Origin of the sequence: Flavobacterium channae, from assembly GCF_021172165.1 — a bacterium.
GTDB lineage: Bacteria > Bacteroidota > Bacteroidia > Flavobacteriales > Flavobacteriaceae > Flavobacterium > Flavobacterium channae.
The window spans coordinates 979518-1210203 of record NZ_CP089096.1 but is presented as its reverse complement, the minus strand read 5'-3'; the positions used below and the strand labels follow the sequence as shown (position 1 = coordinate 1210203).

Below are 230686 nucleotides of genomic sequence, written 5' to 3'. Positions count from 1 at the left end.
TCTAAATAATTTGCTAGAATATTGCAAAGACAAAACAACTATAATTGTTAGTCATAGAGTTTCATCTGCAAAAAATGCCGATTGGATTTTAATTTTAGATGAAGGAAAAATTAAGGAGCAAGGCACTCATTCTCAACTATTAGAACAAAATGGTTATTACAAAGAACTGTTTTTAAAACAACTTTCGGAAAAAGATTTTGATTAAACTTTTGTTTTATCGATTTTTTTTTAGATTTTTGAGACGCTATAACACTAATTAATTGACAGTAGGATTATGAGAGAAAATGACATGTTAGAAAAAGAGGATATTTTTTCTAAAGTATTGCGTGCAGGAAGAAGAACGTATTTCTTTGATGTAAGAGCTACAAAAGCAGATGATTACTACATTACCATTACTGAAAGTAAAAAATTTACTGAAGAAGATGGTTCATTTCACTTTAAAAAACACAAAATTTATTTGTACAAAGAAGATTTCGCTGCTTTCCGTGAAATTTTAGACGAAATGACTGATTTTGTTTTAGATCAAAAAGGTGAAGAAGTAATTTCTGAAAGACACCAAAAAGATTTCAAAAGAGAAACTTACAGCGAAGTTAACGAAGAAGTAAAATCGGCTGAAAGTTTTACAAATATTGATTTTGATGATATTTAATCATTAATCAAAATAAAAAAATCCCAAACTCTTTTTAGAATTTGGGATTTTTTTTATCCTATTCGTAACCCATTTTCAACGGGTATATCCGAAGTAAGCAGAACAATATCATTGCCATCTCCTACTGAACCCAAAACCAAACATTCACTCATAAAATCAGCGATTTGTTTTTTTGGAAAGTTGACAACAGCGATTATTTGTTTACCAATTAATTCTTCTTTTGAATAACGTTTGGTTATTTGCGCTGAAGATTTTTTAATTCCTAATTCCGAACCAAAATCTATTGTTAATTGAAAAGCAGGTTTATTCGCTTTAGGAAAGTCATTAACTTCTACTATAGTTCCTATGCGCATCTCTACCTTTTCAAAATCATGCCATGTAATCATATTCTTAAAATAAAAAAAGTATAATTCACAAAGGTAAATTATACTTTACAATACTATTTATTTCTAAATTATTTTTTTCCTTTTTCTTTATTGGTATTAACACCTAATAAAGTGTATAAAGGACAAAACTGGACAGAAGATGTTATTATCATTACAGCTCCAACGCCTAAAACAATCCACTTCAAAGTTCCATCTAGCATACCAGAAAGTCCTAAAATCAATGCAATTACTCCAATCATTACGCGAAGAAAACGATCTCCTGTACCTACGTTTTTTTTCATAATTTAAAATTTTAATTATTTAACTGTTGGTTTATTTTCACTATTCCAATTGGTAATTCCACCATCTAAATCAGAAATCGATTTAAAACCCATTTCTTTTAATTTAGCAGCAGCTTTGGCACTTCTTCCGCCTGCTTTGCAATATACCATAACTGGTTTTTCTTTATCTAAATTGGCTACACTTGCTTCAAAATTATCCCCATTTATATCCATATTAATCGCGTTTTCAATATGACCTTCAGCAAATTCTTCTGGTGTTCGAACATCAACTAACTGCACATCAGGTTGCATCATTTTTTGTTCATACTTTGCCACATCTAAAACTTGTACTCCTTCTGATTGATTTTTCAAACAAGATGTCAAACCCAGAAAAAGAACTAATAAACTTAAAACTCGTATTTTCATATTAAAACTTTTTTTTGATTTATAAATATAGAAAATTAATTCAAATGATTGTTAACAATCGTAGTTAAATCATTTGCGCTCAACACGCCAGATTGTCTCCAAAGCATTTTTCCTTTCTTAAAAAGCATTAAAGTAGGAACTCCTCTTACCATAAAATGACTAGCTAAATCTTGATGTTGATCTACATTTACTTTTATAATTTTTACAGCATCGCCTAAATTAGATTTTACATCTTGTAATATAGGAGACATCATTTTACATGGTCCACACCAATCGGCATAAAAGTCTACTAAAACCAAATCATTACTATTAATTATATCATTAAATTTTGCATTCATAATTTCACTTTTTATTCTTTACCAAAGGTACAATTTGAAAAATCTTTTTTCTGTAATATTTGTTACACAAACTTAACATGACAATTATCATTTTTTATTTTTCAGAAGCACTTTAAGTTTGTACTGTGCTAAAAATCTATTGCTATGTCAGTCTCAATTGTACAAAAATATAACGTTCCCGGACCTCGCTATACTAGTTATCCAACTGTTCCTTATTGGGAAGAGGAAAAATTCCATTTAGAAGATTGGAAGAGAACTTTGTTACAATCTTTCAAAGAATCTAATGCTACAGAAGGTATTAGTTTATACATACACCTTCCGTTTTGTGAAAGCTTATGTACGTTTTGTGGATGTAACAAACGCATCACCAAACGCCATGAAGTTGAAGATCCATATATTACAGCTGTTATAAAAGAATGGAAATTGTATTGCGATTTATTTCCTAGAAAGCCAATTATTAAAGAAATTCATTTAGGAGGAGGAACACCAACATTCTTTTCTCCTGAAAATTTAGAACGTCTTATAAATGGCATTTTTCAATATGCATCAAAAGCAGAAGAACACGAATTTAGCTTTGAAGGTCATCCAAACAATACTACAAAACAACATCTTCAAACATTATACGATTTAGGATTTAGAAGAGTAAGTTTTGGAGTACAAGATTATTCTCCAAAAGTACAAGAAGCTATTCATAGAGTACAACCTTTTCATAATGTGGCAAAAGTAACTTTTTGGGCAAAAGAAATTGGTTATACTTCTATTGGACACGATTTGATTTTTGGATTACCTTTTCAAACGCTAGAAGATGTAAAAGACACTATCGATAAAACAAAATCATTACAACCAGACAGATTAGCATTTTACAGTTATGCACATGTGCCATGGATTAAAGGAAATGGACAACGCGGATTTAAAGACGGAGATTTACCAAAAGATGATGAAAAACGTCGATTGTATGAAGAAGGAAAAAAGCAATTGGCTAAAAACGGTTATCACGAAATAGGTATGGATCATTTTGCACTTGAAAATGATAGTATGTTCACTTCATTTAAAGAAGGCAAATTACATCGTAACTTTATGGGATATACTGCTTCAAAAACCCAATTAATGATTGGATTAGGAGTCTCTTCTATTAGTGATAGTTGGTACAGTTTTGCTCAAAATGAAAAAAAATTAGAAGATTATTACACCCATCTTTCTGAAGACCAGCTTCCAGTTTTTAGAGGTCATATATTAACAAAAGAAGATTTAATCATCAGAAAACACATTTTAAATTTAATGTGTCAATTTACTACTTCTTGGAAAGATGAATCTTTAAATTTCCCAGAATTACCAACTGTTTTAGACAGTTTAGAAGAAATGCGAGAAGATGGTTTATTATCTATTATTGATGATACTATTACTGTTACGGAAAAAGGAAAACCTTTTGTGCGCAATATTTGTATGGCATTTGATTTACGATTGATTCGAAAAGCACCAGAAACCAAGTTATTTTCAATGACAATTTAACTATTCGTAACGAATATAAGCTGGTTTCGACAATTGAAAATCGTAAAGCGTTAAATTGGTATTTTCAAATGAGTTTACTTTCATTACATCGTCTCCATTAAAAGGGATTGAAGGATAGTATGAGAATGAAATTTGAAAACTATTAAAAACCAAAAAGTCATTATTGATTAAAGCGCCTATACTAAATTTAGAATACACTTTACTCGAAAATAAAGCTTTTTCATTTGCCAAAGAACCAAAAGTAGCATTGAAATAAGGACTAAAACGAAATCCATACCAACTACCTGGAATGTACGATTGTGTTTGAAAAGAAACAGTCCATTTTTGAATTCCGTTTAATAAATCATTAAAACCAGGCAATCCATCTTCATCACGTAAAGTTAAACGATCTTTAAACGAATCATCACGATTGTTTCCCCATACATAAGTTGGCTTTACAAATTGTCTAAAATGCCATTTTCCCCAAGTTAATAACGGACTAAAATAATTGAATCCAAATTTAAATGTGGTTTGTTCGGTTAAACCAGCATCATAAAAACTTCCCCATTCTGCAAAAGTGCTTGCATATCCAAATTTACATTTCTTACCATAAGAAACACTCAATCCGGTATACATTCTGGTATTACTATTTTTCTCTTGATGACCAATAATTAAAGCTATGTTTTCACCATAAGGAATATCTTCAACAATGTTATAGTTGAAAACAAATTTGTCTTGAAAGAACTTTTGTCTTGAAAATCCTATCATTCCAATCCAGTTTTTCTCATTAGAAAAATAATCAGATGGATCTAATGCTGCACTCGGTTTTCTATCAAAATCCTTTTCATTATAAGCAAGAGCAACAATCAAATTACTATAATAACGTTCAGGATTTTCTTTTGAATTTATTTTAAAAGCTCTTCCATACCAATATTCTTGAAAGTCAAAGGAGAAAACTTCAGGAACAACATCACCATTAAAAGGAAATTTTTCCGTTTTAAGTTGGTTCTCAAAATAAACACCACCCGCATTTTTAGCAACAACTGAATAAAAAGGACGATTTAAATTGATACTTCTTTTACTATCATTATTAAAATCATTTGAATAATTCAGGTCAAAACGAATGTATGTATTTTTAATATTGTTAATCGAATACTGCGCATTAACAGCTCGTTCTTTTGTATCAAATCGATTCTTAATATTTCCACTTATCAAATGACCAAAACCTAAAATATTACGCTCCGTTAGTTTAACACTACTTTCCGTAGAAGATAAACTTCCAGTAGGAATTAAAGTCCAAGAATCTAAAACTCGAATTTTAATATCTATTGAATCTTTATTATTTGGAATAGTAACTGGTACAATAGTAACTTCTCTCACATAACGCTGACTTCTAATCAAACGTTCTGATTCGGCAACTAATTTAGAATCTAGCTTATCATTCTTTTTAAAAAGCATCAAATTCCGAATGGTAATTTCTTTGGTCTTTATATGTATCGAATTACCTATTTTGTCTAATTTACGCTTTGGAATTTTCTTTTCGTTTGTAACCGAATATCCAAATGGATCTAACGTTTCGATAGTTATATTTCGAATGATTCTACCTTCCTGATATTTAGGAACAGTTTTTGGCTTAGGCTTTGAAGGAATTATATTTTCTGCTTTAAGAGCCGATTCTCTAAACAATAGTTTATAAATGAATCTCGAAAACTTACTTTTCTTTGAAAAATCATTAATATCATGATAAATAGAAATACTATCTCCTTTTTTTTCCACGGTTTGTGCATTTCCTTTCCAGGAAAAAAAACAGCACGTAAAAAGTAATAAAAAGACAAGTTTCTTATTCATAGCTTGAGTAAAAACTAAACTAAAGCGAAAATATTGTTTTATAAATTAAATTGCATTTATTTTCACAAAAAAAGCACAAAACAACATTACAAAAAGTTTGTGTACCTTTGCACAAATTTAATACCAGTTTATGAAAGCATTCTTAGAATTTGATTTACCAAAGTCGTTACAAAAAGCATTAGACGAATTAGGTTTTGTTCACGCAACGCCTATTCAAGAAAAATCGCATTCTGTAATTCTTTCAGGTAGAGACATGATGGGAATTGCTCAAACCGGTACTGGTAAAACCTTTGCCTACTTATTACCTATTCTTAAGCAATGGAAATTTCAAAATAACGAATCGCCAAGAGTTGTTATTTTAGTTCCAACACGTGAATTAGTAGTTCAGGTAGCAGAAGAAGTTGAAAAGCTAACTAAATATATGAGTGTGCGTACACTTGGTATTTATGGAGGTGTTAATATTAACACACAACGAAAAGCTTTAGCTGAAGGTGTTGATATTTTAGTAGGAACTCCAGGACGTGTAATGGATTTAGGATTAGATGGCGTTTTGCGTTTCGACAATTTACAAAAATTAGTAATCGACGAATTTGACGAAATATTAAATTTAGGATTCCGTGCGCAATTGACTTCCATCTTAACCATGATGCGAGGTAAAAAACAAAATATCTTATTTTCGGCAACTATGACGGAAGAAGTGGATGAAATGTTAGACGAATATTTCGAATTTCCAGAAGAAGTTTCCTTGGCGCCAAGCGGAACTCCATTAGAGCAAATCGAACAAATTGTATATCAAGTTCCGAATTTCTTGACCAAATTGAACCTATTGAAACATTTGGTTCGTGAAACAGAAGGAATGGATCGTGTATTGATTTTCGTAAACAACAAACGTATAGTTGAATTAGTTTCCGAAACCTTAGAAAGCGAATTTCCAGAGCAATTTGGAGTCATTCACTCCAACAAATCACAAAATTATCGTTTAAATACGATGGCAGCTTTTCAAGCGGGCGAATTAAGAGGTTTGGTTACTACAGATATTATGGCGCGTGGTTTAGATATTTCCGATATTACACACGTTATCAACTTACAATTTACCGAAGAACCAGAAAAATACATGCACCGTATTGGTAGAACCGGTCGTGCTGATAAAACAGGGGTTGCCATAAGTTTAATTTCACCAAGTGAAGTGGAACCAAAAATTGAGGTAGAATTATTAATGAATACCGAAATTAAAGAACTTCCAATCCCAGAAGATTTAAAAATAGAAGAACGCTATTTAGACTTCGAAAAGGAAAAGAAAAAAATGAAGTTCTTACTTAAAACGCCAAAAAAAGAAGGCGGCCAAGCATTCCATGAAAAGAAAGACAAAAACAAAAAAGTCAACCTAGGCGGTCCAGGAAAACGTACTCCAAGAAAAACAGAATCAAGAAACCGAGCAGTCGAAAGAAAACGTGCAGAGAAGAAAAAGAAGAGATAATTTTTTAGTGGTCAGTGTTCAGTTTTTAGTTGGCAGAAAAAAATCCGTGTAAATTTCTCAAATCCGTGTCATCTGCGTTCCAAAAAATACTATACAACATTTTCTGAAATCTAATTTCTAAATTCTAAATGGAATTTCGTACTTTTGACAAATTCTAATTATAAATGCAGTTCAAACATCCAGAAATTCTCTACTTCCTTTTTCTGTTGGTTATACCAATTTTGGTGCATTTATTTCAATTACGTCGTTTTAAAAAAGAATATTTTACTAACGTAAAGCTTCTGAAAGAACTTCAAATTCAAACCCGAAAAAGTTCTAAAATCAAGAAATGGTTGTTGTTGGCGACACGTTTATTGTTGTTAACTTGTTTAATTTTAGCGTTTGCCCAACCCTTTTTTGATGCCAAAGACACTACAAACAAAGGAAACGAACTCATCATTTTATTAGACAATTCGTTTTCCATGCAAGCCAAAGGTGCGAAAGGCGAATTACTCAAACGAAGCATTCAAGATTTATTAGAAGAATTACCCGAAAACCAACAATTCTCATTACTTACCAATTCCGAAGTTTTTTGGGACACCGATATCAAATCCATTCAAAAAGAATTACAGAATTTAAAATATTCGGCAATGCCGTTTCAGTTGGATTATTTGATTAATCAAGTGGAAACCAAAAAGAAAAATACCAAAAAAGATTACGTTATCATTACCGATGCGATTCAATCCGAAAGTAAAAAAGCATTGGATTTAGCAGAAAATAATGTCGTGTATTTTATTCAACCTGAAGCGCAAAACAAAACCAACATCAGCATTGATAAGGTGGCGATTTCACAAGTTTTGGATCAGTTTTACGAATTGAAAATTACACTTCAAGCTTTTGGAGAAACTGAAAATGAAGTGCCACTTTCTGTTTTCAGTAACAACAAAGCGATTGCCAAAACCATCGCAAAATTTGAAACTCAAAAGACAGAAATTGCAATCACCATTCCAAAAAACGATTTCCACGGAAACATAAGTATCGAAGATAATAGCTTAAGCTACGACAACGATTACTATTTGAGCATTTCAAAACCAGAAAAAGCAAATGTAATCGCTATCGGAAATTCAGATAAAAACAATTTCTTAAGTCGTATTTTCACTGCTGATGAATTCAATTTCCAAAGCACGGAATTAGCTACTTTAGATTACAATCAAATCGAAAATCAAGATGCGATTGTGTTGAATGAATTAGAAGATTTGCCAGTTGCTCTGGGAACTACACTAAAATCTTTCTACGAAAAAGGAGGCAATATTGTTTTAATTCCGAATGCAAAAAACACACCTTCTTTATTAAATGCTTTCGCGAAAAACTTCGGTGGATTGAATTATTCCCAACTTTCAACTTCTGGAAAACAAATCACGAAAATCAACTTTAATCATCCGTTATATCAAACGGTTTTTGAGAAAAAAGTGAGTAATTTCCAATATCCAAATGTAAAAGAAAGTTTCACTTTATCAGGAATAACAAATATTTTACAATACGAAGACAATTCGGTTTTCGTGGGTTCAACTACGAATCGATTAGGAACTTTTTACGCTTTTTCTGCACCAATAAACAAACAAAATAGTAATTTTCAAAATGCACCATTGATTGTTCCTACCTTTTACAACATGGGACAAAATCAAGGCAAAACGGGAATTAACGCTTATACCATTGGTGAAAACGAAAACCTGATTTTAGAAACCATTTTAGCCAAAGACGAAGTCGTTTCGGTACAAAAAGAAGGCTATAGTTTCATTCCAATGCAACAAATTTTGAATACAAAATGCAAACTATCTTTTGGAGATTATCCTGAAGAGGCTGGCAATTTTGATGTTATGAAAGCTAACAATTCGCTAAAGAAAATCAGTTTTAACTATTCAAGAACGGAAAGCGATTTAACACAAGTTTCATCAACAACTTTTGAAAATTTTACGAAAGTAAACAACATAGCCACCGTTTTAAATGACATTGCTTCAGAAAGAACAAGTAATGAAATTTGGAAATGGTTTATCATCGCAACACTACTATTTTTAATAACAGAACTACTAATCCAAAAATTTGTAAAATGACGCAAGTTATTCTAAAACAAGCCAAAATTATCGACCCTTCAAGTTCATTTCACAACCAAATAATGGACATTAAAATTGAAAACGGAACGATAACTCAAATAGAAAAAGACATTCAAGCAACTTCAGGTTTTGAAGTAGTGAATGTTCCTAACCTACACGTTTCTAAAGGTTGGATGGACAGCTCGGTTTCTTTTGGAGAACCAGGGTATGAAGACCGAGAAACAATAGAAAATGGTTTAAAAGTAGCTGCTAAAAGCGGATTTACAGCAGTAGCTTTACAACCAAATTCGAGTCCAGTAATTGACAATCAATCGCAAGTACGATTTGTATTAGATAAGGCTAAAAACCAAGCTACTTCTTTATATCCAATTGGAGCTTTAACCAAAGGAAGCGAAGGAACAGATTTAGCTGAATTATTCGACATGAAAAACGCTGGAGCTATTGCTTTTGGCGATTATCAAAAAGCATTACAAAATGCAAATCTTCAGAAAATTGCCTTACAATATGTGCAAGATTTCGACGGAATGTTAATCGCATTTTGTCAAGACAGCAATTTAAAAGGCGTTGGAATTGCAAACGAAGGCGTTGTAAGTACCAAATTAGGAATGAAAGGAATTCCTGCATTAGCTGAAGAATTACATGTAGCACGAAATCTTTTTTTACTTGAATATACTGGTGGAAAATTACATATACCAACTATTTCTACAAAAGGAAGTATCAAATTAATAAAAGAAGCAAAAGCAAAAGGTTTACAAGTTACTTGTAGTGTTGCTGTTCACAATTTAGTTTTAAATGACGAAGAATTAATGGGATTTGATTCAAGATACAAAGTATTACCTCCATTACGTGAAGAAGCAACTCGCAAAGCATTAGTTGAAGCTGTTTTAGATGGAACAATTGATTGTATTACATCAGATCATAATCCTTTAGACATCGAACACAAAAAATTAGAATTCGATTTAGCGAAAGACGGAACTATTGGTTTAGAGAGTGCTTTTGGTGCTTTAGCCACCATTTTACCACTTGAAGTAATAATTGAAAAATTAACAGCTAACAAACTGGTTTTTAATATAAATAATCCTTCAATCACATCTGGAAACAAAGCCGATATTTCAATGTTTGTTATAGATGAAAATTGGGTATTTGGAAAAGAAAATATCGTATCAAAATCTAAAAATTCTGCTTTCCTTGGTAAAAATTTAAAAGGAAAAGCAATTGGAATTTACAACAACGGACAATTGGTAATGAATAATTAATAATTACATTTTTGAATTATGAACGAAGTAGAACAAGGAAAACAAACGGCAATAGTAAGTTACTTAACCATCATTGGAACTATTATCGCCATTTTTATGAATAGTGAAACTAAAAACACTTTCGCTAGTTTTCATATACGTCAAGCCCTTGGAATTTTTATTACATTTTTCTTATTAGGATATCCTGTTGGCTATTTTGATAGCTGGATGGTTTCTGCCGGTTTTTGGACTTTCATTTTTATTTTATGGTTATTCGGGTTTTTAAATGCTTTAAATGGCGAACAAAAACCAGTGCCTTTTTTAGGTGAATTGTATCAAAATTTATTCAAAAGCTTCTAATCTAAAATTACAAAATGAACCTACATTATCTTATAAGAGAACCAAAAGTTATATTAGAAAAAAATCCATTATTATTGCTTTTACACGGTTATGGAAGTAATGAAGAAGACTTGTTCTCTTTTGCAAATGAATTACCACAAGATCATTATGTAATTTCGGTAAGAGCACCTTACGATTTACAACCTTACGGTCATGCTTGGTATGCAATTCATTTTGATGCAGATGAAAACAAATTTTCAGATAACGTTCAAGCAAAACAATCGGTTGAAATTATTGCAAGTTTCATTGACGAAATTGTAAAACAATATCCAATTGATACTAAAAATGTAACTTTAATTGGTTTTAGTCAAGGTGCTATTTTAAGTTATGCTACTGCCCTAACCTATCCTGAAAAAGTTACCAAAGTAGTAGCGTTAAGTGGTTATTTCAATCAAGAAATAATGCCAAAAGAAATTGATAAAATTGCTATTTCGCATTTAAAATTCTTTGTTTCTCATGGATCAGTAGATCAAGTAATTCCAGTTGATTGGGCACGAAAAGCAAAACCAGCATTAGAAAATTTAGGATTAGATGTAGTGTATAATGAATATCCTGTTGGACATGGTGTTGCACCACAAAACTTCTTTGATTTTAAAAATTGGTTATTAAAATAAAATCAAAAAGCTCTGAACTTACATTCAGAGCTTTTTTCATTAACCTACTAATCTAAACATTTTAAGCAATTATGATTTTGGTGTTACAACAGCATCAATTACGTGTATAACTCCATTTTTTTGATTCACATCAGCAATAGTAACTTTAGCACTATTTCCATTTTCGTCTGTAATGTAAACATCATTTCCTTTCATCCAAGCAGTTAAAGTGCCACCGCTTACCGTTTTAAATGAATATTTGCCATTACCTTTTTTTATTGCTGCCACAATATCTTTAGAACTCCACTTCCCAGCAGCCACATGGTATTTTAGTATTGTTTGTAACAACTCTTTATTCTCTGGTTTTAATAATGCTTCAACCGTTCCAGCAGGTAGTTTAGCAAACGCAGCATTTGTTGGGGCAAAAACGGTGAATGGTCCGTCTGACATTAGTACTTCAACTAGACCTGCTGCTTTAACGGCTGCAACTAAAGTTGTATGATCTTTAGAATTGACCGCATTTTCAACGATATTCTTACTAGGATACATAGGAGCTCCACCTACTTCAACTGTTTTTTCTTTTGTTTGAGCAAATGTCGATGCTCCAAAAAATAATCCGAAAGCTACAACTGCAGTAGCAAAAAATTGGTTCGTTTTCATAATGTAATTTTTTAAGTTTTATAATTGCATTTACGCTAAATTCATAAACTTGGTTTAAAAAAAAAGAAAAAAACAATCTTAAGTAAACTATAAGTAAAACTTTAACCAATAATTCTGTATTTTTGTTTCAATAAAAAAAACAGGTATGGCATCAATAACATTAGGAGGTAATCCAATTAACACAAGTGGCGATTTGCCATCAGTAGGTTCTAAAGCTGCTGATTTCAATTTAGTAAAAACAGATTTAGGTTCAGCAACTTTAAGCGACTTTTCTGGTTCAAGAGTAGTTTTAAACATTTTTCCAAGTATTGATACTGGAACATGTGCTGCGTCGGTAAGAAAATTTAATGAAAAAGCAAGTTCATTAGCAAATACTAAAGTATTATGTATTTCAAGAGATTTGCCTTTTGCTCAAAAACGTTTTTGTGGTGCAGAAGGCTTAGAAAATGTAATTAACCTTTCAGATTTCAGAACTGGTAGTTTTGGAAAAAATTACGGTTTAGAAATTACTGACGGTCCTTTAGCTGGTTTACATTCTCGTGTAGTAATCGTTTTAGATGAAAACGGGACTATTTTACACACTGAGCAAGTAAAAGAAATTGCTGACGAGCCAAACTATGAGGCTGCTTTAGCAGTATTATAAAAACACAACTGTCCTGAAATTAGTTTTATAAATAGTTAACACTGTTAAATAGAAATAATTTTAGGACAGTTTTTTAATTCTATATTTTAAATGAAATTCGAAAAAGACGAAACCCTATTCACAGGCAGATTAAAAAGCATGGGGTTTGCATTAAAAGGTGCAATTAAACTTGTGACAACAGAACATAGTGTAATGGTACAATCCTCATTAGCTGTAATAATGACTATTGCCGGATTTTACTTTGGCATCAACCGTTTTGAGTGGATGATGCAAATCTTAGTATTTGGTTTGGTCTTAGGAATTGAAGGGCTAAATACTGCTGTTGAAAAAATTGCCGATTTTGTGCATCCCGATTTTGATGAACGTATAGGATTTATTAAGGATATTGCTGCAGGAGCTGTATTTTTTGCTGCCATGACTGCAATAGCTATCGGATGCATTATTTATTTTCCTTATTTGTTTTAATTTAGCTACTTTTGTAAAAATTGATCCGTTTACATGGCCAAAAAAACTAGTAAAGATTCCGCTAATACAGCTACAGAAACTAAAGAGAAATTCTCTTGGCGTATAAATCGTCAGCAGAAATTCATTTTAGGTATTTTTTTAATCTTCTTTTCAGTAGCATTATTACTTTCTTTTATATCGTATTTCATTACTGGAAATAACGATCAAAATCTAGTAAACGAACTAACCAACAGAGAGGCTAAAGCCGAAAATTGGTTGGGTAAATTTGGTGCATTTTTAGCCGACTTTTTCTTATACAAAGGTTTTGGCGTTGCCTCTTTTATTTTTGTTAGAATCCTATTTTTAGTTGGAGCCTATTTGGTTTTAGATATGGCTTTAACCAAACTTAAAAAGAGCTTTTTTTGGGATTTTTATCTAATCATATTTGTATCTGTTATTTTCGGATTTTTCTGGGAATACATGCCGCAACTTGGTGGAACAGTTGGATATGAAATCAATTTATTTATTCAAGATTATATTGGTAAAACCGGAACTTTATTAGTCTTACTATTCGGAATTTTATTGTTTTTAGTATTTAAAATCAAAATATCACCAGAAAGTTTTACCAAAGTTTTTGAAAAACCGCAAGAAGAATTAAAAGAAGATATGGCAACTGCTCCTATTGCAGTTCCCGAAACTGAAAACAATTTAGAACCTGAAACAGAGGAAGAAAACAATTTAATATCACCTATTCCTTCTCCTACAAATTCTAAAGACGATTTCATCTTAACAGAAGATGAAGAAGAAATGGGCAATTTTGAATTAAAAACGTATCCTTCGTCTTTTGAAATCAATAAAGAAGCTTTAAAACCGACAATAACTGCTGCTTCTGAATTAACTTTAGATACAAAACCTAAAGTTGAAACTCCTGAAGAAATGAATTTTTCTATCGAAGACAGAAGTATTCCAAAAGAAGACTTTGTAAACGAAGACGCTTTTGTTATTGAAAAAATTGAAGAAGAAGAGGTTATTGAAGAGAATTTAGCTGCTAAATTGGTTCAAGATTTTGGACTATTTGATCCTACATTAGAATTATCAAATTACCAATTCCCTCCTATCGATTTATTAAAAGAATATTCTTCTGGTGGAATTACTATCAATCAAACCGAATTAGAAGAAAACAAAAATAAAATTGTTGATACTTTAAAAAATTACAGCATTGGGATTTCGCAAATTAAAGCAACTGTAGGTCCTACTGTTACGCTTTATGAAATTGTACCTGAAGCTGGAATTCGTATCTCAAAAATTAAAAACCTAGAAGACGATATTGCTTTATCGTTATCAGCATTAGGTATTCGTATTATTGCACCAATTCCTGGAAAAGGAACCATTGGTATTGAAGTACCAAACAACAATCCTACAATGGTTTCAATGAAGAGTGTTATCTCTTCACCAAAATTCCAAACTGCCGAAATGGAATTACCAATTGCTTTAGGTAAAACAATTTCTAATGAAACTTTTGTTGTTGATTTAGCTAAAATGCCTCACTTATTGATGGCAGGTGCTACTGGACAAGGAAAATCGGTAGGTTTAAATGCGGTATTAACGTCATTGTTATACAAAAAACATCCTGCAGAAGTAAAGTTTGTTTTGGTTGACCCGAAAAAAGTTGAGTTAACACTATTTAATAAAATTGAACGTCATTACTTAGCAAAACTTCCTGATGGCGGTGATGCTATTATAACAGATAACACCAAGGTAATCAACACCTTAAACTCATTGTGTATTGAAATGGACAATCGTTATTCTTTATTAAAAGATGCTATGGTTCGTAACATTAAAGAATACAATGAGAAATTTAAAAACCGTAAATTAAATCCGGAAAACGGTCACCGATTCTTACCTTATATTGTATTGGTTGTTGACGAGTTTGCCGATTTAATTATGACTGCAGGAAAAGAAGTAGAAACGCCTATTGCTCGTTTAGCGCAGTTAGCTCGTGCCATTGGTATTCACTTAATTATTGCAACACAACGTCCTTCGGTAAATGTAATTACTGGTATGATTAAAGCCAACTTCCCGGCTCGTATTGCATTCCGTGTAACGTCAAAAATTGATTCGAGAACTATTTTAGATTCAGGTGGTGCTGATCAATTAATTGGTCGTGGAGATTTATTGTACACGCAAGGAAATGAAATTGTCAGAGTTCAGTGTGCTTTTGTAGACACTCCTGAAGTAGATAAGATTTGTGACTTCATCGGAGCTCAAAAAGCATATCCTGAAGCTTACTTACTTCCTGAATACGTTGGTGAGGAAAGTGGCATAAAACTTGATATAGATATATCCGAAAGAGATTCACTATTCCGTGAAGCTGCAGAAGTAATAGTAACAGCACAACAAGGTAGTGCTTCTCTGATTCAAAGAAAATTAAAATTAGGTTACAATAGAGCCGGTCGTTTAATCGACCAATTAGAAGCTGCTGGTATTGTAGGTCCTTTCGAAGGTAGTAAAGCCCGTTCCGTTTTAATACCTGATTTAGTAGCACTGGAACATTTTTTAAATAATGAATAAAACAAAAATTAAAATGACACGTTTTTTACAAGTTGCAATTGCATTACTAATTGGTTTTTCACTTCAAGCTCAAGATGCTAAAAAAGCAAAGGAGTTATTAGATGAAGTTTCTGCCAAAGTAAAATCGTACAATAATATTGTAATTGACTTCAAATACTCGTTAAACAATCCAAAAGAAAACATTAACCAAGAAAGTAAAGGAAATGTAGCGTTACAGGGTAATTTATATAACTTAAATTTCATGGGGGTTACTAAGATTTTTGATGGAAAAAAAGTATATACAATAGTACCAGAAGACGAAGAAATTACGATTGCTAACTTTGATGAAAAAGATGAAAATGCAATTACGCCAAACAAAATGCTTACATTCTTTAATTCGGGTTATAAATATGCTTGGGACATTCTTCAAAATGTAAAAGGAAGAAAAATTCAGTATGTAAAATTAACACCAATTAGTGGCAAAGATCAACGCAAAGAAATTTTAGTTGGGATTGATGTGCAAACAAAACACATTTACACGGTTATTGAAGTAGGCAAAAATGGCACAAAAACTACTTTAACTGTTAATTCTTTTAAAACAAATCAGCCTTTATCGAAAAATCATTTTACCTTTACCAAATCAAAATACCCTAATTATTATATCAATAAATTAGACTAATTTAGGTTCTGGTGAAAATATTAGATAAATACATTATTAAATCCTTCATGATTACATTTACTTCGGTATTTGTAATCTTGTTTTTTATATTCGTCTTACAAGGAATTTGGCTTTTTATTTCTGAATTAGCCGGAAAAGATTTGGACTTTTTTACAATACTTAAGTTCTTATCCTTCTATGCTCCTACTATTGTTCCAATGGTTTTACCACTTTCGGTTTTATTAGCTTCCATCATGACTTTTGGTAGCTTTGCCGAAAACTACGAATTTGCCGCAATGAAATCGTCTGGTATTTCATTACAACGTGCCATGAAAATGCTAACCATTACTATCGGAATTTTAGCCATTGTATCCTTCTTCTTCGCTAACAATGTAATTCCAGATGCTCAATTTCGATTCATCAACTTGCGTAAAAACATTGTACAACAAAAACCAGCCATGGCAATTGCTGAAGGACAATTTAATACAATTGGAACTTCAAATATCAAAGTTGATAAAAAGTCTGGTGATAATGGAGAACTTCTAGAAGGAGTTACCATGCACGTAAAAAACACCAATATGGGATTAGGTGCTAATACCATTATAAAAGCCAAAAGAGGTGTTTTAACAAGCGAAGATGATTCAAATTATTTACAATTAGAATTGTATGATGGATATTACTATGAAGATATTCATCCTAAAAAATTTGAAGAAAGAAACCGTTTGCCTTTTGCTAAAAGTAGTTTTGAAAAATATGTTATCAATATTGATTTAACCAAATTAAATCAAACACAAATAGATGAAGGAAATGTTACATCTGAAAAAATGTTAACCGTTCCGGAACTTTCCTATACAATTGACTCACTTCAAAAAAATTATTCTAAAGAAGCTATATCATTCGCTAATAATATTGTAATGAGAAATGACAATATTTTTAGAAGAAGAAATCCAAATAGTTTCAATAATTCTTCAGCTATCAACAATAATAATTCAGGTAATACAAAGGTAGATGCTAAAAAAGAATTGTTATCTATTTTTAATGATTTTGAGCGCAAACAAATTTTAGAAATGGCAAAAAGTAATGTTGCCAGTACAGAATTTACGATTCAAACAAGTAAAGCAGATTTAGAAAGCAAATCAAAAAACATTAACGACCACTGGTTAGCAATACATGAAAAATTTGTAATTGCTTATTCGTGTTTATTAATGTTTTTTATTGGAGCGCCATTAGGAGCCATTATTCGAAAAGGAGGTTTAGGTTTACCTATTGTTTTTGCTGTTGGTATATTCATCATTTTTCATTTCGTAAATACTTTTGGACGTAAAGTTGCACAACAAGATAGTATTCCTCCATTTTTAGGCGCTTGGATGGCTTCAATGATAATGACACCATTTGCTATAATGCTAACTTATCGTGCTACAAACGATATTGGTATTATGATTAACTTAGATTGGTTAACAGATCCATTTAAAAAACTTTTTAATAAAATAACTCAAAATAACGACGACAACAACTAACACCATGTCAAAGAACATACAACTAAACACAATTGAAGAAGCTATTGAAGACATCCGTCAGGGAAAAGTAATCATAGTAGTAGATGATGAGGATAGAGAAAATGAAGGAGATTTTTTAGCAGCTGCAGAAAAAGTAACTCCTGAAATGATCAACTTTATGGCAACGCACGGAAGAGGACTAATTTGTGCTCCATTAACAGAATCACGTTGTAAAGAATTGGACTTACACACCATGGTACGTAACAATACGGACCACATGGAAACGGCTTTTACCGTTTCTGTAGATTTAAAAGGGAATGGAGTTACTACTGGAATTTCCGCTGCGGACAGAGCAAAAACAATTCAAGCCTTAATCGATCCTAATACAAAACCATTTGATTTAGCACGTCCTGGACATATTTTTCCTTTAATTGCGAAACAAGGTGGTGTTTTAAGAAGAACTGGTCATACTGAAGCTGCAATTGATTTTGCACGTTTAGCAGGATTTAAACCAGCGGGTGTTATTGTAGAAATCATGAATGAAGATGGAACAATGGCACGTTTACCACAATTAGTAGATGTTGCTAAAAAATTCGATCTTAAACTAGTTTCTATTGAAGATTTAGTTGCTTACAGAATGCAACACGATAGTTTAATTCAGAAAAAAGAAGATTTTGATATTCAAACGCGTTTTGGAACATTCAGATTAAGAGCATATTTACAAACAACTAACAAACAAGTACATATTGCTTTAACAAAAGGAACTTGGAATGCTGGTGAACCAGTTTTAACACGCATCAATACAACTCAAGTAAACAACGATATTTTAGGAACACTTACTTTAGATAGCAACAAAAAATTAGACGATATTTTCCGTTCGATAAATGAAGCTGAAAAAGGAGCTATTATTTTCATAAATCAAGAAGTAAAATCTTTAGAATTATTGGAAAGAGTTACCGAATTAAAAGCGTTACAAAGTCAAGGTGAAATGAGAGCACCACAAATTAAAATGGATACTAAAGATTTTGGTATTGGAGCTCAAATTCTTCACGATTTAGACATATCAAAAATTCGTTTATTATCAAACAGCTCTGCTCCTACTAAACGTGTTGGAATGATTGGCTATGGATTAGAAATTACGGATTACGTAAATTACTAAACAAAATAAACTACAATAAAAAAACGCTCAATTTAGTTGAGCGTTTTTTTTATTATTTCAACTTAGGTTTAATAATTCAAATTCAAACCTACGCCAAATCCCATATCGCTATCGTAATGCGTTCGTAAACTAAAATTTCGTTTTACAATATAGCGTGCTTCTAACATATATTCGGTATCCGTGTTAACCATAAATCCCATTCGTAAGCGTTTAGATATAGGTATATCCTCTCTCATTAACTGTAAACGCAAATTACCGTCTTGAAAAACCTCAGCTTGAAACATTACTAACATTGGCAAAGTATAAGCAAATCCGGCACTTAAAACAGCTCTTTTATCTTTCGTATTTTCTTGCCCGAAAATATTTTTCTCAACTTCTCCATCCATTTTTCTATAACGCCAATCGAATCCAACAAAAGGCATAAACCATTGCATTTTCCCTATATACCTACCCAAATGAAATTCGGCTTCATAACCGTGCATGTCATTATATCCTAAACGCCATTCTGCTCCTAAACTCCAACGTGTATTTTGAATCATTGCCATACCGTCATTTCCATTAGTAGCAAAATCGTTTTCTGCCATAAAATGAAAAGCCCTATCGTCGGCATTTAATTTACGCTGCGCTAATTTAGGATTCGGAATTAATGGATTAGCTTCTTGATTTTCATACGTAAAAATCCTGCCCATTCCTGCCATCATGTGATACAAAATATGACAGTGAAAAAACCAATCGCCCTCTGCGTTAGCATTGAACTCAATCACGTTGGTTTCCATTGGCATCAAATCCATTACATTTTTTAAAGGAGCATACTCACCTTGCCCATTAATAATTCTAAAATCGTGTCCGTGCAAATGCATTGGGTGACGCATCATAGAACCATTATAAAGCGTTATTCTAACATTTTCACCTTTCTTAATTAAGATTTTATCCGTTTCTGAAATCACTTTATTATCCAAACTCCACACATAACGATTCATATTACCTGTCAATTCAAAACGCAGTTCTTTTACTGGTGCATCTTTTGGTAAGGTTGTTGGTTCAGTCGCCTTTAACATGGCATAATTTAAAGTGGTAATGGAAGTCTTAGAAGTTGCTTGGTGATTGGAATGTTGGTCATTCATTTCCGATTTTGGCATTGCTTCTTTACTTTTATCTTTAACGGCACCTGTAATTTCAGGATACATCACAACATTCATATCCATTTGATTCAATGACATGCTCATTCCCATATCGTTCATTTCGCCATTCATTTTCATCATATCATTCATCATTTTCATCCCTTCAAAATATTTCAATTTTGGCATAGGAGAAATCAATTGTTTGATACCATTTCCCAAATACAAAGAAGCCGATTTTGTTCTGTCTTCTGGTGTAACCAAAAACTCATAAGAAGTATTATCGGCTGGAATAGTTACTACTACATCATACGTTTCTGAAACAGCAATTAATAAACGATCAACCTCAACAGGTGCTACATCGTTTCCATCACTGGCAACTACTGTAATTTTACCACCGGCATAGGTTAACCAAAAATAGGACGATGCACCACCGTTGGCAATTCGAAGTCGAACTTTATCGCCACCTTTAAACTGTGATAATTGGTTTTCATTTTTACCATTAATTAGGAACTTTTCATAATAGACATCGCTAACATCCATAGCATTCATACGCTTCCACTCATTTACAACTTTAGTTTTGAAATGCCCTTGTTGAATGGCTTCTGAATAACTTTGCGTAGTTCCTTTTTTAATAGCAAACCAATCGGTAGCATTGTGCAACATTCGATGCACATTTTCTGGCTTTAAATCAGTCCATTCACTTAAAATAATAGGCACAGTTGGTAAATCATCTATACCTTTTCGGAATGTTTTGTTATTTTGTTTTTTGTTCATAATGAACATACCATACATACCAATTTGTTCCTGTAATCCTGAATGACTGTGGTACCAATGAGTTCCGCTTTGAATTATTGGAAACGAATATTTGTGAGTAGTTCCCGGTTCTATTGGCATTTGTGTAAGGTTTGGGACACCATCTTCTTTATTAGGTAAAAATAGTCCGTGCCAATGCAATGAAGTGCTTTCTTTTAATTCGTTATGTACATAAATTTCAGCAATATCACCTTCTGTAAATGTTAATGTTGGCATAGGAATTTGACCATTTACTGCAATTGCTCTTTTTTCTTTTCCAGAATAGTTTACGATGGTATCACGAACATATAAATCGTAACGAACTATGTTTTGCGAAAACAGCGTTTGTGTTGCCAAAACGAAGATTACGATTGGTAACAGTTTTTTTGAAAGAATGTTTTGTAAATCCATTATAGTAATTGTATTATTTTAATTTTACACTATTATTTTTTTAACAATATTTCCCAATCCGCTATTCTTTTATTTAGTGTCTCGATTGTACTTTTCATTTTTTCCTTATCGGCTAAGGTAATTGCCCTTTTTGCTGCTTCAATTGCATTGGTATAATCTTTTAATTCGGATGCTATTTTTTGTCTTAAATTTGGGTAATTGAAATTTTCAGGTTTTAATTTTTCGGCTTCTAAAAGCCATGTCATTGCCAGTTTATAATCTCTATTGGTGTTGTAATAGTAATTAGCTGCCTGAAATAATAAATTAGCATCCTGAGATTTCCCTTTAATGATATGCTGGTCTATTAATGCTAGTATAGTATCGTCTTCCTTGCTCTTTATTGGTATTTTAACCAATGTGTTTTCCCAAAAGATTTTTAGATACGCTTCCCCTTTGCTGTTGATGTCATTTAAATCGATTGTAAATGTTTCATAGAAGTTAGAGCTTTTTTCGACAGGAACTTTGAAACGCATCACATCCTTTTTTTCATCATAGCCGGTTTCGCCATGTAAAGTAGTATCTGTGTTGATAATTATAGTCCACTCATTGATTGAAGGAATTGTGAATATTGAGTAACTACCTGTTTTTAATACATTGTTGCCAAATGAAATATCTTCGGAAGTAGTTATTACAGTACAATCACTTGCCCCTGTTCGCCAAAGTTTATCAAATGGTACTAACTCCCCAAATATTTTTCGTCCTCTGACTAAAGGTCTGCTATATGAAATTTTTATTTTTGCGCTACCCACTTCTTGCTCATACGATGCTGCAGGGCTAGCTGCAGTTACTCTAATTTGAACTTTGTCTTGTGCTGACAGTATTACAGATTGCAAAAGCATAAAGCTTAATAGGATGTTTTTTTTCATTTATTTTAATTTTTAAATATGTTGGAATATTAATCTAATTCTTTAAGCTTAGCTTTCATTTTGTTAGCTTCCGCATGCTGCCCTGTACTATTTTTAGCAGCACTTTTCACCTGATTGAATAGGTGGACATTTTACAGTGCCATAGCTGCAATAAACACAACAATCACCTTGTTTAGGTTTCACTATTTTTTTACAGTTTTCGCATTCATAGAAGAATTGACAAGCATCAGTAGGCATCATTTCTTCTTTTTTGTGACCGCAATGTGGACATGTTATTTTTGATTTCAGTTCTACTGATTTACCGTTGTACATCGTGCAAGTATTACAGCCATAGTGAAGTTTGTTTCTATGATAATTGACTATTGTAGCGATAAGAAGCCCGAACATACCAGTATATAAAAAATAGGACTGATAATCATTATTACAAAAGTAATAGCTGTAAAAAATGATTATTGTACTTGGAATAGCTATCAACAAAGGATATAGGCATCTATGCAGGCGATAGGAAAGAAAAAAGCCAACTAAAGATAATAGGACCATCCCTTGAAAAATCCACATTGTCCAACCTCCAAAAAGTTCAAAACTACCTAAACCTAAAGCAGATGCTACAAATGCAAAAAGAGGGAAACAGCAAGGCGAAAGCAATGCTGTAAAGAACATCCCGATTGTTCCTAATTTATCTATGTTATTTTTTAGTTTCATTCGTGTTATCGTTAATTATTATAGTTTTAAACCTCTTAGTCTCAAGGCATTGATAATAACAGATACGGAGCTGAAAGACATTGCCAAAGCTGCAATCATAGGAGATAGTAAAATTCCGAAAACCGGATATAACACACCAGCTGCAATTGGGACACCAAGTACATTATAGAAAAAGGCAAAAAATAGATTTTGTTTAATATTTCTCATAACAGCATGGCTTAAATTCTTGGCTTTTACGATACCCTGTAAATCGCCTTTGACCAGAGTTATTTTGGCACTTTCAATAGCGACATCTGTTCCTGTTCCCATTGCTATTCCAATGTTGGCTTGTGCCAATGCCGGCGCATCATTTATACCATCGCCAGCCATGGCTACAATTTTGCCTTCTGCCTGCAATTTTTTAATTTCTTTGAGTTTGTCTTCGGGTAAGCATCCAGCTTTATAGGTTTTTAATCCCAATTCATCAGCAACTGCTTTAGCTGTATTGACATTGTCACCAGTCATCATGATTACTTCGACACCCTGGCTCATTAATTCTTTTATGGCTTCTTTGCTAGAAGTTTTAATAGCATCTGTTATAGATACAAAACCAACAGCTATGTTATCAACGGCAATGTAAGAGACTGTTTTTCCTAATTTTTGTTCAATAATGATTTTGTTCTCTAAATCGTCAGAAACTGTTGCTTTAACTTGTTCCATTAGTTTTTTATTACCTAATGCTACTTTTTTACCAGCAACTGTTCCTGTAACTCCTTTTCCGGCAACGGCTTCAAAATCTTTTACTTCGATTAAAGAAATGGATTTTGTTTTGGCATAAATTACCACAGCTTGTGCCAATGGATGTTCACTATATTGGTTTAAGGAAGCAATGCTTTGCAATAAGTCACTATCGTTGTTATTGGATGCATAAATTTTTTCGACAGATGGTTTTCCTTCGGTGATGGTTCCTGTTTTATCGGTAATTAAAACATTAACCTTATTCATGTTCTCTAAAGCCTCAGCATTCTTTATCAAAACGCCTGATTGTGCTCCTTTGCCAACACCAACCATTACTGACATGGGAGTTGCCAGACCCAGAGCACAAGGACAGGCTATAATTAATACAGCAATAGCATTTATAAAGCCATATACCAATGCTGGTTCGGGACCAAATTTTGCCCAAACAAAAAAGGTTATTGCCGATATAATGACCACAATTGGCACAAAGTACTTGGAGATACTATCTGCTAATTTCTGAATTGGAGCTCGTGAACGACTGGCATCATTTACCATTTGCACGATTTGAGATAGCAAGGTTTCGGAACCTACTTTTTCGGCTATCATCACAAATGATTTGTTTCCGTTTATTGTTCCGGAAATTACGTTATCGCCTTTCTTTTTATCAACCGGTATTGGCTCACCAGTAATCATGGCTTCATCTATACTGCTTTCCCCATCGGTTATTTTACCGTCAACAGGAATTTTATCTCCGGGTTTTACTCTCAATAAATCGCCTTTTTTGATGTCGTGGATTGATATTACTTTATCACCGCCATCAATAACCAAAGTAGCTTCAGTTGGCGCAAGTTTTAATAATTCTTTGATAGCTCCGCTGGTTTGGCTGTGTGCCCTTGCTTCGAGTAATTGTCCTAACAAAACTAAAGTCAGAATAACTGTTGTTGCTTCAAAGTATAATAATACAGTTCCGTGTTCTGTTTTGAATTCACTTGGAAAAATATCCGGAAAAAACATTCCGACTAAACTAAATAAAAATGCCACTCCCGTTCCAATTCCGATGAGTGTGAACATATTCAGATTCCAAGTAATAATTGATTTCCAGGCGCGGACAAAAAATACCCAACAGGCATAAAAAACAACAGGAAGAGATAAAATAAGCTGTACCCAGTTCCATTTGTCCGCATCCATTAGTTGCAATAAAGGATTATTGTGTGCCATTTCAATCATGGCAATGGCGAAAATGGGAACTGTAAACACAACTGCTATTTTCATTTTCTTAACCAAATCTTTATAAGTCCTTTGGTCTTCGCTTTCGCTTGGTTCCATTGGTACTAAATCCATACCGCATATAGGACAGGAACCCGGAGTTTCACTAATTACTTCGGGATGCATTGGACAAGTATATAGTGTCTTGTTTACGGTTAGTTCAGGTGCTTTGACTAGATCCATTCCACACACAGGACAATCGCCCGCTTTGTCATAGACTTTTTCGCCTTCGCAATGCATTGGGCAATAATATTTACCAGCGGCGTTGGTTGGTATAACAGCCTCTTTTTTATAATTATGCTCATGAGTAGAACAACATGACTTTGCAGCGGATTCATTAGTTGTAGTATCTTCTGTAGTTTTATCATTGCTCATTTCTATGGTGTATTTTCCAACAGTCGTCAGTGCTTCCTGCAACTTTGATGTTGGAATGTGTTTGTCCATAGTAATTATGGCCACTGGTGGGCTTAATGAAACTTTTGCTTCAATACCATCAATAGTATTCAATGCTTTCTCGACTTTAGAGCGACAACCATCGCAAGTCATTCCGGTAATGCTGTAAGTATGTATCATTTTTTATATTATTTTAATACAAATTTCTATCATAACTGCTTTTTGTATTTGCAAAATTTTGGGTTTGATTTGCAAGATTTATAAGTCTTCGATTTGCTTTCGTTTAATGGTTTTTATATTCTTAAAGTGTGTTGGTGAAAAGCCGGTTACTTTTTTGAATTGATTACTTAAATGTGAAACGCTACTATAGTTTAAAGAGTAAGCTATTTGGCTTAGGGATAATTCATCATAGATGATCAACTCTTTTACTTTCTCAATTTTCAGATTAATGAAGTATTTTTCAATTGTTGTGTTTTCTACTTCGGAAAAGAGGTTGCTCAAGGTATTATAGTCTTGGTGTAGCTCTTGGAATAGAAACTCGGATAGATTTGTTTTTAAATGATTGTTTTTATTTTGAACCAAATCAATAATCAATGTTTTAATCTTATCGATAGTTTTGCTTTTCCTATCATCAATCAAATCAAAGCCTACAGCATGAAGCTTTTTTAATAATTCGTTTTTTTGGATTTCCTGAATGTCATTTTTCAATTCAACTTCACCTAAATCAACTGAAACAGGATTGATGCCCATATTTTCAAATACAGATTTTACTACTATCTTGCAGCGGCTGCATACCATATTTTTAATGTGTAGCTTCATCATTGAGTTATTAAATTGTTTTTGCTATTTTATCCATGATCGAATGGTCTGTACCGAATTTGCAAATTGCATCACAATTGGTTCTTAGTTCTGAAAAGAGAATGTATTTAATATTCATTTTTGAATTTTTTATAACAGGTCTATTGAGTTGCTGAATGACATCTTTTTCGCGACTGTCAGGGATTATGATATAAAATACTTCATCACCATCAGAAATACTGAAATAAAGATCTGAAAGACGCAAAATCCCAGAGTAAATACTAGTGCTTTTTTCTACTTCAAATGCTCCGATAATGTTGTCAGTTCCTTTTTCAAACCATAAAACATCTATGAGTTTGATGGTGTTCTGAGTGTCTTTGTCACAAGGTAATTCAGGGAATTTATTTATAGAGATAAAAGAAAAATTTTGTCCGTTGAAAGCTTTGCTTTTATCATTACTTGCCGGTGTAACATCGAATCCTAATGATGCCCCAATTTTCAATAGATGGTATTGCATTTCACTATGCAGATTATCTTCTTTTTTTTCTTCGATAATTTCTTTTTGGCGTTTTACTATGTTTTTTTCGAATTTATGACGCTCTTCTTCACTCAGATAATCATCATTTCCTATTAGCATTTTTTGAGTCCCAATTTCAAAACACAATCCTGCGATTGCACCTAAATCATTGGATAGTTCCGATTTGAATTTTGAATTTGTTTCCAGTAGTGTCTCTCTAATTTTTAAGTATTCACTCCAGCTCCCCAATTTTTTTTTATCCTTGAATAAAAAATTAAACCCATTTACAATTGCTGTGTTGAAAGGTGGAAACCAAGTTGGATGCAAGAAATATAAAATACTGGCAACCGCCGGACCTAATCCTTTTATTTTAAGGTCATCCCGTTTTACAATCTCTTTGAGTACCTGCTCTTCGCTTTTTGCATTAATACAATTTTCTAAGAATTGGCCAAAAGCAATCTTATTGGTTTGATTTTCATAAATATCAGGAATTCTAAGTTTTGGTTTCCAATAAAAAGGATGTGAAACGCCTACGAAAACTTGCTTTTGCTCGGCAATACAATTGAGTACAAATTCCAAACTGCTGTTTTTAAAATCATTTGGAAATGATTTGCTTTTAATATCTTCAACAACCTGAATAATTCCTCGACGAATAGTCCTGAACGCTTTTAATCGTTGGTCATTATCAATAAACCAAGTATTATAAACACTCTCTGTATCGTTTTTGTACTGCTGTACTATTTGATTAAAATTGTTCATCCTTACTATTTATATTACATCTTCATACCTTCCATAGGGTCAGTACCTTTTCTAAATTTATATTCACTGTTTATGGCATACGCCCCAGTAATTACTACTTTTTGACCATTGGCAATTTTTGTTTTGATTTCTATCAGTCCATTGGTTTCAATTCCTGTTTCTACCATTAGATTTTCATAAACTCCCGGTTTTTTTTCTACCCAGATGTAGGATGCGTTTTCTTCTCTAATTACTGCATCGGTAGGAATGTAGATTCCTTTACCGCCGGAAATCATCAATTTTGCAATGGCCTGCATTCCCGGTTTTAAAATTAGATTTTGATTTGGTATTTCAAATCGAATCAAAAGTAAACGGGTTTCCGGGTTTATTTCAGGATTGATAAATGAGATTTTAGCGCTTATTGATTTATCAGGGAAATCGACAAATGTTATTGTAGCAATTTGGCCTATTTTGAGGCTTTTGAAGTAGTTGATATTAACTTGTGTTTCAAGCCAGAGTTTATTCAAATCAGTTACTTTGATGATTGGTTCGCCTTCCATGATATAGCTTCCTTCAGCAGTACTTATTTCTGAAACTGTGCCGCTGACAGTGCTATAAAATGTGGTATATGGGGAAACATCTTTATTACTTTTAATATTCTCAATTTGAGTATTGGACAAACCATAGAATAAGAGTTTTTGTTTGGCGGCATTCATTATATTTTTTGCGTTTTTTCCAAAATTACCGGGCATTTCCAGTTGTTTAAATGCTGTATAATAGTCTTGTTTTGCTATTGCAATATCCTCACTGTATAATTGAAAGACAGGCTGGTTTTTGGATAGGTAATCACCAGTGGATTTGAAATATAATTTTTCAATTCTACCCATTGCTTTTGAAGAAAAGGTTTTAGATTTTTCTTGATTGAATGTTAAAACACCTGTGTAGTTTTGTTCTAAATTGTTTTGTGTTTGTCCTATAACTTGAGTTGTGATATTACCAAGTTGAATTTGTTGTTTACTTAAACTTATTTGGTTAACCTCACTATCATCCTGTTTTATGGGTGTTAACTCCATGTGGCAAATAGGACACTTGCCGGGTTTATCTTCTTTTACTTGAGGATCCATAGAACATGTATAAAAAGTAGTTTCTTTATTTTTATCATGTTGAGAGTGGTCTTCTTTTTTATTCTCATGCTGAGAATGGTCTTCTTTTTTAGAAGAATTACAAGCTGTAAATATTAGGGAAAGCAATAAAAAGATGCCTATTTGATTTAAATTTTTCATACTTACTCCGTTTTAATAAAGCTTTCGCTATCGATTAAATATTGTGCATTTTTTGCAATAGTATCACTAACAGAAATACCTTTAATGATTTGAATATAACCGTTCAGTTCAAACCCTGTTTTTACCGGTGTTGCTTTAAAACCATTGTGAGATTTAACAAAAACAATTTTTTTATTACCTGTACTTACCAATGCGTTTTTTTGTATCCAAAGACCGCTAATTGACCGTGTTTTTATAATACCTTGCAATCTCAAACCTATCGGCAATTTGAGTGTATTGTTGTTTAAATAAACCCTAATTCTATTGGTTTTGTCGGTAGCATTAAATTGTGTTTCAATAAAATTTATTTTCGCTTCTATTGATTCTTCAGCATTGAGTTCAGAAGTTATTTTAATGGCTTGATTGACTTCAATAAAACTGCTGCTTTCCTGAGTAATGTTGAATACTCCCCAAACTTTATCAGTATTTACTAATTTAAACACAACTTCTCCTTTTTTGACATAGTTTCCTTCTTTTAACTCAAGTTTTTCAGTACTGTTATTCATACTTTGCATTGCAGAATTTGATGGAGTAACCATTGTTTCTGACCCTATGACAATTCCATTAGAAGGACTGTAAATGGCTATTTTAGGATTGGCTTTTTTTGAATTAGCTAAAGCACTTATCTGATTTTGAGTCATACCGTAAAGCAACAACTTTTGTTTTGATGCCTCAATAATTGAGCTGTTATCAATATCATTTGAAAGTAAATAAATAAAGTTTTCTTGCTCAGTTAAAAGTTCAGGGCTATATAAATCAAATAATTTTTGTCCTTTATTAATTCGTTGGTATTTAAAATTCACATATATTTTTTCAATTCGGCCACTTATTCTTGCTGCAATATTTACCGCTGAATTTGGGTCATAAGCGACAGTGCCAGGAAGATTGATTTCACCACTTAAAGTTGAATCTATTGCTGTTATAGTTTGAAATTTACCCACTACAAAGTTATCTGTTGGCTTGATGACATTTTCAATATTATAATCTTCAATAGCATGATTGTCAATTACTTTTTTTACTAAAGTCATTCCGCAAATAGGGCAGTTTCCAGGTTTATCTCTAATAATTTGCGGATGCATTGAACAGGTATAGACAACGTTTTGATGAGAGCTTGCGTCATGTACTTCAGGTTTTATGACATAGAAATAAATAGCAGAACCGATTATTGCTATTATACCTAGAATCAAACCATATTTTATATACTTATTCATAGTTACTTAATTTCGAGTTGTTTTTCGATTTCGACCTGAGTGTTTAGTATGGACTGCAATTTGTCGAGAGCGTCCATTTGGGCCATGTTCAAAGCTTCCCATGCGTCTAAGACAATGAACAAATCACCAGTGTTATTTTGCCAAGCCAAAACGGCGGTATCATAATTTTTGCGCAATGAAGGGATGATGCTTTTTTCGGAGATATTGTATTGTTTATTGAGGTTAGAAAGCTCTGTATTCATGCCCGAAATCATTCCAACTGTTTCATTTAAAATCATTTGTTTTTGCCAATTGAGACTTTCATTTTTAATTTGAAAGCTACTGATATTGGCTTTGTTCATTTTTGTTGACCAAGGCATGGGGATAGTCATCATGCCCATTAGTGAGAATTGCTGTGGCTGTTGTCCAAAAGCAAACATGTGGTCATATTTAACTCCAAATTCGGGTAGAAATTTTGATTTTTCTGCATCAATTTTCAGTTGGTTTACTTCCATGGTTCTTTTGATGGCATTTATATCACTTCTGTTTTTGGAAATTGATGAGGTGTCCAATAGTTGTGAATTGTATTCCTTTAGTTCGAATGCTTCTTCAATTTCAAACACCATATTTTTATCTCTTGACATTAGAGTGTTGAGCATAATTCTTTTTTGTGAAATATCATTCTGAAGCATTATAATCATACTTTCTAACTCATTATATTGAGATTTTGCTTTATAATAAGTGGGGAGTTTATCCATATTGTACTGGTATCTTATTTCCATGCTTTTTATCATGTATTTTAAGAGTAGTAAGTTATCATTGGCCACTTTGACTTTTTTGTTTAGTACAAGCCATTGATAATAATTTGTCTTGGCTATAGCATAAAGCTGATTTAAAGTATAATTTTTGTTTTCTTTTTCAACAGATGACATTGCCTTCATATACTTGTATTCGGCATTTTGTTTTTTTGAATTGGGAATCATTTGTGAGACTCCAATCATATAACTGCCCATGCCAGGACTCATATCATCTGCTTTCCACATTTTGGTATTGTAGGGCGTCATAAAAAAACCGGTTTCTACTTGAGGTGCCATCCAGCTTTTAGCCCCTTTTGCAGCAGCATCCATACTTTGGATATCGGCATCATACATTTTTAGCTGCGGATTATCGGTTTTGATTGTGCTCAAGATATTATCCAGTGAAACAATCTGTGCATTAGCAATTGTAAAGCTTAAAATCAAAAAGCTTATAACGATATAATATTTATTCTTTAACATCTATAAGTTCTATTTTGCCTTTAGTTTTTAATTCGTGAAGTTTCACCATTTCAAAAACAATAGGAGTTACTAATAATACATAAATTGTAGAAGTAATTGTCCCACCAATAAGAGGAACTGTGATAGGTAACATTACATCGGCACCTGTACCTGTTGCCCAAAGTATCGGAATAAGACCAAATAAAGAAACAGAAACCGTCATTAGTTTTGGTCGCAACCTTTTGGCTGATCCATCAATAATATATTGTCTCAATATTTCTTCGGTGATAACCTCTTTGCTATTTCCGTATTTCTCAACCATTTTGTTCATCGATTCATTTAAATAGATCGTCATTAACATAGCTGTTTCAATGGCCATTCCGAAGAGGGCAATAAAACCAACCGCAACCGCAACAGATAAATTTATTCCGTAGAAATAGACCATAAAAACACCACCGATTAAAGCAAAAGGCACTGTTATCATTGTAATGAGGGATTCTTTCATGGAGTGGTAAGTAAAATATAAAATAAGGAAGATAATTATCACCACAATTGGTAGTATCATGCTTAGCGTTTTATTGGCTCTCAACTGATTTTCCCACTGGCCACTCCATTCAATGTAATATCCTTTTGGCATTTTAGACATCATTGAATTTAATTTTTTCTGAGCTTCTTTCACAGTACTACCTAAATCTCGATCACGTACATTAAACAGCACACTTCCCCGAAGCATGGCATTTTCGCTATTTATCATAGGCGGCCCATCGCTTATTTTTACCTCTGCAATGGTTTCTAAAGGAATTGGGCCATATTGCATCGTTTGGACTTGCAATTTTTTCAGTGCATCAATACTGTTTCTATATTCTTGTGCATATCTTGCATTTACAGAGAAGCGTTGTCGTCCTTCAATTGTAGTTGTCAGTTTCATTCCTCCGATAGCTGCTTCAACAACTGCATTAATATCGTCAATTGAAAGGCCGTATCTGCCCAAAAGCTCCCTCTTTGGCTCAATGTCAATGTACCTTCCACCAGTTATTGGCTCCGCATACAAATCTTTTACCCCCGAAGTACCTTCGAGTGCTTTTTTGATTTTTTGAGATAGTGCATTAATGGTATCTAAACTTTCTCCATAAACTTTAATTCCAACATCTGTTCGAATACCAGTAGATAGCATGTTTATTCTATTAATGATAGGCTGTGTAAAGCCGTTGGTTACTCCCGGAATTTGGAGTTTATTATTTATTTCGGTTATAATATCATTCTTTGTTTTTCCTTCTCTCCATTCACTTTGAGGTTTTAATAAAATGATGGTTTCAATCATGCTAATAGGGCTATTATCTGTAGCAGTATTGGCTCTACCAGCTTTTCCCAATACATGGTCTACTTCGGGAATTGATTTTATCAATTTGTCTTGAACCTGCAATATTCTTTTTACTTCCGAGTTTGAAACATCGGGCAAGGTAACCGGCATGAAAAGTACTGAACCTTCATCCAATGGTGGCATAAACTCGGAACCTAAACGAGTAAACATGACTAAACCGATTAGTAAAGCTACTACATTAATTCCTAAAACCGTTTTCCTCCATTTCAAACAAAAAACCAAAATAGGAGTGTATACACTTTCCAGTTTTTTATTGATTGGGTTTTTATTCTCAGGACGAAGTTTACCTTTTAATAAAAAGCTTATAAGCACCGGTGTGAGTGTAATGGCTAAAAAAGCATCAACGATTAGAATGAATGATTTTGTCCAAGCCAAGGGACTAAATAATTTTCCTTCCATACCTGTGAGTAAAAAAACCGGTAGAAAAGACGCAATTACGATCAGTGTTGAGTAAAAAACACCCGGTCCTACTAACTTTGATGATTTTTCAATTAGTTGAAGTTTTTCATCAGAGGATAAAGGGTCGTGTTCCTTTTTAAATAAATTTTTAATTTTTTCTATCATCATACCAATTTACTTGTTATCAATCATTTCTTCTTGTTTCTCTGAGATTGTCCTGTAGGCGTTTTCAACCATTACAATTCCATCATCCACAACAACTCCAATAGCGAGTGCAATACCGGTTAATGACATAATATTAGATGAAATACCAAATGCTTCAAGCAATATGAAGCCAATTGCTACGGATATAGGAAGTTGAATTAAGATTATAAGGGCGCTTCTCCAATGGAACAGAAAAATTAAGATAACGAGTGAAACTGCTATCATTTCTTCTATAAGTGTTCCCTTGACAGATTCAATAGCTTTTTCGATTAACTCGCTTCTGTCATAGGAAGTTTTAAATTTCACTCCTTCGGGCAATCCTTTTTCAACTTCTTTCATCTTTGCTTTAACCGCTTTGATGACTTTATCAGCATTTTCGCCGTAACGCATTACCACTATACCGCCTACGACTTCCCCAGTTCCGTTTTGGTCAAAAATTCCAAGGCGTAAATCTCCACCCATTTGTACTGAACCTATGTCTTTTACCTTCACAGGGATAGAATTGTAATTTTTAATCGAAATATCCTCGACATCTTTACTGTTCTTTATGTAGCCTAAACCTCTAATGATATAAGACATATTACTCATTTCAAACTTTCGGCCGCCTACATCATTGTTATTAGCCTTAACAGCATTCATTACTTCCATCATACTGACATTATAATACTGCATTTTTAGTGGATCTAACACTAGCTGGTATTGTTTTTCAAAACCTCCAAAAGAAGCTACTTCGGCTACACCGGGAACTGTTTGCAGTGCAAATTTCACATACCAGTCCTGTAAGGCTCTTTGCTCTCCCAAGTCCATTCCATTGGCTTCTAAATGATACCAAAAAATGTGGCCTACTCCTGTACCATCAGGACCTAAGGTTGGAACAACATTTTGTGGAAGTAAACGTTGGGCATAATTTAATCGTTCCAACACACGGGTTCTTGCCCAGTAGGTATCTACATTGTCTTCAAAAATGATATAGACAAAGCTCATCCCAAACATGGAGGCTCCCCGTATATTTTTAACTTTTGGTATCCCTTGAAGATTAGAAACCAAAGGATAAGTTACTTGCGCTTCGATTACCTGTGGGCTTCTACCCATCCACTCGGTAAATACAATAACCTGATTTTCTGATAAATCAGGGATAGCATCTATAGGATTTTGTTTCACGCTATAGATTCCCCACACAAATAAACAAGCCGAAACCAGTAGCACAATTGCTCTGTTTCTAAGTGAGAATGGAATTAGTTTTTCTACCATTTTTGTCTTTTTTCTTCCTTTTAAATAAAATTAATCAATTGAGTCCTTTTACATTATGATATATATCACATATTCAAAATATAGGAGAGCACTTAATTTTCCGACAAACTGTTGTTTTCATTTATTGAATTAATCCAGGTAATTATTTCCTGTTTTTGCGCCTCATTAAGTATTGCATCATGATGTAATAGCGTGTAGGAACTTAAAGGCATATCACCCGATTTAATTTGTTTGCTTATTGCTTCTAACTCACTTTGCTGCTTTCGATTTGAATAACTGCCAAACTCATTAAAATTTAACTCTTTTTTCCCATCAGTAATATGTGTTTCTACAAACATTCTAGCTGGTTGAATGTAATCATACCAGAGATACTGGGTGTTATTACTATGGCAATCGTAACAAGATGTCTTTATTAGTTTTGAAATATTTGTTGGTGCATCGGTCGTGACCAGAAAATCATTTGTATAATCCTGCCCTGGATTTTGATTCAGGGCAGGCTGATAGAATTGTATTGCTATCAATACCAAAAAAAGTACTATACCTACTTTCTTTAATCTTCTTTTCATTTTATAACGTTTTTTTCAAACTACCACAAGTAAGCATCTTAGAGCCATAATATGGATTTTTGATTTCTTTGGATTCGCTGATCCAAATAGCGCCTTTACCGTCGTCATACATTGGACAATGGTCCTGATATAATTTTTTATTTGAACCCAAAAGTTTTATTAAATCATTGATGTCCTTACTTAGTATGGCAAAATGTTCTCTTTGATGGTCAATTTTACCTGCATTGTCGCCAATATGCTCTGCGTGTTCTTTAGCATCATCAGCAATGTCTAAGTATTCCTTTTTCTGACTCGCGTTTAAACTGGCAGTATTAATGGAATTAAACGTTTTATACAAAGTTTTACCTGCTTTAGCTGCACCATTAGCATCATCTTTAGTTAGAGCGTTCTTGATTTTTAAATAATCATCAATAATCCCATTAGTAGAAAACGGAGTGGAAGAAGTTTGTGTAGTTTCTACCACTTTTGGTTCGACTGTTGAATTATCATTATGATCATGTGTACCATTGCTATGGTCATGAGATGGTTCTTTTTGTACAACTGGCTCTGTTAATTCCATACCACATTTTGAACAATCTTCCCCTTTTTTACCCGTAACTTCAGGATGCATTGGACAGGCGAAAAGTTGATCTTTTTGAGTATCACTCATGTTATTTTCAGTTGATGTACTTTCAACCCCCTCTGACTTTGTAGTTTTGTTACAAGAGATTAATGTTGTAACTAATGCTATTAAAATTACTACTTTTTTCATTTTTTTAAAATTTTGAAGTTATTATTAAATAATTTTTATTTGTAACTATGTTCTGTGCTTTGTTCGTGATAATGTTTCGTTATTTCTTTAGGAATACGTTCTAGTTTTCTATCTTTTGAAAATATTGTTGAGATAGATTTTCCTCTTATCTTAAAAGTTACTTGAATATCGGTATACATATTTGCATTTATTTCGTTCACAATAAAAGCTTCTGCATCTATACTTGTTAATTCAACTTTCTTTGATTTTCTATCAGCAAATATTAATGAAGCTGTTCCTGTTATTTCAGTATTGCTTAATGGTTTCAATTTTTCATCAAGTATGAAAAAATATACTTTGCTATCCTTAATTAAAGTTTCGATATGATAACTTTTTACTTTTTTGATGGTTCCATTATGAGGACCATTAGAATTGTTTCCGTTTTGTGCGAATAAATTCATTATTGGCATTATTGCAATTAATATTGCAATAATTATTTGGTTATTTCTTTTTACAATTTCATTCATTATTCATTTTTTTAGAGTTAATTTTAAGAAACTGATTAATAATTAATTTTATTGGCTAAATAATAAGAATAAGTACCAATTGATGTATTGATATGGTCTATTTCCTCTACATTTTTAAATCTTGCATCTGAAATGTATTTTATCATTAAACCATTTACATTATCATTGGTGGTTTTGAAACCGTCAAGTAATTGAACTAAGTAAAATGAGAACCGCATCCATTTTGTTTTTGCTTTACCCCAATCTCCAATAATTAGCTCACCCTCTGGTTTTAGTATCCTATTAATTTCCAGTAAGCATTTTAATTTTGTGACACTATCTAACTGATGAAAAACAAGAGAACTATAAACCTTATCAAATGATTTATCTTCAAATGGCAACTTATTTCCATCATACAAAAAAAGCGGTGCGTGAATTCCTGCCTTATTTAATTTATACTCAGCTATTGATTTAATTTTAGGGTCAATATCAACACCTTGAACATCACTATCAGGAAATCGTTGTTTGAGAATAATAATGTTTTGAGCTGTTCCAAACCCAAATTCTAATATTTTTTCATCCTCTTTAGGGTTAACAAAATCTACTAACCTGTTTCTGAATTTTTTCTCAGGCATAGTTATTTTGATTGCTAAATCGTAGTAATCACTTAAAAAATCATAACCCAATGCTGGAATAAATTTTGTTGTACTCATTTTATTTTTGTTTTTTTAAATCGAAAAAAGTATAGTACAGATTGAAATAAAATCCATTTGGAGCTGAGCGTACCATTGAACTTACCAATTCTTGACGATATGCAAAGTCCAAACGTGCTTGGCTATTAAAAATAAATTGCACAGCAGGCATCACATCCAAATAAGATTTACCATTTTCATTAATAGTTTGTCCAACAAATTCAACCATTAAATTAATGTTTGTTTGTTTGTAATTTGTGTACTTTTTGGGGTACATCAATTTACCAAAAGAAAGTGTATAATTAGTTGCATTATCACCAATATTATCCGGAAATGGATAACTTGGTTTGTTATCTAAAGCTTTCTCAAAACTTATTGAAGAACTTATTGCAACTTTTTTAATCAATTTTGTAGCTATTAATCCTGTTTCAAAACCTGAATTGTGTCCTAAAATTTCAATCTGTTCTTGGTGAATATCTGCATTATTGAAACTATATCTACCATAAGCTGCTAATCGGAAATGACTATTTAAATCATCTGTAGAATAAAAACGATATTTCGTATAAAAACTACCACCTTCAGTAACTAATTGGCTATTTCTATTACTCACAAAAGCAGAAGCACGAAACATTATATTTTTATTTAATCCATATGATACTTCGGGCATAAAATGATAATTATAACCTGATTTCATTTCCTCTTTAAAAAGTGACTGCATTACATTAACTCCAAGTGAATTTGCTGGAACATTACTTGCAGGATCTGTAATTACAAATAATTCCTGGCTAAAAACATTTTGACAACTTATTGTAACAAAAAATAAAATAATCTTTCTCATTAATTTAGAATTTTAATGTGGAAATCATCTTCATTATTTGAAGCATACGTTTCGACATTCTTATATGATTTGGATAATTTTTTATATTCCTTTTCAGTAACATAGCCCTTGTCAACTACTTGAAATTGTATTTCGGTCACGTTATTTGGTCTGTCATTAACCAAAATGTAAGAATTTTTAGCTATGGTTTCAGGTTTTGCTGTTATAACTAATGAACCGATAAAAAAACCTGCTTTTTCTACTTTCTCCTTAAATACTTTTGGGCTTAATTCATTACCTTCTTTAAGGGTTATAGTGAACGTGTTTGTATTTAAATCGGTTTCTACATTAACCACTTCGGGTAAGCTTTTAAGTTGCTTGTTTATAGCATTCGAACACATTGAACATGTTAGTCCGGTTGCTCTAATTTCAGCTTTTGAAATTTGGGCATTACTTTTCATTGAAAACATCAAAACCATTGATGCAACCAAAACATAACCTATATTTATTTTTTTCATTTTTACTCTTTTATTAATTTCAATATTTCTTCTTCTGTTGGATTTTTTGCAATTAGAACACCTTCTTCATTGAATAAAAATTTCGATGGTAATTCCTCTACACCAAATTGTATTGCTGTTTCAGCATCAAAACCTTTTGAGTCTATCAATTGGGTAAATTTAATTTTATCTTTTTCAACAGCTTTTAGCCATTTATTAGTATCTGTATCGATTGATATTCCTATTATTTCTATTTTATCTGAACTAACTTCATTATGTAGTTTTACTAACTTTTTATTGCCTAATCTGCAAGGACCACACCATGATGCCCAAAAATCAATTAATACATATTTCCCTTTAAAAGATGTAATATTTACCTCTGTATTACTAGTACTTTTTAATGCTATTGATGGTATTGTATCTCCAACATCAATCTGTGCAGTGGCTATATTAGTAATTAAAAAAAATGCAAAAATTATTCTTCTCATTTTAGATTATTTAATAGTTTCTACCGTTTTTCCACAAGTTAACATCATTGAGCCGTAGTAAGGATTCTTTACTGCATTTTCTTTACTTAACCAATTTGCACCTTTACCATCATTGTACATAGGGCAATGTTGGAAATAAACTGGAACCTCATACTTTGCAACTTTTAATAATGAATAAATGTCTTTTGATAATGTTGTAAAGTGATTTCGTTGTTTATTAATATCTTTTGATTTTGAAATCAGTTCAGTATCTTTTTTAATTTGATTTACAACTTTCATCCAAACCATATGAACATCCATATCCAATTTGTCCATTTTAACATTGTTTATTGCAGTTAGTAATTCCTTTGAAGCAATTGAAGTTGTGTTACCATCAGAAGAAATCATAGCATCTTTTACCACAAAATAGTTATCAAAAACAACTTTAAGTTGGTTAACTTCTTGAAGTACCATCTTTGAAGTTTCATTGTGGTTTACATGATTATTATGGATTTCAGTAGTTTCTTCCACTTTGATTTCTTCTTTAACTGGAACTTTAGCAACTCTGTCATATTGACAACATCCATGAAGATTGTCATAGACATCATCTGGTGCAAGAAACTTATCACTATCATATCCTGCTAATGCTATTCTTTTTAGTATTTCGTCTGGATTAGTTTTAGTAGTATCATAAGTTAAAGTGGCCATCTTCGAATCTTGATCCCAATCTACTTTAGCTACTTTTTTGATATTTCCTGCATTTTCGATTTTGGTTTCGCACATTCCACAGTTTCCATAAATCTTAACTGTTTCTGTTTTTGCATTTTTAATTTGTGCATTACCTGTAGTTGATAACAATACAGAAATTGCTATCATTATTTTCATTAATGAATTTTTCATTTTGAATAAAATTGTAATCAAAGCAAACTACCTTGATTAGTTGATAAAATAAATTTGGATAAATAACAGTTGCGAAAGCATGTTATTACAATACCAATAATGGTATAAAAAACAATACTTAACTGTTAGATTGAATAGCAAAATGCTATGAATTTGACACACTTATGGCTGTCAAAAATGGATTTAGCTTATTTTAGGAATGAGCCAAATAGAATAAAAACCATCTGAGATTGATGGTATTGTGTATGAAAATTTAACTTTCTCGATTGAAGAATAGCTAAACATGTAATTTTTAAAAAGGATTTCAGATGAAAAGCTTACTGAAGAGGTTGGACAGGTTGACGAACATCCACATTTAGAATGACCGCAATTGCCTTTACAACCTTTGTGATCTTTATCTTTCGAATTATCGTTGTCACAACAACTCTTTTTTTCTGATTTAGTAGAGGAAATTTCTTTTTTGCAAGAACTCTTGTCTGAACCTTTACCACAAGCCATAGCACTATTAGGCAAGATAAACATGCCTAAAATCATTATGAGTATGATGTGGTATTTTTTCATTAAACTAATAAAACAATACAAAACTAATTAAAATAAATTAATATTAAGTAAAAATATTGTTAAATAGATTTTCTCTTTGTCAAACAATCTGATTTGAATTTATTTTTCAAAATCTTCATGTCTTCGCTTACTTTTCTATCTAGCACTTTTGCATAATGCTGAGTAGTTCTCAAATTTTTATGACCTAACATTTTGCTTACGCTTTCAATAGGAACTCCGTTTGTCAATGTTACAGTTGTGGCAAAGGTGTGTCTTGCAATGTGAAAAGTTAATTCTTTTTCAATTTCACAAACTCCGGCTATTTCTTTTAAATAAGCGTTCATTTTTTGGTTCGATAGGATAGGTAGTAGTTTTTCTTCATTTAAACATTGTGGATGATTTTCGTATTTATCAATTATCATTTGAGTTACAGGAAGGATTGGAATTTTTGAAGCACTTTCTGTTTTTTGTCTGTGAGTAAATATCCATTTTTCACCATCAATACCGAAGCTTATATGCGACTTTGTTAAGTTTTTGACATCTATGTATGCCAAACCTGTAAAGCAGCTAAAAAGGAAGATATCGCGAACTAGCGAAAGTCTTTCTGTTTTGAAATCTTTTTCAATTATGGATTGGATTTCAGTTTCAGTTAAATAAACTCGTTCAACTTCTTTAATTTTTGATTTGTAGTTGGCAAAAGGATTTTTTTCTAACCAGTCATTGGCCAAGCAAAGCTTGATAATTTTATTGAAGTTTTTTAGGTATTTAACAGCTGTATTGTTAGCACAATTTCTGACGCTACGTAACCAAAACTCGTAATCGGTTATAAAAGCATGATCAATTTTTGTAATATCGATATCGGAAACATTGTATTTCCATTGCATAAACTCAATAGTATGTTTGAGTGAAGTAGTGTAGCGTTCTAATGTTCCTGGAGCGTATTCTTTTCCAACAAGCTCTTTTATTTTGTTATTGTGGTCTTGAAAGATAGGGACGAGCATTCTTGCTCTTTCATCAACTCCTAATAGTTTACTCTTAATTGTTTCGGTAGTTACAATTATCTTTTTATGGATTAATTCCATTTCAGCATCTCTTATTTGACTTTTCAGTAAATCAAGATGGTTATTTATTGAACGTGCTTCTTCTGAAGTACCTTTTATTTTACCTGCTTCTGTGGACCATTTGGATATTTCTACAAATCGGTTTGTACTTAATTCGATACGTTTTCCATTGATAGTAATTCTGGAGTAGATAGGAACTAAACCATTTGCAGCTGCTTTCGCTTTTTTTGCATAAAAGAGAATTGATACTTTTGTTTTCATTGTGGTGACCTTTTTAGTTGTTATTAAATTTAACTTCAATATGACTAATCCACAAGATGTACAGTTTTTAAACTGGTTGTTGAACTGGCTGTAAAGCCTTGTGAATAGTAGTCTGAAATAAAAATCGGTTACCCAAGATTTGGATTGTTTAGGGTAACCGATTTTATCCCTTTAGGTTCACGAATGAATGAATAATTTGATATGTTATAAAAAGAAAAAACCCTTAAAATCATACGATTTTAAGGGTTTTAATTCAATTTGCTTTCCAGCTGGCGGAGAAAGAGGGATTCGAACCCCCGGACCTGTTACAGTCAACAGTTTTCAAGACTGCCGCATTCGACCACTCTGCCATTTCTCCAATAAAGCGCCCTACTTCCGTATTGCGAGTGCAAATATAGAACGATTTTTTATTTCTGCAAACGTTTTTTATAGAAAATACTAAAATATTTTTTCTACTTTTTTCAATTGTTTGAATGTCAGCCACTAAATAAACTAGAAAAGTTTAAAAAAAATTAAAATTCCCCCATCACCCATTACCCATTACCCATTACCCATTACCCATCACCCATTACCTTTCACCCATCACCCATTACCCATCACCCATTACCCAAAATCCCTATCTTTGCTTTTCTAAATAAAACCACATGCCCAACTTTGATAGCGATTTTAAAATATACTGTTTAGAAGCCGTACCAAGTTTACAGCAAAACCACAATAGTACTATTTTACACTCATTAGAAAAATTGGCATTTCAATACGGAATCACAAACGTGTATCAAACTTGTGATAGCATTGAAAGTTTTGAAAGTAATTTAAACACCTTGCTTTACGAAGACCGTAACTTTCATGATTACGAAATAATTTATTTGGTGGTTGAAGGACACGGTAATCAAATTACGATAGACAAGTACAACTACTCATTAGAAGAAATTGCCGAAATCTTTGAAGGAAAATTAAAAGGCAAACAATTGCACTTTGCCAATACCATGCAATTGAATTTAGATGCCGAAACCGCACAGTACTTCATAGACGTTACAGGTGTAACAGCTGTTTCAGGGTATCAAAATGCAGCACCAATTGTTAGTACCGTTTTAGACAACTTATTTTTCTCTTTATGCTACGATGACGACAATGTAATCCGTATTACCGAAGCCTTATATAAAAAACAATATGCCTTAGCAAAAACGATGGGCTTTACTTTGTATTACTAATTACAAATACTTCGCTATATCCTCTGGTTGAATACTGTGATGCGAAACACGATATACCACTTCCCCATTCTTTAAAACAATAATTTGTGGCGATTGATGAATCACATTCAATTCCTCCGCAATAAAATTAGACACATTGCGATACGAAAGCAAATCCAAATAATTGAAATCGGCTTTAGCAATCAATAAATCATTTCCTTTAACCAATCGTTCTTTGGCATAAGCACTAATACCACAAGTAACACTATCTTTAAAAATAATCTGTGTTCTAGTTTTTGAGTTGGCAATTATATCTTTTACTGCATCTTCTGAAGTTATGGTAATCCAATTATTCATAGTATATTTTTTTTGTTAAACACATAGACACATAAGTCTATTTTTTATTTTGATTTTAGTCCGAAGCTTCGGACGTTTGACTTTTCATAATACGCACAAACTATCCGATCAGTTTTTCATTCTGTCATGCATCTCTTTTATGAACTTAATTATCGGTAATAACACTTCTTTTTACTTACATGACTTATATGTTTAGATAAATCTTTGTGTGACATTGTGCCTACTTTGTGAAACTTAGTGCCACTAAATCTAAGAACTACAAGAAAGCATCGAACATCCTACCTTATGTCGTGCCCAATCAGGTCGTTTGGCAAACCACTTTTCATATTCCGATTGCTCATCATAAGGCTTTTTCAAAACGGTATACAATTCGTTTATCAAAGAGTTATCACCTTTTTCTGCAGCTTCAATGGCTAATTGTGCCATGTAATTTCGCAATACATATTTTGGATTAACCAAATTCATAGCCGCTTTTCGCTCGGCATCAGCTAATTGTTCTTCTTTAAGTTTGATCAGATACAATTCGAACCAGTTCAACCAACTTGTTTTTAAAGTAGTAACTATTTTATCAGGTTGATAAAACGCAAAGGCTACTTTAGTTAAGGCTTCATCAGGCGTATCGGTTTTTACTACATTGGCCAAGTTGCGATAGAAAATTGTCATATCGGTTTCTGAAGTTGTCAACAAAGTAGTCAACTCATCCTGAAAAGTACTTTCATATTCAGCTGCTAATCCTAACTTCTGCTGTTGGATAATAGGAAATTGTGAATCAAATTGCTGACTATAACTATTCAATACTTGTTCCATTGAAGCAATATCTTCAATCAACGGATAAAGCGCATTTCCCAATTGAACCAAATTCCACAAAGCAATATCAGGTTGGTTTCTAAAACGGTAACGTCTGCCTTCCGCATCGGTTGTATTAGGCGTCCAATCAGGATCATAATCTTCCAACCATCCATACGGACCATAATCAATTGTTAAGCCTAAAATAGACATGTTATCGGTATTCATAACCCCATGAACAAACCCAACACGCTGCCAATGCAAAACCATAGCTACAGTTCTATTCACAATCTCTTGATAAAATTGCAGGTATTTCTCTTTTCCTTCCGATTGAATTTCGGGATAAAAGTAGTTGATTGTATAATCAGCCAATGCTTTTAAATTCGTAATATCTTTTCGAGCTGCAAACAGTTGGAAATTCCCAAAACGTATGAACGTTGGAGCAACTCTACATACTACAGCTCCTGGCTCATAAGCAGGATTTCCGTTATATAAAATATCGCGCAACACCTTATCGCCTGTACTTACCAAAGACAACGAACGCGTTGTAGGCACACCCAAATGAAACATCGCCTCACTACACAAATGCTCCCGAATAGAAGAACGTAAAACCGCTAAACCATCAGCATTTCTTGAATAAGGCGTCTCTCCTGCTCCTTTTAATTGCAGCGTCCATCGTTGATTTTGTGAAAGCATCTCAAACAAATTGATTGCCCTACCATCACCTAGCTGCCCTGCCCAATTACCAAATTGATGGCCAGCATACGCCATGGCATAAGGTTGTGTTTTGGGATAAACAGCACTTCCTGAAACCAAATTCAAAAACACTTCAGATGACATTTCTTCTTTTGAAAAACCTAATGTTTCAGCTAAATCATCAGCATAATGCAATAATGTAGGCTTTGAAGGAACTCGCGGTGTTACAAATGAAAAACAAGCATTATACACCTGTCTTCGGGTATTGGATAAATCCGAATCGGCAGGCAACTCTTTATTAAAAGTATCTTTTAAGTTGATTTTCATTTAGTTATCTTGTAAACACTAAAGTATTCCCTTTAGATAAATTGTCATCAAATGCGTAACCTTCGTAATTGAATTTCTTCAAATCTTCAATGGTTTCTGCATTGGTATCAATAATAAATCGCACCATAAGTCCTCTTGCTTTTTTAGCAAAAAAACTAATCATCTTCAATTTTCCGTCTTTATAATCTTTAAATTCTGGAGTAATTACAGGAACTTTCAATACTTTAACATCAACAGCAGAAAAGTATTCGTTACTTGCCAAATTTACAAAGAGTTCATCCTTTTCTAACTCACTATTAAGAGCTTGGGTTACTTTTTTCTTCCAAAACTCATATAAATTCTTTTTTGTACCAATTGGTATAGAAGTTCCCATTTCCAATCGATATGCTTGTATTAAATCCAACGGTTTTAAAATACCATACAAACCAGACAGAATTCGTAATTTACTCTGTAGAATAGCTAATTTTTCTGTCGGAATAGTATAAGCATCTAAACCTGTATATACATCGCCATCAAAAGCAAAAACTGCAGGTCGTGCATTTTCTGGAGTAAAAGGCAAAGACCAAGCCTGGTTGCGCTCCCAATTCAAATCCGCTAACTTTTCAGAAATGTCCATCAATTCCATCAATTGTTTTGGCTTTTTCTTCTTTAAAGTTTTTTGAATAGTCGTTGCTTCCTTTAAAAAAATACTTTCTGTGTATTTTTCAGTTGGAAGTGCCGATTCAAAATTTAACGATTTTGCAGGGGAAACTACTATTTTCATGGATTTAATATTGCTTTTTTACTTATATTTTCAAAATTACGAAATTCAAGTCTTATTAGATTTAGAAAACCATAAATAAAAATTATATCACAATCAATTTTCTAAAAAAGAAAATCCCGAAGACTCGGGATTTTATAGTAATCGTATAAAATTTAAAACAAATTAATGAGGCAACTTATCTTTTAATAATCCATAAATATAAGTTCCTAATAATGCTCCAATTAAAACTACAGCAATAGCGTAAGTTCCTGTTCCTAATAATATAAAAATTGGCCCAGGACAACTTCCTACAAGAGCCCAACCCAATCCAAATAAAGAACCACCAATAATATATCGCCAAAATCCTCTTTCTTTCTCAATAATTTGAATAGGCATACCATTAAAGTCTTTTACTTTAAATCTCTTTATCAACTGAATACCTACAACTCCTGTAAATAAAGCCATACCAATGATACCATACATATGAAATGATTGAAAATGAAACATTTCATAAATGCGATACCATGAAACAGCTTCCGCTTTTGTTAAAACAATTCCAAACAATACTCCTACTAAAAAAAATCGTGCTAACTTCATAATTAAATTGCTTTAAGAATTAAAGGTAATAAATAATGAGCCATTACTAAGCCTCCAATAAAAAATCCAATTACGGCTACTAATGAAGGTAGTTGAAAATTACTTAATCCAGAAATGGCATGTCCTGAAGTACAACCACCTGCATAACGAGTGCCAAAACCTATTAATAATCCACCTATTAATAAAATAGCAAATCCTTTTGGTGTTTGAAGCACATCAATACTAAACAATGCATCTGGCATTAATTTTCCGTTAGGAGCATCAATTCCTAGTGATTGTAATTGTGTAATTGTATCCGGATTTATATTTACTCCAGTATTGTTAGATAAAAAATGATAAGCTATAAAACCTCCTAGAATTGCTCCTAAAACAACAGCCAAACTCCATTTTTGTTCACGCCAATCAAATTTAAAGAAATCACTAAATTTTCCTGCTCCAGCCATAGTACACATGATTCTAAGGTTTGAAGACATTCCGAAAGATTTTCCAAAATAAATCAATAATAACATCACTATCCCGATTAAAAAACCAGATATAGCCCAATGCCAAGTACCTAAAATTAATTCCATCATTTGCAATTTTGTGCAAAAATAGAAATTCAGATTGGGTTTTGTAGCATTTAATCCAAAATATAGTAAATTTGAATCACGAAAAAAATCTCAATTCATGAAGAAATTTACAATAGAATTCAAGTGGGCAATCATTTCAATTATTATTTTCCTAGCTTGGATGACACTAGAAAAGCAACTAGGTTTTCATGATGAAAAACTAAAATGGCAAATGGTTTTTTCATTACTTATTATCTTTCCAACTTTCATTGTTTATTTTCTTGCTTTATGGGATAAAAAAAGAAACTACTATCAAAACAATATGAATTGGAAACAAGGATTTATTTCTTCAATTGTAATTTCTTTTATGGTGGCTATCTTTTCTCCAATCACACAATTTATCACGCATGAATTCATTACGCCTCTTTATTTTGAAAAAATGATTTCCCTGTCTGTTGAAAGCAAAAGAATGACACTTGAACAAGCTCAAAATTATTTTAATCTTACAGCATATATCTGGCAAAGTATTTCGGGTGGAATATCAATGGGGGTTGTAATTGGCGCGATTGTTGCATACTTAATTAGAACTAAAACAGTTTAATATGAAAATTTTATTTTCTGTACTTTCTCTAGCATTACTTACAAGTTGCGTAAGCACAGAATCTACTTTAAAAAATGTAGATAACACCGCTATTCGTCCATCAATAAAAGACAAAGCTTATGTAATTACAGAATATGCTACCGACAATAAATATGGTTACGACCAGGATTATCCTATCAATATTGGTTTCATTCATGAAAAACAAGAAGACATCAATATCCAATATTATTTTAATGGTTTAGAAGGTCCTAATGGAGAAAAAATAAGTTACAAAAAAGTAGATACTTGCTGTCCATTTCCATCTAAAAACAGTCTGATGGGTGCTGGTACTGTTGGCATTTATGAAGTAATGTTTGAAGGAAGTTCTAAAAAAATAACCTTGTATTTTAATATTTACGAAAAAGGAAAAATACTTTGTCCTAAAGGATTTTCGATTAAAAAAAAAGTAGTTTCAACTAACTAAAACTTTTTTTGTTATAAGTAACATAAGTAACCTTTTGAACTGCTGTTTGAAAGGTTTTTATTTTTATCTTTGCAACTTCAAAATCAACACAAATGAATTTACAAAACATTCCACAAATAAAACATACTGAAAGCGGTAACTTTTTTCTACTAGCAGGTCCTTGTGCCATAGAAGGAGAAGAAATGGCAATGCGAATTGCAGAAAAAATCGTTTCAGTAACCCATAAACTTCAAATTCCTTACGTTTTTAAGGGATCATTTAAAAAAGCAAACCGTTCAAGAGTAGATAGTTTTACTGGAATTGGTGATGAAAAAGCATTAAAAATTCTACAAAAAGTATCTAGAGAGTTTGGTGTTCCAACAGTAACTGACATTCATACAAACGAAGATGCCGTGATGGCAGCAGAATATGTAGATGTGTTACAAATACCAGCATTTCTTGTTCGTCAAACAGATTTAGTAGTTGCGGCTGCCAATACAGGTAAAACTGTAAATCTTAAAAAAGGACAATTTATGAGTCCTGAAAGCATGAAACATGCGGTTCAAAAAGTTCTTGATAGCAACAATGAAAATGTAATGGTAACTGATAGAGGAACTATGTTTGGTTATCAAGATATGATTGTAGATTTCAGAGGAATTCCAACTATGAAACAATATGCCACAACAGTTTTAGACGTTACGCATTCATTACAACAACCTAACCAAACAATTGGAGTAACTGGAGGTCGTCCTGATATGATTGAAACTATTGCTAAAGCAGGAATTGCTGTTGGTGTTGACGGAATTTTCATTGAGACTCATTTTGATCCTGCTAATGCTAAAAGTGATGGCGCAAATATGTTGCATTTAGACTATTTTGAAGACTTAATGACTAAGCTAGTTGCCATCAGAAAAACCGTAAATCAATTTTAATATTTTTTATACTTTAAATGAAACATCCATTTTTAATGGTTGTACTAACTTTTTGTGTTTTTTCACAGTACACCTTTTCGCAAGAAACAGTTGAAAATCCTGAAAAATACACAGCTCACAATAAAGGAAAATTCTACGTTTTTTGGGGAGGAAATCGTGAATCATATACTCGTTCAGACATCCGTTTTAAAGGAGCCGATTATGATTTTACAATTTATGATGTAGCGGCTCACGACAAGCCAAAAGGTTGGCATATCGATTATTTAAATCCAGGAAGAATAACTATTCCGCAAACCAATTTAAGAATTGGATATTTTATTTCGGATCATTATAATATTTCAATTGGATTTGATCACATGAAATATGTAATGTATAACGATGTAAGAGTCAATTATTCTGGATATTATCCAAATGCAGGAACTTATAATGAAAATCCAGCTGATGGACAATTAACACTTGATGAGGATTTCTTATTATTTGAACACACAGACGGTTTAAATTATGTGAATACTGAAATTTCTCGTGTTGATGATATTTCAAAATTGTTTGGAATTAACAATACTGATAAATTTCAAGTGAATATTACAGAAGGCCTTGGAGGTGGCTTTTTATATCCAAGAACAAATACTACACTTTTAGGAAAAGAACGATATGATGAATTTAATGTTGCTGGTTATGGATTATCAGGAAAAGTAGGTTTAAACTTGACTTTTTTCAAGTATTTCTTCATTCAAACTGAATTAAAAGCGGGTTATATTGAAATGAACAATATTAGAACAACAAAAGATTCAGCAGATTCAGCAGAACAAAATTTTTGGTTCTTCCAACGAATTATAGCAGTTGGTGGTATTTTCAAACTATAAATCTAATCAACAATTTAAAAAGCCACAATTTCATTTGAAGTTGTGCCTTTTTTATTTATTTCAAAATTTGATTAGCGTGTGCTTTGGTCTTAACATCTGTAATAACATCTTCTAATATTCCATTTTCATCAATTACAAAAGTGGTTCTGTGAATACCATCGTATTCTCTTCCCATAAATTTCTTTGGCCCCCAAACTCCAAACGCATTTATAACCGATTTATCTTCATCAGCTAATAAAGGAAAAGGTAAATCGTATTTTTCAATAAATTTAGTTTGTGCTTTTGCACTATCGGCACTGACTCCTAAAAGAGCATAATTATTTGCTTTAAAACGTTCAAAATTATCTCTCAAATCACAAGCTTCGGTTGTACAACCTGGAGTACTTGCCTTTGGATAAAAGAAAACTACTAGTTTTTTGCCTTTATAGTCTTCTAATTTATGAGCTCTTCCGTTTTGATCTAATCCTGAAAAATTTGGTGCTTTGTCGCCTTTTTTTAATGTTGTCATAATTTTATACTTTTACAAGTGTTTCAATTTAAAATTAAAGATACTAAAAATGACCAAAAACGAAAAAGTAACATTTGTTATAAATACGTTAAATGAATTATATCCCGAAATTCCTATTCCGTTAGACCATAAAGACCCTTATACTTTACTAATTGCTGTGTTACTTTCTGCACAATGTACGGATGTTCGCGTGAATCAAATTACACCAATTTTATTTGCCAAAGCAGATAATCCGTATGATATGGTAAAAATGAGTGTGGAAGAAATCAAAGAAATCATTCGTCCGTGTGGATTATCACCAATGAAATCGAAAGGAATTCATGGCTTATCTGAAATTTTAATTGAAAAATATAACGGTGAAGTTCCGCAAAGTTTTGAAGCCTTGGAAGCATTACCCGCAGTTGGACACAAAACAGCAAGTGTAGTTATGAGTCAAGCTTTTGGTGTCCCTGCATTTCCTGTTGACACACATATTCACAGATTAATGTATCGATGGGGATTAACGAATGGCAAAAATGTACAACAAACTGAGAAAGATGCCAAACGTATTTTCCCTGAAGAATGTTGGAATGACTTACATTTACAAATCATTTGGTACGGACGCGAATATTCTCCTGCTCGAGGCTGGGATTTAGAGAAAGATATTATCACGAGAACGATTGGGAGAAAAAGTGTTATTAATGAAATTAAAAAGTAAATGGCGTCAAGAAGTATTAATAATATGATTTTTGCAGGTGTTTACCCACATTACATAAACAAAGCAGAGAAAAAAAATCGTACTAAAGCCGAAGTGGATGAAATTATTTGTTGGTTAACAGGTTACTCACTTGAAAGTTTACAGCAGCAAATCGATTCTAAAGTTGACTTCGAAACTTTTTTTGAACAAGCACCACAGTTAAACGAAAATGTTTCAAAAATTACTGGTGTTATTTGCGGTTATCGCATTGAAGAAATTGAAGATCCGTTGATGAAGAAAGTTCGCTATTTAGATAAGTTAATTGACGAATTAGCTAAAGGAAAAACTATGGAGAAAATCCTTAGAAAATAAAAGCTTACAAATGGATTTTAAAAGAAGACACTTTCACACGTTTGATGCTCTACGCTTTTTATCATTTCTATTAGTTTTTATTCATCATATTCCAGTTCCAGAGAATTCATGGTTTTATTTATTCACTAAAAGTGGCGATATTGGTGTTTCCTTCTTTTTTGTTTTAAGCGGTTTTTTAATCTCTTACATTCTATTTTTTGAGAAAAACAGTAAGAAAAAAATCAACTTAAAAAATTTCTTTGCAAAACGAGTTTTAAAAATTTGGCCTTTATTTTATGCCCTTTTGATATTTGCTTATCTAACTCCTCAAATATTAAAACTATTACAACTATCGTTTTCAAATGAAGGCTATGAGCCAAATTGGCTTATGTCGGGACTATTTCTTGAAAATTATAAAATGATGTTTACTAATAGTTTTCCAAATGTTTCACCATTACGAGTTATGTGGTCACTTTGTATTGAAGAACATTTTTATATACTTTGGAGTTTATTATTTGCTATTATTCCAATCAACAAAATAAAATACTTAATTCTTGGGGCAATAGTTGCTGCCAATATTTTTAGAGGAATATTCTTTTACTATAATCTTCCTTTCTTAGATGTATTCACCAATATTGATTATTTCGCTTATGGAGCAATTCCGGCATATATCTTAGGTTGTAGAAAAGAGGATTTATTCAAATTTGAAAAGTTGTCTTTTACATTTAAAATTGCAACCTGCATTTTTACATTAATATTGATTTTTGTAGTTTCAAACTTAGATTTTGAGTGGATTAAATTTATCAAACCAATACTTTTTGGAAGTTTGTTTGCTCTTATTTTATTCTTTACAATTACTGAAAAGAATTCACTAAAAATAAAAGATACAAAATGGATTAGTAGATTAGGAATATATACATATGGTCTTTATTTATATCATACCATAATTATTAATCTTTTCATTAAGTTAAATAAGACTTTTGAATTTAATTGGATAGTAATTTCAATATTAAGTTTAATAACTACAATTTTAATAAGTATAATATCCAATAGCATTTTTGAAAAACAGTTTTTAAAACTAAAAGCAAACTTTAACTAAACAAAAAATGCCTCAAATTCTATTTGAGGCATTTTCTTTAATTAGCGATAATTTCAAAATTTGAATTTCCCACTTTATGTATACTCAATGCTTTTGAATAATTGAGTAAAAACGTAATCGTTTCTTTTTTAGGTTTCATTTTTTGAGTCACTAATTTTTTCTTAGAGTAAAGTTTTGCCATTTATTATGATTTGGTTTATAATTCAATAACGACAAAATTTTACTTTTAGTATTAGTTAGTCAAAATAATTTGATGTTTTTCGATAATTTTTCTCAAATTCAACAAAGCATAACGCATTCTTCCTAAGGCTGTATTGATACTAACACCTGTTAAATCAGCTATTTCCTTAAAACTTAAATCTTGATACATACGCATTACTAAAACTTCTTTTTGATCTGCTGGAAGTTCATCTAATAACTTAGCTAAATCGGTTTCTACTTGTTCAGATATAATCTGTCCTTCAATATTTAAACAATTATCCGTCATATAATTGAATATAGAATACTCATCCGTTTCACGTTGGTAAGGCATTTTTTTTGCTTTTCTATAATGGTCAACTACCAAATTATGAGCAATTCGCATTACCCAAGGCAAAAATTTTCCTTCTTCGTTATACGACTGTGATTTCAACGTTTTAATTACCTTAATAAAAGTATCTTGAAAAATATCGTCTGATAAATCTCTGTCGTTTATTTTAGAATAAATAAATCCGTAGATTTTTGATTGATGTCTTTCAATCAATGAAGCTAAAGCAGATTCATCTCCACTTATATAATTCTTCACCAAAACTGCATCAGGAAGTACAAGATTAGCCATAACAATACCTTTTAGTTAATTTAAGTCTCTGATTCTAAAAAGTAATTGTGTGTTATAGGCTACTTTGTTTTATAGATTAAAGTTCAAATTTAACATAAAATTTATTTAATATCCAAATAATTTTTCAAAAAAATAATCGCTTAATTATAAATAAAGTTTATTTTAACGATAAACTATTAAGAAATCGCAACTATTTGCAATTTACATTAAATAATCCCAATTTAATTATAATGCTTTTAACATTAAAGAGGTAAGGAATAGGAGTAAATAAATTTACAATTATTATCTTTGCAAATCTTTGTAAAAACAACCATGACACAACCTGATTTTTCTACCTTAGAACCTAAAAAAAACATTCTAATTAAAGGGGCACAATTGCATAACCTTAAAAATTTAAATGTTGCTATACCTAGAAATAAATTAGTAGTTATTACTGGACTTTCCGGTTCAGGAAAATCAAGTTTGGCTTTTGATACACTTTATGCAGAAGGACAACGACGTTATGTTGAAAGTTTATCTTCTTACGCACGTCAATTTTTGGGACGTTTAGACAAACCAAAAGTTGAATACATAAAAGGAATTGCACCAGCAATTGCAATCGAACAAAAAGTAAATACAAGTAACGCTCGTTCAACTGTAGGAACATCAACTGAAATTTACGATTATTTAAAACTTTTGTTTGCTCGAATCGGTAAAACTTACTCTCCTATTTCTGGAAAAGAAGTAAAAAAAGATACGGTTACAGATGTTATAAACGAAGTTAAAACACTTCCTATTGATAGTAGATGGTTGCTTCTTTCTCCTATTCATTTAGAAGACGGAAGAGCTTTAGAAGACAAACTTAAAGTTTTATTACAACAAGGTTTTGCTCGTATTTTAGTTGATAACGAAATGGTTCGATTAGATGCAATCGATCAGCATAAATTGGATAATAAAGATGTATTATTAATTATTGACCGAATTGTTGTTAAAGAAGAGGAAGAATTTTTCAATCGTTTGGCAGATGCTATTCAAACGGCATTTTACGAAGGAAAAGGTCTTTGCTATTTACAAGATGTAGACACAAAAAACCGGTTGGAATTCAGCTCAAACTTTGAATTAGACGGAATAACATTTTTGGAACCTAATATTCACTTATTTAGCTTTAACAATCCTTATGGTGCATGTCCTACTTGTGAAGGTTATGGAAGCGTTATCGGAATTGATGAAGATTTAGTTATTCCAAATACGGCTTTATCAGTTTATGAAAACGCTGTATTTCCTTGGCGTGGCGATAGTATGAGTTGGTATAGAGATCAATTGGTAAACAATGCCTACAAATTTGATTTTCCTATTCATAAACCATTCTTTGAATTATCGGAAGAACAAAAACAACTAATTTGGGATGGAAATAAATATTTCACAGGTTTAAATGATTTCTTTACCGAATTAGAAGAAAAAAATTATAAAATTCAAAACCGTGTTTTACTTTCAAGATACAGAGGTAAAACCAAATGTACTACATGTAAAGGAAAACGTTTACGATATGAAGCTAACTTTATAAAAGTTGGCGGTAAAACAATTTCAGATTTAGTAGACTTACCAATCGTAAACTTAATTGAATTCTTCAAAAAATTAGAATTGAATGAATATGACGCAAAAGTTGCAAAACGTTTGCTAATTGAAATAAACAATCGCTTGGACTTTTTGTATAATGTTGGTTTAAGTTATTTAACCTTAAATCGAAATTCAAATTCTCTCTCTGGAGGTGAATCGCAACGTATTAACTTGGCAACTTCATTAGGAAGCAGTTTGGTGGGTTCGATGTATATTTTAGACGAACCAAGTATTGGGTTACATCCAAAAGATACCGAAAGACTAATTGAAGTTTTAAAAAATCTTCGCGATTTAGGAAATACTGTTATCGTTGTGGAACATGACGAAGACATCATGAAAGCTGCTGATATGATAATTGATATTGGTCCAGAAGCTGGAACACATGGTGGTGAATTAGTCGCACAAGGTACTTATGATGAAATATTAAAAGCCGATTCGTTAACTGCAAAATACTTAAACGGATCTGCAGAAATTTCGGTTCCTTCTAAAAGAAGAAAATTTAAAAATCATATTGAAGTTATTGGAGCTCGAGAAAATAACTTAAAAAATGAAAACTTTACTTTTCCATTAGAATGTTTAACTGTAATTACAGGAGTTTCTGGAAGTGGAAAAAGTACATTGGTTAAAAAAATATTATTCCCAGCTATTCAGAAAAAATTAGAAGGTGTTGGAGAAAAAGCTGGACAGTTTACTGAATTAGCAGGAAGTTTTTCACATATCAAACATATTGAATATGTTGATCAAAATCCGATTGGAAGAAGTTCGCGTTCTAATCCGGTTACTTACATAAAAGCATACGATGATATTCGTGATTTATTTGCAAAACAAAATGTTTCAAAATTAAGAAACTATCAAGCTAAACACTTTTCTTTCAACGTAGAAGGCGGAAGATGTGAAGTTTGTAAAGGCGATGGTGAAGTTACTATTGAAATGCAATTTATGGCTGATGTTCACTTAGAATGTGAAGCTTGTAATGGAAAACGTTTCAAAAAAGAAATTCTTGAAGTTACTTTTGAAGGCAAAAACATCAATGACATTTTAACTTTAACTATTGATGATGCACTGAATTTCTTTAGTTCGCACAATCAAACGAAGATTACACAGAAATTACAACCGCTTCAAGATGTTGGTTTAGGATATGTTCAATTAGGACAATCTTCTTCTACTCTTTCTGGTGGTGAAGCACAACGTATAAAATTAGCCTCATTTTTAGTAAAAGGAACCATAAAAGACAAAGCTTTATTTGTTTTTGACGAACCTACAACTGGTTTACATTTTCATGATATCAAAAAATTACTAGCTTCTTTTGATGCTTTACTAGAAAAAGGACATTCAATAATTGTTATTGAACACAACTTAGATTTAATTAAATGTGCCGATTATATTTTAGATATTGGTCCAGAAGGTGGTGAAAATGGTGGTAAATTAGTTGCCTTTGGAACACCTGAAGAAGTAGTTAAAGACAAAAATTCGGTAACTGGTAAATACTTAAAAGAAAAACTATAAAATGATAAACCCATCTGCAAACGGTTGGATTGACAAGTTTTTTGCTGAAAATCAGGATAACTTCTTGGATTTTCAACAGAATACTTTGTCTTTTTATGAAGATTGTAGATCAACTGGTTTTATTTATGGTTATGTGGTTCGTTATCAACTTCAAAACCAAATCGATACTTCGAAATGGTCATATGACGAAATAACTAAAGTTGGATTTTTAAATACTCTTTTTTCAATTTACAACATTGAAAAATCAGATGTTAGTAAAGAAGATTTTATAAATGCTGTTTACCAATTTTATAAAATCATACAACCTGAAAATCTGAATTTCATTAAAAAATTACTTCCAGAAGGTTCCTATAGTTCACGTTTGGAAAAAATTATTGATGATAGAATTCAAACAAACAACAATACGATTAGTAAAAACTTTTCACACATTATTACTAATGCGCTTTTGTTCATCGATATTTTAGCTTTTGAACATTATCTTAAAAAACAAGAATTACCAACCGATTACTTAAAAAACATTGAATCGGACTGTATCAAAATTGTCTCATTAGCTTTAAAAATTAAAGAACGAAAATCAAAATACGATGAATTATTAGTAAAGCTTTTCGAAAATTCAATTCGCTACACCAAATTCAATACAATTGAAAACATAGAGTTAGCTGAAATTAAAATAATACGTCACACTTCGTTATTAGAAAGATTATATCTGTTGGATATTGCTCAGATGGCTCTTTGGTGTGATGAAAAATTAGAACTCAACGAACAACATTTTCTTGAAAAACTATCTCAAGATTTAGATTTAAACAAGATTATTTTAGATAAGAGTGAAAAAGAAATCTATGATTTTATTGAAAAATACAAATCTGAAATTCCGTTTTTCAATTACTCAAATCCTATCAAGCATTTTTATGATCAAGCCAATAAAAATGTAACCAAACTAATTATTCGAAATAAAGATCGCTTAACAAAAGAAATAAAGGAAAGTGGCGAATTGATGCAACTTTTAGCAAAATCAGCCACTAAAGATTTAAGTAAAGACGAAAAAAAGAAGATTAAAAAACAACTATTAGATATTTGTAAAACTATACCTTCTTTAACCATATTTTTATTACCTGGAGGAAGCTTATTATTACCTATTTTAATTAAGTTTATTCCGCAATTATTACCATCAGCATTCAATGAAAATTTAGAAGATTAATTCTTTTTAAAACTTTTATAATATAAAAAATCCCCAACTACATTAGTAATTGGGGATTTTATTTAAAATTTAGTCTGATTATTCGTTAACCAAAACCCACTCACCAGAAGCTAACATGCTTTCTGCTTTTTTGTATTTCATGGTTTCGCTTTTTCCACTCATTACGTGTTTAATAGTAACAGTGTCATTACGATTAATTTTTGGCATTTCTCTAGTAATCGTTTCTGTAACTTGAGGTCTTTGACTAGCCATTTCTCCTGCTCTTTTTGCTTCAGAAGCTGTTGCGTCTAAATCCTCTTTAGTTTCAGTATATTGCTCTTGTCTTGCTTCTTGTCTTGCTTCTTGAATGTTTTCATTACGATGTGGTAAATCACCTTTAAATAAGAACGAAATTACTTCTTTATTTACATCATCAATCATTTTCTTGAACAAGTTGAACGCTTCAAATTTATAAATCAACAATGGATCTTTTTGCTCATGAACAGCTAATTGAACTGATTGTTTCAATTCGTCCATTTTACGTAAGTGTTTTTTCCAAGCTTCATCAACAATTGCTAAAGTGATGTTTTTCTCGAAATCAGCCACTAACGAACGACCTTCTGAGGTATATGCTTTTTCTAAATCAGTTACTACATTTAAAGATTTGATTCCATCAGAGAAAGGCACTACAATTCTTTGGTACTGACCATTATTGTTTTCGTATACATTTTTGATAATTGGATATGCTTCGCGTGCATCTCTTGCAATTTTTTCTTCATAATGAGCTAAAACTGCTTTATATACTTTACCTGTAATATCTCTAACTGATAATTTAGAAAATTCTGCTTGAGAAATTGGTGAACTAATTGAAAAATAACGAATCAATTCAAACTCAAAGTTTTTGAAATCTTCTGCTAATTTGTTTTGTTCAACAACTAATTCACAAGTATCGTACATCATATTAGCAATATCCACTTTCAAACGCTCTCCATGTAAAGCATGACGTCTTCTTTTGTATACTACTTCTCTTTGAGCATTCATAACGTCATCATATTCTAACAAACGTTTACGAACTCCAAAATTGTTTTCTTCTACTTTTTTCTGTGCTCTTTCAATAGATTTGGTCATCATAGAATGTTGAATAACTTCACCTTCTTTTAGACCAATTCTATCCATAACTTTTGCAACTCTTTCAGAACCGAATAAACGCATTAAGTTATCTTCTAAAGACACGTAGAATTGTGAACTACCAACGTCACCTTGACGACCAGCACGACCACGTAACTGACGGTCTACACGACGAGAATCGTGACGTTCTGTACCAATGATTGCTAAACCACCTGCTTTTTTAACTTCAGCAGATAATTTAATATCGGTACCACGACCTGCCATATTTGTTGCAATTGTAACAACTCCTGGTTTACCAGCTTCTGCTACAATTTCTGCCTCACTTTTGTGCATTTTAGCATTCAATACATTGTGTTGAATACCTCTAATTTTTAACATTCGGCTTAATAATTCTGAAATCTCAACAGAAGTTGTACCAATCAATACTGGTCTTCCAGCTTCTGATAATTTTACAACATCTTCGATAACTGCGTTGAATTTTTCACGAACTGTTCTATAAATCAAATCGTCTTTATCTTTACGAGCAATTGGACGATTTGTTGGAATTTCAACAACATCTAATTTGTAGATTTCCCAGAACTCACCTGCTTCTGTTGAAGCTGTACCTGTCATACCTCCCAACTTGTTGTACATACGGAAATAATTCTGTAATGTAATTGTTGCGAAAGTTTGCGTAGCTGCTTCAATTTTCACATTTTCTTTAGCTTCGATTGCTTGATGTAAACCATCTGAGTAACGACGACCGTCCATAATACGACCTGTTTGCTCATCAACAATCATAACCTTATTATCCATGATTACATATTCTGTATCTTTTTCAAATAAAGTATATGCTTTTAATAACTGCGTTAATGTATGTATACGTTCTGATTTTACAGAGAAATCACGGAATAATTCTTCTTTCTTTTCTGCTGTTTCTTCAGGAGATAAATTTTCTTTTTCAATTTGAGCAATTCCTGTTCCAATATCTGGTAAAACAAAGAAATGCGAATCTGTATCAGTAGATAAAAACTGAATTCCGTTATCTGTTAATTCTACTTGATTGTTTTTCTCTTCAATAACAAAGTACAATGCCTCATCAATTTTTGGCATTTCTCTGTTGTTATCTTGCATGTAATAGTTTTCTGTTTTTTGAAGTAATTGTTTTACTCCTTCTTCCGATAAAAACTTGATTAATGCTTTACTCTTTGGTAACGCTCTGTAAGAACGGAATAAGTTAAATCCTGCATCTTTATTATTACCTTCTTTAAACAAACGTTTTGCTTCTGTTAAACAATCAGTTGCTAGTTTACGTTGTAAGTTTACAAGGTTTTCAACTTTAGGCTTTAACTCTAAAAATTCGTGACGATCTCCTTGCGGAACTGGTCCTGAAATAATTAATGGCGTTCTTGCATCATCAATTAATACCGAGTCAACCTCATCGACAATTGCATAATTGTGTTTGCGTTGTACTAAATCTTCTGGAGCATGCGCCATATTATCTCTCAAATAATCGAAACCAAATTCATTATTTGTTCCATACGTAATATCGGCGTTGTAAGCTTTTCTTCTTTCAGGAGAATTCGGTTGGTGATTATCGATACAATCAACTGTCATTCCGTGGAATTCAAATAAAGGCGCTTTCCAAGTACTATCACGACGTGCTAAATAGTCGTTTACCGTTACTAAATGAACACCATTTCCAGTTAAAGCATTTAAGTATAATGGTAATGTTGCTACTAACGTTTTACCTTCACCCGTTTGCATTTCGGCAATTTTACCTTGGTGTAATACAACTCCACCAATTAACTGAACGTCGTAGTGAATCATATCCCAAGTGATGGCTTTACCTGCAGCATCCCAAGAATTTGCCCATGTAGCGTTATCACCTTCAATAGCGATGTATGGCTTAGTAGCCGATAACTCTCTATCTTTTGGAGTTGCAGTTACGGTAATTGTAGGATTATCTTTAAAACGACGAGCCGTTTCTTTAACTACTGCAAAAGCTTCTGGTAAAATATCATTTAATACTTTCTCAGAAATTTCATAGGCTTCTTTTTCAATCTTATCGATTTCAGCGTAAATATCTTCACGCGCATCAATATCTTGAGTTTGTTCTGCATCTTGTTTTAAAGAAGCAATTTTAGCGTCTTTTTCTGCACGAGCAGATTTAATTTTAGCTTTGAATTCGGCAGTTTTAGCACGTAATTCATCATGAGATAATGCTTGTAAAGCACCCTCAAACGATTTTATTTTATTGATTAGTGGTTGAATCGCTTTTACATCTTTCTCCGATTTATCCCCCACAAAAGCCTTCAATATGGAATTTATGATACTCATAATTTTTATTTTCTAAAATAGGTTTGCAAATATAACCAAAAAAAAAGCCTCAGTAAAGAGACTTGTTTCTGTTGTGGTTATTTATTTTTAATATTCATCCTCATTCCAAAGATAATCTTCGTCAGTAGGATAATCAGGCCAAATCTCTTCCATTGATTCATAGATTTCTCCTTCGTCTTCTATAGACTGTAAGTTTTCCACTACTTCTAATGGAGCTCCAGTTCTAATAGCATAGTCGATAAGTTCATCTTTGGTTGCTGGCCAAGGCGCATCACTTAAATATGACGCTAATTCTAATGTCCAATACATCTTTTTATCGATTTAAGTTTATGCAAAAATAAATTTATTACTCAATAAGGCAAGTTTTTTTTTACTTTTTTTATCAAAATTTAAGAACGTTTTTTTTAAGTGCTGAAAATAGGTCTTTTAACAAGTCTTTATTATCAAAATTTCTATTATTAAAACACTCAAAACTGATGATTCAATATTATTTCCTAGGTATCCATTGAACTTCATCAGCATTCAAATCATGAGACAACTTTCGTGCCAAGACAAAAAGGTAGTCAGAAAGTCGGTTTAAGTACTTTATGACACGTTCGTCTGTAGGCTCAATGTCATTTAAATGCACTGCTAAACGCTCAGCTCTACGGCAAACACAACGTGCAATATGACAATATGACACAGTTGTATGACCTCCTGGTAAAACAAAATGCGTCATAGGTGGCAACGCTTCTTCCATTATATCAATTTCGTTCTCTAAAAATTCAATATCCGACTCAACTATACCTAAATTTTGTAAGCGAGGTTGTCCGTTTTTTAAAGTTTCTTTTTCTGGAGGAGTTGCTAAAATAGCACCAACAGTAAACAATCTGTCTTGCACTTCAATTAATACTTTTTTGTACAACTCATTCATATCTTGATCACGAATTAAACCAATATGCGAATTTAACTCGTCAACTGTTCCGTAGCTTTCGATTCTTATATGATGTTTTGGCACACGAGTTCCTCCAAATAATGCTGTAGTTCCTGAGTCGCCTGTTTTGGTATATACTTTCATTATAACTGTCTGTTGTTTATTGTTCTTGAAATTGCATTTTATATTATCTCTTCAATTGCTCACGATACATTTCAATATTGGCTTTTACTTTTGGATCCAATTCTGGCTCGGCAATATCTGTCAGTTTTTGCATTTCTTCCCAAATTGTTTTTGCCACAATGTATCTCGCAACTCCTTTATCATCTGCTGGAATAATATACCAAGGAGCAAAATCAGTAGATGTTTTATTGATTGCTTCTTCGTAATATTTCATGTAATCATCCCATCGTTCACGCTCTTTTAAATCGCCTGTACTAAATTTCCAATTATCTTCTGGATTTTCCAATCGCTTTAGCAATCGTTCTCTTTGCTCCTCTTTACTCATGTGAAAGTAAAACTTCAAAATTTTGGTTCCGTTTTGCGAAATATGCTTTTCGAAATTCACGATTTGTTCCATTCGATTTTCCCAAAATTGAGGGGTAATATCTTCTACTTTTTCAATTCCTGGTAAGTTTTCAAACAAAATATATTCGGGATGCACTCGTGTTACCAATACATTTTCATAATGCGTTCGATTGAAAACAGCGAATTTTCCTTTTTCGGGTAAAGCCAAATAATGACGCCATAAATAATCATGTTCTAATTCGGTTGGATTAGGAGTTTTAAAACTATGCACCACTACGCCACGCGGATTAAACTCCTTGAAAACCTCACGAATTAAACTATCTTTCCCGCTTGTATCCATACCTTGTAAGCAAATCAAAAACGCATGACGATTGTGCGCGTACATGGCATCTTGCTTTTTCGAAAGCTTCTTTTGGATTTTATCTAACGCTAATTCTTCTTGTTCTTTCTCAGTATCAATAGGAAGTTTGGTTAGAAAATCATCTAACTTAATTTTACCTTTCACTTTAAAATCTTCAATATTGATATTTTCCATCTTTGTTGGTTTTAAATCTCTGTAAAAATAGTACTTTTAGAGGCTAATTTGCGCTAAAAATTGTTAACTCTTTTGTAAAAATATGGAAAATTTCAAACTTACTAATTTCTTCACGATAAAAGGCATTTCAGCAGCATCAGGATTGGTGTATTCACAAAATGTTTTATTCGTAATATCTGATTCCAGTAGTTTTTTGTACCAATACGACATCGATAAAAAACTTTTGCTCAAATTTCCATTAGTAAAAGACGCCAAAGAAAACATTTCCAAAGATTTAAAAATGGATTTGGAATGCATCACTCAATATGGAAATCAACTGATTATATTAGGTTCAGGTTCAACCCAAAAACGTAATACGATGTTTACTTTAGATTTGGGTTCGGATGCTTTACAAACGCAAGATTTATCAACTCTATATCAAAAATTAAAAGATATTGGTTCGTTTACAGATGACCAATTGAATATTGAAGGCGCTATTTATGCGCATCAAACTATGTTGCTGTTTCAAAGAGGCAATTCAAAAAATAGTCGAAATGGAATTTTTATTATTCCAAACAACCAAGAAGACGGCATTCGATTTGTGCCAATTTCACTTCCGACGTTAGATGATATTGAAACCACTTTTACCGATGCCATTTTAGTTGGTGATAGAATTTATTTCTTGGCTTGTGCCGAAAACACAACATCTACTTATGAAGATGGCGAAGTTTTAGGAACCATTTTAGGAATCATGCATGCACCGACATTTGAAATTATTAATGTGCAATTATTATCGGAACATCAGAAATTTGAAGGTATTACGCTTTACAAAGAATCAGAAACTGAAATTGAGTTTTTATTATGCGAAGACAATGATACGGAGGCTTTAGAAGCTGAAATTTATAAATTGACATTGAAGAAATAATTTTTTTTACTTCCTTCCCAACCTTTTACCAACTTTTCTGCTCTATATAAAAAAGGGAAGCAAGAACAAGTTCAAATTCAAGAACAAGTTCAAAAGCAAAACAAATTGAACATTGCATTTGCCCTTGAACTTGATTTTTGAAAACAAAACATTTTATGGATGTAAAACACATACAAGGCTGCCGAAAACAACACCGCGAAGCGCAACGCATGGTGTATGAAATTATGGCGCCGAAGCTCTATCGTTTGTGTAAACGGTATATAAAAAAGGAGGAAGAAATTGAAGAAGTATTGGCCGATGCTTTTTTTACCATATTTACAAAAATCGAACAATTAAAAGAGGATTTGGCTTTTGAAGCTTGGGCTCGAAAAATAACAGTAAACAATTGCCTTTTACAAATTAAAAAGAACATCAACTTTAATTTGTATTTGGAAGATGTGAGTTACAATTCGCAACCTTTAGCTGATGAAGTTACCGATTTAGAAGAAGAAGATTTGCTCAATTTACTCCAATACATTCCAGATGGATGTCAAACGATTTTTAATTTGTTTGTGATTGAAGGTTATTCGCACAAAGAAATTGCAGAGCAACTTGGCATTAGCGAAGGAACATCAAAATCGCAATTGAATGCTGCTAGGAGTAAATTAAAAGAATTGGTAAGAACATTTTATTATCAAAAAGCAAAATAATCATGGGAACAGAAGAAAAATTATATAAAAAAATCCAACAAGCTGCCGAAAATGCCGAGCAAAAAGACTTTCCTGGAATGGATAAGATTTGGGCACGCGTTGAAGACAAGCTAGAAACACAAACACTTCAAAAAGAGAAACATTTGTGGAAAAAGTTAGCAGTAGCAGCATCCATAATTTTAGTTGGATCATTAGGTTATATCTTTTTACAACCAAGTGATTCTATTAATCAGGATATAATTATTCCAGAGAATACGATTACGGATGTTGATACTGTTAAGAACAATATTCCTAAACCTGAATCAGCAAATGGATTTGTAAATACAAATCCTGCAATAAAAGAAAATGCAGAGCAAATTTTACAACAACAAATTGTAATTCAAAACAATATTGTTATCAACGACACTATTAATTACAAATCGAAAAAAGAAATAATGGTTGCGGCTCCAATTGTTGCGATGGAAGAAGTTACGGAAACGGCTAAAACGAGTTTGGTTCCTAGTTACAACAACAGTATGTATAACTCTTCTTCAATAAACAATTCAGGCTACTTAGCAAAAGGAAGACGTTATGATGTGGCAAATACGAATTCATCCGAGACAACACAAGAAAAAGATAAGGGAACAACAAATAACGATTTAGTTCTAATAGACGGAAAATTGAGCAAAAAAGAAATTTCGAATTTAGATACTGATAAAATTGATTCGATTGTTGAATTAAAAGAACCAATTTATTTTATAAACGGAGTGGAATATTCGGAAGAATCGTTGTTTGGTGAAAATCCTACAAGTCCGTATGCGCCATTGAGTAAACAAAAAATTGATACTATAGTTGTTTTACAACCTGAAAAAGCCATTCCAATTTATGGCGAAAAAGGCAAAAAAGGGGTTGTGATTATTACGATAAAGAAGTAACGAAATCAAAAATAAAATTATGAAAACTATAAAAATTATTCTTTTCCTACTTTTTGTTATCAATTGTTCATATTCACAAGAGAAAAAACAAAACGACACTATCAAAATTGAAATTAATTCAAACACTAAAACTATTTATCTTTTAGGCGGAATTGCTTCTGTAATTACCAAAGAGGATTTAGCTTTTGGTAAAAAATACAATATTCAGTTTCACGATTTTGGTTGTGTTGCTCCTACTAACTTTAAAGAATATGAAGAAAAAAATGTATGGGTTTTTGAATTCCTAAACAAAACATTTGGAAAACAATGGCAAAAAGAAATAAAACCAAGCGTTTTAGGATTTGATAAATGGAAAAAGAAGTAATTGTGGAATGAAAATTGATATTATTCTTGAATGAAAAAAATAATTTTAATCATCATAGTTTTACTATCTAACTCGATTATAAGTCAAGAAAATAAAGCACTTATTGGAAAATGGGAAGTTCTTGAAGTCTACAATAATGACTATTATTATAAAGTTCAAAATGACTCAATTGTATTATCTGAAAAAATGCAAAAACTTTACAAAGGCGGAGTATCGCTTCAAGATTATAAAGCCTCAATTAGAGGCGACAATAAATATTTGATTTTTGAATTTAAAAACGAGAATGAGTTTTATTATTTTTTATCAAAGAAAGCGATTTACCCAACTTTTAAAGGAACTTTTGAAATATTAAATGACTTAATAATTTTGGATGTAACCAATATGGCAAATATTAAATTAAAAAAAGAAGCGTTTTTCTATTTTAACGATAATAAATTGCACCTAACAATGTATTTAGAAACCAATACTCCTACCACCTATATTTTACAGAAATCTAACTAATATACCTCGAAATTACATTTTCCAAATCAGAATATTCAAATGGTTTTACCAAAACATCGGTAAGACCATTTTTCTTTTCTAAAATTTCTTTTAAAATATTTTCTTTGTCTGAAGCTGTTAAAGCAATAATTGGTGTTTTAATTCCTAAGTTTCGCATTTTTATTGAAGCTTCAATTCCATTCATGACTGGCATATTAATGTCCATCAAAATTACATCAAACTTATTCTCTTCCACAAGTAATAAAGCTTCTAGTCCGTTTTCTGCCATTACATAATTGTGACCGTTTTTTTCGAGCAATTTCTTGGTTACCATTTGGTTTATTTTGTTGTCTTCTACAACTAAAATATTAAGTGTTTTAAGTTTTTGGTGCGAATGCATTTTCAACTGATTGCAATCTTCTATTTTATCAGCTGGAATGTATGGAAAATGAACTGTAAATTTACTTCCTTCATTAATTTTACTTTCTACTTCAATTCTGCCATTAAATAATTCTACCAATCTTTTTACGATAGATAATCCAAGTCCGGTTCCTTTATATTGTTCTTGAAGATTGACATCAACCTGAACGAATTTTTCAAAAATCTTATCCAAATATTCTTCAGGAATACCAATTCCTGTATCTAAAACATCTAACTTTAAATAACGTTGATTGTTGCTTTCTTCCATCGACAAGATAAGCGTAACTTTTCCTCGTTTAGTAAACTTCAATGAATTACTAACTAAATTAATTAGGATTTGTGAAAATCTGGTTAAATCGGTTTTTATAAAAACTGGTACATTTTCAGCAATGTCAATAATAAATTCGTTTTTATTTGACTTAGCAATTACATTCATCGATTGCTTGATGTGTCCAATTTCTTCTCTAATATTAATATTTTCGTAATTGAATTCGATATCACTATCTTCTATTTTATAAACATTTAAAACATCATTAATTAAGGTTAAAAGATAATGTGATGAAAACTTTAATGCATTAAAATAAGGACTATCTTTTATTTCTTTGTGTTCGCTTTCTAAAATTTCGGCCATTCCAATTACGCCATAAAGCGGTGTTCGTAATTCGTGACTTACATTGGATAAAAATTGGGCTTTTAATCGTGTTGCTTCTTCCGATTTTTCACGAGCAACTTGTAATTGAAAATTATAATCCGCTAACTTTTTACTTAAATTTTTATAGTTTACAAATGCTTTAAAAATAAAAATAGAGAACACAATTACAAAGCCTAAAAACACTAAAACTACTTTATTAAAACGCTTTGAGGCTAAAATTTTATGCTCCTGTGCTTTTTTCTCGGTTTCAATTTGTTGCACTTTATATTTGTATGCCAAAGCATCTATATCGCCACCACCCATTTGAATTTCAAGATTTCTTTCTTCGCTAAAAATTTCGTCTTGTAGTTTATCGTGAAGTTCTAAATAAGATAATGCTTTCTCTGTCTTATTCAATTCTTTATAAAATTCATAAACCATAAAATAGATATCCATTTTATGCGCTTTAAGATATTCCATTTTAACATATGGAAAACCAGAAATACATTTTAAAAAGTTACTTTCTGCTTTTACATAATCTTTTTGCTTTTGATAATAGAATGCCAATAAAGAATAATATGACATTCCCATTTCATAATCATTTTCAGCTTTTTTTTGAGCAACTAAATTCAAATAATGAATTGCCTTGCTGTATTCTTTTAGATCTAAATAAACATCGGCTAAATTGATTTCTGCAAAAGCAATATTTCTATTCGTATCAATTCTTTTAGATAATTCATACGATTTTTGATAATAATAAAGTCCCTTTTTAGAATCTTTAAGTTTAAAATAATAAAGATTCCCAATGTTGTTGTAAAGATAATTCTCGATGGTATCGTTCTTAGCTAATTTAGCATAAGAAACTCCTGTAGTGTAGTATTGAATTGATTTTTTTAAATCGCCAAATTCTTCAAAATTTAACCCGATTATATTGTATGAAGCCGCAGCCATATCATACTTATTTTTCTTTAAAGCATATTCTAAAAGTTGCTCGGAATACATTAATGATTCTCTACATTTTAAATCATTTAATCCATTTAGTGCTTTATCGTACAATCCTCTTGCATACTTATCTTTATAACCAATTCCTTGCCCTATAAGTAGCTGAAATGTAAATAATACCCATAAGGTTAGCGTTACTTTCTTAAACATTATAATTGTACGAATTGGTTTATGCTAATGTTCATTTAAAATGAATACACCATTAGCTATACAAATTTAAAATATTTATCGAGTTATCAATAAAATTAGAAGTAATATTAATGAAAACATAAACTTCATGTTAAGAATTTATTTATAAACGATAAAAGCTCCAAAATTGGAGCTTTTATCGTTTACTAATTTATTCGTTGAATTATTTCTCAATTTCTTTTAAAGAATCCATTTTCTTGTGTGCTAAGAATCCTTTAATATCTTCAAAATGCTCTTTTACACGCTTGTGCCCAAACTCAAATACTTTCTCCGCTAAACCGTCTAAGAAATCACGATCGTGAGAAACTAAAATTAAGGTACCATCAAAATCGCGTAAAGCATCTTTAATAATGTCTTTTGTTTTCATATCCAAGTGATTTGTTGGCTCATCCAGAATTAAAACATTTACTGGCTCTAACAATAATTTAATCATCGCCAAACGTGTTTTTTCTCCTCCAGAAAGCACTTTTACTTTCTTTTGAATATCATCACCTTTAAACATAAAAGCGCCTAACATGTCTTTAATTTTAGTACGAACATCACCAACAGCAATTCTATCAATGGTATCAAAAACAGTTGCTTCTCCATCTAACAAAGCTGCTTGATTTTGTGCAAAATAACCAATTTGTGCATTGTGACCAATTTCTAACTTTCCATCAAAATCAATTTCACCCATAATTGCTTTAATCATGGTAGATTTTCCTTCTCCATTTTTACCAACTAAAGCTACTTTTTGTCCTCTTTCGATAACCATATTGGCATCTTTAAAAACAACATGATCGCCATATGATTTAGATAATCCTTCAACTACAACAGGATATTGACCTGAACGTGGCGATGGTGGAAATTTTAATTTTAATGCCGAAGTATCCACTTCGTCAACTTCTACAAGAACTAATTTTTCTAACATACGTACACGCGATTGCACTTGTTCTGTTTTAGAAAAAGTTCCTCTGAAACGCTCAATAAATGCTTGGTTTTCTGCAATGAATTTTTGTTGTTCATCGTATGCTTTTTGCTGATGAATTCTTCTATCTTGACGTAAAACCAAATAATCAGAATATTTTGCTTTGTAATCGTAAATTCTTCCCATTGTAACTTCAATGGTACGATTGGTAATGTTATCGACAAAAGCTCTGTCGTGAGAAATTACCATTACCGCTTTTGCCTGATTAATCAAGAAGTCTTCTAACCACTCAATACTTTCCATATCCAAGTGATTGGTTGGCTCATCTAAAAGAATTAAATCTGGTTTTTTCAAAAGGATTTTAGCTAATTCAATACGCATTCTCCAACCTCCTGAAAACTCCGATGTTAATCGAGTAAAATCTTCTCTTTCGAATCCTAATCCTTTTAAAACTTTTTCAACTTCTGCTTCATAATTTACTTCTTCGATAGAATAGAATTTTTCAGAAAGTTCCGAAACGCGCTCAATTAATTTCATATAATCGTCGCTTTCATAATCTGTACGAATAGTCAATTGTTCGTTAATTTCGTCAATTTCTTTCTTCATATTCAAAACATCAGCAAACGCTTTTGATGTTTCTTCCATAACTGTACAGTTATCTGAAGTTAATAAATGCTGAGGCAAATAAGCAATTACTGCATCACTTGGAGCCGAAATTCCACCTCTGGTAGGTTTGTTTGCTCCTGCAACAATTTTTAAAAGAGTTGATTTACCAGCTCCATTTTTACCCATTAAGGCAATTTTATCATTTTCATTAATTGCAAAAGTTACATCACTAAAAAGTGTTGTGCCTCCAAATTCTACAGCTATGTCGTTTACAGTAATCATTTTTAAAAGTAAAAAGTTATAAGTAAAAAATTAAAAGTATTTTTCCTTGAATTTTTTGAAGGTGCAAAGATAGATTTTAAAATTAGATTATAGAATGAAGTAAACACATTTCATAAAATATAGTTAAGTTTTAGACTCTACAATTGAAAACTAGTATTTTTACGTTTTAAAAATTGTCCTAATGAAAATCAAAACATTACTTTTATTTTCAGCATTAACAAGTGCTGCAACATTACACTCACAAGAAAAAAACAAAACGACCATGAATCCGTTTTTTGAAACGTATACAACACCATATCAAGTTCCTCCTTTTCATTTAATTAAAAATGACCATTATAAACCTGCAATTTTAGAAGGAATAAAAAAACAAGAAGCAGAAATTGATGCTATAGTTTCAAACAAAGAAAAACCAACGTTTGACAATACAGTTTTGGCTATGGAAAATTCTGGAAAATTGCTTTCTAGGGTGAGTACTGTTTTTTACAATGTAAGTAGCGCTAATACTAACGAAGAAATTCAAGCTATCGCAAAAGAATTAGCTCCAAAATTATCTGCTCATAACGATAATATTTTTTTAAATGACGCTTTGTTCAAAAGAGTAAAATCGGTTTGGGACAATCAAAAAAGTTTGAAGTTAAATAATGAACAAGCTAAAATTTTAGAAAACTTATATAAAAACTTTGTAAGAAGTGGCGCTAATCTTTCTGAAGAAAACAAAAAGCAATTAAGAGAAATTAATGCTGAAATGGCAGTTGCTACATTAAAATATGGTCAAAACATTTTATCTGAAACCAACTCGTATGAATTAGTTATTTCAGACAAAAAAGAATTAGAAGGATTACCAAATGAACTTATTGAAACTGCCACTGCTGATGCTAAATCTCGTGGTAAGGAAGGCAAATGGGTTTTCACATTATCAAACTCAAGTGTAATGCCGTTTTTACAATACAGCGCTAACAGAAAATTGCGTAAGGAAATTTGGAATGCTTACCAAATGAGAGCTAATAACAATAATGAAAAAGACAATAAAGAATTAGCTATAAAGATTGCCAATTTAAGAGGCAAAAAAGCGCGTCTTCTTGGTTATGAAACACATGCTGATTATGTTTTAGAAAAATCGATGGCTAAAAACCCTGAAACAGCTATCAAATTGTTGAAAGATTTATGGACTCCAGCTTTAGCAATGGCTAATAAGGAAGCCGCTGACATAAAAAAGATGATGGTGAAAGACGGAATTAAAAATGACGTACAACCATATGATTGGAGATATTACGCTGAAAAAATTAGAAAAGAACGTTTTGAATTAGACGAGCAAGAAATGAAACCTTACTTTAGTTTAGAGAAAACAAGAGAAGGTGTTTTTACCGTTTGTAAAAATTTATACGGATTACAATTTAAACAATTACAAGATATTCCAAAATACCATGACGATGTAACGGTTTGGGAAGTTACAGAAGCTGACGGTTCTCATGTAGGAATTTTGTACATGGATTTTCATCCTAGAGCATCAAAAAGAGGTGGTGCTTGGATGACTTCTTACAGAACTCAAAAAATGGAAAATGGAAAACGTATTGCTCCAATTGTTTCAATTGTTTGCAACTTTACAAAACCAACAGAAAAAGCACCAGCGTTATTGACATTTGATGAAGTAAGTACTTTTTTCCATGAATTTGGACACGCATTACACGGACTATTATCAAATGTAACTTATGAAAGTTTAGCAGGAACAAGCGTTCCAAGAGATTTTGTTGAATTACCATCCCAAATTATGGAAAACTGGGCCGCCGAACCAGAAGTAATGAAAATGTATGCAAAACACTTTGAAAATGACAATGTTATTCCTGATGCCTTAATTGAAAAAATGCAAAAAGCAGGAACTTTTGATCAAGGTTTTGCAACGCTTGAATATTTAGCAGCTTCTTTACTAGATATGGAATATCACACCCAAAAAAGTGACATTACAAAAGATGCTGATTCATTTGAAAAAGAAGCGATGAATAAAATAGATTTACCTAACACAATTATTCCTAGATATAGAAGTACTTATTTCAATCATATTTTTGCAGGTGGTTATTCTGCTGGATATTACAGTTACATTTGGTCTGGAGTATTAGATACAGACGCTTTTGAAGTATTTAAAATTAATGGTTTATTTAATTCTGATAATGCAGAATCATTTAGAAAAAATGTTCTTGAAAAAGGTGGAACCGAAGACCCAATGGAATTATACAAGAAATTTAGAGGTGCTGAACCAAGTGTAAAACCTTTATTGAAAAAAAGAGGTTTAGATCAAGTAAAATAACTTCATAAAAAACGCCTGAAAATTCAGGCGTTTTTTTTATTCTTAATCTTCCATTTCAAAAAACAGAGGTTCAATCATAATTTTATCAGCGAGGACTTCTACCCTTTCTGTAATTTCAGAACAGAAAAATAAACGTTGTGTTTTTTCGGCGCTCATAGAAAGTCGGAGAATAATAGCATCTTCACGTTTACGAAGCATTTCATCTACATCATCAACAACAAACATTTTTATCGTATTCATATTAAATCCGGCAGAAGAAAACATTTCGTTAATACGAATTGGCGTTCCGATTAAAACATCCATTCCCACAGAAATTTGATTTTTATCATAATCGATATCCCCTTTTTCATGTACACCAAAGACTCTCAAATTGGTATAATGATTTAATTTCTTAAACATTTCAACAGCTTCTAACACCTTCTCTTTATCCTGAACTAAGATTAGTGCTCTCGTACTTTCTCCAACAGGTTTTTCCATTTTCTGAATTACATTCAACAAAATAGTTGTTGTTTTACCACTATTCTTTGGAGATTGAACAACAGCATCAATACCGCTTTTAATCGTTGAAAAAGTTTCTTGTTGTAACTCATTTGCTTCAACAAAATCGTTTTCAACTAAAGCTTTCTGAAGGTTTGGGTTTATTTTTTTTAATTGCATTGTTTTTTATGGTAATGGGTAAAGGGTAAATGGCAATAGGTAACCATTTACCCATAACCATTTACCTATTATCAATTTTATTTACTTGCAAACAGTTTTACATCTTGCTCCGAAATTTCGTTTCCGCCTAAAATAATTAAGCGTTCTACTACATTTCTTAATTCTCTAATGTTTCCTGTCCAATCGTATTCTTGTAATAATTTGATGGCCGATTTTGAAAATGTTTTTGCTGTATTTCCTTGCTCAGAAGCAATTTTTAAAGCAAAATGCTCAATCAATTCTGGAATATCATCTCTTCTATCATTTAACGCAGGAACTTTAATTAAAATAACCGCTAAACGATGATATAAGTCTTCTCTAAATCGTCCTTCTTCGATTTCTTTTTTCAAATCTTTATTTGTTGCTGCCACAACTCTAACATTAACTTTAATGTCTTTATCAGCACCAACACGTTGAATTAAATTCTCTTGTAAAGCACGTAACACTTTTGCTTGAGCTGGCAAACTCATATCACCAATCTCATCCAGGAAAATGGTTCCACCATCGGCAGCTTCAAACTTTCCAGCTCTATCTTTAACAGCAGAAGTAAATGCTCCTTTTACATGACCAAATAATTCACTTTCTATTAATTCAGACGGAATAGCTGCGCAATTCACCTCAATAATGGGAGCAGATGCACGTTCGCTTCTTTCATGAAGTTGATGTGCTACCAACTCTTTTCCAGTTCCATTTGGACCAGTAATCAATACACGAGCATCTGTTGGAGCAACTTTATCAATCATCGTTTTAATATGATTAATTGCTTCGCTATTACCAATCATTTCGTAGTTTTTAGAAACTTTCTTTTTCAAGATTTTATTCTCAACTACCAATTGTTTTTTATCTAATGCATTTCGAACCGTGTTTAACAAACGATTCAAATCTGGTGGTTTTGAAATATAATCAAAAGCACCTAAACGCATTGTATTAATAGCTGTTTCTAAATCGCCATGACCTGAAATCATGACCATTGGGATTTCTGGCTTTATTTTTTTTACAGCTTCCAATACCTCAACACCATCCATTTTTGGCATTTTAATATCACAAAGAATTAAATCGTAATCGTCATTTTTGACTTTTTCAACTCCTTGTAAACCGTCTTCTGCTTCTTCTACTTTGTACGAATCATTTTCCTCAGAAAGTATTTTAACCAATACTCTTCTGATTGCTGCTTCGTCTTCTATAACTAATATTTTTGACATTTTTAGTTTTCTTTACTTGTAACTATACGAACATCCCTTTGAGGAAAAGGTATTTGAATATTATTTTTTCTAAATTCTTGGTCGATTTTGAATCGAATATCACTTTGTATTTTTGGACTATTCATACCATTATCGACATGAAAATAAACAGCAAAATTTAATGATGAGTCTGCAAAATCTTCAAACAAAACTGCTATCGATTCTGGTAAAATAACTCCTTCTGTGCTTTTAGCGCAATTTATTAAAATTTGCTTTACCAAATTTACATCACTTCCATAAGCTACACCAATAGTTACATTTTCTCTATTGGTTGAATTATTTTGAGTCCAATTGAATAACGTTTCAATCATAAATTTATGATTTGGAATAATCATAACTCTATCATTTCGAGTAACAACTCTCGTAGTTCTTAATTTAATTTCTTTTACCTGACCTACTTTTCCATCAACTTCGATAATATCTCCTACATGCAATGATTGATCTAAAATCATTAAAATACCAGAAATTATATCTTGAAAAAAAGTTTGTAATGCAAATCCAATTCCAACAAATAAAGCTGCTGAAGCAGTTATAAATACATTCATATTTATTCCGCTTGAATGCAAAATGAAAATGAAAACTAAAACATAAATAACATACTTTGCAAATTGAAATACACTAATAAATTTGTTCTTATCATCTGTAGAAAGCTTTCTTGTAACTACTTTTCGAATAAGTTTAAGTATAACAGATGTAAAAATTAAAGCAAATACCAAAACTAAAATATTAGCAACCGTAAAATCAATTGATTTAGTATCGATTAACTTAAATTTTAATATTTCTGTTATTTGCTTTAACATGTATTAGTATTTCAACCATTTATATAATTCCTTCCAAGTTGGCTTTTTTCCGTACATTAAAATACCTACTCTGTAGATTTTTGATGCAAACCACACTACAAAGATAAACGTTCCGTACAATAAAACGATAGAAAGTAGCAATTGCCATAAAGGAACTCCAAATGGAATACGCATTAGCATAACAATTGGTGAGGTTAATGGGATTAATGAAAATACAACTGCAACTGTTCCATTTGGATCATTCATAACCGTTAAAAACCCAACATAAACAGCTAACATTAATGGCATTAAAATTGGCATTAAAAACTGTTGTGAATCGGTTTCAGAATCTACAGCGGCACCAATAGCTGCATAGAACGAACTGTATAAAAAGTAACCTCCAATAAAGAAAATTACAAATGAAATTAAGATAGTGAAAACTGGAATTTCATTTATATATAAGTGCATTTGACTAATAATGTCCGAAACTAATGCAGCTTGTTCAGAAGAAACTTTTGTTGTTGTTACAACTTCTTGTTGACCACCAAAAACAGCTGTTAATGAAAGCATTAACACTAAACCAAGTATAATCCAAATTAAGAATTGTAATATTCCTGCCAATGAAGTTCCAATGATTTTTCCCATCATCAATTGGAAAGGTTTTACCGAAGAAATAATAATTTCAATAATACGATTTGTTTTTTCTTCGATTACACTTCTCATCACCATGTTTCCGTAAATAATAATGAACATCATAATTAAATATCCAAATACAAAACCAATTATTATTTTAATAATTGTTAAATTTTTCAATCCGTCTTCACCTGAAAACTTTGCAAATTGTACTTCCGATTTAATTTTAGCTTTTTCAATTTTTTCAGCATCAAAACCTAATTTGTTAAGGTTTTCTCTATTTAATTTCGCATCAATAGTGCGTTGCAAATTCATTAAGAAATCCATTTTCGGACTATCATCTGAAATGTAGGTTGTTTTAGTAGCCAATTCTTCTACATTTTGAACTTCTGGCACATAAATTAGTCCTTCAAAGGCATTGCTTGCCGAATCTTTTGCCTTATCGTAAGACAAATTGGAAAGATTCACATATTTAATATCTTCTGAATTTTTGAAATCGTTGACAAATATATTGGCTCTATCGTGAACTCCAATTGTTTTAATATCGCCTTTATTTACACTTGATAAATACGCAATTAAAAAGGTCATTCCTACAATCAATAACGGACCTAAAAAAGTCATTACGATAAATGATTTATTGCGCACTTTTGCAATAAATTCTCTCTTGATAATTAATGATAATACGCTCATGATTATTGACTTACGGTTTGAATGAATATATCGTTAACTGTTGGGATTTTTTCCATAAAATGGGTCACTTGACCAAATTGTGTTAAAATCGAAATCAATTCATTAGAAGAATGATTTTCTAGATGGACTTCCAATTTTAAATCATCATTTAACGATTTGAAGTTGGTTTGCCCAATGGTAAATTTGTGAGTTAAACTTACCATTAAACCTTCAATATTATTCGTGATAATTCCCACTTGATAAATATTGGTACGATGTTGACGTTTTACATCATCTAATTTTCCTTCGATAAGCTTGTTTGATTTGTGAATTAACGCAATGTAATCACACATTTCTTCTACAGATTCCATTCGGTGTGTAGAAAAAATTACCGAAGTTCCTTTTTTATTCAATTCAATGATTTCGTCTTTAATTAAATTGGCATTAACCGGGTCAAAACCTGAAAATGGTTCGTCTAAAATCAGTAATTTAGGTTGGTGCAAAACCGTTACAATAAACTGAATTTTTTGCGCCATACCTTTAGAAAGTTCCTGAATTTTCTTATCCCACCAACCTTGAATTTCGAACTTTTCAAACCAATATTTCAATTGCTTTTTAGCTTCAGCTTCTGGCATACCTTTTAATTGTGCCAAATACAAACATTGCTCTCCTACTTTCATGGTTTTATACAAACCACGCTCTTCGGGCATGTATCCAATGTGTTTTACATGTTCTGGATTTAACTTTTCACCATCTAAAAACACTACACCGCTATCTGGCATTGTGATTTGATTGATAATACGAATTAAAGAGGTTTTTCCAGCACCATTAGGACCTAAAAGTCCGTAAATACTTCCTTTTGGAACCTGTAATGAAACATTATTTAAAGCGGTATAATCGCCATATTGTTTAACTACATTTTGAACTTCGAGAATATTGCTCATAAATTGAGTTGATTTTTGTTTGACTTATTAGTATCAAAAATGAGAAATTCGTTACAAAAAAAACCCACCCTTTATTACTAAAGGATGGGAAAAATTGCTATGAAAAAGAAAAACTCACCTTCCTAAGAAAGTGAGTTTCAAATGTATTAAATTATATTTAATTATGAAAACATATCTTTAACTTTTTCGAAAAAAGATTTATCAGATTTCTCTGGTTTAGGAATAAAGTTTTCATCTGTAAGCATTTTTTCAAAAAACTGCTTTTGTTCTTTATTAAGCGTTTTTGGTGTCCAAACATTAACATGAACTAACAAATCGCCATTTCCATAAGAATTCAAACTTGGTATTCCTTTCCCTTTAAGTCTTAGGATTTTACCCGATTGAATACCATCTTCTAATTTAATTCTAACCTTACCCGAAACTGTTTCAATTTCTTTAGAAACACCTAATGCTGCTTCAGCAAAACTGATATACAAATCGTAATGTAGGTTTTCACCTTCACGCTTTAAGAATTCATGCTCAATTTCTTCAATAGCAACAATTAAATCTCCTGGAATACTATTTGTACCTGGAGCTTCGTTTCCTTTTCCTGCAACTTTTAATTGCATTCCATCTACTACTCCTGCAGGGATTTTGATTGATACCGTATCATCTTCTAACAACATTCCTTGTGCATCAGCTCCAGCTGGTTTTTGATCTAAAATTTGACCAGAACCACTACAAACATGACACGTAGTTGCTGTTTGCATTCTACCTAAAATTGTATTGGCTACTTTCATAATTTGTCCAGATCCATTACATGTAGGACAAGTACGATACGTAACGCCTTTAGCTTGCACTTTACGTTTAACTTTTACTTTTTTCTCAACACCATTAGCAATCTCTTCTAAAGTAAGTTTAACTTTAATACGAAGATTACTTCCTTTCACTCTTCTTTGGCCACCGCCTCCAAAGCCACCACCAAAACCAGAGAAACCTCCACCACCAAAAGCACCTCCGAAGATATCTCCAAATTGGCTAAAAATATCATCCATATTCATATGATGACCACCACCAAATCCACCATTTTCAAATGCTTGGTGTCCGTATTGGTCATAACGAGCCTTTTTGTCAGGGTCGCTTAATACTTCGTAAGCTTCAGCTGCAACTTTAAAGTTTTCTTCCGCTTCTTTATCGCCTGGATTTTTATCAGGATGAAATTCAATTGCTTTCTTTCGGTAAGCTTTCTTAATCTCTTCTGGTGTAGCATTTTTGCTAATGCCTAATATTTCGTAAAAATCTTTTTTCATTATAACTTTGATTAAAAATTAGATGCTTAACACATCTATATTAGGTATAAAATTATTGTCCAATAACAACTTTAGGGAAACGAATAATTTTATCTCCTAACTTATATCCTTTTTCAATTACATCAACAATTTTTCCTTTTAATTTGTCATTTGGAGCCGGAATTTGAGTAATCGCCTCAGCAAAATCAGCATCAAATGCATCTCCTGCTTTAACCTCAACTTCTTCTAATCCTTTAGAAATTAGCGTTGATTTTAATTTATCATGAATCAATTGTACTCCAGTAACCAATGCTTCATCTTCCGATTTAGAAATTTGCGCCCAAGCTCTATCAAAATCATCTAAAACAGGTAACATTGCTTGTAAAACTTCCTGATTAGCTGTTTTAAATAAATCGATACGCTCTTTTGATGTACGTTTTTTATAGTTTTCAAACTCAGCAAACAAACGCAAAAATCTGTCTTTTTCTTCAGACAATTGCTCTTGTAATTGTTCTTCTAAAGTTTTCTCTGGTTGGGCAATTTCTTGATTTTCTGAAACATGTTCTCCCTGAACGTTTTCCTTCTCAATGTTCTCAGTAGTATCTTGACTCATATTTTTAAATATTTTTTTAAACATTTTTACTTTAGTAAATGGGATTGCAAATGTATTGCCAAATGTTTAAAAATGTCAAATTGTCAGCAAATTTATTGAAAAAAAAATTTAGCAACTTTTTAAGAGAATTTAAAAAAGTTAAGAACTAAGTTTGTAGAAACTAAAAAAAATTAAAACATGAAAAAAAGCATTTTAAGTTTATTTGTTTTAGCTACAATTTCAATGAATGTAGCATGTAAAGGAGACAAAAATGAAAGTGGTGAAGCTGGAGAAGTAGCAACAGCTTCTGCTGAAAGTACAACTTATGTAGTTGACACTGCTTCTTCTGTAATAGAATGGATTGGTTCTAAACCAGCTGGAAAACACAATGGTACTATTAATTTAAAATCGGGTGAAGTTGCTGTTAAAAATGATAGCATTCAAAGTGGAAAATTTGTTATCGATATGAATTCGATAGTTGTAACCGATTTAAAACCTGGTGACGGAAAAGAAGATTTAGAAGGACATTTAAAAGGAACTAAAGACAAAGAAGGAGAAGACCATTTCTTTAACGTAAGTAAATTTCCAGAAGGTGTATTTGAAATCACTTCTATTACTTCAGAAAACGGAAAAGCTACTGTAAACGGAAATTTAACTTTAAAAGGAATTACAAAACCTGTTTCATTTGCTGCAACAGTTGCATATGAAGGAAACAACATGACTTTAACGTCAGATTCTTTCCAAATTAACAGAACGCACTGGAATGTAAATTATGCTTCTAAATCGATTTTTGATGATTTAAAAGATAAGTTTGTAAATGACGAAATTGAATTGGTTGTGAAATTAAAAGCAGCAAAACAATAAATACCAAAAAACCGCCAATTGGCGGTTTTTTTTATTATAATAAATCATTCAAAGCTTTATCTAATGAAGCGTATTTAAATTGAAATTTAGCATCTAAAAGCTTTCTACAACTTACATGCTGACTTGAAAATAAAATTTGGTGCATTTCTCCTAATATAAGTTTCATAACAAACTTAGGAATATTAGGCAAAAACAATGGCTTTTTCAAAACTTTAGCTATTGCTTTTGTTAGTTCTGCATTCGTAACAGGATATGGAGCTACTCCATTATAAATTCCAGCTAATTTGTTATTCATGATAAATTGGAAAATAGAAACCAAATCGTAAATATGAATCCAAGATTGATATTGTTCACCAGAACCAAATGCAGCTCCTAATCCTAATTTAATAGGTTTTGCCATTTCTTGTAACGCACCACCTTCGTCTGATAAAACAATTCCTATTCTAACTTTAGCAACCAGAATTTGTAATTTTTCAAATTGATTGACTTCTTTTTCCCATTGTTCAACAACATTTCCTAAAAAAGAATCGTCAACTTTATTGTCGGTTTCGTGATAGATATAGTTTAAATCATCAGGATAAATACCAATTGCCGAAGCAGAAATAATCTGTTTTACAGTATTTGCTTTTTTATGCAATGTTTGATATAAAAGACGAGTAGAAAGCACACGACTCTCAATTATTTCTTCTTTGTAATTGTTTGTCCATTTTTTTGCAACAGATGCTCCTGCCAAATGGATTATAACATCTACACCATCAAATGCATTTGTATCTATTTCAGATAATTTAGGATTCCAATAAAAACCTTTGTAGTTATTTTGATTGATTAACTTTGATTTTGATGTGGACAAATAATGAACCGAATATCCATTTTGAAGCAACAAATTCACCAATGCTTGTCCGACCAATCCTGTAGCTCCTGTAATTAAAACCGTCATTTTCTTTTTCCTTTTTATCAAATTTACCATCAAAAAATTAAGAATGAAAGTAAATTAACTTATGTTTAGGAATAGTTTTAAGCTAAATTTTAATTAAACTCTTACTTTAATTGTCCACTCAAATTGCATTTCTGAAACTTGTTCTCCTTTTTCATTTTTACCAATAGAAGTAAGCCAAATGGTTTGGCCTTCATTTGTTTCAACTGCTTTTTCAATGGTTTCTTTTATATCGTTTCCTTGATTACAAGTAAAAGTAATTCTTCCTGTAGCTTTCTTTGTAAATACACTTTTATTTTGAGCAACAAGCATAGAAATATTCTTTCCACTTTGTTTAATTTGAAACATTACTAAAGCACCTGTTGTAAATTCTGCTGCCATTGCTTGAACAGCAAAATACATAGAATTGAATGGGTTTTGATTGAACCAACGATGCTTTACCGTAACTTCACAAACTTCTGGTGAAATTGATTTTACTCTTACCCCACTCCAAAAAGCAGAAGGTAATTTAAAAAACATAAAAGCATTTAATTTTGAAGGTGTAAATTGCATAATACTTTGATTTTTCTGTAAAAATACAAAAAATTGTAAAATACATAAGTAAATGAGAATAGGAAAACTTTTTAATAAGTTTTTACAAAAGTAAATGAGAATAAACTATGAAAAATGATATGAATTACGTATTTTCACAAAAGAAAATGAGAATATCTTTGAAGAAAAAAAGAAATATATCGGCAAATGAATTTTCTTTAACAGGACAAATAAAAAGTCTTAAAAGAAATGACTTTGTAGATTTCGAATCTTCCCTTGAAAGAGATTATATCCATATACTTGAATTTGATGAAAATGTTCGTTACTATTATGAACAACCATTAAAAATAGAATTTAATGACAGATATTACATTCCAGACTTTTTTGTTGAGTATTGGGATGGTAGCAAAGAGGTTATTGAAATAAAATACAACATTGATTTAATAGATAATGCTTCTAAGTATGTTACGAAATTTAAAGCTGCTGAAGAATTCTGTAATAGTAATAATTTAACATTTAGAATACTTACTGAAACTGATATTAGAAATAATTATTTGTTTAATATCAAATTCTTAAATGCAGTTCAAATCAGACATACTTCAAATAAATCTGAATATTTCAATGAGTTTGAATTGCTTGAGCAAAATATGAAGAAGCTAAAGCGAACAACTCCTAATAAGTTATTAAATAGTTCTACTTCATGTGAATTAAAAAGAGCTGAATTAATTCAATATTTATGGCTAATGATTATTCATAAAAAAATAAAAATAGATTTAAGTATAAAGTTAAATATGGAAACTGAGATATGGATATAGTTAATTTAACAAAAGGGGAAAAAGTTATTTATAACGATAAAGAAGTTATAATTACTAAATTGAATACCCTCGATACTGTTACTATTGAAGAATTAAGTAACGGAACCAACCATTTAGTACATGTTAGCGACTTGAAACCTATTTTTAAGAAAAAAGAAAAGCTAGAGGACATAAATGTAATTTCTGAAAAAAAATGGGAATTAGCTCAACAGAGATTTGAGATAATAACTCCAATATTAGAAAAGCCTGGAAACATAGAATTAGTTAAACAAATTTCAGCTGAAAAAAATGTAAGTATTGCTACATTATATAGATGGATAAAACTATATAGGGATTACGGCACCATTTCTTCAATATTAGGAAAGCCTAAAACTGGAGGAAAAGGAAGCAGCAGACTCGATTCAAATCAAGAAGAAATAATAAAAAAATATATAAAAAGTACTTATCTAAACAGTTCCAGAACATCTATAAATAAAACTGTAAGATTAATTATGGCGGAATGTCATAATAAAAACATTACTCCTCCTCATGAGAATACAATTCGAAATAGGATAAAAAGTATTTCTGAAGAAGAAGTAATGAAAAAAAGAATTGGCTTAAAGGAAGCCGGCTATAGGTTCAATCCAATACGTGGTAGCTTTCCTGGTGCGGATTTTCCATTAAGCGTTGTTCAAATTGATCATACTAGAGTCGATATTATTTTAGTAGATGAGTATTATCGAAAACCATACAAAAGACCTTGGCTGACGCTTGCAATTGATGTATATAGTAGAATGGTTGTTGGTTTTCATCTATCCTTTGATCCTCCAGGTGCTTTAGGCACTGGACTATGTATTGCTCACAGTATTTTACCAAAAGAAATTTGGTTAGAAAAAATTGGAGTTAAGGGAATCTGGCCTTGTTGGGGTTTCATGTCGGTAATCCACGTTGACAACGCAAAAGAGTTCAGAGGAAATATGCTAAAAATGGCTTGTAAAAATTATAATATCAATTTAGAATTTAGACCAATTGCAACTCCTCATTTTGGTGGGCATATTGAGCGATTATTAGGATCATTTAGTAAAGAAGTTCATAATTTAGCAGGTACTACATTTTCATCTACAGAGCTAAGAAAAAATTATGATTCTGAAGGTAGAGCATCTTTGACTTTATCTGAGTTTGAAAAATGGTTAACTCTATACATTACCAATATATATCATGTCAAAAATCATTCTTCTTTAAATGATTCTCCAATTAACAAATGGAAAGAAGGAATTATGGGCAATAAAGAGCAACCTGGAATTGGAATAATTCCTAGGATTTTCAATGAAAGAAAATTACGTTTAGACTTTATGCCTTTTGAAGAAAGAACTATTCAGGAATATGGAGTAGTAATTGATCATGTAACCTATTATCATGATGTTCTGAGAAAATACATTCATTCAAAAACTGATAATATTAAAAGAAAATTTATTTTCAGAAGAGACCCCAGAGATATAAGTGTTGTACATTTCTATGATCCGGAGTCAAAAGAATATTTCGACATACCATATAGAGACACTTCATTACCAGCAATTTCAATTTGGGAATTTAGAGATGTATTAAGAACACTTAAAAAAAATAAGGCTCCAATTAACGAAAAATCTATATTCGATACTTACCGAGAAATGGATGATATTGAGAAAAAAGCCATACGAGAAACAAAAAGCAGAAAAAATGAAGTCAAAAACTTCCGAGACACAACTTCCTTTCCAACTTCGGAAATAAAGGAAGTTGAAGATAAAATTGAAGACAACGATATTAAACCTTTTGAAGAAATTGATGATGAAGCATTTATCTGAAAAAACTAGAAAATTTACTGAATCAGCTACATATGAACAAAGAATCAAACACTGTACGTCTTCAAACTAAAGTGGACTTTTCCTAAGAGAGTATTTAGTTAATAATTCAAAGATAAATGTTTTTTTTGATTTGTTGTTAATTTTAATTTTTGGTACTCATTTCTTCGGCCAATAATAGCCATTTTCTTTAATCGTTCACGTTCTTTTAAAATCATTTCACCTCTTCCAAAATAGACATCTGCTGGGGTTAAGTTGTTTAATGATTCATGATAGCGTTCATTGTTATAGCGATAAACAAACTTTTCTAAAGCAGCTTCTAATTCTTCGGGAGCAAAGTAATTATCAAGTTTTACAACATTTTTCATGGTTCTGTGATAGCGTTCAATTTTTCCTTGTGTTTGTGGATGATTGGGTCTTCCATGTACTTGTTGCATTTGATAATTGTCTTTTAAATACGATTTTAATTCGTTTGCAATGTAGCACGAACCATTGTCGGACAAGAGTTTTGGTTTTTGTTTAGTTATCAATTTTGCTTTCTTAATGGCTGTATCAACAGTTCTTTTTACATCATCGGCTTTCATGTTTGAGCAAAGTTCCCAGTGTACAATGTATCGGCTGTAATCGTCCAAAACCGTACTCAAGTAATACCAACCCCAACCCAATATTTTAAAATAGGTAAAATCCGTTTGCCACATTTGATGAACAAAGCCTGTTTTGTCTGTAAATTCATTACCTGCACTCAGAAAAATATGAGCTGGAGCTGTAATTAAACCTCTTGACTTTAAAATCCGATAAACACTTGATTCTGATAGGAATATCTGTTGTTCATCAGTGATTTTATAGGCTAATTCTCGAGAAGACAAATCAGGATAATCTAAAGCTAATTTTACAACCAAATTCTTCTGCTCTTGTGGAATGCTATTCCATTGCCTGTTTGCTGCTCTTTTGGTTGGAAGCAATCCTTCAACACCATTTTCGCTGTAAGCATGATACCAATTGTAAAACGTACTTTTATTGATTCCAATCTCCCGAAGTGTTCGATTTACGCCAATTTCTGAACGAGTAACCATGTGAATGATTTCTTGTTTTTCGGATACTGTAAGTCGCATATATTTCTTAAACTTTTCAGTTAATCCAGCATGTCCAAGCTTTTTTTTACAATATCGTAGCGTAAAACTAAATCGGCAATCATTACTTTTAAAGACTGATTTTCTTTCTTGAGCTCTGATACTTCATCACTCGTAGCTTCTCTTGTTACATCGCCTGCTAAACGCTTTTTACCTGCTTCCAAAAATTCTTTGTTCCACTTATAAAACTGAGATTCATTAATGGAATACTTACGACACAATTCTGCAACTGACATTTCTGCTCGTAAAGCTTCCATAACAATCTGAATTTTCTGTTCGGAACTAAAGATTCTTCGTGTATTTCTACGAATGTCTTTGATGAAATTCTCTGCTGTTTTTTTCTTAGGTGTTTTCATACTATTTCAAAGTTAATAATTTTTGAAAACACTCTCTTAGTTTTGAACTAAATCAGTCCACTTTTTGCTGACGATTTACATCCAAATATTTCTATATAAATTTCAATTGCCTTATTAAGATGAGAAATTGCTAATTCTTGTTCTCCTTTAAAAAAATGACAAGTTCCTATATTATAATATGCAGAAGCTTCACTTGGTCTTATCCCGATTTCTTTTGCGATTTCAAGACCATTTCTTGAGTGTTTAAAACAGTTTTCGTAATCTTCAATTTGTAAACAAAAATTAGATAAATTATGAAGTGACATACATTCACCTTGTCGGTCACCAATTTGTCTTGTTACTTTTATGCTTTCCATTACTAAATCAACTGCTTTTTCAATATCTCCTTTTTGAAAAAATGCAATTCCTAAACTTGTAAGCATACTTCCTTCTGATTGTTTACTTCCAGTAGCAAGAGCTATAGGTAAACCTTTTTGAAGTATTTTAATGGCGTTGTCATAATCTTCAATTTGGTTATATATAGTTGCTAAATTGCCTAAAGTAGAACACAAACTATCTGATTCGTTTTTTTCTGCAAGTGATACTGCTTTATTGAATGATTCAATTGCATTATCAAATTCTCTCAAATTTCTATAGATATTTCCTAATGCTTGTAATTGAGATATTTCACCTTGAATATTACCAATTTCTCGACAAACTTTTACTGATTCTTCTAAACATTTCTTTGCATCAGTAAATTTACCAATAGCATTTAATGCCATTCCAATATTACCAAGTTGAGCATAGAAAAATAGGAGGTTGTTTTCTTTTTGCGCAATAGTTAAACCTTCTTCCCATATTTTAATAGATAGATTATATTCGCCAATGTCATAAAAAAGTCTCGCTGAAATTTGATTTTTCATTCCGGAAGAATAAGAAGTTATTTCTTGCAACCACTTATCAATATTTTTTTTCCAAGAAATTTCGAATTGTTTTAATTCATAAGGTTTTGATAAAATACTTTTCCATAATTGTTTAGTGAATTCATCAGTTTGAAAATAAATCCTTTTTCCGATGTAATCTTGAAATGGATTTTTGAAGTTTTTTAATGAAATACTCTCAATTTTAATTTCTTTATTAGACGAATTGTGTTCTAAAAATGTAATTTGACTTTTATTATCTTCTAGAGACTCAATTATTGGAGATATGTCAAACAAATCAGAACAGCTGTAACCTAAAACAAGTATATTAGAATTGATTTTACTTGAAAAAAAAGATGATATAAGATAATTTTTTTGCTGGTTTATTATCCTTCTAGCGACTAATTCCATAGTAATTGCCATTTCTTTTTTGTTTGAAATACAGCCGTGGATTTTTATTATTTTGATAGTCTCACTTTTCCAGTCAATATTTTTAAATTCTTCTTCTGTAGAAAATACTTGATAATTGACTCCCTCATTTAAACCTATTTTAGTTAATGCTCTTTCAATTAGAGTATCGAAGTTTGTTGTCATAACAGTTTTCACATAACCTGAATTCAATATCTCAGCAATTAAGTCGTGATTTGTATTTGGTTCCCCTTTAGAAAATATTTCTAAAATATCGTCAACGCTTGCTTCATCAATTAAAGTTTGTATGAATGCTTCAAAAGGTAAATTAGATTTCAAAAGTTTTTCAGCGTCATTATTATTTACTCCAACTAATCTTAGGATATATTTCAATAAGTCATTTACTAATGGAAGTCCTGAGTTAAATGAAATTCCTGCTCCACAAAATATGGCAGTTTCTTTATGTTTTAAACTCTCACATATGGTAGAAATTGTCTTTTCAATTTCTACGTTATTTTGATTTGAAACTGTCAATTTTATAGATTTTCTTTTAGAGTTATGACTAATTTTGTGCACCCTTGCTAATATATAGCAGATATACATCTAATTTTAATTGTATAATAGCTACAAGTAGCACATATCAAATTTATTAAATATTTTGTATTTTACATGACTCATTCTCATTTACTCTTGTGATATTCTCATTTACTCTTGTAGATTCTCATTTTCTTTTGTAATTGACAAAAATACTATGCATTCCTACTATTTTTTAAAATGTTAATTTTTTGTTAAATATTAGTACTATGCGTAACATAATACCTGCTTTTAGACTTATCTTTGTATAAGAAAATAATAGGTAATCTATTTCAATCATCAAATCAATCAAATGCGAAAGCAAAAAAAAATCAAAAAATGAACAGTCTAATTATATCTGACTCATCATCAGATAAAAAAAACAAAAGGAATTATGAACATTGAAAACACTAAAGCTCAAATGCGAAAAGGTGTTTTAGAGTTTTGCATCTTATCTGTCTTAAAAGAAAAAGACGCATATACTTCTGAAATACTAGATACGCTAAAGAATGCTAAACTATTAGTTGTGGAAGGCACAGTTTATCCATTACTAACAAGACTAAAAAACGATGGTTTATTAAACTATCGCTGGGAAGAATCAACATCGGGACCACCAAGAAAGTATTACGGTTTAACCGATGAAGGCAAAGAATTTTTACAAGAATTAAATGGCACCTGGAAAGAATTATCAGATGCAGTAAACATAATAACAAGTCAAAACTAAAGGTCATGAACAAAACAATAAGTATAAATTTAGGAGGTTTTTTCTTTCATATAGATGAAGATGCCTATCAAAAATTATCGCGTTATTTTGAAGCGGTAAAACGTTCACTTTCGCCTGATGGAAGAGACGAAATAATGAAGGACATAGAAAGCCGTATTGCTGAACTTTTTCAGGAACGTTTAAAAAACGACAAACAAGTTGTTGGATTAACTGAAATTGAAGAAGTAATTACAATTATGGGACAACCAGAAGATTACAAAATTGATGACGAGAAATCAACATATCAATCTAGTTCTTCTTCAACAAATTTCTATTATCCATCAAAAAGATTGTATCGTGATAAAGAAAATGGAATGCTTGGTGGTGTAATGGCTGGTTTAGGACATTATCTAGGTATTGATACCTTATGGTTACGAATCATCATGGTTATTTTATTCTTTGGATTTGGTACTGGGTTATTTGTTTACATCGTATTATGGATTTTAGTTCCAGAAGCGGTTACCACAACTCAAAAATTAGAAATGAAAGGCGAGCCGATAACCATTTCAAACATCGAAAAAAAAGTAAAGGAAGGTTTTGACGATATTACTTCTAAGTTTAGTAATATCGATCATGAGAAAATCGCAAACACAGCTAAATCTGGAGCTACTAGAATTGGTTCTACTATTGAAGAAGTCATCACAACTATCTTTAAAGCATTCGCCAAAATAATTGGAGCTTTTATCGTGTTTTTCTCGGGAATTGGGTTGTTAGGAATCATTATAACGAGTATCATCATGATATTTTCGTCAACAATGCCTGATAATTACATTTTAAATAACATCCAAACGCCAATTGGTCTAGAAACACCGCTTTGGGCTCAAGGAATGCTTTTATTATTAGGGTTTGGAATTCCGTTGTTTTTCTTGCTGATTTTAGGATTAAAACTAATCGTAAACAACTTAAGATCTATCGGAAATTATGTAAAATATAGTTTGTTAGCAGTATGGTTAATCGCCGTTGGAATCATAATTTCATTAGGAATTAACGAAGCTTCTCAATTAGCTTTTGATGGGAAATCGGTTCAAAAAGAAGTGATTGCAATTGCTCCAACAGATACTTTAAAAATCAAATTCAAAAACAACGATTTTTATTCGAAAAGCAATTACAGACATCACGATTTCAAAATAACACAAGATGAAGGCGATAACGAGATTATTTATTCGAATAATGTATCAATCGAAATTAAGTATACAGATGAAGCAACTCCATATATGTTAATTGAGAAATTAGCGAACGGAAAATCAACTTCACAAGCTAAGAAAAGAGCTGAAAAAATCAAATACAATTACAAAATCGAAGGAAACACAATCGTTTTAGATAATTATTTGTTAACTGCTGTTGAGAATAAATTCAGAGGCCAGGAAGTAGAAATTTATTTATATTTACCAAAAGGAACTATCTTCCAAACCGATGAAAGTTATAGTAATTACGATAGAAGCGATTACGACTTTTTTGATGAAAATGAATACGACACTAAAAATCCAGTTTACCAAGTAGACTCTGATAAAATTAGATGTTTGAATTGTTTAGAATCTGATAGTAATAATGATCTTAGCATTAAAGTTGAAACAGGAGATACATCTGCTTCAATATACTATGATGAAAACGGTGTACTTGTAAAAAAAGTTGTAAATACTGAAGAAAAAGGAATTGTTACAAAAAAAGAAGAGTTCATTATTGAAGCTGACGAAGTTGACAAAAAAGTTTATCAAGAAATCAAAGAAAAAAAGAAATAGATTTAACTAAAAACAAAATAATATGAAGACAACTTTAAAATTAATTGTTCTCTTACTTACATTATCATTTACCTCGTGTAATGGCAATTTGAATTTAATTGATGGTATTGACGGAAGCGGAAATGTTGTCACTGAAAAAAGAAACATCGAAACTCCTTTCACTAAAATTCAGGCAAGTACTGGTGTGGAAGTTATTTTGGAACAAGGATCTCCTTCAGAATTGGAAGTTGAAGTTGACGATAATTTAATGAAATACATCGTTACTAGAGTTGAAAACGGAACTTTAATTGTAAAAATTGACGGAAACATTAACACCATGGAAAGCGCTATTGTTCGTGTAAAAACCAAAACTATTGAAGGATTAGAATCATCTAGCGGTGCGAGCATCAAAACAATTAATAAGTTAAGTGGAACAAGCGTAGCTTTAAAAACCAGTAGTGGTAGCACCATTCAAGCCGATTTAGAATACGAAAAAGTAAGTTGCGAATCTACAAGCGGAAGTGAAATTAAAGTGAGCGGTAAAGCATTAACTTTAGATACTAAATCGTCAAGCGGAAGTGAAATTAATGCTAAAGAACTTGCTTCAAACGAAATTACAGCACAATCAACAAGCGGAAGTAACACAACTGTAAATCCAATTGTATTATTAAACGCGAAAGCCTCAAGTGGAAGTTCAATTGATTACATTAAAGAACCAAAAAAAGTAATCAAGGAAGAAACTTCTGGAGGAAGTGTTACAAAAGACTAAATTGATTTAACACACAATTAGTAAATAATTAACAACTTTGTTTTAAACATTATATATTTTTACATAAATAGTTCAACCTTAAATTTCACTCTCATGATTAAGTTGGTTATACAAGTCGTAGAATTCGTTTTTACTTTGGTATTAAATCTAGTAGACGCAATCATATAAATATCAAAAGCATCAGTAACAAGCTGATGCTTTTTCATTTTTGTTACACTCAAACAAATATTATTTTTTTGTTTCTAAAATTCAAAAAGATAAAATTGGAATAAAATTTGTGTAAGTTTGTGATATCAAATTATCATAAAATGACAAAAAAAATTTCCCTACTAGTAACACTTTTACTTTTTACTACAATTAGTATCGCACAAAAAAAAGAAAAAATTAAAGGTTCTAAAATTGTAACGGTTACTGTTAAAGAGATTCCTGATTTTGAAAACATTGAAATTAACGACAATTTTGAAGTATTCTTAGTAAAATCTGAAAATCCTTCTTTAGAAATTGAAGCAGATGATAATTTGCATGAAATAATTAATTTTGAAGTTGTTGCAGGCACATTAAGAGTTACTTCTTTACGTGAGGCTTCTGGAGCGAAAAAATTTGCTTTACGAATCAATTACACTTCGAGTTTAAAATTAATTACTGCTAAAAATGATTGTTCTATTCATGCACTTGCTGATTTAGAATTGGAAAACATTACAGTAAAAAATTACGATAACTCAAGATCTTACCTTAATGTAAAAGCCAATTATTTTGCATTGGTTTTAAACGATAAAGCGGAAGCAGAATTAAATGTTAAAGCAGAAAACACTTCACTAGAACTAAGTAAAAATGCCGAATTAAAAGCATTAGTTAGTTCGCCAGAGTTAAAATTAGACATGTATCAAAAAAGTGATGCAACAATTGAAGGAAACTCAAATAACGTAAAAGTTAGAATCGACAATAGTTCTATCTTAAATGCGAAAAAACTCGTTGCGGCAAATTTTGATTTAACTACTGAAGGCTATTCAAAAAGCTATATTAATGTAACAACTTCGCTTCTACTTTCAGCTTCTGGAAAAAGTGAAATTGAATTGCTTGGAGAAGCAAAAATCCAAATTAACAAGTTCATTAACAACGTAACTTTATATAAAAAGGAAAAATAAAAAAAGGAGCTTAATGCTCCTTTTTTTATTGGTTATCCTGACCACCTTTTATAACATACTTATAAAACCATGTAATTGTAAAAGTTGGTATTATATCAATAAACGGAACTGCTTCTTCAATAAAACCAAAAACCCCTGCCAACTTACCAGTAGTTCCTTTAAACATTACCATTAATAAAATTGCAGAAATTGGCGCCCATATGAAATCAAAGGCTTCTCCTAAAACGGGAATCAAATAAGACAACATTCCAATACCATCAAATAAAAGACTTAGAATTAACATCGTGCCTTTATTGTCTTTTGATGGAATTTTAGTAGTAGAATTTAAATTTTGAGTCATTATTAATTTGTGTTTTCATAACGAATATACAAAACTAATGCCACAATTAATTCTTATTCCTTTCTAATCATTATATAAAAATCATCGCGAAATTCTTTCTGATTAAAAACTCCTCCATACTGTAAAGTAGACGTAAAACTAGTTTCATCTTTGATACCTCTACTCGATACGCATAAATGTGTTGCTTCCATAACAACAATAACATTATCCGTTTCTAGAACAGTTTTAAGCTCGTCAAAAATTTGCATAATCATTCGCTCTTGAACTTGTGGTCTTCGAGCATAATAATCAACAATTCTGTTCAATTTAGACAATCCAATTACCTTTCCTGATGAAACATATCCAATATGAGCTTTACCTACAATTGGTAAAAAATGATGTTCGCAGGTAGAATTAAAACTAATATTAGCTTCAACTAACATTTTGTCATATTTGTAAGAATTATCAAAAACCGAAATTTTTGGCTTGTTAGCTGGGTTTAAACCTGAAAAAATTTCTTTCACAAACATTTTAGCCACTCTATGTGGCGTTCCTTGTAAACTATCATCGGTCAAATCTAATCCCAATTCTTTCATGATAATTTCAAAATGCTGCTCAATAACCTCCATTTTTTGTTCATCTGATCTAACAAACGCATCAGGACGAAGAGGCGTTTCTAATGATGTCATTTGGTGATTGTCACCTATAATATCAAATATCTCTTTTTCAATAGTAGTATTCATAGCAATTTTTCCCTTCTATTTTAATTTTGATTTATAATATTTGCGTAATTTTTCCAATTTTGGAGCAATCACCATTTGACAATATCCTTGACTTGAATTTTGATTGTAATAGTTTTGATGATAATCTTCAGCTGGATAAAAAACAACTGCCGAAGATATTTTAGTTACAATCGGTTTATTATACAATTTTTCTTTTTCTAATAATTGAATATAGTTTTCAGCCTTAGTTTTTTGCTCTTCTGAATGATAAAAAATTTCGCTTCGATACTGAGTCCCTACATCTGCTCCTTGACGATTTAAAGTAGTTGGATCATGAGTACCAAAGAATACTTCTAATAAATCTTCATAAGCAACTTGTTTTGGATCATATGTAATTTGAATTGCTTCAGCATGACCCGTTTCTCCTGTACAAATTTCTTTGTATGTTGGATTAACTGTTTTTCCACCTGTATAGCCAGAAATCACTTTTTCAACTCCTTTAATTTCTAAAAAAACAGCTTCTGTACACCAAAAACAGCCTCCAGCAAATGTTGCAACTTCCATACCTTCTTTAACTTTAGTTTTAATAGGTTCTTTAAATTCTTTATTCAAATTAGTTTTTTCTTTAGCATTACAAGAGCTAGAGATTAAAACTAATAGTAACGATAATCCTTTATTCCAAATTCTCATAGTGCATTTTGTTATTTTGTTTAACAAATTTAAATAAAAATTAAACACAAAAATTAATTTAACTAAACTTTATTATTTGAGGTACGTGAATAGATTAAGAATAGTTTTTTTATTAGACAAAAAACTTTGTTTCTTTGTAGAAATCTTCCGTTATGATTACTGCAAAAAATCTAAATAAATATTATGACACTCTACATGTTTTAAAAGGAGTGGATTTACATATAAAAAAAGGCGAAATAGTTTCTATTGTTGGGGCATCTGGTGCTGGAAAAACTACATTACTTCAAATTTTAGGGACTTTAGATTTACCTGCAAAACAAAATGATACTATTTTAGAAATAAATGGCGCTACGGTTTTAAATTTAAAAGACAAGGAACTTTCAAAATTTAGAAATCAACACTTAGGTTTCATTTTTCAATTTCATCAATTATTACCTGAATTTACTGCTTTAGAAAATGTTTGTATTCCTGGATTTATAGCGAATCGTGACAAAAAAGAAGTGGAAACAGAAGCTAAAAAACTGTTGTCTTATTTAGGTTTAGCAGAAAGAACGCATCACAAACCAAGCGAACTTTCTGGTGGTGAACAGCAGCGTGTTGCCGTTGCTAGAGCCTTAATTAACAAACCTGCTGTAATTTTTGCTGATGAGCCATCTGGAAATTTAGATACACATACTGCCGAAAACTTACATGAATTGTTTTTTAAATTACGAGATGAATTTGGGCAAACCTTTGTAATTGTAACGCATAATGAAGAATTGGCAAACATGGCTGATAGAAAATTAACCATGGTTGATGGAAATATTGTAACAGAATAATACATGAATCGTTCTGAGCTCAAAGAATTTCTAGACGAAAAAGTTGAATTGTACAACAATCCTAATTTCATTGAAAGCGATCCAATTCAAATTCCGCATTTATATTCTTTAAAAGAAGATATTGAAATTGCTGGATTTCTTGCGGCAACAATTGCTTGGGAAAATCGAAAAATGATTATCAACAATGCAAAAAAAATGATGGAGTTGATGGGAAATTCACCTTATGACTTTGTCATGTCGCATTCGGAATCACAATTGGAAAAATTAGAAAGTTTTGTTCATCGCACATTTAATGGTCAAGATTTTATTGGTTTTACAAAAGGATTACAACATATTTACCAAAATCATAACGGATTAGAGGCGATTTTCTCAAAGCAAAATCCGACAATGCAACATACAATTTCAGAATTCAAGCAATCGTTTTTTGAAATTCCTCATTTATCAAGAACTGAAAAGCACATTTCAGATCCACTGAATGGTTCAGCAGCGAAACGAATTAATATGTATTTGCGTTGGATGGTCAGAAATGACAACAAAGGAGTTGATTTGGGAATTTGGAAAACTATTTCTCCTGCCCTACTTTCTTGTCCGTTAGATGTGCATTCTGGTAATGTAGCAAGAAAATTAGAATTGCTTACAAGAAAACAAAATGACGCTAAAGCATTAGCAGAATTAGACGAAAATTTAAGAAAGTTAGACAAAAATGATCCTGTAAAATACGATTTTGCTTTATTTGGCCTTGGCGTTTTTGAAGGGTTTTAAAAATATATTCATGCATTCAGATTATATAACCGATGAGAATTTTTCTGAAATAACTTTTTCAGAAAACGATATCAAATTCAAAGAATACGAAAACTGCACTTTTACCAATTGCGATTTTAGAGCATGTTTCTTTACTGCCGTTACTTTTATTGATTGTAACTTTTTTGATTGTAATTTCAGAGGAACAAAAATCAATCATGTTTCTCTTCGAGATGTTTGGTTTACCAAATGTGATTTTACTTCGGTAAACTTTGCAATGACAGACCAAATTTTATTTGAATTTCATTTCAAGGATAGTTTACTTGACTATGCACAATTCTACAGCTTAAAACTAAAAAAAATGCAGTTTATAAATTGCAGTATGATTGCTGTTGATTTTATGGAAAGTGATTTAACCGAGGCTATGTTTGACAATTGTAATTTAAGACATGCTGTTTTTATTGGAACTACAGCAAACAAAACAGACTTTTCAACAAGTTATGATTTCATAATTGATCCTGAAAAAAACAAATTGAAAAGAGCCGTTTTTTCTACTGAAAACTTAAAAGGATTACTTCAGAAATATGATTTAATCATCAAATAAATTTAAAACTTCAACTGATAAACATCATCTAAATCTTTATCACAACTAAAGTTTAAACCTAAATCGGTTACATATCCATCATTTAATCCATAAACCCATCCATGAATAACTAATTCTTGACCTTTTTTCCAAGCATTTTGAACGATTGATGTTTTTGCCAAATCCATAACTTGCTCTTTCACGTTGATTTCGACAAATCGATTGAATCTTTCTTTTTCATCAACAATTGCATCCAATTCTTTATGATTAAAACGGTAAACATCTTTAATATGACGAATCCAATTATCAATTATCCCAATTGATTTATTTTGCATAGCTGCTTTAACTCCACCACAACCATAATGACCGCAAACAATAACATGTTTAACTTTTAAAGCATTTACAGCATAATCTAGAACACTAAGCATGTTCATATCAGTGTGCAAAACCATATTGGCAATATTTCTATGTACAAAGACCTCTCCTGGTTCTGCACCAATAATCTCATTAGCGGGAACTCTACTATCGGAACAACCAATCCAAAGTAATGGTGGATTTTGACTTTCTGATAAATTTTTAAAATAATTAGGACTAATAGCTAATTTGCTCTCAACCCATTTTTTATTGTTGTCTAGTATTTTTTTATAAAAATCACTCATTATACTGTTTTGTTATGCTTTAAAAAAGAAAAACTATACTAAAAATCTTAATGTTTTAAATGATCAACAGTAAAATTTGGATTTAAATCGTCTTTAATGTAAAGCACATCTTCATAAAAAACAACTTTCCCTGTTTCAATGTCATGCATTGCACCAACAATTCCAATTTTTCCCTCCTCTAAAAGTTGCTCTAAAACAAAACTTCTCTCTATAATGTTCTTTACATTTCGTTTTACATTAATTTCAGAAACGTTCTCAACAAATTCAGCATTACCAGAAGTTCTGTTTTCCGTTGTTTGCTTTTCTTGATATACCGAAGGTTGAATTTTAGATAACAATTCCGTTAAGTTACCCATTTCAACATGATCACAAGCTCCTTTTACAGCCCCACATTTCGAATGTCCTAATACTACGATTAATTTTGAACCTGCAACTTTACATGCAAATTCCATACTTCCTAAAATATCCGTATTAACAATATTTCCAGCAATTCTTACTGAAAAAACATCTCCTAAACCTTGGTCAAAAATTAATTCTGCAGACGTTCTACTATCTATACAACTTAAAATTGTTGCAAAAGGCCATTGACCGTCACGCGTTTCATTAACTTGTTCAAGTAAGTTTCTATTTGCTTTTAAGTTATTAATAAAACGATCATTACCCTCTTGTAGAAATTGCAATGCTTTTCTTGGAGTCATTTGAGCCTGAGTTTCTTTGTTGTGTGCTTTCATTTTATTTTACGCTTTTTTTAATTCTTTTGAATCTTTAATTTTTACGTTTTTAAATTCTGTATTGTCGATATCGTATTGTTCTTTAAATCCTTTTAAACTCAATTCAATTTCTTTATCTTCCGCTTTTACGTTTCTAAAATCTTTAATTAATTCCACAACATCAAAATCGATATATTTTGTATTTGAAGCATCTATAATTAGTTTCGATTTTCTTGGAATATTTGCTAAAGTATTTTTTATTGCCGCCTTATTCAAAAAGGAAACCTCTTGTGCTAATTTAATTGTAATAATATCGCCATCATGAAATGATTCTTTTTTAAAAGAGTAAGCAAATTTTAAATTTTGATATAAAATAAAAATCACACTTACTGCTAAACCTATTCCTACACCTTTTAATAAATCGATACGAACAACTGCAATTACAGTAATCACAAATGGAATAAATTGCGAATATCCATTGTTCCACAAATGTACAAAAACACTTGGTTTTGCCAATTTATATCCTACCATTAATAAAACCGCTGCTAAAGCTGCTAATGGAATTTTATTCAATATAAATGGTATTGATAATGCAAAAGTAATTAAAAGTATACCATGAAATATTGTTGATAATTTAGTTTTTCCACCAGAATTGATATTTGCAGATGAACGCACAACAACTGATGTCATTGGTAAACCACCTAATAATCCGCTAATAATATTACCAACACCTTGCGCTTTTAATTCACGATTGGTATCTGTAAATCTTTTATAAGTATCTAATTTATCTGTTGCTTCGATACATAACAACGTTTCAATTGAAGCAACAACTGCAATTGTTATGGCAACAATCCAAACTTTCTCATTTAATAAAGATGAAAAATTTGGTAATGCAAATCCGTTACTAATCTCAGAAATTGAAGGCAATTGTACTAAGTGATTTTGTGTAGTAATAGCAAATTTTGAATCTGTTTGAATAAAAAATTCGTTTAAAATTATACTAACAATAACTACAACTAATGCACCTGGAATTAATTTAATATTTTTTAATGCAGGAACCTTTTCCCAAATAATTAATATTGCTAACGATAAAATGGCAATTATTAAAGCACCTGAATGAATAAAATTGATTGACTCAATTAAAGTATCAATAGTTGTATGCCCAGATTTTTCAATATAGAAAAAGTCACCTTCATTATCAACATCGTGTCCAAAAGCATGAGGAATTTGCTTTAAAATAATGATGATTCCAATAGCAGCTAACATTCCTTCAATAACACTTGTAGGAAAGTAGTTTGAAAAACTACCTGCTTTTAAATAACCTAAAGCTACTTGAATTACTCCAGCTAAAATTACAGCAACTAAAAAAATATCAAAACCTCCTAAATCTGTAATTGCAGATAAAACAATTGCAGTTAATCCGGCAGCTGGTCCGGTAACACTCAAAGCTGAATTACTAAGAAATCCAACTACGATTCCACCAATTACACCCGAAACAATACCTGAAAACAAAGGTGCTCCAGATGCCAATGCAATACCTAAACATAATGGTAATGCAACTAAAAATACAACTAATCCAGCTGCAAGATCACCTCTTACATTGGAAAAAATAGAATGATTATTCATTGAAAATAATATAATACATTAATATTAACACAATATGAAAATGTGTTTTAAAAAATTTAAAGTATTATACTGTTTCTGGAGGTGGTGAAAAAATTTGATGTGCAAGGTTATCAAAAGTCAAATCATGTACTAAAACAAAATTAAATTTCTTCAACTTTATAGGAGTAAGATTATCAAATGAAAACTGAGTAGCTGCTACTGATTTAATTTCATTAAATGGAGCGTGATTTTCTTCCTCTTCACACATAGAATAAAAAAAAGAGGTATTCACTTTATCATCAATCATACCTATTACAGTAGGAGTTGATAAAAAAGTAATAAAGAAAAACAAAACTATGTTAACCCATATTTTCATATTGCGAATATACTATTTCAAATCGGATTTTTTCACAATATTTTACAAAAAAACCACCAAAAGGTGGTTTCAATATTTATTAAATTTCTTCTTCCATCCAAGCTTTTAACATCCAAATGGTTTTTTCTTGTTCTTTGATAAAGTCACTCATCATTGAATTGGTTCCTTCATCATCAATTACCCCAGATTTATTCAATATACCTCTTTCTAATTGCAACAAAACACTTAATGAATCTAAAATCAATTGAATTGCTTCAACGTCTTTTGAAATATCTTTTCCAACTTTTAGTTCACTATTTGCAATATAATCTGAAAATGTATGTAATGGAATCCCTCCTAAAGTTAAAACACGTTCTGCAATTAAATCAATTTTTAATTGGCTGTCATTGTATAATTCTTCAAACTTTACATGCAAATCAAAAAAACGCTTTCCTCTGATATTCCAATGTAAACCTCTTAAATTTTGATAATATATTTGAAAGTTAGATAACAGTGTATTTAATTCTTTTACTAACTCTTCTGATTGTTCAATTGGTAATCCTAAACTATTTAATTTCATGATTTTGCTTTTTTAATATTCCAAAATTAGAAAAATTAGCACCCCATAATTAATAAATTTAATTGATAGTTTTTATATTTGCATAAAATTTATCAATACTATGACGATTACTCAATTATATTATGTTCTGGCTGTAGCCGAATACAAAAACTTCACGTTGGCTGCAGAAAAATGCTTTGTTACTCAACCAACATTAAGCATGCAAATTCAAAAATTAGAAGATGAACTCGATATATTAATTTTTGATAGAAGTAAAAAACCTATTTTACTAACAGAGGTTGGTGAGAAGATTGTAAACCAAGCTAAAAACATTGTAAATGAAGCTGGTAGAATAAAAGATATTGTAGACCAACAAAAAGGTTACATTGGTGGTGAATTTAAAGTCGGAATAATCCCTACGATTATGCCAACATTATTACCTATGTTTTTAAATAACTTTATTAAAAAATATCCAAAAGTTAATTTAATTATTGAAGAACAAACCACCGAAGAAATAATCAAAAAACTGAAGAATGGTCATTTAGATTGTGCAATTGCAGCTACTCCGCTAGAAGAAGAAAACATTAAAGAAATAGTGCTTTATTACGAACCTTTTGTTGCTTATGTCCCGGCAAATCATCCATCAATAGGTAAAAAAGAGATTGAAATTGCTGATTTAGACTTAGATAAAATATTGCTTTTACAAGATGGTCACTGCTTTAGAAATGGTATTCTTAATCTTTGCAAAAACAATAAGTTTATAACAGATAGTCATTTTCAATTAGAAAGCGGAAGTTTTGAAACATTAATCAAATTAGCCGATGAAGGTTTAGGAACTACTCTTTTACCCTATTTACACACTTTGGACCTAAATGAAAAAAGTAAAGACAAACTAAAAACATTTAAAGATCCAAAACCTGCAAGGGAAGTTAGTTTAATTTACCCAAAAAACGAATTAAAAATCCACATCATCAATGCATTTAGAGATGTAATATCGGGTGTTGTAAGAGGGGCTATTGCTTTTAGTGATGTAGAGATAATAAGTCCTAAGTCAAAATAATCAAAATAAAAAAGTCCCGAGAACATCGGGACTTTATATTATTAGTTGATATAAATTAAACATTGTCTTAATTCAGGCTTTTCTTCAGTAAATTGTAGAAGCCACTCTCTCAATTGATCTATTTCGTATGGAAGCAATATACGTACTGCTTTTTCCAATTCTTTACAAAATAGTTTCGCATCAAAACTCACTCTTTCCAAAATTGACTTGGTGTAAGAAAACATTGGTCTTGGCATACTTTTTTAGATAAAACGTTAGACTAGGGGTAAGAACTTGTTGTAAAGATAAATAAAAAATCAATCCGAAAACGTTTTAGTTGACAAAAAAAATCATAAAATTTTATTAAATTCTTACTTTATACTGTAAATCATATATTCTTTGTTGCTCGAAGCATTTCACGTTTTCCTGGAGCTCCGGGCAGTTTCTCGATTGAAAATCCGACACTTAGCATAGCATTCTTAATCGATGAACGACACGCGTAAGTAACAAGTGTTCCTTTTGGTAAAAGAGCATCAAACATCTTCTTAAAAATAGCTTCACTCCACAATTCGGGTTGTAATGGAAATCCAAAAGCATCAAAATAAATCAAATCGAATTTGTTTTTATCTTCAATATCTTGAAAAAACTGTTTTCTCTTAGTTAAATGAAAATTGCTTGAAATGACTTGCTGTTTTTCCCAATCGCAAGAATGCATTTTATTAAAAACATCTTGGTATTGATTCGCTTGTAATTCAGAAACATAATTCATTTGCAAAATTTCTTCAGGAACAACGGGATAAGCCTCTACTCCAACATATTCTATTTTTTTCTTATCAATTGTTTCTAAAAAAGTAATAAATGCATTTAAACCAGTACCAAAACCAATTTCCAAAATAGCAACAGCTTCATGTTCTTTAAATAAATCCAATCCGTTTTTAATAAAAACATGTTTGGCTTCTTGAATTGCTCCATGTGTTGAATGATAATTTTCATCCCACTCAGGAATTCTTATTGTTGTAGAACCATCATCGGTAATTATAACTTCTCTTTTCATAACATAAAAAAAGGTTTAAAAAATTTTAAACCTTTAATTTCTATTTAATATATAATTTTTTAATTCTAGGAATTGGACCACTACATTTTACTTGATGGCATTGTATACAAGCATCTACTCCATTATTAAAATGTTCTTTAGCATTTTTAGGATCTTTATAAATTAGCTCTTGCGCTTTTATGAATTTTTGCGCTTGCTCATCAAAAAAAGCATCTTTATCATGTTCATCAGTCATTACTGCTTTATGAATTTTGATAAAGTGTTGTGGAAATTTTCCAATCGTATCACCTTCAATTATTCTTTCTTTCAAACGCTGATTATCTACATACATTTGCTCCATTAAAGCAGCCATTTCTGACATTTCGTACATCTCAAATTCTTTAGAACTTGAAGAATCAGTTTTTTTCTCAACAGAGGTTTCTTCAGATGTTTCTGAACTTTTCTCTTTTTGACAAGAAATCAATCCAACGAAAACAAATAAAAAAGTAATTTTAAGTAATCTCATTTTTTATTTTTTAATGTAAACACCTGTTGCAGTAAATGAATATGTAATTTCTGGTTTCGTAATTTTTGCAATTTCATCTTTAGATTTTCCAGCATCTTTCGCATAATGTTTTAGCTCATCAACTGTAACTACATCAACAAAAGCATATCCTTTTACAATAACTTCACTTCCATCAGAATTTAAAGGAACGAAAAAACCGTAATCTTTAAATTTCACAAAAGATGATTCTCCTTTACCTAAATCTAATTTCATCCAACATCCTTTTTTCTTACAAACAGAATTGATAGTTGTTTTAAATTGTACTGGTATAGAATCTCCTTTTTTAAGATTTTTATACTTTTTCAACATTTCTTCTTTAGAAAGAACTTTTCCTACTGCAAACTTTTCTCCAAATGAAGCATAACCCGATACATTTTGAGCTGAAGGTTTAGTAGTTTTTTGTGCTTCTACCTGAAATGTAGATAAAATTGCTAGAATAGCTAAAATAAATTGTATTTTTTTCATGATTTATAGTTTGCGACAAATTTAAACAAATTTTCTAATCAGAATAACCAAACATAAAAGTAATAATTAGAACATTTTTTTGTTATAAAGTTTTAAAAATAACAATTAGTAATAATAAAATCAATGGTTTGTAATTAAATTACATGTTAATAATTATTTTGTAAAACATAAGAAGAAAGGCTATTTTTTATTAAATTTGCAAAAAACACAGGAAAAAGAGGTTTTTTTTACGAAAAATAAAAGCTTAACAAATAACAGTTTGACCTAAATGGAATTAAAAACTTTAAACGAAATTGAAATTATTTCGGCTCCAGTATCAAAAATCAATCAAGTAGATTTTGAAAACTTAACCTTTGGTAATGTTTTTACAGATCATATGTTAGTGTGTGATTATGTTAATGGTGCTTGGCAAAAACCTGTTATTGAACCTTATGCTCCTTTTTCTATAGAACCATCGGCTAGAGTTTTTCATTACGGACAAGCTATTTTTGAAGGAATGAAAGCTTACAAAGACGAGCAAGATGATGTTTGGTTATTTAGACCAGATCAAAATTTTGATCGTTTCAACAAAAGTGCTGTGAGAATGGCAATGCCAGAAGTTCCTGAAGATGTCTTTTTAGGAGGATTACACCGTTTATTAGAAATTGAAAAAGAATGGGTTAAAAAAGGAAAAGGAAATACGTTATACATCCGTCCTTTTATGATTGCTACTGGTCATGGAGTAATTGCAGCACCATCTCAAGAATATCGTTTTATGATTATTTTATCTCCAGCAAGAGCTTATTATTCTGGAGAAGTTAAAGTACTTATCGCTGAACATTATAGTAGAGCAGCAAATGGAGGAATCGGAGCAGCTAAAGCAGCCGGTAATTATTCTGCGCAATTTTACCCAACTAAATTGGCTAACGAGCAAGGTTTTCAACAAATCATTTGGACAGATGATGCTACACATACTAAATTAGAAGAAGCAGGAACTATGAATGTTTTCTTTAGAATTAATGATACTTTATACACGGCTCCTACTAGCGAAAGAATTTTAGATGGTGTTACTCGTAAAAGCGTTATTGAATTAGCAAAAAGAGAAAATATCAATGTAGAAGTTCGTTCTGTTTTAGTTGCTGAGTTAGTAGCAGCTGCAAAAGATGGTTCTTTAAAAGAAATTTTTGGAGCTGGAACAGCAGCAGTTATTAATCCAATTGTAGGATTTTCATATTTAGGTGAGTATTTTGAATTACCAAAATTAGAAAACTCAATGGCATTAGACATTAAAGAGAAACTTACTAACATTCAATACAAATTAGCTGAAGACACTTTTGGTTGGACAGTAAAAATATAATTTGAATGTAAAAATTATAAACAAAAAAGCGATTTCAAATTGAAATCGCTTTTTTGTTATTTTAAAATTGCTGAGAAATTTGGTTTAAAATAATTTGGACCTTTCATTACTTTACCATCTTCGCGGTAAATAGGTTTTCCGTCTTCACCAAGTTTACTCATATTAGAACGTTGAATTTCGTCAAAAACTTCTTCTATTTTATGTTGTAAACCATGTTCTAAAATAGTTCCGCATAAAATATACAACATATCGCCAAGTGCATCAGCAATTTCAACAATATCATTATTTTGAACTGCTTCTAAATATTCTTCGTTTTCTTCTTTCATTAAATTAAAACGAAGTTCATTTTTTAAAGCACCTAAATCGGCTTTCATTTCTTCACTAACACCTAAACCATAGGTTTCATGAAATAACCTTACAGCATTTAATTGTTTTTGCATAATTCTCTCTATAAATTTCACTAAAATTAAAAAATTTGATAGTATTAAATTCTTACTTTTGTAAAAATTTTCAATATGTTTTCAACAGGTCAAATCTACTTTGCTATTTTCTTTTTAATTGCATTTGTTACAACAATGGTAATTGTTTATCGTAAAGATTTAAAAGCATTAAAACCATTCTACAAAGGAACCTATTGGATTTTAATTGGATTTTTAATTTTCATCGGATTACTGTTCTTAATAAAAATAGTAATGAAAGATTAATTTTCTTACTTTTGAAAAACAAACTCACGCCTCAATGAGAATTTTAAAATACATACTACTATTATTACTGCTATTTAGCGTAGCATTTTTAGTATTCGTTGCTACCCAGCAGAGCGAATACAAAGTAGTACGTTCTAAAGAAATTAAAATTTCAAAGGACATTGTTTATAATTTCGTTTCCGATAGCACTTCTTTAATCGATTGGAATCCTTGGGATAAAGACAATTCTAATTTTTCAAATAAGAAATTAGTTCCAAGTGATACCATTATACAAGACATAACTGTTTCTGGTAAAAAAAATGCATCCATAATGCGTTTTCAAAAAACAAAAAATGGTGCTCTGATTACTTGGGAATTAACAGGAAAATTAGATTTCAATTTAAAACTTTTAAGCGTTTTAAAAGGTGGCGTTAATAATGTACTTGGAAATAAATTAGAAAAAGGATTAAACAACATTGATAATTATTTAGTCAAAGAATTATCAACTTATAAGATTAAAATTCACGGATTAGTAACTAAACACGCTACTAACTATATTCAGCAAATTGACACTTGTTCTTTTGACGATTTTCAGAAAGTATCTAAAACTATGTTACAAAATATGATGTCGTTTGTTGAAAAGAATGAAATCATAATCACAGGATTGCCTTTTATTACTTACAACACTTGGGATAAAAAGACAAAGACAACTATATTTTCTATGTGTGTTCCTGTGGAAGAAGAAATTCTAACAACACCTGGTAGTGAAATTTCAGGAGGACATTTTGATGAATTTTTAGCTGTAAAAACTACTTTAACTGGAGATTATTCTCACAGTCAGGAAGCTTGGGATAAAACCTTAAATTACATTAAATCAAAAAAATTAGTTGAGGATTTAGAAGCAACGAATATTGAAATTTATAAAGTAAGTTTACCGAAAGAACGTAAACCTTCTAAATGGATTACTGAAATCTATATTCCTGTTAAAAAACGTATTTATGTTCCTAAACCTAAAACAGAAACTACAGAAGAAGGTGCTGCTACTCCAACCGAAAATACAACACCAACAGAATAAAAAATCCCAACAATTAAATGTTGGGATTTTTTATTATTTTTTCACTTTACCTATTAAATGCTTCACTACTGTTTCTGCTGCATGCAATCCAAAAAGAGCAGGCATCCAACTATTGGTTCCATAAAATGATTTTTTAAAGTTAGAACCATCGGTCATTTTTACACTATCATAATCGGGTCTTTCAAAAGAGTAAACAACTTTAACACCACTTGAAATTCCTTCCGATTTTAAACGTTTTCTAACTTGCTTTGCTAACGGACAATAATCAGTTTTACTGATATCTCTAACTCTAACTTTTTCAGCTTCGAATTTTCCACCAGCTCCCATGTTACTGATAACTTTTACTTTTTTACGTTTACATGCAACTATCAAATTGATTTTTGGCGTTAAACTATCAATACAATCCAAGACATAATCAAATTCTGGTGTAACCAATTCAAATGCACGTTCAGGCGATAAAAACTCTTCAATTCTTGTTAATTTCAAATCTGGATTAATATCCATTAAACGATCACCAACAATCTTTACTTTTGGTTCACCAACAGTGCTATGCAATGCTGGTAATTGACGATTAATATTTGTAATATCTACAACATCACCATCAACAATTGTCATATTTCCTACTCCAGCACGTGCTAAAAACTCGGCAGCAAAACTCCCTACTCCACCTAATCCAACAACTAAAACATTTGCATTTTCTAGTTTTTGAATTCCTTCCTCTTTAAATAATAAAACCGCTCTTTCTTTCCACTTTGCCATAATATCTTGAATCGTTAAATTGTTTAACTGAAAATTTTTAAATAATTAGTAAAAACGATTGTTTTCATTTTCTCAACTGAAATTTGTTTTATCGAAGCTGCTTTTTCATATACTTGATAAATCGATTCTTCAATTGTATCCGTTTCTAATAAAATTTGATTTTCGGGTGCAAAGGTAAATACTTTTTCTAAATCTGGATTACGAAGTAAGTATTTTCCAAACGAAAGATAAAAACCATTATTTAAAAGTGATTTTGCCACTTGTTCATTTTTAGAAAATCCATGAATTATCATTGGGTTCTCAATTTTCATTTCTTTTTTAATTGCTACAACTTCATCATAAGCCGCAACACAATGCAACACAATGGGTTTATTTGTTTGTTTTACAATATCTAATTGCTTTTTAAAAACCGAAATTTGTACTTCTAACGGAATTTCTATTCGTTTATCCAAACCACATTCACCAAGTGCCAAACATTCGCTTAATTGCAGTTTTTGTTTGATCATTTCCAAATCAGATTCCAAACGATTTTCATCGATATACCAAGGATGAATCCCTATTGAATAATTAGGAATACCAGCATCAAATTCCCATGGGTATTGATTCACAACCTCAATTACATCTGCAAGGTTTGAAAATTTGTGCGTATGCAAATTGATAAACTTAGTCATGATACTTTTTTACACCTGCTAAAATTTCGATATCCAAATCGTTTTCTAAAGGAACAATCGGACATGAATATTTATAATTATAAGCACAATAGGGATTATAGGCTTTATTAAAATCAATTGTCCAGGTTTTACCTTTTTGCATTCTCATGTCAACATAACGTCCGCCAATGTAACTTTCTTTTCCACAAGTTAAATCAGAAAAGGGTAAGAACAAATAATCTGCATATCCGGGTTTCTTTGATAAATCAATATTCTGATACACGTTTAATTTAAACTCTTTTTCATCAATTGTAAAATGTAGTTCTCCATATTTTACATACAAAGGAGTTCGTGAAGTTGTTGTTTTCATTGCAAAAGCCTTTTCTTTTTTAGTTCTAACAAATTTGGCTTCTACAATATATTTTTCATTTAGTGAAAAAAAATCCAATCCTTTAAAATGTTGTAAATCTTCTTTCGTTAATGGACTTTTTAGTGAATCTGAAAAACTCTGATTTAATTCGGTTTGAAATTTTTCGGAAGCACTTAAGTCTTTTTGAGCAAATGCAACTACCGAACAAAAAAGGAAAATAAGTAGCTTTTTCATAGATTGGTTTTTTACAAAAATATATAATTTTTATAACATTTAAATCGATACACCTTTCGTAAATTTGTGAATACAAATCAAAGTATGTTACAACGCGCATTTAACAAATACATCGATAATTTCAGAGGATTTTCTCGTGAAATTTGGATACTTACCCTAATTACATTTATAAACAGAGCAGGAACAATGGTACTTCCTTTCTTATCTAAGTATTTGAGAGAAGATTTGCATTTTACCTACGATCAAGTTAAATGGGTTTTAATAAGTTTTGGATTAGGTTCCATTATTGGCTCTTGGTTAGGAGGAAAATTATCAGATAAGATTGGATTTTATAAAATCATGATTTTCAGTTTGCTTTCGAGCGGTTTGGCATTTTTTGGTTTACAATTTGTCAAAACTTTTGAAGGTTTAGTAGTTGCTATGTTTTGTATTATGGTTATTGCCGATATGTTCAGACCCGCTATGTTTGTATCGCTTGGTGCTTATGCAAAACCCGAAAATAGAACACGCGCATTAACTTTAGTACGTTTAGCAATTAATTTAGGATTTGCTGCTGGACCAGCTCTTGGTGGTTTACTAATTATGACCGTTGGTTACAAAGGTTTGTTTTGGGTTGATGGAGCAACATGTATTTTGGCTATATCAATATTTTGGATTTTAGTTAAAGAGAAAAAGAAATCAAAATATACTGATAAAGAACATCCCGGAGAAATACTTACACATTCTGTTTTTAAAGACAAACCATTCTGGATATTTTTAAGTGGAACTATAATAACCGGTGTTTTATTTTTCCAATTATTCACCACTATTCCGCTATATCACAAAGAACAGTTCAACCTAAGTGAATTTCAAACCGGTTTACTTTTAACACTTAATGGTGTTTTAGTTTTCTTTTTAGAAATGCCAATTGTTAGTTATATCGAACGTAATAAAATAGACAAATTAAAAGTCATCACTTTTGGTTGTTTGGCTATGGCAATTAGCATGTATTTACTTCTAATAAATCAATGGGCAGGAATTTTAATCATCATGATGTTATTCATGACGTTTGCTGAAATGTTTGCTTTCCCTTTTTCCAACTCCTTTGCCATGAGTAGAGCTCCAAAAGGTCATGAAGGTCGTTATATGGCAATTTTTACCATGTGTTATAGTACCGCTCATATTTTAAGTGCCGAAGCCGGAATGGAAATGATTGATTTATTTAGCTATAAACACAATTGGTTTTTTATGGGAACACTAGGAATTATTGGCGTTGTACTTTTCATTTGGACAAGTAGATTGGTAAAAAAAGAACCTCCTCACAATATATAAAACTAAAAATTTAGTTAAATAACTATAAAAACAGTTGTAAAACTAAAAATTTAGTTATAGTTTTGTTCTTCGACAAGCTCAGAATGACAAAACTTAAGATTATGCAAAAACTAACCAATAAAGAAGAAGAAATCATGCATATTTTATGGAAGCTTAAAAAAGCTTTTGTAAAAGACATCATGGAAGAAATAACAGAAGATAAACCTCATTACAATACATTATCTACGATTGTACGTAATCTTGAAGAAAAAGGGTATGTAGGATACAATGCATATGGAAAAACCCACCAATATTATCCTATTGTAAAAATTGAAGATTACCGTAAAACCTTTATGAATACAGCTATTGAAAATTATTTTAATAGTTCGTACAAAAATTTAGTTTCTTATTTCGCTGAAGAAGAAAAAATTTCAGCTGATGAACTCCGTGAAATTTTAGCATTAATCGAAAAAAAGAAATAGCATGGAAAATTTGTTAATCTATTTCGTAAAAGCAAACGGGCTAATCATTCTGTTTTATTTGATGTATGTACTGTTTTTAAGAAAAGAAACTTTTTTTAATTCAAATCGTTGGTATTTAATAACAGGATTATTGCTTTCATTGGTTTTACCATTAATAACATTTACAAAAACTATCTGGATTGAGCCTACTCCACTTCCAGAAGTTTATAAAGATGCAATTCCTTTAACTTATAATCAAACTGAAATACCAAAAGAAACAGTTAGTATAGATTGGTCGATTATTTTGAGTTCAGCTTACATAGTAATTGCAATTTTAATTTTAGTAAAAATTGGTATCGAATTGATTGCATTCTTCGGTAAAATTCAAAAGCATAACAAACTGAAAAATGAAGCCTATACTTTAGTTGAAACCAATATTAACGAAAATCCGTTTTCATTTTTCCGATATATCGTAATCAATAAAAATATGTTTACTGATGAGGAAATTGAACACATTTTAACACACGAAAGTATTCACGTAAATCAGAAACACTCTTTTGATGTGTTACTTGGAAAACTATTTTGTGCTTTCTTTTGGGGTAACCCTATCATTTGGTTGTACCGAAAATCGATGCTTCAAAACCTAGAATTCATTGCTGATAATGAGACTTTTCAACAAATAGAAAACAAATACGCCTATCAAAAAACATTATTAAAAGTTGTGACTCATCAACACAGCTTAGGTATTACTAATCAATTTTATCAATCATTAATCAAAAAACGAATCGTTATGTTAAACACAAATCAATCAAACAAAAGAAATGCATGGAAATATGCAACAATTCTTCCTCTTTTAGTTGGCTTCTTTGTTATGTTTCAAATTGAAACCGTAGCTCAAGTAAAGGAAATAAAAATTGAAGAATCAAACTATACAGTTTCTTCAAGTTATTCATCGGTTTTAACCAAAAATAGTACAGATAAAGAAATAAAAGAATTAGAGAAAACTTTTTCTGATGAAAAACAAAAACTAATAATTTCAGATATAAAACGAAATAAAAATGATGAAATAATAGAAATCAAATTAGAATTTTCTTCAAAAAAGAATTCGAAATCTAAAAACATAAAAATTGTAAAAGGTGACAAACCAATTCTGCCAATTAAAATTTTCATAAAAGAAGACAAGAATGATGAAAAAAGTGTTGGATTTGAAGAAGTTTCAAATTTAGTTACTGGAAAATATATTTCTGTAGATGAATCAATTGAAGTCGATTCTATTACATCAGGTGGCTATACAATTGACAACATGGTAAAAAATGGAAAAAAAGTAAAATTAATTATCAATGGAAAGCTTCAACCTGAAAACGAAAAAATTAAAATCCCTTTAGACCAAGAGTTAGATGTTTTAAAAGAACTAGATGAAAAAGAATTAAAATCAAAATATAACATTGATAAAAAAGAAGGCGAAGTTTATTATGAATTTACAACTAAAAAAGATATAAATATTAAAAGTGAAGTTGAAAAAAATAACTCAGGTTGGGGAATTGGTTACCATGTCGTAAGTTCAGACGAAAATAATAACAATAACACAAAAGAAAAAGAGTCTTTCACTTATGATGTTAGTTACACAAAAACAGAACAAGGAGATCTAATTAACAATATCAAAAAAAATAAAAATGTAGATGCTAAAAAAGCATTAATAATATTTAATGATAAAGAAATCACTTATGAAGAATTAGTCAAAGTCAACACTAAAGAAATTGCCTCTTCAAGTGTAATGACAGCCACGACATTTGCACTTAAAAAATATGGTGAAAAAGCTAAAAATGGAGTAATTATAATTGAAACAAAAGAGTTCTTTGAAAAAAACAATCCTGTTTATAAAGAATACTTAAATTCAAAAAGAAACTCAGAGAAACCAAAACCAAGAGTTATAACAATAAAAAATGGTGATGATGTTGTTGTTTTTGATGGTGATAAAATTAAATTTCCGGGCTATCCTACACACTATTTAAATCAATTAAAACTAGAATTAAGAGGTAAAATCCTTGAAGACAATATTGATTTCTTTAAAAATTATGAGTTTGAAAAAATTAAAGACCTTATCATTATTGAAGATGAAATGTCTCCTAAAGAAAAGAAAAGAATCAAAAAAATAATAATTGAAACCAAATAACAAAAAAATCCCGATTGAATCGGGATTTTTAATTTTTATATATTTGCCAAAAATTTAAACCATGTATAAAATACTAGCCAAGTTAAATAAATTGTTGTTACCAAGTTTTACTAAACGTGGACTAGACCCTATAAAAGCAAAAAAATGGCAAAAAGCTATAATTGCTTATCGTTATTGGGTAACGGTAAAATCTTTAGATTAGTCAATATACGTTTTGTTTCCGTTTTTATTGATGTAATATTTACCACCTTTAGGTCCAGTAAATACTTTTTTACCTTTATATTCTCCTGTTACTTTATCCTTTACCTTTTTTTCTGCAGCTTTGGAAGCAGCAGTTTCTTTTAACTCTTCTTTTTCTTCAGCAGCCGATTTTTTAACTTTTGCTTTTGTTTCAGTAGCTTTTGCTTTAGCATCTGTTTTAGCTTTAGCTTCAGTTTTATTTGCAGCAGCTTTAGCTTTACCTGCAGCAGAATGAGCTTCACCTTTTTCAGAAGCACTATTTGATTTTACATCTTTTTTAGCTTTAGAAACCTTTTCATCAGTTTCTTTTTTTGCTTTAGCAATTTCTTCTTTTCCTTCATTTACTTTTTTTGCATGATTTTTTTTTGCAGTAGCAACTTTCTTTTCATGCTCAGCCTTCTTTCTTTCTAATTCTTTTTTGTTCTTCTCTGCTTGCTCAGTTGTTACTTTCTTAGCTTCTTTAGTCGTTTTTGTTTCTTGTGCTAATGCACCTAGTGTAAACAAAAGAGACAAACCTAACAGTGCGACTTTTTTCATTATAGTTTTAAAATTAAATTAAACAATTTTATGAATTCTATTCACCGGAATAACAACTCCTTGTTTTAAAATTACACGGTTATCTGTTACTCCCCAAATAGTGGTTTCTACTAACTTTTTTGAAGAATCATCTTCAAAATAAATTTTAATCTTTAAATGTTCTAAATTTCCTAGAGCTAATGCTCTTTCCAAATCATTTTTTCTATCTAAAATATCTTCTTTTTCTTCTAGGACATCTTCTTTAGGGAAATTTAATGCTGTAATCGATTCTTTCTCGATTAATTCAAATGTTGTATCCATTGTTTTATTAGTTAGGTTAGCAACATAAAGTTATAAAAAAAACTAAATAAAAATTATTTTTTTATATTTTATTTATAAAACCTACTTTTTTTGGTTTTTGAACAAAACATATGCAAAAAAAAGAGACGCTATTACTAAAGTCTCTTTTTAATATTTATATTGATATTGAATGCATTAGAACTTCATTCCGAATCCAATTCCTATCAACCATGGATTAATGTCAACCTCAGCAGGAATACTTAAACCAGGTGCTAAATTTGAGGCATCAACCGTTACATCAGTTTTTAAGAACAAACGTTTTGCATCAACGTTGATAAAAAAGGTATCATCTAACATTAAATCGAAACCTAATTGTGCTGCATATCCTAATGCATTGTCATATTTTACATCAGCAACATCACCTGATTTTACATTGTAAAACAACGTATAGTTAACACCAGCTCCAATATATGGTTTGAAAACTTTTTTATCAGATGTGTAAAAATGGTATTGTGCTGTTAATGTTGGAGGTAATAACCAAACACTTCCTAAATTCACATCACCAGCAGCAGTATTTATGGCTTTAACATCATGTTTTGTAGTTCCTAAAATTAACTCTGCAGCAAAATGTTCTGTAAAGAAGTAAGTAAAATCCAATTCAGGAACAATCGTGTTTGAAATTGCAACATCACCACCAATAACTCCAATAGTAGCACTTTGATCTGGAGCAACTCCTAAAGCTCTCAAACGTACTTGCCATCTTTTAAATTCATTTGATTTAGATTCTTCTTTTGTTCCGTTATCTTGTGCATTTACAAAATTTACTGCCATTAAAGACATCGCCATAAAAGCATAAACTATTTTTCTAATTTTTTATTTAGTTTAAAATTATAAGCCAAAGATATCTAGTACTAAAGAGCTAAAAACTGATATAAATCATAGATTAAAAACTATTAATCTGTAATTATCTTTTTAAAATGCTATAATTTTCATTTACATTTGTGGTCCTTATGCAAAAGACAGTTAACATACTTAATAAAAGAGCTAAATTCGATTACGAAATTTTAGACAAATACACCGCTGGAATTGTTTTAACCGGAACTGAAATCAAATCGATTCGTTTAGGAAAAGCTTCTATTGCTGAAAGTTTTTGCGAGTTTCACGATGGCGAATTATTTGTGATCAATTCGCATATTGAAGAATACTTATACGGAACACATTACAATCATAAAGCAAAAAGCGAACGCAAATTGTTATTAAACAAAAGAGAATTAAAAAAACTAAATAAAGATTCTGATAACAAAGGATTGACTATAGTTCCGCTTCGTTTGTTTACTAATGAAAAAGGATTAGCAAAGCTTGATATTGCTTTATGTCGTGGTAAAAAGAATTACGATAAACGCGAATCGTTAAAAGAACAAGATACAAAACGCGATTTAGATCGAATCAAAAAAAGTTTCTAATCGTTCTGCTATGAAAGAAATTTTAAAACAAGCCCGAATTGAAAAAGGTCTTTCAACCAGAAAGTTAGCCGAACTATCAAAAACCGATCAAGCCTTAATTAGTAAGTTTGAAAATGGTTTTCGTATTCCTACCAAAAAACAAGTCCAAACGCTTGCTCAAATACTTGAAATCGATTTAAAACCATTATTAGTAGCTTGGTACAAAGTAAAATTAGATCATAATTTCGATTTAAATCCTTTTGCTATTCAAGCAATCACTGAAATTCTTCAAGAAAAAGGTATCGAAGTTGGCAACTCTTCTAAAGAAAAAGAAATTACTTCTATATTAGACGAATTGGAAATTTTGAAACAAAAATTAACAAATCTTCGCTAATTAGTTTTTGTTTTCTAACAACGGAACAAATCGAAAATCACCAAATTCATGCTTTTCAAATTGCGTTTCGTTTTTACGAATTAAAAGCGTCATGATTTGTTCTTTCTCGCCAACAGGAATTACAAGTCTACCTCCTATTTTCAATTGTGCCATTAAAGGTTGCGGAATAAACGGAGCACCCGCAGTTACAATAATACTATCAAAAGGAGCATAATCTGGTAAACCTTTATAACCATCTCCAAAAGACAAATACTTAGGGCGAATATTTAATTTTGGTAATAAATTCGAAGTTATTTTAAACAATTTATTTTGTCTTTCTACAGAATATACTTTAGCTCCCATCATACATAAAACAGCCGTTTGGTAACCGCTTCCAGTTCCAATTTCTAAAATTTTATGATCTTTTTCAACTTCTAACAATTGCGATTGAAAAGCTACCGTATAAGGTTGCGAAATAGTTTGCCCTGCTTCTATAGGAAAAGCTTTATCTTGATAGGCAAAATCTTCAAAACTCGAATCTAAAAACAAATGGCGCGGAATTTTACTAATGGCTGCCAATACATTTTTATCGGTAATTCCTTTGTCTTCTAACTGTTTTACAAGCTGATTTCTAAGTCCTTGATGCTTATTAGTATCTTTCATGTTTTTCTGAGGAACGAAACAATCTATTTCGAATATTATTTTTGGTAAAAATAGAAAACAAATTGGCAATTATCAATTAAGACTTAAGGAAAATTTATTTTATAAACAGACCAAGCAATTATCAATTAATTTCTATTTTTGTGAAAATACTTTTTTATGCTTAAAGTTGGAGTTTTAGGTGCTGGTCACCTTGGAAAAATACATTTGCGATTATTAAATCAATCAGAAAAATATGAATTAGTAGGCTTTTACGATGCTTTTAATGAAAATGCGAACAAAGTTGCTGCTGAATTTGGATATAAAAAATTTGACTCTATTGCTGAACTAATTGCTGCAGTTGATGTTGTAGATATTGTAACGCCAACCATGCAACACTTTGAATGTGCAAAACAAGTTATCGAAGCTGGTAAACATATTTTTATCGAAAAACCAATTTCAAATACAGTTGAAGAAGCAGAAGAAATTATTGCTTTAGCCAAGAAACACAACGTAAAAGGTCAAGTTGGACATGTCGAAAGATTTAATCCGGCGTTTACCGCTGTGAAAGATAAAATCAATAATCCTATGTTTATTGAAACGCATCGTTTGGCAGAATTCAATCCTCGTGGGACGGATGTTCCTGTGGTTTTGGATTTGATGATTCACGATATTGATGCCATTTTGAGCGTTGTAAAATCGAAAGTAAAATCGGTAAATGCTAGTGGTGTTGCCGTAATTTCTGATTCTCCAGATATTTCAAATGCTCGTATTGAATTTGAAAACGGTTGTGTAGCAAACATTACATCGAGTCGTATTTCAATGAAAAACATGAGAAAATCACGTTTCTTCCAGAAAGATGCTTACATCTCTGTAGACTATTTGGATAAAGTTTGTGAAGTTGTTCGCATGAAAGACGCACCCGAAGTTCCAGGTGATTTTGATATGATTTTACAAAATGCTGAAGGCGTAAAAAAACAAATCTATTTTGATAATCCTGGTGTTGAAGCAAACAATGCAATTTTAGATGAATTAGAAACATTTGCCGATGCTATCAATAATAATACAACGCCAATTGTAACTTTAGAAGACGGAACAGAAGCACTTCGTGTGGCTTATCATATTATTGATTGTATGAAAAAATAAACCCATGAAAATAGAAAAGAGTGATATTATTTCAATTTTAATAAATATAAGTATTTATATCATTATCATATCTTTACTATCAATTAATGAAAATATAAAAGATATAATATTTGTTGTAGGTTTTGCAACAATTATGTTTAGTTCATTATTAAGTCTATTTAAAATCAATTTAAAAAAGTTCAGATATTTCATTTGGATAAATTTGATTATGTTTCCATTAACTTATTTATATGATACTTACACTTATGATAAAGAAAATTTTATTAATCATTTAGTTATTTTTCTAATAATTATATTATTTTTTGGAATCAAATTTTTAAAAAACAAACCTAAAATAAAAACATGAACACAATCGCAGTAATCGGAGCAGGAACAATGGGTAACGGAATTGCTCATACTTTTGCTCAAAGCGGATTTACCGTAAAATTAATCGATATTTCAGAAAAATCATTAGAAAAAGGAATGGCAACTATTGCTGCTAACCTTGACCGAATGGTAGCTAAAGGAAGCATTTCTGAAGAAGACAAACACAAAACAATTGGAAACATCATAACTTATACTGACGTTAAAGATGGCGTTGTAGGATGTGATTTAGTTGTAGAAGCTGCTACTGAAAACGTACAATTGAAATTCAATATCTTCAAACAATTAAGTGAAGTTTGTGATCATAATGTAATTTTAGCAACAAACACTTCTTCAATTTCTATCACTCAAATTGCAGCTAATGTTGTTCATCCAGAAAGAGTAATCGGAATGCACTTCATGAATCCGGTGCCGATTATGAAATTAGTTGAAATCATTCGTGGTTACAATACTTCTGATGAAGTAACTAAAATCATAATGGATTTATCTGTTAAGTTAGGAAAAACCCCAACAGAAGTTAACGATTATCCAGGTTTCGTAGCTAATAGAATTTTAATGCCAATGATTAACGAAGCTATCGAAACGTTATACAACGGTGTTGGTGGTGTTTACGAAATCGATACGGTAATGAAATTAGGAATGGCACACCCAATGGGACCATTACAGTTAGCAGATTTCATCGGATTAGACGTTTGTTTATCTATCTTAAACGTTATGTACGACGGATTTAAAAATCCTAAATATGCTCCATGTCCGTTATTAGTAAACATGGTAATGGCTGGAAAATTAGGAGTGAAATCAGGAGAAGGTTTCTACGATTACTCAGAAAGTAAAAAAGCAGAAAAAATTGCAAAGCAATTTTTAAAGTAAACAGTCACAGTTTTCAGTCACAGCAAAATCTGATTACTGTGACTGAGACTGATAACTAAATAAATAATGGCCAAAATAAAACCTTTTAAAGCAGTACGACCGGTAGCCGATAAAGTTGCCTTAGTTACTTGTAGAACGTATGACGACTATAGTTCGGCTGAGCTTGCTGCTTGGCTAAATTTTAATCCGTATTCATTTTTGCATGTAATTCACCCTGCTTACGCTAATGCGCAAAAAATTTCATTAGAAAAACGTTTTAAAGCTGTTGCCAATAAATACCAAGATTTTAAGCACGACCAAATTCTTATTGAAGAAGAACGTCCTGTTTTTTACTTGTACGAAATTCAGTCAAAAGGACATACTTTTACTGGAATCATTGCAGGAACTTCGATAGATGATTACCAAAAAAATATCATCAAAAAGCACGAAGACACCTTACAATATCGAGTAGAATTGTTTAAGGATTATTTACATCAAACGAATTTTAATACCGAACCGGTTTTAATTACTTATCCTGATAGTATCGAAATTAACACCTTTATTTCGTTACGAAAAAAGAGCAAACCCGTTTACGAATATTCTACAACAAACAAGGAAAAACACACACTTTGGAAAATTGATACACAAAGTGAAATTGATTGGTTACAAGAACATTTTGAAAATATTCCTAATCTTTATATTGCCGATGGACATCATCGTTCGGCTTCGGCTGAATTGCTTTTTGAGCAAGACAAACATTTAGGAAACGCCAATCTACATTATTTTATGAGCTTTTTAATTGCTGAAAGTAATGTAAAAATATACGAGTTCAACCGATTGATTCGCGATTTGAATGGTTTAAACAAAGAAGAGTTTGTCAGAAAAATATCGGAAAATTTCATTATTAAGCCGAAAGACCAAGAAATGTGGAAACCTCAAAATAAATTTGAGTTTGGTATGTATCTCGATGGAAGTTTTTATGCCTTGTTTTACAAACATGAAAACCATGTTTCAACTTCTATTTTAGAAAATTTAGATGCTCAAATTTTGTACGATAAAGTATTGTCGCCATTACTTGGAATTGAAGATTTAAGAAACGACGAACGCATCGATTATATTCCCGGAAAACAAAGTGTTTCTGTAATTAAAGATTTAATTGATGAAGGCGAATATGAAGTTGGTTTTATGCTCTACCCTTCCGACATCAACGAAATAAAAGCATTAGCAGATAACGATTTAATTATGCCTCCAAAATCTACTTATATCGAACCGAAATTTAGAAGTGGTTTGCTGGTGTATGAGTTGTAATTGTGAGTAATAAATTAAAGAAACACAGATTAGAATAATTTTAAAAATTTTAATAATTTCTTAAATCAGTGTTCCAAAAAAATAAAAAAATGTCAATCTCAAAAAACCTTAATTCCATAAAATCCCAACTTCCCAATCACGTTACATTGGTAGCGGTTTCAAAAACCAAACCTGTTGCGGATTTAATGGAAGCATATGATGCAGGCCAACGCATTTTTGGAGAAAACAAAATCCAAGAAATGACCGATAAATGGGAAGTCATGCCAAAAGACATTGAATGGCACATGATTGGTCACGTGCAAACGAATAAAGTCAAATACATGGCGCCTTATGTGAGTTTGATTCATGGTGTGGATAGTTTGAAGTTGTTGTTGGAAATCAACAAACAAGCGGCTAAAAACTATCGTGTAATTGATTGTTTGCTACAAGTGTATATTGCAGAAGAAGAAAGTAAATTTGGTTTAGATGAAGAAGAATTAGAAGAGATTCTAAAACTAATTCAGAATGACAAGGACAATTTTAAAAACATCAGAATTGTTGGTTTAATGGGAATGGCAACCTTTACAGAAAATAAAAATCAAATAGAAAAAGAATTTAAACATTTAAAAGCTATTTTTGATAAGATAAACCAATCATCTTTTACTAATCATCCATTAACAATTCTTTCCATGGGCATGAGTGGCGATTATGAACTAGCAATTTCATGTGGAAGTACGATGGTTCGAATTGGAAGTAGTATATTTGGATCAAGATAATATATAAATAAGACTAATCACTATTCACTAATTACTAATCACATATTTGTACACAATACTCGACATAGAAACTACTGGAGGTCAATTCAACGAAGAAGGAATTACGGAAATCGCCATTTATAAATTTGATGGTCATGAAGTAGTTGATCAATTCATTAGTTTGGTCAATCCGGAAAAGCCGATACAACCTTTTGTTGTAAAATTAACTGGTATAAATAATGCCATGTTACGCAGTGCTCCAAAGTTTTATGAGATTGCCAAAAGAATTATTGAAATTACGGAAGGTTGTGTTATTGTAGCTCACAACGCATCTTTTGATTATCGCATTTTAAAAACCGAATTCCGACGTTTAGGTTACGATTTCAAGAAACAAACACTTTGTACTGTTGAATTAGCAAAAAAACTTATTCCTGAACAAGAATCGTATAGTTTAGGAAAATTAGTAAGAGCATTAGGAATTCCTATGGCAGATCGTCATAGAGCAAGCGGAGATGCTATGGCAACTGTGAAGTTGTTTAAAATGCTAATGGCTAAAGACGTTGAAAAAGAAATCGTAAAAAGCTTTATCAAAACCGAAATCAAATCAGGAATTTCACCTAAGTTATTGGATATTGTAGAAAGTTTACCTTCAAAAACGGGCATCTACTATATTCACAATGAAAAAGGTGATTTAATCTACATCGGAAAAAGTAAAAACATTAAAAAACGTGTTAATCAGCATTTTACTGGAACTTCGAGTAAAAGTAAAAAGATACAGCGAGATGTTTTTGCTGTTTCGGTTGAAGAAACTGGTAGCGAATTGATTGCGCTTTTAAAAGAAAGTGAAGAAATCAAAATCAACAAACCGATTTACAATAGAGCGCAACGAAAAAGTATTTTTCAATATGCTTTGTACATGCATAAAGATGCCAATGGTTATTTAGCATTACATGTTGAAAAAGCAGATGGTCGTAAAAAAGAAATTACTTCATTTACAACGCTTCAAGAAGGAAGAAATGCTTTGTTTAAGATTACTGAAAAATACAATTTGTGTCAAAAAATAAATGGTTTATTCAACACCAACAACGATTGTTTTCAATATAAAATAAAAGAATGCAACGGTGCTTGTATTGGCGAAGAATCTCCAGAAGAATACAACGACAGAGTCAATGAATTTCTTGAAGAAAATTCGTTTGAAAACAACAATATGGTTATCATCGATCGTGGTAGAAACTTTGATGAAAGAAGCGCTATATTAATTGAAAACGGAATTTATAAAGGCTACTGTTTTTATGATTTAAACTATCAGGTAAACAATATTGAAATCCTAAAAAACATCATTATTCCGATGCAACATAATCGTGATACAAAAACGATTATTCAAACCTATTTGCGTAAAAACAAAGTTTACAAAGTAATTAAATTTTAATTGCTTAATTTTGTTACTATGAGCGAAATTAAGTCGAAATACGAAGTTTTTAAGCAAAAAACACACATAATCATTTACGGAACAAATACGGTTGCTGGCCGACTTTTCGATTTGTTTTTATTGGGATTAATTGTCTTAAGTGTTCTTGTTGTAATGTTGGAAACCGTAAAAAGTTTTGACGCAAAATATCACTCCTATTTGGTTCTTTTAGAATGGATTATCACTATTTGTTTTACAATTGAATACATTCTAAGAATTATCACTATAAAAAAACCAATAAATTACATTTTGAGTTTTTATGGCATTATCGATTTAATTGCTGTTTTACCCATGTATTTATCCTTTTTTATATCAGGAACAAGTGTGTTTGCCGTTATTAGAGCATTACGATTATTGCGATTATTCAAAATAGTAAACCATCCACAATTCAATCATCATTCATTACATTTAAAAGAATCTTTAATTGCTAGCAAAGGAAAAATTCTGATATTCATGTATTTCATGTTTATTAGTACCATTATCATAGGTTCTGTAATGTATGTTATTGAAGGCGAAGAAAGCGGTTTTACTAGTATTCCAACTGGAATTTATTGGGCAATTGTAACATTAACAACTGTTGGTTATGGCGACATTTCTCCTGTAACTCCATTGGGTCAATTTTTAGCATCTTTTGTAATGATTATGGGTTACGGAATAATTGCTGTTCCTACCGGAATTGTTTCTGCAGAATTTGCTAAAAACAAACCTCAAATAAAAGAAAGCGAAACCAAAGTTTGTCAAAATTGCGGAAGTCACGAACATTATGCAAAAGCCAAATTTTGTCAAGATTGTGGACACAAATTATAAAATGAATTACTTAATAACTATCATAGGTCCTACTGCAATTGGAAAAACAGCCTTAAGTATTGCTTTAGCAAAACACTTTGGTTGCGATATTATTTCTTGTGATAGCCGACAATTTTTCAAAGAAATGAAAATTGGTACTGCTGTTCCAAGTGATGAAGAACTAGCTGCTGCAACACATCATTTTATTCAGAATAAATCGATTTTTGAATCGTATTCTGTTGGTGATTTTGAACAAGAAGCATTAGCCAAACTGGATGAATTATTTGAGAAAAATAACGTTCAAATTATGGTTGGTGGATCAGGATTATATGTAGATGCCGTTTTAAAAGGATTTGATGATTTTCCTGATATTGATGATTCAGTTAGAGAAGAAATTAATGCTAAATATGATGAACTAGGAATTTCCTATTTACAAGAACAATTACAAGAATTAGATTCGGAATATTTTAACAAACTTTCAAACGAAAACCCGCAGACTTTACAAAATCCGCAACGCATGAAACGCTTTGTAGAAGTTTGCCTGGGAACTGGAAAACCCTATTCGAGTTTCATTGGAAAACGAAAAAATGAAAGAAACTTTACTTCGATAGTGATTGGTTTAGAAGCAGATAGAGAAGTCATGTATGACAGAATCAATCAGCGAGTTGCTATTATGATCAATGAAGGACTTTTGGCTGAAGCTGAAGCACTTTATCCAAACAAAGATTTAAATGCATTACAAACGGTAGGTTACCGAGAATTATTCGATTATTTTGATGGAAAAACAACATTAGATTTCGCCATCGAACAAATCAAAATGAATACAAGACGTTTTGCTAAACGACAAATCACTTGGTTTAAAAGAACTGAAAATGTGAGTTGGTTTAATTATCAAGCTGATAGAAAAGAGATTATTCGATTTATTGAAAAAATAACGACTACTTAACGCAACCTTATAAGATTTTTCTCATCTTAGCTAAAAATTGAATAATGAAAAAGTTACTTTTACTATTGATTTTATCACCATTATTTATGGCTTTTCAATGTGAGACTGAAAACGAATGCTTTGCAGATATTACAAAAAAAGAAAAACCAAATTTAATTACAATTGAAAATCTTCAAACTAGTTATAATGTTGGAGATATAATTTGGTTTAATTCAACTTTAGAGAGAATCCAAAATTTTGAAAACCAGACTGAGACTATTGATTTATTCAGTTTCCCTCTAGACTATGGTTTTGGCATTCAATTTTATAAATCATCCATTTATAACCCCGAAATATTTCTTTGCTTAAATAATACTACTACAGAAATAACCTATGGTAGTCTAAATCAAACATTGGGTTGTAATTTATTTGTATATGAAAAAATTGGAAATGAATTAAAATGTAGGATTGGTGTTAAACTTTTAGAACCTGGAAACTATAAACTATCAATATATAATATTTCTACTTTTAGAGAAACTGGTTTAAATTGTGGAGATAAAGGATTAGATATTAATACAACATTTAGCAATAATAATCAACAAGAAATTAATTTTACAGTTCAATAATAAAGTTTAATTCTTAATTCTTAATTCTTAATTCTTAATTCTTAATTCTTAATTCTTAATTCTTAATTCTTAATTCTTAATTCTTAATTCTTAATTCTTAATTCTTTTTATGCCCATCTCTCCCAACTTTACTTCCATTTTAGAACTAGAATACGAAATCAATTTTCTGCAATGTTATCCAAACGGTTTGTTGAAATATAATGAGTTATGTAATATTTTTCAAATCACAGCCGGAATTCATGCCGATTTAGGCGGAATTAGTTTTAGCGATATGCAAGAACATCATCAAGCATGGGTAATGAGTAAAATGCGTTTGGAAATTATCAACTTGCCGAAATGGAAAGAAAAAGTAACGGTAAAAACGTGGATAAAATCGTTAGAAAATTCACGTTCGACACGTTGCTTAGAATTGTATCGTGGAGATGAAAAATTAGCTGGTTGCGAAACGTATTGGGCCGTTTTAAACACTCAAATAAGAAGACCTGAAAATTTGGCTTTGCCTCACGAACATTTTATCAAATATCCAGAACATAGCGCTACTGAAAAATCGGTTCAGCGCATTAATTTAGATGTTCCGTTTGAGAAAGTGTGGGATTATAAAGTACAATTATCCGATTTAGATATCGTAAACCATGCTAATAACGTGAAATACTTGGAATGGTGTCTGAATACTATGGATAGAAAACTCGTTTTAAAACAACACATAAAAGGTTTTGAAATGAATTTCTTAAAAGAATTGAATTGGAATGATGAAGCAATAATTTCTAAAAATGAAAATAAGTACATTATTTCTAAAGAAGATAAGATTTGTTATGCTTTAGAAATTATTGAATAAAAAAGTCCTGAATTATTTCAGGACTTTTTATTATTTTTTGATTACCAATCTAAAACCTTCTCCGTGAATGTTTAAGATTTCTACGTTTTCATCTTGCTTTAAGAATTTTCTCAATTTAGCAATGTAAACGTCCATACTTCTTGATGTAAAGTAATTGTCGTCTCTCCAAATTTTTGTTAATGCTAATTCTCTTGGCATTAAATCATTTTCGTGAAGTGCTAACATTTTTAATAATTCGCACTCTTTTGGAGATAATTTAATTGGTTCTTGACCTGGATAAGTTAAGAAACGTAATTTTGAATTTAAATGGAATTTACCAATCTCGAATTCAAATTTAGTTGTATCTGGTTTAACCTCTGATGCTTTTCTTTGAATAATAGCTTTTATCTTCATTAATAAAACTTCAGAATCAAAAGGCTTATTCAAATAATCATCTGCTCCTACTTTGTAACCTTTTAAAACATCTTCTTTTAATGTTTTAGCCGTTAAAAAGATAATTGGCACATCTTGATTTTTCTCACGGATTTCTCTTGCTAAAGTATATCCGTCTTTATATGGCATCATAACATCTAAGATGCACAAATCGTAAGTATCTTTTTTAAATTTTTCAAATCCTTCCATTCCGTTTTTAGCCAACGTAACATCAAAATCATTTATCATTAAATAATCTTTTAATACGGCACCAAAGTTTGGATCGTCTTCAACTAATAATATTTTCTTTGCTTCCATAGTAATTGTATGTATATTTTTTAATTTATTAATGGCATTTTAATAATAAAGGTACTTCCTTTACCTTTTTCACTCTCAACAAATATTTGACCGTTATGATCTTCTACAATTTGTTTCACGTAGGCTAATCCTAACCCATGACCTTTTACATTATGTAAATCTCCCGTATGTTCACGGTAGAATTTTTCAAAAACTCTTTTTTGTGCTACTTTAGACATTCCGGCACCTTGATCTTGTATTTTTATCAAAATAAAATCTTTAATATTTTCTGTAAAAACATTAATTACAGGTGCATTTGGTGAATATTTTATGGCGTTGTCTAATACATTAACCAAAACATTGGTGAAATGAACTTCATTTAAAAGAATGGTTGTTCGTTGAGCATTAAAATGTTGGTGAACAACTCCTTCTCTATCTTCAACTATTAAACTAACGTGTTCAATTGCATCTTCAATAATTTCGGTAACATCTCTAGGTTCTTTAGAAATATCCAATTCATTTTTCTCCAACTTAGATATTCGCAATACGTTTTCAACCTGAGCATGCATACGCTTATTTTCTTCTTTAATCATTTGAAGATAACGTTGTACTTTTTCTTTATCTTCAATAATCTTCGGATTTTTTATCGCATCTAAAGCTAAATTAATAGTAGCGATAGGTGTTTTAAATTCGTGTGTCATGTTATTAATGAAATCGGTTTTGATTTCAGAAATTTGTTTTTGTTTGATTAACTGATTTAACGCACTTGAATAGGTTAACACAATTACCAAAGTAAACAGTAATGACAAACTTGAAATTCCTATTAAAGATGAAAAAACGAATTTGTTCTTTTGTGGAAAGCTAACTAATAATTGATATTTAGATAGTCCCTCATTATCTTGAAAAACTGGAATTCCGTAAGTTGAATTGATATCGTATTTAAAATTCTCTGAACGAACTTTAGTTGCTAATCCATTACTGTAAATCCCGAACTCAAATGGTGTTTTAACTCCATATTTTTCAAGTTCCGTTTTTAAACATTTTCCAAGTTGATCTGTTGAAACTCTTTCTTGCAATGGTTTTAACGAAACAACATCTTTAAAAGCGACTTCAAAATTGGCTTTATCCAAACTTGAAACACTTCCTGATTTATTTATGGTAACATCAGGAAAAGAACGCATTTTTAAAGTTCCATCATTTAGCGTATTTCCGTTAAAAATTTCTGTTTTTCTTTTTGAAACTAAATTTCCAAAATTGACTGAATTTGCATTTTTATCAAAGAACGAACCGTTAATACCGTAGTTTTCTGCAACTAAAGTATTGGTATAAATTATGGTTTCATTAGTTTTCTTATCACGCTCATAAAAGTAAATCTCTTTTAACTCTTCTTCTTTAGGGATTTTTCCAGTACTATCAATAATTTTATTGTAATAATTGTAAAAAGAAACTAGCTCTTTTTCTTTTATAGTATTTGAAACATTTCCTAAAACTTGTTGAACGTGGTATTTGAATTCCTCTTCATTTTTATCTAAAGAAGTAGAAATCCAATACAATTGAACTAAAATGATTCCAATTAATGATAAACTCATTAAAAAGACCAATAATCTAAACCTTGTCTTATTCATCGAAACAAATTTAACATTTTAACATTTATTGTTAAAATGTATTAACCAAAGATTAACATAAAAACCTTTTTTTAGGATTTCGCTAAAATTTTAAGAATTTCGTCGATTTTTAAGAAAGTATCATTTAAATCAACATTTTCTACAACGAAATCGCTTAATTCTTTCTTTTTTGAATCAGGAAGTTGAGTGTTAATTCTAACTAAAACATCCTTTTTTGTTAAATTATCACGTTTCATAGCTCTTTGTATTCTAAGTTCTTCTGGAGCTGTGATTAAAATGACTTTATCGCATTGTTTATTACCACCTGTTTCAAAAAGTATCGCTACTTCTTTTATGATAAAAGAGTATTCTTTATGCTTAAATAACCATTCTTTAAAATGATTTTGTACTTCTGGATGAACAATCGCATTCAATTCCTTCAATTTATCAGGAAAACCAAATACTAGTTCGGCAATTTTTTTTCTATTTAAAGTACCATTATCATTTAAAACACTTTGAGAAAATAGCTTTTGGATTCTTTGCTTAACAGTTGCATCTTCCATTATTTTTTTTGCTTCATCATCAGCAATGTAAACAGGAATACCTTTTGAAGCAATATAATTAACAACCGTAGATTTTCCACTACCAATTCCTCCAGTTAAACCAATTATTTTTGTCATAATTTATTTTTTAAAAAATAATTCAGGAAAAGCTCGTTTAGGATCTTGCTTTAAAATTGAAATCTTATAAAATGAAAGTAAAAATCCATTTCCGTAACCATAAAATTGAATAATGGTCGACCATATAGAATATAACGCAATTTTCAAATTTTTATTGACTACTACAGAACTAATAAAAAGTATTGAAAAGTAAATTCCATAAAAAGCTATAAAATATTCTATTCCAAAAAATGCCATTAAAACCGAAAACAAAAAACCGATTAAAAACAGACTTGGAAACCAATACGTAATTTTTGAATGTTCTGGATACCATGAATTTAAAATAGGTCGAGCCTTTCCAAATTTATTAACTTGAATTTGAAATTTTTCCCAGCTAATTCTTCTTTTGTGATACACAAATGCGTTTTTAATTAGCTTCGTTTTAAATCCTAAATTCCATAATCGAATAGACAAATCTGGATCTTCACCAGGATGAATATTGCCAAATCCATTAGAAGCTTCGAATGCTTTTTTAGACAATCCCATATTAAAGCTTCTTGGTTGAAATTTATCAACTTTTTCACTTCCTCCACGTATTCCACCAGTAGTTAAAAAAGACGTCATCGTAAAGTTAATTGCTTTTTGAATATCTGAAAAAGAATCTAATGCAGCATCAGGTCCGCCAAAACAATCTACATATTCTTCATCTAAACTTTTTTGAACATTCGTTAAATAATCTTCAGGAATTATACAATCTGAATCTAAGATGATAAAATAGTCGCCGATTGCAACTTTCATTCCATAGTTTCGAGAATCACCAGGACCAGAATTTGGTTTGAAGAAATAGGAAATAGTTAATTTGTCAATATACTTTTCAATTATATTCTGACAAGAAATAGTTGAACCATCTTCAACAATTACAACTTCAAAAGGAATAGTTGATGTAAACTTAGTTAAGCTTTCAAGCAATTCATCAATTTCATCTGGTCGGTTATACACCGGAACTATAAAAGAAAAATGCATCTTAATTTTTTTTACAAACCTACATATTTTTTTAAGGATATTAACTAGTGATCTCCCAAATTATATAGGTTCATTCATTCTTAAATGAAAATAAAACATAAAAAAAGTCCCGATAAATCGGGACTTTAATCATTAACTTAATTTATTTATTATTGCTTAACTACTTTTAAAGTTTTAACTGCATCACCTACAGTTACATTAACAATGTATGTACCAGCACTTAATTGAGACATATCAACCTGTCCTGAAGTTGCATTCAAGTTTTTAGAAATTACTTCTTGACCTATCATATTGATAACTCTTACTGAAGAAATTTCAGAACTGTAAGAAACATTTAAGAAATCTTTCACTGGATTTGGATAAGCTACAAAATTAGCATTATCAAATGATCCAGAAGATAAAGAAGCATCATAAGCAGAAACTTGGAATGTTCCATTTGTTGCACTAGACCATCTCCAAACACCAATGTATAATGTTGTTCCAGCCGGTTGTGTTAAATTAACAATTGAGAAAGCACCAACTCCATTATCATCATCACAACCAACTTCAACTAAAGCTCCACATGTTCCAGAAAACACGCTTAAAACTGTATCTGTTAATGCAGACCCCCCATTAGCTTGCGTTTCAATAGTTATAGTACCAGAAGCAGGAACAACAACACTATACCAAACATCATTTGCTCTATTTGTTTGACAAGCATAAGTTAAACCTGTCACAGTAGTTGCATTAACAGTTGTTCCAACAACAGGATAATCAGCAAAAACACCTCCAGGAGTTAAAGCAATTGCATTAACGCAATCATCATTTGCTGGTGGACAAGCATAATTGAAAGAACCTAAAGGTAAATTACAAGTAGCATCCGAACCATGTAATAAAGTTAAAGTAACTGAAGATCCACTAGCAAATGGACCAACATTTACTACTCCAATAGCTGAAACTGGCCATGTAGTTGTTCCATCTGTGATAGAAGGTGTACCACTTCCTAAAGCAGTTACATCTACATCTATAGAATATTGAGAAGCACCACAAGCTGGAACTAAAGTAGTTGTTGCAGCTGGTGGAGTACAAGATGCTGCAACAATATTAACTGTAAAATCAGCAGTTTCACCAAAAGTACCTGAATAACATGGGTTAGCAGGAGTTTGCAAAGCATCAGTAGCTACTATTCTCATTCTATGTTGACCTAAAGGCATTGTTGCAGGCATCACAAAAGAAGCATTTAGTAATGTTGGAGCTACTGCTGTTGAAGAAAGCCCTGTATAAACAATCTCTGACGCATCTAAAACATAATCATCATTCGCATCAATCCAAATTACAGTATTATAATCATATGAAGCACCAAATGAAGGTACATTGAAAGAAATTTGAACATTATTGTTAACTCCTTGAGACATAGTAACAGGCGTTGTTGTATGATCATTGTAAACTGGAGAAGTTGAAACTGTATTTGGAAAATCTGTTGATACAATTTGAACATTAGTAATACCTGAACCATCAACAGAAGTTGGAGCAGAAACACAATAACATCCATTTGCATTAGTTACAAATGATAATTCAGAACATCCTGTTGCAGAACCATTAGCATTAAATGGAACAATCGTGTAAAAATATGTAGTATTAAAGTTACCAGTAAAGTTATAAGAAGTACCCGAAACTGGAATCGCATTTGCAATATTATTTCCACCAGTTGTTGTACCAATAGTAACATAATATCCATCAGCACCAGCAGTAGCATCCCATGTAATTGTATTAGCAAAATTACCACAAGTTGCATGAGGTGTTGCTACAATATTTGAAGCACAAGAAGGTGCAGTAGTAGGAGTTAACTCTAAAACATAATCATCAAAACCAACACTATAAGAAGACCAAGAAGAAGAAGTTCTTCCTTGAGCAATTATATAGAAAACACCTCCTGCATTGTAAGATAAAGGTACATCAACTGTATAATTGTACCATCCAGCTGATGCAACCGTAGGTGCTGATGTAATTGGTAATGGCACGTCTACTAACATCGTAGCTCCTGTTAAATTATTTGCAGTATTTGCATAAAAAGTTACTCTATCAGTAGCTAATCCATTAGCACTTCTATAAATCCAAACATTTAATCTTGCTTGATCAGTTGCGTAAGCAGATAAATCATATGGAGGACTAATTAACAATGCATTGTCGTCTCCTAACCAAGATTTCCCAGCAAAACGGGTTCCAGTTCTTGGAGCTGGCACACCATCATTGTTGGTAGTTGGAGCCCAATTTGTAGAACCTGAAATTAAAGCTGTAGACCAACAAGATGGAAGTGCTGCAGCATCGAAGCTTTCAGAATGAGGTAATGAAGTAATAGAATTACATAGTGTTCTAAAAGTTATTGGACCAGACCATGTACTAAAATCAGAACCACCATTACAAACTGCTCTTACATATACTTCGTAAAGCGTATCAGGTGTAAGTGGATTTCCATCAATATCAAAACCTTCACCTACAACAGCTACATCACCAATTGGAGCACCAGGTCCTGTAGGCTCCCCTGTTCCAGGTGCTTGAATAACATATTCGTAATCAAATTGTAAACCTCCTGAACCGTCAGTCCAAGATAAATCAACTGAATTTGATGTGATATTTGAAGCAATAATTGTATTTGGATTTAAACATGAAGGTGATTCAGTAATAGAAATATCATCTAATGAAATATAAAATGGATTGCCATTCATATATCCTTTAATACCTACATAATAAGTTCCTGAAGTCGCAGGAGTAAAATCTCCAACAATTTCTTGATAATTACCATTAATAATACCTGTTGCAGCCACAATTGAATTTGTCATACCTGCTACACTACTTGAAGTACCATAACTGATTGCAATATTTGAATCAGTAGCTGCTGCACCATCTTGACGAGCATATAATGAAACTCTATAACTTGTTCCTCCAATTAAATCAATTGGAATAAACATCCAATCTTCATTACTCCACTGTAAAAAAGCATTAAAAGCTCCAGTTCTTGGAGTTCTATTACGATCTGTAAAAGTACTGTTAGCAGTCCAAACAGCGGTTCCTGTAACAGAAGCTTGAGAAATACAACCAGCTACAACAGTATTGTGAGTATATCCTGATTCAAAACCTTCAAAATAAGGAACTGTAAAAGCAGGACAAGTTGTAAAATTCCCTGTATTTGTTCCTGTAGTCACATTATAATAATAATCGTATGGTCCAGAACCACAACGAACATATTCATAAGCTTTAATATAATATTGTGTTCCTGGCATTAATCCAGTTACTGTAACAGTAGCTGCAGTACCATCAAAAATAATTTGTTGTCCAGATCCAGAATAAACATTATTTGCTACTAAAGCAGGAGCATTTCCATCTACTGGATCAGTAAAAGTAGCTGAATCACTAACATAAACTACTCTTCTACCACCATTTCCATTTGTCCAGTTAACTACTGCTTGACCGGCACCTACTGTAGCAGCAGGAATAGTTAGAGCTGTTATTTGATTAGTTGGGGTAATTGGAACTGTTACTAAAACTGACGCTGTTTGAGCAGAAGTTGTTGAATTTGTACATGTAACATTTAATCTGTAATATATAGGTGTTCCCGAAAAAGCAGGTGGAGTATAAGTCGCTGTTGTAGCTCCTGTACCTCCTACTACTGGTGCCCATGCATCTGTTGCACCGTCATCATTAGATTCTTCCCATTGAAAAGTTAAACCTGTTACCCCCGAAGAAAAACCAGTTGCAACTAAATTGGCAGGCGTAGTTCCTGAACATATATTTTGTAAAGCTGGAGTAACACTTCCTGCAACTGGAGCACCTGAACAAGGAACTGGAGGTGACCAAGTAAAAGTTAATCCTGAAGATGGAAAAGCAGCTGGAGATGTATTAGTAAATCTTACGTTATGCGCATTTGAAGTTGCCGCAGCAGTATCATTCCATGAAGGTGTAGCATCTGGAACAGATGTAGTAAGCCTTCTAGCATTATAATCCGTATTTGCTGTACCTCTTAATCCAACTTGTGGAATTCTAGTTTCACTAGCGACAACAGTAGTTGGAGCGTCATATACAATATTAATTTGGCCATTAGAGGTGTTTAACCTAATTTGAAAATTTATACTTTCTGGTGTAGCTAAATATCTTCTAAACTCTTTCCATTGAAAAATGATTTCATTTCCTATTTGCTCCCATCTTAACTCAGAGGTAGCCGCATTAGAAACTAAATCCATTCCAAGTCCAGAAATAACACCATTAGATGTAGCAGTACTTGATAATGGAGTATAACCATGAGTTGTAGTATTACCCATGATCAAATAACCATTGGGACTAAAGCCAACTGTAGTAATACTATTACCATTGTAAGCAAAAGCTGTTGGTAAAGTAACACTCAGAATAGTGTCATCGAGAGATGCTCCAGACGCAGCTAATGTGCCGCCCGTTATTGGTGTGTAAGTACCACTACTTTGACTAAAAGCATAGGAACTTACTTGGGCATTTATTTGCCAGCACGTAAAGAGCGCAAATAAAAATAAAGTAATTTTTTTCATGTATTTATAATTTTTTGTTAAGCAACTACAAATTTAACTATTAAATAAATATATTAATCACTAAAAACACTACGTAAAGATAACTTTCTCTTAATATCGACGAAAAGCAATAAAACATCGATAAAAAACAAAAAACTCTAGCTTAACTAGAGTTTTGTAACAATTTTTATGCAAAATGTTGTATTTTTATTTATTTGATACTCGGTACCATAACCATTTCATTAGTATCAGCTTGATAATCTACTCCATCAAACCCAAATCCAAATAAGTTTAAGAAATCTTGTTTATATCCTGCTAAATCTCCTAATTCTACTAACGTTTCTGTAGTTGATTCGCCCCATAATTTAGCAATTTTTTCCTGAACATCTGCTCTCATTTCCCAATCATCAATACGGATTCTACCTTTATCATCTGTAGGAACAGTATTGCCAGTATATAAACGATCAGCGTATAAACGTTGAATTTGTTCAATACATCCTTCATGAATTCCTTCCGCTTTCATAATCTTATATAATAAAGAAATATATAGAGGAATTACAGGGATTGCAGAACTTGCTTGTGTAACTAATGCTTTATTTACAGAAACATAAGCTTTACCATGTAAATCAGCAAGCTTATCAGTGATTTCAAAAGCTGTCGCTTCTAAATGGTCTTTTGCTCTACCGATAGTTCCTTTTCTGTAAACAGCCTCTGTAACTTCAGGTCCTATGTAAGAATAAGCAACTGTAGTAGCACCTTCAGCTAAAACACCTGCATCTTTTAAAGCGTCCATCCACATTGACCAATCTTCACCACCCATAACCACAACTGTATTTGCGATATCATCTTCATTTGCTGGTTCGATAGATACTTGACTTACATTTCCTGTGTGAAAATCAACTGTTTTATTTGTGAAAGTAGTTCCAATAGGTTTTAATGTAGAACGGTGTAAAACACCTGTTACTGGATGCTGACGTACTGGAGAAGCCAAACTATAAATAATTAAATCAACCTGACCTAAATCAGCTTTAATCATATCGATAGTTTGTTGTTTTACTTCATTAGAAAAAGCATCACCATTAATACTTTTTGCATATAATCCAGCTTTTTCAGCTTCTACTTCAAAGGCAGCAGAGTTATACCAACCTGGAGATGCTGTTTTTCCTTCTGATGGTGCTTTTTCAAAAAACACACCAATTGTTGCAGCATCTGAACCAAAAGCACTTGTAATTCTTGAAGCCAAACCAAAACCTGTTGAAGCTCCAATTACTAATACTCTTTTTGGTCCGTTTATTTTTCCTTTAGATTTTACGTACTCAATTTGATTCTTTACATTTTGTTCACAACCCTTTGGGTGAGCTGTTAAACAAATAAAACCTCTCATTCTTGGTTCAATAATCATCTTTTCTTTATTTTATAATTGGTTAGTTGTTCATTTATTAAGTAGACAAAAGTACTTCAAAAAATTAATTCAACAAAGCTTTTGCATGTTGTAAAGCCGATTCGGTAATATCTTTACCTGATAACATTTCAGCAATTTGCAATACTCTTTCTTCTGAATTTAATAGATTTAATTCTGAAACCGTTGTGTCTCCTTGATTGCGTTTTGAAACTTTATAATGCGAATTTCCTTTAGCTGCAATTTGAGGCAAATGAGTGATGGCGAAAACTTGCATAGAAGCACTCATTTCTTTCATGATTTCTCCCATTTTAATTGCAATTTCACCTGAAACCCCAGTATCAATTTCATCAAAAATAATCGTGGGCAATTTTGAATAATTGGCCAAAACAGCTTTTATTGCCAACATAATACGCGACATTTCACCTCCAGAAGCTACTTTTTTCAACAAGCCAAAACTTGTTCCTTTATTTGCCGAAAACAACAAAATAACTTCATCTTTACCTTTTGTAAAGAATGATTCAGTATGATTGATTTCGAATTGAAAATTAGCTTCAACCATTCCTAATTGAGATAAAATAGCTTTTATCTTATCAATAAGAATTGGAGCTGTTTTCTTTCTGTTTTCAAAAATTGATTTAGCTATTTCATCAACTTTATCTTGTTTTGAATTTAAATCAGCCTGTAATTTGTGAATTACATTATCTAAATCATCTACACGAATTACTTTTGCATCCAATTCATTCTGAATCACTAATAATTCAGTTATAGTTTGAACTTGATGTTTCTTTTGTAAATTGTAAATGGTTTGTAATTTGGTATTCACCAATTCTAAACGTTCTGGATCAGCAATTATCTTTTCGTTGTTTTGCTCACATTCTGAAATTATATCTTCAACTTCTAGTAAACTACTCGTTAAGCGTTCTAATAATTGTGAATTTTGAGTTGAAAAACCAGATACTTTTTGAAGTGCTATTTTAATTTCTTTTAAATTTATTAAAGCGCCAACTTGTTCTTCATTTGCAATAGCTAAAATTCGATCAAAATTTTCTTTAATAAATTCAACATTGCTTAATTGTTCTAATTCTTGCTCTAACTCTTCTTGTTCGCCATCTACTAAATTGGCAGTTAAAAGTTCGTTTAGCAAATATGAATTGTATTCGTACTCTTTGATAAGATTTTCTTTTTCAGCCAACAAAGTCTTCAATTCCTTTTGAGTAGCTTTAAAAGCATTTAATGCATTTTTATACGAATTTACTAAATCGCCATTATTAGCAACAGCATCTAAAATATCTATTTGATAATTTTCTTCGGTTAATTCTCGAGTTTGATGTTGGGAATGAATATCCAACAACATTGCGCCTAACTCTTGTAATTCTTGCAGATTTACAGGACTATCGTTTACAAATGCACGAGATTTTCCAGAAGGAAGAATTTCCCTTCTAATAATAGTTTTGTCATCATAATCCATATCATTTTCATCAAAAAAAGATTGAAGATTATAATTAGCTATTGAAAACTGCGCTTCAATAATACATTTTTGCTCTTTGTCTTTTAGAGAAGTCAAATCGGCTCTGTTTCCTAAAACCAAACCAAGTGCTCCTAAAAGAATTGATTTTCCTGCTCCAGTTTCTCCTGTAATAACAGAAAACTGATTCGAAAAATCAGTTTCAAGCGATTCAATTAGCGCGTAATTTTTTATAGAAAGCGAAAGTAGCATAGTAATATTCGTTGAGTAAAATAATTATCTTATTTTATTCCACTTTTGAGAGTTAAGAGGAGAAATTCTGTTTAACGTTTCTAATAACGGAACGATATCAACTTTTGGTCCTCCACTAAATATTGAGACAATCTCGTCTGCTTTTGCGTCAAAGAAAGTTCTTGTTAATAGTGCATTTGGTCTTGTTTTCTGAATTTCAGATAAAACAGTAATTCCAGTAGCAACACCTTCTTTTCCTTTCTTAACATCACTTTCCATAATATCTAAACCAAGTCTATGGTATTGATACAATGATTTTCTGAAAGGAGCGAAAGTAGTTGATAACATATCTGAAATTAAGAAATTTCTATTGTTATTATTTCCTTCTGATTGATTCCATCCTTTGTAACCACTTGTTTGAGCTACATTTACAATATTTGATGCAATCTGAAGATATTCAGTTCCTCCTAATTCTGTAAAAGAATCTTGATCTATACCAATAATCAAATTAGAGTAAAATGCTAATACCGAAACTAGGTTAGAATTAAATGAATTTTGATCGTAAATTAAATTCTCGAACTCGATGAAACGAAATGAAAAATTTTTGTCATTGATATTCAAAATCGGTGACGAAAGCGTTGAATTATAAATAGGTCTTGATGATTGTACTTGTAATGTTGCTTCAAAATTATTTGCTCCGTAAGTAGTGATATTGATGAAAAAATTACATTCAATTTTTTCAACATCATTAAATTCTTTAGTAGTCCATTTTGTCGTATTTAAAAACTCTTTTACTTGAGTTTCTAAATTTTTAAATAGTTGTGGATTTCCGTTAGCTACTTGTTGATAGTTAACAGAAACTGTCGCATTAAGCTCTTGTGAAAACACATTACCTAATGAAAACAAGAAAATAAATACTACTACTATTTTACGCATCATAAAATTGAATTACTTTATTAATGATATCTTTAGCTACCGCTTCTTTTGATTTTAATTCCTTAGGTTCAATTGTAAAATCTTTAGATATAAAAGTTACTTTATTAGTAGCTTTACCAAAACCAGCTCCTTCATCGTTTAAAGAATTTAAAACTATCAAATCTAAGTTTTTTTTCTGGATTTTTTGCTTTGCGTGTTCAATTTCATTTTCAGTTTCTAACGCAAATCCAATTAAGAATTGATTTTTCTTTTGTTCGCCAAGCGAAGCTAAAATATCTTTTGTTTTTTCTAATTCTATAGAGAACGTTGCATCGTTCTTTTTTATTTTCTGGTTAGCTACATTTTTTGGTCGATAATCTGCAACAGCTGCTGCAGCAATAGCGACATCAACACTATTATAAAATTCATGGCAAGCATCGTACATTTCTTGTGCCGATATTACTCGAATTAATTTAATAGCTGAATTTTGTACATTCAGATGTGTTGGTCCAGTTACTAGAATTACTTCTGCTCCTTTGTTAGCAGCTTCATTAGCAATATCAAATCCCATTTTACCTGAAGAATGATTTCCTATAAAACGCACCGGGTCAATAGCTTCATATGTTGGACCAGCGGTAATTAAAATTTTCTTTCCTTTAAGTGGTAATTTTTCTAGTAAATCACGTTCCAGAAACGAAACAATACTTTCAGGCTCAGCCATTCTACCTTCACCTAATAAACCACTTGCTAATTCGCCACTTTCGGCAGGAATTATAATATTTCCAAAGGATTTTAATTTATGAAAACTATCTAAAGTTGATGGATGTTTGTACATATCCAAATCCATTGCAGGTGCAAAATAAACGGGACATTTAGCAGAAAGGTAAGTTGCAATTAATAAATTATCGCAATTCCCATTTGCCATTTTAGAAAGGGTGTTTGCTGTAGCTGGAGCCACAAGCATTAAATCAGCCCATAATCCTAATTCTACGTGGTTATTCCATTCTCCATTTCCTTCTTCTTCGTTGTAGAAAGTAGAATAAACTGGATTCTTGGAAAGGGTTGCCAAAGTAAGTGGCGTAACAAAATGCAAAGAAGCAGGCGACATTACAACTTGTACTTGTGCACCTGCTTTTATAAATAGTCTAACCAAGTTGGCTGTTTTGTAAGCAGCTATACCACCAGATACACCTAGCAAGATTTTTTTACCGCTTAAAACAGACATATTGATTTATTTAGCTTCTCTGTAATAGATTTTACCTTCTTCCCACTCTTGTACTGCTAAAGCATGTGGTTTCGGTAATTTTTCATAGAATTTTGAAACTTCAATTTGCTCTTTGTTTTCAAAAACTTCCTCTAAACTATCATTGTAAGTAGCAAACTCTTCTAATTTCTCAATCAATTCTTTTTTGATTTCAGTATTGATTTGATTAGCACGTTTTGCCATGATAGTAATCGCTTCATAAATGTTTCCGGTAGGCTCTTCTAATTTACTTTTGTTGTAAGTAATCGTATTTACAGGAGCATTTGTTTTCTTTAAATCCATGATTTACTTTTATTTAGAAAATTGTTTTAATTCTTGTTCAATTTCAGCTAACATTTTATCAGCTTCTTCTTTATATTCTGTTGCAGCATTGAATTTAATCAAATTTGCATAAGTTGTTTTGGCGTAATTTAAACGCTCTTGTTTTTTTGATTCAATACTATTGATAGCCAACCTATACGCTGAATCCAATCTATAATACAAAGCTTTTTCTTTATATGGTGTTCCAGGAAAATCTAAAATAAAGTTATCAAATGCTTTTAGAGCTCCTTTAAAATCTGAAATAGAATTATATTGTTTTGCTATTTCAAATGCTTTCTTTTCTTGTTTTTCTCTTAACTCTTTAACGTATTTATTAGCTTCAGCCAAATAACTTGATTCAGGATAAACATCAATAAATCGTTGCATTTTATCTAGTGCTTTCTGAGTATCTGTTTGATCTAAACTGTATGCAGGAGATAATTTATAAAAACATTCAGCAGCCAAAAATGTAGCCTCTTCTCTTTTTTCACTTCTAGGATAAGTAGCAACAAAATTTTCAAATTGATACCCTGCTAAATAAAATTGATTCGTATTATAAAGTGATTTAGAATATAAATAAAACATTCGTTCAGCATTGGGCTTACCTTTATAAACTGGTGCAATTTGTTCATATAATCTGATTGCTTTATCATATTTCCCTTTATCATACATTGCATTTGCAACTTCGCTTTTAACGGCAACATCATCCGACTTCAAAGCCTTTTGATAAGGACTACATGACACCAATAAAATGGTAAGAATAAGGAAACTAAAAAATTTATTCATTTGGCTTTATATTTTTTCTTTATAAACATCAATAAGATGTCACCTAAAAAAGCAACTGCAAATTTAGGCATTATTTAATTACTATAAAAATCTTTTTTTTAACTTAATTTTCTTGTGAAATTATGCAATCTTGTAGCTAAATCTTCATTTACATTTACAAGTGGCAATCGAACTGTATTCTCCGATAATCCTAATGCTTTAAAGACTTCTTTAATTCCTCCAGGATTTCCTTGTTCGAAAATCATATCGATACTATTCGCTAAAAGGTAATGTAATTTATACGCTTCATCTACTTTTCTTTGCAGACCTAAACGTACCATTTCAGAGAATTCCTTCGGAAAACCTTCACCAATCACCGAAATCACTCCTGCTCCACCCGCTAAAACCATTGGTAACGTAATCATGTCATCTCCAGAAATTACTAAAAATCCTTCTGGTTTTATTTGGATTAATTTCATTGCTTGAACGATATCGCCAGCCGCTTCTTTAATTCCGATTACATTTTTGAAATCATTTGCAATTCGGATAACCGTTGATGGCAACATATTACTTGCTGTTCTTCCTGGTACATTATATAAGATTACTGGAATTGGAGACGCTTCAGCAACTGCTTTAAAATGTTGGTAAATACCTTCTTGCGTAGGTTTATTATAATAAGGCGAAACCGATAAAATCGCTGAGAAATGAGAAAAATCTCTAGTTTTCAATTCTTCAACAACTTTGTGCGTATTGTTTCCTCCAACTCCTAAAACCAAAGGCAATCTTTCTGCATTTGCTTTAATTATTGTATCGATAACTAATTCTTTTTCGTCTTGTGATAACGTTGCCGATTCTGCTGTAGTACCTAAAACTACTAAGTACTCTACTCCACCTTCAATTACATAATTCACTATTCGAGTTAAAGCCTCTACATCAACCGAAAAATCTTTTTTAAATGGCGTAACTAAAGCAACACCTGTACCAATAAATGATTGCATTTTTTATATTTTATTTAAAATTTTCAAATACTTAAACAGTTCTAAAACAAACTCATTAAAATTTTCAACGACTGTTTTTATGATAAAATGATTGACTCTTTTGTCAACCGTGTCAAATCCTACTTTAAATTTGGCTTTTGATTTGGTTGACAATAACAAAAGACCGCTTTTATTAACATCGTAATAATTGATTAACAAATCAAAAGGAGTTTCGACAAAATCGTTTACTTCTTTTTTATTGATTTCTCCTGAAATCGAAATGTTTTTTAACGACAAAAAGGGTTCGTTTATTACTTCTTTCTTTTTAATTTTATCTTTATAAACTAAGATAGAAATATTACTTTCTTGAATTCCCTGAGAAAAAATTCGCTCCACTAATTGACTAGTTTCATTGAAATATGTTTCGTCTACTAAAACTCCAACCGTCAACACTTTATCGTTTGAACCAGACGAATTTTGAGTTGCTAATCGTTTAGTAACATTTTTTTTAAGAAAAAAGTTCTTTATAATATTATAAAACATAGTATTTTTACCTATTCGACAAAATTAAAAATTTAAGCTTTTGTTATGCTTGTAAATGTAAAAAAGAATACGATATCTTTTGGATTTTTTGTTATATTATTAACATTTAATCTCTTTATATCTTGTAAATCAACTTCTACCTATCAAACTACTAAAATTGAAGGAAAAAAAATAGGTGTTACCAATGAAAAAGGTGAAAACGAAGCTATTGTAACTTACGTAAAACCTTACAGTGATAATATCAATAAAGATTTAAATAGCGTTTTAGCTTATTGTCCGGAAACACAAGACAAAAGCAAGGGAACATGGCAATCGAATATCGGGAATTTATTAGCAGAAATCACTTTTGAACTTGGAAATCCGGTTTTTCAAAAAAGAGAAAACAAAACGATTGATATTTGTTTACTTAATCACGGCGGTATCAGAGCTGTAATTCCAAAAGGTGATGTAACTACAAGAACTGCTTTTGAAGTGATGCCTTTTGAAAATAGTTTGTTCATTGTGGGATTAACTGGAAAAGAAATTAAAACGTTAGCCGAATATATCATAAAAGAAAAGAAACCACATCCTTTATACGGAATGAAAATTTATATTGATAAGTCAACTTCAGTAATAAATAAGATTGAAATTAACAATGAACCTTTAGATGAAAATCGAATTTATTATGTGGGAACTTCCGATTATTTAGCCAATGGAGGCGACAATATGACGTTTTTTAAAGAAAGTAAAATCAAATTTGACATGGAATATAAACTTAGAAATATGATGATTGATTATTTCAAGAAAGTAGATACAATTCCAAACCTAACCACCGAAAAAATAATTTTAGAATAATACTTAGAGCAATGAAGAGAAGAGATTTCATCCAAAAAACAGCTGCGAGTTCGGTTTTACTTGGCTTATCAGGCATGAGTTTAAGTAGTTTTTCTACTATTGATACCAAAAAGATTACTATTTTACATACGAATGACACGCACAGTCATATCGATCCATTTCCTGCCGATCATCCAAAAAATCCAAATATGGGTGGCGCTGCCAGAAGAGCTGCTATCATTGAAAGCATCCGAAAAGAAGAAAAAAATGTGCTTTTATTAGATGCTGGCGATATTTTTCAAGGAACTCCTTACTTTAATTATTATGGTGGCGAATTGGAATTCAAATTAATGAGCATGATGCAATACGATGTGGCCACTATGGGAAATCACGATTTTGACAACGGAATTGATGGTTTTTATGCGCAATTACCACATGCAAAGTTCGATTTTGTATCAGCTAATTATGACTTTAAAAATACGGTTTTGAATGATATTGTAAAACCTTATAAAATCATCACTAAAGACGGAATCAAGATTGGAATTTTCGGATTAGGCGTTCAATTAGACGGACTTGTAGACAAAAAACTTTACAAAGAAACGATTTACAACAATCCAATTGAGATCGCACAAGACATGACGCGAATTCTAAAAGAAGAAAAGAAATGTGATTTGGTGATTTGTTTGTCGCATTTAGGATTTAAATACAAAGACGAACCTGAAAAACCTAGTGATATTGTTTTAGCTCAAAAAACAAAAAATATTGATTTGATTATTGGCGGACACACGCACACTTTTTTAGACAAACCCGTTATTGAAAAAAATAGCGAAGGAAAAGAAGTTTTGATTAATCAAGTAGGCTGTTTCGGAGTGAATTTGGGTAGAATTGATTTTTATTTATCTAACGACAAACTCTATAATAATCAATCAAAAAACATTATTGTGTAACTATTTTTCTCTGTAAAGTAAATATTTCAAAAGAAAATAATATACCGGTATTTCAATCAAACAAGCGATATAGATTAATATATCATTTTTTGAATAATACTTATTCAAAGCAACTAAAACATCTGAAAAAAACAAGCAGAGTATCGTTAACAACAAAAATCTAAATGCAATTGATTTAAATCGTAAGGCATTATAAATACTTAGTAATAAAACCATCAAAAACATTACAACGTAACCAATAACTACAAAAATTTCTTTAAACTCCATATTTAAAGTCAAACTTGCAATCTTATAAAAGATGACCAACGACAAATAAGAAATTATAAAATAATTGAAATTGTTTTTTAAAAAGAGGTTTCTTTTGAAGATTTTTGAATCTGTAACTACATAACTAAATAAAACACCTATAGCTATTAGATACAAATAGGTCGAAAATACTTTAATATCTCTTCCCTCTATCAAAATCAAATTATCAGCAAAAAAGATTACTAAAAACAAAAATAAATTCAAATATATTTTTGTTGCTTTACTTATAAAAAAGTAAGCAAAAGCGATACTTGGAACTATAATGGGTTTAAAAATCAAAGCAATGTCTAAATCGCCATAAACCCTGTAAAAAAACAAATAACACAAATAGGAAATAAAATAGATGTACAAAGCTCCACTAGCTCGGCTATCTATATTTTTATCAATCTTGAATATCTCTCTTACCATAAAGTTTAAATTTAGTTCTGTAAACAAAATAACTTATGTAACAAAAAAACGATAACTCTTGAGTTGTAACATTAATCATCTTCAAGGCTAATAAATCGGGGATTTTTTTTGAAAAAACAAAAAACAAATCGGATAATAAAAAACAACCAACCATAAAACCCGTATACAAAATTGTTCTATTATTGTAGTTAATTAGCATTACAAAGGCTAAAATTCCCATTAACAACAATAATATTCCGTACAAAGAATAAATAAAAAATTCAAAGCTATTTTCTTCTATCATCATCATTAGCACATTAAAAAACAAATACACTAAAAGCATTACGATAATATAGAAAGAAAATGTGTTCAGGTTAATTTTTTTCTTTTTCAAATAATAGATTAAATCTTGAAAAATAAAAAACAATATAATGAAATATGGAATTAATAAAAATATAAGCCCCGAAACATTAAACTCTTCTCTACTAATTAGATGTAAAATTTCACCAATAAAGAAAGATAAAACCGAAAAAGAAAACAAATAATCAATCTTACCTCTAACACTAATATAATAGAAATAATAAATCGACGGAATGATAATAGGCTTACTAAAAAGCTCCAAATTATCACTTCCAATTAAAACAGCAAATACATATAAAATAAAAGCCGTGAAATATAATATTAAAGCCGAATTTACTTTAAGCATCTATCATTTGTTTGAAGTCTAATTCTGATATAATTGCAATTTTTAATTGATTTGCTTTTTCTAGTTTGGATGGTCCCATATTATCTCCAGCAATTACATAATCGGTTTTTGATGAAATAGAACTTCCTACTTTTCCTCCGTTATCTTCAATAGCTTTTTTGAGTTCGTCTCTTGAATAAATTTCAAAAACACCTGATACAACGAATGTTTTTCCTTTTAATTTTTCCGAAAGTAAAACATCATCTTCACCCGATTCTAATTGAACTCCAAAACTCTTAAGCCTATCAATAATACGAATATTTTCTTGATTTTCAAAGAATTGAACAACACTTTGAGCAATTTTATCGCCAATTTCATCTACCAAAATCAAATCCATGATACTTGCTTGCGCAATTGCATCAATAGATTTGTAATGTTTCGCTAATTTTTTTGCAACCGTTTCACCTACATAACGAATTCCCAACGCATACAAAACACGCTCAAAAGGAATGGTTTTCGATTTTTCAATTCCGTTGATTAAGTTTTCTGCTGATTTTTCAGCCATTCTTTCTAATGGAATGATTTGCTCCTTTTTTAGTTCGTACAAATCAGCATAATTGGTTACCAAACCAGCATTGAATAATAAAGCAACTGTTTCTCCACCTAAACCATCAATATCCATGGCTTTTCGGGTAATAAAATGCTGAATTCTTCCAATAATCTGAGGTGGGCAACCATAGAAATTTGGACAAAAATGATTCGCTTCGCCTTCGCTTCTTACTAATTCTGTTTGACATTCTGGACAATGCGTGATGTACTTTGTTGGTTCTTCTTGATTTCCTCTTTTGGCAACTGCTATAATTTTTGGAATGATTTCTCCACCTTTTTCTACGAAAACTTCATCACCAATTCGAATATCTAGTTTTTTAATTTGATCAGCGTTGTGTAACGAAGCACGTTTTACAATCGTTCCCGCCAATTGAACAGGTTCTAAATTAGCAACTGGCGTAATAGCTCCAGTACGCCCAACTTGGTACGAAATCGAATTTAATTTCGTAGTTACTTGTTCGGCTTTGAACTTATATGCCATTGCCCAACGTGGCGATTTTGCTGTAAAACCTAACTCTTCCTGATGTTGTATATTATTAACTTTAATAACTACCCCATCCGTTTCATAAGGCAATTCGTGACGGTGTTTATCCCAATAATTGATGTATTCAAAAACTTCATTAAGGTTTTTTGCCAATTTAGATTGAACAGGCACTTTAAAACCCCAATCTCTGGCTTTTTGCAAACCTTCAAATTGCGTTTTAAAAGGCAAATTATGACCTATTACAAAGTACAATAAACAATCCAACGGACGTTTTGCTACTTCAGCACTGTCTTGCAATTTCAAACTTCCTGAAGCCGTATTTCTTGGATTGGAATAAGGTGTTTCTCCAATTTCAATTAATTCTTGATTCATTTTTTCAAATCCGGCAAACGGAAGAATAATTTCTCCACGGATGTCAAATTTTGCAGGAAAATCTCCTTTTAAATGAATAGGAACAGCCTTTATAGTTTTGATATTATTCGTTACATCATCGCCTTGAAAACCATCGCCACGTGTTACAGCACGTACTAAACGACCATTTTCATAACTGATGCTAATGGATGCTCCATCGTATTTTAATTCGCAAGTATATTCCAATGGAACATTACCTAAAACCTTTTGAATTCGGGTTTCCCAATCTTGTAAATCTTCTATGGAATACGAATTATCCAACGAATACATTCGATATTCATGTTTCACTGTTTCAAAATTCTTCGTAATCATTCCTCCTACTCTTTGAGTTGGCGAATTTTCATCGAAAAACTCAGGATGTTGCGCTTCTAAATCTTGTAATTGTTTTAGTTTTTGATCAAATTCAAAATCAGAAATGGTCGGTTTATCTAAAACATAATAGTTATAATTATGTTGATTTAATTCTTCTCTCAAACTTTTAATAGTATCTAAAACGCTCATAAATTAGGGATTGATTAGGCTGTCTAATTTGGTAAATAATTCTCCTTTGCTGATAATTCCACCTTGCTTGATAATCTCAAACAACGATTCATTTCGATTAGACGAAATATCTTTTCTTCCTCTGGTAATTTCCACATCGTCAGAGAAAAGATTTTCTGATAACCAGTGAATTCCATCTGCAGAAACGAAATCAATTTCTGGGTTATTTGTTTTAATCACAAAGGAATACACAACATCAGGCAAACATTTGAAAAGAAAAATGTAGTTTTTAGAAAAATGATCTAAATGAGTAACATTAGTCAATGCTTTTTCCCAAATCATATCGGAGAAAACATCAATCTCTTGTTCGGCCACATGAGGACGATTTTTTTTAATATCATCCCACTCGATTTTATCAATAGATTGTGTTGCCAAAAAATTAATAAATTCGGGATGTAATTCTTCTAACTGTTCTTTCGTTAATCTTGCGTATTTCATAAAGTAAAGATAAAAAAAAAGCCCCGATAAAATCGGAGCTAATTTATATTTTGAGAAAAATTATGCTTTTTCACCTACGATTTCGTATGGTAACTCAACGATAACATCTCTATGTAATCTAACTGATGCAGTATATTTACCTACACGTTTTACCACACCGCTAGTGATGAATTTTTTCTCAATTGAATGACCGTTAGCTTCTAATGCTTCCACGATGTTAGCACTAGTAACTGAACCAAACAATTTATCACCACCTGCTTTAGCAGTAATTTTAATTTCTAAAGCTTTTAAAGCTTCAGCTAAAGCTTTTGCATCAGCAACAAGTTTAGCCTCTTTGTGCGCTTTTTGCTTTAAGTTTTCAGCTAAAACTTTTTTAGCAGATGGAGTTGCTAAAATAGCAAAACCTTGAGGAATTAAATAGTTACGACCGTATCCGTTTTTCACAGTTACTACATCGTCTTTAAATCCTAAATTTTGAACGTCTTGTTTTAAGATAAGTTCCATGTTGTTGTCCTTTTAATTAGAAGTTAGCTCACCTACGGCGAAGCAACAACTATTTGTTAAATATTATTTTAATAAATCGGCCACGTATGGCATTAAAGCTAAGTGACGAGCTCTTTTAACAGCTACAGAAACTTTTCTTTGGTATTTTAATGAAGTACCTGTTAAACGTCTTGGTAAAATTTTACCTTGCTCGTTAACAAATTTCAATAAAAAGTCTGCGTCTTTATAATCGATATATTTAATACCTGATTTTTTGAAACGACAGTATTTTTTAGTTTTGTTTGTATCTATGTTTAAAGGCGTAAGATATCTGATATCTCCGTCTTTTTTCCCTTTTGCAGATTGCTCTAATGTAGACATGATTAGTTTGTTTTAGATTTTAATTTTGCTCTTCTTCTTTCTGCCCAAGAAATTGCATGTTTGTCTAAAGACACCGTTAAGAAACGCATAACACGCTCGTCACGACGGAATTCAGTTTCAAATGCAAGAATAATTTCAGCTGGCGCTTTGAATTCGAATAAGTGGTAAAATCCACTTTTTTTGTGTTGAATTTCGTAAGCTAATTTTTTTAAGCCCCAATCTTCTTTCGATACCATCTCAGACCCTTTAGAAGTAAGAAAATCTTCAAACTTGCTTACTGTTTCCTTTACCTGTTGCTCAGATAAAACGGGATTCAAGATGAAAACAGTTTCATAATGATTCATAATCTTTATATTTATTGTTATAAAATTGGGTGCAAAAATAATACTTTTATTTGAAATAACAAGTATAACACATTATTAATTTTTATTAAAAAAACTTGTGTATTTGTAATAATAGTTCTACTTTTAACAAACTATAAAAAATATATGCCCATGAAGTTGAATTGTATCGTTGTAGATGATAGTGCTATTCAAAGAATTACCATCACGAAATTAGTTAACGAATCAACATTATTAAACTTAGTAGGAGATTTTGCTAATGCTCTTGAGGCAAAGAATTGTATCAACAACAATACTATTGATTTAATCTTCTTAGACATTGAGATGCCGTTAATAAACGGTTTCGACTTATTAGACGGACTAAAAACAAAACCACAAATCATATTTATTACTTCAAAAGCTGATTATGCAGTTAAAGCTTTTGATTATGAAGCAACTGATTTTCTTCAAAAACCTATTTCTAAAGAACGCTTCAATAAAGCTGTTAAAAAAGCAACGGAACTTCATGCTTTGCGTTACGAAAACCATGAAGATCATGGCGAAAGTATCGTAATTAAAAGTAATTTAAAGAAATTAAAAGTATATGTTTCTAAAATCAAATGGATTGAAGCCTATGGCGATTACATCAAAGTAGTTACCGATGATGAAAGTCATTTAGTATTATCAACCATGAAAGGTTTTGAAAAAGAACTTCCAGAAGGTAAATTCATTCGCGTTCATAAATCGTATATTATCAATTTAGATAGAGTCGAGAAATTCAATAGTAAGTTTGCTGAAATTGGAAATACTAAAATACCATTAAGTCGTAACAAGAAAGAAGAAATTGTAAAAGCTATCGAAAACGCTTAATACACATCGACATCTACTTTTACCTTAATAGCACGATATTGCGGAACTGCTTCAAAACTCATGAGCACTTTCGCAATATTTTTTTTGGTATTTCCCAAATGCTTCTGAACCGGAATTTTAACCATAATCGTTCGAATATATTCATTACGAATTCTATTTATAGCTGGCTCTTCTGGGCCCAAAACAGGCATATCTAAATTTTGAGATAATACATTATACAACCACATCGAACCTTCTTTCAATTTATCAAAATCGCGATGTTTCATTGTAAGTTTTACTAATCTAAAGAAAGGCGGATATTTAAAGTTCTGGCGTTCGTAAATTTGCTCTTTATACATTCCTGCATAATCATTACCCAAAACTTGTTGAATCGTATTGTGATATGGATTATACGTCTGAATAACGACTTTTCCTTTTTTTTCTGAACGTCCTGCCCTACCCGAAACTTGCATCATCATTTGATACGCTCTTTCGTAGGCTCTGAAATTAGGTTGGTTCAATAAATTATCGGCGTTTAAAATCCCAACTAAAGTCACATTATCAAAATCCAAACCTTTGGCTAGCATTTGTGTTCCTACCAAAACATCAATTTCTCTATTTTTGAAGGAATCGATAATTTTCTCGAAGCCAAACTTTCCTCGAGTCGTATCTTGATCCATTCTTCCAACGTTTTTTTCTGGAAAAAGAGTTTTCAATTCCATTTCAATTTGTTCCGTTCCGAAACCTTTTGAAGTAACATCAACCGATTGACAACTATGACAGTGTATTGGATTTGCAATCGAATGCCCACAATAATGACAACGCAATTGATTTTTAAATTTGTAATACGTCAAACTCACATCGCAACTTGGGCAATGCGGCACATGACCACACGTCATACATTCCACATAAGGCGAAAATCCTCTACGGTTTTGAAATAAAATAACTTGTTCACCTTTCGATAAGGTTTCGGTGATTTCCTCCAACAATTCATCAGAAAAATGGCCAGACATTTTCTTTCTGAAATACTTATCTTTTAAATCTACTAATTGAATTTCGGGTAACACTACATTTCCGTAGCGCACTTTTAATTCTGTTAAACCGTATTTATTGGATTGCACATTATAATAGGTTTCCAAAGATGGAGTCGCACTTCCTAAAACCACTTTTGCTCCGTGTTGCTTCGCTAAAACTATCGCAGCATCACGTGCATGGTATCTTGGCGCTGGATCATGCTGTTTGAAGGTTTGCTCGTGTTCTTCATCTACAATAATACATCCTAAATTGGAAAAAGGAAGAAACAAAGCGCTTCGAACTCCAATAACCACTTTTGCTTTAGGTGAATTTTCCAAAACTTGATTCCAGACTTCTATTCGCTCATTATTGGTATATTTAGAATGAAAAACGGCTACTTCATTTCCGAAATAAGCTGTTAATCGTTGCACTAATTGTGTGGTTAAGGCAATTTCAGGTAACAAAAACAAAACTTGTTTTCCTTCCTTAATATATTGTTCTAAAAGTTTGATATAAATTTCTGTTTTCCCAGAAGCTGTAACGCCGTGTAATAAATTGACATCAAAGGTTTTGAAATTTTCTTGAATGCTATCAAAAGCTATTTGTTGCGCTTCACTTAACGTGAATTGACTATCGTCTTCTTTATCAAACGAAACTCTATCTTGAGCAATGAAATACTCTTCGAAAATCGTTTTATCTACCAAAGATTTTACTATAGCCGAAGTACTTCCAGAAGTTTCAATTAGTTTTTTTACTGAAATGGGTGCTTTTTCTCGTGCTTGTAATTGGAAATAATGCAAAACCAATTCGCGTTGTTTTTTGGCTTTGGATAACACTTCTAATAATTCGGCTAATTGTTCTTGTTGTAAAAAAGATTCATGTAATTTGATATAACGAACTAACTTCGGTTTATATTGTTCCGAAATTTCTTCTTGTAAAACCAATGCGCCTTTAGCTAATAATCGATTAATGATTGGAAAAACGGTTTTCTTGCCTAAAATTTTAATCACATCTTGAACCGTAATCGAAGATTGACTTTTTAAAGCTTCTAAAATTAGAAATTCATCATCTTTAAGTTCATCCGAATCGATTTCGGCATTTTCTTTAGCTGAAATAATGGTTTCACTTTCCAAAATATATCCAGAAGGCAAAGCACTTCGAAACACTTCACCTAGCGAACACATATAGTAAGAAGCAATCCATTTCCAATGTTCTATTTGATTTTGATTTACAACAGGTTTTTCATCTAAAATTTGATGAATCTCTTTTGCTTCGTATAATTGAGGAGGATTGTTATTTTTATCAATAACTAAGGCTGTATAAATCTTTGTTTTACCAAAAGGTACCGCAACTCGCATTCCTATTTGAATGTAACGAAACTCTGCTTCGGAAACCTGATAAGTAAAGGTTTTAGAAACAGCTAAAGGCAAAACAACTTCTATAAAAAACAGCATAGAACAAATATAGTTTGAAAAAAGAGAATAGAAAAAAGAGAATAGAAAAAAGATAAATTCATGAATAAAAAAAAGCGCCCTCAATTGAGAACGCTTCCTTATCTATTTAATAGAAATTATTTTCCTAACATATCATTTTTTAAATCTTTGTCAGCTGGTTTATCACATAACCAAATTCCGAACAAAGCTTTTTTGAAGTCATGTCCATCAACACTTCCTTTTTTTACTCCATTTTTGTAAACCACCACACCTTCATTTGGCACATTAATAATTACAAAAAAATCGCCTTTTTTAATTTCTTCTTTAAAGAAACTTTTGAATTTATCAATTTTAGCTTTTAAAGGAGCTGTTTTCTTTCCTGTAGAATTCTCAAAACCTTCGTTAATTGCTGAAATCATTTTATCAGAGCTAATTAAACCAGAAACGATATTTAATTTAATAGCCGCACCTTCTTTACTATTCATAATTTCGGCAGCATTTGAACTTTTTTTCTCTAAATACAAAGCACCAACATACATGTCCATGAATAACTTAACACGAGTTCCTGCTCCATTAAGAACTAAATTTTGCCCTTCTAAACTCAATTTTGAGTCTACTTTTACTCCAGCAATTGTTTGTTGCGCATTAACAGTAAATACTGTTGCAATAATCATAAATAATGCAATAAATTGTTTTTTCATAATTAGATTTTTTTTGTTTTGTTAAATATATAAATTTTTTCTTTTTAATTTAGAAATAGTTGCATTTAGTTCGAAACCTAACAATAAAACCATGCAGTTTATCCAAATATAAAACATCAATACAAGAAGCGTACCAATTGAACCATAAAGCTCGTTGTATTTAGCAAACTTGGTTACGTAAATACCAAAAATATACGACGAAAGAATGATTAATATTGTTGTGAAAACAGCGCCATAACTAATAAATGACAAGCTTGATGTTTCTTTTGTACCAAACTTATACAAGATAGAAGTTGTAATTAAAATCATCAATAAAATAAAACCGTATCTACTCCATTCTATCAAATAAATATCTTCAATAAATCCTTTTGCATTAATTTTTTGAATAAAAACTTCCGCTATTACGATTGCAGCTACTGTAATTATCAAAATAAATGAAAGCGCAAGTGAAATTGCCATCGAAATAAAGTATTGTCTAAAAAAACCTCTAGTAATGGTAATATGAGTCGACATTTCAAAACCTCCTAAAATGGCATTAACTCCATTTGTCATTAAAAAAATGGAAAGAATAAAACCCGAGGATAATAAACTTTTATAACTGGTACCCATGATATCTTTTAAAATAGCTTCAATAGCATCATAGGTGTTTGGTGGAACTCCATTTTCAACAAATCGCAAAAAATCTGCTTGAAAATTATCTAATGGTATGTAAGGAATTAAATTCAGAATGAAAAGTGCAAAAGGAAACAAAGCCATAAAGAAACTAAACGCAATGGCACTAGCACGATACGAAAAGGCTCCTTTAAAAATCCCAAGAATATACATCTCAATGATATCATAAAGCGTAAGTCCTTCTAAAGATTTTAACTTAAAAGCCTTTAAAACAACAATTAATTGTTTGACTACAGGAATCTTATTGAGTTTGTTTTCGATTTCTTCTGACATATTAAATAGCCTTTAGACTTAAATCCATATTATAAACAGAATGAGTAAGCGCACCTGAAGAAATATAATTAACACCACATTCAGCGTAATTACGAATGGTTTTTTCATTGATATTACCTGATGATTCCGTTAAACTTTGATTCCCAATTATTTCTACCGCTTTCTTAGTAGTTTCGTAATCAAAATTATCCAAAAGAATTCTATAAACTCCTCCAGCTTTTAATATTTGCTGAACTTCATTTAAATCTCTTGCTTCAACAATAATCTTCAAATCTTTATTGTTGTCCAATAAATATTGTTTTGTTTTAGCTATAGCTTGCGGAATTCCTCCTGCAAAATCAATATGATTGTCCTTTAGCATAATCATATCGTATAAAGCAAATCGATGATTTTCACCACCACCGATTTTTACAGCCCATTTTTCGATTGCTCTAATACCCGGAGTTGTCTTTCTTGTATCTAAAATTTTGGTTGAAGTTCCTTCTAATAAATCTACAAATTGTTTTGTTTTTGTAGCAATTGCGCTCATTCTTTGCATAGAATTTAGCACTAATCGTTCTGCTTTTAAAATAGATTGTGAGCGTCCAGAAACATGAAAAACAATATCACCATGTTTTACGTGAGCACCATCTTCTATAAAAGTTTCAACTATCATATCCTTATCAACATAGTCGAAAATCATCTTTGCAAATTCAACACCAGCGATAATTCCTTCATCTTTAACTAATAATTTAGCTTTTCCTTGAGCATTAGCCGGAATACAAGCTAACGAACTATGATCACCATCACCAACATCTTCTCTAATGGCATTACTAATAATAATTTCTAATTCTTTTTGAAATAGCGCTTCTGAAATCATGATATTTTAATTGATAGGCTAATGTAAGAAATACTCTGTTGTTTTGAAAATATTTAGCTTGTAAAAACAAAAAACTCCTAGACATAATCTAGGAGTTTTTCTATATAATTTTTTTATCTTATTAAGATAAAGCTGCTTTAACTTGGTCAGCTGCTTCTTGGAATTGAACAGCAGATAAAATTGGCATACCAGAATTATCAATTAATTCTTTAGCAATTTCTGCGTTAGTTCCTTGTAAACGAACGATGATTGGCACTTTGATTGCATCACCCATGTTTTTGTAAGCATCTACAACACCTTGAGCAACACGGTCACAACGAACGATACCACCAAAAATGTTAATTAAGATAGCTTTTACGTTTGGATCTTTTAAGATGATACGGAAAGCTGTTTCGACACGTTTAGCATCAGCAGTTCCTCCTACGTCTAAGAAGTTAGCTGGTTCAAAACCTGCGTATTTAATTAAATCCATAGTAGCCATTGCTAAACCAGCACCGTTTACCATACATCCAACAGTTCCATCTAAATCAACGTAGTTTAATCCTACTTCTTTAGCTTCAACTTCGATTGGATTTTCTTCTCTAATGTCACGCATTTCAGCATATTTTGCTTGTCTGAATAAAGCGTTATCGTCGATATTTACTTTAGCATCAACTGCTAATATTTTGTTGTCAGATGTTTTTAATACTGGGTTGATTTCAAACATAGATGAATCAGAGCCGATATACGCTTTGTATAAAGCATCGATAAATTTCACCATTTCTTTAAAAGCCTCACCAGATAAACCTAAATTAAAAGCAATTTTTCTAGCTTGGAAACCTTGTAATCCATAAGCAGGATCGATTTCTTCAGTAAAGATTAAATGTGGTGTATGCTCAGCAACTTCTTCAATATCCATTCCACCTTCAGTAGAATACATAATCATGTTACGTCCTGTAGCTCTGTTTAATAATACAGAAACATAAAACTCAGAAGTTTCACTTTCACCAGGATAATAAACATCTTCAGCAATTAATACTTTGTGAACTGTTTTTCCTTCAGGTGGTGTTTGAGGTGTAATTAATTGCATTCCGATGATTTGTTCAGAAAGCTCAGTAACTTGATCTAAGTTTTTAGCTAACTTAACTCCTCCACCTTTTCCTCTACCTCCAGCATGGATTTGTGCTTTTACTACGTACCAACTTGTACCTGTTTCAGCAGTCAATTGTTTAGCTGCAGCAACCGCCTCAACTGGATTGTTTGCTACAATTCCGCGTTGTACGCGTACTCCATAACTAGCTAGGATTTCTTTACCCTGATATTCGTGTATGTTCATAATTGTTATGCGTTTATCTTGTTTAAAAAAGTGCCACAAAAATAACAAAGTAATTTTTAATGGACTAACTTTTTTTAGTTTTATTTGGGAATTTGATATACATATTCTTACTCCTATAATACTGAACAAAAACAACATTTGTTACAAATAAAACATTTTGTTATTTTTTGTTAATAATTGTTTTAAAAATTGCATCTGAACTAAATTGATTTACTTTTGCATCAAAATAATTTAAAATGAAACCAGAAGTATTACAACAATTAGCAACAGAATTTGGAAGTCCGTTATATGTTTATGATGCGGAAAAAATAGCTTTTCAATACAATCGTTTACAAACTGCTTTTAGCAAGGTGGAACGTTTTAAGGTACACTATGCAGTGAAAGCTTTATCTAATGTTTCTGTTTTGAAGTACCTAAAAAGTTTAGGTTCTGGTTTGGATACGGTTTCTATTCAAGAAGTACAACTTGGATTACTTGCTGGTGTAGATCCTAAAGATATTATTTATACACCAAACGGAGTTTCTATGGAAGAAATAGAAAACGTTGCAGCATTAGGAGTTCAAATCAATATTGACAACTTGTCTATTTTAGAGCAATTTGGTACAAAACACCCTACTATTCCAGTTTGTATTCGTATTAATCCTCACGTAATGGCTGGAGGAAATGCTAATATTTCTGTAGGACATATTGATAGTAAATTTGGAATTTCAATTCATCAATTACCACATATTTTAAGAATTATTGAAAACACTAAAATGCATATCAACGGAATTCATATGCATACCGGTTCTGACATTTTAGATGTAGAAGTGTTTTTATATGCAGCTGAAATCTTATTTGAAACCGCTAAAAATTTCCCAGAATTGGATTTCATCGATTTTGGAAGTGGATTTAAAGTACCATACAAAAAAGGTGATATTGAAACTAATGTTGAAGAATTTGGAAGAAAATTAACGAAACGCTTTTTAGCATTCGAAAAAGAATATGGAAGACCGTTAACACTAGCTTTTGAACCAGGGAAATTTTTGGTAAGTGAAGCTGGATATTTCTTAGCAAAAGTAAATGTTGTAAAACAAACTACTTCAACAGTTTTTGCTGGAATTGATTCGGGATTCAACCATTTAATCAGACCTATGTTATATGGGTCGCAACATCATATTGAAAATATTTCTAATCCTAAAGGTAAAGAACGCTATTATTCGGTAGTAGGATACATTTGTGAAACGGACACATTTGCTAGCAACCGAAGAATTACTGAAATACACGAAGGTGATATTTTATGCTTTAGAAACGCAGGCGCTTATTGCTTTTCAATGGCATCTAACTACAACTCACGACTAAAACCAGCCGAAGTTTTATGGAAAGACGGAACGGCTCACTTAATCAGAGAGCGTGAAACGTTTGACGATATTTTGAAAAATCAAGTTATTATTGAAATTTAGTTTTTGGTTAAGAAAAAATCCCGGATTATTAATTTAATTCGGGATTTTTGATTTTATTTATTTTTCAATGGTTTAATACCAAACTCATAAATAGATATTCCAGTTCTGGTTAATCTAAATCTATCCTCATATTTCGTACCTATTCCAGAAGCTAATAGAAACGCTTCGCCTTCAACTAATTCGATCATACTTTTGGATGAATTAGATTCAAAATATTTAGTCATAAAATCAAAACTTGATGGGTTTAGTGTGTTTAAAATAAAAGTCATCTTTTGAAATTCTTCCCATGATAAATTTTCGTTTATATAAGCAATAAAAAGATTTGCTAAAATTTTAGACTTTTTTACATCTGTAAATCTTTCAATATAAATTAATACCGTTTCCAAAACTTCATTTCGATAATTCAAATCTTTATTAAATTGTTTTTTAAACTTTTTAATTTTATCATCTTCAATTCTATGAGAATGAAACTCTTGAAGAAAAACTAATATTTTTTTCACATTATGTTGAGCAATAATTGATGATGTAATATTATAAAATGTAAAAAGTGTTTTAACTATTGGCAATTCTTTCAATAACCCATCTTCAAAAATCAAATCTAAAGACACTTCAGCATAGTCTGTGCTTAAATCCAAACTTTTATTAAAAATCTCATTCTCAAAATCATCTGAAAAATTTATTTTCATAACAGCCAATATTTTATTTATTCAAAACCTCTAATAACACCTTACCATCAGAACTGTTTGGCATAGTTATTTTTAGCATTTGTGTAATGGTTGGTGCAATTTGTGTAATTTCTTTTCTATCGTGAGTTGCTCCTTTTTTAATATTCCATCCATAAAATAATAATGGAACATGTGTATCATACGAATAAGGCGAACCATGAGTTGTTCCGGTTGCAGAATATTCTACATAACCTGGTTTAAAAATAACAACTAACTCACCATTCTGTGTTGGATCGTAACCTTTAGCAACAAAATTCAAATAATAATCTGTTGCATTTGCATTCGCAACTTCTTCTTCTGTGTAAGCTCTTTTTAAATATTCTTGTTTTTGCAAATACTCTTTAAAAGTTTGCTTAACATCTTGTAAGTTCAACCCTTTTGATTTCACTTTATTCTTATCAAAAAACACATTGTAATTAGAATAATTTAAAAGTAAATCTTCACCATACGTTTTTTCAGAAAACTCTTTTAACTCTTTTTGAATGTTCTTATAATTGATGTTATCAACTTTGTATCGGTTATCTTTTAAATAAGTTACATTTTCGGCACCAGCATGATCAGCCGTTAAGAAAACCAAGTAATTTCCTTTTCCAACCGTTTTATCTAGATAAGTTAAGAAATCCGCAATAGTTTCGTCTAAACGTAAATAGGTATCTTGCAATTCAATAGATCTTGGTCCTAAAAGATGTCCAACATAATCAGTTGATGAGAAACTAACCGCTAAAAAGTCGGTAATATTATCTTTCCCTAAATTTTCACTTTCAATCGCTTTCTTAGCAAAATCGGCTAATAAATTATTTCCAAAAGGTGTAGAACGTAAAACTCCTGCATCATTTGCATCATACATATCTTTTAAATTGTATGGCATAAATGGCGCTTTTTTGTACAATTTTCCCTCGTAAGGATTATTGTCATTTAAACTTTCGTTGTACGTTTCTTTAGATTTCAATAATTCCCAATTCTTGCTTAAATATTTCAAATAATGTTTCTCTGAATTGAATTGGGTTGCCCAATCTGGTAATTTTTCACCATAGTACGTACTCGAAATAAAAGCTCCTGTTTTGCTGTACCAAAAAGCCCAATCTGCAAAATGTCCGGCTGGTAAAATAGCTCCTCTATCTTTGATACTGATTCCGATAACTTTTCCTTTAAAATTCGTTGACAACTTTAACTCATCTGTCATGGTTGAACTTTGCAAATTTCTTGGCGACATTTTTCCTTCTTTTTCAGAATCATCACCAATAGTACTCACCGATTCGTCATCGGTACAATACATTTCTTTGCCAGTAGCTTTATTGAACCATTCGTTTCCTACAATTCCGTGAACTGCTGGCGTAGTTCCTGTATAAATAGAAGCATGCCCAGGTGCGGTATAAGTTGGCATGTAATTGTAATGGGTATTATTAAAAGTGTATCCTTCTTTCATTAATCGCTTGAAACCATTTTCGGAAAAGTCGTTTGAAAAACGATATAAGTATTCCATTTTCATTTGGTCTACTACAATTCCTACTACTAATTTAGGTTTATCTTGTGCTGAGAGTAGCGAAGAAACAAGTAATACTGATACGGCTAAGGCTTTTTTCATTTTAAAACTATTTTATACAAAAGTACGTTTTTGATGTAAATGGAATGTTAATAAATACAAAAATGACTTTCTATTGCATTCAATAAAAAGTCATTTTAAATATAGTTTAGAATTATTTCTTTTTTGCGGGCTTATCTTCAAGAACCGTCATATTGTAAGCAATAATCATATCTTCATAGGTAATATATAATTGATTTCTTCCTCCTTGTTTTTTTCTAGTATAAATAGCCAAAACGCATTCTACTCCATTATTATCCACACAATTAAATTTAACTACATCGTCATCGCCAACCGTTTCTTGGTTTCCATATTTCATAATAGAAAACAATTGAAGTACTTCTGAATAAACCACAATTCTGTGACTTTCCATATCTAATAGCACCGTCATTTCAGATTTTTGCAATTTAGACCATTCGCTCCAATTTCCTTTTTTGTCTTTCTGGCTAACCATATATCCAGAAGTTTTGAAATTATATTTTTGAGCATAAGTAGTAACCGATGCAAAAAACAAAAACAATAGTATGTATTTTAAACTCTTCATTTCATTGTTATATTAAAATTCAAAGGTAGTTACCTCTTTTTTAGCAATGTTAAATTCGGTAATGATATTATCAACAATAGTTTCAACAGGCAAAATATCATTAATTAATCCGACAATTTGACCAATTTCTAATTCACCTTCTACTAAATCGCCTTCAAACATTCCTCTTTTAGCTCTTCTTTTTCCTAATAAAGTTTCTAAATCTTCTTTTGATGGACATTTAGAATATAATTCCTGAACATCGTTGTAAAATTTATTTTTTATTAATCTTACTGGAGCCAACTCTTTCAATGTTAATTGTGTATCGCCTTCACCCGTTTCAACAATTGTTCGCTTAAATTCATCATGAGCTGAACTTTCTGTTGAAGCAGCAAAACGACTTCCCATTTGAACTCCATCGGCACCTAAAGTCATTGCTGCTAACATTCCTCTTCCTGTTGCAATTCCACCAGCAGCAATTAAAGGAATCGAAACTTGCTCACGAACCATTGGAATTAAAGTTAGCGTTGTGGTTTCTTCTCTACCATTGTGCCCACCGGCTTCAAAACCTTCAGCTACGACAGCATCCACACCAGCTTCTTGTGCTTTTAATGCAAATTTTGAACTACTTACAACATGTACAACAGTTATGCCATTTTCTTTAAGAAAAGGCGTCCAAGTTTTTGGATTACCTGCAGAAGTAAAAACGATTTTAACTCCTTCTTCTTTTAAAATTTGCATAATTTCTTCAATGTTTGGATACAACATTGGGACATTAACACCAAAAGGTTTATCAGTTGCTTTTTTACATTTTTGGATGTGTTCTCTAAGCACTTCCGGATACATTGAACCAGCTCCTATTAAACCTAAACCACCAGCGTTACTTACCGCACTTGCTAATTTGTAACCACTGTTCCAAATCATTCCGCCTTGAATAATAGGATATTTTATGTTAAAGAGTTGGGTAATTTTATTCATTAATTATAATTTCAATAATTTTCCTTTTGCTGTTTTATTAGCAAATTCTACTTGGTAAAAGTACAAACCAGATGCCAAACTTTCTAAATAAATAGTAGAATTTGTTTCATTAATGACATAAGAATTTACTTGTTGACCAATATTGTTATATAACGTTAATTTAGCCGAAGTACCATCGTTTGGTAAGCTAACTAAAATTTTATCTTTTACTGGATTTGGATATAAAACAACTGAAGCAATTTCGTTTGAATTCAAAGAAAGAGCGTTTGAAAGTGCCAATTGAAAATCAGGGACACCATATCCTTTAAAAATTGTTGGATTGGCATATAAATCAGCTGATTGTTTTACAAATTGAACAACTTCTGCATTGGTCATATTTGGAACAGCAGACCAAAAAGAAGTTACCATTCCAGCCATAATAGGACTAGAAAATGAAGTTCCGTTTGCATTTACAATAGCTCCAGCAGTATTACTTACCGTTGCACTTAAACCTTTTGCACAAACATCGGGTTTTACTCTTCCATCAAAAGAAGGTCCGATAGAACTAAAAGAAACATAATCTTCCGTCGCATTCACTGCTCCAATAGTCAATGTGGTTATTGCATCAGCAGGTGTTGCGATATGTGGTTCAGAAGTGGCTCCTGAATTTCCAGCACTTGTAACACAAATCATTCCTTTTGAAAAAGCCATATCAGCACCTCTTGATATAAATGTTTTTGTCCCATTCATATCAGCATACGAATAACTGTAATTTGGAATATCATATTCAAAATAACCTAAAGATGTATTAATAACATCAACACCTAAGCTATCCGCCATTTCAGCAGCTTCTACCCAATACGATTCTTCAACCGGATTTTCTGAATTAATATCTTCTGTAATAAACAAATAATATTGTGCATCAGGTGCAGTTCCTACCAATTGATTATCTACGTATCCGCCCATACAAGACAAAACATTTGTTCCGTGCGAACCTCTTGTGTAAAAAGAAGTATTTCTATCTGGAAAATTATAACCACCTAAAATTAGATTGTTATCACGTAAACGTTGAAAAGGACTCGCTGTATCTACACCTGGAAAACCAGCATCCATAACTGCAATTATCTTTCCTTGACCAGTATAATTTTGTTGGTGTAACAAATGTCCATTTAACATTTGAATTTGATTTGAAGAACCTCCATAATTGTAATCTACCAAAACTTCAAGCTGTTTGTTTACATTTTGTATTTCCCTTACTCTATTAGTTGGAGCTGTTCTTGAATTCAAAGTTCGGTCAGCAAATTCAACTCGATTAACAAAAGTTAGATTAGTAAGCGTTTGAATATCGGATTGAGAACCTCTAATATGCAAAGCATTTAACCATTTTGATTTTGCCATTACTGTAATTCCAGTAGTATTTGTTACTTCGTCAATATACGTTTGAGAAATAGGCACATCGGTATCGTTTAACAAAATTCCTTGCGTTGTTCTTCTGTCCAAAGCTCGTTGGGATAACATTTGCAAAGGATTGCTCAAATAAAAAGCAGCATCAGGTTTATCATTAAAATACACCCAAGCATCCTCTTGAGCTTGAACTACATAACAAAAAAAGAAAGTAAAAAAGAAAAGTAATTTTCTATTCATTTTTGGTAAATGTTTGGTTACCAAATATAAAAATAAATTTATTACTGAATGGTAAAATAGATAAATACAATATAAGATACTACTAAAAGCGCTCCTTCTTTAAATGACAAACTGTTTCGTTTTGGTAGAAAAACCATTGGCAACAGAATAAATGCAAAGGCTAACAACCAATAAATATCGAAAGACAAAATTTTAGCATCTACATTTTCGATTGGTTTAATGATTGCTGTAAAACCTAAAACACTTAAAATATTGAAAATGTTAGATCCAATAATATTTCCAATTGAAATATCGTTTTCTTTCTTAATTGCCGCTATAATTGAAGATGCTAATTCTGGTACACTTGTTCCAATTGAAACAACAGTTATTGCAATTACACGTTTACTAACTCCTAATCCTTCAGCAAGACTAACAGCTCCATCAACTAATAATTCAGAGCCCAACCAAAGTGCAAAACCACCAATAGCTAATAATCCGAAAATTATCGAATAAGACATCTCGGTTTCTTTCTCTTCATTAATTTCAATTTCAACCGTTTTATTTTGCTTGATTAAATGAATTACAAAAGCAATTAAAAGTACAACAAAGATAATTCCTTCAGCTCGGCTAAGTTTCCCATCTAGTATTAAGAAGAAAAACAATAAAACTGAAGCAATCATTTTCATAGGCCAATCGGTCGTGTAGAAATTTGTTTCAACTTGAATAGCATTTATTAGCAAAACAATTCCTAAAACCAGACCAATATTACCAATGTTTGAACCTACAACATTTCCAACAGCTATATCAGGAAAACCATCTAAAGCAGCTTTTATACTTACAATCATTTCAGGTGCTGAAGTAGCAAACGAAACCACTGTTAATCCTACAATGATTTTAGAAATATTAAGTTTTAGTGATAAACCAACAGATGATTTTAAAAGCCAGTTTCCGCCTAGGACTAATAATACTAAGCCTAAAATAATGTAGATAAAGTTCATGAAAAATTGTATTTCTGCGAATATAATTGATTATTTATTTTTTAGCCTAATAATTGAATTATAAAGAACCAATGTTAAAATAGCTAATAAAAAGCCTTGTAAAAAATTAATTCCTAAATAATTTAAAAAAATATAATTGCTATTTGACCAACCAGATGGAGAATAATCTCTATGTAAATTTGACATTATTATCACATATCTTTCAAAATAAAAACCAATTTTAATGCAAAATGCTGCAATAAAAACGTACCAAAATTTATTTCTCAATTTTTTTGACAATAAGGAAAAAGGTAAAATTGCTGCACAGAAAAACATTAACCAATAAGACCACCAATATGGACCAGTAGCTCTATTATAAATTGCAACATTATCATAGTTAATTATAACTTCAATTACAAAACGAATCAAAATAATGACACTATAGTATATTATTATCCAGCCAATAATATTTAATGCATTTCTAGAATGATATTTTTCTTTGAAAATAGAATTTGTAATCCATAATGTCAAAATCAACGGAATCAAACACAAAATAATATTGGTATCAATACTATTGATAATTGTATCTATCAAATCCATTATTAAGCAATTACACCACTTCCTAAGATTTCATCATTTTGATGCCAAGCAACGAATTGCCCTTCTGTAATAGCAGATTGTGGATTTTCGAAAACCACATACATGCCATCTTTAAATTGATGTAAAGTTGCTTTTTGTAACGGCTGTCGATAACGAATTCGAGCCATTACTTCTAAAGTTTCACCTTCTTGTAAAGCTAAATCTTCTCTTATCCAATGTACTTCATCGTTTGCAATAAACAAGGCTTTTTTAAACAATCCTGGATGTTGATTACCTTGACCGGTATAGACAATATTTTTATCAACATCAGTTTCTATAATAAATAAAGGCTCTTTAGTTCCTCCAACATTCAAACCTTTACGCTGTCCTTTAGTAAAATAATGAGCACCTTGATGTTTTCCCATTACTTTTCCTGGAACTTTCAAATAGTCAATCCTTCTTGATTCGTAAGCAAAAGCTTCTTCCTCAGAATCAAATTGTGGTTTTTCTTGATTATAGATAGCTGCTTCAACTGGAATTTCAATAATTACACCTTCTTTTGGTTGTAATTTTTGTTGTAAAAATTCAGGTAAACGCACTTTTCCGATAAAACAAAGTCCTTGCGAATCTTTCTTTTCGGCAGTTATTAAATCTAATTTCGAGGCAATTTCACGAACTTCTGGCTTAGTTAATTCACCAATTGGGAATAAAGCTTTCGAAAGTTGGTCTTGCGATAATTGACATAAAAAGTACGATTGGTCTTTATTTCCATCTTTACCAGCTAATAATTGGTAAATTTCTTTTCCGTCTTTTTCGATAGTTCCTTTTCTACAATAATGTCCTGTTGCCACATAGTCTGCACCAAGTGACATAGCAATTTTCATAAAAACATCAAACTTAATTTCTCTATTACACAATACGTCAGGATTTGGAGTTCTTCCTTTTTCGTATTCGTTGAACATATAATCAACAATTTTTTCCTTGTATTGTTCTGATAAATCTACTGTTTGAAAAGGAATTCCTAATTTTTCTGCAACTAAAAGTGCATCATTACTATCTTCTAACCAAGGACATTCGTTAGAAATTGTAACAGAATCATCGTGCCAATTCTTCATGAATAACCCGATTACTTCATATCCTTGTTCTTTTAATAAATAAGCGGCAACACTCGAGTCTACTCCTCCCGAAAGTCCTACTACTACTCTTTTCATTTATTCTTGTCCTCCTTTTTCTTCTTTTAATTGCTCTAGTGTTTTTGACACTTCTTTAGTATTTCTTTGCTCGTATTGAATTAATTCCTGACTAAATTTAGCCGCCTTAACTTCTTTAATTACTTTATTTTTTTCAAAAAACTTCCAAGTTCCAACACGCTTTCCATTTACATAACTTCCTTCGTACATTTTATTTCCTAAACCATCGTAATAAGAAGCAATTCCATCATATTGACCGTTTTTGTAAATATGAGCATCGATTAACTGTCCTTTTTCAGAATAGGTTTTTGAATTTCCAACTTTAATTCCTGATTTATAAGATGTCTCTTCAGCTAAAACGCCATCTTTATAAAATACTTTACGAACGCCTTCTAATTTACCCTCTTTGTAAAATTCTTGAGACATTAACTGTTTCGATTCAAAATGATAATATTTCCATTCTCCTTCAGGAAGTTTGTTAACCAATTTTCCTTCGCTTACTTTATTACCTTTTTGATCATAAAAAACAGCATAACAAGAACCATCTCCTTTAGAGAAATCTCTAGTTGCAATTACAGTTCCTGCTTTAGTATCATCGAAATATTTAAATATTCCTGTTTCTTTTCCGTGATTGAAAGTTCCTTCGTAACGAACACGATTTGACTCCTTATGAGTTCCTCTCCACAAACCATGACGTTCACCTTTATCATCTAATTGATTGATTTTATCTTGTGCATTAGCGATAAAAGCTCCGAAAAGTAAAAACAAGAAAACTATTTTTTTCATTTTATATCTGTTGATTTTCTTTATAACTATTTTGTTGTACAATTATTATTCCAATTGCAAAATTAATCAAATTAAGAAGATAAGCCTTGCAACTTTAATATTGTTTTAAGAACTAAAATTACGCTCCTAATTCAATTGCTCTATTGTTTGCCGAATCTACACCGTTAATCACAATTTCCTGAAGCTTAAGTTGATTAAAAATTGACAATGCCGCTTCTGTTGTTCCTCCTTTAGAAGCTACTCGTTGAATCCAAGCCTCATTAGACAATTTACTTCTGTTTTGTAATTGAACCGAACCAGAGAAAGTTTGGCTAACCAAAAACTCCGCTTCAGATGCCGAAAAACCTAATTTTACAGCCGATTCTATCATAGCTTGCATAAAATAAAATACATAAGCAGGACCACTTCCTGAAACGGCAGTAGCTGCATTTAACATTTCTTCTCTATCAATATAAATTGATTTTCCCGTTGTGTTGATTAAATTCTGAACAATGAAAAGTTCTTTTCTATCCACCGCATTTGATGCGCAAAAGACAGTCATTCCTTCGCCAATTTGTGTTGGAATATTTGGCATAGAACGAACAATTTTAGTAATTCCTAATTCATTTTGCATGGTTTCAATTGAAATTCCAGCCATTACAGACAAAACTACATGCTCGTCATTTAAAAAAGGTTTTATTACAGAAGCTAATTGCTTAAAATCTTGTGGTTTTACAGCCAAAATTAAAATATCAGAACTAAAAATAGCCGCATTGGGTTCTGTATAAAAATTTATGGCATCAATTCCAAAACGGAATTTTTCATCTACTTCCCTTCTATTTAAAACTAAAATATCGGAAGCTCCAACAAATCCAGAACTCATAAAACTATTGGCATAGGTTTGTCCCATATTACCAAATCCTACAATGGCTATTTTCATATTTTGATAATTTGATATAAAAAAACCCTGTCGATGCAGACAGGGTTTACTATAAAGATAAAATTACTTTTTCTTTTGTTGTGCGGCTTTTTGAGCTTCTGCTTGCTCCATCATTTCGCGCATTTTTCTTTGGAATTTACTTTCCTTCTTCTCTTTTGTTTTATTCTCTTGAATTTGAGCATGAATCTTATCTTCTTTTACAATGTAATTTTTGATAACCAACATAATTCCAATAGTAATTAAGTTAGAAATGAAGTAGTACAAACTCAATCCAGAAGCATAGTTATTAAAGAAGAATAACATCATTAAGGGTGAAATATAAATCATCACTTTCATGATTTTACCCATATCTGGCATACCTTCTTGCGGTGGTGCACTCATTGCTTGATCTCCAGTAGTCATTTTCATGTAGAAGAAAATAGCAATAGAAGCTAAGATTGGGAATAAACTCACGTGACTTCCATAAAACGGAATATGGAAAGGTAGTTGATAAATACTGTCATAAGACGATAAGTCATCAGCCCATAAGAATGATTTTTGTCTTAAATCAAACATCGATGGGAAGAACTGAAACAAGGCATAGAAAATTGGCATTTGCATTAATGCTGGTAAACATCCTGCCATAGGATTAACACCTGCTTTAGAATACAATTTCATTGTTTCTTGTTGTTTCTTCATCGGGTTGTCTTTGAATTTTTCATTCAATTCAGCAATTTCAGGACGTAAAACCTTCATTTTTGCTTGTGACAAATACGATTTATAAGTTACTGGCGACATTACTATACGAACTAAAATCGTAAATAAAATAATAGCCAAACCGTAACCTAATCCAATGCTTGAAATTAATCCGAAAACTGGAATAAAGATGTAACGGTTAATCCATCCGAAAATTCCCCAACCTAATGGCATAATTTCATCAAGATTTCTATCGTAACCATTTAAAATTTGGTATTTTGAAGGACCATAATACCAATTCATATTATAGTTTACAGCTCCATTTTTAAATTCTAATGGAACTTGTGCTGTAAAATGTTTAGTAAATACTGTATCTACTTTTTCATCATCTACTAAGTTATCTGACTTAAATTTAGCCGTTTTAAATTTAGTATCTGTTAATAAAATAGAAGTAAATAAATGTTGCTTGAAAGCAATGTAAGAAACATCTTTTGCTTCGTCTTCAGAATCTCTAGCAGCATTTAAATAATCGTCTTTTCCATCTTCATATTCAAAAACGATTTCAGAATATCTGTTTTCATAAGAAACACTTTTTTCGTTTCTGTACGTTTTCATTTGCCATTCTAAATCCAATGGTTTTGAAGTATTCACTACTTTTTCTAACCCTTGAGAACGGATAGCAAAATCCAACATATATTCGTTAGGCTTTAACACATAACGATATTCTAAAAACTGATCTGGAGCCGCTTTTAACTGTAACGTTAATACTTGATTTTTACCTTCAGTTGTTAACTTAGGTTCAAAATACATTTCTTTTGTATGTAACGTTCTGTTGTCAGTTGTATTTAAAGCAATATCTAAAGATGCATTATTGTCTTTAATAATTTGAACTGCTTTTTTAGAGTTTTTCTCAAATTGATCAAAACCTAAAATAGTTGCATCTACGATATAACCACCTTTATTAGAAATTTTTAACGATAAAACTTCATTTTTAATTTCTGTAACTGCGTTTGTTGCAGATGGAAGTGTTGCAGAATATCCAAAAGAACCTAGCTGTGCTTGAGCTGCTGCATTTTTTGTTGAATCGGCAACAGGATTTGCTACTTCAGCAGAAGTTTCTTTATTAACTTCTTTAGCTTGTTTTTCTAATTGTTCTTTTTTCTCTTTTTCCTTTATTTCTTCTGGTGTTGGAGCGTTTGACCAAAGCATCCAAATTAAAATTCCAGAAATCAATACAAATCCGATAATCGAATTAAGGTCTAATTTTTTTTCTTCCATCTACTTAATAATGTTCAGTGTTCCTTTTTAAGTGAACCGTTTATTTATTTTTATGTTGTACTGCAGCCGCAACAAAATTCACAAAAAGTGGATGTGGATTAGCTACTGTACTTTTATATTCAGGATGGTATTGAACGCCAATAAAGAAAGGATGAGTTGGAATTTCAACAATTTCAACCAATTTAGTATCTGGATTAACTCCTGAAGCTACTAAACCTGCCTTTTCTAATTCATTCAAAAACGCACCATTGAATTCATATCTATGACGATGACGTTCCATAATCTCTGTTGTTCCATAGATTTTGTGTGCCAACGTATTTTCTTTAATACTACATTTCCATGCACCTAAACGCATGGTTCCTCCCATGTTTTCAATATTTTTTTGCTCTTCCATTAAATTAATAACCGGATGAGCTGTATTTTCATTCATTTCGGTAGAATTGGCATCAGCATAACCTAAAACATTACGCGAATACTCAATTACTGACATTTGCATTCCTAAGCAAATTCCAAAGAATGGAATATTGTTTTCTCTTGCATAACGAACGGTATCGATTTTACCTTCAATTCCACGACCGCCAAAACCAGGAGCAACAAGTATACCATCTAAATCTTTTAATTGACTTTCTGCCGAATTGGCATCTAAAAACTCAGAATGGATTGAAATTACATTCACTTTTGTCTCATTTGCAGCACCAGCATGAATGAAAGCTTCTAAAATTGATTTGTAAGAATCTTGTAATTCTACATATTTTCCAACTAAACCGATGTTGATTTCGTGCTTAGGGTTTTTCAATCTGAATAAAAACTCATTCCAGTTAGTTAAATCTGGAGAATTCTTTTCAGGTAAATCTAATTTTTTTAACGCTACTCTATCCAAACCTTCTTCCAACATTAAATTTGGAACTTCATAAATAGTAGACGCATCGATTGATTGAATTACCGCTTCTTTTTTCACATTACAGAACAATGCTAATTTCTGACGTAAATCTGAAGATAATTCATGTTCTGTTCTACAAACTAAAATATCAGCTTTAATACCACTTTCCATTAAAGTTTTAACCGAATGCTGAGTTGGTTTTGTTTTCAATTCTCCGGCAGCAGCCAAATAAGGCACTAACGTTAAATGAATAACAATTCCGTTATTTTCACCTAATTCCCAAATCAATTGACGAACTGACTCGATGTAAGGTAATGATTCAATATCTCCAACTGTTCCTCCAATCTCAGTAATTACAATATCATAATCACCCGATTTACCAAGCAACTGCATGCGTTCCTTGATTTCGTTTGTAATATGAGGAACAACCTGAACTGTTTTCCCTAAAAATTCTCCTCTACGCTCTTTTTCAATAACAGAAAGATATACTCTTCCTGTAGTAACGTTGTTTGCTTGAGAAGTTGGAACGTTTAAAAAACGCTCATAGTGACCTAAATCTAAATCTGTTTCTGCTCCATCATCAGTTACATAACATTCTCCATGTTCGTAAGGATTTAATGTTCCTGGATCTACGTTGATGTAGGGATCAAACTTTTGAATAGTTGTTCTGTATCCTCTGGCTTGCAATAATTTAGCTAACGAAGCTGCGATAATACCTTTTCCTAAAGAAGAAGTCACACCTCCGGTAACAAAAATGTACTTAGTTTGGTTCATTGTGTTGTTGTTGTGTTGTTGTTGCGATAAATATCTTTTATCTGTAATAAAATCGTGCAAAGATAATATTAATTAGTCAATGTGCCAATTAGTCGATGTATCAATTTTGTAATTAAATTGTAAACAATATTCTATTCAATAATTAAAAGACAAAATATTCCGTAAAACGAAATTTTATAGCCACGGATTACATGGATTAGCACAGATTTATTGTTTTGAACTGTGGTAAAAAATTTTACTTTATTGAGAAGTTTCTTATGTTACAAAAAGAAATTTTAAAGCAACGAATTACTAAGATTAGCACAGATTAATCAGTGAAAATCCTTTAATCTGTGGCAAAAATATTTTATTTTTTTGGAAAGTTTCTGCGGATGTTTCGAACGAGTTGTTCTAAGCCGTTTAGCTTGAGTTCGTGGACCAATTTTAATTGTTCGCCCAATTGTCCTTTTGGGAAACCTTTGTTAGCATACCAAACCACATAATACTCCGGAAGGTCGATTAAGTAATAGCCTTCGTATTTACCAAAGGGCATTTTAGTATGTGCGAGTTTGATGAGGAGTTCGTGGTTGGAAGCCATTAGTTGGTGAATTTCAAATGATTTTTAGTCCAATAATTTTCTATAAACTCCCATTTATCCTCATAATAACCTGTATCACGTTTTATCCAATTAATTTCGACTTCTTCATTATTCACTATTTTACTTATAAAAATTCCATTTCTTTTTTCATAACCACAGCCTTTACCAGATATATTTCCAATTTTAACGCATTTATAATCTGATAAGTAAAACAAATCGCTTTCCCAATTATAATCAGCGCATCCAGCTCTTTCATATGAATAATAACATTCTGAATTCTTTATTTTTATTGGACTAGCATAATTTCCCAATTCTTCAATTATTTGAAATTTTCCATTATGTAAATCAAAAAGTAAAACATCAACAATACCTGGCACATTGGTAATATAATCTAATATAACATCTTGAAATCCATCATTGTTAAAGTCAGCAATTTTATATTCATTAATAAAATCTTTGTGCTTATATATAGTATCAAACTTACCATTTAAAATAATCAAAGAAAAATCCAAATTTCCTTCTTTAAACTGCTTTATAACAAATTTTAAGTTATTCACTATAAGTGTATCACTTTTAATTTCTTTAAATTGAGTTTTTAAATTTTCATCTATTTTTTTTGAATCAATATCATTTTCATTTCTACATGAAAAAAGCAAGAAAAAAAACGAAATAATTAAAAACTTCATTACAATTAAGATTGAATTAAAAAGAGATTCCTTCGGAATGACAAGATTGTAGATAAAATTCAGTTTTAACCTACTTCCAATTAAAAACGATTTCTTTTTTAATATCTGGATGTAAACTATAGAAAACTGGGCAAGTCATAGCCGTTCTTTCTAAGATTGTTTTTGTCTTCTCGTCGGGATTGATAGTGAAATTAAACGTTACATGAATTTCCGTAATTCGTCTTGGTTCGGTTCCCATAATTTTGGTTACTTCTGCCGTTGAACCTGAAAAATCAAATTCCATATCTCGTGCTTTGATTCCCATAACCGTAAACATGCAACTTGCTAATCCGTTTGCAACAGTATCAGTTGGAGAAAAAGCTTCACCTTTTCCGTTGTTGTCTAGTGGTGCATCGGATATAATTTCAGAACCCGATTGTAAATGTATAGAAGAGGTGCGTAAATCACCTAAATAAGTCACTTTTGAAGTTGCCATTATTGCGCTTGTTTAATCGTTAAATCGCTATCGTAATACAATAAATAAGTAGCATTATTCGAAATCAGTCCATTGCTAGAACCATAATCAAATGCATTTTCGATGTATTCAGTTCTGGTGGTTTCTGCCGATTTTACAAATCCATCAGGTTGACAAATACGCAACATAGCATCAAAAATAACATCGAAACCTTTTTTGGCAGCTGCATTTGGATAGATGTTATTTATTTTTTTGAATTCTTTTTCAAATTGTACTTCCTCTGGTGTCGAAGCCACTTTTGTAGCAGAAGGGAATAACATTTTCAATTCTGCTAAATTTTTCATTGGAATTTCTTCAAAGTTTAAAGCATCATACAATTCGAAAACTGCTAATTGAATGTCGTACTCTTTTTGCAATCCTTTTAAAATATTGGTAATATTTAAAATCGAACTCGCTTTTTCGATATCCATCAATACAAAATTCTTTTGTCCTTTTACTAACTGCGATTTTAAAGAAGCAACATCTAAAGCACCTTTATCGTTAAACGCTGCATGTTTTACTTCAGGATAATTAGCAATTATAAAATCTTTAGAAGTTGTTTTCTTAGTACTTATTACCGCTACAACATTTCCGTTTTTAAATTTAAAGTAGTTGAACATTGAAGTTCTTAACAAGTCTTCAGATGGAACTGTGTAATATAAATTATTCATTGGTAAACCTCTCTCTTTTGAAAGTGGCGAAATAACCGGAACATTATATTTTGAAAGCAATTGTGCTGTAGTTTCCACAACCGAATTTTGGAAAGGACCTACTACAACATCAACATTTTCAAAGTTATTTTTAGAAATAATCGATGCAACATTTGATGAATATTTTGTGCTTTCTACATCATAAACTTTTACATTAACTGGTAATCCAAGTGTTTTTGCCGAATCAATTGCCATAAGCGCTCCAGCATAAAAATCCAATGTAAGGTTTAAGAATTTATTTGTTTTTAATTGCTCTGTTTTCGTTTTTAACGAGTCTGTTTCAATTTTGTTCATATTAAATGGCAAAAGTAAAACCAGACTTCTTTGTTTTGATTTATCAACAGTTGCAAACAAATTTGTTTTACTTTTTGCAACTAAAACAGAATCTTTAGTTTTTGAAACATAAGTTCCTGTGCCATTTGAAGGCACTTTTAAAATCATTCCGATTTTTACACCGTCTTGTAAATCAGGATTTAAAGTAATCAATTCACCTTGAGAAATATCAAACTTTTTAGATAAACTGTACATTGTTTCTTTTGGTTGTACTTCATAGTTTACCAAAGTAACAGAAGATACTTTTTTAGAAACTACACCAAGTTTTAAAATAAGTGTTTCGCCAGCATTTAATCCACCTATAATTTGAGGATTTAATTGCTCTAATTCGGTAACTGTTAATCCATAACGAGTTGCAATTCCGTATTTAGTTTCTTTTGCTTCAACAATATGAGTTGTTGCATTTGTATTTACTTTTGGTTTAGCAACAATTGTTGATGCTAAATTTAATTCAGCAGCCGTAGGTTTTGAAACAAAAATTTGTTGACCAATTTTTAGACCATTTTGTAATGCTACTTTGTTCCAAGATTCAATATCTGCAACGGTTACATTGTATTTTTTTGCAATTCCAAATAAGGTTTCTTTAGGTTCAACCACATGTGTAATTGTTTTTGAACCGGTTCCTTTAGGAATTAATAAAGTAGTATTTTCTTGAACTCCATTTTTTGCATCTGGATTCAAACGGTAAATATCAAAAGGTGTTATTTCATATTTTTTAGCGATTTGAAAAACGGTTTCTCCTTTTGCAACTACATGTTTAATCTGAGATTGAACTGGTAACGCAATAAGAAAAATCAAACTGAAAAGAAAAACAACTCTTTTTATCATAATTATAATTTAAAAACAATACTAAATAAAAAATTTCAATAGCAATTCGTATTGTAAAAATAGAATAAAAATAATTGCTATTGAAATTTATATGTTGAATTTGGAAATTATTTTATTCCCATTCTATTGTTGCAGGTGGTTTAGAGCTAATATCATAAACAACTCTATTTACACCTCTAACATTATTTATAATTTCATTAGAAATTTTCATTAAAAACTCGTAAGGTAAATGTACCCAATCTGCTGTCATACCGTCTGTAGATTCAACTGCTCTAAGCGCAACTACTTTTTCATAAGTACGCTCATCTCCCATTACACCTACACTGTTAACAGGCAATAAAATTGCTCCCGCTTGCCATACTTTATCGTATAATCCGTGCTCTTTTAATCCGTTGATGAAAACCGCATCTACTTCTTGTAAAATAGCTACTTTTTCTGGAGTAATATCTCCTAAAATACGAATTGCCAATCCTGGCCCTGGGAAAGGATGACGACCTAATAATTCTTCATCAATTCCTAACGTTCTACCAACTCTACGAACCTCATCTTTAAACAACATACGTAAAGGTTCTACCACTTGCAATTTCATAAAATCAGGTAATCCACCTACATTGTGATGCGATTTAATTGTAGCTGATGGTCCGCCCGTTGCCGAAACCGACTCAATAACATCTGGATAAATCGTACCTTGTCCTAGCCATTTTACATCTGTTAATTGGTGTGCTTCATCATCAAAAACTTCGATAAACGCTTTACCAATAGCTTTACGTTTTGCTTCTGGATCATCTAATCCAGCTAATGCATCCAAAAAGCGTGCCGAAGCATCTACTCCTTTTACATTTAAGCCCATTCCTTTGTACTGATTTAGTACATTTTGGAACTCGTTTTTACGTAGTAATCCGTTATTTACGAAAATACAATATAAGTTATCACCAATAGCTTTGTTTAATAAAACAGCCGCTACTGTTGAATCTACACCACCAGAAAGTCCTAAAACTACTTTGTCATTTCCGATTTTTTCTTTCATTTCGGCAACAATTTCCTCCACGAAAGCATTTGGTGTGAAATTTTGAGGTACTTGAGCGATTTTTACCAAGAAGTTCTCCAACATTTGTTTTCCATCTGTTGAATGATATACTTCTGGATGAAACTGAATCGCATAAGTTGTTTCACCTTCTATTTTATAAGCCGCATTTTCTACGTCTTTTGTACTTGCAATCTTAACCCCGTTTGTAGGTAATTGTTTGATAGAATCAGAATGACTCATCCAAACTTGACTGTTTGGACTTACTCCTTCTAAAAACACTTCATTTTCTTTAATGAAAGAAAGATTTGCTCTACCATATTCTCTTGTGTTTGAAGCTGCAACTTCTCCACCTGAAAAATGAGCTAAATATTGTGCTCCGTAACAAACGGCTAACAAAGGCATTTTACCTCTGATTTGAGATAAATCTGGGTGAAGCGCTTCTTCAGAACGAACTGAACAAGGACTTCCTCCTAAGATTACTGCTTTGTATGTTGATAAATCTGCTGGAATTTTATCGTAAGGAAAAATCTCGCAGAAAATATTTAATTCTCTTACTCTTCGTGCAATTAATTGCGTGTATTGCGAACCGAAATCTAAAATTAATACGTTGTGTTGCATGTGTTATTTAAGTACAAAGGAAAAAGGAAAAAGGAAAAAGTTTCCAAAAACCTTAAACCTTAAGTTTAGTTATTATTCGATTTTACTACTATTGCTCCTAAAATATTTTTTAACTCTTGACTTTCTTTGATTAACATTTCAAGTGATTCATCACTATTCTCATTTAATTCTTTTAAAACTCTTAACCAATAATTAGTTTCTCTAGCTTCTCTTAAAGCAATTTTAACTTTGTTAGTAAAATCAGCTTTTGATGAACCTGCTTGAGACTCTTCATAGTTAGCTCCTATTGATGTACAAGATTTACCTAATTGAAATCGAATTAGGTTATTTTCAGGATTTGATTCTAATTATCTTAAATACCTTAAGCATGAAATTCCAAAATTAAAGGTTCTTTTCAATAAATCATTTTCTTTCATGTTACCTTTTACTTTTTACTTTCTACTTTTTACTTCTAGTATTCAAAAGTTCCGTATTCAGATGTAATCGTTAATTTCTTTTCATCTGAAGCTTCAACTCTACCTACGATTTGAGCATCGATGTTAAATGATTTTGAAATTTCGATGATTTCTTGTGCTACTTCTGCAGGTACATATAATTCCATACGGTGACCACAATTGAATACTTGGTACATTTCTTTCCAATCAGTTTTTGATTGTTCTTGAATTAATTGGAACAATGGTGGCACTGGAAATAAATTATCTTTAATCACGTGAACGTTATCTACAAAGTGAAGCACTTTTGTTTGTGCGCCACCACTGCAGTGAACCATTCCGTGAATTTCGTTTGAATTGTATTTTGATAAAATCTTTTTGATTACTGGAGCATACGTTCTCGTAGGAGAAAGTACTAATTTACCAGCGTCAATTGGACTATTTTCTACAGCATCTGTCAATTTGGTTTGTCCTGAATACACCAATTCACTCGGAACTGAAGCATCAAAACTTTCTGGATATTTTTCGGCTAAATATTTAGCAAAAACATCATGACGAGCAGAAGTTAAACCATTACTTCCCATTCCGCCATTATATTCTTTTTCGTAAGTAGCTTGACCAAATGAAGCCAAACCTACAATTACGTCACCAGCCTGAATATTCGCATTATCAATAACATCTTCACGTTTCATACGAGCAGTTACAGTAGAATCTACTATTATGGTACGAACTAAGTCACCCACATCGGCAGTTTCACCACCTGTTGAATGAATTGTAACACCGTGATTTTTTAATTCTGAAATTAATTCTTCTGTTCCGTTAATAATAGCCGAAATAACTTCTCCAGGAATTAAATTTTTATTTCTTCCGATAGTAGAAGAAAGCAAAATGTTATCGGTAGCGCCAATACATAATAAATCATCTATATTCATGATTAATGCGTCTTGTGCAATTCCTTTCCAAACTGAAATATCGCCAGTTTCTTTCCAATACATATAAGCTAAGGAAGATTTTGTTCCAGCTCCGTCAGCATGCATAATGATGCAATATTGGTCGTCGTTCGTTAAATAATCAGGGATGATTTTACAAAATGCTTGTGGAAATAAGCCTTTGTCGATGTTTTTGATAGCTTGGTGCACATCTTCTTTGGAAGCCGAAACTCCTCTTAAATTGTAGCGTTTGCTAGTATCAGAACTCATGAATGTAGTGTGTTGTTGTTGTGGCGCAAAGATAGTTCTAAAATTTAGATTTTAGAAATTTGAATTTAGAATTTGTTAAATTTTTATAACATAAACGCCTTCAACTAAATTTGATGTGTTGTTTGGAAACAAAATATTCTCAATTTTAAAAGTTGTAAAACACTCTCCTACTTGAGAAGAAACATCATAAGTAGTACTTATTTCATCCGATTGCATAGTAGTTTCATTATTCAATCGGATTGTAAAAGTATTGCCAGTTTCATTTGCAACTGGAGGAAATATCTGAATTAAATTATTGTTTTCGATGAATTCAAAAGGGATCGTTTCATCGTCAGCATCTACAATTGTAATTTGTTGAAAAGTATATGTTTCGTTTTCAAATACATTTTCATCTGTAGTTTCATCTGTAATTTCTACAAAAAAAGAAGCAGGAGTTGGTTTATCGCCTTCATCACAATCGTCATTACAACTGATTAATGAAACCATAAACACAACTAAAAATAATCCTATACTTTTTTTCATCTTTTCTTACTTAAAATTTCAATTTCTACCCTACGATTTGCAGCTGCTTGTTCTGGAGTTGCTTCTGGGATTGGATATAAAGGTTGCGAAACTCCAAATCCTTTTGTTTTAACTCGATATTCCTGAATACCATTATAAACGAGAAAACGTTTAATTTGTTTTGCTCTATCTGTAGACAAATTACGGTAATCTTTATCGATACAACAAATATGACCTTGAATTTCGATTACTAATTCGGGATTATTTTGCATTACAAACAACAAATCGTACAAGGTTCCTTGCGATTCGGGCATAGTTGCAAATGTATTTTGATAAAAATTAATGTTTTTCAGCGTGATTTTTGTTCCAACTCTTGCCAGCTTCACTTTTTCAGCTAAAGTAGCATCTTCTGGAATTACAACTTCAGGTTCATCTTGTTTGATTCCTAAAACTTCATCTTCTTTATCTAAGTCTTTTTCTAACAGATAATGAATAATTGCCTTTCTGTTTTCAGCTTTATTTGTTGAAGTGGCTCCTTTTTCACCTAGAGAAATACTTTTAAAATCAGGACGGATATTTACTTTTCCTTTTATTTGACTAAAAATATGACTTACTCTTTTTTGCGATAACGTATCGTTATAACCTGAAGTTCCTACTTCATCAGTAGAACCTGTAATGGAAAGAATTTTTGAAGTAGTATTCTCAGCAATCCATTTTTGAAGTTTTGCAGCTTCAGTTTTGTTCAATTCGGATTTATTGTTGTCAAAATAAAAAGTAACTTGTTCTTGAGCAACTCCAACTTGAAACAAAAGGAAAACTATATAGGAAATAAAATATTTCATGAAAATTTAATTTAGAACTTAAGCACGAAAAATGATGCCAGAATTAATTCTCTAAGATAAGAATTTCTACTCTACGATTTTCATTTCGTTCTTTTTCATTTTTTTCTGGAATTTTATGAATTGGTTGTGTGCTTCCAAAACTCTTATACAACAACCTTTCGTCATCGATATCATTTGCTACTAAGTAATTGTGAACCGCAATAGCTCTTACTAATGCAATATCTTCAGGATCTTCTCCTAATTGACAACAAATATGACCTTGAATTTCAATTTTAACTTTTGGATGTGCCACCATAAATTGCAACAACTCTTCCATAACAGGCAACGATTCTGGAACGAAAATTCCGGAACGATCATAAAAATACAAATTGTTCATTACCAATTTATCACCCACTTTTGCTTTATCATAAGGCGAACTGCGAAGTCCAACAGGCTCTATCAACTCATCAGCATCTGGCACTCTTGCTTCTTCAAACTGATAGCTGTTATCCGGTTCTTTTTCAACAACTTGATTGATATATACTTCTGAATCAGGAACTACAATTGGTGTATCTGATTCAACAATAATTTTACTTGGAATTACATTATAAAAAACATCTACTCTTCTGTTATAACGTCGTTCTTTTCTTGTTTGCACTCTTTCTCCAAAACCCTTAACAACTAGTTTATCACTATAAAAAACGGTAAAATTTTCTTTGGTTTTAAGTCCTTCTTGAACCGTGTTGATTCTTTTGTAGGCTAACGTATCGTTGTAGTCAAAGGTTCCATACCAGTCGCAATACCCATTGATTACTAGAATTTCGCGGTTTTCGTCTTTGTTTAACCAATTCATAAACAATTCGTTTTGCTTTGGGTTAAACCTATCTTGATCAAAATCAAAATAAAAACTCGCCTTTTCTTGTGCTGAAAGTAGTAGTCCAAACAGCAGTAATACGTATTTCATTTGAGGTATTTTAATGTAACGAATATAAAAAATAAAACGTATTAAAAAAACTTATTAATGAAAAGAACTATTTATTTTTATTTAACAAATTCATTTACAATAGCTTAAAAAAGCACATTTCTTCTAATTTGCAATAATTTGAATTTCTACTCTTCGATTTTCATTACGTTCCTCTTCGTTGTTTTCTGGAATTGTATGAATCGGTTTCGTACTTCCAAAGCTTTTATAACTCAAACGATTTTTATCAATTCCGTTGTTTATCAGATAATTATAAACTGCCAAAGCCCTAACTTTTGCCGTATCTTCAACATCGGTGCCTTTTTGACAACAAATATGACCTTGAATTTCGATTTTCAAATTCGGATTAGCCAACATGATTTTCAATAACTCTTCTAAAATAGGACGCGATTCAGGAACAAAAATTCCAGAACGGTTATAGAAATGTAAATTTTTCAACACCAACTTATCGCCTACTTTTGCTGTTGAAACTTGTTGGGATAAATCCTTTTTATCGTCTTTTGGAAGTATTTTTTCTGTTACCAATTCTTCATAGAAAATCTCCACTTTTCTGTTCATTTTTAAATCGGAGTTTTGTTTGAAATTTTCTCCTTTACTTTCGATTTCGATTTGCTTTTGGCCGGTAACTTTTTCTATAATTTGCGATACAAATTTAGCTCTATTGAAAGCCAAAGTATCGTTATAACCATTAGAAGCACGATAATCGCAATAGCCGATAAGTTTAGTGATTTTTAAATCTTTTTTCTTTAAAAAATTATCTAATCTGTTCAATTCAGAAAGTTGTAATTGGTAAGAATCGGTATCAAAATACACCGTAAACTTATTTTGCCCAAAAGAAATAGAAGACAACAATAAAAACAGAAAAAGTATTTTTTTCATTAGATAGATTTTAGTTTATCGAAAATAGTAATTTTTTGTCGATAGATTGTGGTTTTTGTACACTTTTTTTTATATTTTTGAGGAAACAAGATTGACTCTACTATATCTAGAGAAAGTTATATTAAATTAGACTAAACTTTGCTAAAATGAAGCAACTAATAATTTTCATATTACTAAATTTTAATTGCTTAGGATTTAGTCAAGTTGAGCTATCTGGAAAAATAGTTTCAGCAAAAGATGGATCAATTCCTAGTCAAGATATAATAGTCGAAATTAAAAAATTATCCAAGCATACTTGGGCAGATAGCTTAGGAAATTTCAAGTTTACAAAACTCGATAAAAACACTAAATATCTAATATCTTTCACTTCCTTTCAATTTGGAACTTTAGAAATTCCTTTTGAGACAAACGAAATGGATATAATAACCAAAGTTTTTGAACTTAAAGCAAATTGTGAATATAATATTGATAGTGCACTTAGTGATTGGAAAAACAAAAAAGCTAAACTTTTAATAATTGGTAGCATTGCTCCATTAGCTGATACCAAACTCGACAAAAAATTTGAAAGAAAATATAAAATAGATTATTTTGATTTCGGATGCACTCCTGCTCCAAGTGATTGTATTAAAGAATATAATGAAAAAGTCTTTGAACTCTTAGACAAAAAATATGGTAAAGAGTGGCGAAAAAATGTCCGAAAAGATGTGGAGTATTTAAACTAATCTCGATTTTTGAATTTCATTTCCAACAACAATAAAAAATCCCAATCTTTCGATTGGGATTTCTATTTTAATTACTTCGTAAATAACAATTCTCTGTATTTTGTTAGTGTCCAAAGTTCGTCATCTACTAACAATTCTAATTTATCAGCGTGGTAACGAATTTCTTCGAAGTAAGGTTTTACTTTATCGCAATAAGCATCGGCCATTTTTTCTGTACTCGTTAAGGCGTTTGCTTTTTTACGTTCTTCGGTCATTTTTTCTACTTTCGTATTAATGCCTTCGATATGTTCTGAAATTTCTTTGATTAACGAAATTTGCTCCTTAGCGATTTTCTCAAAATCTTTTCCGAAAATTTCTTTTAAACCTTTTACGTTTTCAATTAACACATTTTGGTATTTAATCGCTGTTGGAACCACATGATTACGAGCAATATCTCCTAAAACACGACCTTCGATTTGGATTTTTTTCACGTATTCTTCCAATTCAATTTCGTAGCGTGATTCTACCTCAACATGATTCATTACGCCCATTTCACCAAACAACTCAACAGCTTTTTTAGAAACTTTAGCTTTTAATGCTTGTGGTGTAGTTTTATGATTACTTAATCCGCGTTTTTTAGCTTCTTTTTCCCAAGCTTCGCTATAACCATCACCTTCGAAAAGAATAGCTTTAGTTTTCTTGATGTATTCTCTTAAAACATTGAAAATTGCTTCATCTTTCTTTAAATCGTTTTTCTCAATTAAAGCATCTACTTCGTTTTTGAAATCTTTCAATTGTTTCGCCACAATTGTATTTAAAGTTGTCATCGAAACCGCACAGTTAGCAGAAGAACCCACAGCTCTAAACTCAAATTTATTTCCTGTGAAAGCAAATGGAGACGTTCTGTTTCTGTCGGTATTGTCTAACATTACGTCTGGTAATTTACCCACAACGTTTAATTTTAAATCGGTTTTTTCTTCTGGAGATAATTTACCTTTTGAAACCCCTTCTAATTCATCTAATACTTTTGAAAGTGCATCACCAATGAAAACCGAGATAATTGCTGGTGGCGCTTCATTCGCACCTAAACGGTGGTCATTACTAGCAGAAGCAATTGATGCTCTTAATAATTCTTCGTAATCATGAACCGCTTTAATCGTATTGATGAAGAACGTCAAGAATTGTAAATTACTCATCGGAGTTTTTCCTGGAGATAACAAGTTAATTCCAGTATCAGTTGCTAACGACCAGTTGTTATGTTTACCCGAACCATTTACTCCTTTGAAAGGTTTTTCGTGGAATAATACTTTAAAATCGTGACGTTCTGCCACTTTTTGCATTACGTCCATTAATAATGAGTTATGGTCTACAGCTAAATTCGTTTCTTCGAAGATTGGCGCTAACTCAAATTGATTTGGCGCTACTTCATTATGACGCGTTTTAACTGGAATTCCTAACAACATACATTCGTTTTCTAAATCACGCATGTACTGTAAAACACGAGTTGGAATAGAACCAAAATAATGATCTTCTAATTGTTGTCCTTTTGCAGAAGTGTGTCCTAATAACGTTCTTCCTGTTGCTAAAATATCAGGTCTTGAAGTTGCTAAAGCGCTATCTACAAGGAAATATTCTTGTTCCCAACCTAAAGTTGGTGTAACTTTCTTTACATTTTTATCAAAATACTTTGCTACTTCTGTTGCCGATTCATCGATAGCGTGAAGTGCACGTAATAAAGGTGTTTTATTATCCAAAGCCTCTCCTGTGTACGAAACAAAAACGGTTGGAATACATAAAGTAGTTCCAAAGATAAACGCTGGAGACGTTGGATCCCAAGCGGTATATCCTCTGGCTTCAAACGTATTACGAATTCCTCCATTTGGGAAGGAAGATGCATCTGGTTCTTGTTGTACTAATTGACTACCACCAAATTTTTCAACAGGATCACTTCCGTCAAATGAAGTTTCAAAGAACGCATCGTGTTTTTCAGCAGTGGTTCCTGTTAAGGGTTGGAACCAATGCGTATAATGAGTTACTCCTTTTGATAATGCCCACTCTTTCATTCCTAAAGCGATATAATCGGCAATTTTTCGGTCGATTTTTACTCCCTCAGCTGCAGCTTTTACGGCTTTGTAAGCTTCAGGTGTTAAAAACTGTCGCATAGCTTTATCTCCAAAAACATTACTACCAAAAATGGCTGATTTTCTGTCCAATTCTTCTACATGAACTGGTTTTCTGTCTGTTGCTCTTCTTAAAGCTTGAAAACGAAATGTTGACATAAGTTGTGTTGTGTTAAAGTTAAAACCCTTGAAAAGTTATGCAAATATATGAATATTTTAAATATTTTTACAAACACCCCCTATTTTTTTAGGGGTAAATATTTTTTTATTACTTTTACACCATGAAGGCAGTAAATTTACATATGGTAATGTTAGGTTGCACCCCAAAAGGTCGCTTTACCGAACAACACGATATCTTTTTTGGTATTGGAAGTAGCTTAAAAGAATTGGTTCCTGATATGAAAGATTTTTGGCCAGAAGCAAAAGGCAGAATTCATATTGATGCTTGGCAAAAAATAACCTATATCGATGGTTTTAAAATTGAAATAGTTTCCAAAGAGAAAAATTTAGAACAAGAAGAACAATTATTCTTTCTGAATTTAGGCGGATACAAAGAAGGAGAATTTGAAGAATACCATTATAAAGTTTTAGTTGTTACCAAAACAAAAGCCGAAGCTATCAAGAAAGCGAAACAAACTACTTTTTATAAACATTGTGGCTTCAAAGGAGCCGAATCACACATTGATGATAAATATGGCATTGATGTAGATGATATACATAATATTGAAGATATTCTTTCGGATAAATTCAAATCTCAGTATCGTTTGAAAATAACAAAAACCAATACGACTTCCGAAGACGAAAAACATATTGGTTATTTAAAAATTGATAAAATATCGGTTTAATATAAGAGCTATCATAATGATAGCTCTTTCTTTATTATTTTTTCTTAATATTTGTTGGATTAATTCCGTAAGCTTCAATCACAGCATTGTAATCTTTAAAATCAACTTGTTTTGCACTTCTGTTTGAGAAATAACCTGGAATAATCACTATTCTAAACGTTTGATTTTGGGTCCAAGCAGATGATAAATTGATCAATGGAAAATTAGCATCCAAAAATAAATTTACATCGTAACGGGTAAAATCATAATTATAATCAAGTTCACCTCCATCATTAAAATAATAGGTTTGAGGCATTAATCTCCAAACATCTTCACCTCCTACAACATCATATAAATGATAAACTAAAATCATATCGGAAGCAAAAATTGGTGTTCCCAAATCCACGAAAGTACTAAAGTTATTTCCTGTGTTAAATGAACGAGTAACCTCAAATACTTCTGCTATAGTATCGTTATCAACATTATCTCTAACTTCGTTAACTGTACAACTTTGAAGTGTTATCATCCCGATAAAAGCTATCAATAAAGTAATTCTTTTCATAATTATATTGTTTTAGTTATTCCTTGTGTAAATATAACCAATTGTTGTGCCAAACTTTAATACAATCAAAAATTAGTATCTTTGAAGTTCCAAAAAGTTGACAAAATGGGAAGAAATAATCCAAAAAACATCAAAGCGCATAACGATAAATTACACAAAGAACAAGCAAAAGAAAAAGCTAAAAAGAATGCTCGTGCTGAAAAATTAAAAGAAATTGTTAGAAAGTTCAATGAATCTAAACAATAATTTATGTCGAATTGTTATTGCGGAAATTCCGTTTCTTATCAAGAGTGTTGCGAACCTTATATTAAAGGAATTGCTAATGCGCCAACAGCAGAAGCCTTAATGCGTTCACGATATAGTGCTTTTGCTACTGCTGCTGCAGATTATTTAGTAAACACAACTCATATTTCTAAACGAAGACTTCACAAAAAAAGCGATATTTTGGCTTGGAGTCAGGCTAACAAATGGATAAAACTAGAAGTTTTAGCCGCAACTGAAACCACTGTAACTTTCAAAGCTTATTTTTTGGATGAAAATTTGAAAGCGCAAGTTCATTACGAACTTTCGACTTTTAAATTGGAAAACGGAAATTGGTTTTATGTGGACGGCGAATACTAATTTCTTTTCTTAATTGGTATCCAAATTTCCTCTTCCGAATCAGGAGCATTATTTTTATACTTTTTACCTAAAATCTCAAAATGAGGTCGATTATCTAATTCATATTCCGAATTAGGCAACCAAACGCTAAAAATATAACCAAAGCTTTCTCTTGCTTTTGCTACATCTCCAACATGATTAAAAACAGCATACAAACCTTCTTCTATAACTAATAAATCCATTCCTTCTGGAATAAAATTAAAATCAGTCACTGAAACCGCAGCCCATTTTATAAATTCTGTTTGCGGATTGAAATCAAAATTTTCTGGATTGATTTGAACATTGTACAATTCTATTCCAATGTTGTTTTTAATTTCATTTCGTCGTGGCATAAATCTTCCCCACAACTCGCCTATTCTGTAATCAGAATAAGAGAAAGAGCTGTTCATACCTATGAGTTTAGTTTCCGGGAAAATTCTAATTTTCGTTTCCATATTTCAAAAATAAAAAAACCTTCCATTTCTGAAAGGTCTTTTTTATAAATTATTTATCTATTTCTAATTACATATTTCGTCTGTACTGACCTCCTACTTCAAATAAAGCTGAAGTAATTTGTCCTAACGAACATACTTTTGTAGCATCCATTAATTTTTCAAAAATATTTTGATTGTTAATAGCTGCATCTTGAATAATATTCAATTGTTCTGCTACTTTATCAGCGCTTGTTTTGTGAAGATTGTTTAACATATCAATTTGATATTGTTTTTCTTCTTCCGTAGCACGAATAACCTCAGCAGGAATAACCGTTGGCGAACCTTTAGAACTCAAGAAGGTATTTACACCAATAATTGGGAATTCACCTGTATGTTTCAACGTTTCATAATACAATGACTCTTCTTGAATTTTACTTCTTTGATACATTGTTTCCATTGCACCAAGAACGCCACCTCTTTCTGTAATTCTATCAAATTCAGCTAAAACCGCTTCTTCTACTAAATCCGTTAATTCTTCAATAATGAAAGAACCTTGAATTGGGTTTTCGTTTTTAGCTAAACCTAATTCTTTATTGATAATCAACTGAATTGCCATTGCACGACGTACTGATTCTTCAGTTGGTGTAGTAATTGCTTCGTCATACGCATTTGTATGAAGTGAATTACAGTTATCATAAATAGCATATAATGCTTGAAGCGTTGTACGAATATCGTTAAAGTCAATTTCTTGAGCGTGTAATGAACGTCCAGAAGTTTGAATATGATATTTCAACATTTGTGCTCTTTCGTTAGCTCCATATTTGTTTTTCATGGCTTTCGCCCAAATTTTACGTGCTACACGACCGATTACTGCATATTCAGGATCAATTCCATTTGAAAAGAAGAACGATAAGTTTGGACCAAAATCGTTGATATTCATTCCACGACTTAAATAGTACTCAACATAAGTAAATCCGTTTGCTAATGTAAATGCCAACTGGGTTATAGGATTTGCTCCTGCTTCAGCAATATGATATCCAGAAATCGAAACCGAATAGAAATTACGAACGTTTTGTTTGATAAAATATTCTTGAACGTCACCCATTAAACGCAATGCAAATTCTGTAGAGAAAATACAAGTATTTTGTGCTTGGTCTTCTTTTAAAATATCGGCCTGAACAGTTCCACGAACTTGCGCTAATGTTTTTACTTTAATATCTTGATAAACATCTAATGGTAAAACTTGGTCTCCAGTTACCCCTAAAAGCATTAATCCTAAACCATTATTTCCTTCTGGTAATTTACCTTGGTAAGATGGTCGAGCAATTCCTTTTTGTTTGTAAATAGCTTCAATTTTTGCTTCAACCTCTTTTTGTAATCCATTTTCAATAATGTATTTTTCACAATTTTGATCGATAGCCGCATTCATGAAAAATCCTAACAACATTGGCGCAGGACCATTGATAGTCATAGAAACCGATGTTAATGGATGACTTAAATCGAAACCAGAATATAATTTTTTAGCATCGTCTAAACAACAAATAGAAACTCCCGCATTTCCAATTTTCCCATAAATATCAGGACGAATATGAGGATCATTTCCATATAAAGTTACCGAGTCAAAAGCTGTTGACAAACGTTTTGCTGGCATTCCAGCACTTACATAATGAAAACGCTTGTTTGTTCTTTCAGGTCCACCTTCTCCAGCAAACATTCTACTTGGATCTTCTCCTTCACGTTTAAATGGATATAATCCAGATGCAAATGGAAATTCTCCAGGAACATTTTCTTGTAAATTCCATTTTAAAATATCGCCCCAAGCTTGGTATTTTGGTAACGCTACTTTTGGAATCTGAGTATGAGAAAGCGATTCTGTATGCGTTGCAATTTTAATTTCTTTATCACGAACTTTAAAACTGTAAACTGGATTTTTGTATTTGTTTACTTTTTCGTCCCATGTTAAAATGATTTCCCAATTGTATGGGTCCAAATTCATTTTTACACGGTCAAATTCTTTCGTTAATAACGAAACGAAATCTTTGTTATTAGCAGTAATATTTAAAGAACTTTCAATAATTCCTGCTTTATCTAATTGAGGAACATTTCCGTTAACCGTTTCAACAGTTTTAAAAATTCCGTATAATTTTTGAGCTACTTCTACTTGAGAAAGCGCTGTTTCATCATATTTTCTATTGTTTTCTGCGATTTCAGATAAATAACGTGTTCTATGAGGAGGAATTACGAAAATCTTCTCGCTCATTTCACGCGTGATTTCGAAAGTCGATTTTAAATCAGCTCCTGTTTTCTCTACAATCTTATCCATGATAGATTTGTAAAGCGTGTTCATTCCTGGATCGTTGAATTGTGATGCAATAGTTCCAAAAATTGGCATCTTATCGGTATCCACATCCCATAAGTTATGATTGCGTTGGTATTGTTTTTTTACATCACGAATCGCATCTAAAGCACCTCTTTTATCAAATTTGTTTAATGCTACTAAATCAGCAAAATCCAACATATCGATTTTTTCTAACTGAGTTGCTGCACCAAATTCAGGTGTCATTACATACAATGAAACATCAGAATGTTCTAAAATTTCAGTATCTGATTGACCAATACCAGAAGTTTCTAAAATAATAATATCGTATTTAGCTGCTTTCAATACTTCGATTGCTTCAGCTACATATTTTGATAAAGCTAAATTGGATTGACGAGTTGCTAACGAACGCATATAAACACGAGGATTATTAATAGCGTTCATACGAATTCTATCTCCTAATAAAGCACCTCCCGTTTTACGCTTTGAAGGGTCAACCGAAATTAATCCGATAGTTTTTTCAGGAAAATCGATTAAGAAACGACGAACCAATTCATCAACTAAAGAAGATTTCCCAGCTCCTCCAGTTCCTGTAATTCCCAAAACCGGAATTTTAGAAGTTTCATTTTTTTGGTGAATCTCTTCAAAAACAGATTTTGCTATTTCAGGAAAATTCTCAGCAGAAGAAATTAATCGAGCAATTGCCGTTGGATTTTTTTCTTCGATATGACTTAACTCTCCATTTAATTTATCTCCAATTGGAAAATCAGAACGTTGAACCAAATCGTTAATCATACCTTGTAAACCAAGAGCTCGACCATCATCTGGAGAATAAATTCTTTCAATTCCGTATTCGTGTAATTCTGAGATTTCCGAAGGTAATATTACACCTCCACCTCCACCAAATATTTTTATATGACCTGCTCCTTTTTCTTTAAGCAAATCATACATATATTTAAAATATTCATTGTGTCCTCCTTGATAAGAAGTCATTGCAATTGCATTTGCATCTTCTTGAATTGCTGTATTTACAACTTCTTCAACACTTCTATCGTGACCTAGGTGAATAACTTCCACACCAGTTGCTTGAATAATTCTACGCATGATATTGATAGCGGCGTCGTGACCATCAAATAATGAAGCAGCAGTTACAATTCTTACTTTATTTTTAGGAATATAGGGCGTTTGTAGTTCCATCTGTAATTTTTATTCAATTTTATGGGTGCAATTTACGAATTTAATAATTTTAATTCATCCAATTTTTACAAATTATTGTTTTGAAAAATGGCACTATCTTTGTAAAATAAGTTTACAAAATAGAAAACATGAAAAAAATTGTATTTAGTTTATTAGTATTTGGTTTATTTGGCTGTGCAGAAATGCAACAAGTAATGGATCAACTTCCACAAGGAACAACAGGAATTAGCCAATTTGAAATAGGAAATGGTTTAAAAGAAGCTTTGAATAATGGTATAACCAAACAAGTTTCTAAATTGACTGCAACAGACGGATTCTTTAAAAATCAAGCCGTAAAAATTCTTTTACCTGAAGAGTTACAAGTAGTAGATAAAAAATTACGTCAAATTGGTTTATCAAGTTTAGCAGATGAAGGCTTAAAAGTAATTAATAGAGCTGCTGAAGATGCTGTAAAAGAAGCTACCCCTATTTTTGTTGATGCAGTTAAACAAATGACTTTTACTGACGCTAAAAACATCTTAATGGGTAATGAAAGTTCAGCGACTACTTATTTACAAAATACTACTTCAAATGCTTTATACGCTAAATTCAATCCAGTTATTAAAAATTCATTTGCAAAAGTAGGCGCTGATAAAGTTTGGACGAATATCATTACCAAATACAACTCTATTCCTTTAGTAACAAAAGTAAATCCTGATTTAACAGATTATACCACTAACAAAGCAATGGAAGGCGTTTTTAAAATGATTGCTGTTGAAGAAAAAGATATTAGAGGCAATTTAAGCGCAAGAAGTTCTGATTTATTGAAAAGAGTATTTGCTTTACAAGATAAAAAATAATGTTTTGTAATTCATTTTTTACAGAAAAAACGTTTTCGTAAAAATTTAGTAATCAATAACATAAGAATAACATAACCTTAACATTACAATTCAAAAAAAGGTAAGATATTTGCATTGTAATAAGAATAAAATTCTCATTTAGTTAGGGTTAGTTTAGAAAAAATCACTCCGATGTGTTTATATCGGAGTTTTTTTTATATAAAAAAAGACCGATTAAATCGGTCTTTTAAAATTATATCTAGAAAATATTAATTTCTACAACTAGGATCTAAATGTCTTCTTAATCTTGTTGGTGACGTAAAATCGTTTGAACAACTTGGAATACCTTTAGTATCATCATAAGGTGTTGAAGGATCATCTACAAGTGCTCCATTATAAGGATAATATCCTGTTTTAGTTTCACCACCATCTAAATAAGTAAACGATCTTTCTACTTTTGTTAAAACACCATCGGCATCATCATCAACATCAATATAATCTGGTCTACCATCTTCATCTGTGTCAATTGGGTCTTCATCAAAATCTGGTCCGTATTCATACATAGAAAGAATACCATCTTGATCATGATCTCTTCTTCTTAAATTATGCAATTTAAACGAAAATACTAAAGACGCATAAGATGGAATAGTTAAAGTTCCTGAGCTAAAATAAGCCAATCCAGAAGGAAGAAACATTACACCAGTTCCAAAATCATTATATGAAATACTTCCATCGGCCATTGGAGTAAAAGTGCCTGTTTTAAAAAGAGGCATAATGTAAGCCCAACCTGTAATTACTTCATCCAGAGACAACCAAATCGGAGATTGTTTTTCATCAAAAACTGTTTGATTATAGGTATCAACTCCATCAGTTGTTGTTTTATTAAAAGCGAAACCTTTATATGAAACATATGATGAATCAACACGTGTAATATTTTCACCAACACCTTCTCTAAAATTCAAATAATAAACTTTATAAGTAATATCATGCTTATCTACTTCTTTAAAATCTAATTCAGGCATATCCCAAATTGGAGTTTGCGTTCCACCATCAGGAATTTGAGTAAAAGTCGTATTATAATCTGCATCAACAGTAACATAATGCGTGTGCAAAAACTCTTCAATTTCTGCAATATCTTCTGCATATACTTCGTCATATGGTCGATCTTCTTGTAGAGAAACACCATCATCTTTTTGACAAGAAAAAAGACTCGTAAACAAACCAACAACCAAAACTATTTTTAAAAGGCTTTTCATTATTATAAAATTTATAGGGCGCAAGATACAATTTTCATTTATTTTTGTAGAAATATTAACATGGTTTTTTGATTTATATTATGCGTATTGACAAACTTTTATGGTGCTTACGATACTACAAAACCCGAAGTATAGCAACTGAAGCTGTAAAAAAGGGTCACATAACAGTTAACGGACAGGTTGCTAAGGCTTCTCGCGAAGTATTTCCAACCGATAAAATTACCTTGCGAAAAGACCAAATAAATTACAAATTAACCATCCTTGATATTCCACAAAACCGCTTAGGAGCTAAGTTAGTAGATATGTATCGAAAAGATGAAACTCCTAAAGAAGCATTTGAACATTTAGAATTGCTTAAACTTTCTAAAGATCATTATCGTGCAAATGGTACTGGACGTCCTACAAAAAAAGAGCGAAGAGACATCGATGATTATTTATGGGATAATGAAGATTTTGATGAAACTTCTAAAACGGAATAAATGAACTATTGGGAAAACAGATATCAAAAAGGTGATACGGGTTGGGATGCTGGCAAAATAACAACTCCAATAAAAGAATACATTGACCAATTAACTGATAAAAATTTAAAAATCTTAATTCCAGGAGCTGGTAATGGTTATGAATTTGATTATTTAATTAAAAAAGGCTTTAAAAATGTATTTGTAATTGATATTGCCGAAACTCCTTTAAATAATATCAAGAAGAGAAATCCAAAATATAGTTCTCATCTTATTCATGATGATTTTTTTGCTTTCAATGATACTTTTGATTTAATAATAGAACAAACCTTTTTCTGCGCATTATTGCCCAACATGCGTCCTCAATATGTTGAAAAAATGAAAACATTATTAAAACCTAAAGGTAAAATAGCAGGACTTCTATTTGATTTTCCTTTAACAGAAGTTGGACCTCCGTTTGGTGGTTCAAAAGAGGAATACATGGAATTGTTTTCAGAGAAATTTTATATAAAAACACTTGAAAAAGCATATAATTCAATAAAGCCTCGAGAAAATAAAGAACTCTTTTTTATCTTTGAAGTCAAATAACAACACAAATGGAAAATATCATTTTATCACACAAAGAAATTTCACATAAAACAAAAAGAATTGCGTATCAGATTTACGAAACATTTGTAAATGATAATGAAGTAATTTTAGCTGGTATTGCTAATAATGGGTTTATTTTTGCTGAAAAAATAGCTGCAGAATTAGCTGTAATTTCAGATCTAAAAGTAACACTTTGTGAAGTTAAAATAAACAAACAAAATCCACAAAACGTTGTTACCACATCTTTAAACGTAGATGAATATCAAAATAAATCACTTGTTTTAATTGACGATGTGTTAAATACTGGAACTACTTTAATTTATGGTGTAAAACATTTTTTAGAAGTTCCATTAAACAAATTTAAAACAGCAGTTTTAGTAGATAGAAATCACAAAAAATATCCTGTAAAAGCTGATTTTAAAGGATTGTCTTTATCAACATCATTACAAGAACACATTCAAGTAGTTTTTGAAAACAACAATTCTTATGCCTATTTAAGCTAAAATAGAAGCGATTTCATCTACAATTTGATTTATAGACTTATCATCGACTACAATTGTTTTTGTTGCTTGATAATAATAATAGTTTCTATCAAACAAATGTTTATTGATAAAATCTTTTAACGAATTCTCGTCTTGCATATGCAAGAGCGGGCGATTTTCCTTTTCATTGCTTAATCGACTTACTAAAGTATCTACAGAAGCCTTTAAATAGATAGAAACAACACCTTCATTTTGCAATAACTCATGATTGTAGTAATAACATGGAGTTCCTCCTCCTAAACTTAATACAAATTCACCAGGTTTATTCACCAATGATTTAAAAACCTCATGTTCCTTTTTTCTAAAATAAATTTCACCTTTAGTCTGAAACATTTCAGATATGGTTTGTTGAGAAGATTTTTCAATTTCATGGTCCAAATCAAGAAAAGGAATATTGAGCTTTTTTGACAAAAAAGCACCGATTACCGACTTACCACAACCCATATACCCAAGTAACACAATTTTCATATGTAAATAATCCCCTATAAATTAAAGGGTTAAGAAATTAATTAAAAAAAAAGACAAATTTATAATAAATTACCATTGCAAAATAAATAAATGTTTATATATTTGCACCCGCATTCAAGGAAATAAATGACTTGGTAGCTCAGCTGGTAGAGCACATCACTTTTAATGATGGGGTCCTGGGTTCGAATCCCAGCCAGGTCACTACAATAGCATATTCTTGAAAGCACCGACTTGGTAGCTCAGCTGGTAGAGCACATCACTTTTAATGATGGGGTCCTGGGTTCGAATCCCAGCCAGGTCACTTTAAAAAAGTTAAGCAAATGCTTAACTTTTTTTATTTTAGGCCAAGTGGAGAAACGGTAGACTCGCCATCTTGAGGGGGTGGTGCTCGCAAGGGCGTGAGGGTTCAAATCCCTCCTTGGTCACAATTCTTTACAACTTTGATACTGTATTTTTCTAATTTCCTACTTCCTATTTGTTTAATTTTCAAACCAATTAGATAAACATTTTTACTACATTTATCATTTTGTTTACTTTTTTTATTACTTTTGTTAAACAAAATAACATGAAAAATGAACAATGTAAAGAATGTTTTTAGCATTAAAGATTTAGAAAATCTATCTGGAATAAAAGCACATACAATTCGTATTTGGGAAAAACGCTATAATATTTTAGAACCCATGCGTTCTGACACCAACATTCGTTCTTATGATATTAAAAATCTACAAAAGCTTTTAAATATTGTATTAATACATAATTATGGATACAAAATATCGAAAATAAGCAATCTTAATCAAGAACAAATTAATCAATTAGCCAATGATATAATTTCTGAAAAAAGTGCTAAAAATCATGCCATAAGTACTTTTAAAATGGCCATGATGAACTTTGATCAATCTTTATTTTTTAAAACCTATAACCAACTTTTAAGTGAAAAATCTTTTCGCGAAGTTTTCTATACTGTTTTTATTCCATTAATGGAAGAAATTGGTTTTTTGTGGCAAACCGATACTATATCACCGGCGCACGAACATTTCATAAGTTACTTAATTAAGCAAAAACTTTTAATCAACACGGAAAAAGTTCAAATTCTAGAACCAACAAGAACTGATAAAGTTTTCGTTTTATTTCTTCCTTTAAACGAGGTTCATGAATTAGGATTAATGTATTTAAATTATGAAATTTTATTAAAAGGGTATCAAACTATTTATTTAGGAGAAAGTATTCCAACTGAAAGTTTATTAGATTTAAAAAACTCTTTTGAAAAGATAACTTTTGTAAGTTATTTAACGGTTGAGCCAAATCTGGAAGAAATTGACAACTATATAGTTGATATCCAAGAGCAATTGCTTAAAAATACCAAACATGAATTATTATTACTTGGTAGAATGACCCAATATATTTCATCCAAAACCCCTCTCAACAACGTATATAGATATAGTAGTATAGAAGAACTATCGAATACTTTATAAAAAAATTTGTTTTGTTTAACTTTTTTACTATTTTTGTTAAACAAAATAAATATAAGTGGATAAAAAAATTGCCATAATCGGTTCTGGATTTTCATCTCTTTCTGCTGCATGCTATTTGGCAAAAGAAGGAAATGAGGTAACAATCTATGAAAAAAACAATACCATTGGTGGAAGAGCTCGTCAATTAAAAAAAGAAGGGTTTACTTTCGACATAGGACCAACATGGTATTGGATGCCAGATGTATTTGAACGTTTTTTCTCTGACTTTGGTAAAAAACCTTCTGACTATTATGAGTTAATTAAGTTATCTCCGGCTTATCAAGTTTATTTTGGTCATTTAGATTTTATAACAATTGCAGATAATCTGCCTGAAATTGTAAAAACTTTCGAATCTATCGAGAAAGGAAGCGGAAAACAATTAGAGCAATTTATGGCTGAAGCAAAAAGTAATTATGATATCGCAATTAAAGATTTAGTATATCGTCCAGGTGAATCTCCTTTGGAATTGATTACTTTAGAAACAGCCAAAAAAGTGAATCAATTTTTCAGTAACATTAAAAAAGATGTTCGAAAACGATTCAAAAACATAAAACTAGTTCAAATTTTAGAATTTCCAGTTTTATTTTTAGGAGCAAAACCAAGCGACACACCTTCGTTTTATAATTTTATGAACTTTGCCGATTTTGGTTTAGGAACTTGGCATCCAAAAAACGGAATGTATTCTGTAATATTAGCAATGGAAGCTTTAGCAAAAGAATTAGGCGTTAAAATTGAAACAAATGCAAATGTTCAAAAAATTGACATTACTAATGGCAAGGCAACGGGTTTGTTGGTAAACAATCAAATAATCACTACCGATATAGTTTTGAGTGGCGCTGATTATCATCATTCAGAAACTCTGCTGGATAAAAATTACCGTCAATATTCTGAAAAATACTGGTCAACAAAAACATTTGCTCCTTCTTCACTCCTATTTTATGTGGGATTTGACAAGAAAATTGAAAACGTAGAACATCACTCTTTATTTTTCGATGTAGATTTTGATATTCACGCCGAAGCCATTTACGATAATCCAAAATGGCCTGAAGAACCTTTATTTTACGCGAGTTTTCCATCAAAAACCGATGAAAATTCTGCACCAGAAGGAAAAGAAGCTGGAATCTTTTTAATTCCATTAGCGCCTGGATTAGAAGATACAAATGAATTGAGAGAATTGTATTTTGAAAAAATTATTACGCGCCTTGAGCAATTAACTAACCAAAAAGTAAAAAATAATATTATCTTTAAAGAATCGTTTTGTGTAAATGATTTTGTTAAAGAATATAATTCGTACAAAGGGAATGCGTATGGTATGGCGAATACCTTATTGCAGACTGCTTTTTTAAGACCTAAATTGAAAAGTAAAAAAATACAAAACTTGTATTTTACTGGACAGTTAACCGTACTAGGACCAGGAGTGCCTCCGTCCTTAATTTCAGGAAAATTAGTTGCCGATTTAATAAAAAAGTATCAATAGTATGAAGTCCATTTTTGATAACGTTTCATTTGATTGTAGCGTAAAAGTTACGAAAGCGTACAGTACGTCATTTTCATCTGCTGTAAAAATGTTAGCACCGAGCATCCGTCAGGATATATACAATATCTATGGATTTGTTCGCTTTGCTGACGAAATTGTTGACACTTTTCATGATTACGATAAAGAAGCTTTGTTTTCACAGTTTGAAAATGAATTAAGTTTAGCGCTTACGCAAAAAATAAGTTTAAACCCTATTTTAAACTCGTTTCAGCATACTGTAAACAAGTATAACATTCCAATGGAATTAATAGATGCGTTTATGCACAGTATGAAGTTGGATTTACATAAATCAGTTTACACTACTGTGGAAGAATACAATCAGTACATTTATGGTTCGGCTGATGTTGTAGGATTAATGTGTTTAAAAGTCTTTGTTAATGGAGATGATAAAAAATACGATGAATTAAAGCACAGCGCAATGCGTTTGGGTTCGGCGTTTCAAAAAGTAAATTTCTTACGTGATTTAAAAGCCGATTATGAAGATTTGAGTAGAACGTATTTTCCAAATACTGATTTATCAAGATTGGATGAAGCTTCAAAACAACAAATTATAAACGAAATTCAAGCCGATTTTGATGCTGGTTTTGAAGGAATACAAAAATTGCCTTTAGAAGCTAAATTTGGTGTATATACAGCTTATATTTACTACAAGAAATTATTAAGCAAATTAAAGAAAACACCATCGCTTGAAATTAAAAACACGCGAATTAGAGTTCCCGATTACGAAAAAGTGGGATTACTTGCTAAATGTTATTTAAATTACCGTTTGAATATTTTATAACAAGCTATTGTTTTTGAAATTATAAATTAAAAATATTATGTGGATACATATTTTAGTCTTTTTTACAACCTTTTGCTTTATGGAATTTATGGCCTGGTTCAGTCACAAATACATAATGCATGGTTTTTTGTGGAGTTTACATGCCGATCATCATAAAAAGGACCATGATTCATGGTTTGAACGAAATGATGCTTTCTTTATCTTTTATGCTTTAGTAAGTATTGGATGCTTTTTACTTTGGAAATACAATATACTTGAAATTGGTTTGGCAATAGGCTTAGGTATATTTGCCTACGGATTGGCTTATTTCTTAGTTCATGATATTTTTATTCATCAACGATTTAAAATGTTTAGAAATGCCAACAATCGTTATGCTAGAGCTGTTAGGAGAGCACATAAAATGCATCACAAACACATTGGCAAAGAAGATGGTGAATGTTTCGGAATGCTAATAGTTCCTTTCAAATACTTTAAAAACTAAAAAATCCCGATGAATCGGGATTTTTTTTATTGTTTCATAAATTGTTGGAGAGGTTTTAGTTGCTCCATATCAACTTGAGATTTTTGAAGCAAACTCACCATATTTAAAATATGTGTTGGATTCATGTCGTTTCCTAAAACTCGAATAACAGCAAACCCTGCTTCTTTTTTACCAGCTAAAACAACAAACTCATCAATGTGTTCATCATCTTGACCAACAAAATAGATTGCAGCACCATCATTTCCCGAACCCGCTTTCATTAACTGCTGATAGCTTTCGTTTTTTAAGATAGCTTTCACTTCTTTAATCTCTTTATCATAACCTAAAGTATTTGTAGAGTCACTTTTGAAAGCCAAAATATTCATTTTCTCAAACGAGTTTAATGCTTCTTTTTCAGTATCTGACAATATTAACTTATCTGTTTTAAGAACATTAGAAGCCAAATCAACTGCTAAAAAATTTGATGATTCCGTATTCTTTACAAAGTATTTTTGCAATGTTGGCTTATCTTCACAACTTATCAGAAAAAGTACACTAAAAGCAAGTAGAACTAATTTTTTCATGTTTTATTTTTTTGAAGCTTTTTTCAAATCATCACCACCAGGAAGACTCATTTTTTCAGTTAAAACTGAAATCTCATCTAAACTAAAGTTTCCTGTTAATGATAAAACAATTGTACTAGCATCTTTCATATTAGCTCCTTCAATAAACATTAAAAGTTCTTTTACAATGTTTTCGTTAGCACCTGATTTTACATAAATTTTCACATTTTTACCATCGCCATTCACACGCATCAATTCTTCTAAAGGATTTGATTTTAAGTAACTATTTACAGTCGCTTTCATATCGGCACCTAATTTTGCATTACTCGTTGTAAACACTTTTAAGTTATCTAATTTTTTAAGTAAGTTCATGTATTGTTGCATTTCTTTATCTTTTGCATCCACTTTAACTTTACTCATCATTTCAAACATCTTCTTATTCACAATAACAGATGCTACACCTTCTTTATCTTCAAATTTATCAAAAGCGCCTTGTGCAAAAGAAACTGTTGATGCCATTAAAAATGCTATAACTACTACTAAATTTTTCATTTTTCTAATTATTTAAAAATTGTTTTTTTTGTTTTTTCGTATTCTTCTAAATATACTACACTTTCCATGCCAATGTTAACTTGTTCTGAAACCATCAACAAAGCTTTTTGTGTAGCGGCAAAGGCTTCTTCTGGAGTATCGTACGTTCCTAAATCTTCTTTTTTAGGTTCGGATGGATAAAAATAGAAGGTTGCCAATCCAAAAAGCACTACAAAACTTGCAGCAATACCTATCCATTTTACAGTATTTTGTTTTCTAGGTTGTAATGGAAGTTTTTGCTCGAATTGCGTTCCTTTTTGTGTTTCAAAGTAACCAAATAGCGATTGATATTTAGCCAAATGTGGCACCACATCGTTGGAAGAAAAATAGGCCTTTAATTGTTTTTCTTCTACTATTGTAGTTTCTCCTTGAAAGTATTTTTCCAATAATTGTTCAACTAACTTGAGTTCCATAATTATGTGTTTTTTCTATTTGTTCTCTTAAGGTTTTTCGTGCTCTTGATAAAGCTACTCGAACCGCTGTTTCATTCATTTCTAATACTTGAGCAATTTCCGAAAATTCGTATTCTTCAATTTCTCTAAGTTGTAATATCAATCTTTGTTGTTCGGGTAAATCATTCATTAACTTTTCGGCCCATTGCAACGTATTTTGATGCTCTATTTGTGTTTCAACACTCGCTTGCTTGTCTTGATAATTATTATGCACAATTTGCAAATTCGTTGCTCTTTTGCTTTTCAGTTGATCCAAACAATAATTCTTGGTCATCGTCATCGCTAAAGCTTCTACACTATTGTACTGTTCTAAAGCACTATTTTTATTCCACAATCTTACCAACACTTCCTGAGTCGCATCTTCTGCTTCTTCGGTACTAACGAGCATTCGTTTCGCTAAACGAAATAACTTATCCTTAAAAGGAGTAATTATTTGTACAAACTCGTTTTGGTTCATATTAATGGGTTGGTTTATAATGAAGACGAATGTAATTTAATTTTGTTACAAATAAAAAAAAAGGTTTTGGTAAAAAACTACCAAAACCTTTTAAAATCAAATAATTAAACTTTAGTTAAAACATGAAATTCAAACCTAATTTATAATTTCTTCCTCTTGTATTGTATCCAATTAATTCTTGGAAATCTTCATTAAGTATATTAGTTACAGTTCCAAAAATATGTAAACGATTTGGCAATAATTCATATGAAATATTCGAATTAACCAACTGATAAGCGGCTAAATTAACAGCTTGCGTTGCCCAAATATTGGAATCGTAATAGGCATCGCTTCTTTTATCTACATATTGATAATTGATTCCGAATGTTCCTCTTTTGAATTTGTAATTCAAATCCACATTTCCTTTGTGTTTTGGAATCAATCGATTCAATTGTTGTTCCACTTCTGTAAAAGTATAATTTCCACCAACATTGAACTTTTCTGACAATGCATAACGTGCACTTACTTCAATACCTTTAGCATTAAATGTTCCATCTACATTAATATAATATGACTCAAAAGTGGCTGAATTATAATAAAATCCGAAAGTATCTTCTTCTTCACGATAGAAACCAACTGCATTAATTGTTAATTTTTTATCCAATAATTGCGATTCTAAACCAAGTTCTGCAGTAGCATTTTCTTCAGGAGTTAAGTCTAAATTCCCATAAGGTCCGTATAATTGGTATAAACTTGGTGTAATGAAAGCTGTACTATAAGATGCTAAAACTTTCAATGGTAAATTCTCAAAAGAGTAGCTTGGATTGAAATTATAAACTAGTTGATTACCATACTCACTATGTGTATTAAAACGAGCTCCTGCGTTGATATTCAAACCAAATTCAGAATTAAAAACAACTGTTGCATAAGGATCAAACAAGTTAAACTTCGCTCCTTCTCTTGCAACATCAGTGTAAGCATCTTTTTGTGTCATATCAAAATATTGGTATTGCGCACCTAAAACCAAATATACTTGTTTGCTGAAATTGTATTTATTGAAAGCATCAATCGAAGCACTTCTTCCTGAATAATTATAAGCATCTACAGTTCCTGACCAAGAATTTGAAAGATTTAGAATTCTATCAATTGTAGAAGCACCAGCATTAATTGCAAATTCACCTTTGTTGTATTTGTATTTTGGTAAAAATCCAATTCTAAATTGTTCTGACATACTATTGTTATTTAAATCGTCAGAATTGGCAATAATACCATCAAAAGAATTATCGAAAGTATTTTTAATTCTATCGTAATTTCCAAAAAACTCAAAACTTAATTTATCATTTGCTTTGAATCCTATTTTTTGCAATACATTAACTCTTGAAAAAGTATCTTCTTCAAAATTTTCTCCTGCCGCTTCAGACATTCCTTTAGTTTCAGTACTATTTAAAGAAGTCGCATAACTCACTTTTTTTACAGTTCCGTTTACAAAAATTCCTTGATTAAAATCTTGTGGGCTAGTTTTTGAAGTTTCTGAGGTATTTTGCGTTCCCATATTGATGTAAGCATTACCCGAAATTTCTTTTTTAGCTGATTTTTTCAACGTGATATTAATAACTCCAGTGGCAGCTCCTGTTCCATATAAAGTACTAGAAGCACCTTTCATTACTTCAATTCTTTCAATTTGCTCTACCGGAATTAAACGTAAATCGTATTCTAAATTAATACCCGAAGCATCAGTTACCGGAACACCATCAATATAAATGGCAACTTGACGATTACGACCACCGCGAATGTAATAACCTAAGTTTTTACCTCCAAACGATTGGTTACCGTTGATTTCAACACCAGCAACCTGACTTAAAACATTGGCCAAATTTTGTCCTTTTTTAGCTTCTAAGTCTTGTGCTGTGATTACTTCAATAATTTTTCCTGACTTCTCTTTACTTTGTGAAAACTTAGTGTCGGAAACGACTACTTCTTTAAGATTGGTTACTTTTAACGTATCTGATTCTTGAGCATACGCAAAAGCAGTTGCAAGTGAAAATACACTTAAACAAATAAACTTTTTGTTCATTTTTAGGGTTAATAAAAATTTTAATAAATTAGGGAGAAAAGCACAGAATTTACCCATACTCAAACTTTTTTTCCCGAAAGTTTGTTACTCAATGAATGTGGCAGGTCTCCTGGCTTGCGTCTTGTTGTTGGCCTTCTCGTTTCGAACTTACGAAACAATGGCATTGAAGATAACAACAAGCTTTATAGCTTACAGTTGCGGGTACAGCTTAGGTATTTCACCTAATTCCCTTTTAATGTTGTTTTGAAAAATTCAGAAACAACAACCAAAATTCGGGTGCAAAGGTATTATAATTTTATAAGAATACAAGTATTATAAAATAGCTTTCAAAACTACTTCTTCTTATTCATCTTACGCCACAGTAAAATAAAGCCAATTACAAAGTGTGCTAATACAATTGTAGCAACTGCATAAATAAATGCGTTAGAATCTGTTCTCATGTTTTTTTTGGCAAATTTAAGGTTTTGTTGATTCCTTTTTGCATCAATTGTTACATAGTACTGCTTTTTGAATGTAAAATACTACTTTTGCAAAAAAAACATTTTCATGCGCCATTATTTCTTTTTAGTAATTCTTTTTCTAGGTTTCATTCAATGTAAAGAATCTGAAAACACTGACTATCTAAAAAATTCTGCCAATAATAGCATTATCTATGCGGAAGGATTTTCAATTCAAAAATATGATGGTTTTTCTGTTATGAAAGTTTCAAATGCCTATCCAGAATCTAAAGAAAACTACACTTATGTGTTACGCAAAAAAGGGGCTCAAATTCCAGATAGCTTACAACAATTTACTGCAATTGAAATACCAATTAAAAAGATAATAGTAACTTCTACAACTCATATTCCAGCATTAGAATCTTTAGGTGTAGAAAAAACTTTAATAGGATTTCCAACCACAAATTATATTTCATCTGAAAAAACGAGAACTTTAATTGATGCAGGAAAAATTAGAGATTTAGGAAGCAATCAAGGTTTAAACACAGAAGTGATTTTAGACATCCAACCAGATGTTATAGTAGGCTTTAGTGTGGATGGCGACTTAAAAACATACAAAAATTTAGAAAAAAACGGTCAGAAAATCATTTTTAATGGCGATTGGACCGAAAAAACACCTCTTGGAAAAGCTGAATGGATTAAATTCTTTGGTGCTTTGTATAATTTAGATGAAAAAGCAAATGAGATTTTCAATTCGATTGAAAAAGAATACAAATTAGCCGCTACATTGGCTAAAAATGCTAAAACACAACCCTCTATTTTTGCTGGTGCTATTTACGAAGATCAGTGGTTTTTACCACAAGGTGATAGTTGGGCTGCATATTTCCTAAAAGAAGCCAATGGCAATTATTTATGGAAAGATTCAAAAGGTACTGGAAGTTTGTCCTTATCTTTTGAAAGTGTTTTAGACAAAGCTAGTGATGCTGATTTTTGGATAGGTCCTGGTCAATTTACATCTATACAAGAAATTTTGGATAACAACCCAAATTACATTCATTTCAAAGCGGTAAAAAACAAAAATGTGTATTCGTTTAGCACTAAAAAAGGAAAAACCGGCGGTGTTATTTATTATGAATTGGCTCAAAACCGACCTGATTTAGTTTTAAAAGATATTGTAAAAATTTTACATCCTGAAGTTTTACCTGATTACGAATTGTACTTTTTTGAAAAGTTGAAATAAAAACAGAAATTGAAACACATAGTCACATAGCTAAACTTTATATAAATTTCAGGCGTTTCACTTAACATAGCTATCATAAGCTATATGCGAATGAAATGGTTTCAACAAAACTTTACTTTACTTTTTTCTATGTGTCTGTGTGTTTAAAAAAACCAAAAAACGTAATTTAGCCAAAATTTCAATCATGCAGTTTACCAAAAAACAGAACTTTATTTTCTTGCTTTTGCTTTTAGCATTAGTCTTTCTGTTTTTAGTTAACATCAGTCTTGGCTCTGTTGCAATTCCTATTAAAGAAGTTGTAAAAGGGATTTTTTTACAAGAAATGAGCAAGGAGAGCTGGGAAATAATCTTGTGGAATTTTCGTTTTCCAAAAGCTTTTACAGCTATTTTAGTTGGTGTTGGACTTTCCATGAGTGGATTGCTAATGCAAACCTTATTTAGGAATCCTTTAGCAGGTCCTTATGTTTTAGGATTGAGTTCGGGTGCTAGTTTAGGAGTTGCTTTCGTGATTTTAGGCTCAGGTGTTTTACCAATTTTCATTTCAACATTCTTTTTATCAAGCTATGGATTAGTTTTAGCTTCAAGTTTAGGTAGCTTTTTGGTTTTAATGGCAGTATTAATTGTTTCTCAAAAACTAAAAGATACCATGGCAATCTTAATCGTTGGATTGATGTTTGGTAGTTTCACAAGTGCAATTGTTTCCGTTTTATCCTATTTTACAACAGCTGAAAAATTACAAAAATTTACTTTTTGGTCTATGGGAAGTATTTCAAATCTCTCATGGAATGAAATTTCACTTTTAACAGTCTTCGTTGCTATAGGAATCGGAATAAGCTTCTTGGTTATCAAACCATTAAATGCCTTATTATTAGGCGAAAAATATGCGCAAAGCATTGGAATTAACTATAAAAAAACACGTTTTATAATTATTTTAGCTACCAGTATTTTAGCCGGAAGTATAACTGCATTTGCTGGTCCAATTGCTTTTATTGGGTTAGCCGTTCCTCACATGACAAAGTTGGTTTTTCAAACTAGTAATCATTTCATTTTGTTTTGGGGAACACTTTTAATTGGGGCAATTGTTATGCTTTTATGCGATACCATTGCTCAGGTTCCAAGTAATGATATTACGTTACCTATAAATGCAATTACATCAGTAATAGGCGCTCCAATAGTAATTTGGTTATTAGTTAGAAAGAAAAGAGTTTAATCATGAGTAAGCAAGAAAACATCATACAAACTAAAAATCTTTCGATTGGCTATACAACCAAAAGCGAAACCATTACTATTTCAGAAAACATAAATTTAAGTTTAGAAAAAGGGAAATTAATTGCTTTAATTGGTGAAAACGGAATAGGAAAATCTACTTTATTAAAAACACTTACTGGATTAATTCCACCACTAAAAGGTGAAGTTACATTACTCAATAAATCGATTCAAAATTTCAAACCGCTTGATTTAGCACAAGAATTAAGCATTGTTTTAACCGAAAAATTACCTCCAAGTAATTTAACTGTTTACGAAATCATTGCATTAGGAAGACAACCATACACCAATTGGTTAGGAACATTATCAAATGAAGATAAAATTAAAATTGATGAAGCTATAGCTTTAACTGAAATTCAACATTTGATTCATAAAAAACATGATGAAATTAGCGATGGTCAGTTGCAAATTGCTTTGATTGCTCGTGCTTTAGCACAAGACACTTCGATTATTATTTTAGACGAACCAACTACACATTTAGATTTGGTTCATAAAGCTACATTGTTGAAATTATTGCTAAAATTAACTCATGAAACGGGTAAAACTATTCTTTATTCTACTCATGATATTGATTTAGCAATTCAAATGACAGACAAAATGATCGTTTTTACTCCTACTCAAATTGTTATTGACCAACCGTGTAATTTAATTCAAACAGGAATTTTTAATACGTTATTTGATACAGAACATTTATTGTTTGATGCAACAATAGGTAAATTTAAAATCAAATAATTTTAGTCCAATTTTACATTTTGTTTAACGGTATTCATTAACAAATTTCATAATTTTACTAAAAAAGTAAATTATGAAGTATTTATACATCACTTTAATATTAGCTAGTTTGAATAGTTTTGGACAATTAGTAAAAGTAGATTACGCAGATGGTAATCAAAAGTTAGAAGGCTTTTTTGCAAAAGCACAAAAATCAAATCCAAAGAAAATTGGTGTAATTGTTTTACCTGCTTGGATGGGCGTTGATGCTCATGCAAAAGAATCGGCAGAAGCATTATCAAAATTAGGCTATCATGCTTTTGTTGCCGATATTTATGGTGTTGGCAACAATCCAAAAAACACAGGAGAGGCTGGTAAAAATGCGGGATTCTATAAAAACAATCCAGCAGAATATCAAAAGCGTATTCAATTGGCCATTGACCAACTTGTAAAAGCGGGTGCTGATAAAAATCAAATTGCAGTTATTGGTTATTGTTTTGGTGGAACTGGTGCTATTGAAGCAGCTAGAGGAAATTTAAATGTAAAAGGAATTGTTTCTTTTCATGGCGGATTAGGAAAAGCTGCAAATAGTCCAACAAATGAAATTAAAGCAAAAGTTTTGGTTTTACATGGAGCCGATGATCCTTTTGTACCTGTAAAAGAAATTGAAGCTTTTCAGAATGAAATGCGTGAATCTAAAGCGGATTGGCAAATGGTGTATTATGCAAATTCCGTTCATGCTTTTACACACAAAGATGCCGGAAGCGATAATAGTAAAGGTGCAGCTTACAACGAATTAGCAGACAAAAGAAGTTGGGAAGCAATGAAAACTTTTTTTGAGGAGATTTTTAAATAATCATTGTATTTATTCAAAAATAGAAAACAGTTATTTCAATGGAAATAGCTGTTTTTTTTATACATCAAAACTACTTACTTCTAAAACTTCGCCTGCTTTTAAATCATTCAAATGAATGTTTCCTACACGTACACGAACCAATCGTAAAGTAGGAAAACCAACAGCTGATGTCATTTTTCGCACTTGACGAAATTTTCCTTCGGTTAAGGTGATCGAAACCCAAGATGTTGGACCATGACGTTCGTCTCTAATTTTTTTTCCGCGTTCGCCTAAATTTGGTTCAGATTCTAATTTAAACGCTTTACACTTTTTGGTTTTGTATTTTTTGCCGTGCAAGCCGATTTCGACACCGTTTCTTAATTGTTCAACAGCTTCTTCAGTAACCAATCCATCGACTTGAGCGTAATATTCTTTTTCTACTTTTTTACTTCGGACAATTTCGCTCATCATGCCATCTGTCGTCAATAAAAGTAATCCTTCAGAATCTTCATCTAAACGACCAATAGCCATGGTGTTTTCGGGAAAATCGTATAATTCGCCCAACAACTTTTTCTTGCGTTTTAATTGGTAAATAAACTGCGATAAATATCCGTAAGGCTTGTGAATAAGAAAGTGATGATGCATGAAGGAATCCCGTTTTGGTGTGGCGAAGATACTAAAAACTTGTTGGAGTGATACAAAAAATAAGGAGGCCTTGTTTAAGACCTCACTGTGTCGATTTTGATTTATTACGTTTTTCTGATCTGCTATAACTTGAGAGGAATAAACGACTGAATCTCTTTTTAGATATGTAACTAACGATATATTCAATAACTAATCAAAATCACATAATAAAAGTATAAAATATTTCAACACAAATTAATGATTTTTAATCGTTTAACATATAATTATCATTAGAATTCGATGAACGAATTATTACATCGACAAACTTACTTTTAATAAAATTTCAAAGAGTTTTAAGTACTAATATAGCTCCAAATTTTATTTTTTGCTACATTTACATTATAAAATAAAATCAACAACCATGTCACAAACCCTTTTAGTACTTGCCGCATTTATTATTGCCTTAGGAATTGGAATTTTCATTGGAAAAATAATATTCGCATCCCAATCACAATCCGAAAAATCAGGTTTAGAAGAACGAATTAACGGACTTTTAAATCAAATGGAACAATTAAAAATCCAATTTCAAACCGAGCGAAATCAGTTTGAAAAAGCCCTTGCTCAACTTTCATCCGAAAAAGAAAATCTTCAAAAAGAAAAGGAATCTTTAGCGATTCATTTGGCTAAAAAAGAAAATGATTTCGATAATTTATTGGAACGAAATAAAGAACAAAAGCAAGAAGTAGAACAACTTCAAGAGAAATTCACCAAAGAATTTGAAAACTTAGCCAACAAAATTCTGGAAGAGAAAACCGTAAAATTCACCGAACAAAACAAGGAGAATTTGAAAAATATTTTGTCGCCTTTGCAAGACAAAATCCAACTTTTTGAAAAGAAAGTCGAAGATACTCACAAAGAAAGTATCGATTATCATGCCGCTTTACGACAACAAATTTTGGGACTTCGCGAAATGAACGAACAAATGAGCAAGGAAACCATCAATTTAACAAAAGCGTTAAAAGGTGATAGCAAAATGCAAGGAAATTGGGGCGAATTAGTGTTAGAACGCGTGTTAGAAAAATCAGGATTAGAGAAAGATAGAGAGTATTTTGTGCAACAAAGTCACGTTACAGAAGATGGTAATCGTGTATTTCCAGACGTTATCATCAATCTTCCTGATGGCAAGAAAATGATTATCGATTCGAAAGTAACGTTAACCGCTTACGAACGTTATATCAACGAAGAAGATTCGGAAGTAAAAAATCAGTATTTAAAAGAACATATTATTTCGATTAATCGTCATGTGGAACAATTGGGTAGCAAAAATTACCACGATTTGTATCACATGGAAAGTCCAGATTTTGTGTTGTTGTTCATTCCAATTGAATCGGCTTTTGCAGTAGCTTTGAATGAAGATACAAGTTTATATAACAAAGCTTTCGAGAAAAATATTGTGATTGTAACACCTTCTACTCTTTTGGCAACTTTACGTACGATTGACAGCATGTGGACGAATCAAAAACAACAAGAAAATGCAATTGAAATTGCGCGTCAAGCTGGTGCTTTGTATGATAAGTTTGAAGGTTTTGTTTCCGATTTGATAAAAATTGGTAAAAAAATGGACGAAGCTAAAATCGAATACGGCAACGCTATGAACAAGCTGGTTGACGGAAAAGGAAACCTTATTACAAGTGTTGAGAAATTGAAAAAAATGGGTGCTAAAGCCAAAAAAGCACTTCCGGAAGCTGTTTTAAAAAGAGCAAATGAAACCGATGAAATTTCATTACTTTCTGAAAACGATAACGAATAAAAAAGAAAATTATGGTACGAAAAATAATTCTTTACATAGCTTTATCCCTTACTTTAATTACTGTGGGATATTTTAGTTTTATTTATTATGTACCTTATAGCGAAGGTGTACGTTCGGGCGAATTAATTAAAATTAGTCATAAAGGATTAATAATAAAAACGTGGGAAGGCGAACTGAGTCAAGGAATTTCTGGAGCTCAAATTTTTGCTTTTTCAGTGATGGAAGATGAAGTAGTAGTGATTGAAAATCTAAAAAAATGGCAAGGAAAAAAGGTAACATTAGAATACGAAGAACGTTATAAAACATTCTTTTGGTGGGGCGATACGCGCTATTTTGTAACCAAAGTTTCACTCGAAAAATAATTAAATTATGGAAACAGCCAACACTGTTGAAGCTTCAAAAATTACTCTTTCAGAATTAATGCTTCCATCCCACTCTAACTTTAGTGGAAAAATTCACGGTGGGTATTTATTAAAACTAATGGACCAAATTGCGTTTGCTTGTGCTTCGAAATATTCGGGATGCTATTGTGTTACGGCTTCGGTGGATACGGTTGATTTTTTGAATCCGGTTGATGTAGGCGAATTGGTTACTTTAAAAGCCTCAGTAAATTATGTGGGTAATACTTCGATGATTGTAGGGATTCGAGTTACTTCAGAAGACATTCGAACTGGAATCGTTAAACATTGTAATTCCAGCTATTTTACAATGGTTGCAAAAGACGATCAAGGAAATAATGTAAAAGTACCTCGTTTAATTTTATCAAACATGAATGAAGTTAGGCGCTTTTACGATGGAATTAACCGCATCAATAATAAAAAGAAACATAAAGAATTAGAACATAATTTTGATTATAAATCAAAAGAAGCATTGAAAAATTTGGAAAATTTTAATGTGGTACTTTCAGAAAAACTATTATAATTTAATTAAAAAATCAACAGTGTTTTGAAAAAAAAGTTATATTTGTTTTAAACAAAACAAACAAAATATAACTAAATGATAAAAAAATACTCTATTTACCTTATTATTATCAGCATCTCTCTTCTTATTTATGCGTGTACAGACGAAAATGATGAAGAATACACTCCCGTTTCACCGGTTACTGTTGATTTAACCCAAGTTCCTTATACTAACCTATCGCAATATCATTTTTTTGAAGGAGAAATGAAAAATCAAATTCCTTCATTAAATGTTATTCCTTATGAGCCTATTTCTTCTCTTTTTACCGATTATGCCCATAAAAAAAGATTTGTATGGATGCCAAACGGAACAAAAGCTACCTTTAATGGTGATGATGAAATTTTAGATTTACCTGTGGGTTCGGCTATAATAAAAACTTTTTATTATGATAATGTACAACCATCCAATACAACAAAAATAATCGAAACTCGAGTTATGATTCGAAAATCTGACGGTTGGATTTTTGCTGATTATGTATGGAACGATAGTCAAACTGAAGCAGTTCTTGACATGAATGGAAGTACAAAAAATATCGCATTTAAAGATGACAATAATGTTACTAGAAATGTAGATTACAGAATTCCTAACGAAGTACAATGTATCGTTTGTCATAAAACTAAAAACTATGAAAACGGAAATTATGTACAAAAAAACATTCCTATTGGTATAAAGCCACAAAATCTGAATAAAAATTTCAATTATGGTAGCGAAACCAAAAACCAACTAACCAAGTGGATAGAATTAGGTAAACTGACTAATAATTTTTCGTTGCCAACAGAGGCAAATACTATTGTAAACTATAACGATAATACCCAACCGCTGGAAAAAAGAGTTCGTTCTTATTTTGATATTAATTGTGCTCATTGTCATAAAGAACACGGACATTGTGATTATAGACCCATGCGTTTTGCCTTTTCTGAAACCAATAATAACCGTACAAATATGGGAGTTTGTGTTGACACTCAAGATATGCAAAATTTTGAACCCGCACTTTCAAAGATTGTAACTCCTGGTAATATCTATCGTTCAATGTTATATTATAGACTAAATACGATGGATGAAACTTATAGAATGCCTTTACATGGAAGAACTTTAATTCATGATGAAGGGGTACAACTAGTGGAAGAATGGATTAATTCCTTAACACCTTGTAACTAATACGAACTACTAATTTAAACAATACGATTATGAAAAAAATTACTCAATACACCTTGTTTTTGCTATTTTTTTCAGTTATAACGCTAGCGCAAGATACCTGTAGTGGTGCTTCACCTATAACTACTCCTGGAATTTATGCTGTTGGAATTATAAATGGAACCGCACCTACCACTTTTTGTGCTCCTAATGGCGCTATCCCATCAGCAAATATACCTGCCGGAGAATGGTTTTCTTATACCCCTACTCAAAATTTCTCCATCACTATAACATCTGATATTGCTGCAAATACACCAAGAAAAGACACAAGAGTTCATATTTACACTGGTAATTGCTCATCGCTAACCTGTGTTGCTGGTGATGACGATTCAGGTTCTGGATATTCTTCTGTTGTAAATTTAAATGTTACAGCAGGTACAACTTATTATATCGTTTGGGACAACAGATGGTTAAATACAACCAACAACACAGGGTTTAGTTTTCAACTTTCTGAAAGTACAATTATTATTCCAACTACTCCTATAACTTATACAACACAAACTGTTTCTACAATTAACAGCCAATACAACATTTGTGTAGTGGATATGAATGGAGATTATAAAGATGATATTGTAGGAATTAGTGCATCAAACATGAGAGTTCATTACCAAACCAATACACCCGGCACCTATACCATTACAGATTATCCATTATCTGGGACAGTTTTATTACCGAACTGGAGTATGGCAGCAGGAGATTACAACAAAGACGGATTTAACGATATTGTCTTAGGTAACGGAAGTGGAGCAACCATTCTAACTTCAAATAGTACTGGAACCGCTTATACAGTAAATACTCCCGGACAATATATTTTCTCACAAAGAACTAACTTTTCTGATTTAAATAATGATGGAAATTTAGATATTTTCGTTTGTCACGACATTGCTCCTAGTTGTTATTATCTAAATAATGGAAGTGGTGGATTAACATTCTATCAATCAACCGTAACTCCAGGAGCAATGAATATAGCTACCTCAACAGGAAATTATGCCACACTATTCACAGATTTTGATAACGATGGCGATACCGATGTTTTTGTTTCAAAATGTTCAGGACCTCCATGTGAATTATATCGTAATGATGGAAATGGTGTATATACTAATATCTCAGCAATTGCAGGTATAAACATCACGCCTATTCAAACTTGGTCATCTGCTATAGCCGATTTTGATAATGATGGTGATATGGATATTATAATTACAGCAAGTTCAGGAACACACAAATTTTTCAGAAATAATTTAGACACTTCTAACAATACCGAAGAAGCCTATTCAAATATTACCGTTGGTTCTGGTTGGGATACTAATACTTCAACAAATACAGACAATATAGCTTATGATTTTGATAACGATGGTAAAGTAGATGTTTTAGGAGGAGGAAATAAAATTATGTTCAATCAAGGAAATAATGTTTTTGCTCCCGTTACTTATACTGGATTAACAGTTTCAGGAGTGGGTGATTTAAACAATGATGGTTTTTTAGATTTTCAAAGCGGTACAACAATAAGATATGCGGTTCCAAATGGAAACAATTGGATTAAATTTAATTTGCAAGGAATTCAAAGTAACCGAAATGGTATTGGGGCTAGAGTTGAAATCTATGGTTCATTTGGCAAACAAATTAGAGATATAAGAAGTGGTGAAGGATTTAGACATATGAGTACCTTAAATGCCCATTTCGGGTTAGGAACAGCTACTTCTATTAATCAAGTAGTAGTAATTTGGCCTTCAGGAGTTGTAGATGTTATTAACAATCCTAATATAAATCAAGCATTAACAGTTATTGAAGGTTCTAGCCCATTAAGTGTTGCTGATAATAGTTCAAACACTATTATGTTATATCCAAATCCTGCAAGTGATATGATAACACTTTCAAATACCGAAATGTTCGAAATTAAAAATATAACTATTATATCCACATTAGGAAAAACAGTAAAAGAAGTACAACTTTCTAATTCTAGTTTTTCAATTTCAGAATTAGCGCAAGGCGTTTATATTTTGTCAGTTGAAACCACTGATGGAAAAAAATATTTGAAAAATTTCATTAAAAAATAATTTTCCTAAATATAAAAAAAGCTGATTCAGAATATTGAATCAGCTTTTTTTATGAAGACAAATTTAGGTTTAAAAAACTCTTACCAAATTAAATCCGAAACCAAATTCTCCTTTTGTCCAATCACCAACAGTTTGTCCTAAATATCCTGTTTCATGCATAGCGGTAGCGTTTGTAAAATGCATTTGAAAAACGTGACCACCTGTTTCTAAATCAAAACCTATTGATAAGGGATTTTTATAAATCGATTCACTTGCTCTATTTAAATGTGCAGCATAATCAATATTAAACGACCAACGTTTAGTTAGTTTATAACGTCCACCTAATCCAATAGCGTATTGTGTATTGTCTTGTGGATGTGGAGAAATCACCATATTATTTTCATCTAAAATATCACGTAAAGTATTTTCATGGAAAATAGTTGGAGCCAATTCTAAAGACAATTTTTCTGAAAATTTTCTAGAAATTAAGAGTTGAGTCACATAACTCAATCGATTTTCAAACTTCAATTTCGGATAATCTTTTTCTTTTAGCTCAGTATTAATAGCAATACTATTGAATCCGACAATCGTTACTGGAAAATCATTTTCACCTTGAGAAAACAATCGATACTTCCCTGCTACATCATAGGTTTCTTGAAAACCACTTCTCGACACATGAACAGTTAACCAATCGTTTACTCCATATAAAAATTTTAATTGAGTATTGGCATTATCCAAACCAAAAAAATCGTCAAAACCATTTTTTACAAATCCAAATCTGTGCGCTACAATGAAGTAAAAATCGCCTTTGGAAGCTAATTTTGTAGACTCTAAATTAACAATCTTTAAGGATTTAAAAGCTGATTCAGCTATCTGATTTTGAGGAACTGAGTCGATTTCGTTCAACAGATCATCTTGCGCGAAGCAAAAAATGGGAAACAAAAAAAGTAAAAATATTTTTTTCATGAGTTCGTTTGTTTATCAAATTATTTTAAAGTTGTTTTTTAAGAGATTTAAAGAAACCATGCCTTGTACTAGTTTAAGTTAAGTTGGGGCAAAAAGGAAACGACAAAACATGGTTTTAAAATCTTATTCTACTATCAATATCTTGGAAAATGAATTTTCGTTAGTTTCTACTTTAACTATATACGAGCCACTTGAATAATTAGATGCATTAAAAGTGAAATTTTTATCATTTGTTGAAAATTCATTTATAATCCTTCCCCACTGGTCATATATTTTTATGTTAAATTTTTCAAAACCATCAGGAAAACTTAGGTTTACACTACTTTTTGCAGGATTTGGATACATTTTAAATTGAGACAATGCAAAGTCATCTGAATTTAAGGTGAAATTCACTGCTGTGGCGCCTCTATTAGCTCCTCCATGATATGTTAATGAGTAATTATTTGCAGATGCTCTTGCCCAAATAATACTCAATGCCGAAGGTGAACTCGAAAATACATAATCATTAGGATCACCTGTATTCAATGCTCTTGTAGCTGTTATTATTCGTACATTACCACTGACAGTATTGGAAATAATTGTCCAATTTTGTGTTGCATCTACAGTTGGAGCAGCAAAACCTGGTAAGACTCTGTCGAAAGAAGTTAAAGTTGAGTTTGTGTGACAAAGAACGACATCTGTTCCTGCTGTCATGGAAGTTGCTCCAAAACCTACAGAAAACCATCGATCTGCTGGACCTGTTAGAATCATATTCACTTCACTTCCAATATCCAATCGTAATGTCATAGCAAGCCCACTTGTATTAGTAAGTTGGATGGTTCCAGTTGAATAAGTTTGGCCAAAAGTGTTAAAGGAAATGAACATTAAATAAATAAAATAAGTAATTTTCTTCATAGTAGTTTATTTTAGTATTTGTATTAATTCTTCATTATTGAATTGTTTTGCATAATCAAGAGCAGTTAAATTTCTTGCGTCTTTTAGATTTTTATCCGCTTTATATTTGATAAGCATTGACATTATCTCTTTATTTTTAAATAGGGTAGCATAAATAAGTGCTGTGGATTGATTTGCGTCTTTCAAATTGGGATTAGCACCCTTTTCTAATAAAAACAGCACAATATCATCACTCCCTTTTACCACTGCTGCCATTAAAGCTGTTCCCATATCTATTTTAGAATCTATATCTGCACCTTGATATACCAATTCTCTTACAACATCAATATTATTGTAATAACAAGCTAAAATCAATGGTGTGCTTCCATTTTCATTTACGGAATTCAAGGTATTAGGGTTTGCTTTTAAATAACTTTTTAGTTCTTCGACATTTCCTTTTCTCGCAATTTGAAAAATATCTGTTTGAGAAAAGCTAAAAAAAGAGCACGAAAAGAAAATAAGATTTAATATAAGTTTCATAATGATTTAATTTAACACTGTAGCTTGATCGATTTTTAACTCTTGAAATAATTCATCAAAACCAACAAATCTTCCTTTAAATTTTAGAAAATCTCCAATTTTAAGTTGATTAGAGATTAAAATTGAAAACTCAATTACAATTTTTTCATCAACTACAATCATTCTGTTGTTTAAATCCAAACTTGTAATTTTTCCGTAACTAATAATAGTTCTGTCTGCATATTTTTGATTTGCTATCTCAATATTACTATCAAATTCTTTGATAAGTTGTTCAGCTTTCAATTCATAATCTGGCTTTTCAGAACTGATATTTCGATGCTCTTTGTAAGCGTAAATAAAAATTGTAGTAGCAACTAATAGCATCAAAAAAACAATTGATATCAATATCCTAAAATATTTTTTACTCATCATAATACCTTTTAAAATGAAAAATTATAACAAAAAATTACTTCTATTACCACTTATCTTAGGAACCTTACTAGGTTGCACAGAAGACAGTTTATCTGATTTAGGCGAAATTCAAACCATTGAAAACGTGAGTTACACAAGAGATGTTAAACCTATCATGGAAAACAATTGTGTAAGTTGTCACGGAAATCCAACAAACTTTGGAGCACCCAACTCTTTAACAACATACGAAAATGTTAAAGCTTCGGTTTTAAATAATTTAATTGATCGTATCTCCAGAACCGAAGGAACTTCAGGAGCAATGCCATTAGGAGGTCCTAGATTAACACAAAATGAAATTAACACAATTACAGCGTGGCAAAACGCTAATTTCCCTCAATAAAAACTAAAAACTATGAAAACGAAAATTTTAATGTTACTATTAATAATCAATAATCTGAGTTTCGGACAAGATAAACTGATTACAAAAACTGGAACGATTAATTTTGAAGCTTCTGTTCCATCATTTGAAGAAATCAAAGCCAAAAGCAACAGTGTGTCATGCATTTTAAATACAAAGACAGGTGAAATTGCGTCATTAGTACTCATGAAGAGCTTTAAGTTTAAAATTGCTTTAATGGAAGAACATTTTAATGAAAATTATGTAGAAAGTGATAAATTCCCTAAAGCTACTTTTAAAGGCAAAATAGAAAATTTTGATTATACTAAAATAACGACAACATCTACAAGTTTCACTCTAAAAGGAAAATTAGAATTACATGGAAAATCTAAAGATATTACGTCTGTAATTAAAATAAAAAAAGGAAAAGATGGAATAGAGATGGTAACTAATTTTTCAGTTAATACAGATGATTTCGATATTGAGATTCCGAGTGTCGTAAGTAAAAAAGTCTCTAAGAAAGTAAATATTGCACTTGAATTTGTATTGAAATAGTAATTTGTTATATTTACAACATTATACAAACAATCTATTCAAATGAAAAAACTAATAAAAATTGCATTAACTGCCTTATTATTTGTGGGAATTACAGCTACTGCGCAAACTCAATTAAAAAAAGGTTCTGTAACGTATAGCATGACAATGCCTGGAGCAACCGAAGAAATGGCAGCTATGGGAGAAAGTACGATAACCGTTCACTTTGACGAAAAGACTCAAGCTACCGATATGAGTATGATGGGCGGCATGATGTTAATGAAAACTATTGTTCCTACTGGAAACAAAAAAGAGTCTAAAATGACAATGGAAGTAATGGGAATGAAATACGAAATTACAGATATTGGAGAAGAAGCAAACAAAGCTACTAATAGTGTAGGAAATTTAGAAAATGCAACCGAAATTGTGTATGATAAAAAAGATACTAAAGAAATTTTAGGATTCAAATGTTATAAAGCAACAATTAGTATGAATGATGGTTCTAAAAGCATTTTCTACGTTACAGATGCTATTGCGCCTCAAGCAGTTGAAGCAGATGCTAAAGTTAAACTTACAGGTTACCCTCTTGAAATGACTGTACAAACAGAACAAGGCGATATGGTAATGAAAGCTACAAAATTTTCTAAAGACGTAGCCGCTGAAGCTTTCAAAGTTGGCGAAGGTTATACCAAAGTAACAATGGAAGAATTCCAAAAACAAATGGGTGGTATGTAATTGAACCTTAATAAAAATAAAAAGTCCTGAGCAATCAGGACTTTTTTTATTGTACCAACTAATAAACTAATACTTTGTAAGAAAAATTCAATATATTTGAATAACTAAAAAGCGAAACAAAACTTCGTCAATCTACCCAAAATTAGATGTATATGCGAAGTTTTATAACGCATATTTACAAGTTGGCGGTAATTATGAAATAAAAAAAAATGATTCAAATACAAGATAAGCATCCTGCAGATATAGCCGAGCAACTAGCGATTTTAGACAAAAAAGAACGCGATATTTCTTTCTTGTTGTTAGGAGACAAAAAAACAGAAGTCTTCAGTTATTTTGACGACCAAACCAAAGAGGAAATCATTAAGAGCCTAGGCGACAATGACCTTACCATCCTTATCAATAATATGAGTCCGGACGACCGGACCGGTTTATTTGAAAATTTTCCTGACGAACTCATAAAATATTTGGTAAACCTATTAAACGATACTGAAAAAAATATTGCTTTGAACCTCATTGGTTATGAAAAGGACAGTATCGCACGTTTAATGACCCCTCACTACATACAAGCCCAACCAAACTGGACGGTTAGAAAAGTGCTTGACCAAATAAAGAAGTTTGGAAAAAAAGCAGAGACCCTCAATTTTATTTACGCCATTGATGCAAAAGGTCATTTAATTGACGATTTACGCATTGGAGAATTACTTATGGCAGACGCTGATACCAAAATAGCCGATTTGATGGACGAAGAATTTATAGCCATAAAAACCACAATCAATATAGAAGATGCCTTCAATACATTTGATAAATATGACCGTTCTGCTTTACCCATTATCACAGAAAACAACACCTTGGTAGGCATCGTAACCTTTGACGATATCCTTGACAAAATGAAAGAAAGGGATACCGAGGACATCCAAAAATTTGGTGGTGTGGAAGGTTTGGACTTATCCTATACTAAAACCCCTTTGCTCGAATTGGTAAGAAAAAGAGCGGGATGGCTCATTATCCTTTTTGTGGGCGAAATGCTTACCGCATCGGCTATGGGTTATTTTGATGGGGAAATACAGAAAGCGGTTGTTTTAGCGCTATTTGTCCCCTTGATAATTTCTAGTGGTGGAAATTCAGGTTCACAGGCGGCTTCGTTAATCATTAGAGCTATGGCTTTGCGGGAACTAACGCTAAAAGACTGGTGGTATGTAATGAAAAAGGAGATTTTTTCAGGATTGCTTTTGGGGTCTATATTGGGAATAATCGGGTTCATGAGAATAACGATATGGCAACAAGTTGGCATTTATGATTATGGCATTTATTGGTTCTGGGTGGCAATGACAGTATCAATTTCCTTGCTATTCATTGTTTTGTGGGGAACGCTTTCTGGCTCATTGATTCCATTTTTATTACGAAAAGTTGGGCTTGACCCTGCCACAGCTTCTGCTCCTTTTGTAGCGACATTGGTGGATGTAACAGGACTGATTATTTACTTTTCAATTGCAGCACTGTTTCTTTCTGGAAAATTGCTCTAAAAATAACTACCGCCAACATTGTATAAGCGTAATGCGGGTTAAAGTACTAAATTTAAACGAATTGAATATTAACAAACATTAGGTTAAATCGAAAGTGAAGTGCTTCTAATCCCGCACTACGCTTATACTTGACCGTTGTATACAATATATTTTCCGAACTTACGCTGAACGCTTCTCTCCTATTTTTTCTGAATAATTATTACCGAAAATCTAGCGTGAAAATTTAAAACCGAAACGAACTTTGTCGATAAACTTTGTGTTGAAATTACGTTTTCGGGAAAATTCGCTATGAAACTAAAACCTGAAACTAAACGTTGCGTGAAAATATGTTTTGCGTGACAATCCGAACTTTGCGTTGATTTTTATTTTTAAGTTCCGAAAATATTATACTGTATACAACAGCGGTTTAAAAATATGGCTAGTTTTCGGAATTTTCTGAAATGGCGCAGTTGTTTAATTTAAAGTTTTGGTTATATTTGTGAAGGCTTGGTGTTGCATTTTAGCCACATTTTTAAGCCGCGAAACGTTATGTGTAATTTTAGCCGCAAACGCAGTTAAAACAAAAAGGCTCCGAATTCCGGAACCTTCTTTTTATCATTTCATTTTTCTAAAAAACTTGTACAACAAATCGATTTTATTTGAACAAAGAATTGGCATTGCTTCAAAAAGATTTTCCTCATCCCATTCCCACCATTTCATTTCCTGCAACTTTTGGATGTCATCATCGCTAAATCTCTTTTTTATTAATTTGGCTGGATTTCCCCCTACAATTGAATAAGGTTCAACATCTTTTGTAACCAAAGCACGACTGCCAATAACAGCTCCATCTCCTATCTGAACTCCTGGCATTATCATAGCTTCACTACCAATCCAAACATCATTCCCAACAACTGTATCTCCTGCTTTTTGAAATCCATCTTGGCTTTTACTGAAAACATCAAATTCAGACATATAAAAAAATGGAAAACTGGAAATCCAATCATATTTATGACCTTGATTACCTGCCATTATGAAACTTGCACCACTCCCTATTGAGCAGTAAGAACCGATAATTAGTTTATCGACATCATTCCTGTCCGGAAACAGATAACGAGCACAATCATCAAATGAATGACCGTGATAATAACCGGAATAATAAGAATATTTACCCGAAATTATATTGGGATTAGTTATGTGGTCTTTGATTATTTTTCCTTTAAAAGGACTTTCGAAGAAATTTTTCATTATTTAACATATTTAATTTACAATAAGACAATAAGGAGACAAAGAATAGTACTAAACTATTCTCTTCCTATACGTTGCGTAAAGTAAATATGCTAATCTGATAATTTCATCTGACAAATATACAAAAAAACTACACATAACATCGCATTGGCAAAATGGCGGGTTAAGTGCAAAACTGAACTTTCGTGCTTTTTTATCCGCCGAATGTGTTCCACATTCAGCTTTTTTTTAATAAATTAGCTTCTTTGGAAACACATCGGCTACGTTATTGCTAAATTGAACTTTCGGCTCAATTTATCCGCCACTTCGCCAATGCGTTTCCCGTTAGCGGTAAGCGTAGAGAACCGACACAAACAAGAGACAATAAAATTAAATTTGACTAAAATGAAGAGACCAATTTTAATAACTTTGACACTTGCGACAACCTTTTTTCTTGGTTTCGCATTTAAATCAGTAACAACAATAAATAAAGACAACAAAATGAAAAGAGTAACAGGAATTGGGGGCGTATTTTTCAAATGCAAAGACCCAAAAGCGACAACAGAATGGTATCAAAAACACCTTGGACTTGATACAAACCCATATGGTGCAACATTTGAGTGGTATGAAAAAGCAGACAGCACAACAAAAGCTCAAACGCAATGGACACCATTTGCACAAGACTCAAAATACTTTGACAAGGATTTTATGATAAATTACCGAGTAGAAAACTTGGAAGCACTTGTTGAAGAATTGAAAAAAGAAGGCGTAACCATTGTGGATAAAATGGAAACATATGATTATGGAAAATTTATCCATATTCTTGACGGAGAAGGAAACAAAATTCAACTTTGGGAAGCAATAGACTAATCTTGACAACAGACAAAAACTGAAATTGAATAAACTAGAAGAACGCCTAACCGCTAACATCGGTTTGGCAATATGGCGGCTGAAGTGCTTCTGTGATACATTAGTGCAAGGTTCAACAGCAGTAATCCTATTGAACTTTTGTGCTAAAAATCCGCCACATCGCCAAGCCGAGAACCGTTAGCGGTCAGTTTTGTCGTTCGTAAATATTCCCAACTACGGAGTAATGATTAGCTACATTGAAAAGTAGATTTTGCCAAACAGTTTCATTCTTTAATCTTAAAACAAAACCGCATTCAAACCATTCTACAATTCCTATTGTTCCGTTTGGTAATTCCAAAACATCTCCTTCATAAATATCAATATCGTTTTTTGCTGTTAATCCGGTAAACTGCATCAAAACACATTTGAATATATTTCGAGGTATTAAATTTCCTTTATCGTCATAATCTTTTGCGTATCCAGTATGTAATTCCAAATTGTTATAAACTTGTAAATTTGTTGGGTATTTCATATCTGAACCATTCCAAATTCTAAATTTTATTTTTCTCATTTTGTCTAAAATTAAACCGAACCGCTAACAAAGGTTTTGTGTCAGCGTTAGGCTTGGTGAATAATTCTTTTGTATTTGTATCGGCTTGGTTCATCGTCCGAAATTCTGCCGAATTTCTAACGCCGAACACAAAGCCTTCGACCGTTAGTAGCCATTATTTCAAAACTATGACCTTAACACAACAAATTCAAGCAATTAATAATTTAGTAGAGAAACAATATTTATCTGGAAACTATGGTGAGCTTGCTGCGCTTTCAAAACTATTTAAGAATAAATTTTTAGAAGATTTAGAAACAATTTTAAATATTAATAGCCGAAATGAACCATATTATAAGGAGAGATTTGAGGTTAGTTGTGGCTGGATTGATAAAATTCCACTTGCTAAATTTACTAGCACTATAAATGATATAAATGGAAATCGAATAACTGGAAAAATGGAATTAGGAGATTTACTTTTAATTTATACTCATAACAACAAATTCTCCACTGATAAAGGAATTCAAAATAATGCAATACAAAATAGAGCTGCAATAGTTCAAGCAAAAATTGCTGACAAGGCTTTTCCATTAGTTCCTATAGGCCAAATTTATTCAAGCAAAGTCAATTCAACTAGTAAGGAACTAGCATTATTGAGCAAATGGCCTGAATTTGATTTATATCAAACATCCAAATCAACAAATCCATTATTGACAAATGTCAATTTAGATAGAACAAAGCCAAATGCCAAATTTGCTGGTTTCTACCAAAAAAAATGGTATGTAGGAGAGCCCTCTCATACTGCTGTATGCAATGATTCATTAGGAGATTTGATTATGGGCATGATTTCAGGTAGAGATGGTCAAGATTTTGATACAAGTAAAACAGGAGACTGGAATTCACTTATAAAAAAAATGGTAGAAATTTGCGGTAAATATCAATTACCAAACTTCATATTTGGCTCTAGTAGTGGTTCACGCTTAAAGAATATTACTAGGACTCCGTTGATTTTATTCTTCTTTTTTGGATGGGACATATTTACACCTAGACGATTTCCAATTTTAGTAATCAATAAAATTTCTGAAGAAGGAAAATTATAACGGCTACTAACAGCGGTTTTGTGAAAGCGGGGTTTTAGGATTTATCGGTAAAGGTCAGTGTTTGCACTTCTCTGCAATCTTTCAACTTTTTTCTTTCAGGCTTTTCGGTATATTTGTAAACATAAGTAACAAAAATCCCCGCCTTCACAAAGCCGGCGGGACGTTAGCTGCAACCCTATGAAAACACACTATTACAAAAGGCATTTTGACGAAATCCGATTTGAAAATTCCGAGAAATGGGGAACTTGCGATTATTACTTTGAAATTGATCAGAACGGAGAAATACTTAGACAAATAGAAGTTTATAAAAATGGAAAAAAACTAAAGTATAGCAAACAATTCTTAGAAGACGAATTCGGATTTCTTGCTGACCAACCAATTGAGGTTTCTGAATTCAAAAATTTTGAGATAAATAAAAGCGATTTTGAATATCAATGGCAAAAGTGAACTATTTAACTGGTGATGCAACAAATCCCAAAACTGACGGAAATAAAATCATTGTTCACATTTGCAATGACATTGGCGGTTGGGGAAAAGGATTTGTAATGGCAATTTCTAAACGTTGGGCAGAACCAGAACTAAAATATAGAGAATGGTTTAAGACTAAAGAAAATTTCAAACTTGGTCAAGTTCAGTTTGTACAAGTCGAAGATAAGCTTTGGATTGCAAATTTAATCGGACAGCATAAAATCAACAAAGATGAAAAGGGAAACGCACCAATTCGTTATGATGCAGTTTTAACCGGACTTGAATTCATTGGAAAATTTGCTTCAGACAAAAATGCTTCCGTGCACATGCCAAGAATCGGTTGTGGACTTGCTGGTGGAACTTGGGACAAAATAGAACCATTAATTGAAAAATCATTGACAGAGAAAGAAATTGAAACATATGTTTATGACTTTATCTGAACTAAGGGCAGCAGCTAACAGCGCAGTTAAGCAAGAGCTGGTTTTTCGTGGCCGGACGTTTTTTCTTCACGAAGAAAGTCTTATCTTGGCAGAGAGTACTCAGTCCGCTTTTCCGCTCCTGCGTAACTGCGCGAAACGTTGTGTGCTATTTTACCGAAACACTTAAATATGAAATATTTAAATAAAATTTTATTGTTTATTATCTACTTTTTATCCATTTATGGTTTTGGGCAGAAAGAATGTCTTGATGAATCAATTATTGGGCAAATTGAATCAAGATATGGTAAATCACCAATTATAGATTACAAAAAATATCAATTAAAATTTAAAACAATATCACAGTTAAAATCCGATATAATTAATTATTGTAATTCATATAAAGGTTATTTAGATGCGTTAAATTCATCAACATTAGACACTTTAGGAAACGAATTTGAAAGAGACAAAATACTTTTATCAAAATATGGTGTAACTGAAAATGAGAATAAATTAAAAAAAACATTACTCAAAGTTCTACCAAAAACAAAATATTGTGATTTTAATATGTCAAAATCAAGTTTTTTCAGAGACAAAAATGTCATAATACTAAAGTTCAACGATAATTTAGTTATAAAAATCGCACTAAATACAGATAAAGAAACAATCAAATTTACACCACTAAGCATAATTTATACAAGTGAGTATGAAGATGAAATAAAAACAGTTATTAATTATTATAACAATGGCAAAGTTAGAATGATTTACAGCTATTATTATGACTATCCAATGAAAGAATTAGTAGGACATTATGGTTTATACAGTCCGAATGGAAAAATTATTAAAGAAATTAATTTAGAAAAAGAATTTAAAATCAAATCAACAGACATAAAAAAGCTTTATAATTATAATCAAAACATATCTAATAATAATAATAATGATAATGATAATATAGTTGATATTTTAAATGTTTTTAAAGAAAATAAGGTTGTAAAGTTATATGATACAAATTATGGGAATTTATGGTTAATAAACTATTCAATTAAAAGAAATGAAACTATTGATAATAGAATACTAATTATAAAAGATGATAATTCTGAGACACTGGTTAATGAAAATCTTTTTGATGGTAACATAAAATATAACGATATAGATGCAGAAAACGGATATGCAATTACAAGTTCTAATGAATATACAGATGAAGACTATGAGGGAATAAAAAAATTAGAAAAGGAACTAAATAAAAAATTAATTATAATAAACGATACTCCATTTAGTCCAAAAAATTTTATACAAAAAGACACCATTTTAACTCCAGAAAAGTTCTATGATTTTTTTGATGATCGCTCATATATTTTACACAAAGGTTTAAATTATTTTGTAAAAGAGTTGAGTAGAGTCATGAATAATTTATCAATTCAAAGTTATAAGTCACATGGATTTGATGGCTCCAGTAACAAAAGTGGTTTTGAAATAAATTCTAAAATTGAAAAATTTAATTTTTTAAATTCAAATATTATATTAAAATATAATTACAATAAATTTAAAATTAAGTCATATCGAGCCAACGACAGAGAAATTTCTGAGAATGCTATTTGCATTGAATTTCCCAAAAAAATATTAGTATCTTATGATTTTCAAAAAAATATTAAAATAAAAAATAAGGTAGAATTTTATATTGAAAATATACAATTTGAAAAAAGAGATTTTGATTTAGAAATATATTTGTCTGGAAGATTTTCAAATGATGCAAAGTTCAACGACATCACAATATATAAAAATTATTTACATAAATTAAAAATAGTTGTTAGTGAACATCATTTTAAAGTATATCTCAGTAGCGAAGACGAGATATTGATTTTAGATAAAGAAATCAAACAATAATTTAATAGATGAAAAAAATCATTTACATATCAATTTTATTTTATTCTATTTTGTCTTTTGGGCAAGTAATTGTTGTAAGTGGTAATGTTACTGATGCAAAAACAGGCGAACCACTTGCCGGAGCAAAAGTTCTTATTAATAAAACACAAAATGGAATAACAACTGATTTTGATGGAAAATATTCACTAAAAACTACATTAAATGATACTTTAGTTTTTAGTCACGTAGGAATGATAATGCAGAAAGTTAAAGTTGATAAAACAGAAATAAATATTGAATTAGAGGAAGAAGAAGAAATAGAAGTAGTTTTTGGTCCTGCATATTATCCAAAACCGAAAAGACTTGAAGCAACAACAACAGTATCAAAAAAAGATATTGAAAACGCAGAAAATCCAAAATACAATTTTAAGAAGAATGCTAAAAACAATGTTTTTCTCATTTTTGTTTCGGAATTGACTTCATACGATTTAAACAAAGTAGATTTAGAATTTGAACAAAAATATAATGTAAAATATTCTTTGATTGGTAGTTACAAAAACGATTATTTAAAAAAATACAATAAATTAACTTTTAAATATCTTAAAAAGAAATATAAAAAAACTTGGCTGACAGAAATCAGAAAAGATGCTGTTGGTTTAAAGAAAGAATAAAAAAAGAAAAAAAACAGCACACAACAGCAGTTACAAGAAATTGCTAGGCATGGGATTTATCAGAATTGATAATTGTTGAATCAAAGTTTTGTCTATATTTGTAATTGACAGTTAATGAAGTACGCAACTTCTTGTAGCTGCAAAACGTTGTATACAATATATTTTCCGAACTTACGCTGAACGCTTCTCTCCTATTTTTTCTGAATAATTATTACCGAAAATCTTACGTGAAAATTTAAAACTGAACCGAACTTTGTCGATAAACTTTGTGTTGAAATTACGTTTTCGGGAAAATTCGCTGTGAAACTAAAACCTGAAACTAAACGTTGCGTGAAAATATGCTTTGCGTGACAATCCGAACTTTGCGGATAAACGTTGCGTTGAGTTTTTAAGTTCCGAAAATATTATACTGTATACAACAGCGGTTTAAAAATATGGCTAGTTTCGGGAATTTTTGAAATGGCGAAGTTGCTCAATTTAAAGTTTTATGTATATTTGTAAAGGCTTGGTGTTGCATTTTCGCCACATTTTTAAGCCGCAGAACGTTAGCAACAATTAAAAAAAACGAAATGGATAAAATAACAATATTTCAATACTATAGATTTGGTTTCAACTACAGAATTCTTCATGACAATAACATAAATTTAAGTAATGAAGTACTTTTTGGAAGATTTGAAGAATATCTAGAATTTATCGATGATTTACATTTAAACGTCACAAAGAATGCAATTAAACAGACAAAACTTAATGTTGAAATTGAAAAATTAAAAAAATTAGCGAAAGCAGCAAAAACTAAATCACTAACGGTCGATAAGACTTTGCATGACTCACTTAATTCCAAAGTTTTAAAAATAGATACTGTTTTAGATGCGGAACTTGGTACAAAAATTGGGTATATATTAGACGAAAAAAGGCATTCAAATGAAATTTTAACAGAAAATATCGACAAACTCTTTAATAAATGTTATTACGAAGCACTCCCAACTATTGCACAATATGATTTTAAAGAAAGTGGATTATGTTTAGCTTTTGATAGATATACTGCCTGTGCATTTCACTCTCTAAGAGGAACAGAAGATGTATTAAAATGGTATTATAGTTTAACACTTTCAATAACTCCCACTGAAAATGATACATGGGGAACATTTGAAACTGCTTTAAAAAATGCAATCACTGCCAATACAATTACACCACACCCATCTGAACACTTAATGATTAATATTGGAAGTATTCGTAAATATTACAGGAATAAAACCCAACATCCTCAATTAACATATTCATCTGATGAAGCTCAAGATTTACTTTCTCTTTGTATAAAAACTGTAAATGAAATAATGACTGATTTAAAAGCAAGAGGTCTAATTTAACTGTTGCTAACAGCGGTTTTAAGAAATGGCTAACGCCGGTTCATAATAGGAAGAGTCTGTGTTTGCATTTCTTCTTCGAAGTAAAGTTTTTCTTAAAATCCTTTTCGGTATATTTGTAATGGACAGTGACAAATTTTAGCCACTTCTTAAAGCCTCAAAACGTTAGCCACAATTATGAAACAAATTTTTTCAATATTTCTTTTAATTGTTTCACTCTTCACAAGTGCTCAAAATATTTTCAAATATGAAAAAGAGATAAATAATCCAGAGCTATATGATTTTGAAGAAATTGATTTTCAAAATCTTGATGCACAAATTAAACTTTCTGGTACTCTTATAAAACCAAAACTTGATTTTGATAAAATTGTTATTATTGTTCCAGGCAGTGAAAAAGACACCAGGCATTCCCATTATATTTTGGCAGAACAACTTCTAAAAGAAAACATTGCTGTTTATCGATTTGATGAACGCGGAGTTGGAAAATCAGAAGGTAAACATTCAGAACTAGCTGCGGATTTATCAAATGATTTAAACTTTGCATTCAAAGACTTACAAAAAAAATATAGTTCAAAAAAAATTGGAATTATTGGACATAGTCTTGGAGGAATTGCAACTCTTAAAATAATTGAAAAAAAATGTAATCCAGATTTTATTGTATTCATAGAAACTCCTATTGCAAAAAATGGTGCTTTTGTTTTAAATCAAATTAAAATGAATTACGAGAATAGTCTTCCGCAAGTAATGCGTGAAGGAAAAACCAAAGAAGAAATATTATCATTTTTAGAAGGTTATTTTCAGATTATACGAAATAACAACAATTCATTAGAAAAAGAAATCAAAAAATACATTAAAGAAAAAGGATTCAACAAACGTTTTATTGCTTTATTAAACGATCCTTTTTTAATGGAAATGGTCACGATTAATTTAGAGGAAACTTTAAAAAACACAAATATAAAATCATTATTTCTTACTGGAACTCTAGATAAAATAATTAATCATGAAGATGAAATTACGACAGTCAAGTCTTTTCAAAATCCAAATATTGAAATTAAAGTTTTCGAAGATTTAAATCACTATTTAACAGATAGAAAAGGTGTTGTTGGTTCTTCGTTATACCAAATGGACCAAGAACCACTTAAAGTTATAATAAATTGGATTTTAAAGAAATAAAATATAATAATGTTCAAGAATCATTTGGAATGGGTGGACCATACATTGGTGAACTTGAATTTAAAGGTAAATTACTTGACGGTAAATTTTTAGCTGATAATAAAAAACTATCACTAGATAAATCTAGAGTAGTATTTTCTAAATATGTTGGTTCAAAAAAAACTGGACTGTTTGGTTTTAAATCGAAAAGAGAATTCAAAATACTTATTTATGATGAGCCCACAAATAGTTTTTACCAATCAAAAGAAAGTTTTGAAGCTTTAGCAATAAAAAGCATCCTAAATGAAGATATCGTTTATCACATTGCGTTTCACCTAGAGATAAAAGAGTTTGAACGTCACATAAAGTTTAATGATCAAAATTTCATCAAAATCTGCTTTAAAAAAAGCAACAATGATGATTTCGACAAAGTTTTTTAAAAAATAATTGTAGATGAACTACAAAGAAGACTTTGTAGAGAATTATCTATTCAAGAATATAATGTTTTTACAATAAAACGCTCTGGTTTAGCGTATGAAATGATATTAGATTACATTAAAGATGATCAAATAAATAGTGAAGATTTGGAGAAATACGTTAGGAATGTTGTAAATGAAGTTTTTAAATAAAAACACACTTGACATTAGTTAAAATAAACCACAAAATAACAAATAAAAAAAGTCCCGATTGCTCGGGACTTTTATCTTATTTTTCAAACTCTTTAAGTGTGTTGATAATTATGGCAACACATTCTCTAAGTTGTTCTTCATTCATAACCAATGGTGGTGCAAAACGAATAATATTTCCGTGAGTAGGTTTTGCTAACAAACCATTTTCAGCTAAACGAACACAAATGTTCCAAGCTGTATCACTTTCTTCTGTATCGTTAATTACAACTGCATTTAACAATCCTTTTCCACGAACTAAAGTTGCAATATTTGACGTTTCGATAAAACTTGCTAATTCAGAACGGAATATTTTTCCTAAACGCTCCGAATTTTCAGCTAATTTTTCTTCAGAAACAACTTCTAAAGCTGCAATTGCAACTGCCGCCGCAATTGGATTTCCTCCAAAAGTAGATCCGTGTTGTCCTGGTTTAATTACATTCATAATAGCATCATTTGCTAAAACAGCCGATACTGGATATGCTCCACCAGACAATGCTTTACCTAAAATTAAAATATCAGGTTGTACATTTTCATGATGAACCGCTAATAATTTTCCAGTACGCGCAATTCCTGTTTGTACTTCGTCTGCAATAAACAATACATTGTTTGCTTCACAAATAGCTTTTGCTTTAGATAAAAATCCTTCAGAAGGTACGTATACTCCAGCTTCACCTTGAATTGGCTCAACTAAAAATCCTGCAATATTTTTTGATGATGCAATTGCTTTTTCTAAAGCATCAATATCGTCATAAGGAATGCTTATAAAACCAGCCGTATATGGGCCGAAGTTTTTACGTGCATTCTCGTCGTTTGAAAACGAAATAATTGTAGTGGTTCTTCCATGGAAGTTACCATCACAAACTATAATTTGCGCTTCATTTTCATTAATTCCTTTTTTCTCATAAGCCCATTTTCTACACAATTTTAAAGCGGTTTCCACTGCTTCTGCTCCTGTGTTCATTGGCAATACTTTGTCAAATCCAAAATAGTTGGTTACAAATTGCTCGTAAACTCCTAATTTATCATTGTAAAACGCTCTTGATGTTAAGGTTAATGTTTGCGCTTGTTGCACCATTGCTCCTACAATTTTAGGATGACAATGCCCTTGATTAACAGCAGAATAAGCTGAAAGAAAATCGTAATATTTTTTCCCTTCAACATCCCAAACATAAACTCCTTCTCCTCTACTTAAAACTACTGGTAGTGGATGATAATTGTGTGCACCGTGTTTGTCTTCCAATGCAATTGCTTCAGCCGAACTCATTTTTTCTAAAACTGACATAAATTGTTTTTTATTGATTGTTACATCGCAATTCCTTCTTAGTGGTGAGAAATCAACCAATTATTTGTCAAAAATACAAAATACCAACCCTAAAATCAAAAATTTTCAACAAATGGGTTTCTAAATTTTGAATTTGATAATTTTAAGAAAACATTTCCAACAATGTTGTTACTGTATTCCAATTACGAATGGTCGCCACAACATTTAATTTCTTTTCAATATACTTTTGGTCCAATCGTGTTTTCCCTGCTCCAACAGCATATTTAATGTAAATTCTGCTTTTATCAATCGTGGCTTCATCGGGTTTAAACTGACTTATCTTTAAATCGTTTATAGCACTTCCTTGCAATTCTTTAGAAATAAAAGCTACATACAACTTTTTAGTATCGCAATCTTTTTCACTAAGAAAAGTATTGTTTGTAAAACAAGCTTCTAAATCTTCTTTTGAAATTACTACTACTGGAACTTCAAGTCCTAATTCCTTGAAGATTTCTTGCTTAATTTTAAAACCTACACTTGCTCCGTTTTCTTCTTCAGAATCCACAAAAACATTTCCCGATTGAATATACGTTTGCACATTTTGAAAACCAGCTTTTTCTAATACCGATTTTAAAACATCCATTTTTATCATGTTATGTCCCGAAACATTGATTCCGCGAAGTAAAGCTAAGTGCGTTTTCATATAAAATTAAAATTTCAACAAAAATAGTCTTTCCTATTTAATTCGATTTAAAATATCGTTCATCATTTCAATTTGCACTTTTTGAATTTCAATTAATTCTTGTTGTTGGTGCATAATTAAATGGTCTAATTTATCATCTAACATTCTAATTTCTAGTTCCGATTTTAAATTAATCATATAATCTTTTTTTGCACGTTCTCTGTCTTTTTCTTCCTGACGATTTTGACTCATCATAATTACAGGTGCTTGCAAAGCAGCTATACACGATAAGATTAAATTCAGCAATATAAACGGATAAGGATCAAACTCTTTATTGGTAAAAATGATAACATTAGAACCTATCCAAAAGGAAATAAAAATGAAGAAGGAAATTATAAATGTCCAGCTTCCGCCAAATGCCGCCACTTTATCCGCTACAATTTGACCAAAATTTCTAACATCTGGTTCATCTTCAATCTTCGCTACAAAAGAAGTATCATTTCCTATAGAATTGATGACATTCTTTTCCAAATCGGATAATTCAGAAATTTCAGTTTGCAAATACTTCGAAATGTACTTTTCTCTGTAAACATTCAACTCTTCAATAGAAATAGAATCTTCACGTTTAAAATCAGGATAATCCTTCAAA

General features: G+C 31.3%; 237 protein-coding genes, 4 tRNA genes, 2 pseudogenes and 1 riboswitch (2 of these 244 only partly in view). Of the genes and pseudogenes, 101 read left to right on the top strand and 142 right to left on the bottom strand.

Going from position 1 to position 230686, the window contains the following annotated elements; genetic code table 11:
• A protein-coding gene (locus tag LOS89_RS05460; protein ID WP_231836825.1) for an ABC transporter ATP-binding protein crosses the window boundary here: on the top strand, window positions 1-205 show its final stretch. It extends 1562 nt beyond the left edge of the window; 205 of the gene's 1767 nt are visible here — the last part of the coding sequence; its start codon lies beyond the left edge, outside the window; it ends in the stop codon at window positions 203-205.
• A 69-nt stretch (window positions 206-274) separates the two neighbouring features.
• Window positions 275-649, top strand: a complete 375-nt coding sequence (locus tag LOS89_RS05455) for a PUR family DNA/RNA-binding protein (RefSeq protein WP_231836824.1) — start codon at window positions 275-277, stop codon at window positions 647-649.
• Window positions 650-702: 53 nt separating this feature from the next.
• Here the strand turns inward: LOS89_RS05455 and LOS89_RS05450 are convergent, their stop codons facing one another.
• From LOS89_RS05450 to trxA, 4 genes are all read right to left on the bottom strand, one after another.
• Window positions 703-1035, bottom strand: coding sequence for a tRNA-binding protein (locus LOS89_RS05450; RefSeq protein WP_231836823.1), 333 nt, complete (start codon window positions 1033-1035; stop codon window positions 703-705).
• A gap of 68 nt (window positions 1036-1103) precedes the next feature.
• Window positions 1104-1316 (bottom strand): YgaP family membrane protein, encoded by a 213-nt coding sequence (locus tag LOS89_RS05445; protein ID WP_231836822.1) that lies wholly within the window; start codon window positions 1314-1316, stop codon window positions 1104-1106.
• A 15-nt stretch (window positions 1317-1331) separates the two neighbouring features.
• On the bottom strand, window positions 1332-1721 hold the full coding sequence (locus LOS89_RS05440; protein WP_231836821.1) for a rhodanese-like domain-containing protein: 390 nt from the start codon (window positions 1719-1721) through the stop codon (window positions 1332-1334).
• A gap of 35 nt (window positions 1722-1756) precedes the next feature.
• Entirely contained in the window at window positions 1757-2059 is a 303-nt protein-coding gene (gene trxA / locus LOS89_RS05435; protein ID WP_231836820.1) for a thioredoxin, read from the bottom strand.
• Window positions 2060-2203: 144 nt separating this feature from the next.
• Here trxA and hemN point away from each other — a divergent pair, with 144 nt between their 5' ends.
• Complete coding sequence (hemN, locus tag LOS89_RS05430; protein ID WP_231836819.1) at window positions 2204-3568, top strand: oxygen-independent coproporphyrinogen III oxidase; 1365 nt, start codon at window positions 2204-2206, stop codon at window positions 3566-3568.
• Here the strand turns inward: hemN and LOS89_RS05425 are convergent, their stop codons facing one another.
• Window positions 3569-5323 (bottom strand): BamA/TamA family outer membrane protein, encoded by a 1755-nt coding sequence (locus LOS89_RS05425; protein ID WP_231836818.1) that lies wholly within the window; start codon window positions 5321-5323, stop codon window positions 3569-3571.
• Between the two features lie 202 nt (window positions 5324-5525).
• Here LOS89_RS05425 and LOS89_RS05420 point away from each other — a divergent pair, with 202 nt between their 5' ends.
• The 5 genes from LOS89_RS05420 (at window position 5526) to LOS89_RS05400 (ending at window position 11210) form a co-directional block, all read left to right on the top strand.
• Window positions 5526-6872 (top strand): DEAD/DEAH box helicase, encoded by a 1347-nt coding sequence (locus LOS89_RS05420; RefSeq protein WP_231836817.1) that lies wholly within the window; start codon window positions 5526-5528, stop codon window positions 6870-6872.
• Between the two features lie 164 nt (window positions 6873-7036).
• Entirely contained in the window at window positions 7037-8962 is a 1926-nt protein-coding gene (locus LOS89_RS05415; protein ID WP_231836816.1) for a vWA domain-containing protein, read from the top strand.
• Window positions 8959-10218 carry a dihydroorotase gene (locus LOS89_RS05410; protein ID WP_231836815.1) on the top strand — a complete coding sequence of 420 codons (1260 nt, stop codon included), beginning with the start codon at window positions 8959-8961 and terminating at the stop codon, window positions 10216-10218. The genes LOS89_RS05415 and LOS89_RS05410 overlap by 4 nt, the downstream gene beginning before the upstream one ends.
• Before the next feature lie 18 nt (window positions 10219-10236).
• Window positions 10237-10557, top strand: a complete 321-nt coding sequence (locus LOS89_RS05405) for a DUF4870 domain-containing protein (protein ID WP_231836814.1) — start codon at window positions 10237-10239, stop codon at window positions 10555-10557.
• Window positions 10558-10571: 14 nt separating this feature from the next.
• Complete coding sequence (locus LOS89_RS05400) at window positions 10572-11210, top strand: alpha/beta hydrolase (protein ID WP_231836813.1); 639 nt, start codon at window positions 10572-10574, stop codon at window positions 11208-11210.
• A 69-nt stretch (window positions 11211-11279) separates the two neighbouring features.
• Here the strand turns inward: LOS89_RS05400 and LOS89_RS05395 are convergent, their stop codons facing one another.
• Window positions 11280-11849 (bottom strand): fasciclin domain-containing protein, encoded by a 570-nt coding sequence (locus tag LOS89_RS05395; protein ID WP_231836812.1) that lies wholly within the window; start codon window positions 11847-11849, stop codon window positions 11280-11282.
• Between the two features lie 145 nt (window positions 11850-11994).
• Here LOS89_RS05395 and tpx point away from each other — a divergent pair, with 145 nt between their 5' ends.
• From tpx to ribB, 6 genes are all read left to right on the top strand, one after another.
• A complete protein-coding gene (tpx, locus tag LOS89_RS05390) occupies window positions 11995-12492 on the top strand; it encodes a thiol peroxidase (RefSeq protein ID WP_231836811.1) in 498 nt (165 codons plus the stop codon).
• A gap of 90 nt (window positions 12493-12582) precedes the next feature.
• Window positions 12583-12957 carry a diacylglycerol kinase gene (locus LOS89_RS05385; protein WP_231836810.1) on the top strand — a complete coding sequence of 125 codons (375 nt, stop codon included), beginning with the start codon at window positions 12583-12585 and terminating at the stop codon, window positions 12955-12957.
• Between the two features lie 33 nt (window positions 12958-12990).
• Window positions 12991-15507: a DNA translocase FtsK gene (locus LOS89_RS05380; RefSeq protein WP_231836809.1), complete on the top strand. Its 2517-nt coding sequence runs from the start codon at window positions 12991-12993 to the stop codon at window positions 15505-15507.
• Window positions 15500-16165, top strand: a complete 666-nt coding sequence (gene lolA1, locus LOS89_RS05375; RefSeq protein ID WP_231836808.1) for an outer membrane lipoprotein periplasmic chaperone LolA1 — start codon at window positions 15500-15502, stop codon at window positions 16163-16165. The genes LOS89_RS05380 and lolA1 overlap by 8 nt, the downstream gene beginning before the upstream one ends.
• An 11-nt stretch (window positions 16166-16176) precedes the next feature.
• On the top strand, window positions 16177-17661 hold the full coding sequence (locus tag LOS89_RS05370; protein WP_231836807.1) for an LptF/LptG family permease: 1485 nt from the start codon (window positions 16177-16179) through the stop codon (window positions 17659-17661).
• Between the two features lie 4 nt (window positions 17662-17665).
• Window positions 17666-18799, top strand: a complete 1134-nt coding sequence (gene ribB, locus LOS89_RS05365; protein WP_231836806.1) for a 3,4-dihydroxy-2-butanone-4-phosphate synthase — start codon at window positions 17666-17668, stop codon at window positions 18797-18799.
• Window positions 18800-18867: 68 nt separating this feature from the next.
• Here ribB and LOS89_RS05360 read toward each other — a convergent pair whose 3' ends face one another.
• The 22 genes and pseudogenes from LOS89_RS05360 to LOS89_RS05255 form a co-directional block, all read right to left on the bottom strand.
• The gene (locus tag LOS89_RS05360) at window positions 18868-21123 is read right to left on the bottom strand and encodes a multicopper oxidase domain-containing protein (protein ID WP_231836805.1); all 2256 of its coding nucleotides are present in this window, start codon (window positions 21121-21123) and stop codon (window positions 18868-18870) included.
• Window positions 21124-21155: 32 nt separating this feature from the next.
• Window positions 21156-22028 (bottom strand): DUF2911 domain-containing protein, encoded by an 873-nt coding sequence (locus LOS89_RS05355; RefSeq protein WP_231836804.1) that lies wholly within the window; start codon window positions 22026-22028, stop codon window positions 21156-21158.
• 93 nt (window positions 22029-22121) lie between these two features.
• Complete coding sequence (locus LOS89_RS05350) at window positions 22122-22340, bottom strand: GDCCVxC domain-containing (seleno)protein (protein ID WP_229658308.1); 219 nt, start codon at window positions 22338-22340, stop codon at window positions 22122-22124.
• A 51-nt stretch (window positions 22341-22391) separates the two neighbouring features.
• Window positions 22392-22730 (bottom strand): annotated as a pseudogene (locus LOS89_RS05345) (MerC domain-containing protein); the annotation flags it as partial.
• Window positions 22731-22748: 18 nt separating this feature from the next.
• A complete protein-coding gene (locus LOS89_RS05340) occupies window positions 22749-25286 on the bottom strand; it encodes a heavy metal translocating P-type ATPase (protein ID WP_169522862.1) in 2538 nt (845 codons plus the stop codon).
• A 78-nt stretch (window positions 25287-25364) separates the two neighbouring features.
• Window positions 25365-25925 carry a helix-turn-helix domain-containing protein gene (locus tag LOS89_RS05335; RefSeq protein WP_026726771.1) on the bottom strand — a complete coding sequence of 187 codons (561 nt, stop codon included), beginning with the start codon at window positions 25923-25925 and terminating at the stop codon, window positions 25365-25367.
• Between the two features lie 10 nt (window positions 25926-25935).
• Window positions 25936-27180, bottom strand: a complete 1245-nt coding sequence (locus LOS89_RS05330; protein WP_231836803.1) for a type II restriction enzyme NmeDI-related protein — start codon at window positions 27178-27180, stop codon at window positions 25936-25938.
• 14 nt (window positions 27181-27194) lie between these two features.
• Entirely contained in the window at window positions 27195-28442 is a 1248-nt protein-coding gene (locus LOS89_RS05325; RefSeq protein ID WP_231836802.1) for an efflux RND transporter periplasmic adaptor subunit, read from the bottom strand.
• A 2-nt stretch (window positions 28443-28444) separates the two neighbouring features.
• On the bottom strand, window positions 28445-29692 hold the full coding sequence (locus tag LOS89_RS05320) for a heavy metal-binding domain-containing protein (RefSeq protein WP_231836801.1): 1248 nt from the start codon (window positions 29690-29692) through the stop codon (window positions 28445-28447).
• Window positions 29693-29694: 2 nt separating this feature from the next.
• Window positions 29695-30948 (bottom strand): TolC family protein, encoded by a 1254-nt coding sequence (locus LOS89_RS05315; RefSeq protein WP_231836800.1) that lies wholly within the window; start codon window positions 30946-30948, stop codon window positions 29695-29697.
• Window positions 30935-34162, bottom strand: a pseudogene (locus LOS89_RS05310) (efflux RND transporter permease subunit). The gene LOS89_RS05315 and the pseudogene LOS89_RS05310 overlap by 14 nt, the downstream one beginning before the upstream one ends.
• Before the next feature lie 92 nt (window positions 34163-34254).
• The gene (locus tag LOS89_RS05305; RefSeq protein ID WP_026726774.1) at window positions 34255-34728 is read right to left on the bottom strand and encodes a heme-binding domain-containing protein; all 474 of its coding nucleotides are present in this window, start codon (window positions 34726-34728) and stop codon (window positions 34255-34257) included.
• Between the two features lies 1 nt (window position 34729).
• Complete coding sequence (locus LOS89_RS05300; protein WP_231836799.1) at window positions 34730-35479, bottom strand: DUF3347 domain-containing protein; 750 nt, start codon at window positions 35477-35479, stop codon at window positions 34730-34732.
• Window positions 35480-35514: 35 nt separating this feature from the next.
• Window positions 35515-35985 carry a hypothetical protein gene (locus LOS89_RS05295; RefSeq protein ID WP_231836798.1) on the bottom strand — a complete coding sequence of 157 codons (471 nt, stop codon included), beginning with the start codon at window positions 35983-35985 and terminating at the stop codon, window positions 35515-35517.
• A 35-nt stretch (window positions 35986-36020) separates the two neighbouring features.
• Entirely contained in the window at window positions 36021-36677 is a 657-nt protein-coding gene (locus tag LOS89_RS05290) for a class I SAM-dependent methyltransferase (RefSeq protein ID WP_231836797.1), read from the bottom strand.
• A 1-nt stretch (window position 36678) separates the two neighbouring features.
• Entirely contained in the window at window positions 36679-37494 is an 816-nt protein-coding gene (locus LOS89_RS05285) for a hypothetical protein (RefSeq protein WP_231836796.1), read from the bottom strand.
• Entirely contained in the window at window positions 37494-37991 is a 498-nt protein-coding gene (locus LOS89_RS05280; RefSeq protein WP_231836795.1) for a heavy-metal-associated domain-containing protein, read from the bottom strand. Before LOS89_RS05280 ends, LOS89_RS05285 begins: the two co-directional genes overlap by 1 nt.
• A gap of 2 nt (window positions 37992-37993) precedes the next feature.
• A complete protein-coding gene (locus tag LOS89_RS05275; protein ID WP_231836794.1) occupies window positions 37994-38458 on the bottom strand; it encodes a TlpA family protein disulfide reductase in 465 nt (154 codons plus the stop codon).
• Window positions 38459-38464: 6 nt separating this feature from the next.
• Complete coding sequence (locus LOS89_RS05270) at window positions 38465-39337, bottom strand: DUF3347 domain-containing protein (protein WP_231836793.1); 873 nt, start codon at window positions 39335-39337, stop codon at window positions 38465-38467.
• A gap of 183 nt (window positions 39338-39520) precedes the next feature.
• Window positions 39521-39871: a hypothetical protein gene (locus LOS89_RS05265; protein ID WP_231836792.1), complete on the bottom strand. Its 351-nt coding sequence runs from the start codon at window positions 39869-39871 to the stop codon at window positions 39521-39523.
• 86 nt (window positions 39872-39957) lie between these two features.
• A complete protein-coding gene (locus LOS89_RS05260; protein WP_231836791.1) occupies window positions 39958-41199 on the bottom strand; it encodes a site-specific integrase in 1242 nt (413 codons plus the stop codon).
• 270 nt (window positions 41200-41469) lie between these two features.
• Window positions 41470-41557: transfer RNA gene (locus LOS89_RS05255), tRNA-Ser, on the bottom strand.
• A 286-nt stretch (window positions 41558-41843) separates the two neighbouring features.
• Between LOS89_RS05255 and LOS89_RS05250 the strand changes: the two genes are divergently transcribed.
• A complete protein-coding gene (locus LOS89_RS05250; RefSeq protein ID WP_231836790.1) occupies window positions 41844-42410 on the top strand; it encodes a DUF6642 family protein in 567 nt (188 codons plus the stop codon).
• Here LOS89_RS05250 and ytxJ read toward each other — a convergent pair whose 3' ends face one another.
• The 5 genes from ytxJ to LOS89_RS05225 all read right to left on the bottom strand — a co-directional run bounded on the left by ytxJ (window position 42411) and on the right by LOS89_RS05225 (window position 46463).
• Window positions 42411-42746, bottom strand: a complete 336-nt coding sequence (gene ytxJ, locus LOS89_RS05245) for a bacillithiol system redox-active protein YtxJ (protein ID WP_231836789.1) — start codon at window positions 42744-42746, stop codon at window positions 42411-42413.
• A 249-nt stretch (window positions 42747-42995) separates the two neighbouring features.
• A complete protein-coding gene (locus LOS89_RS05240; RefSeq protein WP_231836788.1) occupies window positions 42996-44555 on the bottom strand; it encodes a protein adenylyltransferase SelO in 1560 nt (519 codons plus the stop codon).
• Window positions 44556-44559: 4 nt separating this feature from the next.
• A complete protein-coding gene (yaaA, locus tag LOS89_RS05235; protein WP_231836787.1) occupies window positions 44560-45318 on the bottom strand; it encodes a peroxide stress protein YaaA in 759 nt (252 codons plus the stop codon).
• A 162-nt stretch (window positions 45319-45480) separates the two neighbouring features.
• Window positions 45481-45894 (bottom strand): DUF6691 family protein, encoded by a 414-nt coding sequence (locus LOS89_RS05230; RefSeq protein ID WP_231836786.1) that lies wholly within the window; start codon window positions 45892-45894, stop codon window positions 45481-45483.
• A 2-nt stretch (window positions 45895-45896) separates the two neighbouring features.
• Window positions 45897-46463, bottom strand: a complete 567-nt coding sequence (locus LOS89_RS05225) for a YeeE/YedE family protein (RefSeq protein ID WP_231837042.1) — start codon at window positions 46461-46463, stop codon at window positions 45897-45899.
• A gap of 97 nt (window positions 46464-46560) precedes the next feature.
• Between LOS89_RS05225 and LOS89_RS05220 the strand changes: the two genes are divergently transcribed.
• The 4 genes from LOS89_RS05220 to LOS89_RS05205 all read left to right on the top strand — a co-directional run bounded on the left by LOS89_RS05220 (window position 46561) and on the right by LOS89_RS05205 (window position 49280).
• Entirely contained in the window at window positions 46561-47043 is a 483-nt protein-coding gene (locus LOS89_RS05220; protein ID WP_231836785.1) for a DUF4199 domain-containing protein, read from the top strand.
• A 1-nt stretch (window position 47044) separates the two neighbouring features.
• Window positions 47045-47506 carry a 2-dehydro-3-deoxyphosphooctonate aldolase gene (locus tag LOS89_RS05215; RefSeq protein ID WP_231836784.1) on the top strand — a complete coding sequence of 154 codons (462 nt, stop codon included), beginning with the start codon at window positions 47045-47047 and terminating at the stop codon, window positions 47504-47506.
• A gap of 92 nt (window positions 47507-47598) precedes the next feature.
• Window positions 47599-48417, top strand: coding sequence for a 3-deoxy-8-phosphooctulonate synthase (kdsA, locus tag LOS89_RS05210; protein ID WP_231836783.1), 819 nt, complete (start codon window positions 47599-47601; stop codon window positions 48415-48417).
• 17 nt (window positions 48418-48434) lie between these two features.
• Window positions 48435-49280 carry a hypothetical protein gene (locus tag LOS89_RS05205; RefSeq protein WP_231836782.1) on the top strand — a complete coding sequence of 282 codons (846 nt, stop codon included), beginning with the start codon at window positions 48435-48437 and terminating at the stop codon, window positions 49278-49280.
• Between the two features lie 55 nt (window positions 49281-49335).
• On the opposite strand, the gene bcp is transcribed toward LOS89_RS05205, so the two are convergent.
• Window positions 49336-49788: a thioredoxin-dependent thiol peroxidase gene (bcp, locus tag LOS89_RS05200; RefSeq protein ID WP_231836781.1), complete on the bottom strand. Its 453-nt coding sequence runs from the start codon at window positions 49786-49788 to the stop codon at window positions 49336-49338.
• Between the two features lie 49 nt (window positions 49789-49837).
• Between bcp and LOS89_RS05195 the strand changes: the two genes are divergently transcribed.
• Genes LOS89_RS05195 through LOS89_RS05185 form a run of 3 tightly spaced genes read left to right on the top strand, consistent with a single transcriptional unit; the run spans window position 49838 to window position 51914 of the window.
• The gene (locus LOS89_RS05195; RefSeq protein WP_231836780.1) at window positions 49838-50485 is read left to right on the top strand and encodes an endonuclease III domain-containing protein; all 648 of its coding nucleotides are present in this window, start codon (window positions 49838-49840) and stop codon (window positions 50483-50485) included.
• Entirely contained in the window at window positions 50486-50836 is a 351-nt protein-coding gene (locus LOS89_RS05190) for a DUF2200 domain-containing protein (RefSeq protein ID WP_231836779.1), read from the top strand.
• Window positions 50837-50846: 10 nt separating this feature from the next.
• The gene (locus LOS89_RS05185; RefSeq protein WP_231836778.1) at window positions 50847-51914 is read left to right on the top strand and encodes an acyltransferase family protein; all 1068 of its coding nucleotides are present in this window, start codon (window positions 50847-50849) and stop codon (window positions 51912-51914) included.
• A 37-nt stretch (window positions 51915-51951) separates the two neighbouring features.
• On the opposite strand, the gene LOS89_RS05180 is transcribed toward LOS89_RS05185, so the two are convergent.
• Both LOS89_RS05180 and LOS89_RS05175 read right to left on the bottom strand, forming a co-directional pair.
• On the bottom strand, window positions 51952-52095 hold the full coding sequence (locus tag LOS89_RS05180) for a hypothetical protein (RefSeq protein WP_231836777.1): 144 nt from the start codon (window positions 52093-52095) through the stop codon (window positions 51952-51954).
• Between the two features lie 51 nt (window positions 52096-52146).
• Window positions 52147-52731: an RNA polymerase sigma factor gene (locus tag LOS89_RS05175; protein ID WP_231836776.1), complete on the bottom strand. Its 585-nt coding sequence runs from the start codon at window positions 52729-52731 to the stop codon at window positions 52147-52149.
• A gap of 312 nt (window positions 52732-53043) precedes the next feature.
• Here LOS89_RS05175 and uvrA point away from each other — a divergent pair, with 312 nt between their 5' ends.
• On the top strand, window positions 53044-55833 hold the full coding sequence (gene uvrA / locus LOS89_RS05170) for an excinuclease ABC subunit UvrA (protein WP_231836775.1): 2790 nt from the start codon (window positions 53044-53046) through the stop codon (window positions 55831-55833).
• A gap of 1 nt (window position 55834) precedes the next feature.
• Window positions 55835-57031: an LETM1-related biofilm-associated protein gene (locus tag LOS89_RS05165; RefSeq protein ID WP_231836774.1), complete on the top strand. Its 1197-nt coding sequence runs from the start codon at window positions 55835-55837 to the stop codon at window positions 57029-57031.
• 78 nt (window positions 57032-57109) lie between these two features.
• On the opposite strand, the gene secA is transcribed toward LOS89_RS05165, so the two are convergent.
• From secA to LOS89_RS05145, 4 genes are all read right to left on the bottom strand, one after another.
• Complete coding sequence (gene secA, locus LOS89_RS05160) at window positions 57110-60457, bottom strand: preprotein translocase subunit SecA (protein ID WP_231836773.1); 3348 nt, start codon at window positions 60455-60457, stop codon at window positions 57110-57112.
• A gap of 87 nt (window positions 60458-60544) precedes the next feature.
• Complete coding sequence (locus LOS89_RS05155; RefSeq protein WP_002986941.1) at window positions 60545-60766, bottom strand: DUF2795 domain-containing protein; 222 nt, start codon at window positions 60764-60766, stop codon at window positions 60545-60547.
• A gap of 178 nt (window positions 60767-60944) precedes the next feature.
• Complete coding sequence (locus LOS89_RS05150; RefSeq protein WP_231836772.1) at window positions 60945-61514, bottom strand: cob(I)yrinic acid a,c-diamide adenosyltransferase; 570 nt, start codon at window positions 61512-61514, stop codon at window positions 60945-60947.
• A gap of 43 nt (window positions 61515-61557) precedes the next feature.
• A complete protein-coding gene (locus LOS89_RS05145; protein ID WP_231836771.1) occupies window positions 61558-62433 on the bottom strand; it encodes a PPK2 family polyphosphate kinase in 876 nt (291 codons plus the stop codon).
• Window positions 62434-62515: 82 nt separating this feature from the next.
• Between LOS89_RS05145 and LOS89_RS05140 the strand changes: the two genes are divergently transcribed.
• From LOS89_RS05140 to LOS89_RS05120, 5 genes are all read left to right on the top strand, one after another.
• Window positions 62516-63337, top strand: coding sequence for a DUF6929 family protein (locus LOS89_RS05140; RefSeq protein ID WP_231836770.1), 822 nt, complete (start codon window positions 62516-62518; stop codon window positions 63335-63337).
• A 155-nt stretch (window positions 63338-63492) separates the two neighbouring features.
• Window positions 63493-64026 carry an RNA polymerase sigma factor gene (locus LOS89_RS05135; RefSeq protein ID WP_231836769.1) on the top strand — a complete coding sequence of 178 codons (534 nt, stop codon included), beginning with the start codon at window positions 63493-63495 and terminating at the stop codon, window positions 64024-64026.
• 2 nt (window positions 64027-64028) lie between these two features.
• The gene (locus LOS89_RS05130) at window positions 64029-64940 is read left to right on the top strand and encodes a hypothetical protein (protein WP_231836768.1); all 912 of its coding nucleotides are present in this window, start codon (window positions 64029-64031) and stop codon (window positions 64938-64940) included.
• Window positions 64941-64959: 19 nt separating this feature from the next.
• Window positions 64960-65304: an FEKKY domain-containing protein gene (locus tag LOS89_RS05125; protein WP_231836767.1), complete on the top strand. Its 345-nt coding sequence runs from the start codon at window positions 64960-64962 to the stop codon at window positions 65302-65304.
• A 30-nt stretch (window positions 65305-65334) separates the two neighbouring features.
• Window positions 65335-65805 carry a hypothetical protein gene (locus LOS89_RS05120; protein WP_231836766.1) on the top strand — a complete coding sequence of 157 codons (471 nt, stop codon included), beginning with the start codon at window positions 65335-65337 and terminating at the stop codon, window positions 65803-65805.
• Here LOS89_RS05120 and LOS89_RS05115 read toward each other — a convergent pair.
• Both LOS89_RS05115 and LOS89_RS05110 read right to left on the bottom strand, forming a co-directional pair.
• Window positions 65798-67987, bottom strand: a complete 2190-nt coding sequence (locus tag LOS89_RS05115; RefSeq protein ID WP_231836765.1) for a tetratricopeptide repeat-containing hybrid sensor histidine kinase/response regulator — start codon at window positions 67985-67987, stop codon at window positions 65798-65800. The two genes, LOS89_RS05120 and LOS89_RS05115, sit on opposite strands and share 8 nt — an antisense overlap.
• Window positions 67988-68189: 202 nt before the next feature.
• Window positions 68190-69821 (bottom strand): ABC-F family ATP-binding cassette domain-containing protein, encoded by a 1632-nt coding sequence (locus LOS89_RS05110; RefSeq protein ID WP_231836764.1) that lies wholly within the window; start codon window positions 69819-69821, stop codon window positions 68190-68192.
• Between the two features lie 181 nt (window positions 69822-70002).
• On the opposite strand from LOS89_RS05110, the gene LOS89_RS05105 reads away from it, so the two are divergent.
• Window positions 70003-72123 (top strand): M3 family metallopeptidase, encoded by a 2121-nt coding sequence (locus tag LOS89_RS05105; protein ID WP_231836763.1) that lies wholly within the window; start codon window positions 70003-70005, stop codon window positions 72121-72123.
• Between the two features lie 42 nt (window positions 72124-72165).
• Here LOS89_RS05105 and LOS89_RS05100 read toward each other — a convergent pair whose 3' ends face one another.
• From LOS89_RS05100 to LOS89_RS05070, 7 genes are all read right to left on the bottom strand, one after another.
• Window positions 72166-72780, bottom strand: coding sequence for a DEAD/DEAH box helicase (locus LOS89_RS05100; RefSeq protein ID WP_231836762.1), 615 nt, complete (start codon window positions 72778-72780; stop codon window positions 72166-72168).
• Window positions 72781-72857: 77 nt separating this feature from the next.
• On the bottom strand, window positions 72858-74021 hold the full coding sequence (locus LOS89_RS05095; RefSeq protein WP_231836761.1) for a sigma-54-dependent transcriptional regulator: 1164 nt from the start codon (window positions 74019-74021) through the stop codon (window positions 72858-72860).
• Between the two features lie 2 nt (window positions 74022-74023).
• Window positions 74024-74860, bottom strand: coding sequence for a mechanosensitive ion channel family protein (locus LOS89_RS05090; protein ID WP_231836760.1), 837 nt, complete (start codon window positions 74858-74860; stop codon window positions 74024-74026).
• Window positions 74861-74863: 3 nt separating this feature from the next.
• Window positions 74864-76162 (bottom strand): ABC transporter permease, encoded by a 1299-nt coding sequence (locus LOS89_RS05085; protein WP_231836759.1) that lies wholly within the window; start codon window positions 76160-76162, stop codon window positions 74864-74866.
• Between the two features lie 2 nt (window positions 76163-76164).
• The gene (locus LOS89_RS05080) at window positions 76165-77085 is read right to left on the bottom strand and encodes an ABC transporter ATP-binding protein (protein WP_231836758.1); all 921 of its coding nucleotides are present in this window, start codon (window positions 77083-77085) and stop codon (window positions 76165-76167) included.
• A 161-nt stretch (window positions 77086-77246) separates the two neighbouring features.
• Window positions 77247-78374, bottom strand: coding sequence for a molecular chaperone DnaJ (gene dnaJ / locus LOS89_RS05075; RefSeq protein WP_231836757.1), 1128 nt, complete (start codon window positions 78372-78374; stop codon window positions 77247-77249).
• Window positions 78375-78426: 52 nt separating this feature from the next.
• Window positions 78427-78966 (bottom strand): nucleotide exchange factor GrpE, encoded by a 540-nt coding sequence (locus tag LOS89_RS05070; protein ID WP_374107730.1) that lies wholly within the window; start codon window positions 78964-78966, stop codon window positions 78427-78429.
• Between the two features lie 177 nt (window positions 78967-79143).
• Here LOS89_RS05070 and LOS89_RS05065 point away from each other — a divergent pair, with 177 nt between their 5' ends.
• A complete protein-coding gene (locus tag LOS89_RS05065) occupies window positions 79144-79809 on the top strand; it encodes a YceI family protein (protein ID WP_231836755.1) in 666 nt (221 codons plus the stop codon).
• Window positions 79810-79843: 34 nt separating this feature from the next.
• Here LOS89_RS05065 and LOS89_RS05060 read toward each other — a convergent pair whose 3' ends face one another.
• The gene (locus tag LOS89_RS05060) at window positions 79844-80746 is read right to left on the bottom strand and encodes a TIGR01777 family oxidoreductase (RefSeq protein WP_231836754.1); all 903 of its coding nucleotides are present in this window, start codon (window positions 80744-80746) and stop codon (window positions 79844-79846) included.
• Window positions 80747-80839: 93 nt separating this feature from the next.
• Entirely contained in the window at window positions 80840-81295 is a 456-nt protein-coding gene (locus tag LOS89_RS05055; protein WP_231836753.1) for a DUF4442 domain-containing protein, read from the bottom strand.
• A 107-nt stretch (window positions 81296-81402) separates the two neighbouring features.
• Here LOS89_RS05055 and LOS89_RS05050 point away from each other — a divergent pair, with 107 nt between their 5' ends.
• Both LOS89_RS05050 and LOS89_RS05045 read left to right on the top strand, forming a co-directional pair.
• A complete protein-coding gene (locus LOS89_RS05050; protein WP_231836752.1) occupies window positions 81403-82089 on the top strand; it encodes a TnsA endonuclease N-terminal domain-containing protein in 687 nt (228 codons plus the stop codon).
• Complete coding sequence (locus tag LOS89_RS05045) at window positions 82080-83909, top strand: TnsB C-terminal domain-containing protein (protein ID WP_231836751.1); 1830 nt, start codon at window positions 82080-82082, stop codon at window positions 83907-83909. Before LOS89_RS05050 ends, LOS89_RS05045 begins: the two co-directional genes overlap by 10 nt.
• A gap of 98 nt (window positions 83910-84007) precedes the next feature.
• Here LOS89_RS05045 and LOS89_RS05040 read toward each other — a convergent pair.
• Both LOS89_RS05040 and LOS89_RS05035 read right to left on the bottom strand, forming a co-directional pair.
• Window positions 84008-85392, bottom strand: a protein-coding gene (locus LOS89_RS05040) for an IS3 family transposase (RefSeq protein WP_374107722.1) whose coding sequence is annotated in 2 segments (ribosomal slippage) — window positions 84008-85077 and window positions 85077-85392 — 1386 coding nt in all. Because the reading frame shifts where the segments join, the coding sequence is not laid out codon by codon here.
• 47 nt (window positions 85393-85439) lie between these two features.
• On the bottom strand, window positions 85440-87233 hold the full coding sequence (locus LOS89_RS05035; RefSeq protein WP_231836750.1) for a tetratricopeptide repeat protein: 1794 nt from the start codon (window positions 87231-87233) through the stop codon (window positions 85440-85442).
• A gap of 433 nt (window positions 87234-87666) precedes the next feature.
• Here LOS89_RS05035 and LOS89_RS05030 point away from each other — a divergent pair, with 433 nt between their 5' ends.
• The 4 genes from LOS89_RS05030 to LOS89_RS05015 all read left to right on the top strand — a co-directional run bounded on the left by LOS89_RS05030 (window position 87667) and on the right by LOS89_RS05015 (window position 91667).
• Window positions 87667-87996: a PadR family transcriptional regulator gene (locus LOS89_RS05030; protein WP_026724567.1), complete on the top strand. Its 330-nt coding sequence runs from the start codon at window positions 87667-87669 to the stop codon at window positions 87994-87996.
• Window positions 87997-88001: 5 nt separating this feature from the next.
• Window positions 88002-89774, top strand: a complete 1773-nt coding sequence (locus tag LOS89_RS05025) for a PspC domain-containing protein (protein WP_231836749.1) — start codon at window positions 88002-88004, stop codon at window positions 89772-89774.
• Between the two features lie 22 nt (window positions 89775-89796).
• Complete coding sequence (locus LOS89_RS05020) at window positions 89797-90522, top strand: head GIN domain-containing protein (RefSeq protein WP_231836748.1); 726 nt, start codon at window positions 89797-89799, stop codon at window positions 90520-90522.
• 308 nt (window positions 90523-90830) lie between these two features.
• Complete coding sequence (locus tag LOS89_RS05015; RefSeq protein ID WP_231836747.1) at window positions 90831-91667, top strand: GIN domain-containing protein; 837 nt, start codon at window positions 90831-90833, stop codon at window positions 91665-91667.
• 25 nt (window positions 91668-91692) lie between these two features.
• Here the strand turns inward: LOS89_RS05015 and LOS89_RS05010 are convergent, their stop codons facing one another.
• The 3 genes from LOS89_RS05010 to msrA are packed head-to-tail and all read right to left on the bottom strand — an operon-like array spanning window position 91693 to window position 93398.
• On the bottom strand, window positions 91693-92007 hold the full coding sequence (locus LOS89_RS05010; protein WP_231836746.1) for a hypothetical protein: 315 nt from the start codon (window positions 92005-92007) through the stop codon (window positions 91693-91695).
• A gap of 53 nt (window positions 92008-92060) precedes the next feature.
• Entirely contained in the window at window positions 92061-92729 is a 669-nt protein-coding gene (gene folE, locus LOS89_RS05005) for a GTP cyclohydrolase I FolE (protein WP_231836745.1), read from the bottom strand.
• Between the two features lie 15 nt (window positions 92730-92744).
• On the bottom strand, window positions 92745-93398 hold the full coding sequence (gene msrA / locus LOS89_RS05000) for a peptide-methionine (S)-S-oxide reductase MsrA (RefSeq protein ID WP_231836744.1): 654 nt from the start codon (window positions 93396-93398) through the stop codon (window positions 92745-92747).
• 152 nt (window positions 93399-93550) lie between these two features.
• Here msrA and LOS89_RS04995 point away from each other — a divergent pair, with 152 nt between their 5' ends.
• The 3 genes from LOS89_RS04995 to LOS89_RS04985 are packed head-to-tail and all read left to right on the top strand — an operon-like array spanning window position 93551 to window position 95561.
• Window positions 93551-94216: an ABC transporter ATP-binding protein gene (locus tag LOS89_RS04995; RefSeq protein ID WP_231836743.1), complete on the top strand. Its 666-nt coding sequence runs from the start codon at window positions 93551-93553 to the stop codon at window positions 94214-94216.
• Between the two features lie 3 nt (window positions 94217-94219).
• The gene (locus tag LOS89_RS04990; protein WP_231836742.1) at window positions 94220-94978 is read left to right on the top strand and encodes a TIGR02757 family protein; all 759 of its coding nucleotides are present in this window, start codon (window positions 94220-94222) and stop codon (window positions 94976-94978) included.
• Between the two features lie 10 nt (window positions 94979-94988).
• Entirely contained in the window at window positions 94989-95561 is a 573-nt protein-coding gene (locus tag LOS89_RS04985; protein ID WP_231836741.1) for a pentapeptide repeat-containing protein, read from the top strand.
• A 2-nt stretch (window positions 95562-95563) separates the two neighbouring features.
• Here LOS89_RS04985 and can read toward each other — a convergent pair whose 3' ends face one another.
• From can to LOS89_RS04960, 5 genes are all read right to left on the bottom strand, one after another.
• Window positions 95564-96199, bottom strand: coding sequence for a carbonate dehydratase (gene can / locus LOS89_RS04980; RefSeq protein ID WP_231836740.1), 636 nt, complete (start codon window positions 96197-96199; stop codon window positions 95564-95566).
• Between the two features lie 47 nt (window positions 96200-96246).
• A complete protein-coding gene (locus LOS89_RS04975) occupies window positions 96247-96930 on the bottom strand; it encodes a carbonic anhydrase family protein (protein ID WP_231836739.1) in 684 nt (227 codons plus the stop codon).
• 6 nt (window positions 96931-96936) lie between these two features.
• The gene (locus tag LOS89_RS04970; RefSeq protein WP_231836738.1) at window positions 96937-98535 is read right to left on the bottom strand and encodes a SulP family inorganic anion transporter; all 1599 of its coding nucleotides are present in this window, start codon (window positions 98533-98535) and stop codon (window positions 96937-96939) included.
• A gap of 64 nt (window positions 98536-98599) precedes the next feature.
• On the bottom strand, window positions 98600-98890 hold the full coding sequence (locus tag LOS89_RS04965; protein WP_231836737.1) for a hypothetical protein: 291 nt from the start codon (window positions 98888-98890) through the stop codon (window positions 98600-98602).
• 79 nt (window positions 98891-98969) lie between these two features.
• Window positions 98970-99449, bottom strand: coding sequence for a Dps family protein (locus LOS89_RS04960; RefSeq protein ID WP_231836736.1), 480 nt, complete (start codon window positions 99447-99449; stop codon window positions 98970-98972).
• A gap of 100 nt (window positions 99450-99549) precedes the next feature.
• Here LOS89_RS04960 and LOS89_RS04955 point away from each other — a divergent pair, with 100 nt between their 5' ends.
• The gene (locus LOS89_RS04955; protein WP_231836735.1) at window positions 99550-100488 is read left to right on the top strand and encodes a LysR substrate-binding domain-containing protein; all 939 of its coding nucleotides are present in this window, start codon (window positions 99550-99552) and stop codon (window positions 100486-100488) included.
• Window positions 100489-100529: 41 nt separating this feature from the next.
• On the opposite strand, the gene LOS89_RS04950 is transcribed toward LOS89_RS04955, so the two are convergent.
• The 4 genes from LOS89_RS04950 to LOS89_RS04935 form a co-directional block, all read right to left on the bottom strand.
• Window positions 100530-100724: a hypothetical protein gene (locus LOS89_RS04950; protein WP_111565666.1), complete on the bottom strand. Its 195-nt coding sequence runs from the start codon at window positions 100722-100724 to the stop codon at window positions 100530-100532.
• A gap of 131 nt (window positions 100725-100855) precedes the next feature.
• Window positions 100856-101521, bottom strand: a complete 666-nt coding sequence (gene mnmC2 / locus LOS89_RS04945; RefSeq protein ID WP_231836734.1) for a tRNA (5-methylaminomethyl-2-thiouridine)(34)-methyltransferase MnmC2 — start codon at window positions 101519-101521, stop codon at window positions 100856-100858.
• Between the two features lie 40 nt (window positions 101522-101561).
• On the bottom strand, window positions 101562-102026 hold the full coding sequence (locus tag LOS89_RS04940) for a hypothetical protein (RefSeq protein ID WP_231836733.1): 465 nt from the start codon (window positions 102024-102026) through the stop codon (window positions 101562-101564).
• 3 nt (window positions 102027-102029) lie between these two features.
• The gene (locus LOS89_RS04935; protein ID WP_231836732.1) at window positions 102030-102530 is read right to left on the bottom strand and encodes a DUF4920 domain-containing protein; all 501 of its coding nucleotides are present in this window, start codon (window positions 102528-102530) and stop codon (window positions 102030-102032) included.
• Between the two features lie 268 nt (window positions 102531-102798).
• Between LOS89_RS04935 and LOS89_RS04930 the strand changes: the two genes are divergently transcribed.
• The gene (locus tag LOS89_RS04930; RefSeq protein WP_231836731.1) at window positions 102799-103866 is read left to right on the top strand and encodes a branched-chain amino acid aminotransferase; all 1068 of its coding nucleotides are present in this window, start codon (window positions 102799-102801) and stop codon (window positions 103864-103866) included.
• Window positions 103867-103922: 56 nt separating this feature from the next.
• On the opposite strand, the gene LOS89_RS04925 is transcribed toward LOS89_RS04930, so the two are convergent.
• Window positions 103923-104306, bottom strand: coding sequence for a pyrophosphohydrolase domain-containing protein (locus tag LOS89_RS04925; RefSeq protein WP_231836730.1), 384 nt, complete (start codon window positions 104304-104306; stop codon window positions 103923-103925).
• Window positions 104307-104381: 75 nt separating this feature from the next.
• Between LOS89_RS04925 and LOS89_RS04920 the strand changes: the two genes are divergently transcribed.
• Both LOS89_RS04920 and LOS89_RS04915 read left to right on the top strand, forming a co-directional pair.
• On the top strand, window positions 104382-104570 hold the full coding sequence (locus LOS89_RS04920) for a hypothetical protein (RefSeq protein ID WP_231836729.1): 189 nt from the start codon (window positions 104382-104384) through the stop codon (window positions 104568-104570).
• Window positions 104571-104604: 34 nt separating this feature from the next.
• Window positions 104605-105624: a GyrI-like domain-containing protein gene (locus LOS89_RS04915; protein ID WP_231836728.1), complete on the top strand. Its 1020-nt coding sequence runs from the start codon at window positions 104605-104607 to the stop codon at window positions 105622-105624.
• Window positions 105625-105657: 33 nt separating this feature from the next.
• Here LOS89_RS04915 and LOS89_RS04910 read toward each other — a convergent pair whose 3' ends face one another.
• Genes LOS89_RS04910 through LOS89_RS04900 form a run of 3 tightly spaced genes read right to left on the bottom strand, consistent with a single transcriptional unit; the run spans window position 105658 to window position 107637 of the window.
• A complete protein-coding gene (locus LOS89_RS04910; RefSeq protein WP_231836727.1) occupies window positions 105658-106383 on the bottom strand; it encodes a tRNA threonylcarbamoyladenosine dehydratase in 726 nt (241 codons plus the stop codon).
• A 23-nt stretch (window positions 106384-106406) separates the two neighbouring features.
• The gene (locus LOS89_RS04905; protein ID WP_231836726.1) at window positions 106407-107054 is read right to left on the bottom strand and encodes a TatD family hydrolase; all 648 of its coding nucleotides are present in this window, start codon (window positions 107052-107054) and stop codon (window positions 106407-106409) included.
• Entirely contained in the window at window positions 107047-107637 is a 591-nt protein-coding gene (locus LOS89_RS04900) for a DUF1684 domain-containing protein (RefSeq protein WP_231836725.1), read from the bottom strand. Before LOS89_RS04900 ends, LOS89_RS04905 begins: the two co-directional genes overlap by 8 nt.
• A gap of 84 nt (window positions 107638-107721) precedes the next feature.
• Between LOS89_RS04900 and LOS89_RS04895 the strand changes: the two genes are divergently transcribed.
• The 4 genes from LOS89_RS04895 to LOS89_RS04880 all read left to right on the top strand — a co-directional run bounded on the left by LOS89_RS04895 (window position 107722) and on the right by LOS89_RS04880 (window position 111763).
• Window positions 107722-108948 carry an MDR family MFS transporter gene (locus LOS89_RS04895; protein WP_231836724.1) on the top strand — a complete coding sequence of 409 codons (1227 nt, stop codon included), beginning with the start codon at window positions 107722-107724 and terminating at the stop codon, window positions 108946-108948.
• A gap of 101 nt (window positions 108949-109049) precedes the next feature.
• Complete coding sequence (locus tag LOS89_RS04890) at window positions 109050-109409, top strand: BlaI/MecI/CopY family transcriptional regulator (RefSeq protein WP_231836723.1); 360 nt, start codon at window positions 109050-109052, stop codon at window positions 109407-109409.
• Between the two features lies 1 nt (window position 109410).
• Window positions 109411-111561, top strand: a complete 2151-nt coding sequence (locus tag LOS89_RS04885; RefSeq protein WP_231836722.1) for a M56 family metallopeptidase — start codon at window positions 109411-109413, stop codon at window positions 111559-111561.
• A 61-nt stretch (window positions 111562-111622) separates the two neighbouring features.
• Window positions 111623-111763 (top strand): SsrA-binding protein, encoded by a 141-nt coding sequence (locus LOS89_RS04880; protein ID WP_231836721.1) that lies wholly within the window; start codon window positions 111623-111625, stop codon window positions 111761-111763.
• Here the strand turns inward: LOS89_RS04880 and LOS89_RS04875 are convergent.
• The 3 genes from LOS89_RS04875 to LOS89_RS04865 all read right to left on the bottom strand — a co-directional run bounded on the left by LOS89_RS04875 (window position 111760) and on the right by LOS89_RS04865 (window position 113487).
• The gene (locus tag LOS89_RS04875) at window positions 111760-112338 is read right to left on the bottom strand and encodes a hypothetical protein (protein ID WP_231836720.1); all 579 of its coding nucleotides are present in this window, start codon (window positions 112336-112338) and stop codon (window positions 111760-111762) included. The genes LOS89_RS04880 and LOS89_RS04875 overlap by 4 nt on opposite strands.
• Before the next feature lie 18 nt (window positions 112339-112356).
• The gene (locus LOS89_RS04870; protein WP_231836719.1) at window positions 112357-112638 is read right to left on the bottom strand and encodes a hypothetical protein; all 282 of its coding nucleotides are present in this window, start codon (window positions 112636-112638) and stop codon (window positions 112357-112359) included.
• Between the two features lie 174 nt (window positions 112639-112812).
• Complete coding sequence (locus LOS89_RS04865; RefSeq protein ID WP_374107734.1) at window positions 112813-113487, bottom strand: OmpW/AlkL family protein; 675 nt, start codon at window positions 113485-113487, stop codon at window positions 112813-112815.
• Between the two features lie 140 nt (window positions 113488-113627).
• Here LOS89_RS04865 and smpB point away from each other — a divergent pair, with 140 nt between their 5' ends.
• Both smpB and LOS89_RS04855 read left to right on the top strand, forming a co-directional pair.
• Window positions 113628-114080, top strand: a complete 453-nt coding sequence (gene smpB, locus LOS89_RS04860; RefSeq protein WP_231836717.1) for an SsrA-binding protein SmpB — start codon at window positions 113628-113630, stop codon at window positions 114078-114080.
• A gap of 10 nt (window positions 114081-114090) precedes the next feature.
• Window positions 114091-114453 (top strand): helix-turn-helix domain-containing protein, encoded by a 363-nt coding sequence (locus LOS89_RS04855; protein ID WP_231836716.1) that lies wholly within the window; start codon window positions 114091-114093, stop codon window positions 114451-114453.
• Here the strand turns inward: LOS89_RS04855 and LOS89_RS04850 are convergent, their stop codons facing one another.
• Window positions 114454-115095, bottom strand: a complete 642-nt coding sequence (locus LOS89_RS04850) for a protein-L-isoaspartate(D-aspartate) O-methyltransferase (RefSeq protein WP_231836715.1) — start codon at window positions 115093-115095, stop codon at window positions 114454-114456.
• Window positions 115096-115251: 156 nt separating this feature from the next.
• Here LOS89_RS04850 and LOS89_RS04845 point away from each other — a divergent pair, with 156 nt between their 5' ends.
• The 10 genes from LOS89_RS04845 to LOS89_RS04800 all read left to right on the top strand — a co-directional run bounded on the left by LOS89_RS04845 (window position 115252) and on the right by LOS89_RS04800 (window position 124111).
• Window positions 115252-116217: a Gfo/Idh/MocA family protein gene (locus tag LOS89_RS04845; protein ID WP_231836714.1), complete on the top strand. Its 966-nt coding sequence runs from the start codon at window positions 115252-115254 to the stop codon at window positions 116215-116217.
• 4 nt (window positions 116218-116221) lie between these two features.
• Window positions 116222-116563 (top strand): hypothetical protein, encoded by a 342-nt coding sequence (locus LOS89_RS04840; RefSeq protein ID WP_231836713.1) that lies wholly within the window; start codon window positions 116222-116224, stop codon window positions 116561-116563.
• Complete coding sequence (locus LOS89_RS04835) at window positions 116560-117450, top strand: 3-hydroxyacyl-CoA dehydrogenase family protein (RefSeq protein WP_231836712.1); 891 nt, start codon at window positions 116560-116562, stop codon at window positions 117448-117450. The genes LOS89_RS04840 and LOS89_RS04835 overlap by 4 nt, the downstream gene beginning before the upstream one ends.
• 66 nt (window positions 117451-117516) lie before the next feature.
• A complete protein-coding gene (locus LOS89_RS04830; RefSeq protein WP_231836711.1) occupies window positions 117517-118737 on the top strand; it encodes a DUF1015 domain-containing protein in 1221 nt (406 codons plus the stop codon).
• A gap of 89 nt (window positions 118738-118826) precedes the next feature.
• Window positions 118827-119492 carry a YggS family pyridoxal phosphate-dependent enzyme gene (locus LOS89_RS04825; RefSeq protein ID WP_231836710.1) on the top strand — a complete coding sequence of 222 codons (666 nt, stop codon included), beginning with the start codon at window positions 118827-118829 and terminating at the stop codon, window positions 119490-119492.
• A gap of 46 nt (window positions 119493-119538) precedes the next feature.
• A complete protein-coding gene (locus tag LOS89_RS04820) occupies window positions 119539-120900 on the top strand; it encodes an exonuclease domain-containing protein (RefSeq protein WP_231836709.1) in 1362 nt (453 codons plus the stop codon).
• 18 nt (window positions 120901-120918) lie between these two features.
• On the top strand, window positions 120919-121746 hold the full coding sequence (locus LOS89_RS04815; protein ID WP_231836708.1) for an ion transporter: 828 nt from the start codon (window positions 120919-120921) through the stop codon (window positions 121744-121746).
• 1 nt (window position 121747) lies between these two features.
• Complete coding sequence (miaA, locus tag LOS89_RS04810) at window positions 121748-122671, top strand: tRNA (adenosine(37)-N6)-dimethylallyltransferase MiaA (RefSeq protein WP_231836707.1); 924 nt, start codon at window positions 121748-121750, stop codon at window positions 122669-122671.
• Window positions 122672-122715: 44 nt separating this feature from the next.
• Window positions 122716-123276, top strand: coding sequence for a hypothetical protein (locus tag LOS89_RS04805; RefSeq protein WP_231836706.1), 561 nt, complete (start codon window positions 122716-122718; stop codon window positions 123274-123276).
• A 109-nt stretch (window positions 123277-123385) separates the two neighbouring features.
• Window positions 123386-124111, top strand: a complete 726-nt coding sequence (locus LOS89_RS04800; RefSeq protein ID WP_231836705.1) for an acyl-[acyl-carrier-protein] thioesterase — start codon at window positions 123386-123388, stop codon at window positions 124109-124111.
• 30 nt (window positions 124112-124141) lie between these two features.
• On the opposite strand, the gene LOS89_RS04795 is transcribed toward LOS89_RS04800, so the two are convergent.
• The 13 genes from LOS89_RS04795 to LOS89_RS04735 form a co-directional block, all read right to left on the bottom strand.
• Window positions 124142-124840 carry a response regulator transcription factor gene (locus LOS89_RS04795; RefSeq protein ID WP_231836704.1) on the bottom strand — a complete coding sequence of 233 codons (699 nt, stop codon included), beginning with the start codon at window positions 124838-124840 and terminating at the stop codon, window positions 124142-124144.
• Between the two features lie 20 nt (window positions 124841-124860).
• On the bottom strand, window positions 124861-126444 hold the full coding sequence (locus LOS89_RS04790) for a sensor histidine kinase (RefSeq protein WP_231836703.1): 1584 nt from the start codon (window positions 126442-126444) through the stop codon (window positions 124861-124863).
• 71 nt (window positions 126445-126515) lie between these two features.
• Window positions 126516-127103, bottom strand: coding sequence for a dephospho-CoA kinase (gene coaE, locus LOS89_RS04785; protein ID WP_231836702.1), 588 nt, complete (start codon window positions 127101-127103; stop codon window positions 126516-126518).
• A gap of 3 nt (window positions 127104-127106) precedes the next feature.
• Window positions 127107-128105, bottom strand: a complete 999-nt coding sequence (locus LOS89_RS04780) for a glycosyltransferase family 2 protein (RefSeq protein ID WP_231836701.1) — start codon at window positions 128103-128105, stop codon at window positions 127107-127109.
• A 149-nt stretch (window positions 128106-128254) separates the two neighbouring features.
• Window positions 128255-132640, bottom strand: a complete 4386-nt coding sequence (locus tag LOS89_RS04775; protein ID WP_231836700.1) for an NIDO-like domain-containing protein — start codon at window positions 132638-132640, stop codon at window positions 128255-128257.
• A gap of 190 nt (window positions 132641-132830) precedes the next feature.
• Window positions 132831-134021 (bottom strand): enoyl-ACP reductase FabV, encoded by a 1191-nt coding sequence (fabV, locus tag LOS89_RS04770; RefSeq protein ID WP_231836699.1) that lies wholly within the window; start codon window positions 134019-134021, stop codon window positions 132831-132833.
• A 64-nt stretch (window positions 134022-134085) separates the two neighbouring features.
• Window positions 134086-135738: a DNA repair protein RecN gene (recN, locus tag LOS89_RS04765; protein ID WP_231836698.1), complete on the bottom strand. Its 1653-nt coding sequence runs from the start codon at window positions 135736-135738 to the stop codon at window positions 134086-134088.
• 24 nt (window positions 135739-135762) lie between these two features.
• A complete protein-coding gene (gene porD / locus LOS89_RS04760; protein WP_231836697.1) occupies window positions 135763-136656 on the bottom strand; it encodes a type IX secretion system protein PorD in 894 nt (297 codons plus the stop codon).
• On the bottom strand, window positions 136646-137857 hold the full coding sequence (gene coaBC / locus LOS89_RS04755; RefSeq protein WP_231836696.1) for a bifunctional phosphopantothenoylcysteine decarboxylase/phosphopantothenate--cysteine ligase CoaBC: 1212 nt from the start codon (window positions 137855-137857) through the stop codon (window positions 136646-136648). Before coaBC ends, porD begins: the two co-directional genes overlap by 11 nt.
• Before the next feature lie 6 nt (window positions 137858-137863).
• Complete coding sequence (locus LOS89_RS04750; protein ID WP_026726592.1) at window positions 137864-138178, bottom strand: DNA-directed RNA polymerase subunit omega; 315 nt, start codon at window positions 138176-138178, stop codon at window positions 137864-137866.
• 9 nt (window positions 138179-138187) lie between these two features.
• A complete protein-coding gene (locus LOS89_RS04745) occupies window positions 138188-138982 on the bottom strand; it encodes an outer membrane protein assembly factor BamD (RefSeq protein WP_231836695.1) in 795 nt (264 codons plus the stop codon).
• A gap of 98 nt (window positions 138983-139080) precedes the next feature.
• Window positions 139081-139959 (bottom strand): 4-hydroxy-tetrahydrodipicolinate synthase, encoded by an 879-nt coding sequence (gene dapA / locus LOS89_RS04740; RefSeq protein ID WP_231836694.1) that lies wholly within the window; start codon window positions 139957-139959, stop codon window positions 139081-139083.
• Window positions 139960-139962: 3 nt separating this feature from the next.
• The gene (locus tag LOS89_RS04735; protein ID WP_231836693.1) at window positions 139963-140481 is read right to left on the bottom strand and encodes a DUF6913 domain-containing protein; all 519 of its coding nucleotides are present in this window, start codon (window positions 140479-140481) and stop codon (window positions 139963-139965) included.
• A 45-nt stretch (window positions 140482-140526) separates the two neighbouring features.
• Between LOS89_RS04735 and LOS89_RS04730 the strand changes: the two genes are divergently transcribed.
• Both LOS89_RS04730 and LOS89_RS04725 read left to right on the top strand, forming a co-directional pair.
• On the top strand, window positions 140527-141315 hold the full coding sequence (locus LOS89_RS04730) for a 5'-nucleotidase C-terminal domain-containing protein (RefSeq protein WP_231836692.1): 789 nt from the start codon (window positions 140527-140529) through the stop codon (window positions 141313-141315).
• Between the two features lie 11 nt (window positions 141316-141326).
• Window positions 141327-142241, top strand: a complete 915-nt coding sequence (locus LOS89_RS04725) for a bifunctional metallophosphatase/5'-nucleotidase (protein WP_231836691.1) — start codon at window positions 141327-141329, stop codon at window positions 142239-142241.
• On the opposite strand, the gene LOS89_RS04720 is transcribed toward LOS89_RS04725, so the two are convergent.
• From LOS89_RS04720 to rpsF, 7 genes are all read right to left on the bottom strand, one after another.
• Window positions 142242-142955 (bottom strand): hypothetical protein, encoded by a 714-nt coding sequence (locus tag LOS89_RS04720; protein ID WP_231836690.1) that lies wholly within the window; start codon window positions 142953-142955, stop codon window positions 142242-142244.
• Window positions 142930-143640, bottom strand: a complete 711-nt coding sequence (locus LOS89_RS04715; RefSeq protein ID WP_231836689.1) for a hypothetical protein — start codon at window positions 143638-143640, stop codon at window positions 142930-142932. Before LOS89_RS04715 ends, LOS89_RS04720 begins: the two co-directional genes overlap by 26 nt.
• On the bottom strand, window positions 143633-145624 hold the full coding sequence (gene ligA, locus LOS89_RS04710; protein WP_231836688.1) for an NAD-dependent DNA ligase LigA: 1992 nt from the start codon (window positions 145622-145624) through the stop codon (window positions 143633-143635). The genes LOS89_RS04715 and ligA overlap by 8 nt, the downstream gene beginning before the upstream one ends.
• Before the next feature lie 3 nt (window positions 145625-145627).
• Complete coding sequence (locus LOS89_RS04705; protein ID WP_231836687.1) at window positions 145628-146101, bottom strand: DUF6495 family protein; 474 nt, start codon at window positions 146099-146101, stop codon at window positions 145628-145630.
• 60 nt (window positions 146102-146161) lie between these two features.
• The gene (gene rplI, locus LOS89_RS04700; RefSeq protein ID WP_194096150.1) at window positions 146162-146605 is read right to left on the bottom strand and encodes a 50S ribosomal protein L9; all 444 of its coding nucleotides are present in this window, start codon (window positions 146603-146605) and stop codon (window positions 146162-146164) included.
• Between the two features lie 63 nt (window positions 146606-146668).
• Window positions 146669-146965, bottom strand: a complete 297-nt coding sequence (gene rpsR, locus LOS89_RS04695) for a 30S ribosomal protein S18 (protein WP_008253655.1) — start codon at window positions 146963-146965, stop codon at window positions 146669-146671.
• Between the two features lie 2 nt (window positions 146966-146967).
• Window positions 146968-147309 (bottom strand): 30S ribosomal protein S6, encoded by a 342-nt coding sequence (rpsF, locus tag LOS89_RS04690; protein WP_231836686.1) that lies wholly within the window; start codon window positions 147307-147309, stop codon window positions 146968-146970.
• 150 nt (window positions 147310-147459) lie between these two features.
• On the opposite strand from rpsF, the gene LOS89_RS04685 reads away from it, so the two are divergent.
• Entirely contained in the window at window positions 147460-148155 is a 696-nt protein-coding gene (locus tag LOS89_RS04685; RefSeq protein ID WP_026726604.1) for a LytR/AlgR family response regulator transcription factor, read from the top strand.
• Here the strand turns inward: LOS89_RS04685 and priA are convergent.
• The 5 genes from priA to sucC form a co-directional block, all read right to left on the bottom strand.
• Window positions 148152-150602 carry a replication restart helicase PriA gene (gene priA / locus LOS89_RS04680; protein ID WP_231836685.1) on the bottom strand — a complete coding sequence of 817 codons (2451 nt, stop codon included), beginning with the start codon at window positions 150600-150602 and terminating at the stop codon, window positions 148152-148154. The genes LOS89_RS04685 and priA overlap by 4 nt on opposite strands.
• A gap of 116 nt (window positions 150603-150718) precedes the next feature.
• Complete coding sequence (locus tag LOS89_RS04675) at window positions 150719-151282, bottom strand: chalcone isomerase family protein (protein WP_231836684.1); 564 nt, start codon at window positions 151280-151282, stop codon at window positions 150719-150721.
• A gap of 21 nt (window positions 151283-151303) precedes the next feature.
• Window positions 151304-152227, bottom strand: coding sequence for a YihY/virulence factor BrkB family protein (locus tag LOS89_RS04670; RefSeq protein ID WP_231836683.1), 924 nt, complete (start codon window positions 152225-152227; stop codon window positions 151304-151306).
• Window position 152228: 1 nt separating this feature from the next.
• Window positions 152229-153086, bottom strand: coding sequence for a carboxylating nicotinate-nucleotide diphosphorylase (gene nadC / locus LOS89_RS04665; protein ID WP_231836682.1), 858 nt, complete (start codon window positions 153084-153086; stop codon window positions 152229-152231).
• Window positions 153087-153207: 121 nt separating this feature from the next.
• Window positions 153208-154401: an ADP-forming succinate--CoA ligase subunit beta gene (gene sucC / locus LOS89_RS04660; protein WP_231836681.1), complete on the bottom strand. Its 1194-nt coding sequence runs from the start codon at window positions 154399-154401 to the stop codon at window positions 153208-153210.
• A gap of 236 nt (window positions 154402-154637) precedes the next feature.
• On the opposite strand from sucC, the gene lysA reads away from it, so the two are divergent.
• Window positions 154638-155843 carry a diaminopimelate decarboxylase gene (lysA, locus tag LOS89_RS04655; protein ID WP_231836680.1) on the top strand — a complete coding sequence of 402 codons (1206 nt, stop codon included), beginning with the start codon at window positions 154638-154640 and terminating at the stop codon, window positions 155841-155843.
• 53 nt (window positions 155844-155896) lie between these two features.
• On the opposite strand, the gene LOS89_RS04650 is transcribed toward lysA, so the two are convergent.
• From LOS89_RS04650 to LOS89_RS04540, 23 genes are all read right to left on the bottom strand, one after another.
• Entirely contained in the window at window positions 155897-156529 is a 633-nt protein-coding gene (locus LOS89_RS04650) for a hypothetical protein (protein ID WP_231836679.1), read from the bottom strand.
• A 13-nt stretch (window positions 156530-156542) separates the two neighbouring features.
• A complete protein-coding gene (pafA, locus tag LOS89_RS04645; RefSeq protein WP_231836678.1) occupies window positions 156543-158153 on the bottom strand; it encodes an alkaline phosphatase PafA in 1611 nt (536 codons plus the stop codon).
• 112 nt (window positions 158154-158265) lie between these two features.
• A complete protein-coding gene (locus LOS89_RS04640) occupies window positions 158266-158694 on the bottom strand; it encodes a hypothetical protein (protein WP_231836677.1) in 429 nt (142 codons plus the stop codon).
• Window positions 158695-158706: 12 nt separating this feature from the next.
• Complete coding sequence (locus tag LOS89_RS04635) at window positions 158707-159651, bottom strand: NAD(P)H-dependent flavin oxidoreductase (RefSeq protein WP_231836676.1); 945 nt, start codon at window positions 159649-159651, stop codon at window positions 158707-158709.
• Between the two features lie 3 nt (window positions 159652-159654).
• Window positions 159655-161274 carry a S8 family serine peptidase gene (locus LOS89_RS04630; protein WP_231836675.1) on the bottom strand — a complete coding sequence of 540 codons (1620 nt, stop codon included), beginning with the start codon at window positions 161272-161274 and terminating at the stop codon, window positions 159655-159657.
• A 41-nt stretch (window positions 161275-161315) separates the two neighbouring features.
• Window positions 161316-162251 carry a calcium/sodium antiporter gene (locus tag LOS89_RS04625; protein WP_231836674.1) on the bottom strand — a complete coding sequence of 312 codons (936 nt, stop codon included), beginning with the start codon at window positions 162249-162251 and terminating at the stop codon, window positions 161316-161318.
• 30 nt (window positions 162252-162281) lie between these two features.
• Window positions 162282-162830 carry a hypothetical protein gene (locus LOS89_RS04620; RefSeq protein ID WP_231836673.1) on the bottom strand — a complete coding sequence of 183 codons (549 nt, stop codon included), beginning with the start codon at window positions 162828-162830 and terminating at the stop codon, window positions 162282-162284.
• A 2-nt stretch (window positions 162831-162832) separates the two neighbouring features.
• Window positions 162833-164020: a tRNA 2-thiouridine(34) synthase MnmA gene (mnmA, locus tag LOS89_RS04615; RefSeq protein ID WP_231836672.1), complete on the bottom strand. Its 1188-nt coding sequence runs from the start codon at window positions 164018-164020 to the stop codon at window positions 162833-162835.
• Window positions 164021-164785 (bottom strand): toxin-antitoxin system YwqK family antitoxin, encoded by a 765-nt coding sequence (locus tag LOS89_RS04610; protein WP_231836671.1) that lies wholly within the window; start codon window positions 164783-164785, stop codon window positions 164021-164023.
• Window positions 164786-164903: 118 nt separating this feature from the next.
• Window positions 164904-165704 carry a pyrroline-5-carboxylate reductase gene (gene proC, locus LOS89_RS04605; protein ID WP_231836670.1) on the bottom strand — a complete coding sequence of 267 codons (801 nt, stop codon included), beginning with the start codon at window positions 165702-165704 and terminating at the stop codon, window positions 164904-164906.
• 63 nt (window positions 165705-165767) lie between these two features.
• Complete coding sequence (yidC, locus tag LOS89_RS04600) at window positions 165768-167657, bottom strand: membrane protein insertase YidC (RefSeq protein WP_231836669.1); 1890 nt, start codon at window positions 167655-167657, stop codon at window positions 165768-165770.
• Window positions 167658-167697: 40 nt separating this feature from the next.
• Window positions 167698-169311: a CTP synthase gene (gene pyrG, locus LOS89_RS04595; protein ID WP_231836668.1), complete on the bottom strand. Its 1614-nt coding sequence runs from the start codon at window positions 169309-169311 to the stop codon at window positions 167698-167700.
• A 346-nt stretch (window positions 169312-169657) separates the two neighbouring features.
• The gene (locus LOS89_RS04590) at window positions 169658-169888 is read right to left on the bottom strand and encodes a DUF3820 family protein (RefSeq protein WP_231836667.1); all 231 of its coding nucleotides are present in this window, start codon (window positions 169886-169888) and stop codon (window positions 169658-169660) included.
• Window positions 169888-170574 (bottom strand): hypothetical protein, encoded by a 687-nt coding sequence (locus LOS89_RS04585; RefSeq protein WP_231836666.1) that lies wholly within the window; start codon window positions 170572-170574, stop codon window positions 169888-169890. The genes LOS89_RS04590 and LOS89_RS04585 overlap by 1 nt, the downstream gene beginning before the upstream one ends.
• Window positions 170575-170644: 70 nt before the next feature.
• Entirely contained in the window at window positions 170645-171049 is a 405-nt protein-coding gene (locus LOS89_RS04580; RefSeq protein WP_231836665.1) for an OsmC family protein, read from the bottom strand.
• Window positions 171049-172938, bottom strand: coding sequence for an amino acid ABC transporter substrate-binding protein (locus tag LOS89_RS04575; protein ID WP_231836664.1), 1890 nt, complete (start codon window positions 172936-172938; stop codon window positions 171049-171051). The genes LOS89_RS04580 and LOS89_RS04575 overlap by 1 nt, the downstream gene beginning before the upstream one ends.
• 112 nt (window positions 172939-173050) lie before the next feature.
• Entirely contained in the window at window positions 173051-174583 is a 1533-nt protein-coding gene (guaA, locus tag LOS89_RS04570; RefSeq protein ID WP_231836663.1) for a glutamine-hydrolyzing GMP synthase, read from the bottom strand.
• 65 nt (window positions 174584-174648) lie between these two features.
• On the bottom strand, window positions 174649-174903 hold the full coding sequence (locus tag LOS89_RS04565; RefSeq protein ID WP_255671092.1) for a four helix bundle protein: 255 nt from the start codon (window positions 174901-174903) through the stop codon (window positions 174649-174651).
• A gap of 131 nt (window positions 174904-175034) precedes the next feature.
• Window positions 175035-176213 carry an AIR synthase related protein gene (locus LOS89_RS04560; RefSeq protein WP_231836662.1) on the bottom strand — a complete coding sequence of 393 codons (1179 nt, stop codon included), beginning with the start codon at window positions 176211-176213 and terminating at the stop codon, window positions 175035-175037.
• A 75-nt stretch (window positions 176214-176288) separates the two neighbouring features.
• Entirely contained in the window at window positions 176289-176735 is a 447-nt protein-coding gene (locus LOS89_RS04555) for a hypothetical protein (protein ID WP_231836661.1), read from the bottom strand.
• Complete coding sequence (locus LOS89_RS04550; RefSeq protein WP_231836660.1) at window positions 176732-177556, bottom strand: OmpA family protein; 825 nt, start codon at window positions 177554-177556, stop codon at window positions 176732-176734. The genes LOS89_RS04555 and LOS89_RS04550 overlap by 4 nt, the downstream gene beginning before the upstream one ends.
• A gap of 43 nt (window positions 177557-177599) precedes the next feature.
• Window positions 177600-178499, bottom strand: coding sequence for an OmpA family protein (locus LOS89_RS04545; protein WP_231836659.1), 900 nt, complete (start codon window positions 178497-178499; stop codon window positions 177600-177602).
• A 123-nt stretch (window positions 178500-178622) separates the two neighbouring features.
• Window positions 178623-179396, bottom strand: a complete 774-nt coding sequence (locus tag LOS89_RS04540) for an OmpA family protein (RefSeq protein ID WP_231836658.1) — start codon at window positions 179394-179396, stop codon at window positions 178623-178625.
• Window positions 179397-179542: 146 nt separating this feature from the next.
• On the opposite strand from LOS89_RS04540, the gene LOS89_RS04535 reads away from it, so the two are divergent.
• Window positions 179543-180118: an FEKKY domain-containing protein gene (locus tag LOS89_RS04535; protein WP_231836657.1), complete on the top strand. Its 576-nt coding sequence runs from the start codon at window positions 179543-179545 to the stop codon at window positions 180116-180118.
• A gap of 71 nt (window positions 180119-180189) precedes the next feature.
• Here LOS89_RS04535 and LOS89_RS04530 read toward each other — a convergent pair whose 3' ends face one another.
• Window positions 180190-182376: a glutamine synthetase III family protein gene (locus LOS89_RS04530; RefSeq protein WP_231836656.1), complete on the bottom strand. Its 2187-nt coding sequence runs from the start codon at window positions 182374-182376 to the stop codon at window positions 180190-180192.
• A 122-nt stretch (window positions 182377-182498) separates the two neighbouring features.
• Here LOS89_RS04530 and LOS89_RS04525 point away from each other — a divergent pair, with 122 nt between their 5' ends.
• Window positions 182499-183062: a DUF1543 domain-containing protein gene (locus LOS89_RS04525; RefSeq protein WP_231836655.1), complete on the top strand. Its 564-nt coding sequence runs from the start codon at window positions 182499-182501 to the stop codon at window positions 183060-183062.
• Between the two features lie 34 nt (window positions 183063-183096).
• On the opposite strand, the gene LOS89_RS04520 is transcribed toward LOS89_RS04525, so the two are convergent.
• Window positions 183097-183603 (bottom strand): hypothetical protein, encoded by a 507-nt coding sequence (locus tag LOS89_RS04520; protein ID WP_231836654.1) that lies wholly within the window; start codon window positions 183601-183603, stop codon window positions 183097-183099.
• An 81-nt stretch (window positions 183604-183684) separates the two neighbouring features.
• On the opposite strand from LOS89_RS04520, the gene LOS89_RS04515 reads away from it, so the two are divergent.
• On the top strand, window positions 183685-183849 hold the full coding sequence (locus LOS89_RS04515; RefSeq protein WP_231837097.1) for a hypothetical protein: 165 nt from the start codon (window positions 183685-183687) through the stop codon (window positions 183847-183849).
• Between the two features lie 3 nt (window positions 183850-183852).
• Window positions 183853-184224, top strand: coding sequence for a YchJ family protein (locus LOS89_RS04510; RefSeq protein WP_231836653.1), 372 nt, complete (start codon window positions 183853-183855; stop codon window positions 184222-184224).
• On the opposite strand, the gene LOS89_RS04505 is transcribed toward LOS89_RS04510, so the two are convergent.
• Window positions 184221-184697 carry a GyrI-like domain-containing protein gene (locus LOS89_RS04505; RefSeq protein ID WP_255671083.1) on the bottom strand — a complete coding sequence of 159 codons (477 nt, stop codon included), beginning with the start codon at window positions 184695-184697 and terminating at the stop codon, window positions 184221-184223. The genes LOS89_RS04510 and LOS89_RS04505 overlap by 4 nt on opposite strands.
• Before the next feature lie 67 nt (window positions 184698-184764).
• On the bottom strand, window positions 184765-188190 hold the full coding sequence (locus LOS89_RS04500) for a methylmalonyl-CoA mutase family protein (protein WP_231836651.1): 3426 nt from the start codon (window positions 188188-188190) through the stop codon (window positions 184765-184767).
• 128 nt (window positions 188191-188318) lie between these two features.
• Here LOS89_RS04500 and LOS89_RS04495 point away from each other — a divergent pair, with 128 nt between their 5' ends.
• Complete coding sequence (locus LOS89_RS04495; RefSeq protein WP_231836650.1) at window positions 188319-189029, top strand: DUF4197 domain-containing protein; 711 nt, start codon at window positions 188319-188321, stop codon at window positions 189027-189029.
• Window positions 189030-189277: 248 nt separating this feature from the next.
• Here LOS89_RS04495 and LOS89_RS04490 read toward each other — a convergent pair whose 3' ends face one another.
• Window positions 189278-190264 (bottom strand): FKBP-type peptidyl-prolyl cis-trans isomerase, encoded by a 987-nt coding sequence (locus LOS89_RS04490; protein WP_231836649.1) that lies wholly within the window; start codon window positions 190262-190264, stop codon window positions 189278-189280.
• An 80-nt stretch (window positions 190265-190344) separates the two neighbouring features.
• Between LOS89_RS04490 and LOS89_RS04485 the strand changes: the two genes are divergently transcribed.
• Genes LOS89_RS04485 through LOS89_RS04475 form a run of 3 tightly spaced genes read left to right on the top strand, consistent with a single transcriptional unit; the run spans window position 190345 to window position 191813 of the window.
• Window positions 190345-190743 carry an RNA-binding S4 domain-containing protein gene (locus tag LOS89_RS04485; protein WP_231836648.1) on the top strand — a complete coding sequence of 133 codons (399 nt, stop codon included), beginning with the start codon at window positions 190345-190347 and terminating at the stop codon, window positions 190741-190743.
• Window positions 190744-191310, top strand: a complete 567-nt coding sequence (locus LOS89_RS04480; RefSeq protein ID WP_231836647.1) for a methyltransferase domain-containing protein — start codon at window positions 190744-190746, stop codon at window positions 191308-191310. It begins immediately after the preceding gene.
• A gap of 8 nt (window positions 191311-191318) precedes the next feature.
• Entirely contained in the window at window positions 191319-191813 is a 495-nt protein-coding gene (locus LOS89_RS04475) for a phosphoribosyltransferase family protein (RefSeq protein WP_231836646.1), read from the top strand.
• Here the strand turns inward: LOS89_RS04475 and LOS89_RS04470 are convergent.
• On the bottom strand, window positions 191805-192320 hold the full coding sequence (locus tag LOS89_RS04470; RefSeq protein ID WP_231836645.1) for a shikimate kinase: 516 nt from the start codon (window positions 192318-192320) through the stop codon (window positions 191805-191807). The two genes, LOS89_RS04475 and LOS89_RS04470, sit on opposite strands and share 9 nt — an antisense overlap.
• A 128-nt stretch (window positions 192321-192448) precedes the next feature.
• On the opposite strand from LOS89_RS04470, the gene LOS89_RS04465 reads away from it, so the two are divergent.
• The 7 genes from LOS89_RS04465 (at window position 192449) to LOS89_RS04435 (ending at window position 196630) form a co-directional block, all read left to right on the top strand.
• Window positions 192449-192521 (top strand) — tRNA-Lys (locus LOS89_RS04465).
• A 27-nt stretch (window positions 192522-192548) separates the two neighbouring features.
• Window positions 192549-192621, top strand: a tRNA-Lys gene (locus tag LOS89_RS04460).
• A gap of 41 nt (window positions 192622-192662) precedes the next feature.
• A tRNA-Leu gene (locus LOS89_RS04455) sits at window positions 192663-192745 on the top strand.
• Window positions 192746-192892: 147 nt separating this feature from the next.
• Window positions 192893-193792, top strand: coding sequence for a MerR family transcriptional regulator (locus LOS89_RS04450; protein ID WP_231836644.1), 900 nt, complete (start codon window positions 192893-192895; stop codon window positions 193790-193792).
• 55 nt (window positions 193793-193847) lie between these two features.
• Window positions 193848-195308 carry a bifunctional phytoene desaturase/3,4-desaturase gene (gene crtID / locus LOS89_RS04445; protein ID WP_231836643.1) on the top strand — a complete coding sequence of 487 codons (1461 nt, stop codon included), beginning with the start codon at window positions 193848-193850 and terminating at the stop codon, window positions 195306-195308.
• Window position 195309: 1 nt separating this feature from the next.
• Window positions 195310-196149: a phytoene/squalene synthase family protein gene (locus tag LOS89_RS04440; RefSeq protein WP_231836642.1), complete on the top strand. Its 840-nt coding sequence runs from the start codon at window positions 195310-195312 to the stop codon at window positions 196147-196149.
• Between the two features lie 37 nt (window positions 196150-196186).
• Window positions 196187-196630 (top strand): sterol desaturase family protein, encoded by a 444-nt coding sequence (locus tag LOS89_RS04435; RefSeq protein WP_231836641.1) that lies wholly within the window; start codon window positions 196187-196189, stop codon window positions 196628-196630.
• Window positions 196631-196656: 26 nt separating this feature from the next.
• Here LOS89_RS04435 and LOS89_RS04430 read toward each other — a convergent pair whose 3' ends face one another.
• The 5 genes from LOS89_RS04430 to LOS89_RS04410 all read right to left on the bottom strand — a co-directional run bounded on the left by LOS89_RS04430 (window position 196657) and on the right by LOS89_RS04410 (window position 200725).
• On the bottom strand, window positions 196657-197193 hold the full coding sequence (locus tag LOS89_RS04430) for a GFO_1091 family lipoprotein (RefSeq protein WP_231836640.1): 537 nt from the start codon (window positions 197191-197193) through the stop codon (window positions 196657-196659).
• Between the two features lie 3 nt (window positions 197194-197196).
• Window positions 197197-197724 carry a GFO_1090 family protein gene (locus tag LOS89_RS04425; RefSeq protein ID WP_231836639.1) on the bottom strand — a complete coding sequence of 176 codons (528 nt, stop codon included), beginning with the start codon at window positions 197722-197724 and terminating at the stop codon, window positions 197197-197199.
• An 8-nt stretch (window positions 197725-197732) separates the two neighbouring features.
• The gene (locus LOS89_RS04420; protein WP_231836638.1) at window positions 197733-198176 is read right to left on the bottom strand and encodes a PG0215 family putative anti-sigma factor; all 444 of its coding nucleotides are present in this window, start codon (window positions 198174-198176) and stop codon (window positions 197733-197735) included.
• Complete coding sequence (locus LOS89_RS04415) at window positions 198157-198672, bottom strand: GFO_1088 family ECF-type sigma factor (RefSeq protein WP_026724733.1); 516 nt, start codon at window positions 198670-198672, stop codon at window positions 198157-198159. The genes LOS89_RS04420 and LOS89_RS04415 overlap by 20 nt, the downstream gene beginning before the upstream one ends.
• A 115-nt stretch (window positions 198673-198787) precedes the next feature.
• A complete protein-coding gene (locus tag LOS89_RS04410) occupies window positions 198788-200725 on the bottom strand; it encodes a TonB-dependent receptor plug domain-containing protein (RefSeq protein ID WP_231836637.1) in 1938 nt (645 codons plus the stop codon).
• Window positions 200726-200807: 82 nt separating this feature from the next.
• Window positions 200808-201010, bottom strand: a riboswitch (cobalamin riboswitch).
• A gap of 261 nt (window positions 201011-201271) precedes the next feature.
• Here LOS89_RS04410 and LOS89_RS04405 point away from each other — a divergent pair.
• The 4 genes from LOS89_RS04405 (at window position 201272) to LOS89_RS04390 (ending at window position 205235) form a co-directional block, all read left to right on the top strand.
• On the top strand, window positions 201272-202402 hold the full coding sequence (locus LOS89_RS04405) for an ABC transporter substrate-binding protein (RefSeq protein WP_231836636.1): 1131 nt from the start codon (window positions 201272-201274) through the stop codon (window positions 202400-202402).
• Between the two features lie 184 nt (window positions 202403-202586).
• On the top strand, window positions 202587-203612 hold the full coding sequence (locus LOS89_RS04400) for a FecCD family ABC transporter permease (protein ID WP_231836635.1): 1026 nt from the start codon (window positions 202587-202589) through the stop codon (window positions 203610-203612).
• 2 nt (window positions 203613-203614) lie between these two features.
• Window positions 203615-204400, top strand: coding sequence for an ABC transporter ATP-binding protein (locus LOS89_RS04395; RefSeq protein WP_231836634.1), 786 nt, complete (start codon window positions 203615-203617; stop codon window positions 204398-204400).
• A gap of 73 nt (window positions 204401-204473) precedes the next feature.
• Window positions 204474-205235 carry a dienelactone hydrolase family protein gene (locus LOS89_RS04390; protein WP_231836633.1) on the top strand — a complete coding sequence of 254 codons (762 nt, stop codon included), beginning with the start codon at window positions 204474-204476 and terminating at the stop codon, window positions 205233-205235.
• A 57-nt stretch (window positions 205236-205292) separates the two neighbouring features.
• On the opposite strand, the gene LOS89_RS04385 is transcribed toward LOS89_RS04390, so the two are convergent.
• A complete protein-coding gene (locus tag LOS89_RS04385; protein ID WP_231836632.1) occupies window positions 205293-205859 on the bottom strand; it encodes a pseudouridine synthase in 567 nt (188 codons plus the stop codon).
• Window positions 205860-206259: 400 nt separating this feature from the next.
• Here LOS89_RS04385 and LOS89_RS04380 point away from each other — a divergent pair, with 400 nt between their 5' ends.
• The 5 genes from LOS89_RS04380 to LOS89_RS04360 all read left to right on the top strand — a co-directional run bounded on the left by LOS89_RS04380 (window position 206260) and on the right by LOS89_RS04360 (window position 211856).
• Window positions 206260-207648 carry a DNA recombination protein RmuC gene (locus LOS89_RS04380; protein ID WP_231836631.1) on the top strand — a complete coding sequence of 463 codons (1389 nt, stop codon included), beginning with the start codon at window positions 206260-206262 and terminating at the stop codon, window positions 207646-207648.
• 11 nt (window positions 207649-207659) lie between these two features.
• Complete coding sequence (locus tag LOS89_RS04375) at window positions 207660-208010, top strand: 6-phosphogluconate dehydrogenase (protein WP_231836630.1); 351 nt, start codon at window positions 207660-207662, stop codon at window positions 208008-208010.
• 7 nt (window positions 208011-208017) lie between these two features.
• Window positions 208018-208569: an acyl-CoA thioesterase gene (locus tag LOS89_RS04370; protein ID WP_231836629.1), complete on the top strand. Its 552-nt coding sequence runs from the start codon at window positions 208018-208020 to the stop codon at window positions 208567-208569.
• A 75-nt stretch (window positions 208570-208644) separates the two neighbouring features.
• On the top strand, window positions 208645-209766 hold the full coding sequence (locus LOS89_RS04365; RefSeq protein WP_231836628.1) for a hypothetical protein: 1122 nt from the start codon (window positions 208645-208647) through the stop codon (window positions 209764-209766).
• 29 nt (window positions 209767-209795) lie between these two features.
• On the top strand, window positions 209796-211856 hold the full coding sequence (locus tag LOS89_RS04360) for an FG-GAP-like repeat-containing protein (protein ID WP_231836627.1): 2061 nt from the start codon (window positions 209796-209798) through the stop codon (window positions 211854-211856).
• Between the two features lie 69 nt (window positions 211857-211925).
• Here LOS89_RS04360 and LOS89_RS04355 read toward each other — a convergent pair whose 3' ends face one another.
• From LOS89_RS04355 to LOS89_RS04340, 4 genes are all read right to left on the bottom strand, one after another.
• A complete protein-coding gene (locus LOS89_RS04355) occupies window positions 211926-212741 on the bottom strand; it encodes a DUF5777 family beta-barrel protein (protein WP_309508564.1) in 816 nt (271 codons plus the stop codon).
• 183 nt (window positions 212742-212924) lie between these two features.
• Window positions 212925-213695: a T9SS type A sorting domain-containing protein gene (locus LOS89_RS04350; RefSeq protein ID WP_231836625.1), complete on the bottom strand. Its 771-nt coding sequence runs from the start codon at window positions 213693-213695 to the stop codon at window positions 212925-212927.
• A gap of 6 nt (window positions 213696-213701) precedes the next feature.
• A complete protein-coding gene (locus LOS89_RS04345) occupies window positions 213702-214214 on the bottom strand; it encodes an ankyrin repeat domain-containing protein (protein ID WP_231836623.1) in 513 nt (170 codons plus the stop codon).
• 6 nt (window positions 214215-214220) lie between these two features.
• Complete coding sequence (locus tag LOS89_RS04340) at window positions 214221-214622, bottom strand: OB-fold protein (RefSeq protein ID WP_231836622.1); 402 nt, start codon at window positions 214620-214622, stop codon at window positions 214221-214223.
• 16 nt (window positions 214623-214638) lie between these two features.
• On the opposite strand from LOS89_RS04340, the gene LOS89_RS04335 reads away from it, so the two are divergent.
• The 4 genes from LOS89_RS04335 (at window position 214639) to mgtE (ending at window position 217793) form a co-directional block, all read left to right on the top strand.
• A complete protein-coding gene (locus LOS89_RS04335) occupies window positions 214639-215004 on the top strand; it encodes a c-type cytochrome (protein ID WP_231836621.1) in 366 nt (121 codons plus the stop codon).
• 12 nt (window positions 215005-215016) lie between these two features.
• Window positions 215017-215556, top strand: a complete 540-nt coding sequence (locus LOS89_RS04330) for a YceI family protein (RefSeq protein WP_231836620.1) — start codon at window positions 215017-215019, stop codon at window positions 215554-215556.
• Between the two features lie 42 nt (window positions 215557-215598).
• Window positions 215599-216270, top strand: a complete 672-nt coding sequence (locus tag LOS89_RS04325) for a hypothetical protein (protein WP_231836619.1) — start codon at window positions 215599-215601, stop codon at window positions 216268-216270.
• Between the two features lie 209 nt (window positions 216271-216479).
• Window positions 216480-217793 (top strand): magnesium transporter, encoded by a 1314-nt coding sequence (gene mgtE / locus LOS89_RS04320; RefSeq protein WP_374107729.1) that lies wholly within the window; start codon window positions 216480-216482, stop codon window positions 217791-217793.
• 594 nt (window positions 217794-218387) lie between these two features.
• Here mgtE and catB read toward each other — a convergent pair.
• A complete protein-coding gene (gene catB, locus LOS89_RS04315) occupies window positions 218388-219017 on the bottom strand; it encodes a type B chloramphenicol O-acetyltransferase (RefSeq protein WP_035589996.1) in 630 nt (209 codons plus the stop codon).
• Window positions 219018-219497: 480 nt separating this feature from the next.
• Here catB and LOS89_RS04310 point away from each other — a divergent pair, with 480 nt between their 5' ends.
• Complete coding sequence (locus tag LOS89_RS04310; protein ID WP_231836618.1) at window positions 219498-219866, top strand: VOC family protein; 369 nt, start codon at window positions 219498-219500, stop codon at window positions 219864-219866.
• Between the two features lie 184 nt (window positions 219867-220050).
• Here the strand turns inward: LOS89_RS04310 and LOS89_RS04305 are convergent, their stop codons facing one another.
• A complete protein-coding gene (locus LOS89_RS04305) occupies window positions 220051-220416 on the bottom strand; it encodes a YopX family protein (protein WP_231836617.1) in 366 nt (121 codons plus the stop codon).
• Between the two features lie 167 nt (window positions 220417-220583).
• Here LOS89_RS04305 and LOS89_RS04300 point away from each other — a divergent pair, with 167 nt between their 5' ends.
• The 8 genes from LOS89_RS04300 to LOS89_RS04265 all read left to right on the top strand — a co-directional run bounded on the left by LOS89_RS04300 (window position 220584) and on the right by LOS89_RS04265 (window position 227866).
• Window positions 220584-221492: a hypothetical protein gene (locus tag LOS89_RS04300; protein ID WP_231836595.1), complete on the top strand. Its 909-nt coding sequence runs from the start codon at window positions 220584-220586 to the stop codon at window positions 221490-221492.
• Window positions 221493-221669: 177 nt separating this feature from the next.
• A complete protein-coding gene (locus LOS89_RS04295; protein WP_091147368.1) occupies window positions 221670-221939 on the top strand; it encodes a hypothetical protein in 270 nt (89 codons plus the stop codon).
• A complete protein-coding gene (locus LOS89_RS04290; protein ID WP_091147364.1) occupies window positions 221927-222400 on the top strand; it encodes a macro domain-containing protein in 474 nt (157 codons plus the stop codon). The genes LOS89_RS04295 and LOS89_RS04290 overlap by 13 nt, the downstream gene beginning before the upstream one ends.
• A 168-nt stretch (window positions 222401-222568) precedes the next feature.
• Complete coding sequence (locus LOS89_RS04285) at window positions 222569-224260, top strand: hypothetical protein (RefSeq protein WP_231836616.1); 1692 nt, start codon at window positions 222569-222571, stop codon at window positions 224258-224260.
• An 8-nt stretch (window positions 224261-224268) separates the two neighbouring features.
• Complete coding sequence (locus tag LOS89_RS04280) at window positions 224269-224910, top strand: carboxypeptidase-like regulatory domain-containing protein (RefSeq protein ID WP_231836615.1); 642 nt, start codon at window positions 224269-224271, stop codon at window positions 224908-224910.
• A 569-nt stretch (window positions 224911-225479) separates the two neighbouring features.
• Window positions 225480-226277: a hypothetical protein gene (locus LOS89_RS04275; protein ID WP_231836614.1), complete on the top strand. Its 798-nt coding sequence runs from the start codon at window positions 225480-225482 to the stop codon at window positions 226275-226277.
• Window positions 226278-226451: 174 nt separating this feature from the next.
• The gene (locus tag LOS89_RS04270; RefSeq protein ID WP_231836613.1) at window positions 226452-227447 is read left to right on the top strand and encodes an alpha/beta fold hydrolase; all 996 of its coding nucleotides are present in this window, start codon (window positions 226452-226454) and stop codon (window positions 227445-227447) included.
• Window positions 227429-227866 carry a hypothetical protein gene (locus LOS89_RS04265; RefSeq protein ID WP_231836612.1) on the top strand — a complete coding sequence of 146 codons (438 nt, stop codon included), beginning with the start codon at window positions 227429-227431 and terminating at the stop codon, window positions 227864-227866. Before LOS89_RS04270 ends, LOS89_RS04265 begins: the two co-directional genes overlap by 19 nt.
• A gap of 265 nt (window positions 227867-228131) precedes the next feature.
• Here the strand turns inward: LOS89_RS04265 and rocD are convergent, their stop codons facing one another.
• From rocD to LOS89_RS04250, 3 genes are all read right to left on the bottom strand, one after another.
• Window positions 228132-229376 carry an ornithine--oxo-acid transaminase gene (rocD, locus tag LOS89_RS04260; protein ID WP_231836611.1) on the bottom strand — a complete coding sequence of 415 codons (1245 nt, stop codon included), beginning with the start codon at window positions 229374-229376 and terminating at the stop codon, window positions 228132-228134.
• Between the two features lie 142 nt (window positions 229377-229518).
• Entirely contained in the window at window positions 229519-230058 is a 540-nt protein-coding gene (locus tag LOS89_RS04255) for a DUF1697 domain-containing protein (protein ID WP_231836610.1), read from the bottom strand.
• A 33-nt stretch (window positions 230059-230091) separates the two neighbouring features.
• Window positions 230092-230686, bottom strand: partial view of a DUF1003 domain-containing protein gene (locus LOS89_RS04250; protein ID WP_231836609.1) — the 3' portion only. It continues 98 nt past the right edge of the window; the window shows 595 of its 693 coding nt (coding positions 99-693); its start codon lies off the right edge, out of view; the stop codon is at window positions 230092-230094.

Coding starts and splice junctions, on each gene's coding strand:
- LOS89_RS04875 (WP_231836720.1), bottom strand. CDS start 112,338: ATGAAAAAAGTCGCACTGTTAGGTTTGTCTCTTTTGTTTACACTAGGT.
- LOS89_RS04705 (WP_231836687.1), bottom strand. CDS start 146,101: ATGAAATACGCAAGATTAACGAAAGAACAGTTAGAAGAATTACATCCC.
- LOS89_RS04805 (WP_231836706.1), top strand. CDS start 122,716: ATGAAAAAGTTACTTTTACTATTGATTTTATCACCATTATTTATGGCT.
- LOS89_RS04895 (WP_231836724.1), top strand. CDS start 107,722: ATGTTACAACGCGCATTTAACAAATACATCGATAATTTCAGAGGATTT.
- folE (WP_231836745.1), bottom strand. CDS start 92,729: ATGAATACTACTATTGAAAAAGAGATATTTGATATTATAGGTGACAAT.
- pyrG (WP_231836668.1), bottom strand. CDS start 169,311: ATGAACCAAACTAAGTACATTTTTGTTACCGGAGGTGTGACTTCTTCT.
- LOS89_RS04415 (WP_026724733.1), bottom strand. CDS start 198,672: ATGAACCAAAACGAGTTTGTACAAATAATTACTCCTTTTAAGGATAAG.
- LOS89_RS04520 (WP_231836654.1), bottom strand. CDS start 183,603: ATGAAAAGAATTACTTTATTGATAGCTTTTATCGGGATGATAACACTT.
- LOS89_RS04550 (WP_231836660.1), bottom strand. CDS start 177,556: ATGAAATATTTTATTTCCTATATAGTTTTCCTTTTGTTTCAAGTTGGA.
- LOS89_RS04905 (WP_231836726.1), bottom strand. CDS start 107,054: ATGACTAAGTTTATCAATTTGCATACGCACAAATTTTCAAACCTTGCA.
- LOS89_RS04970 (WP_231836738.1), bottom strand. CDS start 98,535: ATGAATAATCATTCTATTTTTTCCAATGTAAGAGGTGATCTTGCAGCT.
- LOS89_RS05100 (WP_231836762.1), bottom strand. CDS start 72,780: ATGCAATTAAAAAAAATAAACCCAAACCTTCAGAAAGCTTTAGTTGAA.
- LOS89_RS05115 (WP_231836765.1), bottom strand. CDS start 67,987: ATGTTTAAGAAAGTAACGCTAACCTTATGGGTATTATTTACATTTCAG.
- LOS89_RS05330 (WP_231836803.1), bottom strand. CDS start 27,180: ATGAACAATTTTAATCAAATAGTACAGCAGTACAAAAACGATACAGAG.
- LOS89_RS05135 (WP_231836769.1), top strand. CDS start 63,493: ATGGATGTAAAACACATACAAGGCTGCCGAAAACAACACCGCGAAGCG.
- dnaJ (WP_231836757.1), bottom strand. CDS start 78,374: ATGAAAAAAGATTTTTACGAAATATTAGGCATTAGCAAAAATGCTACA.
- LOS89_RS04885 (WP_231836722.1), top strand. CDS start 109,411: ATGGAAAATTTGTTAATCTATTTCGTAAAAGCAAACGGGCTAATCATT.
- LOS89_RS04915 (WP_231836728.1), top strand. CDS start 104,605: ATGAGAATTTTAAAATACATACTACTATTATTACTGCTATTTAGCGTA.
- LOS89_RS04880 (WP_231836721.1), top strand. CDS start 111,623: ATGTATAAAATACTAGCCAAGTTAAATAAATTGTTGTTACCAAGTTTT.
- LOS89_RS04635 (WP_231836676.1), bottom strand. CDS start 159,651: ATGAATAAAATTACCCAACTCTTTAACATAAAATATCCTATTATTCAA.
- rpsF (WP_231836686.1), bottom strand. CDS start 147,309: ATGAATCATTATGAAACTGTTTTCATCTTGAATCCCGTTTTATCTGAG.
- LOS89_RS05380 (WP_231836809.1), top strand. CDS start 12,991: ATGGCCAAAAAAACTAGTAAAGATTCCGCTAATACAGCTACAGAAACT.
- LOS89_RS04725 (WP_231836691.1), top strand. CDS start 141,327: ATGAAGAGAAGAGATTTCATCCAAAAAACAGCTGCGAGTTCGGTTTTA.
- LOS89_RS04350 (WP_231836625.1), bottom strand. CDS start 213,695: ATGAAGAAAATTACTTATTTTATTTATTTAATGTTCATTTCCTTTAAC.
- LOS89_RS05455 (WP_231836824.1), top strand. CDS start 275: ATGAGAGAAAATGACATGTTAGAAAAAGAGGATATTTTTTCTAAAGTA.
- LOS89_RS04560 (WP_231836662.1), bottom strand. CDS start 176,213: ATGAGTTCTGATACTAGCAAACGCTACAATTTAAGAGGAGTTTCGGCT.
- dapA (WP_231836694.1), bottom strand. CDS start 139,959: ATGCAATCATTTATTGGTACAGGTGTTGCTTTAGTTACGCCATTTAAA.
- LOS89_RS04625 (WP_231836674.1), bottom strand. CDS start 162,251: ATGAACTTTATCTACATTATTTTAGGCTTAGTATTATTAGTCCTAGGC.
- LOS89_RS04840 (WP_231836713.1), top strand. CDS start 116,222: ATGAAAATAGAAAAGAGTGATATTATTTCAATTTTAATAAATATAAGT.
- LOS89_RS04575 (WP_231836664.1), bottom strand. CDS start 172,938: ATGATAAAAAGAGTTGTTTTTCTTTTCAGTTTGATTTTTCTTATTGCG.
- LOS89_RS04540 (WP_231836658.1), bottom strand. CDS start 179,396: ATGAAAAAAATACTTTTTCTGTTTTTATTGTTGTCTTCTATTTCTTTT.
- LOS89_RS04410 (WP_231836637.1), bottom strand. CDS start 200,725: ATGAACAAAAAGTTTATTTGTTTAAGTGTATTTTCACTTGCAACTGCT.
- LOS89_RS04450 (WP_231836644.1), top strand. CDS start 192,893: ATGAACAATGTAAAGAATGTTTTTAGCATTAAAGATTTAGAAAATCTA.
- LOS89_RS04505 (WP_255671083.1), bottom strand. CDS start 184,697: ATGGAAACGAAAATTAGAATTTTCCCGGAAACTAAACTCATAGGTATG.
- LOS89_RS05420 (WP_231836817.1), top strand. CDS start 5,526: ATGAAAGCATTCTTAGAATTTGATTTACCAAAGTCGTTACAAAAAGCA.
- LOS89_RS04365 (WP_231836628.1), top strand. CDS start 208,645: ATGATAAAAAAATACTCTATTTACCTTATTATTATCAGCATCTCTCTT.
- LOS89_RS05050 (WP_231836752.1), top strand. CDS start 81,403: ATGAAAAATGATATGAATTACGTATTTTCACAAAAGAAAATGAGAATA.
- LOS89_RS05060 (WP_231836754.1), bottom strand. CDS start 80,746: ATGACGGTTTTAATTACAGGAGCTACAGGATTGGTCGGACAAGCATTG.
- LOS89_RS04745 (WP_231836695.1), bottom strand. CDS start 138,982: ATGAATAAATTTTTTAGTTTCCTTATTCTTACCATTTTATTGGTGTCA.
- coaE (WP_231836702.1), bottom strand. CDS start 127,103: ATGACAAAAATAATTGGTTTAACTGGAGGAATTGGTAGTGGAAAATCT.
- LOS89_RS05030 (WP_026724567.1), top strand. CDS start 87,667: ATGAACATTGAAAACACTAAAGCTCAAATGCGAAAAGGTGTTTTAGAG.
- LOS89_RS05360 (WP_231836805.1), bottom strand. CDS start 21,123: ATGGATTTACAAAACATTCTTTCAAAAAAACTGTTACCAATCGTAATC.
- LOS89_RS04295 (WP_091147368.1), top strand. CDS start 221,670: ATGAAAACACACTATTACAAAAGGCATTTTGACGAAATCCGATTTGAA.
- yaaA (WP_231836787.1), bottom strand. CDS start 45,318: ATGAAAATAGTAGTTTCCCCTGCAAAATCGTTAAATTTTGAATCGGCA.
- catB (WP_035589996.1), bottom strand. CDS start 219,017: ATGAAAAATTTCTTCGAAAGTCCTTTTAAAGGAAAAATAATCAAAGAC.
- LOS89_RS05165 (WP_231836774.1), top strand. CDS start 55,835: ATGATAAACCCATCTGCAAACGGTTGGATTGACAAGTTTTTTGCTGAA.
- LOS89_RS04270 (WP_231836613.1), top strand. CDS start 226,452: ATGAAACAAATTTTTTCAATATTTCTTTTAATTGTTTCACTCTTCACA.
- LOS89_RS05410 (WP_231836815.1), top strand. CDS start 8,959: ATGACGCAAGTTATTCTAAAACAAGCCAAAATTATCGACCCTTCAAGT.
- bcp (WP_231836781.1), bottom strand. CDS start 49,788: ATGACAACATTAAAAAAAGGCGACAAAGCACCAAATTTTTCAGGATTA.
- LOS89_RS05295 (WP_231836798.1), bottom strand. CDS start 35,985: ATGAATGAAATTGTAAAAAGAAATAACCAAATAATTATTGCAATATTA.
- LOS89_RS04435 (WP_231836641.1), top strand. CDS start 196,187: ATGTGGATACATATTTTAGTCTTTTTTACAACCTTTTGCTTTATGGAA.
- LOS89_RS05125 (WP_231836767.1), top strand. CDS start 64,960: ATGAAAACTATAAAAATTATTCTTTTCCTACTTTTTGTTATCAATTGT.
- LOS89_RS05285 (WP_231836796.1), bottom strand. CDS start 37,494: ATGAGAAAGATTATTTTATTTTTTGTTACAATAAGTTGTCAAAATGTT.
- LOS89_RS05400 (WP_231836813.1), top strand. CDS start 10,572: ATGAACCTACATTATCTTATAAGAGAACCAAAAGTTATATTAGAAAAA.
- LOS89_RS05185 (WP_231836778.1), top strand. CDS start 50,847: ATGGATTTTAAAAGAAGACACTTTCACACGTTTGATGCTCTACGCTTT.
- LOS89_RS04580 (WP_231836665.1), bottom strand. CDS start 171,049: ATGGCAACTTCAAAAGTGACTTATTTAGGTGATTTACGCACCTCTTCT.
- LOS89_RS05355 (WP_231836804.1), bottom strand. CDS start 22,028: ATGAAAAAAAACATCCTATTAAGCTTTATGCTTTTGCAATCTGTAATA.
- LOS89_RS04555 (WP_231836661.1), bottom strand. CDS start 176,735: ATGAAAAAAAGTATAGGATTATTTTTAGTTGTGTTTATGGTTTCATTA.
- coaBC (WP_231836696.1), bottom strand. CDS start 137,857: ATGTCTGTTTTAAGCGGTAAAAAAATCTTGCTAGGTGTATCTGGTGGT.
- lysA (WP_231836680.1), top strand. CDS start 154,638: ATGAAACCAGAAGTATTACAACAATTAGCAACAGAATTTGGAAGTCCG.
- LOS89_RS04990 (WP_231836742.1), top strand. CDS start 94,220: ATGAATCGTTCTGAGCTCAAAGAATTTCTAGACGAAAAAGTTGAATTG.
- LOS89_RS05105 (WP_231836763.1), top strand. CDS start 70,003: ATGAAAATCAAAACATTACTTTTATTTTCAGCATTAACAAGTGCTGCA.
- LOS89_RS05195 (WP_231836780.1), top strand. CDS start 49,838: ATGACCAAAAACGAAAAAGTAACATTTGTTATAAATACGTTAAATGAA.
- rpsR (WP_008253655.1), bottom strand. CDS start 146,965: ATGTCTACATTAGAGCAATCTGCAAAAGGGAAAAAAGACGGAGATATC.
- mnmA (WP_231836672.1), bottom strand. CDS start 164,020: ATGAAAAGAGTAGTAGTAGGACTTTCGGGAGGAGTAGACTCGAGTGTT.
- LOS89_RS04360 (WP_231836627.1), top strand. CDS start 209,796: ATGAAAAAAATTACTCAATACACCTTGTTTTTGCTATTTTTTTCAGTT.
- ligA (WP_231836688.1), bottom strand. CDS start 145,624: ATGAGCGTTTTAGATACTATTAAAAGTTTGAGAGAAGAATTAAATCAA.
- LOS89_RS05020 (WP_231836748.1), top strand. CDS start 89,797: ATGAAGACAACTTTAAAATTAATTGTTCTCTTACTTACATTATCATTT.
- LOS89_RS04490 (WP_231836649.1), bottom strand. CDS start 190,264: ATGAAAAGCCTTTTAAAAATAGTTTTGGTTGTTGGTTTGTTTACGAGT.
- LOS89_RS04485 (WP_231836648.1), top strand. CDS start 190,345: ATGCGTATTGACAAACTTTTATGGTGCTTACGATACTACAAAACCCGA.
- LOS89_RS05315 (WP_231836800.1), bottom strand. CDS start 30,948: ATGTTAAAGAATAAATATTATATCGTTATAAGCTTTTTGATTTTAAGC.
- LOS89_RS04255 (WP_231836610.1), bottom strand. CDS start 230,058: ATGAAAACGCACTTAGCTTTACTTCGCGGAATCAATGTTTCGGGACAT.
- LOS89_RS05260 (WP_231836791.1), bottom strand. CDS start 41,199: ATGAAAACAAAAGTATCAATTCTCTTTTATGCAAAAAAAGCGAAAGCA.
- LOS89_RS05145 (WP_231836771.1), bottom strand. CDS start 62,433: ATGGAAAATATCAATATTGAAGATTTTAAAGTGAAAGGTAAAATTAAG.
- LOS89_RS04950 (WP_111565666.1), bottom strand. CDS start 100,724: ATGCCAAGACCAATGTTTTCTTACACCAAGTCAATTTTGGAAAGAGTG.
- LOS89_RS04920 (WP_231836729.1), top strand. CDS start 104,382: ATGTTTTCAACAGGTCAAATCTACTTTGCTATTTTCTTTTTAATTGCA.
- mgtE (WP_374107729.1), top strand. CDS start 216,480: ATGATTCAAATACAAGATAAGCATCCTGCAGATATAGCCGAGCAACTA.
- porD (WP_231836697.1), bottom strand. CDS start 136,656: ATGATGCGTAAAATAGTAGTAGTATTTATTTTCTTGTTTTCATTAGGT.
- LOS89_RS05220 (WP_231836785.1), top strand. CDS start 46,561: ATGAAGAAATTTACAATAGAATTCAAGTGGGCAATCATTTCAATTATT.
- LOS89_RS04425 (WP_231836639.1), bottom strand. CDS start 197,724: ATGAAAAATTTAGTAGTAGTTATAGCATTTTTAATGGCATCAACAGTT.
- LOS89_RS04930 (WP_231836731.1), top strand. CDS start 102,799: ATGGAATTAAAAACTTTAAACGAAATTGAAATTATTTCGGCTCCAGTA.
- LOS89_RS04440 (WP_231836642.1), top strand. CDS start 195,310: ATGAAGTCCATTTTTGATAACGTTTCATTTGATTGTAGCGTAAAAGTT.
- LOS89_RS04420 (WP_231836638.1), bottom strand. CDS start 198,176: ATGGAACTCAAGTTAGTTGAACAATTATTGGAAAAATACTTTCAAGGA.
- LOS89_RS04675 (WP_231836684.1), bottom strand. CDS start 151,282: ATGAAAAAACAATTTATTGCATTATTTATGATTATTGCAACAGTATTT.
- kdsA (WP_231836783.1), top strand. CDS start 47,599: ATGAATTTACAAAACATTCCACAAATAAAACATACTGAAAGCGGTAAC.
- LOS89_RS04335 (WP_231836621.1), top strand. CDS start 214,639: ATGAAAAATTATAACAAAAAATTACTTCTATTACCACTTATCTTAGGA.
- recN (WP_231836698.1), bottom strand. CDS start 135,738: ATGCTACTTTCGCTTTCTATAAAAAATTACGCGCTAATTGAATCGCTT.
- LOS89_RS04480 (WP_231836647.1), top strand. CDS start 190,744: ATGAACTATTGGGAAAACAGATATCAAAAAGGTGATACGGGTTGGGAT.
- LOS89_RS04870 (WP_231836719.1), bottom strand. CDS start 112,638: ATGGATACAACATTTGAATTAATCGAGAAAGAATCGATTACAGCATTA.
- LOS89_RS05010 (WP_231836746.1), bottom strand. CDS start 92,007: ATGACTCAAAATTTAAATTCTACTACTAAAATTCCATCAAAAGACAAT.
- LOS89_RS04835 (WP_231836712.1), top strand. CDS start 116,560: ATGAACACAATCGCAGTAATCGGAGCAGGAACAATGGGTAACGGAATT.
- LOS89_RS05110 (WP_231836764.1), bottom strand. CDS start 69,821: ATGATTACTGTAAACGACATAGCTGTAGAATTTGGAGGCACAACACTT.
- LOS89_RS05190 (WP_231836779.1), top strand. CDS start 50,486: ATGGCGTCAAGAAGTATTAATAATATGATTTTTGCAGGTGTTTACCCA.
- LOS89_RS04640 (WP_231836677.1), bottom strand. CDS start 158,694: ATGAAGAGTTTAAAATACATACTATTGTTTTTGTTTTTTGCATCGGTT.
- fabV (WP_231836699.1), bottom strand. CDS start 134,021: ATGATTATTGAACCAAGAATGAGAGGTTTTATTTGTTTAACAGCTCAC.
- LOS89_RS04790 (WP_231836703.1), bottom strand. CDS start 126,444: ATGAATAAGACAAGGTTTAGATTATTGGTCTTTTTAATGAGTTTATCA.
- LOS89_RS04750 (WP_026726592.1), bottom strand. CDS start 138,178: ATGGATTTAAAGAAAACAAATGCTCCTGTAAATACGATTACTTACAAC.
- LOS89_RS04900 (WP_231836725.1), bottom strand. CDS start 107,637: ATGAAAAAGCTACTTATTTTCCTTTTTTGTTCGGTAGTTGCATTTGCT.
- LOS89_RS05280 (WP_231836795.1), bottom strand. CDS start 37,991: ATGAAAAAAATAAATATAGGTTATGTTTTGGTTGCATCAATGGTTTTG.
- smpB (WP_231836717.1), top strand. CDS start 113,628: ATGCAAAAGACAGTTAACATACTTAATAAAAGAGCTAAATTCGATTAC.
- LOS89_RS04940 (WP_231836733.1), bottom strand. CDS start 102,026: ATGAGATTACTTAAAATTACTTTTTTATTTGTTTTCGTTGGATTGATT.
- LOS89_RS04730 (WP_231836692.1), top strand. CDS start 140,527: ATGCTTGTAAATGTAAAAAAGAATACGATATCTTTTGGATTTTTTGTT.
- LOS89_RS04275 (WP_231836614.1), top strand. CDS start 225,480: ATGGATAAAATAACAATATTTCAATACTATAGATTTGGTTTCAACTAC.
- LOS89_RS05250 (WP_231836790.1), top strand. CDS start 41,844: ATGCCCAACTTTGATAGCGATTTTAAAATATACTGTTTAGAAGCCGTA.
- trxA (WP_231836820.1), bottom strand. CDS start 2,059: ATGAATGCAAAATTTAATGATATAATTAATAGTAATGATTTGGTTTTA.
- LOS89_RS04780 (WP_231836701.1), bottom strand. CDS start 128,105: ATGCATTTTTCTTTTATAGTTCCGGTGTATAACCGACCAGATGAAATT.
- LOS89_RS04610 (WP_231836671.1), bottom strand. CDS start 164,785: ATGAAAAAAATAGTTTTCTTGTTTTTACTTTTCGGAGCTTTTATCGCT.
- LOS89_RS05395 (WP_231836812.1), bottom strand. CDS start 11,849: ATGAAAACGAACCAATTTTTTGCTACTGCAGTTGTAGCTTTCGGATTA.
- LOS89_RS04310 (WP_231836618.1), top strand. CDS start 219,498: ATGAAAAGAGTAACAGGAATTGGGGGCGTATTTTTCAAATGCAAAGAC.
- LOS89_RS05055 (WP_231836753.1), bottom strand. CDS start 81,295: ATGCAATTTACACCTTCAAAATTAAATGCTTTTATGTTTTTTAAATTA.
- LOS89_RS05320 (WP_231836801.1), bottom strand. CDS start 29,692: ATGAATAAGTATATAAAATATGGTTTGATTCTAGGTATAATAGCAATA.
- LOS89_RS04620 (WP_231836673.1), bottom strand. CDS start 162,830: ATGGATTTGATAGATACAATTATCAATAGTATTGATACCAATATTATT.
- LOS89_RS05120 (WP_231836766.1), top strand. CDS start 65,335: ATGAAAAAAATAATTTTAATCATCATAGTTTTACTATCTAACTCGATT.
- LOS89_RS05090 (WP_231836760.1), bottom strand. CDS start 74,860: ATGTTAAAGCAAATAACAGAAATATTAAAATTTAAGTTAATCGATACT.
- LOS89_RS04500 (WP_231836651.1), bottom strand. CDS start 188,190: ATGGAACTACAAACGCCCTATATTCCTAAAAATAAAGTAAGAATTGTA.
- ytxJ (WP_231836789.1), bottom strand. CDS start 42,746: ATGAATAATTGGATTACCATAACTTCAGAAGATGCAGTAAAAGATATA.
- LOS89_RS04375 (WP_231836630.1), top strand. CDS start 207,660: ATGGTACGAAAAATAATTCTTTACATAGCTTTATCCCTTACTTTAATT.
- LOS89_RS04935 (WP_231836732.1), bottom strand. CDS start 102,530: ATGAAAAAAATACAATTTATTTTAGCTATTCTAGCAATTTTATCTACA.
- LOS89_RS04330 (WP_231836620.1), top strand. CDS start 215,017: ATGAAAACGAAAATTTTAATGTTACTATTAATAATCAATAATCTGAGT.
- priA (WP_231836685.1), bottom strand. CDS start 150,602: ATGCTGTTTTTTATAGAAGTTGTTTTGCCTTTAGCTGTTTCTAAAACC.
- LOS89_RS04345 (WP_231836623.1), bottom strand. CDS start 214,214: ATGAAACTTATATTAAATCTTATTTTCTTTTCGTGCTCTTTTTTTAGC.
- LOS89_RS05045 (WP_231836751.1), top strand. CDS start 82,080: ATGGATATAGTTAATTTAACAAAAGGGGAAAAAGTTATTTATAACGAT.
- LOS89_RS04855 (WP_231836716.1), top strand. CDS start 114,091: ATGAAAGAAATTTTAAAACAAGCCCGAATTGAAAAAGGTCTTTCAACC.
- LOS89_RS05015 (WP_231836747.1), top strand. CDS start 90,831: ATGACAAAAAAAATTTCCCTACTAGTAACACTTTTACTTTTTACTACA.
- LOS89_RS05225 (WP_231837042.1), bottom strand. CDS start 46,463: ATGGAATTAATTTTAGGTACTTGGCATTGGGCTATATCTGGTTTTTTA.
- LOS89_RS05215 (WP_231836784.1), top strand. CDS start 47,045: ATGAAAATTTTATTTTCTGTACTTTCTCTAGCATTACTTACAAGTTGC.
- LOS89_RS05445 (WP_231836822.1), bottom strand. CDS start 1,316: ATGAAAAAAAACGTAGGTACAGGAGATCGTTTTCTTCGCGTAATGATT.
- LOS89_RS05155 (WP_002986941.1), bottom strand. CDS start 60,766: ATGTATTGGACATTAGAATTAGCGTCATATTTAAGTGATGCGCCTTGG.
- lolA1 (WP_231836808.1), top strand. CDS start 15,500: ATGAATAAAACAAAAATTAAAATGACACGTTTTTTACAAGTTGCAATT.
- msrA (WP_231836744.1), bottom strand. CDS start 93,398: ATGAGAATTTGGAATAAAGGATTATCGTTACTATTAGTTTTAATCTCT.
- pafA (WP_231836678.1), bottom strand. CDS start 158,153: ATGAAAAAAGCCTTAGCCGTATCAGTATTACTTGTTTCTTCGCTACTC.
- secA (WP_231836773.1), bottom strand. CDS start 60,457: ATGAGTATCATAAATTCCATATTGAAGGCTTTTGTGGGGGATAAATCG.
- LOS89_RS05130 (WP_231836768.1), top strand. CDS start 64,029: ATGGGAACAGAAGAAAAATTATATAAAAAAATCCAACAAGCTGCCGAA.
- LOS89_RS04475 (WP_231836646.1), top strand. CDS start 191,319: ATGGAAAATATCATTTTATCACACAAAGAAATTTCACATAAAACAAAA.
- LOS89_RS04470 (WP_231836645.1), bottom strand. CDS start 192,320: ATGAAAATTGTGTTACTTGGGTATATGGGTTGTGGTAAGTCGGTAATC.
- LOS89_RS04325 (WP_231836619.1), top strand. CDS start 215,599: ATGAAAAAACTAATAAAAATTGCATTAACTGCCTTATTATTTGTGGGA.
- LOS89_RS04300 (WP_231836595.1), top strand. CDS start 220,584: ATGACCTTAACACAACAAATTCAAGCAATTAATAATTTAGTAGAGAAA.
- LOS89_RS05140 (WP_231836770.1), top strand. CDS start 62,516: ATGGAAAATTTCAAACTTACTAATTTCTTCACGATAAAAGGCATTTCA.
- LOS89_RS04585 (WP_231836666.1), bottom strand. CDS start 170,574: ATGAAGTTTTTAATTATTTCGTTTTTTTTCTTGCTTTTTTCATGTAGA.
- LOS89_RS05305 (WP_026726774.1), bottom strand. CDS start 34,728: ATGAAAAGAAGATTAAAGAAAGTAGGTATAGTACTTTTTTTGGTATTG.
- LOS89_RS04960 (WP_231836736.1), bottom strand. CDS start 99,449: ATGAAATTAAATAGTTTAGGATTACCAATTGAACAATCAGAAGAGTTA.
- LOS89_RS04385 (WP_231836632.1), bottom strand. CDS start 205,859: ATGCATCATCACTTTCTTATTCACAAGCCTTACGGATATTTATCGCAG.
- hemN (WP_231836819.1), top strand. CDS start 2,204: ATGTCAGTCTCAATTGTACAAAAATATAACGTTCCCGGACCTCGCTAT.
- LOS89_RS04775 (WP_231836700.1), bottom strand. CDS start 132,640: ATGAAAAAAATTACTTTATTTTTATTTGCGCTCTTTACGTGCTGGCAA.
- LOS89_RS05070 (WP_374107730.1), bottom strand. CDS start 78,966: ATGAGTCAAGATACTACTGAGAACATTGAGAAGGAAAACGTTCAGGGA.
- LOS89_RS04735 (WP_231836693.1), bottom strand. CDS start 140,481: ATGTTTTATAATATTATAAAGAACTTTTTTCTTAAAAAAAATGTTACT.
- LOS89_RS05175 (WP_231836776.1), bottom strand. CDS start 52,731: ATGGCTAATCTTGTACTTCCTGATGCAGTTTTGGTGAAGAATTATATA.
- LOS89_RS04280 (WP_231836615.1), top strand. CDS start 224,269: ATGAAAAAAATCATTTACATATCAATTTTATTTTATTCTATTTTGTCT.
- LOS89_RS05340 (WP_169522862.1), bottom strand. CDS start 25,286: ATGATACATACTTACAGCATTACCGGAATGACTTGCGATGGTTGTCGC.
- miaA (WP_231836707.1), top strand. CDS start 121,748: ATGAATTACTTAATAACTATCATAGGTCCTACTGCAATTGGAAAAACA.
- LOS89_RS04390 (WP_231836633.1), top strand. CDS start 204,474: ATGAAGTATTTATACATCACTTTAATATTAGCTAGTTTGAATAGTTTT.
- LOS89_RS04510 (WP_231836653.1), top strand. CDS start 183,853: ATGTCGAATTGTTATTGCGGAAATTCCGTTTCTTATCAAGAGTGTTGC.
- rocD (WP_231836611.1), bottom strand. CDS start 229,376: ATGTCAGTTTTAGAAAAAATGAGTTCGGCTGAAGCAATTGCATTGGAA.
- mnmC2 (WP_231836734.1), bottom strand. CDS start 101,521: ATGAAAAGAGAAGTTATAATTACCGATGATGGTTCTACAACAATAAGA.
- LOS89_RS05230 (WP_231836786.1), bottom strand. CDS start 45,894: ATGAAGTTAGCACGATTTTTTTTAGTAGGAGTATTGTTTGGAATTGTT.
- LOS89_RS05095 (WP_231836761.1), bottom strand. CDS start 74,021: ATGTCAAAAATATTAGTTATAGAAGACGAAGCAGCAATCAGAAGAGTA.
- LOS89_RS04305 (WP_231836617.1), bottom strand. CDS start 220,416: ATGAGAAAAATAAAATTTAGAATTTGGAATGGTTCAGATATGAAATAC.
- LOS89_RS04340 (WP_231836622.1), bottom strand. CDS start 214,622: ATGAGTAAAAAATATTTTAGGATATTGATATCAATTGTTTTTTTGATG.
- LOS89_RS04815 (WP_231836708.1), top strand. CDS start 120,919: ATGAGCGAAATTAAGTCGAAATACGAAGTTTTTAAGCAAAAAACACAC.
- LOS89_RS04975 (WP_231836739.1), bottom strand. CDS start 96,930: ATGAAAGCACACAACAAAGAAACTCAGGCTCAAATGACTCCAAGAAAA.
- LOS89_RS04720 (WP_231836690.1), bottom strand. CDS start 142,955: ATGGTAAGAGAGATATTCAAGATTGATAAAAATATAGATAGCCGAGCT.
- LOS89_RS04630 (WP_231836675.1), bottom strand. CDS start 161,274: ATGAATAGAAAATTACTTTTCTTTTTTACTTTCTTTTTTTGTTATGTA.
- LOS89_RS04405 (WP_231836636.1), top strand. CDS start 201,272: ATGCGCCATTATTTCTTTTTAGTAATTCTTTTTCTAGGTTTCATTCAA.
- LOS89_RS05275 (WP_231836794.1), bottom strand. CDS start 38,458: ATGAGAAGAATAATTTTTGCATTTTTTTTAATTACTAATATAGCCACT.
- LOS89_RS05065 (WP_231836755.1), top strand. CDS start 79,144: ATGAAAAAAAGCATTTTAAGTTTATTTGTTTTAGCTACAATTTCAATG.
- LOS89_RS04285 (WP_231836616.1), top strand. CDS start 222,569: ATGAAATATTTAAATAAAATTTTATTGTTTATTATCTACTTTTTATCC.
- LOS89_RS05300 (WP_231836799.1), bottom strand. CDS start 35,479: ATGAAAAAAGTAGTAATTTTAATAGCATTAGTTACAACATTAATCTCT.
- LOS89_RS04290 (WP_091147364.1), top strand. CDS start 221,927: ATGGCAAAAGTGAACTATTTAACTGGTGATGCAACAAATCCCAAAACT.
- LOS89_RS04890 (WP_231836723.1), top strand. CDS start 109,050: ATGCAAAAACTAACCAATAAAGAAGAAGAAATCATGCATATTTTATGG.
- LOS89_RS04825 (WP_231836710.1), top strand. CDS start 118,827: ATGTCAATCTCAAAAAACCTTAATTCCATAAAATCCCAACTTCCCAAT.
- tpx (WP_231836811.1), top strand. CDS start 11,995: ATGGCATCAATAACATTAGGAGGTAATCCAATTAACACAAGTGGCGAT.
- LOS89_RS05450 (WP_231836823.1), bottom strand. CDS start 1,035: ATGATTACATGGCATGATTTTGAAAAGGTAGAGATGCGCATAGGAACT.
- proC (WP_231836670.1), bottom strand. CDS start 165,704: ATGAAAATAGCCATTGTAGGATTTGGTAATATGGGACAAACCTATGCC.
- LOS89_RS04545 (WP_231836659.1), bottom strand. CDS start 178,499: ATGAAATACGTATTACTGCTGTTTGGACTACTACTTTCAGCACAAGAA.
- LOS89_RS04715 (WP_231836689.1), bottom strand. CDS start 143,640: ATGCTTAAAGTAAATTCGGCTTTAATATTATATTTCACGGCTTTTATT.
- LOS89_RS05415 (WP_231836816.1), top strand. CDS start 7,037: ATGCAGTTCAAACATCCAGAAATTCTCTACTTCCTTTTTCTGTTGGTT.
- LOS89_RS04650 (WP_231836679.1), bottom strand. CDS start 156,529: ATGAAAATAAATTTTTCAGATGATTTTGAGAATGAGATTTTTAATAAA.
- LOS89_RS04685 (WP_026726604.1), top strand. CDS start 147,460: ATGAAGTTGAATTGTATCGTTGTAGATGATAGTGCTATTCAAAGAATT.
- LOS89_RS05080 (WP_231836758.1), bottom strand. CDS start 77,085: ATGAGCAATATTCTCGAAGTTCAAAATGTAGTTAAACAATATGGCGAT.
- LOS89_RS04845 (WP_231836714.1), top strand. CDS start 115,252: ATGCTTAAAGTTGGAGTTTTAGGTGCTGGTCACCTTGGAAAAATACAT.
- LOS89_RS04800 (WP_231836705.1), top strand. CDS start 123,386: ATGCCCATCTCTCCCAACTTTACTTCCATTTTAGAACTAGAATACGAA.
- LOS89_RS05150 (WP_231836772.1), bottom strand. CDS start 61,514: ATGAAAGTATATACCAAAACAGGCGACTCAGGAACTACAGCATTATTT.
- guaA (WP_231836663.1), bottom strand. CDS start 174,583: ATGCAACACAACGTATTAATTTTAGATTTCGGTTCGCAATACACGCAA.
- LOS89_RS04370 (WP_231836629.1), top strand. CDS start 208,018: ATGGAAACAGCCAACACTGTTGAAGCTTCAAAAATTACTCTTTCAGAA.
- LOS89_RS04925 (WP_231836730.1), bottom strand. CDS start 104,306: ATGCAAAAACAATTAAATGCTGTAAGGTTATTTCATGAAACCTATGGT.
- LOS89_RS05085 (WP_231836759.1), bottom strand. CDS start 76,162: ATGAGCGTATTATCATTAATTATCAAGAGAGAATTTATTGCAAAAGTG.
- LOS89_RS04395 (WP_231836634.1), top strand. CDS start 203,615: ATGAGTAAGCAAGAAAACATCATACAAACTAAAAATCTTTCGATTGGC.
- ribB (WP_231836806.1), top strand. CDS start 17,666: ATGTCAAAGAACATACAACTAAACACAATTGAAGAAGCTATTGAAGAC.
- rplI (WP_194096150.1), bottom strand. CDS start 146,605: ATGGAACTTATCTTAAAACAAGACGTTCAAAATTTAGGATTTAAAGAC.
- LOS89_RS04795 (WP_231836704.1), bottom strand. CDS start 124,840: ATGGAAGCAAAGAAAATATTATTAGTTGAAGACGATCCAAACTTTGGT.
- LOS89_RS04430 (WP_231836640.1), bottom strand. CDS start 197,193: ATGAAAAAATTAGTTCTACTTGCTTTTAGTGTACTTTTTCTGATAAGT.
- LOS89_RS05335 (WP_026726771.1), bottom strand. CDS start 25,925: ATGAAGCTACACATTAAAAATATGGTATGCAGCCGCTGCAAGATAGTA.
- LOS89_RS04995 (WP_231836743.1), top strand. CDS start 93,551: ATGATTACTGCAAAAAATCTAAATAAATATTATGACACTCTACATGTT.
- LOS89_RS05405 (WP_231836814.1), top strand. CDS start 10,237: ATGAACGAAGTAGAACAAGGAAAACAAACGGCAATAGTAAGTTACTTA.
- LOS89_RS05350 (WP_229658308.1), bottom strand. CDS start 22,340: ATGTACAACGGTAAATCAGTAGAACTGAAATCAAAAATAACATGTCCA.
- uvrA (WP_231836775.1), top strand. CDS start 53,044: ATGACACAACCTGATTTTTCTACCTTAGAACCTAAAAAAAACATTCTA.
- LOS89_RS04670 (WP_231836683.1), bottom strand. CDS start 152,227: ATGTCAGAAGAAATCGAAAACAAACTCAATAAGATTCCTGTAGTCAAA.
- can (WP_231836740.1), bottom strand. CDS start 96,199: ATGAGTGATTTTTATAAAAAAATACTAGACAACAATAAAAAATGGGTT.
- LOS89_RS04955 (WP_231836735.1), top strand. CDS start 99,550: ATGACGATTACTCAATTATATTATGTTCTGGCTGTAGCCGAATACAAA.
- LOS89_RS04530 (WP_231836656.1), bottom strand. CDS start 182,376: ATGTCAACATTTCGTTTTCAAGCTTTAAGAAGAGCAACAGACAGAAAA.
- LOS89_RS05325 (WP_231836802.1), bottom strand. CDS start 28,442: ATGAAAAATTTAAATCAAATAGGCATCTTTTTATTGCTTTCCCTAATA.
- nadC (WP_231836682.1), bottom strand. CDS start 153,086: ATGATTTCAGAAGCGCTATTTCAAAAAGAATTAGAAATTATTATTAGT.
- LOS89_RS04850 (WP_231836715.1), bottom strand. CDS start 115,095: ATGAAAGATACTAATAAGCATCAAGGACTTAGAAATCAGCTTGTAAAA.
- LOS89_RS05290 (WP_231836797.1), bottom strand. CDS start 36,677: ATGAGTACAACAAAATTTATTCCAGCATTGGGTTATGATTTTTTAAGT.
- LOS89_RS05240 (WP_231836788.1), bottom strand. CDS start 44,555: ATGAAAATCAACTTAAAAGATACTTTTAATAAAGAGTTGCCTGCCGAT.
- LOS89_RS05440 (WP_231836821.1), bottom strand. CDS start 1,721: ATGAAAATACGAGTTTTAAGTTTATTAGTTCTTTTTCTGGGTTTGACA.
- LOS89_RS05270 (WP_231836793.1), bottom strand. CDS start 39,337: ATGAAAAATTCATTAATGAAAATAATGATAGCAATTTCTGTATTGTTA.
- LOS89_RS04535 (WP_231836657.1), top strand. CDS start 179,543: ATGAAGCAACTAATAATTTTCATATTACTAAATTTTAATTGCTTAGGA.
- LOS89_RS04965 (WP_231836737.1), bottom strand. CDS start 98,890: ATGAAAATATGGGTTAACATAGTTTTGTTTTTCTTTATTACTTTTTTA.
- LOS89_RS05025 (WP_231836749.1), top strand. CDS start 88,002: ATGAACAAAACAATAAGTATAAATTTAGGAGGTTTTTTCTTTCATATA.
- LOS89_RS04985 (WP_231836741.1), top strand. CDS start 94,989: ATGCATTCAGATTATATAACCGATGAGAATTTTTCTGAAATAACTTTT.
- LOS89_RS04400 (WP_231836635.1), top strand. CDS start 202,587: ATGCAGTTTACCAAAAAACAGAACTTTATTTTCTTGCTTTTGCTTTTA.
- yidC (WP_231836669.1), bottom strand. CDS start 167,657: ATGGAAGAAAAAAAATTAGACCTTAATTCGATTATCGGATTTGTATTG.
- LOS89_RS05265 (WP_231836792.1), bottom strand. CDS start 39,871: ATGATTTTAGGCATGTTTATCTTGCCTAATAGTGCTATGGCTTGTGGT.
- LOS89_RS04495 (WP_231836650.1), top strand. CDS start 188,319: ATGAAAAAAATTGTATTTAGTTTATTAGTATTTGGTTTATTTGGCTGT.
- LOS89_RS05385 (WP_231836810.1), top strand. CDS start 12,583: ATGAAATTCGAAAAAGACGAAACCCTATTCACAGGCAGATTAAAAAGC.
- sucC (WP_231836681.1), bottom strand. CDS start 154,401: ATGAACATACACGAATATCAGGGTAAAGAAATCCTAGCTAGTTATGGA.
- LOS89_RS05180 (WP_231836777.1), bottom strand. CDS start 52,095: ATGGCAAAACTTTACTCTAAGAAAAAATTAGTGACTCAAAAAATGAAA.
- LOS89_RS04525 (WP_231836655.1), top strand. CDS start 182,499: ATGAAGGCAGTAAATTTACATATGGTAATGTTAGGTTGCACCCCAAAA.
- LOS89_RS04830 (WP_231836711.1), top strand. CDS start 117,517: ATGGCCAAAATAAAACCTTTTAAAGCAGTACGACCGGTAGCCGATAAA.
- LOS89_RS04590 (WP_231836667.1), bottom strand. CDS start 169,888: ATGGCTTCCAACCACGAACTCCTCATCAAACTCGCACATACTAAAATG.
- LOS89_RS04380 (WP_231836631.1), top strand. CDS start 206,260: ATGTCACAAACCCTTTTAGTACTTGCCGCATTTATTATTGCCTTAGGA.
- LOS89_RS04910 (WP_231836727.1), bottom strand. CDS start 106,383: ATGGCAAAGTGGAAAGAAAGAGCGGTTTTATTATTTAAAGAGGAAGGA.
- LOS89_RS05205 (WP_231836782.1), top strand. CDS start 48,435: ATGAAACATCCATTTTTAATGGTTGTACTAACTTTTTGTGTTTTTTCA.